Here is a 230,686-nt window from a genome sequence, read left to right as displayed (position 1 = left end):
GCCACGGCCGCTACGCCAACGTCTCCCTCGGCTACGACGACCTGGACGCCTACGTCGCCGGCACCACGTTCTTCGGTGCCACCATCGGCCGCTACGGCAACCGCATCGCCAAGGGCCGCTTCACCCTGGACGGCAAGGACTACCAGCTGTCCGTCAACGACGGCGAGAACAGCCTGCACGGCGGTGCGCAGGGCTTCAACACGAAGGTGTGGGACGTCGAGCCCTTCACCTCGGGCACCGACGTCGGCCTGCGTCTGCGCTACGTCAGCCCGGACGGCGAGATGGGCTACCCGGGCACGCTGCGCACGAAGGTGACGTACACCCTCACCCGGCACGGGGACTGGCGCATCGACTACGAAGCGGTCACCGACCGGCCGACCGTCGTCAACCTCACCAACCACACGTACTACAACCTGGCGGGCGAGGGCAGCGGCAGCATCTACGGCCACGAGCTGTGGCTGGCCGCCGGGCGTTACACGCCGACCGACGCGGGCCTGATCCCCACCGGCGAACTGGCCCGGGTCAAGGGCACCCCCTTCGACTTCACCCGCCCCAAGCAGATCGGCCGGGACATCCGCACCGGCCACCCGCAACTGGTCACCGCCAAGGGCTTCGACCACAACTTCGTCCTCGACAAGGGTGTCACAGCGCGCCCGGTCCACGTGGTGACCCTGCGCGACACGGACTCTGGCCGCACCCTGCGCATCTCCACGGACCAGCCCGGCGTGCAGTTCTACTCGGGCAACTTCCTCGACGGCACCCTGGTCGGCCCCTCCGGCCACACCTACCGCCAGGGCGACGGCCTGGCCCTGGAGACCCAGCACTTCCCGGACTCCCCGAACCAGCCGGCCTTCCCGTCGACGGTCCTGCGCCCGGGCCGGACCTACCGGACGACCACGGTCCACTCCTTCGACGCGTGAATGCGACTCTGCCGCCGGTGAGTTGAGGCACCGGCAGCCGGCCGAGGTGCCCCCTCAGTCCCCCCGCACGTCCACGGCGTAACCGTCACCGCAGCCCTCGAAGATGCTCGGGGTGCCGTGCGTGACGACCAGGACGTAGGAGTCCGGGACGAGGGGGCACTCGACCTCGTGCCACTGGACGGCCAGGAAGGTCCAGATGACCACCAGGACCAGTCCGACAACCCCTCCGACGCTGTACCGCCGCTCCGTCATACGGGCCCCCTCCCCCTCGGGCCCGGGCCCGGGCCCAGCCCCCATGCTGGGGCCGGGGCTCACCCCGGCGCAAGAAGCCCGCGCGCCCGGCGCCGGCCCGGTGGCAGGTCGACCTCCGCGCGGACGGTCTTGCCCGGGGGCGGCACCCGGTCCACCACCTCCCACCGGTCGGCGTACGCCTCGACCAGCACCAGCCCGCGCCCGCTCTCCGCGAGGCCGTCCGGTTGCGGTACGTGGCCCGGGCCGGGCGGCAGCGGCGGGCCGACCCGGGTGTCGCTCACCTCGATCCGCACACTCCCGGTGACGAGTGACAGCCGCAGCTCGAAGTCACGGCCCGGCACCCGGCCGTGCGTCACGGCGTTCGCGGCCAGCTCCGCCACGATCGCCGCCACGGCCTCCGCCGGCGCCGACCCGTACGGGATCCCCCAGGCGTCGAGTTGGTTCAGGGCGAGGTGACGGGCGAGGCGCGCGCCACGCGGCGTGGCACTGAGCCGCTGCGCGAACGTACGTACGGTGACGGAGGTCCGGGGAGTGGATGGTGCGGTCATGGCTTCAATCTGCGGCCTGGATCCGCCCCTTCACCAGCCCTGAACCGCGTACGCTGCGCCTGCGTACACGGTCACCGACTGGACAGTACCGATGACCGACCGTGAGCATGTTCGCGGGAGGTGACGCACAGTGGTGGATGCTGGGGCGGGCAGGGGCGGTGAACCGGAGTCTTCGGACAGTCTGCGTACGTTCGGGGCGATGGTCCAGGGACTCCGGGAGCATGCGGGGCTGAGCCGGGAGGAGTTCGGCAGGCACGTCGGCTTCTCCAAGCACACGGTGGCATCGGTCGAGCTGGGCAGGCGCATGCCGGACGTGGACTTCGTCGAGGCGGCCGAGGGCGTACTGGGGAACACGGGGGCGTTGCGTCGGGCGGCGGGCTTTTTGGAGCGGCAGCCGGGTCTCGCTTCCTGGTTCAGGCGCTGGGCGACCTTGGAGAGGACCGCTATCAGCCTTTTCAACTATGAGTGCCGGATGATCCCCGGACTTCTCCAGACAGAGCCGTACGCAAGGCAGTTGTTCACCGACGAGCTGCCACCGCTCACGGACCAGCAGGTCGAGGACAGTTGGGCTGCGCGGGCCGAACGCCAGCGCTTGTTGCGGGAGCGGCCGAACACCGCTTTCAACTTCATCATCGAAGAGCACGTTCTCCTCCGCCGGACCGGCGGGCCGGAAGTCACCAAGGAGGCGGTCGACCACCTTCTTGAGTCGGCCGAACTGCGGAACGTCGAGATCCAGATCATGCCGCTGGTACAGACGTCACATGCTGGACTGCACGGCCCCATCGCCCTGCTCGAAGCCCCCGCACACAAGTGGTTCGGGTACAGCGAAGGGCAGGAGAGTGGTCAGTTCATCTCCGACCTGAAGGTGATCAGCGTGCTCCAGGGCAGGTATGCCAGGATGCGTTCACAGGCACTCACCATGCAGGACTCCGTGAGCCTGTTGCAACGGATGCGAGGAGACCTATGAGCACCGCGGAACTGGCCTGGTTCAAAAGCAGCTACAGCAGCGGCTCCGGCGACAACTGCATCGAAGTCGCCCTCACTCCGGTCGCCGTCCACGTCCGCGACACCAAGGACCGCCCCCGAGCCGCACTCGCCCTCTCCCCCGCCGCCTGGAGCGCGTTCCTCGCCCACGCCGCACGCTGACTCCTCGGTCTCCGCGTCGGCAGTCCCGGCCCGCGCCATCCTGCGGGTCGGCAGCGGGGTCGCGGGACAGTTGAATGCCCAGATGACGGACTGGACGCAGGTGGCTGACGCTCACGGGGCGGTCGGCCGGGTGCCGCTGCTCCTGGATCAGGTGAGCGCCGAGTCTGTGTCCTAGGAACCGGAGCGGAAGCCGAGCGCGTCTCCTGTGACGATCAAAGCTGAGGAGACTGAGCGGTGCGGATCTACATCAGTGCGGACATGGAGGGCGTCACCGGGCTGGTGGATGCCGACGACGTCCAGCCTGGCGGGCGGGACTACGAGCGCGGGCGGCTGATGATGGCGGAGGACGTCAACGCGGCCATACGCGGTGCCATCGCAGCCGGTGTCACCGACATCACCGTCAACGACGCGCACGGCCCGATGCGCAACCTCCTGCCCGAGTCGCTGCACCCGGCCGCGCTCCTCATCCGCGGCAAGCCGAAACAGATGGGCATGCTCGAAGGACTCACTCCCGAGCACGACGCCGCGGTCTTCGTCGGCTACCACTCACGCGCCGGTGCGCTCGGTGTACTGAGCCACAGCTTCATGGGCCACGAGATCGAGGACATGTGGCTGGACGGCCGGCCTGTGGGCGAGATCGGCCTGGCCCACGCGACCGCCGCCGCTTTCGGCGTACCGGTGGCGGTCCTCACTGGTGACGACTGCGCCTGCGCGGAGATGACGGAATGGGACGCCTCGGTCACGACCGTGGCCGTGAAATACGCCCGGGACCGGTTCTCGGCAGATCTGCGGCCGTCGGAAGAGGCACGCACGGCCATCGAGAAGGCGGTCGCCGCGCACCTCTCCGCATCGCCGGAGGCTCCGGCCGCCACGGCGGCCCCCGCCGCCCTCACGGTGCGGTGGCAGTCAGCTTCCGTCGCCTCGACGCTCCTGGGAATCCCAGGCGTCACCTCGGTGGACTCCCGAACCGTCCAGGCGCATGGCGCTGCGCCCCACCTCTACCGCCTCTTCGGCGTGTGGATGCGAGTGGCCGCCTCCCTGACCAATCAGCATCCTTACTGCTGACCTCCTTCATGTACGCCGGTGGCCGTCCGCGTCCGCGACGCCTAAGACCGCCCCCCGGGCACGCCTTCCTCGCCCACGCCACGCAGTGCCCCCTCACGGGTTCTCCCAGGCCGTCGGTTCCGCCGCCAAGGTGCGGATCGGGGCCGGGAGCGTGCCCGACGCCATGTCGGCGATCGTGACGCCCTCCAGGATGCGGCGGACGTTGGCGCGCAGGGCGATCCACAGGGGGAGCAGGGGTTCGGCCGAGCCCGTGTAGGTGAGGCCGGTGGGGCGTTCGCCGCGGACGGAGACGATCGGGCCGTCCACCGCGCGGATCACGTCCGCCACCGTGATCCGCGCAGCCTCCCGCGCCAAGGCGTAGCCGCCGCCCCCGCCGCGCCGGCTGGTGACCAGGCCCGCGCGGCGCAGGTCGCCGAGGATGCCCTCCAGGAACTTGTGCGGAATGCCCTGCTCCGCGGCGACCGCCTCGGCCTTCACCGGGCTCGCCGGGTCCGCTTCCCGCCGTACGGCCAGTTCCAGAACCGCCCGTACCGCGTAGTCCGCCCGTGCCGAGATCCTCATGGCGTCCATTGTGGCGTCCGGGACAGTGGAGAATGGCGGGACCCGCGCCCCGTAATATCCGCCCGGGAGGCACACACCTTGGCGCTCAGCAGACGTACATTCAGCGCCCTCGCGGGCTCCGCCGCGCTCGGTCTCGCGCTGGGCGGCAGCGGCGGGCCGGGGGCGTCGGCGGCGTTCGCGGTGCGCGGTGCGCCGACCGGGCCCCCGCCGCCCGTGCCGTCCGCCGACGGGCGGCGCCACACCGTCGGCTTCGACCACTACTCGCTGCTGGTGGACGGCAGGCGGCTGGTGCTGTGGGCCGGGGAGATGCACCCGTTCCGGCTGCCCAGCCCCTCGCTGTGGCGGGACGTGCTCCAGAAGATGCGGGCCCACGGCCACAACGCGGTCAGCGTGCGCCTGGCGTGGAACCTGCACTCCCCCGCACCGGGGGCGTACGACTTCTCCGGGGTGCGGGACCTCGGTCTCTTCCTGCGCACCGCCGCCGAGACGGGGCTGTACGTCGTCCTGCGGCCGGGTCCGCGCATCGGCGCCGACGTCGACGGCGGCGGGCTGCCCGGCTGGCTGGCGGCCACGGCGAGGACCGCGGGCGCCGGCGGCGAGGACCACCTCGCGCACGCGGACGAATGGCTCGGGCGCGTGAACGCCATCGCCGCCCGGCACCTGTTCACCAAGGGTGACGGGACCGTGCTGCTGTACCAGCTCGAGGACCAGCCCGCCGGGGCCGACGCCGTGTCCCGGCTGTACCGGAAGGTCCGCGCCGACGGCATCGACGTGCCCCTCTTCCACGGCGACGGGAGCGGCGGCCGGTGGGCCCCGGCTTCCTTCCCGCGGCCGTCGGGGTTCCTGCCGGAGTCCGGCGGCGGTGCGGACCCGTGGGGCGGGGCCGTCTTCGGCGGCGAGGGGTACGCGGGGGCGCGGCGCACCCGCGGCGCGGCCCACGAGCGGCGCACGCTGCTGACCGCCCTCGCCCGCGGCCTCGCCCTGCACACCACGTACATGGCCTTCGGCGGCACCTCCTGGGGCTGGCTGCCGGCCCCGCAGGTGTACACGTCCTACGACTACGGTGCCGCGATCGACGAGGGGCGGCAGGTCACCGACAAGGCGGTGGCGACGCACCAGATCGGGCACATGCTGCGCCACGTCCCCGACCTCGCCAAGCTGGACCGGGTCGAGGGCGGCACCGCGCGCGGGCTCACCACGTACCACCTGGCCAACCCGGACACGGGCGCCCGGGTGCACGTCCTGCGCAACGACACCGGCGAGGACGTCACCACCACGCTGCCCGCCGCCGGCGAGCACCTGCCGGTGACCGTCCCGGCCGGGGACGCCCGGATCGCGCTGTCCCGGATGCGGCTGGGGCTGCTGAGACTGCGGTACGCCACCGCCCAGCCGATGGCGTACCTCACCGTCGGCCGGCAGGACGTCGTGGTGTTCTGCGGGCGGCGCGGGGACTCGGCCCGGCTGGCCCTGGAGGCGGCCGGGGAGCCGATGGTGACCCGGCTGAGCCAGCAGGTCGCCTATGTGTACGAACGCCGGCTGGTGCGGATCACCGTCCCGTTCGGCGCGGGGCTGGCCGGGGCGCGGGTGGAGGCGGGTGAGACCGTCGACCGGGCGGTGCTGATGCTGTTCGCCGACGACCGGACGTCCTCGCGGCTGTGGCCGTGGGAGACGCCGTCGGGTTCGCTGCTGGTGTGCGGGCCGCGGCTGCTGCGCTCGGCGGTCGTCGAGGGCGCGACGCTGCACCTGACCGGTGACACCGTGGAGGCCGCGAGGCTGGAGGTCTGGGCGCCGCCGGGTGTGACGGCACTGACGTGGAACGGGCGTCCGGTGCGCACCGCCCCCACCGGCACCGGCAGTCTGCGCTCCCTCGCGCCGCTGGAGGGGGCGCCCGCGGTGGAGCTGCCCGTGCTGGGCGGCTGGCGGGCGCGTACGGAGAACCCCGAGTCCGCGCCGGACTTCGACGACTCGGCGTGGCGGAAGGCCGATCTGGCGTCCTCGTACGGGACCACGCCCGTCCCCGAGGGGCAGCCGGTGCTGTTCGCCGACGACTACGGCTTCCACTACGGCGACGTCTGGTACCGGGGCACGTTCACGGACGCGTCCGGCATCGAGTCGGTTTCCCTGGCCCACAGCACGGGCACCCAGGGGCTGCTGATGGCGTGGCTGGACGGACAGCCGCTGGGCACGCACCGCATGCCGGTGCCGCGCGCGGACGCGGCGGGCCGGGGGACCTGGACGGACACGGCCGTCCTCGCCGTGCCCGAGCACCTGCGCACCGGCGGCCGGCACGTGCTGTCGGTGCTGGTGCGGCCGATGGCGCACGAGCAGGGCGGCACCGGGCGGGACGCGTTCGGTGCGGCGCGCGGGCTGACGGCGGTGACCTTCGCGGGGGGCGCGCCTCGGGTGCGCTGGCGCATCCAGGGCGCGGGCGCGCCCGACCCGGTGCGCGGGCCGCTCAACAACGGCGGGCTGTACGGGGAGCGGGAGGGCTGGCACCTGCCCGGTTTCGCGGACGGCGACTGGGAGAGGGTGTCTCTCCCGCGTGCGGTGCGGCGCCAGGGCGTGTCCTGGTACCGGACGACGTTCCGGCTGTCGGTGGACGCGGGGGTGGACGCCTCGGTGGGGCTGACCCTCCAGGACGAGCCGCACCGCTCCTACCGGACGCAGATCTTCCTGAACGGCTGGAACCTGGGCCAGTACGTCAACGACGTGGGCCCGCAGCACACGTTCGTGCTGCCGAACGGCATCCTGCGCACCCGGGGCACCAACACGCTGGCACTGGCCGTCCTGTCCGGGGGTGCGGGCGAGGCGGGTCCGGGGCAGGCGCGGCTGACGCTGCTGGGCCGCGCGGCCGGAGGGGTGCCGGTGGCACCGGTCTCCTCCCCCGGCCGCTGAGCCCGCGGGCCCGCCGGTCGTCAGGTGACCCGCGGGCCCGCGGAGCGCCGGGTCCCCGCGGGCCCGCGGGATCCTCACGCCAGGCGGATCACGTTCCAGGAGAGGGGTTCCAGGGCCGCGGTCAGGGTGCCGTCGGCCAGGGTGGTCCCCTCGGCCGGGTGCGGGGTGACGCGGTCGGGTGCGGCGAGGGTGTTGCGGGCGTCGGGGTCGGCGTCCGCGAGGACGCTGTGCTCGACGACCCGGGTGAGACCGAGGCCGTTCAGGGTGACCTCCAGGGGCAGCGCGGCGGTGCGGTCGCGGTTGACGGCGAAGACGGTGACGGTGCCGTCGGCGGCGCGGACCGCGGTGGCGTGCAGCAGGTCGGCGGTGCCGTACTCGCGCGTCTCGTAGGAGGGTGAGTCCACGCGGACGTCGAGGACCTCGCCGCGGCCGTGCTTCGAGGCCTGGGCGAAGGGGAAGAAGGTCGTCTGGCGCCAGGCGGGGCCGCCGGGCTCGGTCATGATCGGGGCGATGACGTTGACGAGCTGGGCGAGGCAGGCGACGGTGACCCGGTCGGCGTGCCGGAGCAGCGCGATGAGCAGGGAGCCGAAGACGACGGCGTCCAGGACGCTGTAGTTGTCCTCCAGCAGCCGCGGGGCCTCGGGCCAGTGGGCCGGGTCGGCGGCGCGGGCCTGCTCCTCGGAGCGGGACATGTACCAGACGTTCCACTCGTCGAAGGAGAGGCTGATCTTCTTCTTCGACTTGAGGCGGGCGCCGACGTGGTCGCAGGTGGCCACCACGTTCTCGATGAAGGACTCCATGTCGACGGCGGAGGCGAGGAAGGAGTCGACGTCGCCGTCGTGCGGCTCGTAGTAGGCGTGCAGGGAGATGTGGTCGACGAGGTCGTACGTCTCCTGGAGGACGGTCGCCTCCCACTCGGCGAAGGTGGACATGGACTGGCCGGAGGAACCGCAGGCCACGAGCTGGACGTCCGGGTCCATCTGGCGCATCGCCCGCGCGGTCTCGGCGGCGAGGCGGCCGTACTCGGCGGCGGTCTTGTGGCCGGTCTGCCAGGGCCCGTCCATCTCGTTGCCCAGGCACCACAGGCGGATGCCGAAGGGCTCCTTGTCACCGTGGGCGATCCGCAGGTCCGAAAGCGCGGTGCCCGAGGGGTGGTTGGCGTACTCCTGGAGTTCCAGGGCCTCGGCGACACCGCGCGTGCCGAGGTTGACGGCCATCATGGGTTCGGCCTGCGGGCCGATCTTCTTCAGGAACGCGATGTACTCGGACAGGCCGAAGCGGTTGGACTCGGTGGAGCGCCAGGCGAGATCGAGGCGGCGCGGGCGGTCCTCGACGGGGCCGACGGAGTCCTCCCAGCGGTAGCCGGAGACGAAGTTGCCGCCGGGGTAGCGGATCGCGGTGACGCCGAGTTCGCGCACCAGGCCGAGCACGTCGGTGCGCAGGCCGGCCTCGTCGGCGGCCGGGTGGCCGGGTTCGAAGATCCCGGTGTAGACGCAGCGGCCGAGGTGTTCGACGAAGGAACCGAAGAGGCGGGGGTCGACGGCGCCGACGGTGAAGGCGGGGTCGAGGGTGAGACGGGCGGTGCGCATGGGGTCCTTTCGGTCAGCGGGGCGAAACCCGGGGGAAGCGGGGGCCGGGAGGGGTCACTGGCCCGCCAGGCCGGTGTGGGCGACGCCCCGCACGATCTGGCTCTGGAAGAAGACGAAGACGATGATCAGCGGCAGGCCCGCGACGAGGCCGCCGGCCATGAGCTGGGGCCAGACGATGCCCCAGGCGTTCTGCACGGTGGCGATGCCGTTGGGCATGGTCATCAGGTCGGGGTTGTTCGTCACCATGTAGGGCCACAGGAAGTTGTTCCAGGAGGCGATGAAGGTGAAGATGCCGACCGCCGACAGGGACGGCTTGGACAGCGGCAGCACGATGGTGAAGAAGATCCGCCAGCGGCCGGCGCCGTCGATGAACGCGGCCTCCTCCAGCTCCCTGGGCAGGGACTGGAAGAACTTGTAGAGGATGAGGACCATCGCGGCCGGGGCGCACTGCGGCAGGATCATGCCCCAGTAGGTGTCGACCATGCCGAGCGACTGCACGGTGGTGAACAGCGGGACGCCGAGGATCGCCGGGGAGAACATCAGCCCCGCCATGGTGAGCGCCATCAGCGCGGACTTGCCGCGGAACTCGGTGCGGGCGAAGCCGTATCCGGCCAGCGCGCTCACCAGCAGCACGATGAAGGTGACGCAGACGGAGACGACGACGGAGTTCACGAACCAGTTCGGGATGTCGCCCGCCGTGAAGACCGCCTTCCAGGAGCCGAGGGTGACGTGGTCGGGGATCCAGTGCGGGGAGGCGACGGACTCGGCCGGGGACTTCAGGGAGGTGGACAGGGCCCAGGCGAGCGGCGAGATCCACAGGAGGGAGAGGAGGGCGGCCACGAGGGTGAGGGCGATCTGGCCGGGGGTCCAGGTGCCGCGCGGCCGGCGCACGGCGGGGGCCGGGGTCGTCATCGGGCGGTCTCCTCACGGTGGCGCAGCAGCCACATCCGGGCCAGGGCGACGGTGGCGACGATGACGAACAGGACGAAGGAGATGGCGGAGGCGTAGCCCACGCGGTAGCTGGTGAAGCCCTGTTCGAGGGTGTACTGGACGAAGGTGCGGGTGGATTCCTCCGGTCCGGGCCCGAAGTCGTACATGACGACGGCCTGGTCGAAGACCTGGAGCGAGGCGAGCACCTGGAGGGCGAGGACGAGGCCGGTGATGGCGCGCAGGTTGGGGACGGTGATGTGCAGCATGCGCTGGAAGGCGTTGGCCCCGTCGAGTTCGGCGGCCTCGTACAGGTGCTGCGGGATGTTCTGCAGGGCGGCCAGGTAGAGCAGGAACGAGAAGCCGACGGTCCACCACAGGGTGGCGATGACGACGGCGAGCAGGGCCGTGGACTTCTGCGTGAGCCAGGGGGTGCTCAGGCCGAGCAGGTGGTTGATCATGCCGTTGGTGGGCTGGAGCAGCCACTTCCACAGGTTGCCGACGACCGCGGACGGCAGCAGGAAGGGCGCGAAGAAGCACAGCCGCCACAGCCACTTGAGGTGGGTGACGTGGTGGGCGATCAGTGCCATCAGCAGGGCGACGACGACGATGCAGGGCACGACTTCGAGGGTGAAGCGGACGCTGTGCCACAGCGCGTCCCACACCAGCGGATCGTGCAGTGCCTCGCGGTAGTTGGCCAGGCCGACGAAGCGGGTGTGGTCGCCGGAGATGTTGGCGTCGGTGAAGCTGAGGTAGAGGCCGCGGACGACCGGCAGGACGACGAAGAGCGCGTAGAGCAGGAGGAAGGGGGCGACGAACCAGCCGCCGTGCTGGAAGCGGCGGCCCCAGCGGACGCGGGCCGAGTCGGTGGCGGTGGTGGTCCGCGGGCGCAGGGCGGCGCCGGTGGCGACGGTGGTGCTGCTCATGCGGCGGCTCCCGTCAGCTCCTGGGCGGCGGTGCGCCCGTCCATGGGGTTCTTCATGGCGAGCAGTTCCTCCAGGACGTCGCGCATCCGGCGGGCGGCCGTGGGCGGCTTCGCCGAGCCGAGGTTGGAGGAGGCGATGACCGGGCCGATGCGCTGGGCGAGGGTGCCGGTGGAGCCGGCGAACCAGATGCGCGGTTCGGTGGCCGGGTGCTCCATGGCCGGGCGGGAGTACTCGTCCTGCGGGGCCAGTGCCAGGTAGGCGGGGTCCTTGAAGGTGGGCAGGTAGGCGGGGACGTGGCCGCCGCCCGCCCACGCGGTGGCGTGCCGCACGAGGTGGGCGGCGAGCCGGTGGGCGCCCTCGTTGGCGGCGCCGCCGCGGCCGGCCTGGTGGGGCAGGACGAAGGAGTGCGACTCGGCGTGGGTGGCGGGCCTGCCGAAGACGGGCGGCAGCGGCTGGGCACCGTAGTCGACCTGGTCGCCGAAGTACGGCACGGACCAGTCGCCCTCCCAGGTGAAGGGGGATCCGGCCAGGAAGGCCTCGCCGTCGGCCTCCCCCGCGACGGTGTACCCGTCGGTGACGTGCTTGCGGAAGAACTCCAGGATCTCGGTGGCCTTGTCGGTGTCGAAGGTGACGTCGGTGCGGTCGTCGGTGAAGTAGGTGCCGGCGAGCTGCTGGTAGAAGGCGACGAAGAACCACCAGCAGAAGTTCTGGTCGTTGGCGTGCAGGCCGAGGGTCTGCACGCCGTTCTTCAGCTGCTTGCGGGCCGCGCGCAGGACGGCGAACCAGTCGTCGGTGCTGGTGGCGGCCGGCAGCCGGCCGTGCTCGTCGAGCAGGCCCGCCTTCGCGCAGACGTCCTTGCGGTAGAAGCAGAGCTGGACGTGGATGTCCAGGGGCAGCGCGTACAGCTTGCCGTCGACGATGCCGCGCTTCCACAGCACGGGGTTGAAGTCCGCCTCCCTGACGCCGTACCGGGTGAGGAGGTCCATGTCGAAGGGGTCCAGGAGGCGGCCCGGCGCGAAGCCGGGGATGCGGCCCTGGTGCATGACGGCCAGGTCCGGCGCGCGGTTGCCGGCGGCGGCCATGGCGAGCTTGGTGTAGTAGGGGCCGCCCCAGGTGAGCGTGGAGTCCTTGACGGCCACGTCGGGGTGGGCGGCGCGGAAGGAGTCCACCATCGTGGCCATGTTGGCGCCGTCGCCGCCCTGGAAGAGGTTCCAGTACCGCACCCGGGTGCGGGCGCTCGCGGCGAGGGCGTCGGCGCCCGTGCCGAGCGCGGCGAAACCGAAGCTGCCCGCGACCGCCACGCCGCCCGCGGCGGCGAGAAGTTGCCTGCGATTCAGGCCAGGTCGTCCCATTACCCGCCCTCACTGTTCGAGATATCGAAAGATGCTCGTAACTTCGAACGGGACCGTAGAATCGAAGCGCTTGCGCGTCAATGGGTCGGACAAGACTTTCGGACGGCCGGCGGACGGCCGCGGGACGGCGCGGCGCCGCGTCGGCGTGGTCACGGCCGGGGCCGGACGGGCGCCGGACGGGCAGTGGCCGGGGCCGGACGGGGTTCGCGCGGGCACTGAACGGGCGCCGGGGGGACGTCATTCGGGCACCGAGGGCCGGCGGTCGGATATCGGCCAGGTGCCGCTCGTGCGCCGGCCGGGGAGCCGCGTACGGCGCGGGCGGCCGGGTGACGGCGGGCGCGCCGTGCGGGGCGGCGGCGGGGGCGGCCGGGTGACGGGGACGGTGGCGGCGACGGCCGGGACACCGTGCGGGGCGGCGGTGGCGGCCGGCCGCGTAGGCTCGGGGCGCGGCGCGGTGCGCGGCGTCCGCGCGCGGCGCGGTGCCGCACGGCGAGCGGAGCCGCGGGCCGGCCGGCGGGCCGAGCGCGCCGCGAAAGGACCTTTCCCCGGCGCGGGCGGCGCGGGGATGATGGGGGGCGGTCCCGGCGGAACAACGGGGGAACAAGGGGAAACGCGTGCGTAGGAAACGGGAGATGCGGCGCCTCGCCGACACTCTCATCGACCCCATCCGGGTGCCCGTCCCCGTGGACCCGGAGGCGTTGTTCACCGCGCTCGTCGACTCCGTCAGCGCCTGGCGCGGCCGGCGGGTCGTCGTCCGCCGGGAGATCTTCCCGCCGCACACCGCCAGCGGGCTGTGGCTGGAGGGCGAGTCCCAGGACGTGGTGGTCGTCGACCGGCGGGCCGCCTCCTGGCACCAGATCGTGATCTTCTGCCACGAGGTGTGGCACATGAACCGGCGGGACGCGGACGGCGCGGCGGCCCCGGTCCCGCCCGGCGCCCCGCCCCGGCCCGTCGCCGCGCGCACCGACTTCAGCCTCGCCGACGAGCAGGAGGCGGACCGGTTCGGCATGCTCATGGGCGGCAGGCTGCGCACCTGGCTGGAGGAGGCCCCGGCGGACGCCGTCCCGCGGCCGGCCACCGAGGAGGACATCGCCGGGCGTATCGGATCCGCGCTCAACTACCGTGGAGCGCGCCGGAGATGAGCGGACTGATCAACTACGTCAGCTGCGGCGCGCTGTGGCTCGGCCTGGCGGTGAAGACCCCCGACCTCGTCCGCCACCGGCACGACCCCTACCTGCGCACGATCTGCGTGGTGCTGGCCCTGGCGGGCGCCTGCTTCTTCCTCGGGGCCGCGCCGACGGTCGGCACCGTCAACCGGCTCAGCGGCGTGCCGAACCTCGCCGCGCCGCTCACCTACGCGTCCATCACCGCCTACAGCGCCGCCTCCCAGGTCCTCGTCGTCCACTGGCGGGGCGGGGCGCGGGTGCGCCGGGTGACCCGCCGCTGGATGACCGCCTACGCCTGCGTGGCCCTCGGCATCGCCGCCATGTTCGTGCTCGGCCGGGCGCCGGTGGAGCGCCGTACGGACCTGGACACGTACTACGCCACGACGCCGTTCATCGCCGAGATGATCGTGCTGTACCTGGCCGCGCACCTCGCCGCGGTGAGCGTCACCACGGTCTCGGCGCTGCGCTGGGCCCGCGAGGTACGGGGCTGGCTGCGCGCCGGGCTGGTGCTCCTGGGCCTGGGCTCGCTGTGCAGCGCGGGGTACGGGGTGACCAAGTCGGTGGCGGTGGCGGCCCGTTGGTCCGGACGGGACTGGTCGGCCCTGAGCACCGACGTGTCGCCCGCCGCCGCGGGTCTCGGGGCGCTGGTCACCTCGGTCGGGATCCTGGTGCCGCTGGCCGGGCCCCGGCTCGCGCAGTGGTGGCGGTCCTGGCGGACGTACGCCCGGCTGGCGCCGCTGGAGCGGGAACTGGACGACCTCCTCACCCGCCGCGCCCTCCGGCTGCCCCGCCCGCGCTGGTGCTCCCCCACCACGCGGCTCATCTGGCGCCAGACCAGCATCCACAACGCGCTCAGTTACCTGGACGCGTTCTTCGACCGCGCCCTGTACGAGCGCACCCGGACCAGGACCCTGGCCGCCACCGGCGACCCGGAAGAGGCGGAGGCAGCGGCGTGGGCGGCGGTCATCACCGGGGCGCTGCGGCAGCACGGCGGCCTCCCGGCCCGCGAGGCGGGCACCGGGACCGCGGCGTCCGGCGCGCGGGGCGGCCTCCCCGCGCCGGAAGCCGGCGCCGGACGTGCGGCGCCGGAGGCCACGGCACGCGGTGTGCTGCGGGACGGCACACTGACCGAGGAGGCCGGTCCGCCGCTGCGGGTGCTCGACGGGATAGGGCCGGTGACGGGGTCCGAGGGCGGGGGCGGCCGGTGGCCGGTGCTGCTCGACGGGGTCGGACGGCCCCAGCCGGCCCCGGACGCGGAGCGGTTCAGCCTCCCCGCGGAGCTGTTCACCGCGGACGTCGAGCGGTTGGCACCGGACACGGAGTGGTTCACCCCCACCACGGAGCGGTTCGCACCGGACGCCGGGGAAGCGGTCCGCGGCGCGCCGCCCGGTGCGGACGGAGGGCCGGACGGGCGGCCGGGCGGGCGGGTGCCCGGTACCGCGCTGCTCGTGCGGATCGCCGACGCGCTGGGGGCCGCGCAGCGCCCCGCGCACGGCCCGCGGCCGTCGGAGGCGGTGTGACGGGGGCACCCGCGCCCGCGCGCGCGAGGGGACCGCTGCGCCCGCGCGCCGCCGGCCCGGCCGGGCGGCGGTGCCACGGGTGAGCCTCGTCGTCTATCTCGCTGCGGGCCTGTTCGGGCTGTCGGCCGTCGTGCTGTGCCGGCGGCCGCTGCGGGCCGTACGGGACCCGCTGACCGTGTCCACCTGCGTGGCGATCGTGCTCGGCTCGCTGGTGTTCGTCTGCTCGGCACCGCTGACCCTGGCCGCCGTCAACGGCCTCACCGGCATCCCCAACTTCGGCGCCCCGCTGACGTACGGCATGCTCAGCGCGTACAGCTGCTCGCTGCTGATCCTGCTCATCCACTGGCGTGGCGGGCCCCCCGAGCGGGTCCGGCGGATGGTGCTGCGCAGTATCGCCGCCTACGTCCCGCTGATCGCCGCCATCGTCGTCCTGTTCGCGCTCGGCGACGCCCGCACCGAGCGGCTCACCGACCTCGACACGTACTACGCCAACACCCCGTACCTGTGCGAGATGATCCTGCTCTACCTCGTCGGGCACAGCGCGGCGACGTTGGCGACGTGCGTGCTGTGCGTGAAGTGGAGCCGCGAGGTCACCGGACTGCTGCGGACCGGGCTGCGCCTGATCCTCGCCGGTTCCGCGCTGGACGTGGTGGGCTTCCAGCTGACCAAGTACACGGCGGTGGCCGCCCGGTGGACGGGCCACGACCTGGACGTGCTGTCCACGCAGGTCGCCCCGCCGCTGGCCTCCCTCGGCGCGCTGCTGTGCTCGGCGGGTTTCGTGCTGCCCAGGCTGCTGCCGTCCGCCCTCGCCCAGTTGCGCAGCCTGGCCGACTACCGCACCCTCGCCCCGCTGTGGGCGCGGATCCGCTTCGTGTCGACCGCGCCCAAACCGCCCAGCGGCTGGTGGCAGTCGCCGCGGGCCCGGCTGCACTGGCGCGAGGTGTCCATCCACGACGCGCTGCTGGGCCTCGCCCCGTACTTCGACGACACGGTCCGCGAACGCGCCCTGGCAGCCGCCCGGCGCGCGGGCCGCACCCCGCACGACGCCCGGATCGCGGCGGAGGCGGCGATGCTCGCCGACGCCGCCCGCCGCGCCGCCGCCCGCGAGGAGCCCCTGCCGACGCCGAGCGGCTACCGCCTGCACGCCACGGAGGTGTCCGGGACGAGCGGGCTGGTGGAACTGGCGCAGGCACTGGTCCGGCCGCCGGCCGGAACCCCCGTACGGGGAGGAACGGTGAGGACCTCCCATGGCTGAGAGCTGCGGACAAAAGTGGGTTCCGGTCAGCGGGCGATGTCCGGTGCGTGCGATCGCAAGGCGCCGGAAGGTCCTTGTAGCGGAGCTGCCAGGGCCTTTCGGCAACGCGGCGAGGGCGCGTGCCGGGCGCCGCCCGCCGGGGCCCGCTTTTGTCCGCAGCTCTGAGCCCGTGATCCACTCCGAGGAGCCCCATGTCCCTGTCCCTGCCGCCCCTGCCTCCCCTGCCGCCGCTGCCCCCGGGCCGCGGTCCGGGCCGGCGCAGGGCGGTGATCGTCGGTGCCGGCCTGGCCGGCATGCTGGCCGCGGCGGCGCTGTCCGGCGTCGTGGACGAGGTGGTCGTGCTCGACCGGGACGACCTGCCCGGCGGCCCCGAGCACCGCAAGGGGCTGCCCCAGGGACGCCATGCCCATCTGCTGATGGCCGGCGGCCTGGCCGCCATGGAGGACCTGGTGCCGGGCGGCGGCGTGCGCGAGCGGCTGCTGGCGGCGGGCGCCCGTGAGATACCGCTCGGCTCGGGCATGCTGGCCCTCACCTCCGAGGGCTGGCTGCGGCGCTGGCGGCACGACGGTCCGCGCATGCTCAGCTGCACCCGCGCGCTGCTGGACTGGACGGTGCGGGACGCCGTCCTCGCGCACACCCGCACCGAGGTCCGCAGGGCGGGGGCCGTGGGGCTGGTGGGCGACGCCGGGCGGGTGCGCGGGGTACGGATCGCGGGGGCCGGCCCCGGCGCGGCGGAAGGCGGGACGCGGGAGGAGACCGAACTGGCCGCCGACCTCGTCGTCGACGCGAGCGGGCGCGGCTCACGCGTCGTCACCTGGCTGGAGGAGATCGGCGTCACGGACGTACGGACCAGGAGCGTCGACTGCGGCCTGGTCAACGCCACGCGCGTCTACCGTACGCCGGCGGGCGCCGAACAGTTCCCGCTGACGATCGTGCAGGCCGACCCGTACCGTTCGCGGCCGGGCCGCAGCGGCATGGTCCTGCCGATCGAGCAGGACCGCTGGATGGTCAGCCTCGCCGGGACCCGCGGCGGCGGCGAGCCCCCGGCCGACCCGGACGGCTTCCTCGCGTACGCCCTCGCCCTGCCGAGCCCGCTCGTGGGCCGTCTCGCCTCCGGCGCCGAACCCCTCACGGGCGTGCACATCAGCCGCAGCACCAGCAACGTGCGGCGCTACCTGGAGAAGGCCGCGCGCTGGCCGGAGGGTTTCGTCGCGCTGGGCGACGCGGTGGCCACCTTCAACCCGGCCTACGGGCAGGGCATGTCGGTGGCCGCGCTGGGCGCGCGGCTGCTGGCCGGGGAGGTGCGGCGGGACGGTCCCCTCGCGCCCGGCCTGGCCCGCCGGGTGCAGCGCGGGAGCGCCCGGTGGGTCGACGCGGCCTGGGCTGCCGCGGTCGGCCAGGACGTCTGGTACCCGGACACGCGCGGCGCCCGGCCGACCACGGCGGACCGGCTGACCACGGCCTACAGCCGCCGGCTGACCCGGGCCGCCACCGGCTCCCACCGGGCGGCGGCGGCCCTGTGGGACGTGACGAGCCTGCGCACCGGCCCGGCGCGCCTCTTCCGCCCCCGCACGCTCCTCGACGTGGCGTGCGGCCCTCTGCTGCCGCCGCTGTCCGGCCCGCCGCTGACGGCGTCCGAGCGCAAGATCCTGGGGGAACTGGACCGGGCGGCGGCGGAAACGGGGGCAACGGCGGCGAAGCGGTAGGGCCACCGGTCCGCGGCCGCGGCCTGGCAGCCAGAGCAGGCCCTTCAGTCGCGCCCCCCACCACCAGGCGGGCCCCTCGGTCGTGGTCCGCGCCCACCAGGGCGGGTCCCTCAGCCCCGGGCCGCCCCGCCAGGGCCGTTCGCTCAGCTCCTACCCCCCGCCAGGCCGGACCTCCGACCGCGGCCCGCCCCGCCAGGCCCGCTCCCTCAGCCCGCGAACGCCGGCTGGGGCAGGCCGCTGCCCGCGTCCGGCACCACCAGGAGGGAGCCGGCCAGGGGGTGCGGTGCGGCCAGACCGGTACGGGCCGTGGTGACGTACAGGTCGCTCAGGCCCGCGCCGCCGAAGGCGCAGGCGGTGGGGCGCGGGACGGGGAGGGTGACGACGCGGTCCAGCGCGCCGTCGGGGGTGTAGCGCCGGACCGCGCCGCCGTCCCACAGGGCCACCCACACGCACCCGTCGGCGTCGACGGTCAGCCCGTCCGGATGGCCGGCGCCCTCCTCCACCTGCGCCAGCGGCCGTCTGTTCACCGGCTGCCGGCCGCCGTCCGGCACGTCGAAGACATCGATCCGGCGGGTCGGGGTGTCCACGTAGTACATCCGGCGGCCGTCCGGGCTCCAGCCGGTGCCGTTGCTCACCGTCACGTCGGTCAGGAACGGCTCGGCCGCGCCGTCACCGGTGAAGCGGGTCAGGGTGCCGCCGCCCGGGGCCTCGTCGTAGCGCATGGTGCCCGCCCACAGGGAGCCGTCGGGCGCCACGGCGGCGTCGTTGCCGCGGCGGCCGGGCACCGGGTCCCGGTGCAGCCAGCGGAAGGCGCCCTCGGGACCGGGGTCGACCAGACCGACCCCGTCGCGCAGGTTCAGCACCAGTCCCCCGCCGGCGCGCGGCTTGGCCGCGCCCACGTGCTGGCCCGTGGTGCGGACCGTACGCCGGCCGGTCGCCGGATCGTAGGTGTGCACCCGGGAGGAGAGGATGTCCACCCAGATCAGCCGCTCCCGCGCCGGGTCCCACGTCGGTCCCTCGCCCAGCTCGGCCCGGGCCCCCACCGCCACGTCGTACGCCGTCGCCGTCATGCCGCGCTCCGGTGGCCGAGGCGCTCCGAGAGCTGGGCCGCGCCCTTCACGGCGAGCTGCTCCAGCTCGCTCCTGCGCTCCTCGCTCCAGCGGATCATCGGCACGGAGATGGACAGGGCCGCGACCACCCGGCCGGTGCGGTCGCGCACCGGGGCGGCCACGCAGCTGACATCGGGGTTGGACTCGCGGTTCTCCACGGCCAGGCCGCGCCGCCGGATCTCGGCCAGGGCCTCGCGCAGCGCGGCGGGATCGGTGATGCTGTTGGGGGTCATCGCGACCAGTTCGGCGCCGTCCGGGACGCGTTCGGCCAGTGCTGACTCGGGGAGGGAGGCGAGCAGCATCTTGCCGACGGAGGTGCAGTGCGCCGGGAGGCGGCGGCCGGCGGCGGAGACCATGCGGACCGCGTGCGTGGAGTCGACCTTGGCGATGTAGATGACGTCGGCGCCCTCCAGGATCGCCACGTGCACCGTCTCGTCGCACGTCTCCGCGACGGCGCGGGCCACCTGCTGGCCCTCGGCGGCGAGGTCGAGCTGCTCGGCGTAGCGGCTGCCGAGCTGGTAGGGGCGGACGCCGAGCCGGTAGCGTCCGGGCTGGCCGGTCACCGGGACGATGTACTGGCGGGCGGCGAGCGTGGTGACCAGCTCGTGCACCGTGGTGCGCGGCAGCTGGAGCCGGCGCACGATGTCGGGGGCGGAGAGCGTGCCGTCCCCGTCGAGGAACAGCTCGAGTATGTCGAGAGCCCGGGTCACGGCAGGTACGAGGCGTCCCACGACCGGTCCCCTCCCTGGATCCAGGCCTGTTCGAGATTTCAACAGGCGATCGGCATGACGAACACAGGCTAGCCATGGCGGGGTGCGGGGGCAATGGGGCGGCCGGCGCGCCCCTGCGCGACGATGGTGCGCATGGCTGCCTCCTCCTCCGCGTCCGGGCCCTTCACCGCGCGTGACTTCCAGCTGGTGCTGCTGCGGCGCATGGCCGATCACCAGCCGGACCTGGTCGCGGACGCCCGGCGGGAGCTGGGGGCGTCGCTCGCGGAGATGCGGGAGGCCAACAAGCGCTGGCAGGCCATGGTGCGCTCGCCCCGGGCCCGGTCGGCCGCCGCCCGTTACCGTTCCGTCCTCGGCGCCCCCGAGTCCACGGCCGCCCGCCGCATCGGCGACCTGGACTGCGAGGCGCGGCAGTGGCCGCTGCCGCTCTGGCCCGGGCTGCGCTTCGAGGTGCTGGCCGGCCCCGACGGCCAGGTCTGGAACGCGTGGCTGGTCCGCGCCCCCGGGGCCGACGGCCCTGACCTGCGGACGCTCGACGACCTCGCCCCCTGGTCCTGCACGGTCGACGAGGCCGCCCGCGCCTTCGCCCCCGCCCGCCCGCTGGAGGGCACCGCGCCGACACGGTGGGGACTGGCCTTCACCGCGCCCGACGCACGGGGCGTACGGCACGAGGTCGTCGCGGAGTTCACCTGGGGACTGCTCCAGCGGACGCGGATCGGGGACGGGCCGGGGGCGTAACCCACGCGGGGCGCCCGGGGCGGGCGGGGGCGCGTGGGCCGTCCCGGGACTGCCCCAGCGGACACGGGTCAAGGACGAGCCGGGCGCGTAGCCCGCGCGGGGTGCCCGGGGCGGGCCGGGACGGCGGCCAGGATGTCCCGCACGACCCGCTCCCGCGACCCGGGATGCAGCCACAGGAACAGGTTCGGCTCGACCAGTTCCAGTTCCATGACGCACGGCGCCCCGCCCTCGCCGCCCGCCCCGCCCGCCCCCGACGGTCCGCCCTGCCCGTCCAGTCCGTCCAGTCCGGTCTGCCCGTCCGGTCCGTCCGGTCCGTCCACGAGGTCGACGCGGGCGTAGAGCAGCTCGGGCTTCCCGGGTACGGCGGCCAGCGCCCGCTGCGCCACGGCGAGTTCGGCGGGTGTCGGGGTCCACGGTTCGAGGTCCGGGTGGGCCACCTTCTCGGCGTCGAAGGCCGTCCCGGGCGAGAGCACGGCCCGCTTGCGGCTGGCGTGCAGCAGCCGGCCGCCGAAGAACTGCAGCGCCCGCTCCCCGCCGGTGTCGATGCGGGTCAGGTAGGGCTGCACCATCGCGGTCAGACCCTCCGCGTGCATGCGCGCCACCTGTGCGGCGGCCGTGTCCCGCTCGGCGGGCGCGTACCGGGCGGCGTACCGGGCGCCCGCCCCGAAGACCGGTTTGACGACGAAGTCGTGGTCGCCGGGCAGGTCCCGCGGCCCGCACGGGTCCCCGGGTGCGAGGTAGCGGGTCGGCACGACGGGCACCCCGGCCGCGGCGAGGTCCCCGAGGTAGCGCTTGTCGGTGTTCCAGCGCACGACGGCGGCCGGGTTGGCCAGCCGCGTCACCTTCGCGCACCGCTCGGCCCACGCCGCGAACTCCGCGGCGCGCCAGCTGTAGTCCCAGGTCGACCGTATGACGACGAGGTCGTAGGAGGCCCAGTCGGCGTCCGCGTCGTCCCAGGGCACGGCGTCGGCGTCGGCCCCGGCGGCGCGCAGGGCCCCGAGGAGCGGGCCGAGGTCGCGGTCGCGGTTCGGCGCGGCTCCGGGATCGTAGGTGGCGAGGGCGACACGGGGCACGGCGGGCTCCTTCTGCGGGGCGGGGCGGTTCTCGGACCCGGCCGGCGGCGCGTGCCGGCCGGGTCACGGCTCCAGCGGACGAACGGTCCGGGCGAACAGGCCGGACGAACGGTCCGCACGAACAGTCCTGGCGTACGGTCCGGGCGAACGGGTCCGCGGTGCACGCTAACAACCGCCGCCGCCGCCGCAACCGGAACACGGGATGCGCCAGCTGTGCGCGCTGCCACCGAACGCCGCCACCCGCGCGATCCGCGCCCACCGGGCGCGGGTGAAAGCCGGGGCGGCCTGACACCCGGGGTCTTCGCGCGAGGGTCCCGCAGGAGGCGCGGCGATCTGCGGGCGACCGCGGGGAGTCGTAGGACGATCCGAACAAGGGATCAGTTGTTCCCTGGAACAGGTGATCGTCGCAGAAGTGATCGGTGCGGGGCCGGCGGGGCGGCAGATACTGACGGTGCGCAAGCGACGGGCTGCAGACCGTGGCCGGCGCGTGTCCCACATGAAGCAACACAAGGAGAACGCACGATCATGAACTTCCTCACTGACGTCCTCGCCGGCCTGATCCACATCGTCGGCTGGCTGGTCTGACGGCAGCGACAGCGCAGACAGCACGGCGGCGCCGCCTCCCCGTTCCAGGGAGGCGGCGCCGCCCGCGTGTGCGCGGGAACTCCCGGGGCGCGCTGCCTCAGCGCCGCCCCACCCCCACGGCCCGGACGAGCTCCTGCCGCACGGACCCGCCCCGGTCGTCGCCCGCGAAGGCGCGCAGCGAGACGGTGGCCGCGCCGCGCGGCACGGTGAGCGTCCCCTTCCAGGAGGCGTGGGAGCCGCTGAGCCGCACCTGCTGCCACGTCCTGCCCTCGTCGTACGAGACGTCCAGCCGGCCTTCGGAGATGGTGCCGGTGCCGGGCGCGCCCGCCACGTACTCGGCGTGCAGGCCCACCGGGACCCGGCCGCCGGCCCGCAGCTCGCCCGCGAGGTCGGTGTCCAGGGCGAAGCCGAGGTTGATCAGCGGCAGCGCGGTCCACCGGTCACCGGGCGTGGCCGCCGAGCGGAACGTCCACTCGGCGTGGCCCCGGCTCGCGAGCTTCCAGCGGGCCGGGTCGAGCGCGGTGTCGGTGACGAGCTTGTAGGTGTGCTCGTCGGCGGGCGCGTCCCACACGTACGCGGCCGAACTGGCGCCCCGGTCGACCTCCTTGCCGTCCAGGTAGGCCACCGTGGTCTGGGTCATGCCGCTGTCCGCGCTCCACACGTCGCCGAAGCCGGTGTGGTCGGGCCCGGAGTCGCCCCAGCCGGGGGCGTTGAACCGGATGGTGTCGCCCGACCGCTGCTGCCCCCAGCCGAGGCCGGTGCCCAGCCACGGGTGCAGGACGGGCTTGAACCAGTCCAGTTCCCCGTGCGAGCCGCCGGTGTAGCGGACCAGGCCGCTGCGCTCCTCCAGGGTGCCCTCGCCGAGCGTCACGGACTCGTGCCAGCGCTGGCCGGGGCCGGTGGAGACATAGTCGGTCCGCTCGGCCGGGAAGCCGGTGCTCTCCTGGAAGCCGATGCCGACCGGGAAGGTGTCGGTGATCGAGTACCGGAACTCGCCGCCGTCCGCCGCCTGGCCGGCGTGGAACTTCACGTCGAGGGACGCCAGTTGCCGGTGGTCCGGCCGGTAGGTCAGGTCACGGTCGGGGACGGCGCCCGGGTGGCCCTCCGAGAGGTCGTAGACGTAGGGGGTGCGGGGGGTGCCGGTCATGTCGACGCGGTGGGCGGCGCGCAGCCGGGCTGCGTCGGCGGCGTTGACCGAGGCGATCTGGAGCGGGCGGTCGGCGTTGTCGTCGGTGCCCCACCACAGGCTGAGCCGGCCGGGCGCGTCGTCGGTCACGAACAGCGCCCGCACGCCCGCGTCCTGTGCGGCCTGGGCGAGGGCGGCGGGGTCGCCGCCCTCCGGGAGCCGGGCCAGGACCGCCTTGCCGCGCACGTCCGAGCCGGTGAAGTCCCCGGTGCCGACGTCGACCAGCGGGAGCCTGCTGCGGCCCTCGGTCAGGGTGCTGCCCGCCTGGACGAGGGCGTCGCCGATCCCCTTGACCTCCAGGAGGGGCTTGCCGAGCCGCCACACGGTCCGGTACTCGAAACTGCCCTGCTTCACCGGCGTCGTCGGTGCCGCGAAGACGCTGTCGTACATCAGGGGCACCTGGACGGCGCCGAACAGGTCGGAGCCGCCGGCCTTGCGGTCGTACTCCATGAGGAGCTGCCGCTGTTCGGTGCGGCGGCCGACGTCGGCGCGGACCTCGCGCAGCCGGCGCCCGTCCAGGGTGATCTCGCGGTCCTGGCCGAGGGTGATCTCGGGGGCGGCGAGGAAGCCGAGCCCGAGGGAGTCGGCGCCGTGGCTGCCGCGCACGTCGAGGAAGGAGGTGACGCTGTAGGTGCCCGGCTCCAGCCGCAGCCGCAGGGTGCCGGAGTCGTCGACGTGGGCGCTGAACGGGTCGGCTCCCGCGGCGAGTTGCTGCACGGCGAGGTCGGCGGCGGTGGCGGCACCGGACCGGTCCTTGACGTGCACGGTGAGGGTGTAGCGCTCGTCCTCCTTGACCAGCCCGAACGCGGTGTGCGCGACGGGGGTGCCGGCGGCCGAGGCCACGATCTGCCCGCTGGTGGTCCCCACCGGCGCCTTCGCGCCGTCACCGGTGACGGTGGTGGAGGCGGTGCCGTGGGCGGGCACGGTCAGCGACGCGTCGGCGAGGGTGGCCACGCCGTCGGGGGCACCCTGCACGGACAGCGTCAGCCCGACGGGCTCGTCGCCGGAGTTGGTGTAGGTGACGGTGCGGGTGACCGGCTTGTTCCCGTCGTAGGGCCAGCCGTAGAAGCCGAGGTCGGCGCTGCCGGTGGCGGTGACCTCGGCGGCCACCGCGTCGGGCACGCTGACCCGGCCCGCGCCCAGCGTGTAGGCGGAGGCGTCCAGCCGCTCCGACGTCGACATCAGCGCGTCCTTGAGCCGGGCCGCGCTCCAGTCGGGGTGTTCCTGGGCGAGCAGCGCGGCGACCCCGGCGACGTGCGGCGTCGCCATGGACGTACCGCTCATGGTCGTGTAGTCGCCGCTGCCCTCGGTGAGGCGCGAGCGGGCGGCGAGGATGTCGACGCCGGGGGCCGCGAGGTCGGGCTTGAGGGCGTTGTCGCCCAGGCGGGGTCCGGCGCTGGTGAAGTAGGCGGCCTGGTCGGCGGAGTCGACCGCGGAGACGGTCAGGGCCGCGTCGGCGGCGCCGGGCGAGCCGATGGAGGAGGGCGCTCCGGTGTTCCCGGCGGCGATCACGAAGAGCGCGCCGGTCTGCGCGGTCAGGGTGTTGACGGCCTGCGCCATCGGGTCGGTGCCGTCGCTGGCCTCGGTGGAGCCCAGCGACATGGACACGATCCGCGCGTGCACGTCCCGCGCGGCCCACTCCATGCCGGCGATGATCTGCGACTCGCTGCCGGTGCCCTGGTCGTCGAGGACCTTGCCGACGGCGAGCGTGGCGTCGGGGGCGACGCCCTTCTCCTTGCCGCCGGAGGCGGCGCCGCTGCCGCCGACGGTGGAGGTGACGTGGGTGCCGTGGCCGTTGCGGTCGGCGACCTCCTCGCCGGGGATGAAACTCCTGGTCTGCGTGACCCGTCCGGCGAGGTCGGGGTGGGTGGTGTCGACGCCCGTGTCGAGGACGGCGACGGTGACGCCCTTGCCGGTCAGCCCGGCCTCCCACGCCTTGGGCGTGCCGATCTGGGCGTTGGACTCGGCCATGTCGGCGCTGACCCGGCCGTCCAGCCAGACCTTCTCGACGCCCTGCGCCGACAGGCCGCGCGCCGTGCCCGGCCGGGCGAACTCCCGCCAGAACACCCGCCCCTTGTCCGCTTCCACGGCGGCGCCGTGCACGCTGGCGAGGTTCCGTGTCCGCTCGGCGCCGCGCGGGGTGCGCATCGCCTGTCCCTTGCCGTAGGTCACGATCAGCGGCAGCTCGCCGGTGCTCCGGTCGCCGAGCCCCTGGCGCAGCAGCTCGCTGACGTCGAACAGCCGCGGGTCGAGCCGGCCCGCCCGCAGATAGGGCCGTGCCTCGTCCGGTACGACGGTGACGGTGCCGTCGGCCACGCTGGTCCGCACGGCGCCGACGGCCCCGGCGGGCCGCCGCACCGTGACCGTGCTCCGGCCGCCGCCGAGCGGGGTGAGGGTGACCCGGTCGCCGGTGACGAGGGTGACGGTGCGGGCGGCGTCCGGCTTCGCCGCTCCGGTGGCTCCCGGGGCGGCGGCGGGGCGGGGGGCGGCGGCCTGCTGGGCGACGGCCTGCCCGGCGGGCAGCAGGGCGATCACGAGCCCGGCCGACAGGAGGGGCGCTCTCCGTCTGCCTGGTCCTCTGCTCATCCGTGCCTCTCTTCGTTTCGGAAGCTGCGTCGAACGGTGCGTCGAGTGCTGCATCGAGCGCTGCGAAGAGTGTCAGGAGACTTGTGCGGCAAGGGAGTTGACGAGGGCTGGCGGATGGCTGCCGTGGCAGGTTCCCGCCAGGACAAGGCCGCCCACTTTACGCTTATCCGGCGTTCATTCGGCGGACCGCCACCAAATGCACTCGTCCAGCGGCACCCCGCCCGGCCCCCTTGAACAGGCGCCCGCTCCCCCGTGCCGCGCACGATGCGAAAGAGGCCGCCGCCCGGCGACCGCCACGGTCCGCGCTCTCGGGAGGATCAGCCATGACCGCCAGTCTGGAGCAGTTGCGCCGCTGCCATGTCGCCGTCGATCTGGGGGCGGCCCGGACCCGTGTGTACGTCAAGGGTGCCGGGGTCGTCGTCGACCAGCCCTCGGTCGCCGCCGTCAACACCCGTACCGGTGCGCTGATCGCGGTCGGTGAGTTCGCCGAGCGGATGACGGGCCGCACCCCCGACTACATCCGCGTGGTCCGCCCGGTCTCCGGCGGCACGGTCATCGACATCGAGATGGCGCAGCGCATGCTGCGGCACCTGCTCGGCGACAAGATGCGCCGCGCGCTGCGCCGCAAGGCCCGGCTGCGGGCCGCGGCCTGCACCCCGCACGACGCCGACCCGCTGGCCCGGCGCGCCACCGTGGAGACGCTGGTCGGCCTCGGTGCCCGCCGGGTCGAACTCGTCGACACGCTCATCGCCGCGGCCGTCGGCTGCGGACTGCCCGTGGAACGGCCCGAGGCCACCATGATCATGGTGTGCGGCGCGGCCGCGACCCAGGTGGCCGTCCTCTCCCTCGGTTCGATCGTCGCCGCCGTACGGATGCCCGTGGGCGGGGAGGCGGTCGACCACGCGATCGTGCAGCACCTGCGCCAGGAACACGCGCTGGTGCTGCCCAGCCAGTCCGTGCGGCCGCTGCAACTCGCCCTGCACGACAACGGGCTGACCGCGCACGGTCCGGCGGCCACCGAGATCCACGGCCGGGACGTGGCCACCGGTCTCGCCCGGTCCGTCCTCGTGGACACCGCCGCCGTGCGGGAGGCCATCCAGACACCGCTGACCGCCGTGCTCGACGGCATCTACAAGGTGCTGCGGGAGTGCCCGCCCGACCTGGTGGCCGACCTCGCCGACCGCGGCATCATGATGGTCGGCGGCTCCGCGCTGCTGCCCGGCCTCGACCAGATGCTGCGCCGGGCCACGGGCATGCCGGTGCACATCGCCGAACGCCCCGACGTGTGCGCGGTGCAGGGCCTGGGCGACATGCTGGAGGGCCGGATCGAACCGCTGGTCCTGGACCCGCTGGGGGCGTGAGGCCCTGCCTGTGCGCCGGGCTCAGGGGGTGAGCCAGGCGCGGACCGTGGTGCCCTCGCCGCCGGCGTGCAGGCGGACGAGGTCGGCCAGCAGGTTGACCATCAACAGGCCGCGTCCGCCGCGCTGGTCGCGGGCCGCGGGCCTGCGCCCGGCCAGCGGGTCCGCCAGGCGCCCCGCGTCGCGCACCTCGCACAGCACCTGGCCGTCCGCGGCCCACACCCGCACCTCGCCCCGGCCGCCGCCGTGCACCACGCTGTTGGTGGTCAGTTCGGCCGCCACCAGCGCGAGGTCCTCCAGCCGGGTCCCGGTCAGCCCGAGCCGCGCGCCCTCGGCGACGGCGACGTGCCGCGCCTGCGAGAGGGTCTCGGCGGTGAAGCGGAAGGCCAGGGCCTGCGGGGCGGCGGGCAGCGGCTCGTTGTACCGGTCGACGACGTCCGCCGGGTCGTACGCGCCGCTGGCCCGCTCGCCCGCGGCACCGGCGGGGATGACCACGGGGTGGGTGGCGTGCGCGTCGGCGAGGACCCGCTCGTCCAGGCGTACGGCGTCGTAGGGGCACAGGATGGTCACCTCGCGGCCCTCGAACGCCGCGTTGATGAGCGCCTCGTGCTGGGCGCAGGCCGGGTACTCGGCCGGGCTGCGTCCGGCCCAGATCGGCTCGCCGATGATGCGCACCCGGCGGCCGGAGGGCTGGGCGTCGGCGAAGGCACGCAGGACACCGGGGATGATCCGCCCGGGATTGCGGCCGGCCTCCCGCATGTCCAGCAGCCGCACCTGCCGTGCGGCGGCGCCCAGTTCGGCCTCGATCAGTCTCAGGTTCTCGCCCGGGACGGCGACGGCGACCGGCTCACCGGCCTCCAGCGCGGCCCGTACGAAGGGCACGGTGCCGGCGAGGTACTCCTGCTCGTCGCGGTAGAAGAGAGCGGGGTGGACGAAGGGGCGGGCCGTCGCGGTCACGAGGCCGTCACCTCGATCCCCGGCAGTCCCGGCCAGAACAGCTCCAGCAGCCGGGGCAGCGCGGGCGGCGGACGGTGCAGCACCATGCGGCGGCCGGGCCCGAGCCGCCGGGCGGCGTCCGCGAGCGCGCCGGCGCCGGCCACGTCGACGAACGTCACGTCCGAAAGCTCCAGGCGGTACACGTCCTCACCTCCGCTCAGCGCCTGTTCCAGCACGCGCTCCCATACCCCTCGGGTGGCCAGGCTCACCTCGCCCGCCGCCCGCACCCCCGCGCGCCCGGCCAGCGGGGACACCGCCAGCACGGGTGCGGCGGTGTCCGCGAGAGCAGGGTCCGGCGATGCCGGCTCACGGTAAGGAAGGTCCACGCCGTCTCCCTGTCGCCCCTGAACGGTCGTCGACGAACGGGAGAACAGTACGCCCTGGGGCCGCCGCCATGTGTAGGGAGCCGCCCACCGGGCAGGCGGACGTCAGCGCCGCCGGTGACCGAGCGGCCCCGCGCCGTCACGCGCGGTCCCGCACACCGGCGCCAGGACCGTGGCAGCACGGGCACGGCCGGGACGGAACAAGGCGGGGACGGAACAAGGCGGGGACATGACCTCAGCGGCACCAGCACCTCTCGCTCGACGGCTCAGCGCACTGGCCCGCACCCTGACCATCGGTGTCCGCACGGACCCGGACGGCCGGGCCTCGCTCACCCCGCGCGGGGAACTGGTCCACGGCTGCGCGGACGTCCTGGCCACGACCCTGGCCCGCCTGCCCGCGGGAATGGGCCGCGTCGACCTGGACATGGCCGCCGTGACGTTCATGGACTCGGCCGGACTGGAGTTCCTGGACGTCCTCGACGCGTACGGCCGCACGGCGCCCGCCCGGGTGACGGCGACCGGCTGGACGGGGCAGCCGCGCCGGGTGCTGGAACTGGCCGGCCTGGACACCACCGACCCGCTCGGCCGCACCGTCCCGCCGCCCCGCGAGCCCGAGTCCTGCGAGCAGGCACCCGCCACGGAGGCGCCCACCGCGGATCCGCCCCTCGCGCGCGCCCGCCGCACGCCCGCGCTGCCCGCGCCGGTGCCCTCCGCCGTGGCCGACGAGCGCACGGAGCGGCTGCTGGAGCTGGAGGAGGAGGTGCGGCAACTGCGCCGTGCCCTCGTCTCCCGGCCGGTGATCGACCAGGCGCGCGGCATCCTGATGGCCGCCCACGCCTGCACCCCGCAGCAGGCCTGGGACATCCTCCGCGAGGCCTCCCAGCGGTCCAACACCAAGCTGCGGACGGTGGCCGCCGCGGTCACCGCGGGAGCGCAGCCGGACGGCCCCGCTCCCCCGGAGGAGATCCGCGCGGCGCTGCGTTCGGCGGTCGTACGGACGACGGGCACCGGTCCGGCCGGTCCCGTGGCCCGCTGACGAGGAGCCCTGGGGCGCGCGGACGTTCCGTTCCGGGCCGGGACGGGTACCCGGCGGGGCGAGTGGCCACCCCGTCCGCAGGAGTCACCATGCGAGAGCACACCCCCTCCCAGGCCGAGGGCGAGCGGGACGACAACGACGCCCGGCGCACCGCCGAGGCCCCGGACACGCCCTACCCGACGCCTTCCCAGGCCGAGGGCGACCGCGACGACCTCCCGGAGACGGCCGACGCCGCCGACGCGGAGGACGGCCGCCGCCCGTGAGTTCCTGACCCGCCGTCCACGGGCCGCCCCGCGGCCGGCCCGGCTCACGGCCGGGCCCGTCCCGGGATCCGTGCCCCGTCGCCCTGGCCCGGGCGGGTACCGTCCTGACCCGAGCGAGTGAACGAGGGCCGCCGCATCAGCGCGGCGACCCTCGCGTTCGCGTCCTCGCAGGTAGAAACGCTTCTGCCCGCGTAACGCCCGGTGGGGCGGGTGGGACTCGAACCCACGGCCGACGGATTATGAGTCCGCTGCTCTAACCGGCTGAGCTACCGCCCCGTCCGGCGCGTCGCGTACACGTGTGCGCGCCGTCTGCCGCAGCATAGCCGCTCATACGATCTCCTGCTTCGCCATGGTCGCTCGCTGCGGTCCTTCCTGACCTTGAGGACTCCTGCGAGGTCACGGCGGTTCCCCCGAACACAGGTTTGGCGGGTACCCGTGCCCGGAGCCGGACATGAAAAAGGACCCCGAAGGGCCCTCGTTCAGCATGCTCCCCCGACTGGACTCGAACCAGTAACCTGCCGGTTAACAGCCGGCTGCTCTGCCAATTGAGCTACGGAGGACCGAGCTCCCCCGACTGGACTCGAACCAGTAACCTGCCGGTTAACAGCCGGCTGCTCTGCCAATTGAGCTACGGAGGAATGCCTCGTCGCATCGAACGCGTCTTCCGGGGTAGTCCCCGGGGAGCGCGCGCTCGCTGCGACACATACATTAGCGCAAGCAGGGGGGTGCTCCGCCAATCGGTTCCCCCGGGCTCCGACGTCGAGGCAAGGAAGGGTGGCACCATGCGCTACCGGCTCGTGTTCATCGCAGGGCTGGCCGTGGGTTACGTACTGGGCACGAAGGCGGGACGTGAGCGCTACGAGCAGCTCCGCAAGTCCGCGCGCCAGGTGGCGCAGAACCCGGCCGTGCGCAACACCGCGGAGACCGCCGCGCAGCAGGGGAGGCAGTTCGCGGGCAAGGCGTACCACGCGGTGAGCGAGAAGGTCGGCGACCGCGTCCCGGACTCGGTCGCCCAGCGGGTCCGCTCCCTGCGCGAGCGCACGGGCCGCGACGGCGCCGACGACTGGGGCACCAGCAACACGTGACGCGCCGCCGGTTCCCCCGGCGACTTCCCGCCCCCGGCCCGGGCGGCCGCGGCGATGCGGCAGAATTTTCGGCATGGGGATAGTCGCCGGGTTGGACAGTTCGCCCGATTTCACTCGCATCGTGGTCTGTGACACGGACACGGGCGCCGTGCTCCGGCAGGGCTACGCGCCGCATCCGGTGGAGAGCCCCGAAGGAGGGGGGCGCCCCGCCGACGTCGATCCACAGGCCTGGCTGCTGTCGCTCGGGGAGGCCGCGGGCGGCGGACTGCTGGAGGGCGTGCAGGCGATCGGCGTCTCCGCCCAGCAGAACGCGCTGGTCCCGCTCGACGCGCAGGGCGGCACGGTCCGCCCCGCGCTGGTCGGCGGCGACCGGCGGGCCCAGGTCTCCGCGGCGGATCTGGTCGACTCGCTCGGCGGCCGGGAGGCGTGGGCGCAGGCGGTCGGCTGTGTGCCGCAGGCCGCGCAGCCGGTGACGAAACTGCGCTGGCTGGCGAAGAACGAGCCGGAGGCGGCCGGCCGGGTCGCCGTGCTGATGCAGGCGCACGACTGGCTGGTGTGGCAGCTGCTGGGCCGTCCGGTGCGGCGCACCACCGACCGCGGCGGCGCCTCCGGCACCGGCTACTGGTCCGCCGCCACCGGCGCCTACCGCCCCGATCTGGTCGAGCTGGCGCTCGGCCACCAGGCGGTCCTGCCCGAGGTGATCGGCCCGGCCGAGGCGGCCGGTACGACGCCGGAGGGACTGCTGATCTCGGCCGGGACCGGGGAGACCATGGCCGCCGCCTTCGGTCTGGGACTGGGGCTCGGGGACGCGGTGGTCTCGCTGGGCGCCTCGGGGTCGGTGATGGCCGTGCATCCCGAGGCGCTGGTGGACCAGACCGGGATGATCACCTCGCTGGCCGACGCGACCGGCATGCACCTGCCGGTGGTCACCACGCTGAACGCCGTACGGGCGCTGCGCGGCACCGCCGAACTGCTGGGGCTGCCCGACCCGGAGGCCCTGTCCGAGCTGGCGATGAAGTCGACCCCGGGTGCCCACGGGCTCGTCCTGCTGCCGTACCTGGAGGGCGAGCGGACGCCCGCGCTGCCGCACACCGCCGGGACGCTGGCGGGTCTGCGGCGCGAGTCGATGAAGCCGGAGCACCTGGCGCGGGCCGCGTTCGAGGGCATGCTGTGCGGGCTCGCGGACGCGCTGGACGTGCTGCGCGGCCGGGGGGTGGAGGTGCGGCGGGTCTTCCTGCTCGGGCAGGCCGCCGAGCTGCCCGCGGTGCAGGCGGCGGCGCCCTCGCTGTTCGGCGCGCAGGTCGTCGTGCCGCAGCCCGCGGACTACGCGGCGATCGGTGCCGCCCGGCAGGCGGCCTGGGCGCTCGGCGTCTCGCAGGGCACCCTCGATCCGCGCACCCCGCCGGCCTGGCAGGGCGCGGCCGCGCAGGTCCTGGAGCCCGGTGAGGACCTGGCGGTGGGCCAGGCGGTCCGTCAGCAGTACGTGGCGGTGCGGGAGCAGACCCATCCGGGTGCCTTCACCGCGCAACCCGGTACGTTCACCGCATGAGCCGCAGATCGGACAAACAGCAGAAAGCATCTGCGGACAACCGCACGTACGACGAAACGGGACCCCTCGCACGGTCTCCCGGCTGACGGCGCGTCGGCCGGGAGGCGGCGCCCCGCGCTTCCATCGGGTTAATCAGTTGAGGTAACGCGGGTGGAGTGTCCGACGATAGGTGCCAGGGGACACCGACCGCCCCCACCGCCGACTCCGAGAGACCCAGCGTGCTCATACGACTTCTGCGGACCTATCTCAGGCCCTACAAGAAACCCATCACCCTCCTGGTGCTGCTGCAGTTCCTGCAGACCTGCGCCACCCTCTACCTGCCCACCCTGAACGCCCACATCATCGACAAGGGTGTGGTGAAGGGCGACACGGACTACATCCTGACGTTCGGCGCCGTGATGATCGCCGTCTCGCTGGTGCAGGTGGGGTGCAACATCGGCGCCGTGTACTACGGCGCCAAGACCGCCTCCTCGCTCGGCCGGGACGTGCGGGCCGCCGTCTTCGACCGCGTGCAGTCCTTCTCGGCGCGCGAGGTCGGCCAGTTCGGCGCGCCCTCGCTCATCACGCGTACGACCAATGACGTCCAGCAGGTACAGATGCTGGCCCTGATGACGTTCACCCTGATGGTGTCGGCGCCCATCATGTGTGTGGGCGGTGTCGTCCTGGCCCTCGGTCTGGACGTGCCGCTGTCGGGGGTCCTGGTCGCCGTCGTACCGGTGCTGGGCATCTGCGTGACGCTGATCGTGCGCCGGCTGCGCCCGCTGTTCCGGTCCATGCAGACCCGCCTGGACACGGTGAACCGGGTGCTGCGCGAGCAGATCAGCGGCAACCGCGTCATCCGCGCCTTCGTCCGCGACGAGTACGAGAACGGCCGCTTCCGCGAGGCCAACGGGGACCTGACCGAGATGTCCCTGGCCACCGGCCGGATGCTCGCCCTGATGTTCCCGATCGTGATGACGGTGGTCAACCTGTCGTCCATCGCGGTGGTGTGGTTCGGCGCGCACCGCATCGACAGCGGGGGGATGATGATCGGTGACCTCACCGCGTTCCTGGCCTACCTGATGCAGATCGTGATGTCCGTCATGATGGCCACCTTCATGTTCATGATGGTGCCGCGCGCGGAGGTCTGCGCCGAGCGTATCCAGGAGGTCCTCTCCACCGAGTCCAGCGTCGTGCCGCCGCTCACGCCGGTGCGGGAGCTGCGCCGCCACGGCCACCTGGAGCTGCGCGGGGCGGGCTTCCGCTACCCGGGTGCCGAGGAGCCCGTGCTGCGAGCCGTCGACCTGGCCGCCCGCCCCGGCGAGGTGACCGCCGTCATCGGCTCGACCGGCAGCGGCAAGTCCACCCTGCTGGGCCTGGTCGCCCGCCTGTTCGACGCGACGGAGGGTGAGGTCCTGGTCGACGGCGTGGACGTGCGGACGGTGGACGCGAAGCTGCTGGCGAAGACCGTCGGCATGGTGCCGCAGAAGCCGTACCTGTTCGCCGGCACGGTCGCCACCAACCTGCGCTACGGCAACCCGGACGCCACCGACGAGGAACTGTGGCACGCGCTGGAGGTGGCGCAGGCCAAGGACTTCGTCGGCAGGCTGGAGGGCGGGCTCGACGCGCCCATCGCCCAGGGCGGCACCAACGTGTCCGGCGGCCAGCGCCAGCGCCTGGCCATCGCCCGCACCCTCGTGCAGCGCCCGGAGATCTACCTCTTCGACGACTCCTTCTCCGCGCTCGACTACGCCACCGACGCGGCCCTGCGCGCCGCGCTGGGCCGCGAGACCGCCGAGGCGACCGTCGTCATCGTCGCCCAGCGGGTGGCGACCATCCGCGACGCCGACCGGATCATCGTCCTGGACGAGGGACGGGTCGTCGGCACCGGCCGCCACCACGAGCTGATGGCGGACAACGAGACGTACCGGGAGATCGTGCTCTCCCAGCTGACGGAAGCGGAGGCTGCCTGATGGCCGGGCCGATGGGGCGGATGATGGCCGGGGGCTCCCCGGACAGCCGCTCGATGGACTTCAAGAAATCGGGCAAACGGCTGATCAGCCAGTTCAGACCCGAACGGGCCACGATCGGGATCCTGCTGGCGTGCGTGGTGGTGAGCGTCACCCTCAGCGTCGTCGGGCCGAAGATCCTCGGCAAGGCCACCGACCTGGTCTTCGCCGGCATCATCGGCCGGCAGTTCCCGGCCGGCATGACCAAGGACCAGACCCTCGCCTCACTGCGCGCGCACGGCCAGGGATCGGTCGCCGACATGCTCAGGAGCACGGACTTCACCCCCGGCCAGGGCATCGACTTCGGTGCCGTCGGCGAGGTCCTGCTGTTCGCGCTGGGCACGTTCCTCGTCGCCGGTCTGCTGATGGCGGTGGCGACCCGGCTGGTGAACCGGTCGGTCAACCGCACCATGTTCCGGATGCGCGAGGACGTGCAGACCAAGCTGTCGCGGCTGCCGCTGTCGTACTTCGACAAGCGCCAGCGCGGTGAGGTGCTCTCCCGCGCCACCAACGACATCGACAACATCGGGCAGACCCTGAACCAGTCGATGGGCCAGCTCATCAACTCGCTGCTGACCATCGTCGGCGTGCTCATCGTGATGTTCTGGGTCTCCTGGCTGCTGGCGCTGGTCGCGCTGGTCACCGTGCCGCTGTCGTTCGTCGTGGCGACCCGCGTGGGCAAGCGGTCCCAGCCGCACTTCGTGCAGCAGTGGCGCTCCACCGGCAAGCTGAACGCGCACATCGAGGAGATGTACACCGGCCACGCCCTGGTGAAGGTGTTCGGCCGGCAGGAGGAGTCGGCGCAGCAGTTCGCCGAGCAGAACGAGGCGCTGTACGAGGCCGGGTTCAGGGCGCAGTTCAACAGCGGCATCATGCAGCCGCTGATGATGTTCGTGTCGAACCTGAACTACGTGCTCGTCGCGGTCGTCGGCGGCCTGCGAGTCGCCTCGGGCACGCTGTCCATCGGCGACGTGCAGGCCTTCATCCAGTACTCGCGGCAGTTCTCGATGCCGCTGACGCAGGTCGCGTCGATGGCGAACCTGGTGCAGTCGGGCGTCGCCTCGGCCGAGCGGGTCTTCGAACTCCTGGACGCCGAGGAGCAGGAGGCGGACCCGGTGCCCGGCGTGCGGCCGGAGGAACTGCGCGGGCGTGTCGCGCTGGAGAACGTGTCGTTCCGCTACGAACCGGACAAGCCGCTCATCGAGGACCTGTCGCTGAAGGTCGAGCCGGGCCACACGGTCGCCATCGTCGGCCCGACCGGCGCGGGCAAGACCACGCTGGTCAACCTGCTGATGCGGTTCTACGACGTCACCGGCGGACGGATCACCCTGGACGGTGTGGACATCGCCCGCATGTCGCGCGACGAACTGCGCTCGGCCATCGGCATGGTGCTCCAGGACACCTGGCTGTTCGGCGGCACCATCGCGGAGAACATCGCCTACGGCGCCTCCCGCGAGGTCACCCGCGGGGAGATAGAGGAGGCGGCGCGGGCCGCGCACGCCGACCGGTTCGTCCGGACGCTGCCCGACGGCTACGACACGGTGATCGACGACGAGGGCACCGGGGTCAGCGCCGGTGAGAAGCAGCTCATCACCATCGCGCGGGCGTTCCTGTCCGACCCGGTGATCCTCGTCCTGGACGAGGCGACCAGTTCGGTCGACACCCGTACCGAGGTGCTGATCCAGAAGGCGATGGCCAAACTCCAGCACGGCAGGACGTCGTTCGTCATCGCGCACCGGCTGTCCACCATCCGGGACGCCGACACCATCCTCGTCATGGAGAACGGCGCCATCGTCGAACAGGGCGCCCACGCGGAACTGCTGGCCGCCGACGGGGCCTACGCACGCCTGTACAAGGCGCAGTTCGCGCAGGCGGTCGCCGAGGTCGACTGAGCGGGCCGAGGGACACGCGACGGGGGCCGCTGCCCGGGTTCGCCCGGGGCGCGGCCCCCGTTCAGTCCAGGTAGCCGCGCAACTGGTCGGCGAAGGTGTGGTCGCGCAGCTTGCTGAGGGTCTTGGACTCTATCTGGCGGATCCGCTCCCGGGTCACGCCGAACAGCCGCCCTATCTCCTCCAGGGTGCGCGGGCGCCCGTCCACCAGGCCGTAGCGGAGCTGGACGACCTTGCGCTCGCGCTCCCCCAGCGTGGACAGCACGGCCGCCAGGTGCTCGCGCAGCAGCAGGAACGCCGCCGACTCCACGGGGGAGGCGGCGTCGCCGTCCTCGATGAGGTCGCCGAGGGCGACGTCGTCCTCCTCGCCGACCGGGGCGTGCAGGGAGACGGGTTCCTGCGCGAGGCGCAGCACCTCGCTCACGCGCTCGGGCGGCAGTTCCAGCTGGGCGGCGACCTCGGCCGGGGTGGGCTCGTAGCCGCGCTCCTGGAGCAGGTGGCGCTGCACCCGGACCACCCGGTTGATCAGTTCGACGACGTGGACGGGCACGCGGATGGTGCGCGCCTGGTCGGCCAGCGCCCGGGACATCGCCTGGCGGATCCACCAGGTCGCGTACGTGGAGAACTTGTAGCCGCGGGCGTAGTCGAACTTCTCCACCGCCCGGATCAGCCCCAGGTTGCCCTCCTGGACCAGGTCCAGCATGGTCAGCCCGCGGCCGACGTACCGCTTGGCGACCGAGACCACGAGCCGCAGGTTGGCCTCGATGAGCCGCCGCTTGGCCATCCGGCCCAGGACGACGAGCCGGTCCAGGTCGACGGCGAGACCGCTGTCGAGGTCGGGTGTGCTGCCGAGCTTCTCCTCGGCGAACAGCCCGGCCTCGACGCGGCGGGCGAGTTCCACCTCCTCGGCCGCGCTGAGCAGCGGGATGCGGCCGATCTCCCGCAGGTACTGTCGGAACAGGTCCGCGGAGGGCCCGCCGCTCTCGGCCCGCGCGGGCGCGGCGGCCGGTCCGCCGGGCTCGGGGGCGTCGGCCTCCGGCTCACCGGTGGGCGGCTCCTCGGCCCCGGCGGTGGGCGGCTCCTCCGCCTCGCCCGGATCGGCCGCCTCCGGGTGGTGCGCGACCCGGTCCTGCGGGGGCACGGCCGCCCCGAGGACGAGGTCGGTGGCGCTGTCGGTAGGGGTGAGGGTCTGGGTCTGCACGCGGGCGACCTCCAGGGTGATCGCTGCTGACCTGTGCCGCAGCGCTGCTCGGGGGCAGGGGACGACGGCCTCGCCGCTGTCCGTCCGTACGCGAGGAGCACGACCGCCGGGAGAAGCTCCGTGGGGACGGACCGGCCGCGCTCCGAGAACTCGGGCACCGGCCCCCAGTGTGGAGTACGACACATCGCCGCCACGAGGGGCGTGCGGTGACTTTTTGCATCCGGTCCGTTACGAGGCGGATATCCGGGTCGTCCGACGGCGGATCGGCCGAGCGGCGCCGCGAGTGCGGCGGGCCGTCGGCACCCGGCGGTGGCGGCGCGGCTCCGGGCGATCACCGGCCGCCTCGGGATCACCCCGCCCGGGCAGTCCTCACCGCAGTGGCCCGGGGTCTCTCACAGCGCCGCCGCGCCCTTCACCGCCAGTGCCTGGTCGTACTGCTGGAGGATCCACAGTTCGTTCTGGGCGGCGGCCAGGTGGGCCGGGTCGCCGCCGGTGCCCAGGCGGGCGACGGTGCTGTTGAGGTCGCGGATGCGGCGTTCGACCGCGCGGCGGCGGACGCGGACCAGGACCTCGCCCGCGTACATCTCGTCGACCACACGGCGCATGATCGCCTCCACGGCCAGCTCGGTGACCATGGCGCGGACCGTGTCGTCGGGGGCGGCGTCCCGGACGCGGACCAGGTACTCCTGCGGGTCGGCCGTCCCGTACTCGGCGCCGCCCGCGTCCTGGATCGCCTGGCGTACGGCCGCGTAGGGCGGGGCGGTGAACTCGTCCACGCCGTAGGCGTCGAAGGCCGGGGAGACCAGCTCGGGCCGCTGGAGGGCGAGCTTGAGCAGCTCCCGCTCGGCGGCGTGGACGGGGTTGCGCAGGGTGAGCGCGGGGCCGCGGGGGGCGGCGGGCTGGGCGGGGGCGTGCTGCTGCGGGCCGCGCTGCTGCCGGTCGGGGCCCGGCCCGCCGCTGCGGCCGGAGCCGCGCTCGCGGGCCCAGCGGGCCAGTTGCGCGACCCGCTTGACCACGAACTGGGTGTCGAGGATGCCGAGGAGCCCGGCGAGCTGGACGGCGACCTCGTGCTGGGCGCCGCTGTTCTTGATCCGGGCGACGACCGGCGCGGCCTCGTCCAGGGCGGCGGCGCGGCCGGCCGGGGTGTCCAGGTCGTAGCGGGCGACGATCTGGCGCAGCGCGAACTCGAAGAGCGGGGTGCGCGGCTGGACCAGGTCGGTGACAGCCTCGTCGCCCTTGGCCAGGCGCAGCTCGCAGGGGTCCATGCCGTCGGGGGCGACGGCGATGTACGTCTCGGCGGCGAACTTCTGGTCGTCCTCGAAGGCCCGCAGCGCGGCCTTCTGCCCGGCCGCGTCGCCGTCGAAGGTGAAGATGACCCGGGCGCTGCCGTTGTCCATCAGCAGGCGGCGGAGGATCTTGATGTGGTCGCCGCCGAAGGCGGTGCCGCAGGTCGCGATGGCGGTGGTGACACCGGCGAGGTGGCAGGCCATGACGTCGGTGTAGCCCTCGACGACGACCGCCCGGGAGGCCTTGGCGATCTCCTTCTTGGCCAGGTCGATGCCGTAGAGGACCTGGGACTTCTTGTAGATCGGCGTCTCGGGCGTGTTGAGGTACTTCGGGCCGGTGTCCGCCTCGTGGAGCTTGCGGGCGCCGAAGCCCACCACCTCGCCGCCGATGTCGCGGATCGGCCACATCAGCCGGCCGCGGAAGCGGTCGATGGGGCCGCGGCGGCCCTCCTGGGCGAGCCCGGACAGGAGCAGTTCCTTGTCGGTGAAGCCCTTGCCGCGCAGGAAGCGGACGAGGTGGTCCCAGCCCTGCGGGCTGTAGCCGACGCCGAAGTGGAGCGCGGCGGCCTGGTCGAAGCCGCGCTCGGCGAGGAAGACCCGGCCGGTCTCGGCCTCGGCGCTGCTCGCGAGCTGTTCGGCGTACCAGTCGGCGGCCAGTTTGTGCGCCTCGACCAGGCGGATGCGCTCGCCGCGCTGGTGGGCGGGGTTGTAGCCGCCCTCCTCGTAGCGCAGGGTGATGCCGGCCTGGGCGGCCAGCCGCTCGACCGCCTCGGAGAAGGTGAGGTGGTCGACCTTCATCACGAACGTGATGGTGTCGCCGCCCTCCTGGCAGCCGAAGCAGTGGAAGAGTCCCTTGCTCGGGCTGACCTGGAAGGACGGCGACTTCTCGTCGTGGAACGGGCACAGGCCCTTGAGGTTGCCCCCGCCCGCGTTCCGCAGCTGGAGGTACTCGGACACCACGGCGTCGATCGGGACCGCGTCCCGTACCGCCTTCACGTCCTCGTCGTTGATCCGTCCTGCCACGCGTGAATTCTACGGGGGCCCTCGGACATCCCCGTGCGTCAGGAGGCGAGGGTGTCCAGCGGCACGTGCGGGTCGGCCAGCGCCTCGGTGTCCACCTGCGTCTTCGTGCGGATCAGGTGCTGGATCGGGTCCGTGACGTCCCACACGTTGACGTTCATCCCGGCCAGCACGCGGCCCTCCTTCACCCAGAACGCGATGAACTCGCGCTTGCCGGCGTCGCCGCGGATCACCACCTGGTCGTACGAGCCCGGGGGCGCCCACCCGCTGTACTCCATCCCGAGGTCGTACTGGTCGGAGAAGAAGTAGGGCACGCGGTCGTAGGTGAGGTCCTGGCCGAGCATCGCGCGGGCGGCGGCCGGGCCGCCGTTGAGGGCGTTGGCCCAGTGCTCGACGCGCAGCCGGGTGCCGAACAGGGGGTGCGGGAAGGCGGCCACGTCGCCGGCGGCGAAGATGTCGGGGTCGGCGGTGCGCAGCCGTTCGTCGACGACGATGCCGCCGCCGTGCGCCCGGTCGGCCACCTCCAGGCCGGCCGCCTCGGCGAGCGAGGTGCGCGGGGCTGCGCCGATCGCGGCGAGCACGTCGTGGCAGGGGTGTTCCTCGCCGTCGTCGGTGCGGGCGGCCAGCACCATGCCGTCCTGGCCGACGATCTCGGTCAGCCGGGCGCCGAAGTGGAATCGGACGCCGTGCTCGCGGTGCAGCTCGGTGAAGAGCTGGCCCAGCTCGGGGCCGAGCACGCCGTGCAGCGGGGTGGCGGACGGCTCGACGACGGTGACCTCCGCGCCGTACCCGCGGGCCGCCGCGGCGACCTCCAGGCCGATCCAGCCGCCGCCCGCGATCACCAGGTGGCCGTTGTCCCGGCCGAGGTGGGTCAGGACGTTCTTCAGGCGCTCGGCGTGCGCGAGGCGGCGCAGGTGGTGGACCCCGGCGAGGCCGGTGCCGGGGATGTCCAGCCGACGCGGCTCGGCGCCGGTGGCCAGCAGCAGCTTGTCGTAGCGCACGTGGGTGCCGTCGTCACCGTAGTGGACGGTCCTGGCGGCGCGGTCGATCGCGACGACGGTCTGGCCGAGGTGCAGCTCGACGTCGTGGCGCGCGTACCAGGCGGGTTCCTGCACGAAGACGCTGTCGCGTTCCTCCTTGCCGAGCAGGTAGCCCTTGGACAGCGGCGGGCGCTCGTAGGGGTGGTCGCGCTCGTCGCAGATGAGGATCACCCGGCCGCTGAACCCTTCCGCGCGCAGCGTCTCGGCCGCCTTGGCGCCGGCCAGACCTCCTCCGACGATGACGAATGTCTGATCCGCGTCGACCACTTGATGCCTCCTGCCGGGGGTCTGGGGGGTGTCCCCCAGGGGAACTGCGGGTGTGCCGCCACAGGCGAGCGTCCCGCACGGAGCGTGATGCGGGAAGAGGGAGTGGCCCGATCAGGCCACGCAGGGTCACCTCCGGGCGCCGGGCCCGGGCTCAGCGGTCACCCTCGTCCCACGGGTGACAGCGGTATCACGGGGGTCCGTAAGAGTTGACAAAAGGGGACCGCGAGCCGGGCGCCCCTTTTGTCCGCGGCTCCGAGCGCGCTGTCGGTTTCATGCCGTCATGCCTGCCCCCGTGAGACGTGCGTGAAGCGAGCGGGCCGAGACATCGGTGAGGGAGGCGATCTGGTCGACGATCACCCGCTTGCGGGCGCGGTCGTCGCCGGCCCGGCCGAACAGGGCGCGGAACTGCGGGTCGAGGCCCTCGGGGGCGCGCGCGGTGAGCGCCGCGGCGAGTTCGGCGACGACGATCCGCTGGTCGGCGCGGAGTCTTTCCTGCTCGGTGCGCTGCATGACGAACCGGTCGGCGACGGCCTTGAGGACGGCGCACTCCATTCGGGTGCTTCTCGGCACGACCAGCTCCGCGCCGTACCGGGTGAGCCGGCCGCCGCCGTACGCCTGCCGGGTGGCGCCCTCGGCCGCCAGGCAGAAGCGGCCGATGAGCTGGCTGGTGGCGTCCTTCAGCCGGGCCTGGGCCACGGCGGAGCCGTCGTACCCGTGCGGCCACCACTCCTGGTCGAGGAGGCGGTCCAGGGCCTCGGCCAGCTCGGCGTGGTCGGTGTCCGCCGGGACGTAGCGGCCGACGGCGGCGGCGAAGACGGCCCGGCGTTCGGGGGCGGCTCTCAGGCAGCCGGGGTCGATGTGGCCGGCGTGCAGACCGTCCTCCACGTCGTGCACCGAGTACGCCACGTCGTCGGACCAGTCCATGACCTGGGCCTCGAAGCAGGTGCGCGTGCCGGGGGCGCCCCGGCGCAGCCAGTCGAAGACCGGCCGGTCGTCCTCGTAGACCCCGAACTTGGGTGAGGCGGGGTCGGTGGGGTGGGCGCCGCGCGGCCACGGGTACTTGGTGGCGGCGTCCAGGGCGGCCCGGGTCAGGTTGAGTCCGACGCTGACCGGCTCACCCGAGGCCGGGCCGGTGACGAACCGCTTGGGTTCGATGCGGGTGAGCAGGCGCAGCGACTGGGCGTTGCCCTCGAAGCCCCCGCAGTCGTGCGCGAACTCGTTGAGCGCCTGCTCGCCGTTGTGGCCGAAGGGCGGGTGGCCCAGGTCGTGCGAGAGGCAGGCCGCCTCCACCAGGTCGGGGTCGCAGCCCAGAGCGGCGCCCAGCTCGCGGCCCACCTGGGCGCACTCCAGGGAGTGGGTGAGCCGGGTGCGGGGGCTGGCGTCCCACGCGCCGGCGGTCTGCGGGACCTCGTCCGGCGTGACGACCTGGGTCTTGCCGGCCAGCCGTCTGAGCGCCGCGGAGTGCAGCACCCGCGCGCGGTCGCGCTGGAACGCGGTCCGCCCCGGCCGCTTGTCCGGCTCGGCCGCCCAGCGCTCGACCGACCCCGGGTCGTAGCCCACGGGCGGCACATGGTTCTCGTACGGCGGCGCTGCCTCGGGGGCCGGCCCTGCCGTCCCCGCGGTCCCATCGATCCCTTCCATGCCTCGACAGTAGGCGCCCCCACCGACAACCGGACGTCACGGTCCGCTCACGGCGGGCGGCGTCGGGCGGCCGGCGGGACGGCCGCGGGCTCGTCCGGGCCGAGGGGGCGGGCCGGGCCGGGGCTCAGACGGGGACGAGCGCGGCGCGCGCCGGGGCCGGGGCGGGCGTGAGGATCTGGTCGTAGCGGTGGAGGACCAGGCGGGCCATCGCCGGGTGCGCGCCGAGCGGGGCCGCGGCCGGACCGGGTGCGGCGGCGGCGCACTCGGTGGCGAAGCGGCCGGGGGCGGTGAAGCAGGAGGCGACGGCGACGCGGTGCCGGCCGCGGGCGGCCAGCGCGCGTACGGCCTCCGGGACGGTGGGCGCGGCGGCGGAGGCGTAGGCGGGGACGACGGGTACGCCGAGGCGGTCGGACAGGAGCCGCGCGGTGCGGCGGGTGCCGGCCGCGGACTCGGGGTCGCGGGACCCGGCGGCGGCCAGCACGACCGCGCTCGCGCGGCGGGCGGCCGCGTCGGCCGGCGGACGCCAGCCCGCCTCGGTCAGCCGGGCGTGCAGCGCCTGCGCGAGCAGCGGGTGCGGGCCGAGCGGCGCGGCCACGCGCGTGCGGGCCGCTGCCGCCGCCGCCATCTCGGGGATGTCCCGCTTGACGTGGTGGCCGCGCCCGAACAGCAGCGGGACGAGCACCGCCTCGGACCGGCCGAGACGGGCCAGGGTGTCGGGCAGCGGCGGTTCGTCCAGTTCGATGTGCCCGAGGCGCACGGCCAAGGAAGGGCGCAGGGCGCGGACGCGCTCCATGAGGGCACGCACGGTGCTCACCGCGCGCGGGTCGCGGCTGCCGTGCGCCACGAGGACGAGGGCGGGTGGGGCGGTGGTGGAGGGGCCGGGGGCGGGTCGGGCCGTGGGCGGTGGGACGGGGCCGGCTGGGGCGTGCGGGAGCGAGGCCGTCATGGGGGGATCCTCGCGCGCGCGGGTTGCGCCGCCGTTGCGTGACCGTGTCGGCCGTGTTGTGGGAGGTGCGCCGGGCGGCGGCGGGGGGCGTGAGGACGCGGGGCGGGGGGAGGTTCGGGGACGGGAGACTTCGCGCTCGGGGCGGGAGGCTTGAGGACGCGGGACGGGAGACTTCGCGCGCGCGGCGCGGGGCTGGGGGACGCGGGCGGGGAGACTTGAGGGCGCGGGGCGGCCGTGCGCGGGCGCGTGCGCTGTTGCGAGAGCGGTACACGGGGAGCGAACCGGTCCGCGCCACGCCTCGTCCTAGCTGGTCGAGGCCCGTACGACCGGTACGAGCGGGGGGAGAAGGGGAACCGTCCGATGCGGATCCGACCGCGCCTGCCGCGCACGCGGACCGGGCAGCGGCGCCTGGTGCAGGCCGTGGTGGCCGTGTGCGTGCTGGCGCTGCTTCCGGCGACCTGGCTGTACGTCGCCACCGGGGACCGGCTGCGCACCACGGCCGACGCGCCGCACGCCGACGTGGCCGTCGTGTTCGGCGCGGGCCTGTGGCACGGCGAACCGTCGCCGTACCTGGCGCACCGCCTGGACGCGGCGGCGGCGCTCTACCGGACAGGCCGGATCAAGGTGCTCCTGGTCACCGGCGACAACAGCCGCGAGGACTACGACGAACCGGACGCCATGCGCGCGTACCTGACGGAGCACGGCGTCCCCGGCGCCCGGATCGTGACCGACTACGCCGGTTTCGACACCTGGGACTCCTGCGTGCGGGCCAAGAAGATCTTCGGCGTGGACCGGGCGGTCCTGGTCAGCCAGGGCTTCCACATCCGGCGGGCGGTGGCCCTGTGCGAGGCGGCGGGCATCGACTCCTACGGTGTCGGGGTCGAGGCCGCGCACGACGTCACCTGGTACTACGGCGGCACCCGGGAGGTGTTCGCCGCGGGGAAGGCGGCCCTGGATGCGGTCTTCCGGCCGGACCCGAGGTTCCTCGGCCCCCAGGAGCACGGGGTCGCGCGGGCGCTGGCCGGGGCCGGGTGAGCGGCGCCCGCCCGCCTCACCGTCCGGGCACCGGCGCGGGGAGGTCACCGTCCCGGCGGCGTAACAGCGGCCGTAGGGGCGCGTAACACGGCCGCCGCACGCTGAGCGGCATGCCGAACACCCGCACCGCCTCCGCGACGCCCACCCACTGCCCGTACTGCGCCCTGCAGTGCGGGATGAACCTGACCCCGGTGCCCGGCGGGGGCGTCGAGGTGAGTGAGCGCACGGACTTCCCGGTGAACCGGGGCGCGCTGTGCGGCAAGGGCCGTACGGCCCCCGCGGTGCTCTCCTCCCGGGTGCGCCTGACCTCGCCGCTGGTGCGCTCGCGCGCGGGCGTGCTGGAGCCGGCCGGCTGGGAGGAGGCCCTGGACCGGATCGCCGGAGCGCTGGCACGCGCGCGCGGGGAGCACGGTCCGGACGCGTGCGGGGTGTTCGGCGGGGGCGGGCTGACCAACGAGAAGGCGTACGCGCTGGGCAAGTTCGCGCGGGTGGCGCTCGGCACCTCGCAGATCGACTACAACGGCCGGTTCTGCATGTCGTCGGCGGCCGCCGCCACGACCCTGGCGTTCGGTCTCGACCGGGGGCTGCCGTTCCCGCTGGAGGACATCCCGAGGACGGGGTGCGTGATCCTCGTCGGCTCCAACCCGGCGGAGACGATGCCGCCGTCGCTGCGGTACTTCAGCGAACTGCGCGAGAACGGCGGCACACTGATCGTGGTCGACCCGCGCCGCACGAAGACCGCCGAGCAGGCCGACCTGCACCTCGCGCCCCGCCCCGGCACCGACCTCGCGCTCGCCCTCGGCCTGCTGCACCTGGTCGTCGCCGGGGGGCGGGTGGACGAGGAGTACGTCCGCGAGCGCACCACCGGCTGGGCCGCGGCGCGGGCGGCGGCCATGGCGCACTGGCCGGAGTACGTGGAACGGGTCACCGGCGTGCCCGTCCCGCACCTGCGGGAAGCCGTACGGCTGTTCTGCGAGCCGGAGGCGGCGATGGTGCTCACCGCGCGCGGGCCCGAGCAGCAGGCCAAGGGCACCGACACGGTGGGCGCGTGGATCAACCTGTGCCTGGCGACCGGCCGGGCGGGCCGCCCGCTGTCCGGGTACGGCTGCCTGACCGGGCAGGGCAACGGGCAGGGCGGCCGCGAACACGGCCAGAAGGCCGACCAGTTGCCCGGGTACCGCAAGCTGACCGACCCGGCGGCCCGGCGGCACGTGGCCGGGGTCTGGGGCGTGGACCCGGACAGTCTGCCGGGGCCCGGACGCAGCGCGTACGAGCTGCTGGACGCGCTGGGCACCGACATCCGCACACTGCTGCTGATGGGCTCCAACCCGGTGGTGTCCGCGCCGCGCGCCGCACACGTCGAGGAGCGGCTGCGCTCGCTGGACTTCCTGGCGGTGTGCGACGTGGTGCTGTCGGAGACGGCGGCGCTCGCGGACGTCGTCCTGCCGGTGACGCAGTGGGCCGAGGAGACGGGCACGACGACGAACCTGGAGGGCAGGGTGCTGCTGCGGCGCCGCGCCCTCGCCCCGCCCGACGGTGTGCGCGGTGACCTGGAGGTACTGCACGAGCTGGCCGCCCGGCTGGGCGTGGAGAAGGGTTTCCCGACGGACCCGGAGGAGGTCTTCGAGGAACTGCGCCGGGCGAGCGCGGGCGGCCCCGCGGACTACTCGGGGATCACCTACCGCAGACTGGCGGAGGAGAACGGGGTGTTCTGGCCGTGCCCGGCACCTCCGGAGGGACCGGGGGACACGGACGGCCGGGCGAGCGGGACGGGCACAGCGGGCGCGAGGCTCACGGCGGACACCGCAGACACCGTAGACAGGGCGGACACGGAAGACACGGAAGACACCGCAGACACGGCGGACACGGCGAACCCCGCTGGTCCGGGGAGCCCGGCTGCCACCGCCTCCCCGCCGCCCGTGCGCGCCGCGCGCTCCCCGCGCCGTGCCCGTCCCGCGCAGCACCCCGGCACTCCCCGTCTCTTCCTCGACCGCTTCGCCACCGAGGACGGCCGGGCGCGGTTCGTCGCGGTCTCGCACCGGCCGAGCGCGGAGGAACCGGACGACGCGTACCCGGTGCTGCTGACCACCGGACGGGTCGTCGCCCAGTACCAGTCCGGCGCGCAGACCCGGCGCGTGGACGAGCTGAACGCCGCCGCGCCCGGCCCCTTCGTCGAACTGCACCCCCGGCTGGCGGCACGGCTGGGCGCGGCCGAGGGGGACCGTCTGGCCGTCGTGTCCCGGCGCGGCCGCGCGGTCGCTCCCGCGCGGATCACGGACGGCATCCGCCCGGACACGGTGTTCATGCCCTTCCACTGGCCCGGCGAGGGCCGCGCGAACACCCTCACGAATCCGGCGCTGGACCCGGCCTCGCGGATGCCGGAGTTCAAGGTGTGCGCGGTGCGGGTGGAGGTCGCGGAGGGGCCGGGGGCCGCGGGAGAGCGGTCCTAGGACCACCGGACGAGAGGGGTCCGGGCCGGGGGCCGGGGGCGGGCGGAGCGGCGGGGCGTAGGTTCGGGGCATGTCCGACGCCCAGAGCAGCACGCCCGCACCGTTCGACCTCGACGCCTACCTGCGCCGCATCGGATGGGAGGGCGGCCGGGAGCCCGGTCTCGCGACCCTGCGCGCGGTGCACCTCGCGCACTCCTTCTCCCTCCCCTTCGAGAACCTGGACGCCCTGTCCGGCACCGCGCCCTCCCTGGCCCCGGCGGATCTGACGGCCAAGATGGTGCGCGGCCGGCGCGGTGGCTACTGCTACGAGCACAACTCCCTGCTGGCGTGCGCGCTCGGCGCCCTCGGGTTCGAGGTGTCGGGGCTGGCCGCGCGGGTCGTGCTGGGCGCCGACTCGCCGCTGAGCCGGCCGCGCACGCACATGATGCTGCGCGTCGGCGTGCCGGGCGAGCCGCGGCCGTATCTCGCGGACGTCGGGTTCGGGGCGACGGGGGCGCTGCTCCTGCCGGTGCCGCTGGTCCTCGGCGCCGAGTTCGAGGGCGCCGGGCGCAGGCACCGGTTCGCGCGGCTGCCGCACGACGGGCCGCTGGAGCTGTGGGCGCTGGAGGCGTACGACGGCGCGCCGGCGCGCTGGGCCGCCCAGTACGCCTTCACGCTGGAGCCGTTCACCGCGGCGGACTTCGAGGTGTTCAACTGGCACGTCAGCACCCACCCGCGCTCCCCCTTCACGCGCCGCGCCTATCTGCAGAAGGCCACGGCGGAGCGTCATGTCGCGCTGGACGGCGCCCGGTTCACCGAGTCGCGCGCCGACGGCACGGTCACCGAGCGCACGCTCACGGACGAGGCGGAGGCGCGTCGCGTGGCGGACGAGGAGTTCGGCATCGAGGTGCCGCAGGGGCTGAACCTGCTGGTCTGAGGGCGGGGGAAGGGCGCCGGCCACCGGCCGGGCGGGCAGGCGGGGTGCCACCCCCGGACGGCCGGGCGGGCGTAACGGCGCAGCGCGGGTAGCGGTTCGCCGGACCGGTACGGCGCGGGCCAGCCGCCTCCGGACCGGCACGGCGCGGGTAGCGGTTCGCCGGACCGGTACGGCGCGGGCCAGCGTCCTCCGGACCGGCAGGCGGGCCGGTCCGGCCGCCGACAGCCCGTGCCGTGCCGCGCCGCGCCGGTACGCGGCTTCCCGCTCAGCCCCCCGCCCGCCCCTCATTCCCGATGCATGCGCTATGGACATGACATGTCATGCCCACTTAAATCTTGGTCACCGTCAGCGCAACCCCCGCGCGCCCCAGGCGCCCGCGCTCAAGGAGACCGATGAGTCGGACACGGCACACCCGAGGTTCCCGCCTCGCCGCAGCCGGCGTCGCCGCCACCGCCGCCGCCCTGCTGGCCACCGCACTGTCCCCCACCGCCCACGCGGAGAGCAGACCCAGTCGCGCCACCGCCGTCCGCAACGCCGCGTCGGCGCTCGCCGAGCACACCGGAGCCCTGGGGCTGACCGCCGGTGAGCGCACCAGCGTCCGGGACGTGATCGTCGACAAGGACGGCACCCAGCACGTCCGCTACGACCGCACGTACGACCGGCTGCCCGTGCTGGGCGGCGACTTCGTGGTCCACCTGGCCCCGGACGGAACCTACCGGGGCGCGAACCGCGCCACCCGCACCACGGTGTCACTGGCGACCACCACCCCGCGCCTCGCCGCCCCGGAGGCCGCCGGCCTCGCCGAGCACGCGCTGCGCGCCGCCCACCCCGCCGCCCGCCTCCGGCAGGTCAAGGCCAAGCCGGGCCTGGTCGTCGACGCCCTGCACGGCGCGCCCCGCCTGGCCTGGCGCACGGTGGCCGCCGGGCTGGACTCCCTCGGCAACCCGGTCGCCCGCACGGTCCTGACCGACGCGCGCACCGGTGCGCAGATCGACGCGTGGGACAGCCTCGAGACGGCGACGGGCGACGGCAAGTCGCTCTACAGCGGGACGGTCGCGCTGGAGACGACGCAGTCCGGGTCGGCGTACCAGCTCAAGGACCCGACGCGCGGCAACACGTACACGGGCGACGCGGAGAACAAGACCGACCTGTGCATCTTCGGCATCTGCTTCCAGCGGGCCCCCGCCACCCTCTTCACGGACGCCGACAACCACTGGGGCACGGGCACGACGGCGGACCGCGCCTCGGCGGCGGTGGACGCGCAGTACGGCACGAACGAGACGTGGGACTACTACAAGAACGTCCACGGCCGCAACGGCATAGCGGGCGACGGCAAGGGCTCGTACAACCGCGTCCACTACGGCACCAACTACAACAACGCCTTCTGGGACGACAGCTGCTTCTGCATGACGTACGGCGACGGTGACGGTACGACCTTCGGGCCGCTCGTCGCCCTCGACGTCGCCGGGCACGAGATGTCGCACGGCGTGACGTCCAAGACGGCGGCCCTGACGTACTCGGGCGAGTCCGGCGGTCTGAACGAGGCCACCTCCGACATCCTGGGCACGATGGTGGAGTGGTACGCCGCCAACCCGGCCGACCCCGGTGACTACCTGATCGGCGAGGCCATCGTCCGCTCCGGCTTCGGCGGCACCGCCCTGCGCTACATGGACAAGCCCTCCAAGGACGGCAACTCGGCCGACTGCTGGAGCAGTTCGGTGGGCAACCTCGACGTGCACTACTCCTCGGGCGTCGCCAACCACTTCGCCTACCTGCTGGCCGAGGGCAGCGGCGCCAAGACGATCAACGGGGTCGCGTACAACTCCCCCACCTGCAACAACTCCACGGTGACGGGCATCGGCCACGACAAGCTCGGCAAGATCTGGTACCGGGCCCTCACGGTCTACATGACGTCCTCGACGAACTACGCGGCCGCCCGGACGGCGACCCTCGACGCGGCGAAGGACCTGTACGGCGCCGGTTCCGCGGAGTACGCCGCGGTGGCGGCGGCGTGGAGCGCGGTCAGCGTGAACTGACCCCGCCCGCCGGACACGACGGCCGCCCCCGCCCGCACGGCGGAGGCGGCCGTTCGTCCTGTGCCGGCGGATGCGGTACCGGCGGGCTCGGTATCGGGGGACCGGTGGGCTCAGTACTTGTAGATGGTGTGCACCCCGGAGGCCATGACCGTACACACCCCGCCTTTCCCCAGGCCTTCCCGCACCCAGATGCCGCGCAGGTTCGAGGCGTACGTGTAGTAGGCGTGCTTCTCCGAACCGGCTCCGCCGCTGTTGTAGACCCACTCGTCGCGGGTTCCGCCGTCGGCGTAGGTGGCGTGCAGCTGGACGCACGCCGACTTGCCGTCCGCGACCGTGTCCTTCAGGTACACGTCGACGCTCGGGCGGTTGTCGACGTTGAAGATGCACATGTCCCCGTGCGCGTATGCCCCGCCGATGTCGCCCGCGGTGCCGGTCGCACCCCAGGGATCGCACAGCGGGGCCGCTTCGGCGGGTGCGGTGAGGACCAAGCCGCCTCCGGCCAGGGCGGCTGTCGTGGCGAGGGCCGCGAAAGTTCTGCGCAGGGACATGGATGTGCTCCTCCTCTGCTGCGTCGGCCGCAGCGATGACCGCGCGGGGGGCCGTCGGACTCGTGTCCTGCCGGGACCGCGCGCCGGGAACCGTGTCGGCGCCGAACCTACGGGGCGTACCGGCACCGCGGCGTCAACCCGGTGCCGTAACCCGGCGGTAAACCCCGGCGGTAGCCCTGCCACCGCGGGTGGAGGGGTCCGTGTCCGCCCTCAACCCCCGTACGGCGTGCGCTCCCTGGCCTCCCGCAGGGAGCGCCCCCACCATTCCAGGCGGTCCAGCATCACCTTCGCCGCCGCGTCCGGGGCGGTGGGGTCCTTCAGGTTGCCTTCGCCGTCGAAGGAGTCGCCCGCGTTGGCGAAGGAGACCGTGTCGCGGACGGTGACCGCGTGCAGTTCGGCGAAGACCTGCCGCAGGTGTTCGACGGCGCGCAGACCGCCGGCGACACCGCCGTAGGAGGCGAGGGCGACCGGCTTGGCCTGCCATTCGGTGTAGTGCCAGTCGATGAGGTTCTTGAGGCCGGCCGGGAAGGAGTGGTTGTACTCCGGGGTGAGGACGACGAACGCGTCGGCGGACGCCAGCTTCGGGGTGATCTCCGCCAGGGCCGCCCTCGCCTCCGGGCCCGGCTCCAGGGTCGTCGGGAGGGCGGCCGCCTCGGCCACGTCCACGACCTGTACGGCGAGGCCGGGCCGCTCCCGCAGGCGGGTCAGGAGCCAGTCGGCGACCACGGGGCCGAAGCGGCCGTGACGGTTGCTGCCGAGGACGAGGGTGACGTTCAGGGGCGCACCGGGCGCCGTGGTGGTGTTCATGCGGGACAGCCTGATAGCTCAACCTTGCTTGAGGTCAAGCGCGGGGTCCGCGCGTCCCGCTCACCCGTTCACCGCCGCCCGCCGCCCCCTTCGGGAAAATTCCGACGCTCCGTCAGGGCGTGCCCGCTGACCTGGGCAAAGGGAGGTGACCGTGCGCGGCGCGCCGGAAGCGGCAGCACCCGTTCATCGTATTTCTGACGGTCTCTCAGGAAGCGGACGGGCGCATGTGCCACTTACCTCGGAAGGGCAGGGACGCGACGACGGCGGCACATGCCGGTGCCGCGGGCCGTGTCCCGACCGCTGAGCAGCTCTAAGGAGCACCGATGCGACGTACCGCACGTCTGCCGGCCGGGGCCGTGACCGGGGCCGCGCTCGCCGTCGCCGCCGTGAGCGCCCTCGCCGGGCCCGCGTACGGCGCGGACACCGCTCCCGTGGCCGCGCGCCCCGCCGGTCCGGCCGCGACCACCCTGGAGGTGTACCCCTCCTCGGTGGTGCCGGGCGGGCAGGTCACCGTGAACACCAAGGCGTGCGGCGAGAAGTCCTCCGCGGCGGGCGACGCCAGCGCGGTGGGCGCCGGGCCCTTCCCGCTGGCCCCCAGCACGCACGAGGGCGACGCGATCGGGCAGTTCCGGGTCCCCGAGAGCGCCCAGCCGGGGACGTACGAGATCGTCGCGGAGTGCGCCGCGGGCGGCCGGGAGGTCCGGGGCGACCTGGTGGTCACGCTGACCGCGGCGCAGGGGCAGCAGGTGGAGCCCCGGGGAAGTGTGAAGACGGGGGTCGGCGGCGCCCTGGGCCACGACCCCGTGCAGACCGCGGCCGGCGTGGCGGCTCTCGCCGTCGCCGCCGCGGGCGGTACCTGGCTCCTGCATCGCCGGGCGAGAGGCGACGGGATCTGACGGACACCCTCCGCTGTCCGTCCGCAGGTACCGCACGTCCCCTCCCCCTCCGGGTGCGACGCCCCTCGCGGCCCGGAGGGGGCGGGGGGCACGACCGCAGTACCCGTCCGGGAGAGGGGTTCCCATGCGCAGGATCGGCGACTGTGCGATAGCAGCCGTCACCGTCGTCAGCCTCTGCTGCGGCGTGTGGCTGCTGAACGGCGCGGACACGACGCACGCCCCGCCCCAGCCCGCCGCGGCCGAGGGCACGCCCGACCCCGGCGCGCAGCGCCTGGGCGCGCCCGCGCTGCCGCCGTCCCCGCCCACCCGCATCCGGATCCCCTCGATCCGGGTGGACGCCCCCCTGATGGGGCTGGGCCTCACCCCGTCCGGCAGCCTCGACGTCCCGCCCGCCGCCGACAAGAACCTGGCCGGCTGGTACGAGTCCGGCACCACCCCCGGCGAGCGCGGCACCGCGATCGTCGCCGGCCACGTCGACAACACGCAGGGTCCCGCCGTCTTCTACGACCTCGGCGCCCTGAAGAAGGACAGCGTGATCGAGGTGGACCGCCGCGACGGCGGGGTCGCGGTGTTCACCGTGGACGCGATCGAGGTGTACGCGGCGAAGGACTTCCCCGACAAGAAGGTCTACGGCGCCGCGGAGCGCCCGGAGCTGCGGGTGATCACCTGCGGCGGCGGTTACTCCAAGGCCACCGGCTACCAGGGCAACGTCGTCGTCTTCGCCCACCTGACCGGCAGCCGCTGACGGCGGGACAGGGGCTCCCCACGCCCCTCGGTGCGCGCTCGCGCCGCTGACAGCAGGGCCGGGCAGGAGCACGCTCGCGCCGCTCGCCGGTCGTCGGCCGCCGCGCGCTCACGCCACCCACTGCTGGTACGCCAGGTTCACCACCAGGGCGAGGACCACGCTCAGCAGCACGACCCGGACGAAGCCGCTGCCCTTCTTCAGCGCGGTGCGGGCGCCCAGCATCCCGCCCGCGAGGTTGAACACGGCCATGACGGCGGCCAGTTGCCACAGCACCGCGCCCTGCCAGGCGAAGGTGGCCAGGGCACCGGCGTTGGTGCAGCAGTTGACGATCTTGGCGGTGGCGGAGGCGGTCACCAGGTCCAGGTGGAGCACGGCGGTCAGCGCCAGCACCAGGAACGTGCCGGTGCCCGGGCCGATGAACCCGTCGTAGAAGCCGATGCCCAGGCCCGCGAGGCCGATCGCCGCGAGGACCTGGCGGCGGGTGGCCGGGCCGGGCGCCGGGGCCGTGCCGAACGCCGGGCGCAGGATCACGAACGCCCCCACGGCGAGCAGCACCACCATGATCACCGGTTTCAGCACGTCGGTGCTCATACCGGCCGCGCACAGCGCCCCGGCGCAGGACCCGGCGAGCGCCGCGAGACCGATCCGCACGGCCAGGCGCACGTCCACGGGCGCCCGGCGCGCGTAGGTCACCGCCGCGCCGGAGGTCCCGACGATGGCGACGGCCTTGTTGGTCCCGAGCGCGGACGCCGCCGCGGTCCCGGAGGGCAGCCCGAGCAGCAGCACCGGCAGCAGCAGGAGCCCGCCCCCGCCGACCACGGCGTCGATCCACCCGGCCGCGAGCGCGGCGAGGCAGAGGAGGAGGACCACGGTCAGGGATATGTCGGGCATGATCATGACTCTAGGGAGGCGGTACGTGCCCGGTCCACGCATATGAGCGTCTTCTGAGGTGGGACGGCGGCACCCGCCTCCGGCCGGCCCTCCGAGCCACCGGCCGGCATCATCCGGGCCCCGGCCGTCCTCCCCGCTTCCTCCGCCGGCATCAGCCGGCCCCCGGCCGTCCTCCCCGCTTCCTCCGCCGGCATCAGCCGGCCCCCGGCCGTCCTCCCCGCGCTCCCGCCGGCATCAGCCGCTCCCCGGCCGCCTCACAGTGCCCGCCCGCCCTCGCTGAGGGCAGCGTTCCTGGCGGGAAACAGAGGCGATGCCACCGGGTAACCTCCGCGCCGCACGCTCGTGGCATGACCTCGGATGCGCGTGTGGTGGTGATCGGTGCCGGACTCGCGGGCGTGACGCTCGCCCGGCGGCTCGGTGAGCTGGGCACGCCCGCGCTGGTCGTCGGCGAGGAGGAGCACCGGCCGTACAACCGGGTGCTGCTCGCGGAGGTGCTGGCCGGCCGGTACGCCCCCGAGGTGATCACGCTGCCCGCGCCGCCCGCGCTGGTCCGCGCCCGCGTCGTGGGCATCGACCGCGCGGCCCGCGAGGTGCGCTGCGCGGACGGCTCGGCCATCGGCTACGGCACACTGGTCCTGGCCACCGGCTCCAACCCCGTGCTGCCGCCGCTGCGCGGCCTGTTCCGCGCCGGCCACGAACTGCCCGCGGGCGTCCACGCCTTCCGCACGATGGACGACTGCCTGCGCCTGTCCGCGGCACTGCGGCCCGGGGCGCGGGCGGTGGTGGTCGGCGGCGGGCTGCTCGGGGTGTCCGCCGCGCGGGCGCTGGCCGAGCGGGGCGCGCAGGTGGTGCTCGCGCAGCAGGCCGAGCGGCTGATGGAGCGGCAGCTCGACCCGGGCGCGTCCCGGCTCGTGCTGCGGCACCTGCGCGGCCTCGGCGTGGAGGTGCACACCGAGTGCCGGGTCCGGGACGTGCGCTGCGTGGGCGGCGCGGTCCGCTCGGTGGAACTGGCCGACGGGTACGCCCTCGACGCCGACCTCGTGGTCCTGGCGTGCGGGGTGCGCCCGCGCACGGGGCTCGCCGAGGACGCGGGCCTCACCGTCCGCGAGGGCGTCGTCGTCGACGGCGCACTGCGCACCTCGGATCCGCACATCCGCGCCGTCGGCGACTGCGCCGAGCACGCCGGCACGGTCTACGGGCTCGCCGCCCCCGCCCTCGAACAGGTGGCCGCGCTGGCCGGGCTGCTCACGGGCACGGCCGCGTCCCCCTACACCGGCACCCGCTCGCTCACCCGGCTCACCCTGCACGGCCCGGACTCCCCCTTGGACCTGGCCGCGTTCGGGGAGACGGACGTCCGCCCCGGCGACGACGTCGTGCAGCTCGCCGACGCCACCCGCGGCACCTACCGCCGGGTCGTCGTGCGCGGCGACCGGCTGGTCGGCGGGGTCCTCGTCGGCGAACTCGGCACCGTCGGCGCGCTCGCCCGCGCCTGGGAGGGAGCAGAGCCGCTCCCCACGGACGGCGGCCCCCTGCTCCACCTGCTCACCCCTGACGGAGGCTCCTGAATGACCGCCACCCCCGCCACCGCGGCCGCGAACGCCCCCACCGCCACGCAGGCCACCGGCGCCACGCAGGCCACCGGCGCCGCCCTCGGCCCGGTGCCCACGATCGTGCTCGTCGGCCACGGCATGGTCGGCCAGCGCTTCCTCGAAGCGCTCGCCGAGCGCGGCCTGACCGCCACGCACCGCGTGGTCGTGCTGTGCGAGGAGCCGCGTCCCGCCTACGACCGCGTCCAGCTCACCTCGTACTTCTCGGGCCGCACCGCCGAGGAGCTCTCCCTCACCGACAGCGCGTTCCTCGACGCCCACGGCATCGAACTGCACCTGGGCGACCCGGCCGAGACGATCGACCGCGAGGCGCGCCGGGTCACCGCCCGCTCCGGTCTCACCGTCGGTTACGACGTGCTCGTCCTCGCCACCGGCTCCTACCCCTTCGTGCCGCCGGTGCCCGGCAAGGACGCCGAGGGCTGTTTCGTCTACCGCACCATCGAGGACCTGCTCGCCATCGAGGCGTACGCCGCCGGGCGGGCGAGGACCGGCGCGGTGGTCGGCGGCGGGCTGCTCGGCCTGGAGGCGGCCGGCGCCCTCAAGGGCCTCGGACTGGCCACCCACATCGTGGAGTTCGCGCCGCGCCTGATGCCGGTGCAGGTCGACGAGGGCGGCGGCGCGGCCCTGCTGCGCACCATCGAGCAGATGGGGCTGACCGTGCACACCGGCACGGGCACCCAGGAGATCATGGCCGGCCCGGACGGCGCGGTCACCGGCATGAGGCTGTCCGACGGCTCCGAACTCGCCACCGACATGGTGGTGTTCAGCGCCGGTGTCCGCCCCCGCGACCAGCTGGCCCGCGACAGCGGCCTCGCGGTCGGCGAGCGCGGCGGGATCAGCGTGGACGCGCAGTGCCGTACGGTCACCGACCCGCACGTGTTCGCGATCGGCGAGTGCGCGCAGGCGGTCGACGGCCGGGTCTACGGCCTGGTCGCGCCCGGCTACGAGCAGGCCGAGACGGCGGCGGCCGCCATCGCCGCCGACGAGGGGGAAGCCCCGGCGTTCACCGGCGCCGACCTGTCCACGAAGCTCAAGCTGCTCGGCGTGGACGTGGCCTCCTTCGGCGACGCGCACGGCACCGCCGAGGACTGTCTGGACGTCGTCTACTCCGACTCCCGGGCGGGCCTGTACAAGAAGCTGGTCATCGGCCGGGACGGCACCCTGCTCGGCGGCATCCTGGTCGGTGACGCGGAGGCGTACGGCACGCTGCGCGCGTTCACCGGCTCGGTGCCCCCGGTCTCCCCCGAGTCGCTGGTGCTCCCGGCCGGTGCCGGCGCGCCCGCGCAGCTCGGCCCGGCCGCCCTCCCCGACGACGCGGTGATCTGCTCCTGCCACAACGTGACCAAGGGCACGATCCGCGGCGCGGTCACCGGCCACGCGTGCACGAGCGTGCCCGAGGTGAAGAAGTGCACCCGGGCCGGCACCGGGTGCGGGTCCTGCGTCAAGGTGCTCACCCAGTTGGTCGACGCCGAGCTGGAGGCGAGCGGCGTCGAGGTCGACAAGGGCCTGTGCGGCTGTTTCGCGCAGACCCGCGAGGAGCTGTACGAGATCGTCCGGGCCCTGCGCCTCACCTCCTACCAGGAACTGCTGGACGGCTACGGCCGCGAGGAGGCCCGGGGCGGCGACGGCTGCGAGACCTGCAAGCCGGCGGTCGCCTCGGTCATCGCCTCCCTCGCCCCGGTGATCGGCGCCGGCGGCTACGTCCTCGACGGCGAGCAGGCCGCCCTCCAGGACACCAACGACCACTTCCTGGCCAACCTCCAGAGGAACGGCTCGTACTCCGTGGTGCCGCGCATCCCCGGCGGGGAGATCGCGCCGGAGAAGCTGATCGTGATCGGGGAGATCGCCCGGGACTTCGGCCTCTACACGAAGATCACCGGCGGTCAGCGCATCGACATGTTCGGCGCCCGCGTCGAGCAGCTGCCGCTGATCTGGTCCCGGCTGGTGGACGCGGGCTTCGAGTCGGGGCACGCGTACGGCAAGTCGCTGCGCACGGTGAAGTCCTGCGTGGGGCAGACCTGGTGCCGCTTCGGCGTCCAGGACTCCGTCCGCATGGCGATCGACCTGGAGCTGCGCTACCGGGGCCTGCGCTCGCCGCACAAGCTGAAGTCGGCGGTCTCCGGGTGCGCCCGCGAGTGCGCCGAGGCCCAGTCGAAGGACTTCGGGGTGATCGCCACCGCGAACGGCTGGAACCTGTACGTCGGCGGGAACGGCGGCGCCACCCCGCGCCACGCCGACCTGCTCGCCCAGGACCTGTCCGACGCCGAACTGGTCCGGCTGATCGACCGGTTCCTCATGTTCTACATCCGCACCGCCGACAGGCTGGAGCGCACCAGCGTGTGGCTGGAGCGGATCCCCGGCGGCCTGGACCACGTACGGGACGTGGTGGTCCACGACTCGCTCGGCATCTGCGCCGAGCTGGAGTCCCAGATGGCCGCGCACGTCTCCCACTACCGCGACGAGTGGGCCGAGACGGTCAACGACCCGGACAAGCTCGCCCGGTTCGTGTCCTTCGTCAACGCCCCCGACACCCCCGACCCGGTCGTCGGGTTCGTGCCCGAACGCGACCAGATGAAGCCCGACCTGCCGCTGCTCTCCCTCGGCCTGCGGCCGGCCCACGACGCCCTGGAAGGAAGCGCCCAGCGATGACCCTCGCCACCGAGACCACCGAGGCCACCGGGACCACCCGGCTCACCGGGACCACCCGGACCGCACCGGCCGCCCGGACCACCGCGGGGAAGGTCCAGCTCCGGCTCGACGACGGCTGGTACACCGTGTGCGACCTGGGCGCGCTGCTGCCCGGCCGCGGTGTCGCGGCCCTGCTGCCGGACGGCCGCCAGGCGGCTCTCTTCCGCGACCGGTCCGGCCGCCTGTACGCGATCGACAACCGGGACCCGTTCACCGGCGCGGCGGTGCTCTCCCGCGGTCTGACCGGCACCCACGGGGGCCGCTCGTTCGTCGCCTCGCCGCTGCTGAAGCAGCGCTTCGACCTCACCTCCGGCCGGTGCCTGGACGACGAGCGGGTGCGGGTGACGGCGTACGGGGTCCGCAGCGTCTGAAGAACGAGCCCGATTACTTGACCGGTCGTTCCAGACCGGCTTAGGCTCCACGACGTGGCCAGGACCAAGGAATTCGATCCGGACGCCGCGCTGCAGTCGGCCCTGGAGCTGTTCTGGCGGCGCGGGTACGAGGCGACGTCGATGGCGGACCTCGTGGCGCACCTCGGCATCGGCCGCGCCAGCCTGTACGCGACGTTCGGCAGCAAGCACGAGCTGTACCTGAAGGCGCTGGAACGCTACGAGCAGGGGGGCATGGGGCAGATCGTGCGCGAGCTGTCCCGGCCGGGTCCCGCGCTGCCGGGCGTGCGGGCGGTCGTACGGCGCTACGCGGCGGAGGCGGCCCACGACGAACTGCGCCTGCGCGGCTGCATGGTCACCAACACGGCGTCCGAGCTGGCCGCGCACGATCCGGCCGCCGCCCGGCGGGTGGAGCGCAACTGGGACCACCTGGAGACCCTCCTGCACGCGGCCCTGGTCCGCGCCCGGGCCCAGGGCGAGCTGCCCGCCGGCCGCGATCCGCTCGCCCTCGCCCGCACCCTGCTGGTGCTGATGCAGGGCCTGCGGGTGGTCGGCAAGGCGTCGGCGGACCCGGCCCGCGTCCGGGACGCGGCGGAGCAGGCCCTGGCACTGCTGGACTGAGCAGCGGACCGTGGAACGCGCCCTGTCGCCGGGCGCGTTTCTTTCGGCCCTCATACTGAACCGATCGGTCAATAAAAGGGGAGATCATGACTACGGTGAACACACGGTCCGCGGGCCGCTTCCAGGACCGCACCGTCCTCGTCACCGGAGGCGGTTCCGGCATCGGCCGCGCGACGGCCCTGGCGTTCGCCGCCGAGGGCGCCCACGTCGTCGTCGCCGGCCGCCGCCCCGGGCCGCCGGCCGGCACGGTCGCGCTGATCGAGGAGGCGGGCGGCAAGGCGCTCGCGGTGACCGCGGACGTCTCCCGCCCCGGTGAGGCGGCGGCGCTGGTGGAGGCGGCCGTGGACCGCTTCGGCTCGCTCGACGTCGCCGTGAACAACGCCGGGGTGTTCCGGGGCGGGCAGCCGCTGGCCGAGCTGACGGAGGAGGACTGGCACAGCCAGCTCGCCGTCAACGTCACCGGCGTCCACCTGGCCCTGCAGGCGCAGATCCGCCGGATGCGGACCCAGCCGTCCGGCGGCGCGATCGTCAACGTCTCCTCCACCTTCGGCGCCCACACCACCTCCCCCGGCGCCGCCGCCTACTCCGCGACCAAGGCGGCCGTGACCGCGCTCAGCCGCGGTGCCGCGCTGGACCACGTCCGCGACGGCGTGCGCATCAACGTGGTCAGCCCCGGCGCCACCGCCACCACGATGTCGCTGCGCGCCGGCGAGACGGAAGCGGACCGCGCCCGACGCGCCCGGGACACCCTCCCGCTGGGCCGGGTCTCCGCCACCGAGGAGGTCGCCGCCGCGATCCTGTACCTGGCCTCCGACGAGGCGGCCTCCCTGGTCGGCACCGACCTGGTGGTCGACAGCGGCGGATCCCTCTGACACCCCCGGGGCACAGGCTCTAGTCGATCCCGGACCGTTCCACCCCCGCCACGATCCACCGCTGGAAGCACAGGAACACCGCCAGCAGCGGCAGGATCGACACGGCCGCCGCCACGAACAGCTCGTGCAGGCGCACCACCTGGGCGGTGGTGAAGGAGGACAGGGCGACCTGGACCGTCCAGGCGCTCTGGTCCTGCCCGATCACCAGCGGCCACAGGAAGGCGTTCCAGGCGCCGATGAAGACGATCGTGCCGACCGCCGCGAACACCGGCCGCGCGTTCGGCACCACGACCAGCCAGTACGTCCGCCAGGGGCCGAGCCCGTCGACCTGGGCGGCGTCCTCCAGCTCGCGCGGGAAGCCGAGGAAGTACTGACGGAAGACGAAGCAGGCGAAGGCGGAGAAGAGCGTCGGGACGATCAGGCCGCGCAGGGTGGAGATCCAGCCCAGGGACGACACCAGCACGAAGCTGGGGACGAAGGTGACGGCGGCCGGGACCATGAGGGTGCCGAGGACGGCGTAGAAGACCTTGTTCGCGTGCCGGTAGGGGATGCGGGCGAGACCGTACCCGGCGAGCGAGGCCAGCAGGACCGTGCCGAGGGTGGTGGCGACGGCGATCAGGGCGGAGTTGAGCAGCGAGCGGGCGAACGGGACGGAGGTGTCCGTGAAGAGTTCGCGGACGTTGCCCCAGCGCAGGTGGGCGGGGAAGAACGTCCACTCGGGCGAGGTGATGTCCTGTTCACTGGCCAGGCCGTTGCGCACGAGCAGGTAGAAGGGGACCAGGAAGAGCAGCGCGAGCGCGATCAGCAGGGCGAGCCGCAGCGCGCGGCCCACCCGCACCAGGGCGTCATCCATCGGCGTCCGTCCTTCCCAGTCGGAACCAGCGGGCCTGGCCCAGGGTGACGAGGGCGATGATCAGCGCGAGGATCACCGCGCCCGCGCTGCCGAGGCCCAGGTTCTGCCCCTGGCCGAGGGCGGTGTAGTAGAGGTAGACGAGCGGCGGGCGGGCGTAGGGCGGGTAGCCGCGGGCGTCGGAGAGCAGGTTGTAGAACTCGTCGAAGGACTGGAAGGCGTTGATGACGAGGAGCAGGACCACGGCGACGGAGGTGGCGCGCAGTTGCGGCAGGGTGATGTGCCGCAGCACCTGTCGGCCGGGGCGGGCGCCGTCCACGGCGGCGGCCTCGTAGAGCACGGGGTCGATCCGCTGGAGCCCGGCCAGGAACAGGATCATGTAGAAACCGGCCTGGAGCCACAGCCGTACGGTCACGATGACCAGCCAGTACCAGGGCGGGTCGGTGGTCGACAGCCAGGCCACCGGGTCGGCGCCGAAGAGGTCCAGGACGGTGTTGGCCAGCCCGAACCGCACCCCGTTGAAGATCGACATCTTCCAGACGAGGGCGGCGACCACGTAACTGCACGCGGCCGGCAGGAAGAACACCGAGCGGAAGAACGCCTGCGCGCGGCGCACCCGGTTGACCATGAGGGCGAGGCAGAGGGAGAGGGCGTAGGTGGCCGGGACGATGAACGCCGTGAACAGGAGGAAGGTGCGCAGGCTGTCGAGGAAGGCGTCGTCCTTCAGCATCGCGGTGTAGTTGGCCAGCCCGGTGAAGCGGGTGGGCGTGACGGTGTTGTGCGCGTCGAAGAAGCTGAGGGCGACGCTCCACAGCAGCGGGACGTAGGTGAACAGGGCGAGGCCCGCGGCGAAGGGCCCGACGAAGACCCAGAACCACAGGGTGCGCCGCCGGCGCACGGCCCGGGCGCTCGCGTCCTCCCGCGCGCGCACGGCCGGACCCGTCCCGGCCGTGGCCGCCCCGGCCCGCGCCTTCCCTGCCGGCGCCTTACCGGTCGTGTTCCCCGTCGGTGTGCTGCCCGTCGGTGCCGCGCTCACGGCTTCTTCTTCACACGGTCGAGTTCGGCCGACACCTTCCGCAGCACCGTCTTCAGCTCACTGTCCGGATTCGCCCCGTCCTTGATGATCCGGCTCAGCGCGTCCTGATAGGCGGTCTGGGCGGCCGGGGTCCACAGCAGGGGCTGGGCGTACCCGTGGTCGGTGGTCAGGCGCACGGCGTCGGCGGCGGCGCCGGTGCGCAGCCTGGCGGCCTTCTTCGCGAGCGAGATCCGGGCCGGGATGTGGAAGCCGTAGGAGAGCGCGAAGTCCTCCTGGTCGTCGGTGCGCTGCACCCACAGCCACTTCACGAACTCCTTGGCCGCGTCCTGGTGGCGGCTGCGGGCGCTGACGGCGGCCGCGTACGCGCCGACGGGCACGGCCGGGCGGCCCGAGGGACCGTCCGCGGGGAAGGGCAGCACGCCGAAGTCGTCGCCGAGTTCCTTCTGCACCTGGGGCAGCGCCCACAGCCCGGACCACTGCATGGCGGTCAGGCCCTGGAGGAACGCGGACGGGTCGGACCAGTCGGCGGGGGCGCCGAGCAGCAGGGACTTGTCGGCGTACAGCTGACGGATCTTGGCTAGGGCGCGGGCGGCGGCGGGGTCGTCGAAGCCGGGCCTGCCGTCCTCGGTGACGAGCTGGAGTCCGGCCGCGTACAGGGGTGTTCCGCCGAGGACGCCCGCGCCGCCGTCGTTGCCGAGGAAGAGTCCCTTGGTCTTCCTGGTGGTGAGCTTCCCGGCGGCGTCGACGAGGGCGTCGAGGGTGTCCGGGGGCCGGAGCCCGGCGTCGCGGAGCAGGCTCTTGCGGTAGTAGAGCATCTGCATGTCGATGACCTGCGGGACGCCCCAGATCTTCCCGCCGTACGTCTTCGGGGTGAGCACCGCCGGGTTGAAGTCGTCCTTGACGCCGTCGAGCAGGGCGGTGAGATCGGCGACCTGGCCGCCCTGGATCTGGTCCAGCGTGGGCCCGTTGACCTCGAAGACGTCCGGGCCGGAGTCGGTGAGGAGCGCGGCGGCGGTCTGCTGGTCGTAGTTGCCCGGCCGCCACTGGACGGTGACGCGGGCCTTGCCGTACGCGGCGGCGTACCGCTTCACCGCCTGCTCGGTGCCGCTCTCGCCGTACTGGTGGTACCACTGCGTCAGCGCCGGCCCCGAGCCCCCGCCGCCGTCGCCGCGCCCGGTGTTGCTCCCGCAGGCGGCGAGCAGCCCGCCGCCCGCGACCGCCCCGGCGCCGAGCAGTGCTCTGCGGCTGATGGTCATGTACGCCCCCTGACGCTCGTCCTCGCTGCCCGCCCGCACGGCCGTACCCGCACCGTGCCCGGCCCAACGATCAACCATGCACCGTGATTACGACAGGAGCGTGGCATCTGTGTGTACGCGTCAAGAGCGCGCTTCCGGCCACCCCGGGGCGCTCGGCGCCGGCGCGGGGCGCGCGGGCGGCGGCCGGTCGCGGGGGCGGCCCGGCAGGAGGTCCGGCGCCGGGCCGGGGACGGAGAAGCCACAGGTGACCGGGTGCGTGGGCCGTTGGGGTGGTTCCGGCGGCGGGTCCGTGTCGGCCTCCCACGCGGGGGTTACCCACAGTGGTATGAAAACCGCGCTCCGTATCCCGCCCCTGCGTTCGATCGTCGCGATCTGTGCTCTGGGCGGCTCCGCTCTGCTGATGACCGCCTGCTCGAACGGCTCGACCGGGTCGAGTGTCGCCGAGGCGGCCGAGGCCAGTCCCACCTCCGCCTCGCCCACGGCACCGTCCTCCCCCTCCCCGTCCGCCTCGCTGACCAAGGACCAGGCCGAGCGCCGGGACCTGCTCGCCAAGACGCACGTGAGCTGGGACAAGGCCGCCGGCACCGCCGTGAAGGAGGTGTCCGGGGGCAAGCTGGTCTCCATCGAGCTGAAGAACGCCTCGCACGGCTCCACCTCGTCGCCGGGCATGGCCACCTCCCCCGGTACGGCGTCCCCGAGTCCCGCCTCCCCGAGCCCCGCGTCCCCGAGTCCCGCGTCGCCCGGCGCCGGCACCGCGAGCCCGTCGCCCTCCGCGGGCGCGGCGCAGTGGGAGACGAAGGTCGCCACCGCCGACGGCACGGTCCACCGGATCGACGTCGACGCCGCCACCGGCAAGGTGTCGCGCAAGGCGGTCGAGTCGGACCAGGACGCCGGCGACAGGCGCAAGGTCGCCGACCGGCTGAAGAAGGCCACCCGGACGCCCGCGCAGGCCGTGCAGACGGCCACCGGCAAGACCAGGGGCACGGTCACCGGCGTCGACCTCGACGAGCACGACGACAAGCTCGTCTGGTCCGTCGACGTCGTCACGCCCAAGGACTGGCACAAGACGACCTACGACATCGACGTGGCCAACGGCAACGTCGTGCGCGAGCACGTCGACCGCGACTGAACGCGCCCGGCACCCGCGCACACCGCGGTACGCGCACGACAGGGGCGGCATCCCCGCACAAGGATGCCGCCCCTTTCTCCGTGAACCGGAGTCCCCGCCGCAATCGGTAGTGAGGGTCGGGGACCACGACGAGGACTCCGGGGTCTTCACACCGGCGTCACCGGTGGTCGCTGCCCTCCGAGGCGGAGGCCGCGCGGCCCGCCTCCAGGCGGGCGACCGGGATGCGGAACGGGGAACAGGAGACGTAGTCGAGGCCCACCTCGTGGAAGAAGTGGACGGACTCCGGGTCGCCGCCGTGCTCGCCGCAGACGCCGAGCTTGAGGTCGGGGCGGGTGGCGCGGCCGGCCTTCGCGGCGGCCGCGACCAGGGAGCCGACGCCGTCCTTGTCGATCGTCTCGAACGGGCTGACGCCGAAGATGCCCTTCTCCAGGTACGCCGTGAAGAAGCTCGCCTCGACGTCGTCGCGGCTGAAGCCCCACACCGTCTGCGTCAGGTCGTTGGTGCCGAAGGAGAAGAACTCGGCGGCCTCGGCGATCTGGGCGGCGGTGAGCGCGGCGCGCGGCAGCTCGATCATCGTGCCGATCGCCAGCCTCAGTTCCGTGCCCGTGGCCGCCTGGACCTCCGCGACGACGCGGTCGGCCTCCTCGCGGACGATCTCCAGCTCCTGCACGGTGCCGACCAGCGGGATCATGATCTCGGCGCGCGGGTCGCCCTTGGCGGCCTTGCGCTCGGCGGCGGCCTCGGCGATGGCGCGGACCTGCATGGTGAACAGGCCGGGGATCACCAGGCCGAGGCGGACGCCGCGCAGGCCGAGCATCGGGTTCTGCTCGTGCAGCCGGTGGACGGCCTGGAGCAGGCGCAGCTCGTTCTCGTGCGGCTCCTGGCGGGACTCGGCGAGCGCCACGCGGACCGACAGCTCGGTGATGTCGGGCAGGAACTCGTGCAGCGGCGGGTCGAGCAGGCGGACGGTGACGGGCAGGCCGTCCATCGCCTCGAACAGCTCGACGAAGTCCTTCTTCTGCAGCGGCAGGAGCTGCTTGAGGGATTCCTCGCGCTCGGCCTCGGTGTCGGCCAGGATCAGCCGCTCGACCAGCTCGCGGCGGTCGCCGAGGAACATGTGCTCGGTGCGGCACAGTCCGATGCCCTGCGCCCCGAAGCGGCGCGCGCGCAGCGCGTCCTCGGCGTTGTCGGCGTTGGCGCGCACCCGCAGCCGGCGCTTGCGGTCGGCGAAGGCCATGATGCGGTGCACGGCCTCGACCAGTTCGTCGGCGTCGTCGGCACCGGCGTGCATCCGGCCCTCGAAGTACTCCACGACCGGGGAGGGGACCACCGGCACCTCGCCCAGGTAGACCTTGCCGGAGGAGCCGTCGATGGAGATGACGTCGCCCTCCTCGACGACGTGCCCGCCGGGCACGGTCATCCGGCGCCGCTTGGTGTCGACCTCCAGCTCCTCGGCACCGCAGACGCAGGTCTTGCCCATGCCGCGCGCGACGACGGCCGCGTGGGAGGTCTTGCCGCCGCGCGAGGTCAGGATGCCCTCGGCGGCGATCATGCCGTCCAGGTCGTCGGGGTTGGTCTCGCGGCGGACCAGGATGACCTTCTCGCCCGAGCGGGACCACTTGACGGCGGTGTACGAGTCGAAGACGGCCTTGCCGACGGCCGCGCCCGGGGAGGCGGCGATGCCCCGGCCGACCTGCTCGACCTTCGCCTTGTCGTCGAAGCGGGGGAACATCAGCTGGGCGAGCTGGGCGCCGGTGACGCGCTGCAGGGCCTCGGCCTCGTCGATGAGGCCCTGGTCGACGAGCTGGGTGGCGATGCGGAAGGCGGCACCGGCGGTGCGCTTGCCGACGCGGGTCTGCAGCATCCACAGCCGGCCGCGCTCGATGGTGAACTCGATGTCGCAGAGATCCTTGTAGTGGTTCTCCAGGGTCTCCATGATCTGCATGAGCTGGTCGTACGACTTCTTGTCGATCTGCTCCAGCTCGGCGAGCGGCACGGTGTTGCGGATGCCCGCGACCACGTCCTCGCCCTGCGCGTTCTGCAGGTAGTCGCCGTAGACGCCCTGGTGGCCGGAGGCGGGGTCGCGGGTGAAGGCGACGCCGGTGCCGGAGTCGGGGCCGAGGTTGCCGAAGACCATCGAGCAGACGTTGACGGCCGTGCCGAGGTCGTGCGGGATGCGCTCCTGACGGCGGTAGAGCTTGGCGCGCTCGCCGTTCCAGGAGTCGAAGACCGCCTTGATGGCGAGGTCCATCTGCTCGCGCGGGTCCTGCGGGAAGTCCCGGCCGGCCTCAGTCTTGACGATCTTCTTGAACTTGGTGACGAGCTTCTTCAGGTCGGCCGCGTCCAGTTCGGTGTCGACCGCGACCTTCTTGGTCTCCTTGGCCTTCTCCAGCGCCTCCTCGAAGAGGTCGCCGTCGACGCCGAGGACGGTCTTGCCGAACATCTGGATGAGCCGGCGGTAGGAGTCCCACGCGAACCGCTCGTCGCCGGCCTGCGCGGCGAGGCCCTGCACGGAGGCGTCGGACAGGCCGATGTTCAGGACGGTGTCCATCATGCCGGGCATGGAGAACTTCGCCCCGGAGCGGACGGAGACGAGCAGGGGGCTGTCGGGCTGGCCGAGCTTCTTGCCCATCCGCTGCTCCAGCGCGTCGAGGTGCGCACTCACCTCGTCACGCAGTGCCGCCGGTTCCTCGCCGCTGTCCAGGTAGACCTTGCAGGCCTCGGTGGTGATGGTGAAGCCCGGCGGGACGGGGAGGCCCAGGTTGGTCATCTCGGCGAGGTTGGCGCCCTTGCCGCCGAGGAGGTCCTTGAGGTCCTTGTTGCCCTCGGTGAAGTCGTAGACGAACTTCACGCCCTCAACGCTCCCGCCCGGCGCGGTCACCTGGGGATCTTTGTTTTCCGACACGGGTCTCGACTCCTCGAGGACGCGGTGGCTGCCCTGACGGCGAGGAACATACCCAGATCGAAGGCTTGTGGGTACGTCCACTCGTGCGTCATGCGCCCGTAACCAGCGGTCCGCCAGCGGATCGAAAGTCAAGGCTTGGCAAGTCGTCAGGGCCGGATGTTTTCACTTCTTGAACGGGCCACTGCTCATGGACCCGCCCTAGCCGCTCATATGAGCGGCTACAGGCACGGGTGATTTCGATCGCTGAACGATCGAGGGGTGGCACTGAGTGCCACTCCTTGGAGAAGTGCAGACGCCGATAATCCGCTCATGTGAGCGCACCCTTTATCAAGGGTGGCGAGAATCACGCTGCCATACGCGCCCGGATTCCACCATGCGGACCTCCCGGACCACCCGTGCGGCGTAACCGGCGGAGGGGTCCGGCAGAGCTCCCGGCACCCGGTTCGCCGGGTTTGTACCCCTAGGCACTGAACGGCGCCGGCCGTGGGACCGTACGGATCCCGGCGGGCGCAGGGCTCCTCAGACCGCGCCAGGCGGGCACCCAAGGCCCCGCGCCACGCGGGCACCCAGCCCCCAGGCTCCCCCGGGCCGACGCCGCGCGGACGCGCCGCGCCCCGCGGACGCGTGCCCTCTCAGGGCGTCTCAGCCGCCCGACGTGTCCAGTTCCGCTTCCTCGCCGACGCCCGCGCAGTCGTACGGGTCCTTCAGCCAGCCGTCCGGGAGGACCACGCGGTTGTTGCCGGAGGTGCGGCCGCGGGGGCCGTCGGCGCCGGCGGGCCAGGGCTGGTCGAGGTCCAGTTCGTCCAGGCCGGCCCGCAGGTCGGCCAGGGAGGAGGTGATCGCGAGCCGCTTGCGCATCTCGGAGCCGACCGCGAAGCCCTTCAGGTACCAGGCGACGTGCTTGCGGAAGTCGACGACGCCGCGCGACTCGTCGCCGATCCACTCGCCGAGCAGGGTGGCGTGCCGGACCATCACGTCGGCGACCTCGCGCAGGGCGGGCCGCGCGGCGAAGTCCGTACGGCCCTCGAAGGCGGCGACCAGGTCGGCGAAGAGCCACGGCCGGCCGAGGCAGCCGCGGCCCACGACCACGCCGTCGCAGCCGGTCTCGCGGACCATCCGCAGCGCGTCCTGGGCCGACCAGATGTCACCGTTGCCGAGCACGGGGATCTCCGGGACGTGCTCCTTGAGGCGGGCGATGGCCTCCCAGTCGGCGGTGCCGCCGTAGTGCTGGGCCGCGGTGCGGCCGTGCAGGGCGATGGAGGTGACGCCCTCCTCGACGGCGATCCGGCCGGCGTCGAGGTAGGTGAGGTGGTCGTCGTCGATGCCCTTGCGCATCTTCATGGTGACCGGCAGGTCGCCCGCGCCGCTGACCGCCTCGCGCAGGATCGAGCGCAGCAGGTTGCGCTTGTAGGGCAGGGCCGAGCCGCCGCCCTTGCGGGTCACCTTCGGGACCGGGCAGCCGAAGTTCAGGTCGATGTGGTCGGCGAGGTCCTCCTCGGCGATCATGCGGACCGCCTTGCCGACGGTCGCCGGATCGACGCCGTACAGCTGGATCGAACGCGGTGTCTCGCTCGCGTCGAACCGGATCAGCTGCATGGTCTTCTCGTTGCGCTCGACCAGGGCCCGGGTGGTGATCATCTCGCTGACGAACAGGCCCTTGCCGCCGCTGAACTCCCTGCACAGCGTGCGGAAGGGCGCGTTGGTGATCCCCGCCATGGGGGCGAGGACCACGGGGGGCCGGACGGTGTGTGGGCCGATCTGGAGCGGGGACTCGGGCGTGGACATTCCCCCATTGTCCCGCACGGGCAGCGAACTTGTAACAGTCATTAGTTAACCGCACTATCGATATCGACTACGCTGGTGCACATGCCCGAGCTGAGTCACCGCCGGCGGCTGCTGGTGCTCGCGATCTGCTGCATGAGCCTGCTGATCGTGAGTCTGGACAACACCGTCCTCAACGTCGCCCTGCCCTCCCTGCAGCGCGATCTGCACGCCGGCACGTCCGGTCTGCAATGGACGATCGACGCCTACACCCTGGTGCTGGCCTCCCTGCTGATGCTGGCTGGCTCCACCGCCGACCGGATCGGCCGCAAACGCGTCTTCATGACCGGCCTCGTCGTCTTCGGCATCGGCTCGCTGCTGTGCTCCCTGGCCCCGAACCTCGAACTGCTCGTCGTCTTCCGCATGGTGCAGGCCGTCGGCGGCTCGATGCTCAACCCGGTCGCCATGTCGATCATCACCAACACCTTCACCGACCCGCGCGAACGCGCCCGCGCCATCGGCGTGTGGGGCGCCGTGGTCGGCATATCCATGGCCGCCGGGCCGCTGGTGGGCGGGCTGCTGGTGGAGTCCGTCGGCTGGCGTTCGATCTTCTGGCTCAACCTGCCCGTCGGCCTCGCCGCGATCCTGCTCACCCTCCGCTTCGTCCCCGAGTCCCGCGCCCCCAGGGCCCGCCGCCCCGACCCGGTCGGCCAGGTGCTCGTCATCGCCCTGTTCGGCGCGCTGACGTACGCGATCATCGAGGCCCCGGACGCGAGCGCCACCGTGGTCCTGCCGTTCGCCGCCGTCGCGCTCGCCGCGCTGCTCGGCCTGCTGTGGTACGAGCCGCGCCGCACCGAACCCCTCATCGACCTGCGCTTCTTCCGCTCCGCCCCGTTCAGCGGGGCCACGGTCATCGCGGTCAGCGGCTTCGCGGCGCTCGGCGGCTTCCTGTTCCTGTCCACGCTGTACCTGCAGAACGTGCGCGGTCTGGACGCCCTGCACGCCGGGCTGTGGATGCTGCCGATGGCGGTGCCCACGTTCCTGTGCGCCCCGCTGTCCGGCCGGCTGGTCGGCACCCGGGGACCGCGGCTGCCGCTGCTGATCGCCGGGACCGCGATGACGGCGAGCGCGGTGCTGTTCGCGCTCTTCGAGGCCGAGACGTCGAACGCCACGCTGCTCGCCGGGTACGTCCTGTTCGGCATCGGCTTCGGCTTCGTCAACGCGCCCATCACCAACACCGCCGTGTCCGGCATGCCGCGCGCCCAGGCGGGGGTCGCCGCGGCCGTCGCCTCGACCAGCCGGCAGCTCGGCTCGACCCTCGGCGTGGCGGTGGTCGGCGCCCTGCTGGCGTCCGGGACCGGCTCGTCCTCGTACCGGGACACGTTCGTGCCGGCCGCCCGGCCCGGGTGGTGGGTGCTGGTGGCGTGCGGCGCGCTGGTGCTGGTGCTGGGCGCCCTCACCAGCGGCCGGTGGGCCCGCCGGACCGCCGAACGCACCGCCGACCGGCTCCAGGAGCACGAGGTGCGGCAGGCGGCGGGCGTCGGCGCCTGACCGGAGCGCGGGACGTCCCGGGAGGCCCAAGAGCTGCGGACAGAAGGGGAGTCCGGGCGTCCCCCTCGTTCGCAGCTCTAAGAGCTGCGTTCCACCGCGATGGCGTGCAGCTTCTCCAGCCGCTCGCGGGACTCCTCGTCCGCCGGGACGTAGGTGACCATGCGCGGGCCCGCCTCCGGGCTGAGCCACAGGTCGGTCTGGTCGACGGTGAGGCGGCCGACGCGGGCGTTGCGGAACTCCTTGCGCTTGCCCGCCGGCGCGACCACCTCGTGCCGGTCCCACGCCTCGCGGAAGTCGGGCGACTCGCGCAGCCGCTTGAGCAGCGTCTTCCAGGCCGGGTCGGCGAGGTGGCCGGCCATCGCGGCCCGGAAGCGGGCCGCCATGATCCGGGTGGCCTCCTCCAGGTGCACGATCGACGAGCGCCACTGCGGGTTCGTGTACGCCAGGATCATGCAGTTGCGGTCCTCGGGCGGCACCGCCTCCAGGTCGCACAGGAGCAGGCCGTAGGTGCGGTTGTGGGCGAGGATGTCGTACCTGCTGTTCTGCAGGCAGGCCGGGTAGGGCTCGATCTGTTCCAGGAGGGCGCGCAGGGCCGGGGTGACCGACGGGCAGGTGGTCGTGGGCGCCGGATCGGTGGCACCGGCGAGCCGGAAGAGGTGGGCGCGCTCGCTGGGGTCGAGCAGCAGGGTGCGGGCGAGGGCGTCCAGGACCTGCGCGGAGACCTGGATGTCGCGGGCCTGTTCGAGCCAGGTGTACCAGGTGACGCCGACCGCGGAGAGGTGGGCGACCTCCTCGCGGCGCAGGCCCGGCGTGCGGCGCCGGGCACCGCGCGGCAGGCCGACCCGCTCGGGGGCGATGTGCTCGCGCCGGTGCCGCAGGAAGGCGGCCAGCTCGTGCCGCCGGATCTCGGAGGCCGCGGGCTCCCGGACCCGCCCGGCCTGCCCCCGCCCGGCACCTGCCGGACCACCGGGCGCCGCGCCGGACCCCGGTGCCGCCGGGACGCGCGCCGCCTCCCGTACGGCCGCCGCCCGCGGTGCCGCCGCGGCCGCCGCCGTGCCTGCCGGGACCGTCCTCACCGCCGGCTCCGCCGTCGCCGTCCGTGCCGCCGTCTCCTGGGCCATGGTGGTCATGCCTCCAGCCTGCCGCCGCGCCGACCCTGTTTCCAGGTACTCCGGCTACCAGGATAAGGACACTCTGGTACCTGTCTCGCTCCGGTCGCAGGCTCGGATGCGTGACCACCCGAACCCTCTCCTCCCGCACCGTCCGCACGGCCGTGGCGCCCCCGGCGCTGGGCGGCCCCGGACTGTTCACGGTGCTGCTGGGCGCGGCACTGCCCCTCATCGACTTCTTCATCGTCAACGTCGCCCTGCCCACGATGGGCAAGGACCTCCACGCGAGCGAGGCCGTCCTCGAACTCGTCGTGGCCGGTTACGGGGTGGCCTACGCCGTGCTGCTCGTCCTCGGCGGCCGGCTCGGCGACCTCTTCGGGCGGCGCCGGCTCTTCCTGGGCGGCATGGCGGCCTTCGGCCTGACCTCGCTGGCCTGCGGTCTCGCGCCGGACGCGTGGTCCCTGGTCGGGGCGCGGGTGGCGCAGGGCGCGGCGGCGGCGGCGATGCTGCCGCAGGTGCTCGCCACCATCCAGGCGGCGACCGAGGGCCGCCGCCGGGCCAGGGCGATGGGCCTGTACGGCGCGACGGCCGGCCTGTCCATGGTGGCCGGGCAGATCCTCGGCGGCGTCCTGGTCGCGGCCGACGTGTGGGGCACCGGCTGGCGTTCGGTGTTCCTGGTGAACGTGCCCGTCGCCCTGGCCGGCCTGGTGCTGGCCGTCAGGGCCGTCCCGGAGACCCGCTCGCAGCACCCGGAGCCGGTCGACGGCCCCGGCACGGTCCTGCTGGCGGCCTCCCTGCTGACCCTGCTCGTACCGCTCACCGAGGGCCGCGCGGCCCACTGGCCGCTGTGGACGTGGCTGTCGCTGGCCGCCTTCCCGCTGGTGGCCGCCGGGTTCTACGCCGTCGAGCGGCGCGCGGACCGGCAGGGCCGTACGCCGCTGGTGCCGCCGAGCCTGTTCCGGCTGCTGTCCCTGCGCCGCGGCCTCGCGCTCATCGTGCCGTTCTCCGTCGGGTTCAGCGGCTTCATGTTCGTCATCGCGGTGGCGCTGCAGCAGGGCGCCGGCCTCGGTCCGGTCCCGGCGGGGCTCGCGCTCGCGCCCATGGCCGTCGCCTTCTTCCTCGTCTCGCTGGCCGGGCCCCGGCTGGTCGCCCGGTACGGAACGCGGGTGGTGACGGCGGGGGCGGTCGTGCAGCTGGCGGGCGTGGGCCTGCTGGCGCTGACCGTCCGGGAGTCCTGGCCGCAGGTGGGCTTCACGGAGCTGCTGCCGGGCGCGGCCGTCGCCGGTGCGGGGCAGGCGATGCAGCTGCCCGTCATCTTCCGGATCATCCTCTCCGAGGTGCCGGCCGCACGGGCGGGCGTCGGCAGCGGCGTCATGGTCACCGCCCAGCAGTCGTCGCTGGCGCTGGGCGTGGCCACCCTGGGCACGCTGTTCCTGTCCCTGGTCCCCGGCCTCGGCATGCGGGACGCCCTGGTGATCACCCTGCTCGTCCAGCTGGCCGGGATCGTCCTGACGGGCCTGCTGAGCCTGCGGCTGCCCCGCACGATCGGCTGACGGCCCGGGAATCGTCACCGTGTGTGACCGAATGGTCAAAGGTAAGAAACAAGTGAACCGGCCCGGCGGCCCGACCTGGCACTTTGCCCCAAACCTGCTTTTTTCCCGACGAGTTCCGACCCTCCTCGACTCGCCGCGCGGACGAACTCGGGCAAACCTGGAGGAGCGCGAGCAGCCCCCCGGGGCAGCCATCGCGCCGCAGGGGGAAATCCGTCGACCAACGGGAGACCACCATGCCTGTCACCACCAGCCGCCGCTGGGTCCGTGCGCTCGCCGCCGGCGCCCTGTCCGCCGCCCTCGTGTCGGCCGGGTCGGCCACCGCCCTGGCCGCGAACGACGCGCCGCAGGCCAAGCCGAGCCCGACCCACAGCATGATGCCGATGACCAAGGGGTCGATCACGGTCAAGGCCAACCACACCTCGGTCAAAGCCGGCCAGAGCGTGACGCTCGCCGGTCACACCAAGGACGAGAAGACCGGCACCAAGCTGGTCCTCCAGCACCTGCACAACGGCAAGTGGACCACGCTGCACACCACGACCATGGTGAAGAAGGGCGGCGTCTTCTCGCTGAGCCACAAGTTCACCGCCAAGGGCACCGAGCACCTGCGGGTGGCGACGTCGGACGGCAAGACGCACTCCTCGACGGTGACCGTCAAGGTGCACTGACGCCCGGCCCCGGGCCGCCCCCGACGGCCCCGCTCAGGGCCGCAGGCCCCGCAGCAGCAGGTCCAGGAGGAGGTCGAACTCCTCCTGGACACCCGGCCGCTCCCACTGTCCCGCGTAACACGGGTCGTGGTAGCGGCCGGTGGCGTGGAAGAGGGCGCCGGCCGTGGCCGCCGGGTCGGCGGCCGTGAAGATCCCGGCGGCCACTCCCGCCTCGACGATGCCGGCCAACTGGGCGGTCAGCTCCGCGATGTGCTGCTCGACCGCCGCGACGTTCTCCTCGGCCAGCACCGAGTAGGTGGCGAACATCTCGGGATCGTCGCCCGCCTTGCGGCGCTTGGCGTCGAACAGCGCCTGGAACCAGGCGCGCAGCCGCTCCCGGGGGTCGGGCCCGTCCCCGGCCGCGATCCCCGCCAGGGCGTCGTGCGTCCGGTCCAGCCACCGCTTCGTCACCGCTTCGCGCAGCGCCGCCTTGGTGCGGAAGTGGCGGTAGACACTGCCGTGGCTGACGCCGAGCGCGCGGGCCACGTCCACCACGGTGGCCTTCGCCGGCCCGTGGCGGCGCAGCACCTCCTCGGTCGCCTCGATGATGCGCTCGGCGGTCAGGGTCTCAGCAGCGGGTGACATGCCTAGACCGTACCCAAACGCCTGTCCGGCGCGGCGGTCAGTGCTCGCTGTCCAGGTGCGCCATCTGCGACTCGGGGTAGCGCGCGCCGGCCGCCGCGTCCGCCGGCACGGCCTCCTCGATCGCCGCGAGGGCGGCCGCGTCCAGCGTGACGTCGAGCGCGCCGAGGGCCTCGGTGAGGCGCTCGCGGCTGCGGGCGCCGATCAGCGGCACGATGTCCTCGCCGCGCGAGAGCACCCAGGCGATGGCGGTCTGCGCCACCGTGACGCCCTTGCCGTCGGCGATCTTCCGCAGTGCCTCGACGAGGTCCAGGTTGTGCCGGAGGTTCTCGCCCTGGAAGCGGGGCGAGACGGCGCGGAAGTCGGTCGGGGCGAGCTGCCGGTCACGGGTGAAGTGCCCGGAGATCAGTCCGCGCGACAGGACGCCGTAGGCGGTGACGGCGATGCCCAGCTCGCGGGTGGTGGGCAGGATGGCGGCCTCGATGCCGCGCGAGATCAGCGAGTACTCGATCTGGAGGTCGGAGATCGGCGCGGTGGCGGCGGCGCGGCGGATGGTGTCGGCGCCCGCCTCGCTGAGGCCGATGTGGCGGACGTAGCCCTTCTCGACCAGCTCCGCGATGGCGCCGACGGTCTCCTCGATCGGCACGTCGGGGTCGACGCGGGCGATCCGGTAGACGTCGATGTGGTCGACGCCCAGGCGCTGGAGCGAGTAGGCGGCGAAGTTCTTCACGGCGGCGGGGCGGCCGTCGTAGCCGCTCCAGTTGCCGTCGGGGTCGCGCAGGGCGCCGAACTTCACGCTGGTCAGGGCCTGCTCGCGCAGGGCGGCGGGGGCGGTGCGCAGGGCTTCGCCGAGCAGCATCTCGTTGTGGCCCATGGCGTAGAAGTCGCCGGTGTCGAAGAGGGTCACGCCCGCTTCGAGGGCGGCGTGCACGGTGGCGATCGACTCGGCCCGGTCCGCCTCGCCGTACAGCGCGGACATGCCCATGCAGCCGAGACCGAGGGCGGAGACCTGGGGGCCGGTGGTTCCGAGGGAGCGGGTGTTCATCGTCATGGCTCCACCTTGGCATGACAGCTGACAGATTTCAATATCTGTCATTCCATACTTGCCACTTCTTGCGGACAGCCCGCCATCGGTCCAGACCTCTTGACGAATGGTCTGGACCATAGGACTGTCATGTCTGCGACACCCCGCGCCATCCCTCCTCCGCACGCCCCCCCCCACCCGCGGGCCACCACACCCGCACCCGGCGTACTTCACCGCTTCACCGCACCCCAGCGCCACACCACCCCCCGCCCGCCACCTCACCGCACCCCACCGGGAGGCCGCCCATGCTCCGCCGGATCCGCCGGACACCCCGCCTGCTCACCGCAGCGCTGGCCACCGCCTGCCTCGCGCCGCTCGCCCTGTCCCTGTCGTCCCCCGCGGCCTCGGCCGCCCCCGCCACGGCGGACGCCGCCACCTGCGCCGTGAAGTCCCGGCCCGCCGGCAAGGTGCTCCAGGGCTACTGGGAGAACTGGGACGGCTCCTCCAACGGCGTCCACCCGCCCTTCGGCTGGACCCCGGTCACCGACTCCCGGATCGCGGCGCACGGCTACAACGTCCTCAACGCGGCCTTCCCGGTGATCCTGTCCGACGGGACGGCGCTGTGGCAGGACGGCATGGACTCGGGCGTGAAGGTCGCCACGCCCGAGGAGATGTGCGCGGCCAAGGCGTCCGGGCAGACCGTCCTGCTCTCCATCGGCGGCGCGGCGGCCGGCATCGACCTGAACTCGCAGGCGGTGGCGGACCGGTTCGTCGCGACGATCGTGCCGATCCTGCAGAAATACAACTTCGACGGCATCGACATCGACATCGAGACCGGCCTGACCGGCAGCGGGAACATCAACCAGCTCTCCGCCTCGCAGGCCAACCTCATCCGCATCATCGACGGCATCCTGGCCCGGATGCCCTCGAACTTCGGGCTGACCATGGCACCGGAGACCGCCTACGTCACCGGCGGCAGCATCGTCTACGGCTCGATCTGGGGCGCCTACCTGCCCGTCATCAAGAAGTACGCCGACAACGGCCGCCTGTGGTGGCTGAACATGCAGTACTACAACGGCAGCATGTACGGCTGCTCCGGCGACTCCTACTCGGCCGCGACGGTGCAGGGCTTCACCGCCCAGACCGACTGCCTGAACAAGGGCCTGGTGGTCCAGGGCACCACGGTCAGGGTCCCCTACGACAAGCAGGTGCCCGGCCTGCCCGCCCAGCCGGGCGCGGGCGGCGGCTACATGTCCCCCTCCCTGGTCTCCCAGGCCTGGAACCACTACGGCAACGGCCTCAAGGGGCTGATGACCTGGTCGCTCAACTGGGACGGCTCGAAGAACTGGACCTTCGGCGACAACGTGAAGGCGCTCCAGGGCCGTTGAGGCCACCGGGAACGCGAAACGCCGTACGGCCGCCGGTGATCCGGCGGCCGTACGGCGTTGGGCGCGCTCCCGTCAGGGGCCTGCTCAGCAGCCGATCAGGCGGGCGGCCAGGTAGCCCTCGATCTGGTCCAGGGAGACACGCTCCTGCTTCATGGAGTCGCGCTCGCGGACGGTGACCGCGTTGTCGTCCAGGGTGTCGAAGTCGACGGTGACGCAGTACGGCGTGCCGATCTCGTCCTGGCGGCGGTAGCGGCGGCCGATGGCGCCGGCGTCGTCGAACTCGATGTTCCAGTGCTGGCGCAGCGCCTGGGCCAGGCCCTTGGCCTTCGGGGACAGCTCCGGGTTGCGGGACAGCGGCAGCACCGCGGCCTTCACCGGGGCCAGGCGGTGGTCCAGGCGCAGCACCGTGCGCTTCTCCATCTTGCCCTTGGCGTTGGGCGCCTCGTCCTCGACGTAGGCGTCGAGCAGGAACGCCAGCATCGCGCGGCCGACACCGGCCGCGGGCTCGATGACGTACGGCGTCCAGCGCTCGCCGGCCTCCTGGTCGTAGTAGGCGAGGTCCTGGCCGGAGGCCTTGGCGTGGGCGCCGAGGTCGTAGTCGGTGCGGTTGGCGACACCCTCCAGCTCGCCCCACTCGTTGCCGCCGAACTGGAAGCGGTACTCGATGTCGGCGGTGCGCTTGGAGTAGTGGGAGAGCTTCTCCTTGGGGTGCTCGTACCAGCGCATGTTCTCTTCACGCAGGCCCAGGCCGGTGTACCAGTTCCAGCGCTGCTCCATCCAGTACTCGTGCCACTTCTCGTCCTCGCCCGGCTTGACGAAGAACTCCATCTCCATCTGCTCGAACTCGCGGGTGCGGAAGATGAAGTTGCCCGGCGTGATCTCGTTGCGGAACGACTTGCCCATCTGGGCGATGCCGAACGGCGGCTTGCGGCGCGAGGTGGTCTGCACCTGGGCGAAGTTGGTGAAGATGCCCTGGGCGGTCTCCGGGCGCAGGTAGGCGACGGAGCCGGTGTCCTGGGTGGGGCCGAGGTGGGTGGAGAGCAGGCCGGAGAACTGCTTGGGCTCGGTGAACTGGCCCTTGTTGCCGCAGTTGGGGCAGTTGACGTCGGCCAGGCCGTTCTCCGGGAGGCGCTTGTGCTTGGCCTCGTAGGCCTCCTCCAGGTGGTCCGCGCGGAACCGCTTGTGACAGGCGGTGCACTCGGTCAGCGGGTCCGTGAAGGTGGCGACGTGGCCGGAGGCGACCCACACCTCGGTGGCCAGGATCACGGACGAGTCGATACCGACCACGTCCTCGCGCGACGTCACCATGTAGCGCCACCACTGGCGCTTGAGGTTCTCCTTCAGCTCGACGCCCAGCGGCCCGTAGTCCCAGGCGGCGCGCTGGCCGCCGTAGATCTCACTGCAGGGGAATACGAAGCCACGGCGCTTGCTCAGGCTGACGATGGTGTCGATCTTGTCGGCGGCCACGGTGCTCTCTTCATTACGACGACGGGCGACGAAGCGACGGCTGCGCTTCGACGAAGCGAGACGCTTCAGAGCGAATGCTTCAGGGTACCGGCGCAGGCTCCCCCTCAATCAAATCGGTGCCGGACAGCGGCCCGGTCCGGGCCGTCCGGGGCCCCTCACAGGGGGTTGTTGACAACGGTTTCCATTTTTGTTGAAAATGACTGTCATGAACGCACGACGTCACCTCATATCCGGGACCGCTCTCGCCGTGTCCTGCGCCCTCGGCCTCGGCGCCCTGACCGCCTGCACCTCCGCCGACGCGGCCGGCGGCAGCGGGAAGTACGACGTCGTCGCGTCCTTCTATCCGGTGGCCTTCCTCGCCGAGCGCATCGGCGGCGGCCACGTCCACGTCACCAGCCTCACCCAGCCCGGCCAGGAGCCGCACGACCTGGAGATCAGCGCCAGGCAGACCGCCCAGCTCCAGGAGGCCGACGCCGTCCTCTACCTCAAGGGACTCCAGCCCTCCGTCGACGAGGCCGTCGCCCAGTCCGGAGTGCGGACGAAGGTCGACGCCGCCTCCCTGACCACCCTGGAGGAGCACGGCAACGAGGTCGGCGGGCACGCCGCCGCGCACGACACCCACGAGGGCGAGGAGTCCGGCGGCAAGGACCCGCACATCTGGCTCGACCCGGTCCGCTACGCACAGGTCGCCCAGGGCGTCGGCAAGGCCCTGGAGAAGGGCGACCCGGACCACGCCGCCGACTACCGCAAGAACACCGCGGCCCTGGTGAAGCAGCTCGACGAGCTGAACACCCGCTTCGAGAAGGGCCTCGCGCACACCACCTCGAAGGTCTTCCTCACCACCCACGCCGCCTTCGGCTACCTCGCCGAGCGCTACGGCCTGACCGAGGAGGCCGTCAACGGCCTCGACCCGGAGTCCGAGCCCAGCGCCGCCCGGGTCAGGGACCTGGAGAGGATGGCGAAGGCCGACGGCGTCACCACCGTCTTCTACGAGACGCTCGTCAGCGACAAGACCGCCCGGACCATCGCCGCGGACGCCGGCCTGAAGACCGACATCCTCGACCCGCTCGAAGGCATCACCGAGAAGTCCCGGGGCACCGACTACTTCTCGGTCCAGGAGGCCAACCTCAAGGCGCTCCAGCAGGCGCTGGGCGCCAAGTGACCGACACCGGGGAGCAGACCATGGGCGAACCCGTCATAGCCATGCGCCAGGTGCGCGCCGACCTCGGCGCCCGCCCCGTGCTGCGCGGCATCGACCTCACCGTGCACCGGGGCGAGGTGGTCGCGCTGCTCGGCGCCAACGGCTCCGGCAAGTCGACGGCCGTACGCAGCCTCATCGGCCAGGTGCCGGTCAGCGGCGGCGAGATCGAGCTGTTCGGCACCCCCCGGCGCCGCTTCGGCGACTGGGCGCGCGTCGGCTACGTGCCGCAGCGCACCACCGCCGCCGGCGGTGTCCCGGCGACCGTCACCGAGATCGTCTCCTCGGGGCGGCTCTCCCGCACCCGCTTCGGCGTCTTCCGCGCCGCCGACCGCGAGGCCGTGCGCCGCGCCCTGGACCTGGTCGGCATGGCGGACCGCGCCAAGGACCCGGTGGACGCCCTCTCCGGCGGCCAGCACCAGCGGGTGCTGATCGCCCGCGCGCTCGCCGCCGCCCCCGAACTGCTGATCATGGACGAGCCGATGGCGGGTGTCGACCTGGCCAGCCAGGAGGTGCTGGCGCGGACCCTGCGCGAGCAGGTCGCCGCCGGGACCACGGTGCTGCTGGTGCTGCACGAGCTGGGCCCGCTGGAGCCGCTGATCGACCGGGCGGTCGTGCTGCGCGACGGCTGCGTCGTGCACGACGGCCCGCCCCCGAAGGCGGTCGGCCAGCACGCCCTGCCCGGCCACGACCATGTCCACCCCCACGACGCCGCCGCAGGCGCCGCGCCGATCCGTACAGGACTGCTGAGCTGATGGACTTCCTGAACTACGCCTTCATGCAGCGGGCGCTGCTGGCCGCCGTGCTCGTCGGCATCACCGCGCCCGCCGTCGGCATCTACCTGGTCCAGCGCCGCCAGGCGCTGATGGGCGACGGCATCGGCCACGTGGCGATGACCGGCGTCGGCCTCGGCTTCCTGCTCTCCGCCTCCCCGGTGTGGATGGCGACGGCCGTCTCCGTGCTCGGCGCGGTCCTCATGGAGCTGATCCGCTGGTACGGCCGCACCCGCGGCGACATCGCCCTCGCGATGCTCTTCTACGGCGGCATGGCGGGCGGTGTCATGTTCATCAACCTCGCCCCGGGCGGCTCCAACGCCAACCTGACCTCGTACCTCTTCGGCTCGCTCTCCACGGTCTCGCAGTCCGACGTCGTGGCGATCTGCCTGCTGGCGGCCTTCGTCGTCCTGGTCACGCTGGGTCTGCGCCGCCAGTTGTTCGCGGTCAGCCAGGACGAGGAGTTCGCCCGGGTCACCGGCCTTCCGGTGCGCGCCCTGAACCTGCTGACGGCCGTCACGGCGGCGGTCACGGTGACGGTCGCGATGCGCGTGGTCGGACTGCTGCTCGTCTCCGCGCTCATGGTGGTCCCGGTGGCCGCCGCCCAGCAGCTCACCCGCAGCTTCGCCGCGACCTTCGCCGTCGCCGTCGCCATCGGCGTGAGCGTGACGATCGGCGGCACGGTCACCTCCTACTACCAGGACGTACCCCCCGGTGCGACGATCGTCCTGCTGACCATCGCCGCGTTCATCGCCCTCACCGCGCTCGCCGCACCGCTGGCCCGGCGCCGCGCCCGGGCGCTCGCCGCGGCCGGCTCCGCGGCCGACCCCGCGGAGTGCGCGATCCCGGCCGCCCGGGGCGCCGCCGGGGAGGTCGGCGTCTGACCGGGCTCCGCCCGGGCTGGCACAATGGCCCCGGCAGGCGCAGACGTGAGGAGGCATCCGGTGACGACCGCAGGACCGCCCGTGAAGGGCCGCGCCACCCGGCAGCGCGCCGCCGTCGCGGCAGCCCTCGACGAGGTCGACGAGTTCCGCAGCGCACAGGAACTCCACGACATGCTCAAGCACAAGGGCGACTCGGTGGGCCTGACCACCGTCTACCGCACCTTGCAGTCCCTCGCCGACGCCGGCGAGGTCGACGTACTGCGCACCTCCGACGGTGAGTCCGTCTACCGCCGCTGCTCCTCCGGCGAGCACCACCACCACCTCGTCTGCCGCGTCTGCGGCAAAGCGGTCGAGGTGGAGGGCCCGGCCGTGGAGAAGTGGGCGGAGGCCATCGCGGCGGAGCACGGCTTCGTCAACGTCGCCCACACGGTGGAGATCTTCGGGACCTGCGCGGAGTGCGCGGCGACCGAGTCCCGGCCGCAGTGACGAGGACATGGTGAGGGGAGGGGCCCGCGGCCGTGGCCGCGGGCCCCTCCCGTGCCGGTGAGCCGTGCCGCGTCCGCCCGGGCGTTACGTCTCAGCGCCGTCCGAAGCAGCGCTCCAGCTCGTCCAGGTCGTAGAAGGCGCTGCCCTGGGCGATCGGGCGGCAGCCGGCCTTGAACGCGGTCTCCTTCTCGTTGTAGAGCATGCGCACCAGGTAGCGGTCGCCCTTGGCGAAGACGTCCCACTGGATGTTCGTGCCCAGCGGTGACACGTCCGCGCCGCGCCAGGGGTTGTCCTTGTAGGTGTACGGGCGCTGCGGCGACACCGGTCGCGTACTGCCCGGCAGCCCCATCAGCGCGGCCAGCGGGATGATCTCCTCCGCGTGCGTGAACCGCAGTTCGGCGCCCTTGTCGTTGGTGCCCTCGCGCTTGGTCTCGACCTGCTCGAAGAAGTCGTCGAGCAGGACGCCGGCCATCTTGTAGGTGATGTCGCTGCCGGCGAACCCGGGGCCCTTCTCGTAGAAGTCCTCCGCGTCCCCGAGGTAGCCGAACCAGTCGGCGTCCTTCGCGGAGAGGTAGCGGTCCATGTGCCAGCCCTCGCCGCGCGGGCTCTCCTCGCGCATGGCGGGGGCGATGGCGTACAGGTTGTAGACGGCGGTGGCCACGTCGACGGCGCTGCCGAGCGAGGCGAACTCGCCGTTCTCGATCCGCCGCACGAACGGCTCCCGGAACAGCCGGCGCAGCACGTCGCGGGCGTGCGCGTGGGTGGCGGGCTGGTCGGTGAGGCTCTTGAGGGTGGCCGCGAGCCGCTGGTCGTTCTCGAGGTAGTCGCGGTAGGCGGCACCACCGGCCGCCTTGTGGAAGTAGAGCAGGTCCTTGTCGGTGCGGACGGGACCGATCAGCGGCTTCAGCTCCGGGTCGGCGTCGGCGAGGCCGCCGGCGAACCGCTCGCCGCTGGCCACCGCCCGCCCCTGCCCCGAACTGACCAGGTCGATCTTCTCGCCCTTGCCGGCGATCTTCGCGAACAGCTCCGGCATCCGCTGCCGGAGCCGCACCGCCGTGTCCCGCATCTCCTGCTCGCCGCGCCCGCTGAGGTTGCCGTAGCCGACCTTGTCCATGGCGGCCAGCAGGGCGCGCACGGCCGGCCCGAACTCCGCGCCCCGGTCCGTGAGCTGCCCCTGGTCGGCGGCCTTCTCCCACAGGGCGAGGACGAGGTCGCCGTCCTCGCTGTCGCCGGCCGCGCGGGAGCCGTGCCGGGAGACGTCCTCGGTGAAGACGGGCGTGAACCCGGCGGGCGGCTCCTGGTAGGTGCGGGGGTTCTGCTGCGGGGCGTACGGCGCCTTGGTGCCGTAGCTGTCGCGGTCGTGACCGCTGTGGCCGCGGCTGCCGTGGAGGGCACGGCCGAGGGTGTCGCGGTGCGCGGTCCGGTCGGCGGCCGTGGCCTGCGCGGGCAGGACGGCGACGAGGGCGGTGCACAGGGCGAGGACGGGGGTGACACGCTTCATGACGCGCATCGTGGGTGATCCCCGTGAACCCCCGGTGACCAGCAGGTGTCCATGGCCGCCGGGTACCCCCGCCGCACGGGCGCTCCCGCACTCCGGGCGCTCCCGCCCCGGCGGCTCCCCCGCCTCTACGGGATCCGTCCGCCCTACGGCGTGTCCTGCCTGCCCTCCATGGCGAGCAGTTCCTCGTTGGGGATGGCGCCGCCGAAGCGGCGGTCGCGGGAGGCGAACTCCACGCACGCCCGCCACAGGTCACGGCGGTCGAAGTCGGGCCACAGCACGTCCTGGAAGACCATCTCGGCGTACGCGCTCTGCCAGAGGAGGTAGTTGGAGGTGCGCTGCTCGCCACTCGGCCGCAGGAACAGGTCCACGTCCGGCATGTCCGGGTAGTACAGGTACTTCTGGATGGTCTTCTCGCTGACCTTGGCCGGGTCGAGGCGGCCGGCCGCCACGTCCTCGGCCATCGCCTTCGCCGCGTCCGCCAGCTCCGCCCGGCCGCCGTAGTTCATGCAGAAGTACAGCGTGATCAGGTCGTTGTCCTTGGTCTGCTCCTGGGCGACCTGCAACTCCTTGGCGACCGACTTCCACAGCCGGGGCATCCGGCCCACCCAGCGCACCCGGACGCCGAGCCCGTCGAGCTGGTCGCGGGACTTGCGGATGAAGTCCCGGTTGAAGTTCATCAGGAAGCGCACCTCGTCGGGCGAGCGCTTCCAGTTCTCGGTGGAGAAGGCGTAGAGCGAGATGTTGCGCACGCCGATCTCGATGCCGCCCTGGAGCACGTCGAGGACGCGCTCGGCGCCGACCTTGTGACCCTCGGTGCGGGGCAGCCCGCGCTGCTTGGCCCAGCGGCCGTTGCCGTCCATGACGATCGCCACGTGCTCCGGGACCAGCTCGCCCGGCAGCTTCGGCGCACGCGCGCCGGACGGATGCGGCTCGGGCGCGTCGTACTCACGGCGCCGGCCTCCCAGGAACCCGCGTACGGCCATGTGCTCCTCGTCTCCCTCTGGTCCCTCTTGCTTGCTTCTACTTCTCGACGTACCTGAGCGAGCGCAGGCCGCGCTCCAGGTGCCAGTGCAGATAGGCGGACACCAGCCCGCTGCCCTCGCGCACGTACCGCGGCTCGCAGGCGTCGGCGGTCGTCCAGTCCCCCGTGAGCAGCGCGCCCAGCAGCGCGAGCGTCTGCGGCGAGGGTACGACACTGCCCGGCACCCGGCAGTCGACGCAGACCGAGCCGCCGGAGGCCACCGAGAAGAACCGGTTGGGCCCCGGCATCCCGCACTTCGCGCAGTCGCCGAAGCTGGGCGCGTAGCCGTTGACGGCCAGCGAGCGCAGCAGGAACGCGTCGAGGACGAGGTGCGGGGCGTGCTCGCCGCGGGCGAGGGTGCGCAGTCCGCCGACCAGCAGCAGGTACTGCTGGACGGCCGGTTCGCCCTCGTGGTCCGTGAACCGCTCGGCCGTCTCCAGCATGGCCGTCCCGGCGGTGTACCGGGCGTAGTCGGTCACGATCCCACCGCCGTACGGAGCGATGGTCTCGCTCTGCGTGCACAGCGGCAGCCCGCGCCCGACCAGCTCGCCGCCCCGTGCGAAGAACTGCACGTCCACGTGCGAGAAGGGCTCCAGCCGGGCCCCGAACTTGGACTTCGTCCGCCGCACCCCGCGGGCCACGGCACGCACCCGGCCGTGACCCCGCGTGAGCAGTGTGATGATCCGGTCCGCCTCACCCAGCTTCTGGGTGCGCAGCACGATGCCGTCGTCGCGGAACAGACTCATGCGCCCATTGTCGCGCACGGCGGGAGCGGCCCCGTCCCGCCTTCAGGGCACCTCCCCCCGGCTGCGGGCGTTCGCGTACGCCGTCGCCGCGCTGAGCCGCTCGGCCGGGGTGGCCGCCCGCACCAGCTCCGGCGGGCAGTCCCACTCCCGGCCGCCGCCGAGGGGGCGCAACTGGACGTACGGTCCCTCGTGGCCCATGACCACGCCGATCCGCCCGGTGCCGGTGTCGAGGGCGTAAGTCCCGACCGGCGGACACGGGCCGCTCACCGCAGGACCGCGGCGAGCCGTGCGGCCGTCTCCACGGAGCAGCGGCCCAGCTCCACCAGCGGGCAGGGCGCCTCGCGGGCGAGCCCGGCCGCGTCGAGCCCGAGCGAGGGCAGGGTGATTCCGGCTTTTCCGAGAGCGGTACGCAATTCAACGATTGTTTCCTCCGCTTCCTGAACACAGACCGCCGAGTGAGCCGAGTGTTGCCGTGGTGCCACTGTGTGCTTCCTCCCTTTCTCTTTCTCCGGGATTTCCGTCATGCCGGAGTTTTACGCTTCGTGTCTCCACAGTGACGTTCCGCGTCTACACTCGGAAGGGTTTCGGGCCCTACAAGAAGAGGGCTGCACAAGGGGGTTGGCGATGGCCAACGGTTCACGCCAGGCGGTCTGGGAGTTCTTCGGCACGGAGCTGAAGCGGCGCCGGGAGAACACGGGGATGACGCAGGTGGAGCTGGGTGCGAAGGTCTTCGTATCGGGCGGCTACATCGGCCAGTTCGAACAGGCGATCAGAAAACCACAGCTGGACGTGGCCCGGCGGATCGACGAGGTACTGCAAACCGACGGTTTTTTCGAACGCCTCTGGCGCAAACTCATCAAAGAGCAGCGATTCGCCGAGTACTTCGCGCACGCGGCGGAACTGGAACGGCTGGCGACCAGTATCAGCGAGTGGGCTCCGGCTGTTGTCCCGGGCCTTCTCCAGACGCCGGCGTACGCTCGCGCGATCTACCTGTCGAGCAATCCGCTCGCCACGGATGAGTAGATCGAGGAGATGGTCAGCCTCCGCATGGAGCGGGCCCGGATTCTCAAGGACGCTACACGCCCCGTGTATTGGGTTCTCCTGCACGAGACTGTGCTGCGCGTCCCTGTCGGCGGCGGCGCGGTGATGGCCGGGCAGCTGGATCACATCGTGAGCACCGTCCGCAGCCGCAAGGCTCTGGTGCAGGTCCTGCCGTTCGCGGCGGGCGCTCACCCTCAGATGGGCAAGATGATGACGCTCATGGACTTCGAGGATGCTCCGCCGACCATCTACTCCGAGGCGGTGCTTTCCGGCAGTCTGCTGGACGAACCGGCGGTAGTTAAGCGGGGCCTCGCGGATTACGATCTGCTCAGGGCGGCAGCCCTGTCACTAGGGGCGTCCCTGACCATGATCGAAGCGGCGGCGGAGGACTACAGACGATGCGCGGGTACGACCTGAGCAACGCCCGCTGGCACAAGAGCAGTTACAGCGGCGGAAGCGGGGGCGAATCGTGCGTTGAAGTCGCATACGACTTCCCCGGCGCCGCCCGCTGGCGCAAGAGCACGTACAGCAACGGCGAAGGCGGGGACTGCCTCGAAGTAGCCGACGGAGTCCCCGGCAGCGTCCCCGTCCGGGACAGCAAGGTCCCGGACGGTCCCGTGCTGGTCGTGCGGGCGGCGGCCTGGGCCCGGTTCGTCGGGGACGTGGCGCGCCCCGGCGCGGGCGGAGTCTGATCGGGCAGCGCGCTGCTGGAGACCGACGGCAGCGCGGGCACGGTCTCACGGGGCGGTGGCGGCGCCGCACCCTTGGCGCACGGCACCGGTGACCGGCCGGAAGCAGGTCACCGGCCGACTCCGTACAGAGGGCGCCCCCTAGGGATCACTGAGGGGGTAAACCCCCGGACGGCAAAGCCAGTTGGCCGGATGGGGCGGGACGCACCGGTCCGCGAGGCTCCTCTCATGACGACACAGCGCACGGACACCACCACCCGCACCCGCAGCCGCCGCAGAGCCGCCCTCGTCGGGGTCTGCGCGGTCCTCCTGGGGGCCACCGCGCCCGTGACGGCGTCGGCCGCCGCCGCTCCCCCGCACCGGCAGGACACCCTCGCCTGGACGACGTGCGCGGGCACCGGTCTCGACCCGCGCCAGCAGTGCGCGACCCTGGACGTCCCCATGGACTACGCCGACCCGCACGGCCCGAGCATCTCGATCGCCGTCTCCCGCATCCCGAGCGAGAAGCCGTCCGCACGGCGCGGGACGCTGCTGCTGATCCCGGGCGGACCCGGCGGATCCAGCCTCAACGACCCCTCGGGGAAGGGGCGGAAGCTCCCCGAGGAGGTGCGCGAGCAGTACGACCTGGTCGGCTTCGCGCCGCGCGGCCTGGCGCCCTCCACGGCCGTGGACTGCGGACTCGACCACGGCGACCTGGCCACCTCCCGGCTGCGCCCGTGGCCGGCCGCCGACGGCTCGATCGCGGGGAACCTGACCGACGCGCGGCGCATGGCGCAGGCCTGCGCGAAGAACGGCGGCGAGCTGATCCGGCACCTCGGCACGGTGAACGAGGCCCGCGACATCGACCGCCTCCGGGCGGCGCTCGGCGAGGACGAGCTGTCCGCGTGGGGCGTGTCGTACGGGACGTACGTGGGAGCCGTCTACAACCAGCTCTTCCCGCGGCGCGTCGACCGCATGGTGCTGGACAGCAACGACAACCCGGACCCGGCCCTGGTGAACCGGGCCTGGCTGGGCGCGCACGAGCAGGGCGTGGAGGACACCTTCCCCGACTTCGCGGCCTGGGCCTCCAGGCCCGGCAACCCGGACCGGCTGGCCGAGCGGGCCGCGGACGTACGGCCGCTGTTCCTGCGGCTCGCCGCCCGCCTGGACCGCACCCCGATCCCGTGGCCCGGCGCCAACCCCGAGGAGCTGAACGGGAACGTGCTGCGCCAGACCATGCTGGACACCTTCTACTCCCCGTCCAGGTACCCGGACCTGGCCAGGCTGATGCTGGCCGCGCAGCGGGGCACCGTACCGCCCGCGCCGCAGGGCCCCCCGGAGGCGGCGCTCCAGAACGTCGCGGCCGTGGGCGCCGGGACCCTGTGCAACGACGTCGCCTGGCCGCGGTCGGCGGCGGCGTACGAGAAGGACGTGGCGGACAGCCGCGCCGCGTACCCGCTCACGGCGGGCATGCCGCGCAACGCGATGCTGTGCGCCGCCTGGCCCTACCCGCCCCGCCAGGCGCCCGTACGGATCACCGACCGAGGTCCGTCCGACGTGCTGCTCGTCCAGAACGAACGCGACGTCGCCACCCCGCTCAGCGGCGCCCTGAAGCTCCGCTCGGCGCTGGGCCGGCGCGCGGTCATGGTCACCGTGAACTCCACGGGCCACGACGCCTACCTGGCCAACGGCAACGCCTGCGGCGACAGCACGGTCTCCCGCTTCCTGGCCACCGGCCGGCGCCCGGCGGCGGACGTGTACTGCCGCTGAGGGAAGGGGCCGCGGGGCTGCCGGGCCCGCCCCGCTCAGCCCTGCTCGGTCCCGTCGACCATCCAGGTGCCGTCCTCCTCGTCGTCGACGCGGACCTCCAGCTCCCGCACGCCCATGCCCGCCTCCCACAGTTCCGTGAAGCGCTTCATACGGTCCTGGACGTGGTCGTGGCGGGCGATGAGGCGGGTGCGGACGTTGACGTCCCGCAGGTCCTGGTCGATCTCGAAGGACGCCTCCCCGTCGTAGACGATGAAGTCGTTGGTGGTGCCGCGCTGGAGGTGCGGCGGCAGCTCGGGGAGCACCGACACGCGCACCTCGATGCCCAGCACCTCCTGTTCCTCGCACAGCCGCAGCAGCCGGTCGTCGAGTTCACGGGCGCTCGCCAGCAGGAACACCCTGCGGACGGTCACGCCCCGCTCGTGCACCGCCTCCTTCTGCGCCTGGAGGTAGCGGCTGGCGGGCTCGCTGTTCCAGAACTCGCGGTCCACCGACGTGCTGGTGGCGCAGATGGTCTCCTCGGCGGCGCGGGTGAGGGACAGCATCCAGTCGTGGTTCTCGCCGGGGCACTCGGCGCTCAGGTTGGTGAGGTCGGTCATGTGGCCGACGACCCGGCTCATCTCCAGGCGGACGAAGGTGTAGAGGATCGACGGGCCGGGGGCCAGCACCTCGGCGAAGCTCTTGGCCAGTTCGGGCACCCCGTCCGCCCGGATCCGGGCCGGCTGGAGGTAGGGCTCGCCGACGGACCGTTCCACTTCGGTGAACCGGCTCTCCACCAGCTGCCGCATGTCGTCGGTGTGGCGGGTGAGGCCGGTGTCCAGCCGGTCGTCATGCCGGCGCAGGCCGTCCCGCACGGCGGCGGCGGTCTCCGTCAGCAGGGTCTCCGTCCGCCTGGCGTGCGCGTCCAGGCGCCTGGCGTACTCCTCCGTCCGCCGGTCCGGTCCGAGGACCTGCTGGACGAGGACCACGGCGGCGGCGCACAGGGCGGCGGCCCCGGCCTGCCGGGACAGCGCGGTGTGCGGGGCCAGCAGCGCGGTGACGGACCAGGCGAGGGCGCCGGTGACGACACCGGCCGCGATCCGGCGTACCCACCGGGACGGGTGCGGGCGCCCCGCCCGCCCCGGTCCGGCGGTCAGGGCCGAGCGGATCCGGCCCGCGGTGCCGGACGCGGGCCGCTCGCCGCGCGGGCCTGCCGCGGCGGGGCCGCCCGGTTGGCCGGCCGCGGCGGCGGGGACCGCGGGCCCGGGTGCGGCGGCCGTACCGGGCGTGCCCGCCGTGCTCTCGGGCTGAGGTGACTGTGCCGTGCTCATCTCGCTTCTCCCCCCGTTGGGATACGCGTCGGATCGGGATGCGGGGATGTGCGGTGGAGGACCTGCCGGAGCGTCCGGTCAGGGAACCGGCTCCACCTCCCGGTGCAGCGAGGGGATCGCGTGCAGGCTGAGCTGGTCGCGGATGCGCTGCACCTGCGCCTGCCACTGGCGGGTGAAGCCGGGCCGGTCCTCCAGCACGTCCCAGAGCGGGGCCAGCTCCCGCGCCACCCGGGCCCGTGGCATCCACAGGTGCAGCAGGTGGTCGACGGCGGGCCGCAGCGCCCTGACGACGGTGGGACGGTCCCCGGCTCCCGGCCGGGCCCGGGCGGGCGGGGTCCGTGCTCCCAGGCTGATGCCGTCCAGCAGGCGCACCAGGGTGGTCAGCAGCCAGTCGTGCAGGGCCAGGTCGTCGCAGAGCCCGGCGATGTCGGCGGCGGCAGTGCCCTCGGGCACCCTCAGCCGTACGGTGCGCAGTTCGTCCTCCGCGAGGGTGAACCGCTCGATGGACGCACCGGCGTCCCCGTCGGCGGGCAGCGCCGCCCAGCGCAGCCGGGTGGGGCGGGAGCGCAGCGGCGGGCACTGGTCGAGCAGGGGGTGGCGCAGCAGCCGGGTGAGCAGCCCGCCGGCGACGAGGCCGACGTCGAGGTCGCCGGGGCGTCCGCCGCCGAGCACGCCCTCGGCGACCGCCTCGTGCGGCAGCTTCCCGAACGGCTCCAGCAGACCGGGCCGCACCAGGTACTGCCCCCAGGGGCGCCGCTGGTCGGGTCCGGCGGCGGTGAGGCGGAAGTAGGCGGAGGTCTGCAGGACGCGGCCCTCGGTGAGCGCGGCCCGCGCCGCGACCGTGCCGACGGCCCGTACCCGTGCGCCGTTGACGCTGGGCAGCGGGCAGTCGACGCCGGTGAGGGTCTCGGGGGAACGCGCGTAGAGATTGGGCCGCTCGGAGAGCAGGACGCGTTCGTCGGCCCGCAGGGCGAGGAGCTGGGCGGCGGACCGGATGTCGAGGGCCTGCCCGGCGGGCAGCAGGCAGGTGCGGGTCTCGCCGCAGGCCAGCACGGTGGGCGGCGCGGTCCTCGCCGGACCGGCGGCCGCCCGGTCGCGGCCCCTGGCCGCGGACGTGTCGGCCATGTCACGGCCCCGCGTAGAACACGTAGGAGACGCGGTCGGCCACCGAGTCCGGGACGGTCACCTTCTCGCGGGCGGAGCGCTCGGCGACCTGCTCCAGCGCCCCGCGGTCCACCTCGGTCTGGTCGAGGATCACCCGGACGGCGTGTTCGACGGGCAGGAACCGGCTGGGCAGCACCGAGCAGGTGCGGTAGGCGGCGAACGGGTCGGCGCGGGCGTTCAGGCGCAGCAGCGGGGGCAGGTCGTCCCAGTCGTCGGGTAAGACCGCGGGGGTGTCCGGGTGCGGGACGAAGAGGGGCTCCCCCTCGGTGCGCAGCAGGCCGAGGCGGCCGAGCTGCCACACCGCGGCGAGGAACGGGCAGGACCAGGTGCGCCGCCCGTCGGCGTCCTCGCTCCACAGCTCCACGTCGAGGAAGACGGAGTGGCGGCGGGCCGCCGTCTGTCTCGGCGGCTCCCAGGCGGCGGCGCTCTTCATCGCCTGCGGGGCGCGGGCGACGGGACTGCGCTCGCCGTTGGCCAGCCAGCCGGTCTGCGCGGCCGGCGGCCGGCCGCCGTAGCTGCCGGGCGGGGGTTCCTCCACGAGCCGGCCGGCCACCGCCTCGGCGACGGGCACCTTGCCGGTGACGGCGCAGCCGGACTCGCGGGCCAGGTAGTCCACGGCCAGTCCGGCCCGCTCGGCCTCGGCCAGCAGCAGGGGGACCAGTTCGGCGGGGCTGGAGAACCGCGTGAAGTAGTCGTCGATCAGGAAGCAGGTGCTGATGCGGGGGCGCCGGCCGCCGGTGCGGACCGCGGCGGCGGCGCGGGCCGCCTCGGCCCAGGGCCGCACCTGGGCGAAGTGCTCCCGCAGCCGCCGCGGGCCGGCCTCGAAGTCCTCCATGTAGAGGTGGCCCAGCTCCAGTGACAGGTGGGACAGCGGCACCGCCTGGGTGCGCGGCTGGGCCGCGGTCTCACGGAACACGGCCTCCGTCACAGCTGCCCCCAGTACGTGTCGTCCGTCAGGCGCCGGGCCAGCTCCTCCAGCGCCTCCAGGGTCTCCTTGTTCGCGATCTGGGTGGAGAGGACGTCCTCTTCGGTGATGAGCTGTTCGCGCCACTGGAGGATGGGTTCCAGGGGCACGATGCCGAGGACGACGCTGTCGCCGATGCGGTGCTCGGCGGCGAGCCGGCGCAGTGCCTCGTCGCAGGCCTGCATCCACGCGGCCTGGGCGGGCGAGCCGTGCGACCACAGCGGCGACTCCGGGTCGGGTACGGCCGCCCGTACGAAGCGGATCGCCGCCCGCAGGGTCTGCTCGTCGTGGCCGCGTTCCACACCGCCCTTGATGAGGCCGTGTTCCTTGTGGACCAGCCCGGACGCGGCGATCACGTGCTGCCGGGTCCAGCGGTGGAAGACGAGCCAGCGGTGGGGGACGTTGCGCATCCGCGGGTGGGCGGTGGCCGCGAGGACCATGTCGACGGCGTAGCTGCGGCCCGCGCTGAGGTCGACCACGATCAGGTCGAACTCGGTGTTCAGCCGCAGCAGCAGGTCGATGCACCGCTCCAGGGCCTCCTCGCCGGTGGCGAACTCGCCGCCGCCCGCGTCGCCGGGGAGGAGGACCAGCCGGCCCGACTGGTTGGGGCGGGCCCGCAGCAGGGGGTGTTCGGTCTGCCGCCAGACGTCGATCCTGGCCGGCTCGGTGATCTCGCCCTCCAGGTAGGAGTGCAGGCCGCGTTCCTCGGTGCCGCGCACCGCGGAGGGCACGTCGAAGACGGCGGCGGCCGTCGGCGAGCCGAAGTCGAAGTCCACGTAGGCCACGTGGTCGCCGGTGAGGGCGCGCTGGTAGGCCAGGTTGGCGCTGGTGACCGAGCGGCCCGTGCCTCCTTTGTCGGAGGCGGCGAAGACGAGCACGGCTCACACCTCCTGCGCGGCGGCGCCCCTGGCCTGGGCCAGGGTGTCGAGTTCCTGGAGGACGGGCAGCGCCAGCGCGAAGGCGGTGGCCGGCCGGTCGTCGAGCAGGCTGCGGGCGTGCTCCAGGCGGCTCTCGATGCTCCGCATCGTGCGGCCCCGGCCGCCGTCGGAACCGGCGGACGCCTCCAGTTGCTCCTTGCCGAACAGGTGGGTGGCCTCGCTGAGCAGTTCCCTGGCCAGCTGGGCCAGTTCAGGACTGCGGATGGGCTCCTGCTCGTACAGGTTGCGGGCGGCCACCAGGCACTCGGTGAGGCGTTCGGTGATGCTCCAGGACAGGCGGGGGGCCGCGCCGCGGGCGTCGGGGTAGACGTTGCGGACGTCGTCCCACAGATCGGCGCCGGTGCCCTCCTCGATCCGCCGGTTCCACAGGTGTTCGAAGGTCTGCTCGGCCAGCCGCAGCAGACGGTCCTGCGCGTCGATGTTCCGGGAGAGTTCGGCGAGCTGGACGATGCGTTTGAGGAGCTGCGCGGAGAAGTCGGTCATCCGCCACAGCAGGAGGCTGCCGGAGCGTTCCGAGCCGGCCAGCGGCATGGTGACGCCGGGGTTGTGCAGGGCGATGGTGGGGTCGTTGCGGGTCATCCGGCTGGTGACCCGGCCGCGGTCGGCCAGGCGCTCCATGATGGCGACCGTGCGGGTCAGGTCGTCGTCGGTGGCCTTCCGGCGGACCAGGTCGTGGACGAGGATGGCGGCGACGGTCAGCGAGAAGTACTCGGACTCCAGGCGCAGGCCGGTGGTCTGCCAGGGCAGGTCCTCCAGGGGCCAGCGCTCGTCGCCGAACCGGGCGACCGCGGACCAGTACTGCTGGCTCAGCTCCCAGCGCAGGCGCAGTGCCTCGGAGAGTTTCTGCTGGTCGGCGTCGAGCAGGCCGAGAGTGAGGGTGCGCTCGGAGAACAGGTCCTGGATGCCGTCGAGGGCGACCACGGTGAAGTAGACGTAGGGCAGCCGGTCGGCGATGCCGTCGGGCTGGCCGGGGACCTGGACGTCCAGGTCGGTGACGCGCGGCGCGTCCCGCACCACGCCCCACGCCCAGCCGCATTCGAAGAGCTGGCTCTCGTCGCGGATGCTCTCGTCGACCTGGATGCCCCGGGTGAGGCTTTCGATGATCGTGGCGCGCAGCGGGCGCAGGCGGCGGGAGAACTGCTGGAGGACGGCCCGGTCGGACTGCCGGTTCTGCCCGATGACCTGGATCAGGCGCTTGCCCTGTTCGGACTCGGCGTCGAAGACGTTGACCGTGAAGGAGCGCAGGAGGCTGATCATCGCGGAGGTCAGCCGGGCGTTCGTGGCCTCGCGCAGCTCCTCGATGGCCCGGCGGACCTCGGGGCGGGTCGTGGTGGCCTCGTAGACCTTGAGGAAGCCGAGGGTGGCCAGGCACAGCGTGACGGACATCGAGTAGGAGTCCACCACGCCCAGCTGGGCCTGGGCGTGGGTGATCTCGCCTTCCGGGTCGGACGGTTTGAAGTAGTGGCCGCCGGAGAAGGTGGGGCTGTCGTCGGGGCCGGTGTGGGTGCGCATGAACTGGGTGAGCGCGGTGATCAGGTTGAGCGGGATCTCCAGCCGGCTGCCGACCCCCTCCAGGGCGCGCAGGACGTCCCGCTCGGTGGTGTCGGGCTGGTCGAGCCGGAAGGCGGGCACCTCGGTGGCGGGGTACAGCAGGCACAGCAGGCGCTCGGCGTCCGCGACGCTGCTCAGCCCGTCGGTGTCCCCCGTGACGAGCTTGCCGTCCTCGAACGAATGACGGGCCGTGGCCCGCCAGATGTCCAGCAGATGCTGCCGTGGCTTGATCTGCATCCCCGCACCCCTCGTACAGATCCCGTTGCCGTGCGCCTGTGCCCGTTTGTGTGCTCAGACATGGTCCCCGTTCCTATGGAGCGGCAATCTCCCCTTCGCGCCGTCCCAGGGCGAGGATCATCCCCTCGTGTCCCGGCCGCACCACGTGGTGCAGATCGTGGATCTCCAGCTCGGCGGCGAACGGCTCCAGGCTCTCCCGGGCCCGCGCCGCGTTGACCCGGTAGGCCGGGTAACGGTGGTCCCCGACCTGGTAGCCGACCGACTCCTTCATGAACGCCACGGCGAACGGGGCCCGGTCGCCGAGCGCGTTCATGAAGCACCGTACGCCCCGCTGGAACTCCTCGGGGCACTCGGACATCGAGTCGGCGACGAAGAACATCGTCCCGATGTCCCAGCGCCGCCGTCCGTCGAGGTCGAACAGGTTGGCGCGTTCCACCCGGACGATCTCGCTGACCCGGCCGCGCGGTTCGACGTCCCGGTAGGCCGGCGCCTCACGGAGCACGTCCCAGAAGGCGTCCCATTCGCTGCCGAAGCCCTCCGGGGCGATCTGCCGCTTCAGGTACTCGATGTTCGGCGGGGCGTACTCGAGCAGGAGGACCTTCTCGCACCAGGGCAGCATGGACAGGGCGGGGTACAGGTTCGCACCGGCGCCGACGTCCACGCCCCGCACCGATCCGGGGACGGACCCCGCGAAGCAGCGGCCGAAGTAGTCACGCAGCAGCCGCACGATCTGCAGATCGGCTTCGAGCGGGGTGCGGTAGTTGTTGTCGACGTACACCTCTGGATCGAAGTTCGACCACGGGGCGTCAGCGTTGCGATCCATAGTCACCCTGCCGCGTTCCATTCGTTTGCGAGCCGATCCATGTGCGCGAGCCCCGTGGACACCGGCAGATGAGCGGCGGACGTCATTCCCCGCACGGTAGGCCGGAAACACGTCAGTCCCCCTGTGCGGGCCGCACCCGGTGCACCCCGGCGCACGTCAGCACAGCCGGGCGCACGCCCTAACTCGCCCTTGCAGAAAGGAACTTGGAGACCCCACTGTGTCAGAACGAGCAGCCGGCCGCCACACCGGGGCCTCAGCCCTTCGAGTGAGCGGACCGGCTCCCGTCGGGTTGACGTCCGCAGGTCCTGACTGGGGGGTGGCATGACCGCCGAACCGCTGGAACGTTTCCTTGACCGCCACGAGCAGCTCACCGCACCCGTGCCCCACCCGGGCCCCCTCATCCTGCGCACCGCGCACGAGGAGGACCTGCCCGAACTGCAGCGGCTGGACGAGGAGGTCTTCCAGGAGGTCGCCTACCCCGGTTTCCTGCTGCGGCAGCTCTTCGACATGTACGCGGAACACCTCCTCGTCCTCGACGACGGCACCGGCCGGCTGCGCGGCTACGTACTGGCCGCCACCACGGCACTCGACCGCGACAGCTGGATCCTCGGCCTGTGCGTCACCCCCGACCGGCGCCGCCACGGACTGGGACGGGAACTGATGGAAGCGGTCCTGGACCGGCTGCGCCGCACCGGCATCCAGCGGGTCCGGCTCACCGTCGAGCCCTCCAACCGGGCCGCGATCCTCCTCTACCGCTCCCTGGGCTTCCGTCCCGAGGAGCCCGACGCGGGCCTGCGCCCCGACTACTTCGGGCCCGGCATGGACCGCCAGGTGCTGTGCCTGCGACTCGCCCCGGGCACCTGAGCGCCAGGACCTTCCGGCGACGCCGCGCGCGTGCGTGCCGGGCGTCGCGAGCCGGGCGCCCCTTTGGTCCGCGGCTCTCAGTCCGGCCGCGGCGCGAACCCCCGCACGTACCGCGCCTGCCAGGGCGTCTCCACCGCGCGCCGGTCGTAGTGCTCCCGTACGTAGGCGACCGCCTCCCCGGGCGGTACGCCGTCCAGGACGGCCAGGCAGGCCAGGGCCGTGCCGGTGCGGCCGCGGCCGCCGGCGCAGGCGAACTCCACGCGGTCGGTGGCCGTGCGCCGCCAGGCCCGCGCGAACGCGTCGCGGGCCGCCTCGCGGTCCGCGGGCAGGCGGAAGTCGGGCCAGCGCAGCCAGTGCGACTCCCAGGGGAACTCCGGCGGGGGCCGGCCCAGCAGGTAGACGCCGTACGTCGGGGCGGGCGCGGCCGGGTCCAGGGGGCGGCTGAGGCCCCTGCCCCGCACCAGCCGGCCGGAGGGGAGCCGCAGGACGCCCGGGGCGTTCTCGTCCCAGGCGGGCTCGGACCGCTCGCTCATGGGCGTGGCGCCCCCCTCCTGCGTGTCCTGGTGCGGCGCGGCGACTATACAAGGCAGGTGTCGTCGCCCACCGCCGTTCCCGGGAGTCCGTATGACCTTCCCCGCGCCGCTGACCGGTGTCGTCCCGCCCGTGTGCACCCCGCTGACCGCGCAGCGGGAGGTGGACGTGGACTCGCTGCTGCGGCTGGTCGACCATCTGGTGGCGGGCGGGGTGCACGGGCTGTTCGTGCTCGGCTCGACCTCCGAGGCGGCGTTCCTCACGGACCGGCAGCGCCGGCAGGTGGTGGAGACCGTCGTCGCGCACGTGGGCGGGGCGCTGCCGGTGCTGGCCGGGGCGATCGACATGAGCACCGCCCGGGTGCTCGACCACGTCGCCGCCGTCGCCGCGGCGGGCGCGCAGGCCGTCGTGGTCACCGCGCCCTTCTACGCCCGCGCCGCCCACCCGGCGGAGATCGCCCGCCACTACCGCACCGTCGCCGCCGCGAGCCCGGTCCCGGTGCTCGCCTACGACATCCCCGTCTCCGTGCCCGCCCGGCTGCCCGCCGGGCTGGTCCTGGAGCTGGCGGCCGAGGGGGTGCTGGCCGGGCTGAAGGACTCCAGCGGGGAGCTGGGCGGTTTCCGGGAGGTGGTGACCGGGGTGCGGGAGGGATCCGGCACGGCCGGGTTCAGCGTGCTGACCGGGTCCGAGCAACTGGTCGACGCGGCCCTCGCGCTGGGCGCCGACGGCGCGGTGCCGGGGCTCGCCAACGTCGACCCGCACGGCTTCGTCCGCCTCTACCGGCTGGCGCGCGCCGGTGACTGGGAGGGCGCGCGGACCGAGCAGGAGCGGCTGTGCGCGCTGTTCGGGCTGACCCGCGCCGGGGATCCGGCCCGGATGGGTCCGGGTTCCTCCGCGCTCGGCGCGTTCAAGGCGGCCCTGCACCTGCGCGGTGTCATCGACTGCCCGGTCACCGCCGAGCCGCAGATCCCGCTGACGGCGCCGGAGGTGGCGCAGGTGCGCGAGCACCTCGCCGCGGCGGGGCTGCTGTAGCGGACCGCGGGCAGGGCCGGTGCGGCGCCCGGCCGCCCGGGGCCGGGCGCCCTCACCGGCTCACGAGGGTGTCCTGGCCGCCGCCAGCAGGCGGGTCACGTCGTCCGTGGGGATGGTCAGGGCCGCGCCGACGGTGGTGAGCACGTCGCGTTCGGCGGGGATGTAGGGACCGTCGGCCAGGGCGACGCGGGCGGCCTGGAGCAGGATCGCCTCGCGGCCGGCCGGGGCGAGGTGCGGGGCCAGCGGGTCGAGGGCCTCGTGCAGCTCTATGGTCAGGCCGGGGGCGCACGGCTGGTCCTCGTACACCCGGCCGGTGTCCGCGGCCAGCGCCTCGACGAGGGCGGCGAGCTGCTCCTCGGTGCAGTCGGCGAACCCGGCGGCGCGGACGCCGGACGCGGCCGTCTCCAGGGCGGTGCGGGAGGAGGTGCCGCCCGCGGAGAGGACCGCGAGGGCGACGGTGTGCACGGCGTCGCGCAGCATCGCGGAGAAGCGGGAGGTGGTCGGGTGGTCCAGGGCCTCGGTGCCGAAGCGGCCGGCGCAGGCGGCGCACTCCACGACCGGTGCGGCCGTGCCGCGCGGCAGCAGCGGCACCCCGAGGACGGTGAAGCGGCGCCGGCCGCTCAGCCGCTGGTAGTTGCGGTCGCCGCCGCAGCCGGGGCAGAAGAACTCGCCGTCGCTCACGGGTGCCCAGGCGGTCCGGGTGCCCAGAATGCGGGCAAGCCTGGCGGCACGGCCGTTTCGTCCCCGTACTGGCAGCACGTCGCACCTCCGTAACCACGCGGCAACATCGCCGCGTGGGCGTGATGTTAGCCACATCGGTGAGGCTGAGTCAGTACCCCGGACGAGACCTTTCCGTGACCTGGCCGGTAAACGACGGCCACGACGACGGGCCCCGGCCGCCTGTTCAGGCGGCCGGGGCCCGGAAAGCGCCGGTCAGGGTGATCAGCGGGCCGCGCGGTTGACGGCCGAGACGACCGCCTTCAGCGACGCACGTGTCGTGTTCGCATCGATCCCGATCCCCCACAGGACCTTGTCCTCGATCGCGCATTCGATGTAGGAGGCGGCCTGCGCGGAGGCGCCCTCGCTCATCGTGTGCTCCTGGTAGTCCAGCAGGCGTACGTCGACGCCGATGGCCTGCAGGGCGTCGAAGAACGCGGAGATCGGGCCGTTGCCGGAGCCGGTCAGGACCGTGTCCTCGCCGTCGACGGTGGCCTCGACGGTGAGGGTGTCCACGCCGTCGGTGTCGGTGGTCGACTGGCCCGTCCTGACCTGGATGCGGCCCCAGGGGTTGTCCGGGTTGGGCAGGTACTCGTCCTGGAAGGTCGCCCAGATCTCGCCCGGCGTGACCTCGCCGCCCTCGGCGTCCGTCTTCGCCTGGATGATCTTCGAGAACTCGATCTGCATCCGTCGCGGCAGGTCCAGCTTGTGGTCGTTCTTGAGGACGTAGGCGATGCCGCCCTTGCCGGACTGCGAGTTGACGCGGATGACGGCCTCGTAGGAGCGGCCGACGTCCTTCGGGTCGATCGGCAGGTACGGCACCGCCCACTCGATGTCGTCGACCGTGACGCCCTTGGCCTTCGCGTCGGCCTCCATGGCGTCGAAGCCCTTCTTGATGGCGTCCTGGTGGGAGCCGGAGAAGGAGGTGTAGACCAGGTCGCCCACGTACGGGTGGCGCGGGTGGACCTCCATCTGGTTGCAGTACTCCCACGTGCGACGGATCTCGTCGATGTCGGAGAAGTCGATCTGCGGGTCGACGCCCTGCGAGAACAGGTTCATGCCCAGGGTGACCAGGTCGACGTTGCCGGTGCGCTCGCCCTGCCCGAACAGGCAGCCCTCGACGCGGTCGGCGCCGGCCATGACCGCCAGCTCGGCCGCCGCCACCGCCGTGCCGCGGTCGTTGTGCGGGTGGACGGACAGGCAGACGTACTCGCGGCGGGACAGGTTGCGGTGCATCCACTCGAAGCGGTCCGCGTGCGTGGACGGCGCCGAACGCTCCACCGTGGCGGGCAGGTTGAGGATGATCTCGCGGCCCGGACCCGGCTGGTAGACGTCCATGACCGCCTCGCAGACCTCCAGCGCGAAGTCCAGCTCGGTGTCGGTGAAGATCTCGGGGCTGTACTGGTAGCCGAACTCGGTCTCCGGGCCCAGCAGTTTCTCGGCGTACTCCATCACCAGACGGGTGCCGTCGACGGCGATCTGCTTGATGTCGTCCCTGGAGCCGCGGAAGACGACCCGGCGGAAGACCGGCGCGGTGGCGTTGTACAGGTGGACGGTGGCCCGCCTGGCGCCCTTCAGCGACTCCACGGTCCGCTCGATCAGGTCCTCGCGGGCCTGGGTCAGTACGGAGATCGTGACGTCGTCGGGGATCGCGCCCTCCTCCTCGATGATGGAGCGCACGAAGTCGTAGTCGGTCTGGCCGGAGGCCGGGAAGCCGACCTCGATCTCCTTGTAGCCCATCTTGACCAGCAGGTCGAACATGGCGCGCTTGCGGGCGGGCGACATCGGGTCGATCAGCGCCTGGTTGCCGTCACGCAGGTCGGTGGAGAGCCACCGGGGGGCGGCGGTGATCCGCTTCTCGGGCCAGGTGCGGTCGGGGATGTCGACCTGCTCGTACTGGCCGTACTTGTGGACCGGCATGGAACTGGACTGCTGGCGGTTGACCATGGTGGCGGGGGCTCCTCGGGGTTTCCGCGATGGCGCGGGTGCCGGAAAGACGGCCGACGGCGCAACGCCAGACTCCGCGGGGAGGGGGTCGGCCTACGACTACAGGCCCTCGCCGCGGCAGCTAAGGAGAAGCAGCCCGAAACGCATGGTGCTGTGCAGCCTAGCCGAGCCGCGCCGGACGCGCGGGCCCGGTCCAGTATGCGAAACGCGGAGCCCGAAATGGGGCGAAAAGGGCAAAGAGTGCGCCACGTCACTCCACGCAGCCACCCTTACCCTTCGCGACCACGACACGAACTCCTTGCCCCGATATTTCACCAATCAAGGTTGCAGGTAGTGACTTTGACGTCACGCAGTGCGATGGTCGACGTATGACGACCCACGGGGGCTCCGAGCCCGTCTTCTGCACCATCGTGCCGCCCCACGTCCTGGACCGCCTCGCGCGGAACGAGGACCCCGCCCTGTCCGGTCCGGCCCGCCGCAGCCTGCAGCGCGACGCCATGGAGCGCACCCGCAGGCGGCTGACCACCGTCGTCGGCGCGCCCGCCGTCGCCCCGCCCGCCGGCAAGCAGGCCGAGCAGCCGCACCGCACGATCTACGACGCCCGCCACGGCACCGACCTGCCCGGCACCAAGGTCCGCAGCGAGGGCCAGCAGCCCGGCAAGGACGCCACGGTCAACCGCGCCTACTCCGGCCTCGGCGCCACCTTCGAGCTGTACCTGAAGGCGTACGGCCGCGACTCCATCGACGGCAGCGGCCTCCCGCTGGACGCGACCGTGCACTACGACGAGAAGTACAACAACGCCTTCTGGAACGGCGAGCAGATGGTGTTCGGCGACGGGGACGGCGAGGTCTTCCTCGACTTCACCCTCCCGGTCGACGTCATCGGCCACGAGCTGACCCACGGCGTCACCCAGCACACCGCCAACCTCGCCTACTTCGGCCAGTCCGGCGCGCTCAACGAGTCGGTCTCCGACGTCTTCGGCTCGCTGATCAAGCAGTACACGCTCGGCCAGAGCGCGGGCGAGGCCGACTGGCTGATCGGCGCCGGGCTGCTCGCCCCGCGCGTCACCGGCACCGCGCTGCGCTCCATGAAGGCCCCCGGCACCGCCTACGACGACGACGTGCTCGGCAAGGACCCGCAGCCCGCCACCATGGACGACTACGTGCACACCGGCAGCGACAACGGCGGCGTGCACATCAACTCCGGCATCCCCAACCACGCCTTCTACCTGGTCGCCACCGCGATCGGCGGCCACGCCTGGGAGAAGGCCGGGCAGATCTGGTACGACGTGCTGACCGGCGGCAAGCTCAAGGAGGACGCGGACTTCGCGGACTTCGCCACCCTCACCGTCCAGGCCGCCCGGGAGCGGTACGGCGCGGGCGACGCGCTCCAGGCCGTGCAGAAGGCCTGGGAACAGGTGAAGGTGCGGACACGCTGATTCCGTACTAGACACGTCCCATGCGTATTCAGGTACGGCGCACGGGCGGGTTCGCGGGCATCGAGCGGCGGGCCGAGGTGGACACCTCGGGGCGGCCCGATGCCCCCGAGTGGCACGCCCTGGCCGAGAAGGCACTCGCCTCCGGGCGGGACACGCCGCCCGCCGGGGTTCCCGACGGCTTCCAGTACGAGATCACCGTCGACGGCCGGACGGTCCACACCGCCGACCCCCGGCTGAGCGAGGACGAGCGCGCACTGATCTCCAGGGTGCTCAAGGAGGGCGCCTAGCCGAGGGCGCCGAAGAGGACCAAGAGGACGTGCCGGAGGGGGCGTGACCGAGGGAGCGCGGCAGGGGCGCACCTGATCCTCAAACCCCTTTCCCTGCACGGCCGTTGACTTCTGTTACCGCCGGTACGGATGATCCGCGCATGGCGACTGACACAGGCACCACAGGCACTTCAGCCGGGGCGGTCCCCCGGTTCCCGGACGGCTTCCTGTGGGGCGTGTCCACCTCGGCGCACCAGATCGAGGGCGCGGCGGACGTGCGCGAGGCGTCCGTGTGGGACACGTTCACCGCCGAGCCCGGCCGGATCAAGGACGGCTCCACGGCGGCGGTGGCCTGCGACCACGTCCACCGCCACGCCGAGGACGTCGCCCTGCTGACCGGGCTCGGCGTGGACGCCTACCGCTTCTCCGTCTCCTGGCCCCGGGTGAACTCCCCCGGCGGCCTCGACTTCTACGACCGGCTCGTCGACGACCTGTGCGCGGCCGGGGTGCGTCCGGTGCCCACCCTCTTCCACTGGGACCTGCCGGCCCGCCTCGACTGGCTCCGGCGGGAGACGGCGGCGGAGTTCGCGGACTACGTGGCGGTGGTGGCGGAGCGGCTGGGCGACCGCGTCACGAAGTGGATCACCCTCAACGAGCCCGCCGAGCACACCCTGCTGGGCCACGCGCTGGGCGTGCACGCCCCCGGCAAGCGGCTCCTGTTCGACGCGCTGCCCGTCGCCCACCACCAGCTCCTCGCCCACGGCCTCGCCGTCCAGGCGCTGCGCGCGGCCGGGGCCACGGACATCGGCATCGCCAACTCCCACAGCCCCACCTGGCCCGCCTCCCGGGAGGCGGCGGACGTGGAGGCGGCCGACCTCTACGACACGCTGCTCAACCGCCTGTTCGCCGAACCCCTGCTGCTGGGCCGCTATCCGGAGGGCGTCGGCGAGCTGATGCCGGGCTCCCCCGAGGACGTCGAGGCCGACCTCGAAGTGATCGCCCAGCCGCTGGACTGGTACGGCATCAACTACTACGCCCCGGCCCGGGTGGGCGCCCCGCAGGGCGGCGACGCGGAGTTCGGCGGGATCACGCTCCCCGCCGAACTGCCCTTCTCGGTAAGGCAGATCGAGGGCCGTCCCCTCACCGACTTCGGCTGGCCCGTCGTCCCCGAGGGCCTGACGGAACTGCTGACCGGCTTCCGCTCCCGCTACGGCGACCGCCTCCCGCCGGTCGTCATCACCGAGAACGGCTGCTCCTACGACGGCCTGGACGACCAGGAGCGCATCGCCTACCTCGACGGCCACCTGCGCGCCCTGCACCGCGCGATCACGGCGGGCGTGGACGTCCGGGGCTACTTCGTCTGGTCCCTGCTGGACAACTGGGAGTGGGCCGAGGGCTACGCCCGCCGCTTCGGCCTGGTCCACGTCGACCACGAGACCCGGCGGCGCACCCCCAAGGCGTCGTACGCCTGGTTCCGGGACGTGCTCCGGGCCCAGAGATGACCCGGCCCGAGCGCCCCGCGAAGGCACCGGGTCCGGCCGCACCCGGCGGGCCGGGGACAGGCGCCGGGCCGGGAGCGGGTGGCGGCGGTGGCGCGGGCGGTGGGCCGGATCCGCTCGGGGAGCCGGTCGAGCCGGTCGGGCGGGGGTGGACCAGCGCGCTCTCGCTGGCCAACGGGGCGATCTGGGTGGGCTGGTACGGGCCGTTGCAGATCCTGCTCGCCTCCCAGGCCAAGGACTTCGCCCCCGGCACCGGCCTGTCCAAGGAGACCCTGCTGGCCTGGGTGACCGGCGCGGGCGCGGTGGTGTCGCTGGTGGCGAACCCGCTCTTCGGCGCCCTGTCGGACCGTACGACGGCCCGCACGGGCCGCCGCACCCCCTGGATCGTGGCCGGGGCCGCGGGCGGCGCGCTGTCGCTGCTGCTGCTCGCGGGCGCGGGCTCGGTCGCGGTCATGGCGGCCGGCTGGTGCCTGGTGCAGCTGACGCTGAACGCGGCCTTCGCGGCGGTGACGGCGGCGGTGCCGGACCGGGTGCCGCGCGCGCAGCGCGGCTCGGTGGGGGGCTCGCTGGGCGCGGCGCAGATCCTCGGCGTGGTCGGCGGGACGGGCCTGGCGACGGTGGCGGGCGGCACCGGCGCCGGGTACGCGGCCTGCGCGGTGTTCACGCTGGCGGGCGTCCTGCCGTACGTCCTCCTCCACAGGGACCTGCGGCTGGCACCGGCTGACCGGCCGCCCTGGTCCTGGCGCGGCTTCCTGGGCGGTTTCCTGCTCAGCCCGCGCCGCCACCCCGACCTCGCCTGGGCCTGGCTGACCCGCTTCCTGATCAACCTCAGCAACTCCCTCGTCCTGCTCTACCTCCTCTACTACCTGCGCGACCGGGTCCGGTACGCCGATCCCGAGCGGGGCGTGCTCGTCCTGACGGCGGTGAACGGGCTGACCCTGCTGGCCACCGTGGTGGCAGGCGGGGTGTGGTCGGACCGGGTGGGCCGCCGCAAGCCCTTCGTGCTCTGGTCCGGCGTCCTGATGGCGGTGGCCACGGCCGCCCTGTCCGCCTGGCAGACCTGGCCGGGCGCGATCGTCGCGGCGGCCGTCCTCGGCGTGGGCTTCGGCGTCTTCACCTCGGTCGACTTCGCGCTGATGACCGACGTCCTGCCCACGGCCCTGGACCGCGGCAAGGACCTCGGCGTGATCAACGTCGCCAACGCCCTGCCCCAGGTCGCGGCCCCGGCGCTGGCGGCGCCGATCGTGACGTACCTCGGCGGCTACCGCGTGCTCCACCTGACCGCGGCGGTGATCGGGCTGGCGGGGGCGGTGCTGGTGAGCCGGATCCGGGGCGTGGACTGAGCAGGCGCCGCCCGCCGGGGGCCGCCCGGGGCGGGGCGGCACCGAAAAGCCCTACGGCGTTGTCACCGCGCCGTCGTACCCTGGGAAGCGCGAGGCCGCCCTCAGCTGTGCGGCCGTGACGAGGAGGAATCGCAGGCGTCGAGCGCCGGCCCATGACTCAGACACCCGCAGCCAACACCCCCGCGCAGGGGCAGGCGAGAGCACAGTTCACCGTCCCCGCCCAGCACCCCATGGTGACCGTGCTGGGTTCCGGCGACTCCCTCCTGCGCGTGATCGAGAAGGCCTTCCCGGGGGCCGACATCCATGTCCGGGGCAACGAGATCAGCGCGGTCGGCGCCCCGTCGGACGTCGCCCTGATACAGCGCGTGTTCGACGAGATGATGCTGGTGCTCCGCACCGGGCAGCCGATGACGGAGGACGCAGTGGAACGCTCGATCGCCATGCTCAAGGCGAGCGAGAACGGGGAGAGCGACGGCCAGGAGACCCCTGCCGAGGTGCTGACGCAGAACATCCTGTCCTCGCGCGGCCGCACCATCCGCCCCAAGACGCTCAACCAGAAGCGGTACGTCGACGCGATCGACAAGCACACGGTCGTCTTCGGCATCGGCCCCGCCGGTACCGGCAAGACGTACCTGGCCATGGCCAAGGCGGTGCAGGCCCTGCAGTCCAAGCAGGTCAACCGCATCATCCTGACCCGCCCCGCGGTCGAGGCCGGCGAGCGCCTCGGCTTCCTGCCGGGCACGCTGTACGAGAAGATCGACCCCTACCTGCGCCCGCTGTACGACGCGCTGCACGACATGCTCGACCCGGACTCGATCCCCCGGCTGATGGCCGCGGGGACGATCGAGGTCGCGCCGCTGGCGTACATGCGTGGCCGTACGCTCAATGACGCGTTCATCATCCTGGACGAGGCGCAGAACACCAGCCCCGAGCAGATGAAGATGTTCCTCACCCGGCTCGGCTTCGACTCGAAGATCGTCATCACGGGTGACGTCACCCAGGTGGACCTGCCCAGCGGCACGAAATCCGGTCTGCGGCAGGTGCAGGAGATCCTGGAGGGCGTCGAGGACGTCCACTTCTCCCGGCTCTCCTCGCAGGACGTCGTACGGCACAAGCTGGTGGGCCGTATCGTCGACGCGTACGAGAAGTACGACAGCCAGCACGGCACCGAGAACGGCGGCGTGCCCAAGGGCGGCCGAGCCAGGGCCGCCGGTCACGGGCACGGGCACAAGGGGAAGTAGACCAGCACGACCATGTCGATCGACGTCAACAACGAGTCCGGAACCGAGGTCGACGAGCAGGCGATCCTCGACATCGCCCGCTACGCGCTCGCGCGGATGCGCATCCACCCGCTCTCCGAGCTCTCGGTGATCGTCGTGGACGCCGACGCCATGGAGCAGCTGCACATCCAGTGGATGGACCTGCCGGGGCCGACGGATGTCATGTCCTTCCCGATGGACGAACTGCGTCCGCCGGGCAAGGACGACGACGAGCCCCCGCAGGGTCTGCTCGGCGACATCGTGCTGTGCCCGGAGGTCGCCGCCAAGCAGGGCGCCGAGGCCGAGACGCGGCACTCCATGGACGAGGAGCTGCAGCTGCTCACCGTCCACGGCGTGCTGCACCTGCTCGGCTACGACCACGAGGAGCCGGACGAGAAGGCCGAGATGTTCGGTCTCCAGGCGGCGATCGTGGACGGCTGGCGCGGTGAGCGGGGCCTTGAGGGCCCCTCCCCGGCGCCGACGGTCTCGTAACCGCCGATGAGTCCACAGATCGTCGTCGGGGCGGTCGCCCTGGTCGTCGTCGCCTGGCTCGCCGCCTGCGCGGAGGCGGGCCTCGCGCGTGTCTCCAGCTTCCGTGCCGAGGAGGCCGTGAAGTCCGGCCGCCGGGGCGGCGCCAAGCTGGCCCAGGTCGCCGCCGACCCGACCCGCTACCTGAACGTGGCCCTGCTGGTGCGTGTCGCCTGCGAGATGGCGGCGGCCTCGCTGGTCACCTACGCCTGTCTGGAGGCGTTCTCCGGCACCGGCGAGGCGCTGGTGGTCGCGATCGCGGTCATGGTCCTGGTGTCCTACGTCGCCGTCGGGGTGTCCCCGCGCACCATCGGCCGCCAGCATCCGCTGAACACGGCGACCGTGGCGGCGTACGTGCTGGTGCCGCTCGCGCGGATCATGGGCCCGGTCCCGTCGCTGCTGATCCTCATCGGCAACGCGCTCACCCCGGGCAAGGGGTTCCGGCGCGGCCCGTTCGCCTCGGAGGCCGAGCTGCGGGCGCTGGTGGACCTGGCCGAGCAGGAGTCGCTGATCGAGGACGAGGAGCGCCGGATGGTGCACTCGGTCTTCGAACTCGGCGACACCCTGGTGCGGGAGGTCATGGTGCCGCGCACCGACCTCGTCGTCATCGAGCGGTACAAGACCATCCGCCAGGCCCTCACGCTCGCGCTGCGCTCCGGTTTCTCGCGGATCCCGGTCACGGGCGAGAGCGAGGACGACGTCGTCGGCATCGTGTACCTGAAGGACCTGGTGCGCCGCACGCACATCAGCCGGGACGCGGAGAACGACCTGGTGTCCACGGCGATGCGCCCGGCCGTCTTCGTGCCGGACACGAAGAACGCCGGTGACCTGCTGCGCGAGATGCAGAAGGAGCGCAACCACGTCGCCGTCGTCATCGACGAGTACGGCGGCACGGCCGGGATCGTCACCATCGAGGACATCCTGGAGGAGATCGTCGGCGAGATCACCGACGAGTACGACCGTGAGCTGCCGCCGGTGGAGGACCTGGGCGCGGGCCGCCACCGGGTCACCGCCCGCCTCGACATCACCGACCTGGGCGAGCTGTACGGCCTGGAGGAGTACGACGACGAGGACGTGGAGACGGTCGGCGGGCTGCTCGCCAAGGCGCTCGGCCGGGTCCCGATCGCCGGGGCGTCGGCGGTCGTGGACCTGCCCGACGGGCGGGCGCTGCGGCTGACCGCGGAGTCCGCCGCGGGCCGCCGGAACAAGATCGTGACGGTGCTGGCGGAGCCGGTGGAGCCGCCCGCGGACGCGGAGAAGCCCGAGTGACGCCCCAGGAGCTGCGCGCCCTGTGCCTGTCGTTCAACGCGGCCGTGGAGGACTTCCCCTTCAACCCGGAGACCTCCGTCTTCAAGGTGCGGGGCAAGCTGTTCGCGCTGACGGCGCTGGACGCGCGGCCCCTGACCGTCAACCTCAAGTGCGACCCGGAGGACGCGGTGCGGCTGCGCGGCGAGCACCCGGGGCTGATCGTGCCCGGCTGGCACATGAACAAGCGGCACTGGAACACGGTCACGGCCGACGGCGAGCTCCCGGACCGGCTGGTCCGGGAGCTGGTCGAGGACTCCTACGACCTGGTGGTGGCCGGGCTGCCGCGGGCCGAGCGGCTCCGCCTCGACCGCCCCTGAGACCTCCGGGGCGGCCGGGAGCCGCGCGGCCGCTCAGGCCGCCTGGCCCCGCGCGGTCCTCCGGCCGCGCAGGCCCAGGCCGACCAGCACCGCCGCCGCCAGCACGATCGCCGCGTCCAGGGCGAGCACCGTGTGGACACCGGCGAGCAGGTCGTCGGAGGTGGTGGCCAGCACGCCCAGCAGCGGGATGCCGACGGTGATGCCGACCTGCTGGGTGGAGGTGACCAGGCCGGTGGCCAGGCCCTGCTCCTCGTCGGGGACGCCCGAGGTGACGGTCAGGCCGTAGGAGACGATCGCGCCCAGGTGGCACATGCTGGCCAGCGAGACGGCGGCCGTGGCCAGCCACACCGACCAGGAGCCGGTGCCCAGTCCGAGCAGCGCGGCGATCAGCGCGCCCTGCCCGGCCAGCGAGCCGGCCAGGGTGCGGCGGGCGCCGAAGCGGCCGATGACCCTGGCGGCGTACGTGCCGGCGACCGCCGACAGCACTCCTTGCGCCCCGAAGACCAGGCCGGTCTCGAAGGCCGACAGGTGCAGGATCTCCTGGAGGTACAGGGTCAGGACGAAGACGACCGTCGACATCATCGAGAAGGTGACCAGGCCGCCGACGTTGCCCCAGGCCACCGTGCGGCGGCGCAGCATGGGCAGCGAGACCAGCGGGGCGGCCGAACGGGACTCCACGACCACGAACGCGGTCAGCAGGGCGAGGCCCGCGATCAGCGTCACCAGGACGTCGGCACGGCCGAAGCCGTGGTCGGCGGCGGTGGACAGGGCGTAGATCAGCGCGAGCAGGCCGGTGGTGACGGTGACCGCTCCGGGTACGTCCAGGCGCGGACGGTCGGGGGTGCGGGACTCGGGCAGCAGGCCGGGGGCCAGCGGCAGCACGATCAGCGCGAACACGGTGAGCAGCGCCATCGTGGAGCGCCAGCCGAACGCGTCGGTGAGGACTCCGCCGGCGACCATGCCGACGGTGAAGCCCAGCGACAGCAGGGTGCCGGAGATGCCGAGGGCGCGGTCGCGGGCCGGGCCCTCGGGGAAGGTGGTGGTCAGCAGGGACATGCCGGTCGGCACGATCGCCGCCGCGCCCAGGCCCTGCAGCGCCCGTCCGGCCAGGAAGGAGGCCGGGTCCCAGGCGAGGGTGGCCAGCAGCGAGGAGGCGCCGAACACGGCCAGCCCGGTCAGGAACAGCCTGCGCCGGCCGAACAGGTCGCCGGCCCGGCCGAACAGCAGCAGGAAGCCGCCCGAGGGGAGCGCGAACGCGGTGACCGCCCACTGGAGCGCGGACCGGCTCATGCCGAGGTCGGCGCCCAGGTCCGGCAGGGCCACGTTCAGGACGGAGAAGTCCAGGGCGACCATGAACTGGGCCGCGCACAGGACGAAGAGGACCAGCTTGTCACGCGTCGACAGCCGGGGGGCGCCGGACGCCGTCCCGCCGGACCCGGGGGCGGCGGGAGCGGGGGACGCGGTCGTGGACGGGGTGGTCGTGGGTGAGGGGGCCGTGGATGAGGTGGCCGTGGTGGTGTCGATCGCCATGGGCAAGAGCATGGTGCGGCTGGAATACCCGTGGGGAGTCGCCACTTATGGTGGTGGTGGCACCACCAGACAGCACGAGGGGGATCGGTACGTGCCCGACACGGACGTGTTCAAGAGTCAGCGGCGGCGTGAGCTGCGCGAGTTCCTGATGAGCAGGCGGGCGAGGGTGTCACCGGCCGAGGCGGGGCTGCCGGACGGCGGCGCCCGGCGGCGCACACCCGGGCTGCGGCGCGAGGAGGTCGCCGTGCTCGCCGGGGTGGGCGCCTCCTGGTACCAGTGGCTGGAGCAGGGCCGGGACATCTCCGTCTCCCCGCAGGTCCTGGACGCGGTGGCGCGGGTGCTGCGGCTGAGCAACGCCGAGCGCCGGCACCTGTACCTGCTCGCCGGGCTGAACCCGCCCGCGCCCGAAGTGGCGCCCGGGAAGCGGGACATGTGCGACGGACTGCGGCGGCTGATCGACACCTGGATGCCGTACCCGGCGCACATCATGGACCTGTACTACAACTGCGTGATGTACAACGACGCCGCCGCGGTGGTGCTGGGCATGCGCCCGGACATCACGCAGAACTGCCTGGTCGACTTCTTCACCGACCCGCTGTACCGCTCCCGTTCGCAGAGCTGGGAGCGCAACGCGCGCACCGTCGTCGCCCAGTTCCGCGCCGCGTGCGCCGCCCGTCCCGGTGACGAGGGGTACCAGGCGGTCCTGGACCGGGTCTCGCGGGCCAGCGAGGAGTTCACGGCGCTGTGGGAGGAACGGGACATCGAGGAGCCGGGGCAGGTCCGCAAGGAGCTGGAGCATCCGCTGGTGGGTCTGCTGTGCGTGGAGTCGACGGCGATGAAGGTGCCGGCCCGCCCGGACCTGACGGTGGTGCTGCACACCCCGCTGGACGAGGCGAACACGGCGTCGAAACTGGAGTGGCTGGCCTCGCCGGAAGGGCGGCGCGGGGCGATGTACCCGGTGGCGGGGTGAGGAGTCCGGGCGGGGCGATGTACCCGGTGGCGGGTGAGTGTCCCGTGGCGCGCCAGGGGTCCCGTGGCGGGCCGGGCCGTGCGGCCGCCGGTGCGGCTCCGGATACCCGGGCGCCGGTGCGGCTCCGTATGCTCGGATCATGACCGACAGCAACGCGCTTGACGCCGAGGACCGCAAGATCGTCACCCTGGCCCGTTCGGTACGGGCCCGCAACGGCGTGCCGGAGGGCGCGGCGGTACGGGACGAGACGGGCCGGACCTACGCCGCCGGTTCGGTGCACCTCGCCTCGCTGAAGCTGAGCGCCCTGCAGACGGCGGTGGCGATGGCGGTGGCGTCCGGGGCGACGTCGCTGGAGGCGGCGGCCGTCGTCAGCGAGGCGGAGGGGCTGGCACCCGAGGACCTGTCCGCCGTGGGCGACCTGGGCGGGGCCGGGACGCCGGTGCTGCTGGCGGGACCCGACGGCACCGTACGCCTGACCCGGCCCGCGGGGCCCGCCGAGTAGGCCGCCCCGCCGCCGGGAGGGCCGTACGGGCCCGCGAGGGCTCAGAGCGCGTCCGGGCCGCGTTCGCCGGTCCGGACGCGCACGACCGTCTCCACGGGCACGGCCCACACCTTGCCGTCGCCGATCTTCCCGGTCCGCGCGGCGCGGACCACGGCGTCGAGGACCGCTTCCGCGTCGGCGTCCTCGACGACCACCTCGATACGGACCTTCGGCACGAGGTCGACGCGGTACTCGGCGCCCCGGTACACCTCCGTGTGGCCGCGCTGACGGCCGTAGCCGCTGGCCTCGGTCACGGTCAGCCCGTGCACGCCCATCTCCTGGAGCGCGGTCTTGACCTCGTCGAGGCGGTACGGCTTGACGATCGCGGTGATGAGCTTCATGCCTGGTGGCCGGCCTTCCGGGCGAAGGAGGGGACGGGGGACGCGCCGACGGGGGCGCCGTGCCCGAGGACCCCGTGATCGTAGGCCGTCTCGGCGTGCACCGTGAGGTCGAGACCGGTGTGCTCCTGCTCCTCGCTCGCCCGCAGGCCGAGGACCTTGTCGAGCACCTTGCCCAGGCCGTACGTCATCGCGAAGGCGTACGCCGCCACGGCCGCCACCGCCAGCGCCTGCCTGCCCAGCGGGGCGAACCCGCCGCCGTACAGCAGCCCGTCCGTGCCGCCGGTCATCGCCTTGCGAGCGAACAGGCCGATGAGCAGGGTGCCGACGACGCCGCCCACCAGGTGGACGCCGACGACGTCCAGGGAGTCGTCGTAGTTCAGCCTGAACTTCCAGCTCACCGCGTACGAGCACAGGCAGCCCGCGGCGAGGCCGACGGCCAGGGCGCCGGGCAGGGAGACCGTGCCGCAGGACGGGGTGATCGCGACCAGGCCCGCGACCGCGCCGGAGGCGGCGCCCAGGGTGGTGGGGTGCCCGTCGCGCTTGTTCTCCACCAGCAGCCAGCCGAGCAGGCCGGTGCAGCCGGCGGCGAGGGTGTTGAGGAAGGCGGCCGCCGCCAGGCCGTCGGCGCCCATCGCGGATCCCGCGTTGAACCCGAACCAGCCGAACCAGAGCAGACCGGCGCCCAGCATCACCATGGGCAGGTTGTGCGGGCGCATCGCGTCCTTCTTGAAGCCGAGGCGCGGGCCGAGGACCAGGCAGAGCGCGAGTCCGGAGGCGCCGGAGGTGATCTCGACGGGGAGGCCGCCGGCGAAGTCGAGCGCGCCCAGGCCCTGCCCGATCCAGCCGCCCGGGCCCCACACCCAGTGCGTGACGGGAACGTATACGAGCAGCGTCCACACCGGCACCAGGACCAGCCAGGCACCGAACTTCGTGCGGTCGGCGACCGCACCGCTGATCAGCGCGGCCGTGATGATCGCGAAGGTGAGCTGGAAGGTGGCGAACAGGAGCGTGGGGACGGTGCCGTGGACGTCGGCCGGGCCGATGCCCGCGAGGCCGGCCTCGCGCAGACCGCCGATCAGACCGCCGGCCGTGTCGCCGCCGAAGGCCAGGGAGTAGCCGCAGACCAGCCAGACCACGGTGACCAGGGCGATCGACACGAAGCTCATCATCAGCATGTTGAGCACGCTCTTGGTGCGCACCATGCCGCCGTAGAAGAGGGCCAGGCCCGGGGTCATGAGGAGGACCAGGGCGGTGGCTGCCAGCAGCCAGGCGGTGTCGCCGGTGTCGATGCGGGGGGCGGCCAGGTTCACGGTGGTCACTGCGGTCATGGCGTCTCCAACGCGGGCGGGGGCTCGTCAGAGGGTCACCGCTGTGCGTTTCCGGTCGCGTACGGGTGTGTTTCCGTGACGTTTCGTATGTCGTCGCCGCCGGTGCGGGGACTGCGGCCGGGCCGCGGTGGGGCGGGGCGGGGGCGGCCGCGGGCCGGGCGTGCGGCGGGGCGTCGTGGATCAGGGACAATGGGCGCCATGAGCGTTCGTACCCAGTCATCCGAGCAGTCCGCCGAGGCTGCCCACCGGGCCGGCTTCGCCTGTTTCGTGGGCCGCCCCAACGCGGGCAAGTCCACCCTCACGAACGCTCTGGTCGGGCAGAAGGTGGCGATCACCTCCAACCGGCCGCAGACGACCCGGCACACCGTGCGCGGCATCGTGCACCGGCCGGACGCGCAGCTGATCCTGGTGGACACGCCCGGACTGCACAAGCCGCGGACGCTGCTGGGCGAGCGGCTGAACGACGTGGTGCGGGCGACGTGGGCCGAGGTCGACGTGATCGGCTTCTGCCTGCCGGCCGACCAGAAGATCGGGCCCGGTGACCGGTTCATCGCCAAGGAGCTGGCGGGGATCAAGAGGACGCCGAAGGTCGCGATCGTCACGAAGACGGACCTGGTGGACTCCAAGGCGCTCGCCGAGCAGCTGATCGCGATCGACCAGCTCGGCAAGGAGCTGGGCATCGAGTGGGCCGAGATCGTGCCGGTGTCGGCGACCGGCGGCGAGCAGGTGGAGCTGCTCGCCGATCTGCTGATCCCGCTGCTGCCGGAGGGGCCCGCGCTGTATCCCGAGGGGGATCTGACCGACGAGCCCGAGCAGGTGATGGTGGCCGAGCTGATCCGTGAGGCGGCGCTGGAAGGGGTGCGGGACGAACTGCCGCACTCCATCGCCGTGGTCGTCGAGGAGATGCTGCCGCGCGAGGACCGGCCGGCGGACAAGCCGCTGCTGGACATCCACGCGAACGTCTTCATCGAGCGGCCCAGCCAGAAGGGGATCATCATCGGGCCGAAGGGCAAGCGGCTGAAAGAGGTCGGGATCAAGTCCCGCCAGCAGATCGAGGCGCTGCTGGGGACGCCGGTCTTCCTCGACCTGCACGTGAAGGTGGCGAAGGACTGGCAGCGGGACCCGAAGCAGCTGCGGCGGCTGGGGTTCTGAGAGCCGCTCGGCCCACGTGCCCGTCCGGCACGGTGGGCTGGGCCCCCGCCCCGGGCCCCGCACCCACCGCCGCCGCTCCTGCCCCCGCCTCCGCACGAACGGGCCGGCCGTCCCCGGAGGGAGCGGCCGGCCCGTCGGTAGCGTGGGGGTCAGCGCAGGGCCCGCAGAGCCTGGTCCGCTCCCTTCGCGCCGAGTTTCACGAAGACCGGGGCCGTGCCCAGCGGGGTGGCGTAGGACGTCAGCGTGCGGTCGCCGTGGACGGTCCTGGCGTGGGCCACGTCGTACCAGGTGCCCGGCGGCAGGTGGACCGTGCGGGTGGGGGCGTCGGTGAGCTGGGGAGCGGCCAGGACCGCCGGGCCCAGCATCCACTCGTCGGCGACCGTGTACGCGGCCTCGTCCTTCGGGAAGTCGAAGAACAGGGGGCGCATGATCGGGTCGCCGGTGCGCAGGGTGGCCTGCACCTGGTCCCAGATGTAGGGGGCGAGGCGGCCGTGGCGGGCGATCGCGGCCCGGTACAGGCCGATGGTCTCCTGGTCGTAGACCACCTTCTTGCCGGTGGTGGGGTCGTTCGTGTCGACCGGTGACGTGGACGCGTACATCAGGGGCATCAGGGACGCCGACTGCGCCCAGCGGACCAGGACCTGCTTGCTCGGGGCCGGCTGGCCGAGGGAGCCGCCGATCATGTCGGTGGTGACGAAGGGGTAGCCGATGGTGGAGATGGCCAGGTTCTGGCTGACGGAGGCCCGCAGGGAGTTCCAGCCGGTGCCCTTGTCCTCCTGCCGGGTGACGAATCCGGCCCGGTGGGCGGTGCTGTCCCAGTGGACGCGGATGCCGACGCCCTGGAGGTCGTACTCGTCGGCGAGCTGGGCGCCGAGCCGCTGGTAGTCGGTGGGCTTGTAGCCCTCGTGGGGCGCGCACTTCTCGTCGATGAAGCGGGTGTCGAACTTCAGTCCGTCGATGCCGTAGGTGCTCATGAGGGACTTCAGGCGGCCCTCGTACCAGGCCTTGGCGTCCGGATTCGCGAGGTCGACGATGCCCGCCGTGCCGTTCCACCAGGTGACCGTGCAGGGCTTGCCCGGGTCGGCGGCGGACCCGAGCAGGTAGCCGTGGTCGGCGGCGTAGCGGTACTGGTCGGAGTCGAGGTTGATCCACAGGGTGACCCAGAGGCCGAAGTCGAAGCCGAGGTCGTGGATCTTCCGCGACATGGCCCCGGGATCCGGGTAGGCCTTCGCGTCGAAGGTCATGTTCCCGTAGTTCGACTCCCACTTGTCGTCGAGCTGGAGCGTGTGGCCCTTGACGCCGTTGTCGTGCAGGTCCTGCGCGTAGTCGAGGAGTTTCGCCTGGTCGACGTGGGTGTAGAACTGTGCCCAGGAGTTCCAGACGGGCTCGGCGTACTGCCGGTAGGTGGCGTCGCTCTTGGCCGGCTTGCCGACGATGCCGATGTAGTCGCGGTAGACGTCCAGCGGGGTGGACTCGACGAAGACGGTCGCCTTGTACGGTTCGGCGGACTCGATGTCGAAGCGGCCGAGGCCGTCCTTGCCCTGGTTGACGGCGACGTCCATGACGTGGCCGGTGTCCACGCGCAGTCCGGTGGCGCGCGAGGTGTACCAGAAGGGGTCGACCATGTAGTACGACGCCGGGCCGAAGGCCGAGTGGACCACCTGGCCGCTGTCGAGGGGCCAGGGCTGGTCGGTGCCGGGGCCGCCCGCCGGGGTCTGCGCCTCGCCGTGGCCGTACCAGTGGCCGGCCAAGGAGAGGTCGTAGGCGATGCCGAGGCGGTCGGGGACGGCCTGGCCGGTGACCTGCCAGTCGAACTGGTAGCGGTCGGCGGCGGGGGTGATCCGGGCCTGGACCGTGGTGCCGGGTGCCGTCGTGGCCGCGGTGAGGGTGAGGGTGCCGCCGTGCCAGGTCCAGCCGGTCACGCGGGTGGCGTGCTGCCAGGCGCCGGCGGTGCGGAAGCGCAGGGCGCCCGTGCCGGCGGGGGCCGTGGCCAGGACGGTCTGCCCCGAGCGGCGGGTGGTGAGGGCGAGTTGAGCGGTCGTCACCTGGAGGCGGTAGCCGGGAGCGGTGCGGCTGCGCGGGACGGTCAGGTCCACCTCGCCCGGGGACGTGGTGAGGCGGGGCGCGGGCGTGCCGGGGACGGCGGGGGCGGCCTGGGCCCGGTCCTGCGCGGTGAGTCCGACGGGGAGGGCGAGGCTCAGGGCGAGGGCGGCGAGGAGCACCCGGGGCCGGCGCGAGGGTTTGCGTGACGGTGTGCCTGCTGGTCTGCGCACGACGCATGTCCTTCGACGGAGGGTCAGGAGGGAGCCATGGGTCAGGAAGTGCGGTACTCGTGCAAAATCATGCTTGATCCTGCCGCTCATTGAGCAGCAAACGTCATCCGTCTGTCAATGGCGTCTGCTCTCGCCCGGCACCCGTCACACGGACCGGCCGAAGCCGATGGTGGGCACGGCCCGGCGCCGGGGCCACGGCTCGACGCACGCCCGGGGCAGCAGCCGCTCCAGGAAGGCGTACCGCCGCAGGGCCGCCGGGTCCTGGCCGGGCACCGACTGGACCCGGCGCCACCAGGCCGCGATCTCCGACCAGCCCGGCGCCGACAGGGAGCCGCCGAACTCCTGCACCGACAGCGCGGCGGTGAGCCCGGCGAAGGCGAGCCGGTCGGCCAGCGGCCAGCCGGCCAGGGTGCCGGTGACGAACCCGGCGACGAAGACGTCCCCCGCGCCCGTGGGGTCCAGGGCCTCGACCGCGATGGCGGGCACCTCGGCGCTCTCCCCCGTGCGCCGGTCGACCGCGTAGGCGCCCTCCGCCCCGAGGGTGACCACCGCGACCGGGACGAAGGCGGTCAGCGCGTGCGCGGCGGTGCGCGGGCAGTCGGTGCGCGTGTAGCGCATCGCCTCCTCGGCGTTGGGCAGGAACGCCTCGCAGTGCTCCAGGTCGGCGAGGCCTGCCAGGTCCCACGCACCCGTGTCGTCCCAGCCGACGTCCCCGAAGACGCGGGTGCCCTTGCGGGCGGCCTCCGCGATCCAGGGCTCGGGCCTGCCGGGGGTCAGGGAGGCGACCGCGGCCCGTGCGGGCGGCAGCCGGAGAGGGCCGCCGTCCTGGAGCAGCACGTCCTCCGGCGGGGGTTCGTGGCCGTGCGAGACCATCGTGCGCTCGCCCTCGTACGCCATGGAGACGGTGACCGGGGAGTGCCAGCCGGGGACCGTGCGCGAGGGCGAGAGGTCGATGCCCTCGCCCTGTTCCAGCGCGTCCCAGCAGTACTCCCCGTAGTGGTCGTCGCCGAAGGCCGCCGCGAGGGAGGTGCGCAGGCCGAGACGGGCCAGGGCGGTCGCCATGTTGGCCACGCCGCCCGGGCTCGACCCCATCCCGCGCGCCCAGGACTCCGTTCCGCGCACCGGGGCGGAGTCGAGGCCGGTGAAGATGATGTCGAGGAAGACCGTTCCCGTGAGGTAGACGTCCCAGGGCGGGTCGTCCACCGTGCGCAGCGCGGCCAGGGGGTCGACCTGGGGCGCGGCGGGGGCGTGGGCCGCCCCGACGACGTACTCCCGGTCCCTCGGGTACTCGCGGTCCTCGGGGGACTCCTGCGCCCCGGGACACCCCTGCTGCTCCGGGCACCGCTGCTGCTCCGGGCACTGCGGGCGCTCTCGGCTCTCCTGCTGTTCCGGTCCTTCTCCGGCGGGCGTGCTGGACGCGGTCACGGTGCGCTCCCCTGACATGGTGCGGATCAGGCCAGTGTGCACCACCGCGCCCACCGGGCGGGGCCGTCACGCCGGGTGCGGCGGGACCCTGGGAAGTCCGGCCGCCTCCCCGGCGCGGGCGCGCGCCTCAAGAGAACTCGTACGCCTCGACCTCGGCGAGGTAGCGCTGCCGGCGCTCCTCGTCGTCCTCCAGGAAGGAGGCGAGGAAGGAGTTGCGGGCCAGTTCGCGCAGCCGGTCCTCGCTCAGGCCGAGGGCGCGGTGCACGGCGTCGAAGTTGTCGCCCGCGTAGCCGCCGAAGTAGGCCGGGTCGTCGGAGTTGACCGTGCACACGAGGCCCGCGTCCAGCATGGCGGGCAGCGGGTGGTCGGCGAGGGTGTCGACGGTGCGCAGCCGGACGTTGGACAGCGGGCACAGCGTCAGCGGGATCCGGTCGCGCACGAGGCGTTCGACCAGCGCGGGATCCTCCACGCAGCGCAGGCCGTGGTCGACGCGCTCGACGCCGAGCACGTCCAGGGCCTCGGTGATGTACTGCGGCGGGCCCTCCTCCCCCGCGTGCGCCACGCGCCGCAGCCCGAGGGCGGCGGCGGCCTCGTAGACCTCGCGGAACTTCGCCGGCGGATGCCCGACCTCGGCCGAGTCGAGCCCGACGCCGACGATCCGGTCGAGGTACGGCCTGGCCGCGTCCAGCGTGGCCAGGGCCGACTCGGCGGACTCGTCGCGCAGGAAGCACAGGATCAGCCGGGTGGAGACGCCGTGCCGCTCCGTGCTGCGGCCGAGCGAACGCCACAGCCCCTCGACGACCGTGCCCATCTCCACGCCGCGCGCGAGGTGCGCCTGCGGGTCGAAGAAGATCTCCGCGTGCCGCACGCCCTGCGCGGCGGCCCGCGCGAGGTAGGCGTCGGCCAGGTCCGCGAAGTCCTGCTCGGTGCGCAGGACGGCCATCAGCTCGTAGTACAGGTTCAGAAAGGACTGGAGGTCCGCGAACCGGTAGGCCTCGCGGAGGGCTTCGGTGTCCTCGTACGGCAGCTTCACGCCGTTGCGCGCGGCCAGCTCGAAGGCCAGCTCGGGCTCCAGGGTGCCTTCGATGTGGAGGTGCAGTTCAGCTTTGGGCAGGGGCATCAGAGAATCGTACGGTCTTTCACCGACGTTTCGGGACCGGCACCCGCAGCAGGTCGTGGGCCACGGTCAGCTCGCCCTCGAACCCGGCCGCACGTGCCTGCCGTTCGAACGCGTCGGGTTCGCCGTAGCGCTGGCTGAAGTGGGTGAGCACGAGGTGGCGTACGCCCGCGTCCCGGGCCACCCGGGCGGCCTGGGCGGCGGTCAGGTGGCCGTGCTCGACGGCGAGCGGTTCGTCCTCGTCGAGGAAGGTCGACTCGATGACCAGCAGGTCGCAGCCCTCGGCGAGCGCGTGCACGCCCTCGCACAGCCGGGTGTCCATGACGAACGCGAACCGCTGCCCGCGCCGCACCTCGCTCACCGCCTCCAGGGGCACCCCGCGAAGGGAGCCCTCGTGCTGGATCCGGCCCACGTCGGGGCCCTTGATCCCGTGCGCGGCGAGCCGGTCGGGCAGCATCCGGCGGCCGTCGGGTTCGACGAGCCGGTAGCCGAAGGACTCCACCGGGTGGGAGAGCCTGCGGGCTTCCAGGGTGTACGCCGGTGTCGCCGCGAGGACGCCGTCGGCGTCGACCGGGGCCTCGGTGAGGGCGACCGTCTCGCGGTAGGCGGTGGCGTACCGGAGGCGGTCGAAGAAACGCCTGCCCGAGCGCGGGTAGTGCGCGGTGACCTCGTGCGGGACCCGGTCGAGGTTGATCCGCTGGATCACTCCGGCCAGGCCCAGACTGTGGTCGCCGTGGAAGTGGGTGACGCAGATCCGGTTCAGGTCGTGGGCGGCGACGCCGGCGCGCAGCATCTGCCGCTGGGTGCCCTCGCCGGGGTCGAACAGGATGCCCTCGCCGTCCCAGCGCAGCAGGTAGCCGTTGTGGTTGCGGTGCCGGGTCGGTACCTGGCTGGCGGTGCCGAGGACGACGAGTTCACGGACGGACACGGCTCCCTACCCGGGGGGCCACTGCAGGCCGCGGCCGCCCAGGACGTGCGCGTGGGCGTGCCAGACGGTCTGGCCCGCGCCGGAGCCGGTGTTGAAGACGGTGCGGTAGCTCTCCAGCTTCTCGTCGTCGGCGACGGCCTGCGTCTCGCGCAGCACGTCGGCGGCGAGCTGCGGGGCGCCCGCGGCGAGGGCGGCGGCGTCCTTGTAGTGCGCCTTGGGGATCACCAGGATGTGGGTGGGCGCCTGGGGGTTGATGTCACGGAAGGCGACGGTCGTGTCCGTCTCGCGGACGACGGTCGCGGGGACGTGACCCGCGACGATCTTGCAGAACAGGCAGTCGTCCTGGGGTTCCCCTGCCATGCGCGTGCGCTCCTTTAGGCCGGTGAGCTGGTACGGGGCATCGTAGTCGGTCGGCCGCGGGCCGGCGGGCGGCCGGCCCGCGGTCCGGACGGGGCGTCAGGCGGGCAGGTCCGGCGCCGTCTTGGCGGGGCTGGACTCCAGGGCCTCCAGGGCCAGCCGGATCGCCTCGTCCAGTTGCGGGTCGCGGCCCGCCGCGTGGTCCTGGGGGCGCTGGACGACCTCGACGTCCGGGTCCACGCCGTGGTTCTCCACGCCCCAGCCGTAACCCTCCAGCCAGAACGCGTACTTGGGCTGGGTGATCAGGGTGCCGTCGACCAGGCGGTAGCGGCTGTCGATGCCGACGACGCCGCCCCAGGTGCGGGTGCCGACGACCGGTCCGATGCCCAGCGCCTTGATCGCCGCGTTGACGATGTCGCCGTCGGAGCCGGAGAACTCGTTGGCCACGGCGACGACCGGACCGCGCGGCGCGTCCCGCGGGTAGCTCTCGGGCCGCATGCCGCGCGGCAGGTCCCAGCCGACGACGCGCCGGGCCAGTTTCTCCACGACGAGCTGGGAGGTGTGCCCGCCGCGGTTCTCCCGCACGTCCACGACCAGGCCCTCACGGGCCACCTCGACGCGCAGGTCGCGGTGGATCTGCGCCCAGCCGGGCGCCTGCATGTCGGGGACGTGCAGGTAGCCCAGCCGGCCGCCGGACCTCTCGTGGACGTAGGCGCGGCGGTCGCTGACCCAGGCGTGGTAGCGCAGCGGTTCCTCGTCGGCGAGGGGCACCACGACGACGTGCCGCGCCTCCCCGCCGCCGGCCGGCGAGATCGTCAGCTCGACGGGCTTGCCGGCCGTGCCGACCAGCAGCGGGCCGGGGCCGGTCACCGGGTCGACCGGCCGGCCGGCGACGGCGGTGACGGCGTCCCCGGCGCGGACCGCGACGCCGGGCGCGGCGAGCGGGCTGCGCGCGTGCGGGTCGGAGGTCTCCGAGGGCAGGATCCGGTCGATGCGCCAGTTCCCGTCCTCGTGCCGGGAGACGTCCGCGCCGAGCAGGCCCTGGCGGGCGCCGTCGCCGAAGGCGCCGAACGGGGTGACGTAGGCGTGCGAGGTGCCGAGTTCGCCGTGCACCTCCCAGAGCAGGTCGACGAGGTCGTCGTGGGTGGCGACCCGGTCGAGGACGGGCCGGTAGCGGTCGAGGACGCCGTCCCAGTCGACGCCGTTCATGTCGGCCCGCCAGAAGTGGTCCCGCATGATGCGGCCGGTCTCCTCGTACATCTGCCGCCACTCGGCGGCCGGGTCGACCGTCTGGCGCACCCGGCCCAGGTCGACGGTGATGTTGGAGTCGCTGTCCTCGTCGCCGGAGGCGCGCCGGTCGCTGGGGACGACCCTGAGTTTGCCGTCGGACCACAGCAGGACGCGCTTGCCGTCGCCGCTGACCTCGAAGTGGTCGGCGTCGGCGGCGAGGTGCTCGATGCGCCGCTGGGCGAGGTCGTAGCGTTCCAGCTCGGTCTTCGGGTCCGGGTCCTCGGGGGTGGCGCGGGAGGCGCCGAGCACGCCGGTCACCGGGTGCCGCAGCCACAGCACGCCGTCGCGGGCGGCGCGCAGGTTGGAGTAGCGGGCGGCCTCGACCGGGAAGGGCACGATCCGGTCGGCGAGGCCTTCGAGGTCGATCCGGGTGGCCGGGGTGCCCTCGCCCTCGGGGGTCTCGTCCTTGTCGGCGGACTCGAAGGGGCGGCCGTGGCGCTGCGGTCCGAACGGGGACGGGGTGGTCGCGGCCAGGGTGATCAGGTGCGGGCGGGAACTCTCCACGAACGCCAGGTCGAAGACGTGCTCGTCGTAGACCGGGTCGAAGGAGCGGTGGGAGAGGAAGGCGAGGTGCTTGCCGTCCAGGGTGAACGCGGGCGCGTAGTCCTGGAAGCGCAGCGGGGTGGCCTCGGTGACCGACAGGTCGGTGGTGTTGGCCAGGCGGAGCTGGCTGAGCGGGCTCGGGCCCGGGTGGGACCAGGCGATCCAGGCCGAGTCGGGCGAGAAGGCGATGCCGGTGACGTCGCCGTTGTCGCTGCGGTCCACCTCGCGGACCTCGCCGCTCTCGCGTTCGACGAGGAGCAGCCGGCCGTCGTGGGAGGCGACGGCGGCGCGGCTGCCGTCAGGGGCCATGGCCAGCTCCAGGACCCGGCCGAGCTGTCCGGCGGCGAGGCGGCGCGGGGTGGCGCCGGGGGCGAGGCCGGTGGCGGGCGCGAACTCCAGGGCGTCCTCACCCTCGGCGTCGGTCACCCACGCCACCCACTCCTCGCCGTCGGCGCGGAAGGTGCGCGGCAGCCGGGTGCGGACGCCGGGTTCGGCGGCCAGCGCGCGGGCCGGGCCCGAGCGGTGGGTGACCCAGTGGACGGCGCCGCGCACGGCGACGGCGCTGCCGCGGGCGGTGTGGTCGGGGGCGGCGGACCCGAACCAGCGGCCGGCGTCGACCGGGTGGGGCTGGAGGTCGACGCGCGGGCCGCCGAGCCGGATGTCCAGGCGACGTGGTTCGGCGCCGTCCAGGTCCTCCAGGAGCCAGAGTTCACCGGCGCTCGCGTACACGACCCGGGTGCCGTCGGTGGCGGCGTGCCGGGCGTAGAAACCGTCCAGAGGGGTGTGGCGGCGCAGTTCGGAGCCGTCGGCGCGGGAGGAGTACAGCGCGCCGGTGCCCTCGTGGTCGGAGAGGAAGGCGATCCTGTCCCCCACCCACAGCGGGTACTCGAGGTTGCCGTCCAGGTCTTCGTGCAGCCGTACGAACTCGCCGGTGTCCTCCGGGTCGATCCACAGCTTCCCGGCCGTGCCGCCCCGGTACCGCTTCCACCAGGCCGCCTCGCGGCCCATGGTCGCGGACAGCAGGACGGTGTGCGGCCCGTACGCGACGGCGCCGACCGGGCCGTAGGGCAGGACGGCGGCCTCCGAGCCGTCCAGCGGGACGGCTCGGGCCCAGGTGCGGCGCAGGCTGGCCTGGCCCTGGGTGCTGATCGCGAGGACTTCGCCGCCGGGCGTCCAGCCCCGTACCTGGGTGCGCCAGCTGCCCCAGTGGGTGAGGCGCTCGGCGGGCCCGCCGTCGACCGGCGCGACGTGCACCTCGGGGGCGCCGTCACGGGTGGAGGTCCAGGCGACGGTGGTGCCGTCGGGCGAGATGCGCGGGTGGTTCACCGGCACGTTGTCGGCGCTGACCCGCCAGGCCCGCCCGCCGTCCAGCGGCGCGAGCCACACGTCGTCCTCGGCGGTGAAGGCGACCAACTCCCCGTGCAGGTGCGGAAAACGGAGATAGGCGGACGGTACGGTCGATGCGGAGGATGCGGACTGAGTCACCCGATCACCCTACGCAGCGCCCGCGGTGACGGACAGGGGAACGGATCACTTCGGTGATCGCTTCGCGCTCCGCCCGGCCCGTTCAGCCCGCCCCGGGCCGCCCGTCGTGCCGCTGCGGTCAGGGCCGTCGTGCCGCTGCTCGCCCCGGACGGGGCCGCAGGCGGGGTCCGTGCCGCACCACAGGGCCCGGGTGACGGTGACCGTGACCACCGGCGCCGGCACAGCGCGGTGGGAGGGGCGGTGCTCGGCCCGCCGGGGCCGCACGCGGCGAGCGCCCCCGCGGCGGCCGCCGCGTGCCCGGTCACGGCCGGTGTCCGCCGTCCGCCGGCAGGTGCCGGAACCGTCTCGCCCCCATACCCGGCGGAGTGCCACCGGTCCGCCGTGGGCGGTGGAGCGCATACGGCCACCTGGGCGCCGTGCGCGCCCGCGCGCGGTCAGGCGCGCGGCAGCAGCCACTCCTGGAGTTCCACCAGGTTGCCCTCCGGGTCCTTCAGGTGGGCGACGCGCATCCGGTCCGTCAGGGGGGCCGGGCCGTGCAGCAGCGTGGCGCCGCGGCCGGTGATCTCGGCGCAGTACGCGTCCAGGTCGTCCACGCGCAGCACCACCAGGGAGCGGTGCCCGGTGGCGGTGTCGCCCAGCTCGCCCAGCACCTCGGCCATCATCGCCCGGTCCTGGAGGGCGATGCCCGCGGACCCGGTGGCGGGGGTGAACTTCTCGTACGGGCCCTGCGCCGCGCCGGACTGCGGCTCGAGGCCGAGCACGTCGGCGTAGAAGCGGTAGGAGGCGGCGAAGTCGGTGACGAGGAGCCGCACTTGGGCGAGTTCCACGGTGTTTCCCCCTGGCGTGGTCAGGACCAGCGGCCCGTGCGACCCAGGAGCAGGGCCGCGGCGGCGGTACCGGCGGTCGATGTGCGCAACACAGTAGGCCCCAGGACGTAGGGCCCGGCGCCGGCCTCGGCGAACAGCGCCAACTCCTCGGGGGAGACGCCGCCTTCGGGTCCCACGACCAGCACGATCTCTCCCAGGGCGGGCAGTTCGGCGGTGGCCAGCCGCTCCCGGCCGCTCTCGTGGAGGACGGCGGCGAAGTCCGCTCCGGCGAGGAGCGCGGCCACCTGCTTGGTCGTCGCGGCGTCCGCTACCTCGGGGAAGCGGACGCGGCGCGACTGCTTGCCGGCCTCGCGCGCGGTGGCCCGCCACTTGCCGAGCGCCTTGAGTCCCCGCTCGCCCTTCCACTGGGTGATGCAGCGGGAGGCGGCCCAGGGCACGATGGCGTCGACGCCGACCTCCGTCATGGTCTCCACGGCCAGTTCGCCGCGGTCGCCCTTGGGGAGGGCCTGGACGACGGTGATCCGGGGCGAGGGCGGGGGTTCCTCGGTCACCGGGTCCAGCCGCACGACGAGCCGGTCCTTGCCCTCGGTGGCGCTCACCTCGCCCCCGGCCCACCGTCCGGCGCCGTCCGTGAGCACGACCCGCTCGCCGGGCTGGAGCCGCTTCACCGAGACGGCGTGCCGCCCCTCGGCGCCGTCCAGCACGAACGGGGCCGGGCCGGCCTCCAGCCGGTCGGCCACGAACACGGGTGCGGTCATCGCGCCTCGCCTCCCCTGCGCGAACCGGCCGCCGACTCGCGCCGGGCGGCGTCCAGTTCTTCCGCGAGCACCCCGACCAGCTCGCCGGCGGGCAGCGCGCGGGCCTGGCGGTGGCCCTGACCCGCCCACAGCGCCATGCCCTGCGGGTCGCCGGCCTTCGCGGCGGCCTTGCGCAGCGGCGAGGTGAGGTGGTGGACCTCCGGGTAGGCGGCGGGCGCGTACGGGCCGTGTTCGCGCACGAAGCGGTTGACCAGGGCGCGGGCGGGCCGCCCGGAGAACGCGCGGGTCAGCTCGGTGTGCGGGAAGACGGGGTCGGTCAGGGCCTGCTTGTGCAGGGCGTGCGCCCCGGACTCGGGGGTGGCGAGGAACGCCGTGCCCAGTTGGGCGGCGCTCGCTCCGGCCGCGAGGACGGCGGCGATCTGGCTGCCGCGCATGATGCCGCCGGCGGCGACGACCGGCAGGTCCACGGCCTCGCGGATCTGCGTGACCAGGGAGAGCACGCCGATGCCGGCGCCGTCGTTCTCCGGCCGGTCGCGGTGGGTGCCCTGGTGGCCGCCCGCCTCCACGCCCTGGGCGATCACCGCGTCCGCGCCCGCTCGCGCCACGGCCAGCGCCTCGTCGACGGTGGTCGCGGTGGCCAGGACGTACGTGCCGACGCGGTGCAGGGAGTCGATGACCTGGCGGGTGGGGACGCCGAAGTGGAAGGAGACCACGGGGACCGGGTCGTCCAGCAGGACGGCGAGCTTGACCTCGTAGCCGTCGTCGCGCCCGCACTCGGGATCGCCCAGCTCCGTCTCGTACCAGGTGGCCTCACCGGCCAGCTGCTGCGCGTAGAGGTCCACGGCGCCGGACGGGGGCGCGGCGTAGGCCGTTTTGGCGGAGCCGGTGCCCGCACCGGGGTGCTCCGGCTGGGGCATGAAGACGTTCACCCCGAAGGGGTGGCCGGTCAGCCCGCGCATCTGCTTGATCTCCTGGTACATGCCGTCCGCCGTCTTGTACCCGGCCGCCAGGAAGCCCAGCCCGCCGGCCTCGGACACCGCGGCGGCGAGCTGCGGCCCCGCGGGGCCGCCCGCCATCGGAGCCTGCACGATCGGACGGGGGAGGAGATCGGTCAGTGCGGACAGTGCGGAGGACATGACCGCATGGTGTCACGTCCCGCGTACGGCTCCGAATCGGGGCGTCCGCGGCATGTGCCGAAGGCGGCCACCGGCGTCGGTGGCCGCCTTCGGCGCCGCTGCACGGCGTTCAGCTCGCCTCAGCGCCCGTTGAACGCGTCCTTCAACCGGGAGAAGAGGCCCTGCTGCCCGGGCTGGCTGTGCCTGCCCGGGGGCCGGCCCCCGGACCCCCAGCCACACCGATCGCCCACGTCAGCGCCCGTTGAACGCGTCCTTCAACCGGGAGAAGAGGCCCTGCTGCCCGGGCTGGAACTGCCCCTGGGGGCGCTCCTCGCCGCGCAGTTCGGCCAGCTCGCGCAGCAGGCGCTCCTGCTCGGGGTCGAGCTTGGTCGGGGTCTGGACCTCGACGTGGACGATGAGGTCGCCCCGGCCGCCGCCGCGCAGGTGCGTGACGCCGCGGCCGTGCAGCGGGATCGACTGGCCGGACTGCGTGCCGGGCCGGATGTCGACCTCCTCCATGCCGTCCAGCGTCTCCAGCGGCACCTTGGTGCCGAGGGCCGCCGCGGTCATCGGGATGGTGACCGTGCAGTGCAGGTCGTCGCCGCGGCGCTGGAACGTGGCGTGCGGCAGCTCGTGGATCTCGACGTAGAGGTCACCGGCCGGGCCGCCGCCGGGACCGACCTCGCCCTCGCCGGCGAGCTGGATCCGCGTGCCGTTGTCCACACCGGCCGGGATCTTCACCGTCAGCGTGCGGCGGGCGCGGATGCGGCCGTCGCCGGCGCACTCCGGGCACGGGGTCGGCACGACGGTGCCGAAGCCCTGGCACTGCGGGCAGGGCCGGGAGGTCATGACCTGGCCCAGGAAGGACCGGGTGACCTGCGAGACCTCGCCGCGGCCGCGGCACATGTCACACGTCTGCGCGGTGGTGCCGGGCGCGGCACCCTCGCCGTTGCAGGTGGTGCAGACGACGGCCGTGTCGACCTGGATGTCCTTCGTCGTGCCGAAGGCCGCCTCGTCCAGCTCGACCTCGAGCCGGATCATGGCGTCCTGGCCGCGCCGGGTGCGCGAGCGCGGCCCGCGCTGCGACGCCGTGCCGAAGAACGCGTCCATGATGTCGGAGAAGTTGCCGAAGGAACCGGCACCGAAGCCGCCCGCGCCGGCCCCGCCGGACTGCGAGAGCGGATCGCCGCCGAGGTCGTAGACCTGCTTCTTCTGCGGGTCCGACAGCACCTCGTAGGCGGCGTTGATCTCCTTGAACCGCTCCTGGGTCTTCGGGTCCGGGTTGACGTCCGGGTGGAGCTCGCGCGCGAGCCGCCGGAACGCCTTCTTGATCTCATCCTGCGACGCGTCGCGGCGCACGCCGAGGACGGCGTAGTAGTCCGTGGCCACTTACGACTCCGCCAGGATCTGTCCGACGTACCGTGCCACTGCGCGTACCGCTCCCATCGTTCCCGGGTAGTCCATGCGGGTCGGTCCGACCACGCCGAGCTTGGCGACTGCCTCGCCGCCCGAACCGTAGCCCACCGACACGATGGACGTGGAGTTGAGTCCTTCGTAGGCGTTCTCGTGACCGATGCGCACGGTCATGCCCGGATCCTGTGTCTCACCGAGCAGCTTCAGCAGGACGACCTGCTCCTCCAGCGCCTCCAGAACGGGCCGGATGGTGAGGGGGAAGTCGTGGGGGAAGCGGGTCAGATTGGCGGTGCCGCCGATCATCAGCCGCTCCTCGTTCTCCTCGACGAGGGTCTCCAGGAGGGCGGAGAGCACGGTGGCGACCGTCCCCCGGTCCTCCACGTCGAAGCCGTCGGCGAGGTCCTCCACCAGGTGCGGCACGTCCGTGAAGCGGCGGCCCGCGACCCGGCTGTTCAGCCGCGCCCGCAGGTCCGCCAGGGACGTCTCGCCGAACGGCGCCGGGCAGTCGATCATCCGCTGCTCGACCCGCCCGGTGTCCGTGATCAGCACGAGCATCACCCGCGCGGGCGCGAGCGAGAGCAGTTCCACGTGCCGGACGGTCGAACGGGTCAGCGAGGGGTACTGCACCACGGCCACCTGCCGGGTCAGCTGCGCCAGCAGCCGCACCGTGCGGGCCACCACGTCGTCGAGGTCGACCGCGCCGTCGAGGAAGTTCTGGATGGCGCGCCGCTCGGGCGCGGTCATCGGCTTGACCCCGGCGAGCTTGTCGACGAAGAGGCGGTACCCCTTGTCGGTGGGGATGCGGCCGGCGCTGGTGTGCGGCTGGGCGATGAAGCCCTCGTCCTCCAGGGCGGCCATGTCGTTGCGGACGGTGGCCGGTGAGACGCCGAGGTTGTGCCGCTCGGTGAGCGCCTTGGACCCCACCGGCTCCTCGGTGCCGACGTAGTCCTGGACGATGGCACGCAGCACCTGCAGCCTTCGCTCGCTGAGCATCGCGCACACCTCCAGAGTCGTCACTCGGTTCCCGCCTGGCACTCGGCGCATACGAGTGCCAGCATCCCCCGGCCCAGTGTACGGCCGTCGGGTACACCGGGGGCAAGACTGGTCCGCGCAACGCTAGCGTCCAGGTATGACGGTGACTTGGGAAGACCTGGGGTGGGAGCGGCTGGCCGAGGGCGTGGGCCGGGTGCGGCTGCCGGTGTGGGACTGCACGGCCGCACTGGTCGTCGGGGCCGGTGCCGCGCTGTGGGTGGACCCGGGGGCGTCCGTCGCGGAGGGCGCGCGGTTGCGTGCGCGGGCGCGCGAGATCACGGGCGGCCGTGTGACTCTTCTCGCGCTCACGCACCCGCACTTCGACCACGTCTTCGGGGCGGCGGCCTTCGAGGAGGCGGCCGAGGTCTTCGCCGCCGAGGGGGCGGGCGCGGTGCTCGGCGACGCGCGCGAGCGCGCGGAGCTGCGCGCGGACGCGGTGCGCCAGGGGCTGGACGCGCGGGCAGCCGAGGAGGCGGCCGCGGCCCTGGTACGGCCCGGCCGCGAGGTCCGCGACCGGCTGACCGTCCCGCTGGGCGGCGGCCGGGAGGTGCTGCTGGCGAACGTGGGCCCGGGGCACACCGCGCACGACCTCGCCGTGGTGGTGCCCGGCGAGGGGCCGGGCCGGGGGCCGGTGGTCTTCTGCGGTGACCTGGTCGAGGAGTCCGGCGAACCGCAGGCGGGCCCGGACGCCGTGGTCGAGCGGTGGCCGGCCGCTCTGGACCGGCTGCTGGAGCTGGGCGGCGAGGACGCGCTGTACGTCCCCGGGCACGGCGCCGCGGTCGACGCGGCCTTCGTCCGGGCCCAGCGGGACGCGCTGGCCGAGCGCTTCGGCGTGTCGCGCTGATCACCGCCCCGGATCTCCCTATCGTCACTCGAATGCGCCAGTACTCCGCCGACCTGACCCCGCCCTGGAAGAAGAAGTCCCAGCCGGCGTTGGAGGTCGCGGCCGAGCCGGGCCTGGTCGTCGAGGAACCGGTGACCGGATTCTGCGGGGCGGTCATCCGCTGCGAGGCGGGCACGGTGACCCTGGAGGACCGGTTCGGCAAGCACCGCGCCTTCCCGCTCCAGCCGCGGGGCTTCCTGCTGGAGGGGCGGCCGGTGACGCTGGTGAGGCCCGCCGCCGGTCCGGTACGGCCCACCCGCACGGCCTCCGGTTCGGTCGCCGTGCCCGGCGCACGCGCGCGCGTGGCCCGCGCCGGCCGCATCTACGTGGAGGGCCGGCACGACGCCGAGCTGGTCGAGAAGGTGTGGGGCGACGACCTGCGCATCGAGGGCGTCGTCGTGGAGTACCTGGAGGGCGTCGACGACCTCCCCTCGATCGTCGCCGAGTTCGCGCCCGGCCCGGACGCCCGCCTCGGCGTCCTCGTCGACCACCTCGTCCCGGGCAGCAAGGAGTGGCGCATCGCCGAGTCGGTGACCAGCGAGCACGCCCTGGTCGTCGGCCATCCGTACATCGACGTCTGGGAGGCCGTGAAGCCGGCCTCCCTCGGCATCGGGTCCTGGCCCCGGATCCCGCACGGCCAGGACTGGAAGAAGGGCGTCTGCCGCGCGCTGGGCTGGCCGGAGAACACGGGCGCCGCCTGGCAGCAGATCCTCGCGCGGGTGCGGTCCTACAAGGATCTGGAGCCGGAGCTGCTGGGCCGGGTCGAGCAGCTGATCGACTTCGTGACGGAACCCGCGTAGCTCCCGCGGCCGGGCGCGCCTCAGTCCACCAGGTCCCGCACCACCGCGTCCGCCAGGAGCCGCCCGCGCAGGGTGAGCACGGCGCGGCCGGCGGCGTACGGGCCCTGCTCCAGGAGCCCGTCGGACAGGGCGCGCCGGGAGGCGGCCAGGCCCTCCGGCCGCAGCAGGGAGAGCGGCGCGCCCTCCTTGAGCCGCAGCTCCAGCAGGATCCGCTCCACCCGGCGGTCCTCCTCGGTGAGGAGTTCGCGCCCGGCACCCGGGGAGCGGCCCTGGGCCAGGGCGGCGGCGTACGCGCCGGGGTGCTTGACGTTCCACCAGCGCACGCCGCCGACGTGGCTGTGCGCGCCGGGGCCCGCGCCCCACCAGTCGGCGCCGCGCCAGTACAGCTCGTTGTGCAGGCAGCGGCCCGCCTCGGAGGTGGCCCAGTTGGACACCTCGTACCAGTCGAAGCCCGCTGCGGACAGCGTCTCCTCGGCGATCAGGTACCGGTCGGCGTGCACGTCGTCGTCGGTCATGGGGACCTCGCCGCGGCGGATCCGGCGGGCGAGCCGGGTGCCCTCCTCGACGATCAGCGCGTAGGCCGAGACGTGGTCGGGGCCGGCGCCGAGGGCCGCGTCCAGGGAGGCGCGCCAGTCGTCGTCGGACTCGCCGGGCGTGCCGTAGATCAGGTCCAGGTTGACGTGCGCGAAACCGGCCGCGCGGGCCTCGGCGACGCAGGCCTCGGGGCGGCCGGGGGTGTGGGTGCGGTCGAGGATCTTCAGCACGTGCTGCCGGGCGCTCTGCATGCCGAAGGAGATCCGGTTGAAACCGCCCTCCCGCAGGGTCGCCAGGTAGGCCGGGTCGACGGACTCGGGGTTGGCCTCGGTGGTGATCTCCGCGTCGGGCGCCAGACCGAACTCGTCGCGGACCGCCGCCAGCATCCGCACCAGGTCGTCGGCGGCGAGCAGCGTGGGCGTGCCGCCGCCGACGAAGACCGTACGCACCTGGCGCGGGTCGTCGCCGAGGACCTTGCGGGCCAGCCGCACCTCCTCGACGAGGGCCGCCGCGTAGTTGTCGCGGGAGGCGAGCACACCGCCGGTGCCGCGCAGCTCGGTGGCGGTGTAGGTGTTGAAGTCGCAGTAGCCGCAGCGGGTGGCGCAGTAGGGCACGTGCAGGTAGAACCCGAGGGGCCGGCCGGCGGCCCCGGCGAGCGCGGACGCGGGCAGCGCGCCGTCGGCGGGGACGGGCTCGCCGTCGGGGAGTGCGGAAGGCATGCCTTCCATTGTCCAGTACGGCGCTCCTTGCCGTGCCCGGAGCACGAGGAGGGCCGGGTCGTCACTGTGCCCGGAGCACGAGGAGGGCCGGGTCGTCACTGTGCCCGGAGCACCAGGAGGGCCAGGTCGTCACTGTGCCCGGAGCACGAGGAGGGCCAGGTCGTCACTGTGCCTGGAGCACCAGGAGGGCCAGGTCGTCCTCGGGCGGGCGCTCGCCGAACTCGTGCACGAGCTGCCGGATGCGTTCGGCGATCAGGCCGGCGTCGAGGCCCGCGCAGCCGGCGAGGGCGGCGGCGAGCCCGTCGCCGTCGTCGAACTGGCGGGAGCCGGAGCGCCGCTCGGTGACCCCGTCGGTGACGCACAGGAGGGTGTCGCCGGGCACCAGCTCGAAGCTCTCGCACAGGTACGTCTCGTCCTCGATGACGCCGAGCAGCGTCTGCGGGCGGGCGACCGTGCGGACGCCGCCGTCGCGGGCGAGGACCAGCGGCAGCGGGTGACCGGCGCAGGCCAGGGTGCAGCGCACACCGCCCTCGAAGGGGGCCAGCTCGCCGTAGAGCAGGGACAGGAAGCGGGTCTGCGGGGCGTCGCCGGGCGCGACGGGGCCGACCAGGGCGCGGGCCGCGGCGTCGGCGGCCTCGGTGGCGTCGTCGAGGAGGAGCTGGTTGAGGCGGTCGAGGACGTCGGCGACGCCGTACCCCTCGCGGGCCAGCAGCCGCAGCCACGGCCGGGCGAGTCCGATGACCACGGCGGCCTCCGGCCCCTTGCCCTGGACGTCGCCGATGGCGAAGCACCAGCGGCCGTCGCCGGCCGGGAAGAGGTCGTAGAAGTCGCCGCTCGGGCCGCCCTGGTCGCACGGTTCGTAGACGAGGGCGCTGCGCATGCCGGGGATCTCGGCGACCGCGCCGGGCAGCAGTCCGCGCTGGAGCACGGCGCTGATGGTGGCCTGGCGGGCGTACTGCCGGGCCGCGCCGATGCCGAGCGCGACCCGCCTGCTGAGGTCCTCCACCAGGCCGGTGATCTCGTCGGGGAAGCGGAGCAGCCCGGCCCGGCCGATGACGAGCGTGCCGAGCGGGCGGCCGCCCGCGATCAGCCGGTAGGCGAGCGCGGCTCCGTCCGCGGCGTGCGGGCCGAGCGCCTCGCCGGGCCACGGGTAGGGCACGGGACCGGAACTCAGCACGTCGTCGGCCGGGCGCGGCGGGTCCTTCTCCAGGGCGCGGCGCAGCTCCTCGAGGTGGTTCTCGCTGACGTGCCAGACGCGGGCGAGGCGCGGGCCGGGCGCGCCGGTGGCGTCGTTCCACAGGCCGCGTGCCGTGGACTCGTCCTCCAGCCAGACCGCGCACCAGTCGGCCAGCCGGGGGACGACGAGCTGGCCGGTGAGCGCGGCGACGAGGTCCTCGTCGAGCTGCCCGGCGAGCAGGTCGGACGCCTCCGCGAGGAAGGACAGCGCGCCGCGGCCCAGCCATTCGCGGTCGCGTTCGGCGCGCTGGGGTGCGGGGGCGAGGATCTCGGCGACGCCGAGCCAGGGCGCGGCGTCCTGCCCGGCGGCCTCGGCGTTCCCCTCGTCGCCCGCGTCCTTCCCGGCGTCGGCGGACAGCCGCGCCCACACGGTCTTGGCCCCGGCCCGGTAGGTGATGCCCCACTCCTGGGCGAGCGCGGCGACCAGCCGCAGGCCGCGGCCGTACTCGGCGGTCTCGCAGGGCGTCTCCTGGCCGGAGCCGTGACCTTGCCCGTGCTCGCGCGGGGCGCGCGAGGGGTGCCGGTCGGTCACCTCGACGACGCACGCGCCGGTGTCCGTCTCCATCCGGCAGGTCAGCTCGGTGTCCGTGCCCGCGTGGACGACGACGTTGGTGACCAGTTCGCTGACCACGACCAGCACCTCGTCGGCGAGCCGGTCCGCGACGCCGAGGCCGAGGTCGCGCCATTGCTGGAACGCCGCGCGGACCAGCGCACGGGCGGTGCCCGGCGCCAGCGGGCTGCCGGGCAGCGTGGCGCGCACCTCGCCGCCCGCCTCCGCACCCTGCCGCGCGGCCGGCTCACCGGCGCGGGAACCCGTCTCCCGCTGCGTCGGAATGGCCCCCATCTACAGCTCCCCGAGCAATCGGACGATAGGTCGTTCGTTGCCGACAGGGTGACAGAACGGCCGCGTCCATGAGCACGGAGTTACCGAACTCGACCGCCAGGGGCGAGAACTGTGCTACGCAGGAGCTACGCCCTCACGCCTCCCGCGCCCCGGCGTACATGTCGTCGATCAGGTGCTTGTACGCGCGCTCCACCACCGGCCGCTTCAGCTTCAGCGACGGCGTGATCTCGCCGTGCTCGACGTCGAGGTCGCGCGGGAGGAGACGGAACTTCTTGATCGTCTGCCAGCGCTGCAGGCCCTCGTTGAGCTGCTTGACGTAGCCGTCGATCAGCTCGACGGTCCGCGGGGCGGCGACGACCTCGGCATACGGCCTGCCCCCCAGACCGTTCTCCCCGGCCCACTCCAGGATCGCGGCCTCGTCGAGCGCGATGAGGGCGGTGCAGAAGTTGCGGTCGGCGCCGTGGACCAGGATGTTCGAGACGTACGGGCACACCGCCTTGAACTGGCCCTCGACCTCGGCGGGCGCGATGTACTTGCCGCCGGAGGTCTTGATCAGGTCCTTCTTGCGGTCGGTGATGCGCAGGTAGCCGTCCGGGGACAGCTCGCCGATGTCGCCGGTGTGGAACCAGCCGTCGGACTCCAGCACCTCGCCGGTCTTCTCGGGCAGCTTGTGGTAGCCCTGCATGATGCCGGGGCCGCGCAGCAGGATCTCGCCGTCCTCCGCGATGCGGACCTCCGTGCCGGGCAGCGGCTTGCCGACGGTGCCCGTGCGGTAGGCCTCGCCGGGGTTGACGAAGGAGGCCGCGGAGGACTCGGTGAGGCCGTAGCCCTCCAGGATGTGGACGCCGGCCCCCGCGAAGAAGTAGCCGATCTCGGGGGCGAGGGCGGCGCTGCCCGAGATGCAGGCGCGCAGCCGGCCGCCGAAGGCCTCGCGGATCTTGGCGAAGACGAGGGTGTCGGCGACCTTGTGCCGGGCGGCGAGCCCGAAGGGCGCGGAGTGGACGCCGGTGCGCTGGAAGTTGTCCTGCGTGACCTTGGCGTACTCGCGTCCGACCTCGGCCGCCCACTGGAAGATCTTGTACTTGGCGTTGCCGCCGGCGCGGGCCTTGGCGGCGACGCCGTTGTAGACCTTCTCGAAGATGCGCGGCACGGCGGCCATGTAGGTGGGCTGCACGACCGGCAGGTTCTCGATGATCTTGTCGACGCGGCCGTCGACGGCGGTGACGTGCCCCAGTTCGATCTGCCCCGAGGTGAGCACCTTGCCGAAGACGTGCGCGAGCGGCAGCCACAGGTACTGCACGTCGTCGGGGCCGAGCAGGCCGGTGGAGGCGATCGCCTTCGCCATGTACGACCAGTTGTCGTGCGGGAGGCGGACGCCCTTGGGACGGCCGGTGGTGCCGGAGGTGTAGATGAGGGTGGCGAGCTGGTCCTTGGTGATCGCGCCGACCCGCTCCTTGATCAGCTCCGGGTGCTCCTCCAGGTAGGCGGCGCCGCGCCGCTCCAGTTCGGCGAGGGTGAGGACCCAGTCGTCCTCGCCCTTCTCCACGCCCGCCGGGTCGATCACGACGACGTGGTGCAGCTCGGGCAGTTCGGCGCGCCGTTCGACGGCCTTGGCCAGCTGTGCGGCGTTCTCCGCGACGAGCACTCTGCTCTCGGAGTCGGACAGGATGAACGCCGACTCGTCGGCGTTGGTCTGCGGGTAGACCGTGGTGGTGGCCGCGCCGGCGCACATGATGCCGAGGTCGGCCAGCACCCACTCCACGCGCGTGGAGGAGGCGAGCGCGACGCGCTCCTCGGGGCGCACCCCCAGGTCGATGAGCCCGGCGGCGATGGCGTACACCCGCTCGGCGGCCTGCTCCCAGCTCAGCGAACGCCACTCGTCCGGGCCCTCTCCGGAGGACGGCGGTACGGGGTAGCGGTAGGCCTCGGCGTCCGGTGTGGCCGCCACACGCTCCAGGAAGAGGGCCGCCACGGACGGCGGACGGTTCTCGATCAGGGTCTGTGCGTCGCTCACGACATCCTCCGGGGCCCGCGGCAGTGCGGCGGCTGGCTCAGGTGCGGCTGGGTTGACTCACGGGTGGTGGTTCGGCGTTGTTTAACTCGCGAGTAACTAGCGAGCAGGCATCAGGGTAAAGGGCGACCGGCCACCGCGTAAGGGGCTGTGGCCTGAGACTTCCCACAGAGCGCTACCACGCGCGTGCGCAGGGGCCCGCCGCACTTTCGTGCGACGGGCCCCTTTTCACCCGGTTCACCGGCGCGCCGGACACCCGACCCGCGGCGGCGCCGGTTACTTCTTGCCCTTGGCCGGCGCCGCGCTGTCATCGCTGGAGAGCACCGCGATGAAGGCCTCCTGCGGAACCTCCACGGAACCCACCATCTTCATGCGCTTCTTGCCCTCCTTCTGCTTCTCCAGCAGCTTCCGCTTGCGAGAGATGTCACCGCCGTAGCACTTGGCGAGGACGTCCTTGCGGATGGCGCGGATGGTCTCGCGGGCGATGACGCGCGACCCGACGGCCGCCTGCACGGGGACCTCGAAGTTCTGCCGCGGGATCAGCTCCTTGAGCTTGGCGACGAGCCGCACGCCGTACGCGTACGCCTGGTCCCGGTGGGTGATCGCCGAGAAGGCGTCCACCTTGTCGCCGTGCAGCAGGATGTCGACCTTGACGAGGCTCGAGGACTGCTCGCCCGTGGGCTCGTAGTCCAGGGAGGCGTACCCGCGGGTCTTGGACTTCAGCTGGTCGAAGAAGTCGAAGACGATCTCCGCGAGCGGCAGGGTGTAGCGGATCTCGACGCGGTCCTCGGACAGGTAGTCCATGCCGAGCAGGGTGCCGCGCCGGGTCTGGCACAGCTCCATGATCGCGCCGATGAACTCGGTGGGCGCGAGGATGGTGGCCCGCACGACCGGCTCGTACACCTCCGCGATCTTCCCCTCGGGGAACTCGCTCGGGTTGGTGACGGTGATCTCGCTGCCGTCCTCCATGATCACGCGGTAGACCACGTTGGGGGCGGTGGCGATCAGGTCGAGGCCGAACTCGCGCTCCAGCCGCTCCCGGATCACGTCCAGGTGGAGCAGGCCGAGGAAGCCGACGCGGAAGCCGAAGCCGAGCGCGGCGGAGGTCTCCGGCTCGTAGACGAGCGCGGCGTCGTTGAGCTGGAGCTTGTCCAGCGCCTCGCGCAGCTCCGGGTAGTCGGAGCCGTCCAGCGGGTACAGCCCGGAGAAGACCATGGGCCGGGGGTCCTTGTACCCGCCGAGCGCCTCGGTGGCGCCCTTGTGCTGGCTGGTGACGGTGTCACCGACCTTGGACTGGCGGACGTCCTTCACACCGGTGATCAGGTAGCCGACCTCGCCGACGCCCAGGCCGTCGGCCGGCAGCATCTCCGGGGAGTTGGTGCCGATCTCCAGCAGCTCGTGCGTGGCGCCGGTGGACATCATCCGGATCCGCTCGCGCTTGTTGAGCTGGCCGTCGATCACACGGACGTACGTCACCACACCGCGGTAGGAGTCGTAGACCGAGTCGAAGATCATCGCGCGGGCGGGGGCGTCCTTGACACCGACCGGGGCCGGGATCTGGTCGACCACCTTGTCCAGCAGCGCCTCGACGCCGAGACCGGTCTTGGCGGAGACCTTCAGCACGTCGTCGGGGTCGCAGCCGACCAGGTTCGCCAGCTCCTCGGCGAACTTCTCCGGCTGCGCGGCCGGCAGGTCGATCTTGTTGAGGACCGGGATGATCGTGAGGTCGTTCTCCATCGCCAGGTAGAGGTTGGCGAGGGTCTGCGCCTCGATGCCCTGGGCCGCGTCCACCAGGAGGATCGTCCCCTCGCAGGCGGCGAGCGAGCGGGACACCTCGTAGGTGAAGTCGACGTGCCCCGGCGTGTCGATCATGTTGAGGATGTGCGTGTTGCCGGGCTCGTGGGTCGGGGCCCACGGCAGCCGCACCGCCTGGGACTTGATCGTGATGCCGCGCTCGCGCTCGATGTCCATGCGGTCGAGGTACTGGGCGCGCATCTGCCGCTGCTCGACCACACCGGTCAGCTGCAGCATCCGGTCGGCGAGAGTGGACTTGCCGTGGTCGATGTGCGCGATGATGCAGAAATTGCGGATCAGCGCCGGGTCGGTACGGCTCGGCTCGGGCACATGGCTGGGGGTCGCGGGCACGCAGGGTCCTGATTCTTGAGGCGTCCGCATACGTGTGCTTGTCCGTCTGCGGTCTCGGGTCGGATCGATACGTAGTCTTTCCATGGTCCCATGTCCGGCCGGGACCGGTGCGCCGCGACCGGTTTGGGCCCTGGAACGGGCCGCTGGTAACGTGGGGGGCTGTGTCTCATGCCCTCTCAGCGCGAGGCACATCGGAAAATTTTCGAAAGAGAAGGCTCATTCGTGGCGAACATCAAGTCCCAGATCAAGCGGATCAAGACCAACGAGAAGGCTCGGCTGCGCAACAAGGCGGTCAAGTCCTCCCTGAAGACGGCGATCCGCAAGGCCCGCGAGGCCGCTGCCGCGGGTGACGTCGAGAAGGCCACCGAGTACCAGCGCGCTGCCGCGCGTCAGCTCGACAAGGCCGTCTCCAAGGGCGTCATCCACAAGAACCAGGCCGCCAACAAGAAGTCGGCGCTTGCTTCGAAGGTCGCGTCCCTCCAGGGCTGAGTCCCTGACTTGTCGCCGGACGGACCCGAGCGGGCCCTCTCTCATCCGCTCCCGCCCGGCCCCCCGGACCCGTGCGCGGCCTGCGTTCGCCACGCGGGCATGGGTCCACGAGCGTCATCCGAAGGCCCCGACGGCCCTCCCTTCCCCAGGGACGGCCGCCGGGGCCTTCGGCTTTCGGCTGGGGCGAGGGCGTCGGGGCGGGGCGGGGTGGATCGGGTGGGGGCGACGCCGTCGGGCGGATGGCTGGTGCCGGGGCGAGGGGAGGATGAGGGGCCTTTCCTCGGCGGCGCGGCGCCGAGGCCGCTCGCGGGCGGGCGGGGCGCCTTCCGCTAGGGCGTGTATCGAGTTGTGATCACTGAGTGGTTCGGGTGAGGTCCTTGATCCAGATCATGGAGGCGCGGAGGTGGAGTCCGGCGAGGTAGCTCTCGGGGGTCTTGTCGTAGCGGGTGGCGATCCCGCGCCATGCCTTGAGCTTGTTGATCAGGCGCTCGACGGTGTTGCGCTCTTTGTAGAGCTCGGCGTCGTGGGTGACGGGTCGGCCGCCGTGCCGGCCCTTCTTCTTCCGGTTGGCGGCCTGGTCCTTCTTCTCCGGGATGACTGCCTTGATCCCGCGTTTGTGCAGGTGAGCGCGGTTGCCGTGAGAGGAGTACGCCTTGTCTGCGGCGACTGCGTCCGGTCGGGTGCGGGGGCGCCCGACGGGCCCGCGGACGCGCACTTTGGCGAGCAAGGGGATGAACTGAGGGCTGTCCGCGGCCTGGCCGGCGGTCAGGATCAGGGCCAGGGGCCGGCAGCGGCGGTCGGCAGCCAGGTGGATCTTGCTGGTCTGTCCGCCTCGCGAGCGCCCGAGCAGAGCGGCTCTCAAACGCAGCTTGCGCCGTCGCCGAACGCGTCGCCGTTCGCCCTGGCCGGGATCGCAGACGTCGCCCTGTCCGTCTTGTTCCTCCGCGCCGCCCCCTTTTGCCGGGCCGCCTCCGCCTCGACGGCGGCTTTCTCCAACGCGTCCAGGACGCCCTCCTCCAGGCGCATCCCGGCCGCGTCGTGGTGGGCCCGGACCGTCGTGGAGTCCACGCTGACCAGCGACAGGTCCACCCCGCCCCGCTCGGCCGCCTCGGCGATCGCCTGCTCCAGCAGCGCTTCGAAGACCCCGGCGTCCCGCCACTGCCGGAACCGGTTGTGCACGGTGGACCAGGCACCGAACCGGCCCGGCATCTCCCGCCACTGCGCTCCCGAGCGGAACTTCCAGATCACGCCCTCGAACTGCTGCCGCAGCCGCTCGGGATACGGGCCGTACTCACCGACCGGCAGATACGGCTCGACGAACCCCCACTCCTCGTCCGTCAGTTGCTCACGCGTCATGTGCACTGGACTACCGGATCCGCCCTCGGAGCGAGGGCGGATCCGACAAACTGATCACGACTCGATATACGCCCTAGGGGGGCCGGTGGCGATGCCGTTCGGAGGAGGGGGGCCTTCCGCGCGGGGGCCGGTGGCGATGCCGTTCGCGGGAGGGGAGGGCGCCTTCCGCGCGGGGGCCGGTGGCGATGCCGTTCGCGGGAGGGGAGACGGCGCTTTCCGCGAGGGAGGTTTGGGTGCCGAGGCCGTCCGGGGAGGGCGCCGGCTCTGCGAGGGAGGCCGGTGCTGAGGCCGTCCGCCGGGGGGCGCCAGCACCGTCTGCCGGGGGGGGAAGGCCGGAGTCGAAGCCGTCCGAGGAAGGGCGACGGTGCTTCCGCGAGGGGGGTTCGGTGCGGGACCGGTGCCGGGGCCGTCCGGGGGAGGGCGACGGCGCCTTTCCGCGAGGGAGGTTTGGGTGCCGAGGCCGTTCAGGGAGGCCCGGCGCCCTCCGCCAGGCGGGGGTTGGGCGCCGAAGGTCATCCGGGAAGGCAGCCGCACCGTCTGCGAGGGAGGTTCCGTGCCGGCCGGGCGGGAGGGGGTCAGCCGCGTCCTCGTGAGCGGGCCGCGCGGGCGATGGTGACCACGGCCTTCTCCAGGGCGTACTCCGGGTCGTCGCCGCCGCCCTTCACGCCGGCGTCCGCCTCGGCCACCGCGCGCAGGGCCACCGCCACTCCGTCCGGGGTCCAGCCGCGCATCTGCTGGCGGACGCGGTCGATCTTCCACGGCGGCATGCCCAGCTCCCGCGCCAGGTCGGCGGGGCGCCCGCCGCGCGCCGAGGACAGCTTGCCGATGGCCCGCACGCCCTGGGCCAGCGCGCTGGTGATCAGCACCGGAGCCACGCCGGTCGCGAGCGACCACCGCAGCGCCTCCAGGGCCTCCGCCGCGCGGCCCTCGACGGCCCGGTCGGCGACGGTGAAGCTGGAGGCCTCCGCCCGGCCCGTGTAGTAGCGGGCGACGACGGCCTCGTCGATCGTGCCCTCCACGTCCGCGACGAGCTGGGACACCGCCGACGCCAGCTCCCGCAGATCACTGCCGATCGCGTCGACCAGTGCCTGGCACGCCTCGGGCGTCGCCGAGCGTCCCAGCCCGCGGAACTCGCCCCGCACGAAGGCCAGCCGGTCGGCCGGTTTGGTCATCTTCGGGCAGGCCACCTCCCGCGCGCCCGCCTTGCGGGCCGCGTCCAGCAGGCCCTTGCCCTTGGCACCGCCCGCGTGCAGCAGCACGAGAGTGATCTCCTCGGCGGGCGAGGCCAGGTACGCCTTCACGTCCTTGACCGTGTCGGCCGACAGGTCCTGCGCGCTGCGGACGACCACGACCTTGCGCTCCGCGAAGAGCGAGGGGCTGGTCAGCTCGGCGAGCGTGCCGGGCTGCAACTGGTCCGGGGTCAGGTCCCGCACGTCCGTGTCGGCGTCGGCGGCCCGCGCGGCGGCCACCACCTCCCGCACGGCGCGGTCGAGCAGCAGGTCCTCCTGGCCCACGGCGAGTGTCACCGGGGCGAGAGGGTCGTCGTTCGCAGTCTTCCTGGCCATCGCGACAAGCATCGCACGGCGCACTGACAACGCACCCGCCCCGCGACCGCCCACGCTCCGGCAGCGGGGCGCATCAGGGGCAGCGGGGCGGATCAGGGGCATCGAGGCGGATCAGGGCTCACGGCTCGCCCCCGGCTGCGACGGCGCCCCGCCCCCACGACTCCTCGCCACCACGACGCCCCGCCCCCACGACTCCTCGCCACCACGACGCCCCGCCCCCACGACTCCTCGTCACTGCGACGCCCCGCCGCCACGACGCCGCGCCTCATCACCACCACGACGACTCGCCGCTACCGCTCTCCCTCGCTACGGCTCCTCGCGCCAGCCGTCCCACTCCCCCGCGAACGCGTCCAGCTCCGCCGGGTCGAGCCGGTCCTCCTCGTCGCGCAGGACGACGAGCCACTGGGCGTCCTCGGCGTCGTCCTCGCCCGCCAGCGCGTCCCGTACCAACTGCGGCTCCTCCCGGAGCCCGAACCGTTCCCCGAGCGCCTCCGCGGCCTCCTCCGCCGCATCGCGGTCGGGCAGCACCAGGACATGTCTCACGTCACTCACGCACGCCATTGTCGGTCACCGCGGATGCGTCCCGTCAGCGACGGCGGGCCGGCCGCTCAGCCCTTGGGCACGACCTGTATGTCGAGTTCGACCTTGATGGTCGGGCCCACCACGGCGATACCGCGCGCCAGCATCGTCTGCCAGCTCACCGTGAAGTCGTCACGGTGCAGTTCGGTGGTGGCGCGGCAGGCGGCCCGGACCTCGCCCTCCATGCCGTTGCCGAGGCCGAGGTACTCCGTGTCCAGGGTGACCGTACGGGTCACGCCGTGCAGCGACAGTGCTCCGGTGACGGCCCATTTGTTGCCGCCGCGGTGCGCGAACCGGTCGCTGTAGAACTCCAGGGTCGGGAACCGCGCCACGTCCAGGAAGTCCCCCGAGCGCAGGTGGTCGTCGCGCATCTTGACGTTGGTGTCGATGGACGCCGCGTCGATCACCACGTGCATCGCCGAGCGCTCGGCATCCTCGGCGACCCGCACCACCCCGGCGAACGAGTTGAACCGGCCGCGGATGCGGGCCAGCCCGATGTGCCGGGCGGTGAAACCGATCGCGGAATGCGTGGGCTCGATCTCCCAGTCGCCGGGCGCGGGCAGCGCCGGCGGCTGCGCGACCTGGAGCGTCACATCGCCCAGCGAGGTGAGCGAGTCCTCCGCGACCGTCGCCGCGGCCCGGTAGGGCGCGTACCCCTCGGCGGACACCGCGAGCCGGTACTCCCCCGCGGGCACCGCCGCCACGAACGACCCGAACGGATCCGTCCCGCCGCTGACCACCTTGCGCCCCGCGGTGTCGATCACCGTGAACTCCGCCTGCGGCACCGGCTGGTTGACGGGGTCGAGCACCCGGCAGCTCAACGCTCCCGCGTTCGGTGGGGTCCACACCGCCGCCAGGAGACTCGTCCGTTGCGCCCGCTTCGTTCGGCTTCCCAGCAACCGGCCGATCATCTACGACACCTTCTGCACGATGTGAAAACAGCTGTTACCAAAAAAGCATTCGATCACCGATGGGGCTTTCGAGGCAACACGGGATCACATCATGGGAAACCGTCCCATGTGCCGCGACTCGCACGAGTGGCACCGTGTGGCCCGAATTCACCGCTCCCGGCGTGATTTCGCACAGTCCCCCCACAGCCTCAGAACTGACTACACCCCCTCATCCTTGGCCGCGCTCGGCAGCGCCGGCGCGCATCAGCCCGGCACCGGCACCGGCACCGGCACCGGCATCGGCATCGGCATCGGCATCGGCATCAACGGCCAGCCACCAGCCAGCCGCGTCGCCCACCTGTCCGAGCACCCCAGGCGGCGTCGGCTGTCCCGGGCGATGCGCCACTCGGAGCCGCGACGGCTGCCGGCCCGCGTGAGCCAGGAGATGCTCCCCCAGACGCCGTCTCGCAGAGGTACGTCCGGCCCGCGCGGCAGCCCCGTCCTCACTCCCGGGCCACGCGCAGCGCCGTGCCCTCGCCGGTGACGGCCAGTGTGCCGTCCTGGTCCGTTCGCAGGACCGTCGCTCCCTCCGCCCGCAGGGCCGCCACCGTGCGGGGGGCCGGGTGGCCGTACATGTTGTCCGTGCCACACGAGATCAGGGCCAGCCTCGGGGACACCAGCCGTATCAGGTCGGGGTCCTGGTACGCCGATCCGTGGTGAGCGACTTTGAGGACGTCCACCCGGGTCAGCCCTGCCGCCTCCGGGGAACGCGCCAACTCCTGCTGGGCGAGGGGTTCCAGGTCGCCCAGCAACAGCAGCCGCAGGCCGCCGGAGCGGACGAGCAGGGTGACGCTGGCGTCGTTGGGGCCGTCGGGCCGGACCGAGGGGCGGTCCGACGGCCACAGGACCCGCCAGGACAGGTCCCCCGTGCGCCGCTCCTCCCCCGCGACGGCGCGGGTGAGCGGGATGCCCCGCCGCGCCGCCTCCTTCCGTACGAACCCGGCCTGTTCGGCGGGCTCTTCGTACCCGGTGGTCTCGATCGCGCCCACCGAGCGCCCCCGCAGGACACCGGGCAGACCGGTCACGTGGTCGGCGTGGAAGTGGGTCAGGACGACCAGCGGGATGCGGGTGATCCCGAGGGCGCGCAGGCAGCGGTCCACGCGTCGGGGATCGGGTCCGGCGTCCACCACCACACCGGCTCCCGGCCCCGCCGCCAGCACCGTCGCGTCGCCCTGCCCCACGTCGCACATCGCGAACCGCCACCCCGGCGGCGGCCAGCCGGTGAGCACCCGGGTCAGCGACGGCGGCCGCACCACCGCCAGCAGGAGCAGCACCCCGCAGACGCCGCACAGCCACGGACGCCCCGGCAGCCGCCGGGCCAGCAGCACGGTCCCCGCCGTGATCAGCCCCAGCAGCAGCGCTCCGGTCCAGCTGCCCGGCCAGTCCACTCCCCCGCCGGGCAGCCCGGCACCGGTGCGGGCGACGCCCGCGATCCACCTGGTGGGCCAGCTCGCGCACCAGGCGAGCGCCTTGGCCGGTGCCATCGCCACCGGGGCGCACGCCAGCGCCGCGAAGCCCAGCACCGTGGCGGGGGCGACCGCGATCTCCGCCAGCAGATTGCACGGCACCGCCACCAGGCTCACCCGGGCCGACAGCACGGCGACGACCGGCGCGCACAGCACTTGCGCCGCGGCCGCCGCGGCGAGTGCCTCGGCCAGGCGGGCGGGCACCCCGCGCCGGTGCAGCGCCGTGCTCCAGCGGGGCGCCAGCGTGAGCAGGGCGCCGGTCGCCAGGACCGAGAGCAGGAAGCCGTAACTGCGGGCCAGCCACGGGTCGTAGAGCACCAGCAGCAGAACGGCCGTGGCCAGGGCGGGGATCAGCGATCTGCGCCGTCCGGTGGCCAGGGCGAGCAGCACCACGGCCCCGCAGGCCGCGGCCCGCAGCACGCTCGGGTCGGGCCTGCACACGACGACGAACCCGAGGGTGAGCGCCGCACCCAGCAGCGCGGTGACCCGCAGCGGCAGGCCGAGTCCGGGCGCGAGGCCCCGGCGCTCGGCGTGCTGGGCCAGGCCGGGCGGCCCGATGAGCAGAGCGAGGAGGATCGTGAGATTGGCCCCCGAGACGGCCAGGACGTGGGCGAGGTCGGTGTCCTTGAACGCCTCGTCCAGTTCGGGGCCGATCCGCGAGGTGTCCCCGACGACCAGTCCCGGCAGCAGGGCCCGCGCGTCCGCCGGGAGTCCGTCGGTCGCCGCGCGCAGCCCTGCCCGCAGCCGTCCCGCCAGGCGCTGCGGGCCGGACGGGCCCCCGATCACCTCGGGCGCCGTGCCGTCGCGGACCCTCAGCACCGCGGCGATCCGGTCGCCGCCCGTCAGCGGGGGCGCCAGCCGTGCCGTCACCCGCAGCCGCGTGGACGGCAGCAGCCCCAGCCAGGGCGAGCCCCGGCCCCCGGCTGCGGACGCACCCGGGCCGGCGCCTCCCCGCGCGCCGGCGTCCACGAGGACCAGCACCGGGGCGCGGGTCCTCGCCGTCGCTCCGTCCGGCCCCCGCACACGTCGCACCTCGGCGTCGGCCAGCACGGAGACCGGGGCCATGTGGTCGCCGCTGACCCGGGGCCGGGTGAGCCGCGGGTCGGAGGTCAGCTCCACCTCCGCGGTGACCGTCGCGTACTGCCGTGCCAGCCCGGGGACCGGGCCGCGCCGCAGGTCCGCGCCGTGCAGTCCCGCCGAGGCGGCGGCCGCCGCGGCGGCGAGCAGCGCGGCCGAGACGGAGGTGCGCACCCAGGCCGGCGCGGCGCCGTGGAGGCGGCCCGTCCCGACCCTGGGCTGCTGTCCGGTCCGTGCCCGGCCCGGCGGGTGCCGGTGCCCGTGCCGCCGGGTGAGGACGAGGACGGCGGTCGTCGCGAGAGAGACGATCACGAAAGCCGTCACCCATCGCGCGGAGACGTCCAGCGTCAGGGCCGCCGTCGCCCAGGCCGCGAGCGCGGGTGGCACGAGCCGGAGGTCGGCCGGTCCCTCCTGCCGGGGGTGAGCGGCTCCGAGCCGGTTGCCGGAGTCGGCGTGGACCGGTGGGCGAGCGCGGTCGGCGGGGACGGTGGGGGGAGGCCCGGACGGGGCTCCGGCCGGCGCCTTCCTGTCCGCGCTCATTCCCGCACCAGGTTGCGCAGGTCGGCGAAGCGGCGGTCGCCGATACCGCTGACCTGCCGCAGTTCTCGCACCGAACGGAACCCTCCGTGCTGCGTGCGGTAGTCGATGATGTGCCGGGCCAGTACCGGGCCGACGCCGGGCAGCGTCTCCAACTGGTCGGCGGTGGCGGTGTTGAGTGAGACGGGGGCCGCCGGTGCCCCTGCCGCGCCCGCGCCGGATCCGCCGCCGGCCACGCCTCCCGGCGCGGCCGGTCCTGTCCCGGCCGGTCCTGTCGCGGGTGCGGGTCCGCCCACGACCACCTGTTCGCCGTCCACGAGGAACCTGGCCCGGTTGAGACCGGCGAGGTCGGTGCCCGGCCGTGCCCCGCCCGCCGCCCGGATCGCGTCGGCCACCCGCGCACCCGCCGGGAGGCGGTGGATCCCGGGGTGGCGGACCTTGCCGCTGACGTCCACCACGATCTGCGGCGCCCCGGGCGAAGGCGCGGCGGCCGGTGCGGAGACCGGGGAGCCGGCGCGGGCGCTCCCACTCTCGTCCGGGCCGGGGCGCGGTGCCGCGGCACGCACCACTCCGGGGGCCGCGACGGACTGGGTGCGGCCGGTCCAGAAGTGCTGTACGGCCAGGGCGGCGAGGGCCACGAGCACCACCGTCAGGGCGATCACGTTCCTGCGCTCGAGCGCGCACCGCGTCTGCAGCCACAGGGGCGTCCGCTCCCGCAGCGCGAGACCGGCCCGCTCCCGCCACGTCCACTCCCCCGGCGTCCGCTCCCCCGGGGCCCGGTCGTGCGGCGTCCGCTCCCCCGCGGGCCGGTCGTGCGGCGTCCGGTCCCGCCACGTCCGCTGCCGCGGCGTCCGGTCCTGCCAGGTCCGCGCCGCGTCGGCCCTGTCGGGAGTGCCGGCCGCGTCGGGGGCATCGGGCGCGTCGGCTGCGTCGGGGGCGTACAACCTGTCGGACGTGCCGGCCACCGCCCCCGCACCGGCCTCGCCGGCCGCCTCCCCGGTGCGCACCGCGCCGGTCGTGCCCGGCCCAGGGGACCGAGGCGGTCCGCTGCCCGACTCCCCGGCCGGCGCCGTGGAGCCCGCGAAGAGGACTTCCGCTCGCCGGCGCAGATCCTCGGCCGGGGCCTGCCGCTGACGCAGGGCGTGCCGTGCGGGAGCGTGGCCACGGTGCGGGTGACGGCGCTCGCGGGTCCTGCCGTCCGAGCCGGGGACGCGGCCGGGGCCGCTGGTGGCGGAAGCCGTAGCGGACGTTGAGCGTGAACGTGATCGAAGTGCCATGCCGTCAGCATCGGGCAGCCCGGCCGTCCCGCGATGATCTTGCTCGATTCCCGGGGACTACTCACCGGTTGTGGACAACTCCGTCACCCGTGCGAGTGATCCCTTGCGCTGCCCCCCGGCTCCGTCGACGGCTGGGCCGTCCCCGACCACTCCGTCGACGACCGAGCCGCCCCGCCGGCCCTCCGGCCCCGTCGCCTCGGGTCCGTAGGCGTCTCAGCGCGGAGAGACCACGACCCCCAGCAGCCCGGGTCCGGTGTGCGCGCCGATGACCGCGCCGACCTCGCTCACGTGCAGGTCGGCGAGTCCCGGTACCCGGGCCCGCAGCCGGTCGGCGAGGGCCGCCGCCCGGTCGGGGGCGGCGAGGTGGTGGACGGCGAGGTCGATGCCTGCTCCGCTCGCCCGCTCGGCCACGATCTCCTCCAGGCGGCCGATCGCCTTGGAGGCCGTGCGCACCTTCTCCAGCAGTTCGATCCGGCCGTCCTGGAGTTGCAGCAGGGGCTTGACGGCGAGGGCGGAACCGAGCAGGGCCTGCGCGGTGCCGATTCGGCCGCCGCGGCGCAGATAGTCGAGGGTGTCGACGTAGAAGTAGGCGGAGGTGCCGGCGGCCCGCTTCTCGGCGGCCGTGACCGCGTCGTCCACCGTGCCTCCGCCGTCGGCCGTCTCGGCTGCGGCCAGGGCGCAGAAGCCGAGCGCCATCGCGACGGTCCCGGTGTCCACGACCCGGACCGGCACCGGTGCCTCGCGCGCCGCGAGCACAGCGGCGTCGTAGGTGCCCGACAGCTCCGCGGACAGATGCAGCGAGACGATCTCCGTCGCCCCGGACGCGGCGACCTTGCGGTAGGTCTCGGCGAACAGCGCGGGGCTGGGGCGCGAGGTGGTGACGGACCGCCGCTTCTGCAGTGCCTGGGCCAGGGAGCGGGTCGAGATCTCGGTGCCCTCTTCGAGCGCCTGGTCGCCGAGGACCACGGTCAGCGGGACCGTGGTGATGCCGTGGCGCTCCATCGTCCGCGGCGGCAGGTAGGCCGTTGAATCGGTGACGATCGCGACATGGCGGGACATGAGCTGGAGGTTACCTGCCGTAGCGCCCGGGCGGCAGCCCAGCCCCTCTGACCGGGTGGGCGCGTGGCCGGATCAGGTGGTGCTCTCCGGGCGGGGCTTCTTCTGCCAGGAGTACGGGGGGCGGCGTCCCGGCGGGGTCAGGGCGGCGCGGGGCCGGTCCTGGGCGGAGTCGGGCCGGGGGGTTTCGGCCGGCGTGGTCCGCTCGTCGGAGCCGGTGGTCCCGGCGGCCGGTGTCCCGGCGCGCGGCTGGGCGGTGGAGGGCTCGCCCCATGCGGGGGTGTCGGACGCGGGCCGCGCGCTGGTCCAGTGCCGCAGGGCGTCGGCCTCGACCCCGATCTGGGCGCTCAGGGTGTCCAGGTCGTCGTCGGCGAAGCGGCGGGCCCGGTCGCGGGCCGCCCAGCGCAGGGCGTCGGCCGACTCCGTGATGCGCCGGGTCCGCTCGGTCAGGTGCGGCAGCCGCTCGGCGAGCGTCGCCCGGTCCGGCTCGCTCTGCAGGCGCTTGAGTTCGTGGTCCAGCTCGTGCCCGTGGGCGCTGAGACGGTCGAACAGGGCGACGGATTCCTTGAGGGACTCGTCCTCGGCCGCGCCCGCGTGGAGGGCGTCCTGGGTGGCGCGCATCGAGGTGCGCAGCGTGAGCCGGAGCTGGGCCAGTTCGCCCGCGGGGCCCGGCTGGGCGAAGGACTTGGCCCGCAGGGCCTGGTCCTCCACGGCGCGGCGGGCCTGGTTGACCGTGCGGTCCACGCCGCGCTTGGCGGCACCGACCGCCTTGGCCGTGGCGTAGGCGCCGAGGGCCAGACAGAGCACGAAGAGCACGGCGACGACCGCGACGACTGCTTCCACGAAGCTCCTCCTCGGCTCGGCGGCGCAGGCCGCGCCGCTCTTCCACGGTAAACGCACAGGGCAGGTCCAGGGTTCCGTCCGAACCCCGAACCTGCCCGTAGGGGACTACCCCGAGGCGAGCGCGCGTCACGTCACGCGGGCACGATGTTCACCAGCTTCGGCGCCCGCACGATCACCTTGCGGACGGCCGCGCCGCCCAGTGCCGCGACGACCTTCTCGTCGGCCAGCGCGACCTTCTCCAGCTCGTCCTCGGAGATGGACGGGGAGACCTCCAGGCGGGCCTTGACCTTGCCCTTGATCTGGACGACGCAGGTCACGGCCTCGTCGACGGCGTACGCCGGGTCGGCGACCGGGAAGTCGCGGTGGACGACGGAGTCGGTGTGGCCCAGCTTGTGCCACAGCTCCTCGGCGATGTGCGGGGCCAGCGGGGCCACCATCAGCACCAGCGGTTCGGCGACCGCGCGCGGTACCGGGCCGCCCGTCTTGGTCAGGTGGTTGTTCAGCTCGGTGACCTTGGCGATGGCGGTGTTGAAGCGCAGGCCCTCCAGGTCCTGGCGCACGCCGTCGATCGCCTTGTGCAGGGCGCGCAGCGTCTGCTCGTCGGGCTCGGTGTCGGTGACGGTGACCTCGCCGGTGGTCTCGTCGACGATGTTGCGCCACAGCCGCTGCAGCAGCCGGAACTGGCCGACCACCGCGCGCGTGTCCCACGGCCGGGAGACGTCCAGCGGGCCCATCGCCATCTCGTACAGGCGCAGCGTGTCGGCGCCGTACTCGGCGCAGATCTCGTCCGGGGTGACGGCGTTCTTCAGGGACTTGCCCATCTTGCCCAGCAGCCGGGAGACCTGTTCGCCCTGGTAGTGGTAGGCGCCGTCCCGCTCCTCCACCTCGGCGGCGGGCACGGCGATGCCACGGCTGTCGCGGTAGACGAAGGCCTGGATCATGCCCTGGTTGAACAGCTTGTGGAACGGCTCGGCGGAGGAGACGTGCCCCAGGTCGTACAGGACCTTGGACCAGAAGCGCGCGTACAGCAGGTGGAGCACGGCGTGCTCGGCGCCGCCGACGTACAGGTCGACACCGCCGTGCGGCTGGCCCTCGCGGGGGCCCATCCAGTACCGCTCGATCTCCGGGTCGACCAGCTGCCGCTCGTTGTGCGGGTCCAGGTAGCGGAACTCGTACCAGCAGGAACCGGCCCAGTTGGGCATGGTGTTGGTCTCGCGGCGGTACTTCCTGGGGCCGTCGCCCAGGTCCAGGGTGACGTTGACCCAGTCCTCGTTGCGCGACAGGGGCGTCTCGGGCTGGGTGTCGGCGTCGTCGGGGTCGAAGGTGCGCGGCGAGTAGTCCTCGACCTCGGGCAGCTCCAGGGGCAGCATCGACTCGGGCAGCGGGTGGGCGATGCCGTCCTCGTCGTAGACGATCGGGAAGGGCTCGCCCCAGTAGCGCTGGCGGCTGAACAGCCAGTCGCGCAGGCGGAAGTTGACGGTGCCCTCGCCGGTGCCGGTGCGCTCCAGCCATTCGGTGATGCGCGCCTTGGCGTCGACGACGCCCAGGCCGTCCAGGGAGATCTCGTCGTTGGAGGAGTTGATGATCTTCGCGTCGTAGGACCCGAAGGCGTCCTCCCACGTGGAGGTGTCCGTGCCGCGGCCGTCGGTCGGCTCGACGACGCAGCGGATCGGCAGCTCGAAGGCGCGCGCGAACTCGAAGTCGCGCTGGTCGCCCGCCGGGACGGCCATGATCGCGCCGGTGCCGTAGCCCATCAGGACGTAGTCGGCGATGAAGACGGGGACCTGCTCGCCGTTGACCGGGTTGGTCGCGAACGCGCCGATGAAGACGCCCGTCTTGTCCTTGGCCTCGGCCTGGCGCTCCACGTCGGACTTGGCGGCGGCCTGCGCGCGGTAGGCGGCGACGGCCTCGGCGGGGGTGGCGTGGCCGCCGGTCCACACCTCGTGGGTGCCCTCCGGCCAGGCGGCCGGGGTGAACTTCTCGACCAGCGGGTGCTCGGGGGCCAGCACCATGTACGTCGCGCCGAACAGGGTGTCCGGGCGGGTGGTGAAGACGGTGATCCGCTCGCCGTCGATGGGGAAGTCGACGCGGGCGCCCTCGGAGCGGCCGATCCAGTTGCGCTGCTGCAGCTTGATGGCCTCCGGCCAGTCCAGCTCCTCCAGGTCCTCCAGCAGCCGGTCGGCGTAGGCGGTGATGCGCATGTTCCACTGGCGCAGCTTGGCCTTGAAGACCGGGAAGTTGCCGCGCTCGGAGCGGCCTTCGGCGGTGACCTCCTCGTTGGCCAGCACGGTGCCCAGGCCGGGGCACCAGTTGACGGGCGCGTCGGAGGCGTAGGCCAGGCGGAACTCGCCCAGGACGTCGGCACGCTCGGCGGCGGTCAGCTCGCCCCACGCGCGCTTGTGCCCCGGCACGGGCCGCTCACCGGACTCGAACCGCGCGATCAGTTCACTGATCGGGCGGGCCTGCCGGGCCTCGTCGTCGTACCAGGAGTTGAAGATCTGCAGGAAGATCCACTGGGTCCACTTGTAGTAGTCCGGGTCGATCGTGGCGAAGGACCGGCGCTTGTCGTGGCCCAGGCCCAGCCGGCGCAGCTGAGCCTTCATGTTCTCGATGTTGGCCTCGGTGGACACGCGCGGGTGCGTGCCGGTCTGCACGGCGTACTGCTCGGCGGGCAGGCCGAAGGCGTCGAAGCCCAGGGTGTGCAGCACGTTGTGGCCGGTCATCCGCTGGAACCTGGCGTACACATCGGTGGCGATGTAGCCCAGGGGGTGGCCGACGTGCAGGCCCGCACCGGAGGGGTACGGGAACATGTCCATGATGAACTTCTTGGGGCGGGCGACCAGCGCGGCGTCGCCCGCCAGGTCACCCTTGGGGTTGGGCGCGGCGTACGTCCCGTCCGCGTCCCAGAAGTCCTGCCAGCGTGCCTCGATGTCGGCCGCCACGGCGGCCGTGTAGCGGTGCGGCGCAGCCTCCGCCGACGTGGCGGCGGGGGCGGCGGGGTTCGTCTCGCTCATGATCCTCAAAGCTCCATCGATCGTCTCTGCCCGCGGCTGCGACTTTCCGGAAATGAAAAATCCCCTCGCACAGGAGGGGACGCCGCGCCGATTCCGACCAACCGATTCGCCCGGCGGTCGGGACTGATCAGCGCGGCTCGCTAAGCAGAAGGCGTACGGCACGCATGGCGTCAGGGTACCGCAGGCGTCGAGCCCCCCGCGACAGCCTTGTGATCACCCGGCCTGACGACCGCCGGCAAAGGAGCGCCGGCCGGATCGGCGCGTTACCCGGTAGCGGCCGCGAATGCGGGCGGCCTCACGGAACCTGCCGGTCCCCACGCGGGGCCCGGGCGGCGTGCGCCGGGCCGTCGAGTGTGCGGGCGGCTGAGCGTGCGGGCGGCGCGGCAGCGGTTCGCGGGCAGGCTGTACGCCGGGCAGGGCCCGTGCACGCGCCGGGCCTCAGGCCGTCACGCCGGCCGGTACGCCGAAGGCGGGCCACCCTGGTGGGTGACCCGCCTTCGACTTCTGTGGAGCTAAGGAGAATTGAACTCCTGACCTCCTGCATGCCATGCAGGCGCTCTACCAACTGAGCTATAGCCCCTTGCCGTGTTCCGCCCGGTTTCCCCGGCGGCGACGCCAACATTACACGGTCCAGGGGGTGCTTCACCAAATCGGTTTCCGCTACGCCCGTTATGACCGTTATTCACCACTCGGGCGGGGGACGCGGGGGGTCTGACCTGCGGTGCTCACGCCGTGACGAAGGAGTAGAACCGCTTCAGCGTGCAGTGCTCCTCCAGCAGCCGCCCGTAGATCGGTTCGCCCTCCAGCTCGCGGTACGTCTCGATCGGGTCGCCTTTTATGATCAGCGCCCGCGCGCACTCCTCGCACCAGTACTGGTACTCGGGATTGATCGGCTCCATGTCACGGACGATCGGCGTGCCGCTGCCGCACCAGTCGCACTTTCGCCTGTGTGCACCCATCGCTCAGCTCCAGCTGTGGCCGCAGGCCGTGCACACGTACGACACCCCGCCGTTGTCACCGAGGACCTGGGCCACGTGGAGCGAGCCGCAGGAGGGGCAGACGAGGCGGGTGACGGTGTCCCGTATCAACGCCGCGCCGAGGAGGTGACCGCCCTCCTCGAGGATGCTCGCAGGCATCGTCACTCCCTCCCAGTCGGGCCGCGCCCCCTTCCGGCCGTTTGATTCTGCCACGGCCGGGCCAATACGGTCAGCGACGCCTCGGTACCGGTCCGGCCACGGCTCGTCGGCGCGGCGACCGGGCCGGCGGGCAGGCGCGCGCCGGGGTGTCTTCACGGAGGTGTACGCCCCCGGGCCTCGGGTGGCTCAGGCCGGCAGGGGCGGAACGCAGAGAATCCCGCCCCTTCAGGGACGGGATTCTCATCACCGATCACTGGCACCCGTGAAGGGTGCCGATCTGTGGAGCTAAGGAGAATTGAACTCCTGACCTCCTGCATGCCATGCAGGCGCTCTACCAACTGAGCTATAGCCCCTCGTTCGCTCCCCGCTCGGCGGGGCGAACAAGAAGAACTTTAGCCTGCGACCTGCCGGAAAGTGAAATCCGGGCTTCGCGGGGCCTCGGCCGGGCCGGGCCGTCGGAGACGGGCGGTCCGGTCCGTCGCGCCGACCAGGCGTCGCGACGGGCGGCGGCCGGGCGGCGGAGCCGGCGCCTTGGGAGACGAACAGGCCGCGTCCGGGGGGGGCCAGCGGGGCGTGGCGGCAGGAACGGCCGAGCCGGCCCACCGGGCGGCGGAGGGGACGGTCGGGCCGTCCGGGCCCGGCCGTGGGCGCGCCGGGGGCGGCCCGGTGCACCGTGGGGGCGGCGCCCGTCAGTGGCGGAGCTGGGCCCTCGCACGGGCGGTCACGGCCGGCTGGCCGAGCGGGCCAGCGCACCCGCGCGCGTTGGGGTGACGCCCATCAGCGCCAGGACGACGCGCTCCCACCCGCGGCCCCGGGCGGCCAGGCGGGGGGTCCGCCGTAGCACGGGCGGGTCCAGGCATCGGTGTGGGTGCGTCCCCGCGACGACGCGGGAGGGCGGGGTCAGGTGTCGTCGCCCAGGACCGGTTCCGGGAGGGTGCCGGCGTTGTGTTCCAGCAGGCGCCAGCCGCGGGCGCCCTCGCCGAGGACGGACCAGCAGCAGTTGGAGAGGCCGCCCAGGCTCTCCCAGTGCCGGGCCTCCAGACCGAGGAGGCGCCCGATGGTGGTGCGGATGGTGCCGCCGTGGCTGACGACGACGAGCGTGCCGTCCTCCGGCAGCTTGTCCACGTGCCGCAGCACCACGGGGGCGGCACGGTCGGCGACCTCGCTCTCCAGTTCGCCCCCGCCCCGGCGTACCGGCTCGCCGCGCTTCCACGCGGCGTACTCCTCGCCGTACCGGGAGATGATCTCCTCGTGCGTCAGCCCCTGCCAGACACCCGCGTAGGTCTCGCGCAGGCCCTCGTCGCGGGCGACGTCCAGGCCGGTGAGGGCGGCCAGCTCCGCGGCCGTGCGGGCGGCCCGCTTCAGGTCGGAGGAGACGATCGCGTCGGGGCCGAGGGAGGCCAGCAGGCGGGCGGCGCGGCGGGCCTGGCCGATGCCGGTCTCGGTCAGCTCGACGTCCGTGGAGCCCTGGAAGCGGCGCTCCACGTTCCAGGACGTCTGGCCGTGCCGCCACAGGATGACGCGGCGGCCCCGGCCCTGCGGCCGGCCGGCTCCCTCACCGGCGCCGCTCACCGCCACTCACCGTCCGGCTGCGCCGGCTCCTCGGCGCTCTGGAGCCTGGCGTGCTCCTCGGCCTTGCCCCGGGTCGCCCGGGCGTCCTCGGGCAGCTCCAGCTCGGGGCAGTCCTTCCACAGCCGCTCCAGGGCGTAGAAGACGCGCTCCTCGCTGTGCTGGACGTGGACGACGATGTCGACGTAGTCGAGGAGGACCCAGCGGGCCTCGCGGTCGCCCTCGCGGCGCACCGGCTTGGCGCCCAGCTCCTTGAGCAGCCGCTCCTCGATCTCGTCGACGATGGACTTGACCTGGCGGTCGTTGGGTGCGGACGCCAGCAGGAAGGCGTCGGTGATCGACAGGACGTCACTGACGTCGTAGGCGATGATGTCGTGCGCGAGCTTGTCGGCGGCCGCCTGGGCGGCGGTGTTGATCAGCTCGAGGGAACGGTCGGTCGCGGTCACTACAGGGCTTTCCGTCGGCGGTCACTTGGGACCAAGGGTCTCACGGACCGCCGACGGAGCCCCACGCGATTACGGGATCACCGGGCGGAGGCGGGTTTGTAGTCCTGGCCGAGGACGACGGAGACGTCGGCGTTCGCGGTGACCGTGCCCTTCGTCACGGCGCCCGCGGGCAGGCCCAGCGTCTTGGCCGCCTCGGTGGCGTCGTCCTTGTGGGCGGCGTCGGCGTAGACGACCTGGGACGCGGGGCGGACCGCGGTTGCCGTACCGCCCTCGACGAAGGTGAAACCGCCGTTGAGGAGGGCGACGCGCGCCTTGTCGGTGTCGGCCTTGGTGCCGGAGGCGTTCTGGACGGCGACGCGGACGGCCGAGCCCTGCGCCGGGCTCTTCGCGGTGCCGCCCAGGATGGCCTTGACCACGCTGTCACTGGTCTGCGCGGAGAGCGTGCCGTCGCTGCGCACGGGCAGCAGCGCGGTCTTGCAGTCACCGCCCTTGGCCAGCTCCGAGAGCTTGGCGAGGAACGTGCCGAGGTCCTTGTCGGTGAGCGAGGGGTCGAGGATCTGCGCCAGCGTCTGCACGGTGGTGGTGGCGGCCTGCGGATCGGAGGAGATCTTGCGCAGCACGCCCTGCATCACCTGGCCGAACCGCTCCAGCTGGGCGTTCTCGTCCTCACCCGGGGCGCGGTAGGTGGCGTAGGCGACCGCCATCCGGCCGCTGAGGGTCTGGGCCCTGCCCTTGTGGACGAGCGCCGTGGTGCCCTTCTTCTTCGTGTCCGGGTCGGGCACGTCGGCGTCGGTGTCGGCCTCGATGCCGCCGACCAGGTCGACGAGGTTCTGCAGGTAGGGGGTGTCCAGGCGCCAGGTGCCCTGGATGCTGGTGCCGAGCACGGTGTCGAGCTGCTCACGGGTCCCGGAGGAGCCGTCGTCCTTGACCGACTTGGCGAGGGTCGTGGCCGTGCCGTCGTCGGCCGCCACCGCCAGGGAGTTGGGCAGCAGCACGGTGGTGCCCTGCTTGGTGGTGGTGTTGTCGACGAGCAGCGCCGTCGAGGTGCCGCCCTTGGCGGTGTCGTGCAGGTGGACGACGATCACGTCGCGCTTCTGGGCGCCCGCGGCGGTCGCCGCGCCGCCGCCGTCACCGGACGACGACACGCCGGGGAGCTTGCCCGCGTACCAGAGCCAGCCGACGGTGCCGACCGCGACCAGGGCGAGGACCACCGCCAGGGCGATCACACGGCTGCGGGCGCGGCGGCGGGCCTCCTCGCGGCGCTCGGTGCGGTTCTCGGTGAACTTCAGCCAGTCGATGACGTCCTCGGAGTCGTCGGTCGGCTCCTCGACGAACGCGAACTGCTCGGTGTGGTACTCCCCCGCTTCAGCCTGCGGCCGGTCGGACCGTTGCGCGGTCTCCTCCCCCGCCGGGTCCGCGGCGGGGTGGACGGCAGGGCCCGCGGCGGGGTCCGCCGGCGGGCCGGCCTGCTGCGGGATGCGGGCGGCGGTCTGCTCGGCGACCCGGTGCTGCTGCCCGCCGCCGGCCGCCTGGCCGTACGGGTCGTAGGGGTCGTACGGGGTCGCCGGAGCCGAGGGGGCGCCCGGGCCGTAGGGGTCGTAGGAGTCGTAGGGGTCGTGGGCACCAGCGGCTCCGGGAGCCCCCTGGGGCTGGTGCGCCGGGTACGGCTCCTGCGACGACGGGTAGGCCCCGTAGGGATCGCCGGCGGCCGGGGCGGCCTGCTGGCCGCCGCCCGCGGCGTACGGGTCGTAGCCGTAGCCCTGCGGGCCGTACGCGTCGTACGTCTGCTGCGGGGTCTGCTGCGCGGGGACCTGCCGGTACACGGGCCGGCCGTAGTCGTCGTAGCCGACCAGTTCGTAACCGTCGTCCCCGTACGCAGCGTCGTATCGGTCGTTCACCGGTGCCCCTCTCGGCTCACTCGCCGCGGTACAGCTCGCGTTTGGCGATGTAGCGCACGACTCCGTCCGGCACCATGTACCAGATGGGGTCCCCCTTGGCGACTCTCGCCCGGCAGTCCGTGGACGAGATGGCGAGGGCGGGGACCTCGACGAGCGAGACACCGCCCTCGGGGAGACCGGGGTCGGTGAGGTGGTGACCCGGCCGGGTCACCCCGATGAAGTGCGCGAGGGAGAACAGCTCCTCCGAGTCGCGCCAGGTGAGGATCTGGCCAAGGGCGTCGGCACCCGTGATGAAGAACAGGTCCGTGTCCGGATTGAGGGCGCGCAGGTCGCGCAGGGTGTCCACGGTGTACGTGGCACCGCCGCGGTCGATGTCGATGCGGCTGACGGAGAACTGCGGGTTCTCGGCGGTCGCGATGACCGTCATCAGGTAGCGGTCCTCGGCGGCGGAGACCTTGCGGTGGGACTTCTGCCAGGGCTGGCCGGTGGGGACGAACACCACCTCGTCCAGCTGGAACTGCGCGGCCACTTCGCTGGCCGCCACGAGGTGACCGTGGTGGATCGGGTCAAACGTTCCGCCCATGACGCCCAGGCGGCGCTTGCCCGAGGACGAGGGGCCGCTGCCGGGTCCGTCGCCGAGGTGCTTCACCGTGTCACTCACCGGACCGGTAGGCATGTCCTGCTCTCCCATGCGTGCAGACCCTACCGGCCCGGCCCGAAGGCTCCCGCCGGGCTCAGCGGTCGCGGTTGAAGCGGGTGGTGATCCAGAGCAGGAGCAGCAGGATGACGAGGGCGGCGCCGCCCGTCACCGCGGGGTTGAGGCTCTCATGGTTGCCGCCCTCGGCCTCGGCGAGGTTGACCAACTGGGCAGCGGTGCTGGGGATGCTCATCTTCGGCAGACCTATCCGGGTGTGGGCGGGATAAAGATGCCCGCCCATCGTAAGCGCCCGCCTTCACGCCGCTCACCCCGACTCCACGGTTGCGCGGCCCCCGGCACCGGGTCCGGGGACCGGGCGGGGGCGGCGGGAACCTTGCGGGAGGGTCAGTCGTCGTTCCGTTTGTAGCCGCGCAGCAGGAACCAGCCGGTGAGCACACAGCCCAGGACCATCACGACCAGGACGATGCGGAGCAGGTCGCCCGACCCCTGATGCTGCGCTGTGGTGTTCGCGGCCTCGGCCAGCCGGGCGGCTGCGGGGTAGTGCTCCATGGCGTGACTCCTTCGCTGTACTGCCCGTCCACGGTATCGCCGCCTAGGCTGGCCCCTGCTTCGGGGGCACATTGGGCGACACAGACGCACATGGGGGATCACATGTCCGACGACCGCCGCGAACACCACGGCCCCGAGCGGGTGCCCGGCCGGCGGCGCACGCGCTTCCCGGGAATCTCCTCGCGTGCGTACGAGCACCCGGCCGACCGCTCCGCGCTGGTCGCGCTGCGCAAGCTGAGCGGGTTCGACACCGTGTTCAAGGCCCTCAGCGGCCTGCTGCCCGAGCGCAGTCTCCGGCTGCTCTTCCTGTCCGACTCGGTGCGCGTCTCGGACGAGCAGTTCGCACACCTGCACGACATGCTGCGGGACGCCTGCTACATCCTGGACCTGGAGAAGGTCCCGCCGATGTACGTGAACCAGGACCCGCAGCCCAACGCCATGTGCATCGGCCTGGACGAGCCGGTCATCGTCGTGACCACGGGGCTGGTCGAGCTGCTCGACGAGGAGGAGATGCGCGCGGTCGTCGGCCACGAGGTGGGCCACGCCCTCTCGGGCCACGCGGTCTACCGCACCATCCTGCTGTTCCTGACCAGTCTTGCGGTGCGGGTGGCCTGGATCCCGCTGGGCAACATCGCGATCATGGCGATCGTGACGGCGCTGCGCGAGTGGTTCCGCAAGTCGGAGCTGTCGGCGGACCGGGCCGGGCTGCTGGTCGGGCAGGACCTGCGGGCGTCCATGCGCGGCCTGATGAAGATCGCGGGCGGCAACCATCTGCACGAGATGAACGTCGACGCCTTCCTGCGGCAGGCCGAGGAGTACGAGTCGGCGGGCGACCTGCGCGACTCCGTCCTGAAGATCCTCAACGTGCTGCCGCGCACCCACCCCTTCACCACCGTGCGCGCCGCCGAGCTGAAGAAGTGGGCCGAGTCCCGCGACTACCAGCGGATCGTGGACGGCCACTACCCGCGCCGCAGCGAGGACAAGGACACCTCGGTCGGCGACTCCTTCAGGGAGTCGGCCGCGCACTACGCCGGCCATGTGAAGAACTCCAAGGACCCGCTGATGAAGCTGGTGACCGACCTCGCGGGCGGGGCGGGCGACCTGGGCGACCGGTTCCGGCGCGGCTTCAGCGGATTCACCGGCTCGGCGCCGCCCAAGGACTCCCGGGGTGCCGAGGACTCCGGGGGCGCCGAGGACACCGGTGCCGGGGGCGCCGCGCCCCGGGAGGGCCGGGACGTCCGGGACGAGCCGCCCGGCGAAGGCTCCTCGCGCGAGCGGCGCGAACGGGACGAGGACTGAGCCTCACGCCTTCGGCTGGGCGCCCGGCGCCAGCACGCCGCACACGGCGCTCACGCCGTCGGGCGCGTACGGGTCGGTCGCAGCCGGGCCGCCCGCCCGCGCCCTCTGGCCGGCCAGCAGCGGCTGGAAGCGGTCGGACGCGTCGTCGCCGCAGGACAGCGGGCCCGCCTCGACGGTGGCGACGACCAGTTGGACCTGGTGCAGCCGCAGGTCGTCCTGGTCGAAGCGGAACCGCAGTTCCCGCCGGACGGTGAACAGCGAGGCCGGGGCCGTGGCACCGGCGCCCGCGGGCTTGAGCGCGTAGACGAGGACGGGGTCGGCGGTGACCTCCAGGGTGGCGGAGTCCGCCTCGGCGACCCGGAGGGAGCCCCGCACCCGGACCAGGGGGTCGGCGAGCCGGACGCGGCCGGGGTCGAAGCGGACCAGCCATGCGGTGGCGGCGGCCCCGCCGTCCGCGGCGGCCCCGCCCGCACCCCCGCCGGCGCTCCCGGCCGCATCCCGGCCGGTGCTCGCGCCGTCGCTCCCCTCGGCGTTCGCGCCTGTGACGCTCCGGTCGAACTGGTCGAGCTGACCCGGGTCCAGCAGGGCCCGCACGGCGTCCGTCCGGTCACCGACGAGCACCCCGGGGTCGAGGGAGGAGGCCACGATGTAGTCCCGCGCGCCGGTCAGGGCGGCGACGACCTGGCTGTCCGAGAAGTGCGCCGTGCCCCGGTGGGCGGGCAGCGGCAGGCCCTCGGCGCCGGTGGCGTAGCGGGCGGCGGGACTGCGCGCGTACAGGCCCGCGAGGTCGCTGCTGCCGGGCACCTCGCCGGCGGGGGCGAGCGGGACGACTCTCGCCCGCAGCTGTTCGACGGCCCGCGGCGGCAGCAGGGACCGGTACGGCGTCCGTACGCCCATGTAGATCGCGGTGGCGAAGGCGACGGCGATCAGCAGGACGAGGAACAGCGCCTGCCGCGGCAGTGCGCGGTGCGGGCGCGGGCGGCGGCGGACGGCGGGCGTGTGGTCGGTCATCCGCTCCTGGGCGGAGTACTCCTGGAGGCGGGCAGCGCGGACGAACGACTCGTCGAAGACGACGGATCGGTATTCGTCCTCCGCGCCCGAGGGGGTGCCGTCGGGAACCCCTTCAGGCGGGTCGCCAGGCCCTCCCATACTTTCAGGGTAGGTCCCGGCAAGCGCCGGTAAACGCGCTGCTGTGCGCCAAGTTCTGACAACCGCTCACCGGCGTGGCCGACGGCTGCTCAGTGGCTGCGCGGGACCGCCGGCACGGGCGGACGGGAGGGGGCGGCGGACGCCGGGGGCACCGCGGCGCTGCCCTGCTCCAGGCCGGTCGAGGCGGGCGGCGGTGCCTGCTCGCGGCTGCCGGACGAGCCGCCCCGGTAGACCGCGGCGAAGGCCAGGGCGACCATGCCGATGCCCATGACGAGCGCGAGCACCCAGGCGACGGGGCGGTGCCAGCGGACCTGTCTGCCGAACGCGCCGGGGCCGCCGAAGCGGCGTTCGAGCACGTCGGGGTCGTCGTCCAGGTCGTCGAGGCCGTGGCCGGCGCCGAGCGCGCGCGGACCGGCCCCGAAGCCGTCGTCGTGGCGCTCGCCTCTCGCGCGGGCGCGGCGGGCCTCGGCCTCGGAGGCCTCGGCTCTGGCCTGCGCCGCGGCCAGGAGGCGTTCGACGGCGGTCGGCTCGTGGATCACGGCCGCCCGTACGAAGGCCTCGTCGAAGACCACGGAGGCGAACTCTTCGTCCGACACCCCGCGGTCGTGGTCGTCGTCGGGCTCCCAGCCGTCCGGGAACGGCGTGCCCCCCACGTCCTCCGGCACGGGTCCAGAGTAGACCTGGGGGGTCAATTTGGGCAGACGGTGCGGAAATTCATCCGCCAGGTGAGACGGCCGCGGCGGGCGGCGGCTCAGCGCCGGACGTGCCCGTCGCCGGTGACGATGTACTTGGTGCTGGTCAGCTCCGGCAGGCCCATGGGGCCGCGGGCGTGCAGCTTCTGCGTGGAGATGCCGATCTCGGCGCCGAAGCCGAACTGGCCGCCGTCGGTGAACCGGGTGGAGGCGTTGACGGCGACGGTGGTGGAGTCGACCAACTGGGTGAAGCGGCGGGCGGCCTGCTGCGAGGTGGTGACGATGGCCTCGGTGTGGCCGGAGGTCCACAGCCGGATGTGGCTGACGGCCCGGTCCAGGGAGTCGACGACGGCGGCGGCGATGTCGTAGGAGAGGTATTCGGTGTCCCAGTCCTCCGGGGTGGCCTCGACGACCGTGGCGCGGGAGTCCTTGGCGTACGCCATGACCCGCTCGTCGGCGTGCACGGTGACCCCGGCGTCGGCGAGGGCGTCCAGGGCGCGCGGCAGGAACTCGGCGGCGATGTCCTGGTGGACCAGAAGGGTCTCGGCGGCGTTGCAGACGCTGGGGCGCTGGGCCTTGGAGTTGATCAGGATGTCGACGGCCATGTCGAGGTCGGCCTGGGCGTCGACGTAGACGTGGCAGTTGCCGGTGCCGGTCTCGATCACGGGGACGGTGGACTCGTTGACCACGGTGCGGATGAGGGAGGCGCCGCCGCGCGGGATCAGCACGTCGACCAGGCCGCGGGCGCGCATCAGCTCGCGCACGCTCTCACGGCTCTCGCCGGGGACGAGCTGGACGGCGTCGGCGGGCAGTCCGGCGCCGCCGACCGCGTCGCGGATCACCCGGACCAGGGCGGTGTTCGACTCGTAGGCGGAGGCCGAGCCGCGCAGCAGCACCGCGTTGCCCGACTTCAGGCACAGGGCGGCGGCGTCCACGGTGACGTTGGGGCGGGCCTCGTAGATGATGCCGACCACGCCGAGCGGGACGCGGACCTGGCGCAGGTCCAGTCCGTTGGGCAGGGTGGAGCCGCGGACGACCTCGCCGACCGGGTCGGGCAGCGCCACCACGTCGCGCACGTCGGCGGCGATGGCCCGCACCCGCTCGGGGGTGAGGGTGAGCCGGTCGACGATGGCCTCGGCGGTGCCGGCCGCGCGGGCCTTGGCCACGTCCTTCGCGTTGGCCTCGACGATCTCGCTGGTACGGACCTCCAGGGCGTCCGCGATGGCGAGCAGCGCGTCGTCCTTCTCCGCGCGCGGCAGCGGCGCGAGGTCGGCTGCGGCGGCCTTGGCCCGGTAGGCGGCCTGGGCCACCGGGGACATCGAGTCGTACGGCGAGAGCGTGGTCATGGGGGAAGCGTAGTGCGCCGAGCTGGGGCGTTCACGCGCTGTTCCACACCGCGAGACGGGCACGGTCACCCGCGAGACGGCCCCGCCCGGGCGGCTCCGGGAAGGGCGGGGGTGGCCGGAAGGACGTCAGAAGGGGTGGACCCCGACCGGGGTGGCCGGGGGCGGTCCGTAGCCCTCGGCCAGGCGCTGGTGGTAGGTCTCGCGGTCGATGACCTCCAGACCGACGATCTCCCAGGGCGGCAGCCGGGCGCTCTGCCGGTGCTCGCCCCACAGGCGCAGGGCGACGGCGGCCGCGTCGTGCAGGTCGCGGGCCTCTTCCCAGTAGCGGATCTCGGCGTGGTCGTCGGCGTAGCGGCTGGTCAGCAGGAAGGGGTGGTCGTGGGCGAGCTGCTCCAGGCCGCGCCGGACCTCCTGCAGCGGGGTCCCGGCGCCGGAGACCCGCAGGGTGATGTGCCACAGCCGGGGCAGGTCCGCCGGTTCCTCGCGCCCGTCGTGCGCCCGGCGCGTACCGCGCTCCCCGTCGCGCCCGTGGGCCTGCTGTTCCCGCGCGTACCGGTCGCCGGCGGCGACGCTGGTCAGGGCCCGCTCCTCACCGGGTGCGCGGGAGGGGGACCCGCCGGCACCACCGCGGGACGCCGCCGCCCCAGGGCGCACTCGTCTCACGACGGCCTCCTTCACCCAGTGCTCGTGCGGAATGTGTCCCTGGGACAAAGTGCAGCAGGCCCTACGGCTCCGTGGGGCGGTTTTGCGGAAGGTCCCCCACCTTCAGGGACCGGACGGCCGGACGTTTCGGCCCATTACGGCTCCAGGAGCACCAGGTCGTCCCTGTGTACGACCTCGCGTTCGTACGCCGGTCCCAGCTCGCGGGCGAGTTCCCGGGTGGAGCGGCCGATCAGCCGGGGGATCTCCTTCGCGTCGAAGTTGACGAGGCCGCGGGCGACGGAGTGGCCGCGGCCGTCGCGCAGTTCGACCGGGTCGCCGGCGGCGAAGTCGCCCTCGACTGCGGCGATGCCCGCCGGGAGCAGCGACTTGCGGCCCTCGACGACCGCGCGCACCGCGCCGTCGTCGAGGGTGAGGGCGCCCTGCGGGGTGGAGGCGTGCTGGAGCCACAGCAGCCGGTCGGCGGAGCGCCTGCCGGTGGGATGGAAGTAGGTGCCGGTGTCGTTGCCGGCCAGGGCGTCGGCGGCGTGCACGGCGCTGGTGAGGACGACGGGGATGCCCGCGGCGGCGGCGATCCTGGCGGCCTCGACCTTGGTGACCATGCCGCCGGTGCCGACGCCCGCCTTGCCCGCGCTGCCGATCTCCACTCCCGCGAGGTCGGCGGGGCCGCGCACCTCGGTGATCCGGGAGGTGCCCGGCCGGCTCGGGTCGCCGTCGTAGACGCCGTCCACGTCGGAGAGCAGGACGAGCAGGTCGGCGCGGACCAGGTGGGCGACGAGGGCGGCGAGACGGTCGTTGTCGCCGAAGCGGATCTCGTCGGTGGCGACGGTGTCGTTCTCGTTGACGATCGGCAGGGCGCCCATGGCCAGCAGCTTGTCGAGGGTGCGGGAGGCGTTGCGGTGGTGGGCGCGGCGGCTGGTGTCGTCGCCGGTCAGCAGGACCTGGCCGACGCGGACGCCGTAGCGGGCGAAGGAGGCGGTGTAGCGGGCCACGAGCAGGCCCTGGCCGACGCTGGCTGCGGCCTGCTGGCGGGCGAGGTCCTTGGGGCGGCGGCGCAGGCCGAGCGGGGCGAGACCGGCGGCGATGGCGCCGGAGGAGACGAGGACGACCTCCTTGTGCCCGGGGCCGCCGTGCTTGGCGAGGGCGTCGACGAGGGCGTCCACCCGGTCGGCGTCCAGGCCGCCGGCGGCGGTGGTCAGCGACGAGGAGCCCACCTTGACGACGATCCTGCGGGCCTCCTGCACGGCCTGCCTTGCCCCTGCCACCTTGCTGCCCGTCCCCTCCGTGTTCCGGTGATCCCGTCCCTGCGGTGATCCGTCTCGCAATCTACGCGAGCCGGCCGGCGACCGCTCGTTCGTCCAGTACGCGGACGAATGACCGGATCACACCCCCGGACGCGTCTGAAACGTGAGGTGTCTCTCACCTGCTGCTCAAGCTCGGCGGGACAACGGCCGGTTCACCGAAAGATGGCTCAAAAGCATCGGTCAGGGCCCACATTTGGCCAACGAATCCTTCACAGGTGTTCAACAAGCTCCCGGAAGTGCGTATCTTCGCGTGGCGCTCTGTCGTGTCCCTGCTCAACTTCTGCACCAACGGGGGGACATGCGCGCGGCCGACACCAGTCTGTCCGGCGGCGTTCCGCCGCCTTCGCGCAGCCGTCGGGCACCGACAAGAAGGACCGCTTTGGACACCACCTACTGGAGCAGACGACGCGTTCTCGGCGCCCTCGCCGCCACCGCGGCCGTCACCGCCACGTCGAGCCTCGTCCTCAACCCCGTGGCCGCCTGGGCCGCCGACACGCCCCCGGCGGACGACGACGGCGACCCGCTCAACCTGCCCGACACCGACCGGGCGAAGGCCGTGAAGGCCTGGCTGCTGGGCGGCCCGGCCGTGCGCGCCGCCGCGGAACTGGCGCTGAGCGGCACCGACGCCGACATCCAGACCTTCCTGGCCACCGAGCTGCCCGCGGCCACGGCCGAGGACAACCGCGTGGCCGTCCTGACCTCGCTGGCGGCGGGCGGCACGGGTACCCGGCGGGCCGCCTCCGCCGCGCTCGACGGCGGCGACGCGGCCATCACCGACTACCTCGGCACCGGCTTCAAGACCGCGATCGTGGAGGACCTGCGCGTCGCCACCAGCACCGTCATGGCGACCGGGGACAAGGCCGTGCGCCGGGACGGCGACGCCGCCCTGAGCGCGGGCACGCAGGAGGCCCTGGAGGACTTCCTCACCGAGGGGCAGTACAGCGCCCGCCTGGAGGACATGCGCTTCCAGGTGTCCGCGCTCACCGTGAACGCGGGCCCCGAGGTGCAGAAGTACGCCACCCGCGCGCTGGACGGCACCGCCGACGACGTCGAGTGGTTCCTCGACACGGGCCAGCACATCGCCCGGGCCCGGGACCAGGAGTCCGCCAAGATCGAGGAACTGGTCGCGGTCGTCGAGCGCGAGGGCAAGATCGCCGACGCGAAGACGAAGGAGGCCGAGGAGGCCGCCGCCCGCGCCGTCGAGGCCGCCGCGAAGGCCAAGGAGGCCGCCGAGAAGGCCGCGGCCGAGGCCCAGGCCGCCCAGGAGGACGTGGTCAAGTCGGGCAAGGCCGCCCGCAAGGCGGCGCAGGCCGCACAGGGCGCCGCCGACTCCTCCCGGGTCGCCATCCGCGCCTCGCACGCCGCCGTGCAGGCCTCCCGCCGGGCCGCCTACGCCGCCACCGCGGCGAGCCAGGCGGCGGCCACCGCCGGTTCCGCCGCCGCCCGCGCCTACAACGCGGCCATCGCCGCGTCCAAGGACGCCTCCAAGGCGTCCGCCGCCAAGGACGCCGCCGTCGCCGCGCGCAACGCCGCCGCCAAGGCGCGCAGCGCCGCGAAGGCCGCCGACTACGCCGCCACCTCCTCCGCGCAGGCCGCGAGCGCCGGCTCGGCCGCCGCCTCGGCCGCCCGCAACGCGGCCGCCGCCGCGAACGCCTCCGCCACCGCCGCGTCCGCCGCCGGCAAGGCGCAGGCCGAGGCCGCGGAGGCCAAGCGGCAGGCGCAGATCGCCAGCAGCAACGCGCAGATCGCCACCAACGCGGCCGGTACGGCGCAGGCGCTGGCGAACACCGCGGCCAGTGCCGCGCGCACCGCACGCGACGCCGCCAACAGCGCGGCCGACCACGCGGACAAGGCCGCGGACGCCGCCGAATGGGCCGTCAAGTACGCCGGCCAGGCCGTCGAGTACGCGAAGAAGTCCACGGAGTTCGCCAACGCGGCCACCGCGGCGGCCAACACCGCGACCGACGCCGTCAACCAGGCGGTCGCGGTGGAGAAGCAGGCCCGCGACGCCGAGTGGCAGCGGCTGGACGAGGACCTGAAGCAGGCGCTGGAGGAGGCCCGCGACCTCGCGGAGATCGAGGAGCGGGAGCGGGCGGAGTACGCCGAGAAGCGCACCCAGGTCTCGCAGGCCGAGCAGGCCACCAAGGACCTCGTCGCGCAGGCGGAGACGGCCCTGAAGAGCGGTGACCTGGGGCTCGCCGCCACCCTCGGGCGCAAGGCGGCCCTCGCCCACCTGGACTCCCGCGGCTCCTGGTCGCGCGAGGCGGCCCGGTTCGCGCTGTCCGGCGCGGACGCCGACGTGCACGGCTGGATCGACACCGACCGGGCGCTCGCCCAGAAGCAGGACGACCGCGAGACCGTCCTGTACCTGGCGCAGATCACCACCCCGGACGTGGCCGACGCCGCGACCAGGGCACTGGAGAGCGACGACCCGGACGCGGGCACCTCCTTCCTCGCCACCGGTGTGGTCGAGGCCGCCGCGACGGACAACCGGGTCGCGGTCTCCCGCGTCCTGGCGGCCGGTCCGGGCAGCGCGGTGACGAAGGCGGCGAACGACGCGCTGAACGCGGGGACCGCCGAGGCCCTGCACGAGTTCCTCAGCGTCACCTACGAGGCGGCGCAGCGTGAGGACGACGCGGTCGCCACCGCCGCCCTCATCGACAAGGGCGGCCCGTACACCAAGGCGCACGCCCAGGCCGCGATGGAGGGCCCGACGTGGATGCGTCGCAACTTCATCGCCTCGGTGCAGTACAAGACCGCGCAGCTCGACTACGACTCGGCCGCCCACATCGCCGCCGTGCAGGGCGCGATCGCCGCCGCCGCGAAGATCGCGAACAAGGCGCAGGAGGACGCGGCCCGGGCGCAGGAGGCGGCGGCCAAGGCCCGCAACGCCGCCACCGAGGCGCTGCAGTGGGCGGACAAGGCGAAGAAGGCCGCCGACCAGGCCGCCGCGTCCGCGCAGCAGGCGGACGCGAACGCGGACGCCGCCGAGCAGTCGGCCAAGGACGCGCAGGCGTCCGCCGACCGCGCGAAGGCCGCGGCGGCCACCGCCCGGACGGCCGCGCGCTCGGCGAACTACTCCGCCAACCGCGCGGTGGACGCCGCGCAGCGCGCGGTGGCGTCGGCCAACTCGGCGCAGGCGTCGGCGGCCTCGGCGCGTGCCTCGGCCGTCCAGGCGGGCAAGGACGCGCAGACCGCCGCCGCGGCGGCGAGCCAGGCCCACCAGATCGCCGCGGCCAAGCGGAAGGCGGAGATCGCGGCGGCGGCCAAGGCGGCGGCCGAGCAGGCCCGCAAGGCCAAGGAGGCCGGCCAGAACCCGGCCGACACGTCCGACAACGACGATGTCAAGGGCGGCCTGCCCTGGTGGAAGAAGGACGCCCGGTGGCTGGCGAACGCCACGAACTGGGCGAGCATCGGCACCGGCTTCGCCTCGGTGGGCATCGGTCTGGTCGGGCTCGGGGTGGGTGTCTTCTTCCCGCCGGCCGGACTGGCGCTCGAAGGCATCGCGGCCGGCTTCGGATATGCCTCGCTCGCATTCACCGGGCTGAACGTCCTGTTCACCGGAATCGGCTACGGCTGGACGAGCAGCGAGTTCCAGTCCTCCCTCGGGAGCGCCGCCCTCAGCCTGATCACGTTCGGGCAGTCCAAGTGGATCGGCGCGCTCGGCGGGGCCAAGGTGGCGACCAAGCTCACGCAGGCGGGGCACGATCTCATCTCGCCGGTGACGGGTCTGCTCGGATCCCTCTTCTGACCGGCCCGGTGTAAGGTCCCCGCGAGGGCCGGCGGCGCATCCGCCGCCGGTCCCAGGCCCTGTCGTCGAATTCCCGCCTGCCCCGCGACGCCCGGCACGCCCTCTCGCCGCACCGGACGAAAGCCCGAGTACGCCCGGTACGAGGACTTCCGCCCGGCACGCCGAGAGCACGCACCAGACGCCGCAGGCCCGCCCTCCGGGCGACGACGGGAATTCGACGACAGGACCTGGCGGGTTTTCCGAAAGGAGCGGTCATGCTCGCGCGGCTTCCCCTCGGCTGGCTGCTGCTCATGGCGGCTTTCGCCACTTCCCTGCTCACTGCCGAGATGCACCGCTGGATGAAAGTCCGCAGGCTGACCCTGTGGGTGGCCGTCGTCTCGGTGGCCTGCTGCCTCGGCATGGTCGCGGTGGGAAATCTCCAGCAGCAGCACTGGAACGCACGGCAGATGCTGGTTCTTTACTCCTTCACCTGGGCGGGTCTCGCCCTCGGCCTGTTCCCTTCCGGGAAACTCTTCACCGAATGGTGCGAAGAATGGCGAAGAGGCGTACGAAGGGACAGGTACGAGTACCCTGCGCGATATCAGGCGGCCGTCTACGTCTCGGTTATCGTGATGGGATTTCTGGCGTTTCTGCTGGCCGTCTGAGAAACACCCCTCCGCTGTGATTCACCTCACAAGGAGGGTTCCTCTTTACGCCCCATTTAGGTGCTTTGCGAAGTGGACAAGGGTTCACCACAGAGGGTTTTATAGCCAAGTTCGAGCAGTTTCCCGACAGTCGGACAGAAGCCCGGTCAGGGCCGTACGCCAAATGAATGGCAGGGCGGGCACGTCGCCATTCGTTCGATTGCCGGGAGTGGGGGCACTGCGCGTCACTTCCGGCTGCCTTCACACGACTGCATGAAATGCGCTCCGGACCATCCGCTCCGGAGGCCGACGAGTGAGGACTGTGATGAAGGCACGTGCCGTAATGGCGAAGCCGTACCAGAGAAGGATCGCCGGCACCGTTCTGGCCGCCGCGGCCGCGGGCGCCCTGGCGTTCACGGCGCTGACGGGCGGTACCTCCGCCGCCAAGGACGTCACGGCCGACTCGGTCACCTCCGTCGCCGGCGAGGCCCCCGGCTACGCCGTGGAGGACTTCAACTACCCGGGCGCGGACAAGATCCTCGCGGAGAAGAACATCGTCCTCAAGCGGGGCGACGGGCACATCACGCTCGCCGACTGCGCGAGCGGCACCGGCTTCCTCGAGGTCTGGGCCCGCAGCAAGGACAAGATCTGCTTCCAGGTCACCGGGAACACCGGCTGGCTGACGATGGAGATCCCCTCCGTCTACGCCGTCCGGGGCAACGACTACGCGGCCCAGGTGGACATGACCGTCGACTCCGAGCAGAAGAGCTTCGACGTCGCCAAGAACACCTGGACCGCGGTCGGCGAGAGCGCTGACCCGCAGGGCCGGGAGCACATGCTCGTGGAGATCCGCACCTCCAAGTAGCCCCGGGCCCCAGCCGTCCGCCCCCTCCTCCGCGCGGCCGCACCGGCTCCGCGGATCACAAGCTCAAGGACTTTCTTCATGCCACATTCCAGACACGTGCGTCTCGCCGCACTCGCCACCGCGGTCCTCGCGGGTCCCCTGGCCGTGTGCGCCGCGCCCGCGTCCGCCGTCACCGGCACCCCGGTCACCGACGCCTCCTTCGCCCCCACCGCGCAGGTCATCGTCGGCGATCACGACCGCGGCTGCTCCGGCGTCCTGGTCGACACCGAATGGCTGCTCACCGCGGCCAGCTGCTTCGCCGACAACCCCGCCACGGACCTCACCGTGCCCGCCGGCAAGCCGAAGGTGAAGACGACCGCGACCATCGGCCGCGCCGACCTGAGCGGCAGCGACGGTGCCGTGCGCGAGATCGTCGAGCTGGTGCCCCGCACCGACCGCGACGCGGTGCTGGCCCGGCTGAACCGCCCGGTCACCAACGTCGCCCCCATCGCCCTGGCCGGCACCGCGCCCGCCGCCGGTGAGGAACTGAAGTTCGCCGGCTACGGACGCAACAAGACCGAGTGGGCGCCCCTGAAGCTGCACAGCGGTGCGCTGACCGTGGACTCCGCCGACGCCACCACCGCCGCCGTCACCGGCAAGGACGGCGCCGCGGCGTGCATGGGCGACACCGGCGGTCCCGTGGTGCGCACGACCGGCGGCACGCCCCAGCTGGTCGCCCTCAACAGCCGCTCCTACCAGGGTGGTTGCTTCGGCGTCGACGCGTCCGAGACCCGTACCGGCGGTGTCACCACCCGCGTCGACGACCTCGCCTCCTGGGTGAGCTCCAAGACCGGCGCCGCACGCATCACCGACTTCAACTGCGACGGCGTCGAGGACGTCGCCATCGCCGACCCGAAGGCGGCCGTGGCCGGCAAGGACGGCGCGGGTGTCGTCCGCATCGTCTACGGCGGCGGCAAGGGCACCGCCGAGATCAACCAGGACCTCGACTGGGTGCCCGGCGGCTCCGAGGCCGGCGACTGGTTCGGCGAGGCCATGGACACCGTCGACTACAACGAGGACGGCTGCACCGACCTGGTCGTCGGCACCCCCTCCGAGGACCTCGGCACCGCCACCGACGCGGGCATGGTCGACATCCTGTACGGCGCCCCGGGCGGCATCGGCACCGGCTCGCTGAAGGACACCCACTTCGAGCAGGGCTCGGGCACCGGCTCCTTCAAGTCGTCCACCCCGGAGACCGGTGACCGCACCGGCCAGTCCGTCGCGGCGGGCGTCACCGCCGCCGGCGAGCCGTTCGTCGTGATCGGCTCCCCGGGCGAGGCCATCGGCAGCGTCGCCAAGGCCGGCATGGCCTTCTACGTGCACGGCGACACCAACATCGCCATCAGCCAGGACAGCACCGGCGTGCCCGGCGCCGTGGAGGCGAACGACGGCTTCGGCGGCGCGGTCGCGGCCGACGCCAACCACATCGCCATCTCCGCCTCGAACGAGACGATCGGCACCGACGCCGGCGCCGGCAACGTGGCGGTCTTCTCGCACCAGCTGAACTCCGAGAAGCGGCCGACCCCGCTGTTCGGCCTCGACCAGGACCTGGACACCGTCTCCGGCGGCGCCGAGCCGGGCGACCAGTTCGGCAAGTCGCTGGCCATGGTCACCTACCGCCCCTCGGGCGCGGCCACCGCCAACGAGTCGATCATCGCCATCGGTTCGCCGGGTGAGGACCTCGACATTGACGGGGTCGCCAAGGCCGACACGGGCATGGTGCAGACCTTCCGCATCACCGCGGCCGGTACCTACAGCCAGCTGAACTCGTACTCGTCCGGCACCAGCACCGACACCGTGCCGGGCACCGCCGAGGCCGGTGACCGCTTCGGCACCGCCGTGGCCGCCGTGAACACCGCGCCGCGCGCGGTCAGCAGCACGGCGACGATGAAGCTGGCCGTCGGCATCACCGACGAGGCCATCGGCACCACCGCGAAGGCCGGTGCCATCACCACCTTCTCGCTGCTCGGCTCGCCCGGCGCGAACAACCGCTGGATCGAGGCCGGCACCTCCGGCATCCCGGGTCCGGCCGGCGCCGACCAGCACCTCGGCCAGAGCATCCACTACAGCGGCACCCAGCTGTACCTGGGCATGCCCTACGGCCCGGGCAGCTACGGCACGGTCTACGCCCTGCCGCTGTCCAACGTGACCGCGGGCGGTTCCAACGCGGCGATCACCACGTACCAGCCCGGCAAGGGCGGTCTGCCGGCGGCCGGCGGCCGCTTCGGCTACGTGGTCCGCTAGCACCGCGGGACACAGCGGAAGGGGGGCTTCCCCGGCACTCGGTGCCGGGGAAGCCCCCCTTTTTTTTCCGCGACCTGCCGGATCAGAGCTCGTACGGACTCTTCACCGGGAAGTAGGCGCGCAGGAACGAGCTGATGATGCGGGCCTGCTCCTGGTCGGGGACCTCCGCGTCCTGCGACTCGCCCAGGCAGAACGCGTCGTGGCCGCGGATCGCGAGCAGACGCGTCAGCTCCGGGTGACGGGAGTAGGTGCCCACGTCGATGTAGGCGCAGCGGATGCTGCTCGGCACCGCGCTGCCCGTCAGGAAGCCGTAGTGGTGGTGGAGCGAGGAGACCATCGAGATGTCCTGCCAGCCGCGCATCGGGTTGGCGGCGGTGCGGGCCACGCTCTCGGGGAAGTCCGCCTCGATGCTCTCCAGGACGCTCCTGCGCAGCGGGTGCGGGGCGTGCGCGAAGCTGTTCGCCACGGTCACCCCGAAGCGCTCCTCGAGCAGCTTGCGGTTGTTCTTCGCCGCGGCGAAGTAGCCCTCGTCCGTCTCGGCCGGATCCCCGATCGGCACGGTGGTGGGCGTCCAGTAGAAGCGGCTGGTGCCGTTCGCCTGGAAGAACTTCTGCGGGTTGAGCGGCCTGCCGATGAACACGTCGTCGTTCATGTACAGGAAGTGCTCCGACAGCCCGTCGATGTGGTGCAACTGGCTCTCGATGGCGTGCGAGTTGAACGTCGGCAGGCAGGACGGGTCGGTGAAGATGTCGCGGTGCGAGACCACCTCGATGCCCGGGTGCTCGGTGTTCAGCCACTGCGGGGTCTGGTCGTCGGTGACCAGGTAGATCTTGCGCACCCAGGGCGCGAACATCGCCAGGGAGCGCAGCGAGTACCGCAGTTCGTCCCGGTTGCGGAAGCGCGCGGCCTCGTCACCGGAGCCGGAGGCCTCGGCGGCGAAGCCGAGTTCCGCGCGCCGCCGCGCCCGCCGCTCCTGCCAGCTGGGGTCCGAGTCGTCGACCCAGGTGTAGACGACGTCCACCGGGAAGGTGATGTCGCTGACCAGCCTCTTGGTGAAGGGCTCCAGCGTCGGGTACTCCCGGTCGCGCACGCGCATCTGGGCGTCCGCGGTCAGCGACGGCAGCTTCGGGCCGACGGCGCTGGCGCGCAGCGGCGCGACGAACTGGCCGTCGCCGCCCTCCTCCTCCGGGACCTGGCGCCAGAACTCCACGTCGCAGCCGTAGGCGGGGCCGAAGCGCAGCGTGCGGCTGGAGGTCACCACGGGGCGGAAGACCCGCAGCCCGGCCACCTCTCCGGCGGCCTCAAGTCGCTCGGCGAGCAGGACGCCGGGCGCGTGCGTGCGGGGCTTGAGGAGTTCGGCGTAGACCGCCTTGCCCTCGTAGTCGGTGGCCAGGGCCTTGCGGACGGCCGCCTGGTGGACGGTGTCCACGGCCAGGCGCCGGCGCGGGCTGTCCTCCCGGTCGCGCACCAGCACGTAGGGGATGCCGTGCTTCTCCAGCGCGGCGACGACGGTCTCGAAGTTCCGCTGCACTATGTCGGTGCCCTGGAGGTCGTCGTGGACCTCGGAGAGCCGGCCGCTGGCCCGTACCAGGGAGCGGTTGGACGCGCCGATCACCAGCTCACGGGCGCGCTGGTCGCCCGAGGAGGGTGCGGTGCGGTCGGCGGCGACGGCGGCGTGGAAGCGGCCGGCCCCGCCGTGCGCGACGCGGTGGGCCATGCGGTCGGCGCGCTGCGCCATGCGCTGCGGGTCGTCGCGGCGGTAGAGCAGCTCGGTGAACAGCTCCTCCCACTGCTTGACGATCACGTCGGCGGCGAAGCGCGCGGAGCCCTCGTGGGCGTTCTCGCCGTAGGAACGCAGCAGTTCCTCGTCGCCCATCAGACGGGAGATCGCCTCGGAGAGGCCCTCTATGTCGTTGGGCGCGACGAGCAGCCCGTCCACCCCGTGCCGGATGATCTCGGCGGGGCCGGTGACGATGTCGTACGCCACCGCCGGGACGCCCGCGGCGAAGGCCTCCAGGAGCACCAGCGGGAACGCCTCGCCGTCCTGCGACGGGAGCATGGTGAGGCTGGCCTTGGCCCATTCCTCGGTCATGTGCTGGCTGGGGCCGAGTATCTCCACGGAGTCGTGCAGACCGAGGCCCTGGACCATGTTGCGCAGCCGGGACATCTGCGGGCCGTCGCCGAAGATGCGCAGCCGCCAGCCGGGGTGCTCGGGCAGCGCCTTGGCGAACGCCTGGATGGCGTGGTCGACCTGCTTGTCGGGCACGAGCCGGCGGGGCATGACGATGCTCTTGCCGGTGAGGCTGGAGCGGGGGCGGAAGCCCTCGGGGATGGCGTTCGGGATGGCCGCCAGGCGCGGGGCGGCCTTGCCGAGCGACTCCTCCAGCCACTGCTTGGTGCGCTCGGTCAGCACGACCAGCGCGTCGATCTCCGGGGCCCGCAGCAGCAGCGGTTCGCCGGTGCCGCCGCGCAGCTGCGAGGGCCGGTGCTCCTGGTGGATGGTGATCACCCGGGAGGGCACCAGGTCGGCGACGGCGGACATCAGCGCCGGGGAGGTGGTGATGAGGATGTCGGTGTCGAGGGTGCGCAGGGCGCGGTTCATCTCGACGTCGGAGAGGGCGTCGAAGGTCGCCTCCCACTTGGGGCTGATCAGGTCGCTGGGCAGCCCGGCCAGCCGGCGGCACTCCTCGGCGCCGATGTCGCTGTCGCGCACCGGGCGCTCGGTCTTGCCCGTGCGGTCCACCAGGTAGCGCACGGGGACCCGCTCGTCCACGGAGAAGAAGGGGCGCTCACGGGTCTTGAAGACGCTGAGCACCTCGACGGTGTGCCGGGGCGCCAGGTGCGTCGCCTGGGTGTAGACGGCCTGCTCCGTGCCGCCCATCTCGTCGCCCCAGGTGAGCAGAAACGTGATCTTCATTGGTGTCAACATCCAGAGGGGAGGTGGGCCGCTCGGAAGGCGAGGCTGCCGATGGGCGTGTAATACGGGTTGATCCTGAGCACGGAGTCGTCGTCGGCGGTCAGCAGCCGGTGCGGCATCCGGAAGACGTCCCCGGGGCTGCGCACGTCGGTGCGCTGCCGGGAGATCTTCAGCGCCCGGCGGCGCGGGCGCTGGAGCCGTACGTCGAAGATCTGCTCCTTCGTGCCGAGGTCGCCGAAGTCGGCCACGGTGAGCGAGCAGACGAAGACGTCGCCGTGCCAGGTGGCCGGGACGACCCGGGCCGCCTTGCCGCTGCGGCGCACCAGTTCGACGTCGCCGCTGCACTCCTCGGCCGGCGCGTTGACGAGCCGGCCCTCCAGCGTCACCTCGGACCAGCCGATCTTCACGGCCAGGATCTCCGCCTCGGCGTCGTCCCTGCCCACGGACACGTACGCGCGTCCGGTGCCGGAGGCGATCAGACGGCAGTAGGTGCCGTCCGGGCGCACCGGCTCGGGGACGGTGGGGCCGTCCGGCATCAGCCGGGGCGCCTTGGCCACCGCGAAGCGGCGTTCGGTGCCGGCGGCGTCGGTGAAGACGACCGACAGCCGCCACTGGCCGGACCCCAGCAGGAACCTGCGTACCCCGGCGGGCACCGGCGGGTGGGCGTCGGCGTCCGCCTCCAGCAGGTCGAGGACGGCGGTGCCCTGGGCCTCGACCTGTCCGTCACCGCGCTGGACGAGCGTCAGCGGGATCACCACCGGGGTGGCGGATCCGCCCAGCAGCAGGGAGGCGGAGGAGGCGGTCACCTCGCCGGGCACGCGGACGCAGAAGTTCAGCGTCCGGCCGTCGAGCAGGGAGAGGTGCTCGGCGGTGACCCGCGGCCAGTCGTCGGCGCTCGGCGGGACCAGGACGAGACTGTCCAGTCGCGACCGTGCCGAGCGCACCACGTCGTACCCCTTGCGCATCACCTTGTGCGGGGTAGGGAGTTGTCTCATCGGTTGTCTGCACCACGCTCGTAGGGGCTGGGGTACGGGAAGTACTCGTCGAGGAAGCGGGCCATCAGGGCCTGCTGGCGGCCCAGTTCGGCCTCCGTGGACGTCGTGTCGTTCAGGCAGAACACGTGCGCGTCGCGCTGCGCGAGCAGCCGGCCGAGCACGCGCTCGACACCGGGTTTGCCCACGTCGCAATAGCGGTACACGAGTCCTTCACCGGAGAAGGAACGCTGGGTGTGGAAGGCGTAGTAGTGGTGCAGGGACGAGGCGACCGAGATGTCGTCGACGCTGCGGAACCGGCTGGCGGCGGTGCGCCGGTGCTCCTCGGGGAACTCCCGCTCGATCTCGTCCAGGACCCCGCGGTGCAGCGCGTGCGGCACGTGCTTCATCTTGCGGAAGATGTTGTCGCCGAAGCGCTCGGCGATGAGCCTGCGGTTGTTCTTCCCGGCCGCCGCCACCGGCGGGTCGTCCGGGGAGGGCTCGCCGAAGGGGACGAGGGCGGGCGAGAGGTAGAACTTGCCGAGCCCGTTGGGCAGGAAGAAGTGCTGCGGGAGCACCTCCTGGCCGAGCATCACGTCGTCGTTGAAGTACAGGAAGTGCTCGGAGAGACCCTCGATGTGGTGCAGCTGGCTCTCGATCGCGTGCGAGTTGAAGGTCGGCAGCGCGTCGGGGTCCTTGAAGATCTCCTTGTGGCTGACGACCTTGATCCGCGGGTGGTCGGTGTTCAGCCACTCGGGAGTCTGGTCGGCGGTCACCAGGTAGATGTTGCGCACCCAGGGCGCGTACAGGTGCAGCGAGCGCAGCGAGTAGCGCAGCTCGTCGCGGCTGAGGTAGCGGGCCGCGTTGGCCGCCTCCTCGTGGTAGGGCCGGTCGGAGAAGGCCGCGCGCCGGCGCACCCAGTCCGGGTCGGAGCCGTCCACCCACGTGTACACCACGTCGATGGGGAACGTGCGCCGGCCGACGGCGGCCGCGGCGAAGGCCGGGCGGGTCGGCACCCGCACCGGCTCCTGCTCCCGCTGCTCCTGCTCGGCGGGCAGCGGGGCGAGGGCGGTGAACAGGCTCTCGTCGGCCTCGACGGACGCCTCGTGGACCGGTACGGCCTCGGCGACGACGTTGCGCCGGGGGGAGACGAGTTCGTCGCCCTCCTGCCGCCAGAACTCGATGTCGCAGCCGTAGCGCAGACCCAGCACCAGGCGGCCCGTCTGGTCGGTGAGGTACCAGGTGCACCGGAAGACGTCGGCGCCGGCGACCCGCTTCCAGGGACCGGCGCCGTAGCCGGGCAGCGCGGACTCCTCCTGGAGCCGGCGGCCGCGGACCGGGACCACGTACCCGGGACGGACCCGGCAGGCCTGGCGCAGTGCGGCGAGCACCCGCTCGCGGTCCTCGCGCCGTACGGCGAGCGCGGCGGAGGTCTCGGAGTCCGAGCGCACGCAGAAGTACTCGACGCCCGCGCCGCGCAGCGCGGCGGCCACCTCGTCGAGGTTGGCCCGGCGGGCCTCGAGCGGTGTGATGCCGGGGACGACGTGGGCGATGCGCGGTGTCCCGTCGACGCTGACGACGGTCCTGTCGTGCCGTGCCAGCAGCGACCGGTGGCGCCGGACCACCCGCACCCGCTTGACCTGGTTGCGCACCTCGGCCGCGGCGGCGATCCCCGACTTGAGCTGCTCACGGAAGTCGGTCCCCACGTGCTCGGCGATCACTCGCCGCGCGCCGACCGGCACCGCGCGGCGGTACACGCCAACCAACCGGGAGGCTTCAGGGTTTCGCACTGCGGGAGCTCCTCCGACGGGAACGGCTGGGTGAACGGCGCGCCCCCACTAGGTGATCCGGTAAAAACACGGCGAGACAAGTATGCAGTGTGTTTACCCCACGTCCGCATGGCCGTGCCACAACCGCAACCGCCAGCAAATGCGGCATACCGGGCCAATCGGCTACGAGTGTTGACATAAATCACAGCCGGGAACCGGGCACGCCCCCGCCGCGTCCGGGAGCTCTCGCGGCTCCCGGACCCGGCGCAGACATGCGGGTCAGAACGGCTCGAAGTCGTCGTACTCGCGCTCGGACTCGTCACGCTGGGCCTGCCGGTCGCGGCGGCGCTGCGCGGCCGGGCGGGGTGCCTCGAAACGGTGGTCCTCGCCACGGCGGCCGAGCATCTCCGCGCCCGCCATCACCGAGGGCTCCCAGTCGAAGACGACCGCGTTGTCCTCGGGACCGATCGCCACACCGTCACCGTGGCGGGCGCCCGCCTTGAGCAACTGCTCCTCGACACCGAGGCGGTTGAGCCGGTCGGCGAGGTAGCCCACGGCCTCGTCGTTGTTGAAGTCGGTCTGGCGCACCCAGCGTTCGGGCTTCTCGCCGCGCACGCGGAACAGGCCCTCGTCCTCGCGGGTGACCGTGAACCCGGCCTCGTCGACGGCCTTCGGCCGGATGACGATCCGCGTCGCCTCCTCCTTGGGGCGCGCGGCACGCGCCCGGGCGACCAGCTCGGCCAGCGCGTACGACAGCTCCTTCAGGCCCATGTGCGCCACCGCCGACACCTCGAAGACGCGGTAACCGCGCGCCTCCAGGTCCGGCCGGACCATGTCGGCGAGGTCCTTGCCGTCGGGCACGTCGATCTTGTTCAGGACGACGATGCGCGGCCGGTCGCCCAGGCCGCCGTACTGGCGCAGCTCCTCCTCGATGATGTCGAGGTCGGAGACCGGGTCGCGGTCCGACTCCAGGGTCGCGGTGTCCAGCACGTGCACCAGCACGCTGCACCGCTCCACGTGCCGCAGGAACTCCAGGCCGAGGCCCTTGCCCTGGCTGGCGCCGGGGATCAGACCGGGCACGTCGGCGACGGTGTAGACGGTGGAACCGGCCGTCACCACGCCGAGGTTGGGCACCAGGGTGGTGAACGGGTAGTCCGCGATCTTCGGCTTGGCCGCGCTGAGCACCGAGATCAGCGACGACTTGCCCGCGCTCGGGTAGCCGACCAGCGCGACATCGGCGACGGTCTTCAGCTCCAGGACGATGTCCTGGAGGTCCCCGGGCTCGCCGAGCAGCGCGAAACCGGGCGCCTTGCGGCGGGCGCTGGCCAGCGCCGCGTTGCCGAGGCCGCCCCGGCCGCCCTGCGCGGCGACGTACGAGGTGCCGTGGCCGACCAGGTCGGCCAGCACATTGCCCGCCTTGTCGAGGACGACCGTGCCGTCCGGCACCGGCAGGACCAGGTCCTCGCCGTCCTTGCCGGAACGGTTGCCGCCCTCGCCGGGCTTGCCGTTGGTGGCCTTGCGGTGCGGGGAGTGGTGGTAGTCGAGCAGCGTGGTCACGGACTGGTCGACGGTGAGGATCACATCGCCGCCGCGGCCTCCGTTGCCGCCGTCGGGGCCGCCCAGCGGCTTGAACTTCTCACGGTGCACGGAGGCACAGCCGTGGCCCCCGTTACCCGCGGCGACGTGCAGCTCGACGCGGTCCACGAAGGTGGTCATGGTTCGTGCCTCCAGAACTTACGGGAACGTCTCTTACGTAACACGCGAAAGGCGGACCCGCCTTCCCGACCGGGAAGTGAGGTCCGCCTCGCGAAAGTCTCCGGTCAGGCGACCGGAACGATGTTCACGACCTTGCGGCCACGGTGGGTGCCGAACTCCACCGCACCGGGCTGCAGCGCGAACAGCGTGTCGTCGCCGCCGCGGCCGACGCCGGCACCGGGGTGGAAGTGGGTGCCGCGCTGGCGGACGATGATCTCACCGGCGTTCACGACCTGACCGCCGAAGCGCTTCACGCCGAGCCGCTGGGCATTCGAGTCGCGACCGTTCCGGGTGGACGATGCGCCCTTCTTGTGTGCCATGTCTCCTCAGTCCCTTACTTCGCAGCCGCGGGGATCTCAGTGACCTTGATCGCCGTGTACTGCTGGCGGTGGCCCTGACGACGGCGGTAGCCGGTCTTGTTCTTGTAGCGCAGAATGTCGATCTTCTGCCCCTTGTGGTGGTCCACGACCTCAGCCTGGACCTTGATGCCGGCCAGCACCCACGGGTCGCTGGTCACAGCGTCGCCGTCGACAACGAGCAGGGTCGAGAGCTCGACCGTGTCGCCAACCTTGGCAGTGGAAATCTTGTCAACCTCAACGATGTCGCCGACAGCAACCTTGTGCTGGCGACCACCGCTGCGCACGATGGCGTACACGCGGATCTCACTCTCTCGCTCGGGAAACGGCACCCCCGCAGGCCAGCCGCCCGCACTGCGGACGACCTCTCCCGGCCAGCCCAGTGCCCGGGAGGAAGAGGTTTACGGGGATGTGACGTGCTCAGTCGGCACGCCGACGGTCAAGATTACGGTCCCACCCCCGAAGGGGTCAAACCGGGCCCGGCCCCACGGACGTGCGGCTGCTCACGGCCGCAGGACCGGACGGCCGCGGCCGTCCGGCCGCCCGACCAGACATGCGGTCCCCCTCGTCCGTTTCCGGTTATGGAGACCGGCCCGGCCGTCGGAGCCGAGCCGCGTCCGTCCGGAAACCGGCCAGCTCCGCGGACCGCGTGCCGCCGCCCGGGCCGGGTGGCGGCAGGAGACGCTTCCCGCGCCGGGGTCACGAGTGACCCCGATGGGCCCGGTGCGGCGCCCGTGCGCGGGTCCGAGCGGCCCGCGGTCCGGGCCGGTCCGTGGGACCGGCCCGGACCGCGGGTGCGGCTCAGCTCTCGTCGGCCGCCGTGGAGGCCGGCGCGGACGCCGTCTTCTTCGCGGCCGTCTTCTTCGCGGCGGTGGCCGTCTTGGCGGTCTTCGCCGCCTTCTTGGCCGTCGCCTTCTTCGCGGCGGTCTTCTTGGCCGCCGTCTTCTTGGTCGCGGCCTTCTTCGCCGTGGCCTTCTTGGCGACCTTGCGGGCCGTCTTCTTCGCCGGAGCGGCCTCCTCGGCAGCGTCCTCCGCCACGGGAGCGGCGGCCTCGGCTTCGGGGGCGGGGGCCTCCGCGGCAGGGGTGTCCGTACCTGCCTGACCCGACGGGACGACCACGACGGCCGCCTCCTCGGACGCGGTCGGCGCGGTGGCCTTGCGCACGGCGCGACGGCGCGGACGGGCCGGAGCCGCCGTCTCGGCCGGCACCTCGGCCGGCGCCTCGGACTCCGCCTGCACGGCCTGCTCCACCGGCTCGGCCGCCGGCGCCTCGGCCGGGGCCTGCCGCGCCTCGGGCGCGGCCTCCGGGACCGTCACCACGGCCGCCTCGGCCCCCTGCGGGGAACCGGCCGGCGCGGATGCCCTGCGGGTCGCGCGGCGGCGGGTACGGCCCTTCGGCGCGGCCTCGTCGGCGACCGGGGCCTCGGCCGCCGGTGCCTCGGCCGCCGGCGCGGCCGGCACCACCGGGTCCTCGGCGGCCACGGGCCCGGCCTGCGCCTGCTCGGCGGGCTCCGGACGCACCGGACGCGCGGCCTCCTGCTCGGCGGTCACGCCCTGCGCCGTCGCGGCGGCGGGCGCGGCCGGGGCCGCCCCGTCGGCCGAGGCCTTCGGCGCGCCCGCCGGAGCGGACGCCCGCCGGCTCGCCCGGCGCCTGCCACGGCCCCGGGAGGCCGCGGCCTCCGCCTCGGCGACGGAGCTGTACAGCTCCTCGTCCGGGGACATCTCGAACGCGGGCAGCGCGACCGGCTCGGAGACCTCGGGGGCCTCCACAGCCTCGGCGACGGCCTCGGACTCGGCCTCCGCCTCCTCCTCGGCGGTCGGCACGGCGACCTGGGCCGCCACGGCCTCGTGCTCGTGCTCGTGCGGCTGCTCGGCACCGGCACGGGCGCGCTTGCGGCGCTTGCCGCCACCCGCGCCGCCCGCCGACGGCTGCTCCAGGTGGACGATGACACCGCGCCCGTTGCAGTGGACGCACGTCTCGGAGAAGGACTCCAGCAGACCCTGGCCGACCCGCTTGCGGGTCATCTGCACCAGGCCCAGCGAGGTCACCTCGGCCACCTGGTGCTTCGTACGGTCCCGGCCCAGGCACTCCAGCAGGCGGCGCAGCACCAGGTCGCGGTTGGACTCCAGGACCATGTCGATGAAGTCGATCACGATGATGCCGCCGAGGTCGCGCAGCCTGAGCTGGCGCACGATCTCCTCGGCCGCCTCCAGGTTGTTCCTGGTGACCGTCTCCTCCAGGTTGCCGCCCTGGCCGGTGAACTTGCCGGTGTTGACGTCGATGACGACCATCGCCTCGGTCCGGTCGATCACCAGGGAGCCGCCGCTGGGCAGCCAGACCTTGCGGTCCAGCGCCTTGGCGAGCTGCTCGTCGATCCGGTACGTGGCGAAGACGTCCACCTCGCTCGTCCAGCGCGACAGGCGCGGGGCGAGGTCGGGCGCGACGTGCGAGACGTAGCCGTGGACGGTCTCCCAGGCCTCGTCACCGCTGACGACGACCTTGGTGAAGTCCTCGTTGAAGATGTCGCGCACGACGCGGACGGTCATGTCCGGCTCGCCGTACAGCAGCGTCGGCGCGCTGCCGCCGCCGTTCCTGGCCTTCTTCTGGATCTCCTCCCACTGCGCCTGCAGCCGCTCGACGTCGCGGCGCAGCTCGTCCTCGCTGGCGCCCTCGGCGGCGGTGCGCACGATGACGCCCGCGTCGTCGGGGACGATCTTCTTGAGGATGGTCTTCAGCCGGGCCCGCTCGGTGTCGGGCAGCTTGCGGCTGATGCCGGTCATCGAGCCCTCGGGGACGTACACGAGGTAGCGGCCCGGCAGGGAGACCTGGCTGGTCAGACGGGCACCCTTGTGCCCGATCGGGTCCTTGGTGACCTGCACCAGCACGGACTGCCCGGACTTCAGCGCGGACTCGATGCGGCGCGGGCCGCCCGACATGCCGAGCGCCTCGAAGTTGACCTCGCCCGCGTACAGGACGGCGTTGCGGCCCTTGCCGATGTCGATGAAGGCGGCCTCCATCGACGGCAGGACGTTCTGCACCTTGCCGAGGTAGACGTTGCCGACGTACGAGGTCGACTGCTCCTTGTTGACGTAGTGCTCGACGAGCACGCCGTCCTCCAGGACGCCGATCTGCGTACGGTCGCCGTGCTGGCGGACGACCATCACGCGCTCGACGGCCTCGCGGCGGGCCAGGAACTCGGCCTCGGTGATGATCGGCACGCGCCGGCGGCCCTGCTCGCGGCCCTCGCGGCGGCGCTGCTTCTTGGCCTCCAGGCGGGTCGAGCCCTTGATGGACTGCACCTCGTCCGTGCCGTCACCGGGCCGCTCGTCCTTCTTGCCGCGCGGCTCGCGGACCTTGACGACGGTGCGCTCGGGGTCGTCGGCGGACGACTCGGCCTCCGGGCCGCCGTCCCCGGCCCGGCGGCGCCTGCGGCGGCGGCGACGGCTGCTGCTGTTGCCGCCGGAACCCGCGGTCCCCGCGTGCTCCTCGTCCTCGTCGCCGTCCTCGGCGTCCTCCTCGACCTGCTCGGCGGTGTCCTCGGCGTCCTGCGCGGCCTGCGCGGCGGCGAGGTCCCCGCTCTCCTCCGGCTCCTCGTCACCACCGGCATCCGCGGAGTCGCCGCGGCGACGGCGGCGTCCGCCCCGGCGACGGCGGCGGCGGGAACCGGACTCCTCGCCGTCGTCACCGTCGGCGGCGTCCTCGGCCGGCTCCTCGGCCTCCTCCGCCTCGTCCTCGGCGTCGGTGACGGCCTGCGGCGTCCGGACGGCCTGGGCCTCGGGCTCCTCGTCGTCCCCGGCGCCCCGGCGACGGCGGCGGCGCCGCGATCCGGCCTGCTCGGCCTGCTCGGGCTGCGCGGCCTTCTCCGCCGGCGGCGCCTCGGCCACCGCGGACTCGTCGGGCTCCTCGTCCGGGACGGCCTCGGCGGCGGCCTCGGCGGCGGCCCGCTGCGGGGTCTGGAACTTCGGCTCGGCGAAGACGGGCGGCTGGAAGACGGCGACGGCGGGGCGCGCGGGCTTGCGCGGCGCCTCCTCCGCCTCACCGGCGGCGGCCTGCGCGGCGGGCTCGGCGAACCCGGTCGCGGCACGCCGCACGACCCGGCGACGGCCACGGCGCGGCGCGGCCTCCTCCGCGGGCTCGGCGGCGGGCTCGGGCTCGGCTGCGGGGGCCTGGGCGGGCTCGGCGGCGGGGGCCTCGGCGACCGGCTCGCTCACCTCGGCGGCGGGCGCCGACACACGGCGGGTGGCGCGGCGGCGGGTGCGCTGCGGGGCGGCGTCCTCGTCGGCCGGGGCGGCGGGCGCGGGCTCGGCCGCCGGCTCCTCGGTCACGGACGTCTCGGCGGCAGGAGCCTCGGCGGCGGACGCCGCACGGCGCGTGGCACGACGGCGGGTGCGCTGCGGAGCGGCGTCCTCCTCGGCCGGCGCCTCGGCGGCCGGGACCTGCGCCTCGGCCACGGTCTCGTCCGTACCGCCCTCGGGCGCGCCGGCCGGGGCCGACACACGGCGGGTGGCACGGCGGCGGGTCCGCTGGGGGGCGGCCTCCTGGGCAGCCTCGGCGGGCGTCGCACCCGCGGCGTCGGCCGTGGGCTCCTCGGCAGCGGCCGGGGCCTCGGCCGCGGCGGCCTGCGGTGCACCGGCGGCGGCGGACGCGCGGCGCCGGGTGCGCCGGGCGGGCGCGGGCGTCTCGGCGACCGCGTCCGCGGCGGCGGGGGCCGTCTCCTCGGCGGTCTGCGCGGCCTCGGCTGCCGCCGGGGCACCGGCGGGCGCGGAGGCGCCGCGCGTGGCACGGCGGCGGGTACGGCGCGGGGCGGCGGCCTCGCCGCTCTCCACGGTCCCGGCGGACGTCTCGTCGATCGCCGGAGCGGCCCCGGACGACGCCTCGGCCGCCACCGGTACGACCGTCTCGGCCTCGGCGGCGGCCTGGGCGGCCTTGGGTGCCCCCGTGGGCGCGGAGGCCCGGCGGCGGGTACGGCGCGCGGGCGCGGCCGACGCCTCGGGCTCCGCGTTCACGGCGCCCGTCCCGGTCGCGGCATCCTGCGCCTGCTGCGGCGTCTCTTCCTCCTCCGCCTGCTCCGCGAGCGCGGCGGCCCCGGCGGGCGCCGCGGCGGAGGCGGTGATCTCGGCCGGGGCCTCGGAGCCGGCGGCCGGCGGACCCGCCGGGCGGGACGCGGCACGGCGCCGACGACGCGGCGGCAGGGTGTCGCTGGGGGTGTTCAGTTCTTCGGAACCCTGGATGGGTTCGGTCGGTTCGAGCATGCGGGCGAATCTCCCGTCAGGCTCCCGGGCGCCGCGCCTGGTCCGGTGTCCGATCGCATCGATCGGACACCGTTGACGTCCGCGGCCTCGCGGTTGCGCGATGGCCGCCGTCCGGGGCGCGGGCGCCGCACGGGAGCTCTCTGTGTCCTGTCTCGCCGGTTCCGTACGCTCTTGTCGCGTACGGCCTGGCGAAAGTCTTCTGGTCGGTGCGCTGCCCGACCCAGGTGGCTCCCGAGTACGAGGGCGGCGCTTCGACGTCCGTCCCTACGGAACCTTCCCTAAGCAGGCGCCTTCGCGGCGGCAGCGTCGGCGGCCCCTGATGAAGCGGCCGGGGCGGCCGGGTCTGCCTCGCGGTCGGGCGCGAGCGGGTCGGTCACCGTGCCGGTCTCTTCATCGAGCAGCCCCTGCGCCAGCCTGGTCACCGCTGCGGGGACCGGCGGCGCCAGGTCGGCCACGGCGCGGAGACCGGACAGGACGTCGTCGGGTCGTACGGCAGGCGTCACGTGCCGAACAACCAGCCGCAGTATCGCACAGGGCTGGTCGGTCGGCCTATCAGCCGCCGAACCGTGCGTTTCGACGCTCTCCAGGCTCACGACCGCGGGACGGGCGTCGAAGGTGCGCGTGCCGTTCTTTGTCATGCGCTGGACCTCGACGCTCCCGGCGCCGTTGAAGGCGGCGACCGCGCGGTCCGCCTCGGCGGGGTCCACGCCGTCCAGCCGCAGCTCCCACACGGAAGCCGTCAGCCGGTCGGCGAGCCCCGGCGTGCGGGCCTCGACCGCCTCGACGATGTCCAGCCCGGCGGGCATCGACTCGTCGAGGAGGCCGCGCAGCCGCTCCGGGTCGCGGGACGCGGTGAGCGCGATCTCCAGGTACTCCGCCTCACTGCCCGTGCCGGTGGGTGCGGCATTGGCGTAGGACACCTTGGGGTGCGGGGTGAACCCCGCCGAGTACGCCATCGGCACCTCGGCGCGGCGCAGCGCACGCTCGAAGGCGCGCTGGAAGTCACGGTGGCTGGTGAACCGGAGGCGGCCGCGCTTGGTGTAGCGCAGTCGGATGCGCTGCACCGCGGGTGCGGGCGGCGGGCCTTCGGGCTGTCGCTTGCCCAGTGTCGTTCAGTCCTTCGTGAGAGCGGTCCTTCCTTATCAAGAATACGTGCACCGAACCGCTGAGGTTCCCCTCGGGCAAGAGCAGCGCGCAGCGGCGCGGCGCGTGGCCAGGAGGTCAGGAACAGGCGACCGCGCCCTGCAGCAGGTGGTGGCCGGAGAGGCCGGAGGCAGCCGGCCGCGACATGGCTGCCTGGCAGTGTCGAAGAAGATCAGCGGGCCTTGCCGACGGAGCGGGTGGCCGGCTCGCGGCCGAGGTCGCCGGCACATCCTCCCGCGAGCAGGGACACAACGAGGCCAGCCACGGCCACGCCGGCCCAGAGCCTTCGCCCGACCCCACGAACTGGCGACGTGCGAGGAGCAGCACTACCCCTCGTCAGAGATGTTCGTACCCTTCGGCGCCCGATAGCACCGTGAATTCACATCTACGGTGATGATCTGCTCAGGTTCCCTGAGCGCTCATTCGCCCACTCGATCGTGGCAGCATGATGCGTCTTCTCGTTGACGGCGACGATTTCCGGGTTGCGGGCGATCGACTTCGTCTCACCGTCCTTGGTGATTTTCCAGCCTTGCGCTGGAAGTTCTCTGCGGAGGCTGTCCATGACCTCCTGGAAGGTCCCCCGATTTCAGGTCGTAGACGGACCACGGGTGATGGATCGAGTAGTACTCCTTCATGTCCGGGTCGACGGCGTCACAAATATTGACCGCGACGCTGGGATCAGTAACCTTTCCCTTTACGCCCATCCAGTCCGGCTAGAAGTGGGCGCGCTTCACCGCAAATCCCAGTCAGAAATGATCGACCGTCTGACCGTCAGGCACCTGGTAGCAACCCGACGTGACGTTGATACCCAGACTCGGCGTCGCGTCTTTGGAGTACTCGACGATCCATACGCTGACCTTCTTCGAGTCGTTGTCCGCGATCAGGTTGAGTGCCTTGTTGGGGCTGTTGTCGTGGTAGACGTCTTTGATGACCCAGCCACCCGTATTGAGCTTCTTCTTGAGGTTCTCCATGGCGGTGTCGAGTTCCTCAGCCTTCGTCGGAGCGAAGTTCCAGGGGTGGTAGACCACGAAGTGGGTCTTCGGATCCTTGCCCTCGCACTGCTTGACACCGGGCCCAGGCTCGGATGCCTTGCCGGGAACGCCGGTGAAGTCGTAGATCTGGCTGGAGACGTCCTTCACGGTGGCCACCGCATCGTCGGTGCTGGAGGTCCCCGCAGCGGGAAGCCCACCACTCGACGTCTCGGACTTATTGGGCTTGGCGCTGGGGGAGTTGGTGCCGCTGTTGTCAGTCATACCGCATCCGCTAAGGAGAAGTCCGGTCAGCGCGAGCGCCAGAGAGGCACCGCCCAGGCGACGCCTGGAAGTAGGAGGTAGTACGTGGAGCATGACCTTCCTAATGTGCTCTTCGAGGGGTCAGAGAGGGCGGCGTTTCACGATGTGATCGGAGCGGGGGTCACTGCGGTGCGGTGACGTAGCCGTACTTGCCGACGACGACCAGCGCCTGGTTCTTCAGCGAAGTAGTGCCGTGGTTCCAGTATTCGCTGTGCCCATGCGAGCCGACTGTGCCTGCGGGTCCGCTGCCCTCGGGTTGCGTGTTCATCTGGTTCGCGCCGAAGTTGGGGTCGCTGGGGATGATGAACGTGCCGCCACCGACTTTCCACTCGGTACCGCCGTGGCCCCACCGACCGATGTCGGGCACAAGGTCGCCTGGGGCTTCCTCGTTCCACACGTGCCCATGCGGTGCGTCCATCTCGTCCGCCGAGCCGACCTTGACGCCAGGACTTCCGGCGAGGATCACGTCATTGGCGCTGAGGTGGCCGGTCTGGGCGGCAGCTCCGATGAGTGTGGTGCCGTACGAGTGGCCAATGGCAGTTCGGTGTGGCTCACCGGGGCCGGTGTGCGACACATCGAGTCCGTCCATGAACTGCCGGTAGGCAGGGGCTCCGTCGTAGGCGTAGTGCTCGAACGGGGAGTCCTTGACGATGTCCTGCGGGGCGTCGTAGCCGAGCCAGGTGATGGTCGAGACCGAGGAACCCGGTGCCGCCTCGTTCGTCTGGCGCCACAGTTCGGTCATGTGGTCGATGTTGCCACCGATCCCGCCCAGGTTGGAAGTCGTGCCTGGCACGAAGACCGCCTGGTTCTGCGCCGTGTCCGGGTTGCCGGTGGCGATAATCGCGCGGCCGTTGCCCTCCGCACTGAAGCCGAGGACGTACGCCGGCGGCAGCCCTTCCTTCCCCGTGCCGTCGATCCGGTTCTGGATCGCCTCCATGCCCTTGAGGGATGACTTGAGGTGGCGGTACTCGTCACCGTACTTGGAGTTCCACTCGATCCATTCGGTGGTGTGGACCTTGGACGCGTATCCGCCCGAGCTGATCCACTTCCATTCGTCTTCGGGTGGTTCCGGGATGCTGTTCAACCTGGCCTGGTATGCAGCCTGTTGTTCGTCGAGCACGGTCCGGTTTGCCTCGTCTCGGGTCTCGGCGGGCAGACCGTCCAACTTGCCCACGAGGTCGGGGTACGTGGAAATGTAGGCCTCTCGTTCCTCGAGGGTGAGGCCCTTCCACCAGTCGGCGTTCTGCTGGGGAGTTCCGTGGTCGGGCGGAGGCTTGATGCTGTCGAGGTAGTCGCCGGCGGCCTTGGTCACTCCTTGTGCGTCAGAGTGAGCGTCTCTCCAGTCGCGGTCGGAGACGGTGAGGTCGTCATCGGCCTTCAACGCTCGGAGCTTCGGTGCCCATTTGCCATCCGCCTCCGTCGCCTCCTTCAGGGCCGCGGTGATACGGTCCGCGATGACCTGGGCCTCGGCGTGATGCGGGTTGGGATCGAAGTTCGCAGACTGGCGTTCCACTGCCTGGGCTGTCGGATCGGTGGCGCCACTGATCGATCCGCCCTGGGATGGTTCCTTGTCATCACCTGCGGACGGGCCGGCGGGGTAGGTGACGCTGCCGTCCGGGTTGACGGTGAACTTCTTCGCCTCCGCATCGTCCAGCGCGGACAGCAGCTTTTTGCGCGCGGAGTCCATGTCGTAGGCGAACCCGTTGAGCGCCACGCTGGCCAGGCTGCACTCGATCTGGGTGTAGTGGAAGTTGGCCGACAGCTTCTTCAACTCCCCGATCGCGGCCTTCAGCGCCTCGCCGTGCAGCGACTTGTTCATTCCGGCGATGATCACGTTGTCGATCTCGTCCTTGGCCGCGCCGGCCATGTCGCTGGTCTCGCGGTAGCCGTCAGCTGCCTGCTCGAACTCGGACGGGTTGAGGTTCTTGAGTGTGGCGAGGTCCATTTCCGTCCATCACCGTCCCGAGCCGTCGCTGCCGAGGGCGGGCGTATCGGCGTACTTGAGGTCGACGTTACCGAACGCCGCCCGGACGCCCTCGTCCGTGAGGAGCAGGTCATGCCCGACCTGCTGAAGAACCTCTTTGACGCCACCACACCGCTCGTTCACGGACTTCACGTAGCGAGCCCAGGAGCCGTACACCTCTTGCTGCGCGCCGACGGTCAGACATCCCGCAGAGTCACCAAGGCCCTTCTGGCCATCGGACAGCTTGGTCAGAGCCTTGCCGATCTCGTCGCGCAGCCCGCCCACCCCTTCGCCCGCCTTGTTCCAGGCGGCCTTGGTGGACTTAAGTCCCTTGGTGACGCTGCTCGTGACACTCCCGCCGCCGGGGTCAGCGACGCGGTCAAGGTGGACCTTTTCCGGCCCGCCTCGCGCAGCAGCGTCTGCCTTGAGCTGTTCCCACTCGTCCCATGCCATGGGCGTTTCCCTCCCCGCTACCCGGTCTCCTACTGGGTAGCTCCTCGGCTCAGCCCGCAGTTCCCGTTTCCCATCGTTGGTGCCCACGCTAGGAGTTGCCGGCTGTACAGTGCGTCCGCGCGATCACTCAAATCCGAGCCTGAGTATCTGGACCTAGACCGCCACGCCGACACCGACACGCGGGCCAGGCCGGGCCATGGCTCAATACGGCCGGTGCTGGTCCTGCGGATTCCTGCTGGTCGGGCCGTATGACGGCGAAGGTCCGTAGGGCGCCGGTGAAGGTGCGACCTGTCCGGTTCCAGCCGTGCGCTTCCGGCGCCGCATCGCAGCGAAACCCGCGGCCGCGCCGGCGACGATCACGGCACCTGCACCGGCAGCCACCCAGGTCCCCGTGCTCGAAGACGAGTCATTCCTGGCTCCGGCGGCTTGGTGCTCCTTGCTGTCCCCGTACCCGGTCGACGGCGACACCGACGGCGCTGCGGACGCCCTCACCGGAAAGTCCGGCAGCGGGTACTGATCGGCCGGGCCCGGGTTGCCCGGGTCGGTCAGGGCGATGCGGGGGCGAACGATGCCGTAGCCGATCGAGTCCGTACGCTTCGAGCCGTCCACCGGGGCGCCGATGGTGTTCAGCATGACCCGCAAGACCTGGTTGTTCGTCCAGGTCGGGTGAGCGGACCAGATCAGAGCGGCGCTCGCCGACGCCATCGCCGTGGCATCACTGGTGCCGTGTGACGTGCACAGACCGGTTCTGCCTCCGCAGGCCTCGACCATGTCCTCGCCCGGGGCGGCCATGTCGACCTGCGGCCCGAACTCGGACTCGGCCGTCTTCTTGAGGTTCTTCCCGATGGCCGCAACACCGACAGCGCCCGGAGTCGCCGCCGGGTACATCACCGGGTTGCCCTTGTCTCCGGCGTTGCCGACACCGGCGAAGACCAAGGCTCCCTTGTCCAGTGCATACTTCACCGCACTGGTCAGCTCCGTTCCGCCGACGGTGGACGCCTGGGAGATGTTGATGACCTTCGCACCGTGGTCGGTGGCGTACCGGATTCCCGTGGCCATCGCCGTGGCGAACTCCTTGTCCGCCACGGCCGGATCGAGCTTCTCGACACGTGGCAGGCGGACGGGGAGGATCTTGGTCCCGGGTGCGAGACCGAACGCCCCGTGCCCGCCGGCACGTGCTCCGGTAGCAGCGATGAAGCCGGCCATGCTGGTGCCGTGGCCTTCGTAGTCGGTGTGCTCGTCACCACGTTCGGTGCCGGCCATGTCCTTGCCAGGCAGGATCCGGCCCGCCAGGTCGGGATGGTCCGCGTTCACCCCGGTGTCGAGGACCGCGACGGTGATGCCCTGGCCCGTGCTGGTCTTCCACATCTGCTCGGCCTTCATCGCGTCCAGGAACCACTGCTGGCCGCGCACCGACTCGGCATGGGCGGGCAGCGCTGCCGCGCCCACGAGCAGCATTCCTGCAGCGGTGGTGAGTGCCGCGCGGCGGGCGATGAAGCTGGGCATGTGAAGCGGTCCGTTCCCTGCGAGACGGTCAGTCGACAGTGGGAGGCACGATACGGCGCCTGTCGGGCAACCAGGTCTCCTCGTCCTCGGCGACGAATCCGGGACGCTGATCGCGGCGTTCCTTGTTGCGGCGCTTCTTGCCGTCACGCTGCGGAGTGCGGAGGCCGCCCGCGATCCCGTCACGCGATGCCGCCGTGCCCGGGACGGCACGCTCACCGGAAGCTGTACGGGCCGTGCGCTGGGCGGGAGGAGCCCCCATGACACCCCGCCCGGGAGCGGCAGTGCTGCCCGCAGGCGTCTGTCCACGGGGCGTTGCTGCCCCTGCGAAGCCTTCGTTGCCCACGACGCCTCTTCCGGTGCCAGGGCGGGGCACAGATCCGGGACATCCCCCTGGCGTCGAGCCGGTCATGCTGCGGCCTTCCGCTCGGCCGCCGGACATGCTGCGCCCCATGGTGGCCTGTCCCTCGGGTTCGCCACCGACGACGATGCCCCGATACGGCATCGCCCTGCCCGTGGGCGGCTGCGAGGGGCGGCCGCCCACGATCCCCCGAGCGCCCGGAGTGCGTCCGTACTGCGCCGATGCGGTCGCGTGACCGGCGCCAGGAGCGGTACGTCCGTCCTCAAAGCCGGGCATGCCCGTCCGAGGGCGTGCGGTTCCCTGCCCCGGTGTGGGCGGACGGGTGGTACCGATGGTGCGGCCTTGTCCAGGGGGCTGCGACGGACGGGAAGGCAGCTTCGCCCCCGAGAGCGTACCGGTGCGTCCCGTCGCCGGGCCGGTCATCGGCGGCACCGGCACGCTTGGCGTGCTCGGGCCGGACGTGGCCGGGCTGTGCGTGGGAAGCGGCGCAACACTTGTCGCGGTCGGCGTGTGCGTGGTGGGGAGAATCGCCGTCGAATCGATCCCTGTGTGCGGAACACTGGCGGGATCCGCGTGCAGAGTGCCGCCTGCAGACACCCCACCAGCATGACCCGTCACTGTGCCCTGCGGCGCATGGTCCGGCGTCCCCTCGGACGCAATGCCGGCATCGCCTGTGACTCCTGCGCTGGACACCGCATCAGACGGAGCCGACCCAGTAGCGGTCCCCGGGAAGGCCGTGTCCTTGCCAGATCCGATGCTCTTGGAGCCCTTCGGTACGATCGCGGCCGGTGGCGGCGGGATCGCCGGCTCCCCCAGCGCCGCGATCTGTTCCGCCGACTGCTGGTACGCCTGCCCCAGCTTCGTCATCTCGTCCGCGGTCTGCTGGCGCACCTGCTCCTTCTGCGCGGTCGCCATCGCCAGGATGCCCGCCGAATCAGGGTCGTGTGGCGCCGCCTTCGCCGCATCGATGTTCGCCTGGGCCCCACCGTCGTCACGGGGTACCGACGCCTTCGCACGGGCGATCGCGTCCGCGGCGTGCGACAGGTACATGCCCGAATCGTTGGCGTAGTCCGCGACCCGCAGCGTGGCGTTGGCGAAGTCTCCACTCCACGTGCGGAAGGAGTCGGCGCCCTGTCCCTTCCACTCCACATACTGCGGACGGGTCTTGAGTTCACCGGCGATCTTCTCGATCTCCTTGGCAGCCGCGAGGAACTTGTCCGCCCCAGCCTGCAGGTCATTGGCGTTCGCCTCATCGAGCCACGCCAGCATCTCCTCATGGGACATGTCCTCGAACGGATCGGCGCCCATCAGATGCCACCCGCAGTCTCGGCGTCCGGCGCCTCCGCTGAGGACTTCCGACCGCCCGGCCCGCCACTGTGCTCGCCCGCCTGGTGGGGCAGATCAGGCGTGTACTCAGCGCCGAAGTTCTTCTTCGCCTCCGCGTGGATGGCGTTGAGCCGGTCACGGACATCCGCATCCACGTTCTCGTATCCCTGGTGCGAGGCGAGCACCGCGAGCCCCATGCCCTCGATCGAGTCAGAGACCAGCCTGGACAGCTCCTCCAGCGACTCGACCACAGTGGCGTGCGCGGTGTGCAGCCTGTCAGCCGGATGCCACACCCCTGCCCCGCCGCCGTAGCTGGCCCGGGTCGGCTGGTCCATGCCCACCTGATGCGCGCTGGCCGGCGACTGCTTGAGGTCTTGGACGAGCTGGTCGATGCGCTTTTGGAACTTCGTGAACGACGTCAGCTCCGTCATCAGGTCCTGAGCGGCACCTGCGGCGTCCTTCACCGCGTCGAAAGCCCCCGACGCCCATGAGCTGCTGTCCCCCGTGGGCACATGGCCTCCTCAGACACATCCCGTGGCCTGCAAGCCAACTACCGTGACTGTATTGGCGTCCTGCACCAAGGCGCCTGAGTACCGGTACTCAGGCGCCTCACCACGCAGGAATTGACGCGAAGCCAACCCGTGGCGGCCGACCAAGCTCGGTGGGCCCGCCCCGCGCCGCACCCCCCGCGCATGCCCCACAAGGGCAGGCCGATCCTCCACGACCTGAAGCGCGGAGGAACATGCCCCAGAGGCATCAGGCCGCGGCTATCGGCACCGTTACCGAGACCACGCCGATCACGCGGCCAGCACCACCCGCGCAAACGACGTGCACACCCGTCACAAGCCCGCGTATCCCGTGCGGCGACGTGGGCGTCAGTCGTTGTGGTGCGCTCGCCGTCTCGGTTGCCGGTCAGCCCAGTCAGTTCCCCCCGAGCCACAGTCCACCGCCCGTTTCACTTCCGCCTGGGGGAAAAGAAGCGGCCTCAACGGCCGAGAGGCGTCCGGGACCCTCGTCCGGACGCCTCTCGTCACCTGGACCCACTCGGCCGCAGAGACAATGCCCTCAGCCCGCCGGGGAGCCGGGAGCGGCGTGCGCCTCTCGGGCCGCTCCCGGCCGCCCCTGATCAGTGCGTGTGCCCGCTCCCCGCCGGCTGCTTCACGCTCAGCGGCAGCAGTTTCCGGCCCGTCGGGCCGATCTGGATGGACGTGTCCATCGCCGGGCACACCCCGCAGTCGAAGCACGGCGTCCACCGGCAGTCCTCGACCTCCGTCTCGTCGAGGGCGTCCTGCCAGTCCTCCCAGAGCCAGTCCTTGTCCAGACCGGAGTCCAGGTGGTCCCAGGGCAGGACCTCCTCGTAGGAGCGCTCACGGGTGGTGTACCAGTCGACGTCGACGCCGAAGGGGGCGAGCGCCTTGTCCGCGCAGGCCATCCAGCGGTCGTAGGAGAAGTGCTCGCGCCAGCCGTCGAAGCGGCCGCCGTCCTCGTAGACCGCGCGGATCACCGCGCCGATGCGGCGGTCGCCGCGGGAGAGCAGGCCCTCGACGATGCCGGGCTTGCCGTCGTGGTAGCGGAAGCCGATGGAGCGGCCGTACTTCTTGTCGCCGCGGATCTTGTCGCGCAGCTTGGCCAGGCGGGCGTCGGTCTCCTCGGCCGACAGCTGCGGGGCCCACTGGAAGGGGGTGTGCGGCTTGGGGACGAAACCGCCGATGGAGACCGTGCAGCGGATGTCGCCCGAGCCGGAGACCTCGCGGCCCTTGGCGATGACGCGGGTGGCCATGTCGGCGATCTGCAGGACGTCGTCGTCGGTCTCGGTGGGCAGGCCGCACATGAAGTACAGCTTGACCTGGCGCCAGCCGTTGCCGTAGGCGGTGGCGACGGTGCGGATCAGGTCGTCCTCGGAGACCATCTTGTTGATGACCTTGCGCATCCGCTCCGAGCCGCCCTCGGGGGCGAAGGTCAGGCCCGAGCGGCGGCCGTTGCGGGTCAGCTCGTTGGCCAGGTCCACGTTGAAGGCGTCGACGCGGGTGGAGGGCAGCGAGAGACCGATCTTGTCGTCCTCGTAGCGGTCGGCGAGGCCCTTGGCGATGTCACCGATCTCGCTGTGGTCCGCGGAGGAGAGCGACAGCAGGCCGACCTCCTCGAAGCCGGTCGCCTTCAGGCCCTGCTCGACCATGTCGCCGATGCCGGTGATGGAGCGCTCGCGCACCGGACGGGTGATCATGCCGGCCTGGCAGAAGCGGCAGCCGCGCGTGCAGCCGCGGAAGATCTCCACCGACATCCGCTCGTGGACGGTCTCCGCGAGCGGGACGAGGGGCTGCTTGGGGTAGGGCCACTCGTCCAGGTCCATCACGGTGTGCTTGGACACGCGCCACGGCACGCCGGACCTGTTGGGGACGACGCGGGCGATACGGCCGTCGGGGAGGTACTCGACGTCGTAGAAGCCGGGGACGTACACCCCGCCGGTCTTGGCCAGGCGGAAGAGGAGTTCCTCACGGCCGCCGGGGCGGCCCTCGGCCTTCCAGGCGCGGACGATCTCGGTGACCTCCAGGACCGCCTGCTCTCCGTCGCCGATGACCGCGCAGTCGATGAAGTCGGCGATCGGCTCGGGGTTGAAGGCGGCGTGGCCGCCGGCCATGACGATCGGGTCGTCGACCGTGCGGTCCTTGGCCTCCAGGGGAATGCCGGCCAGGTCCAGGGCCGTGAGCATGTTGGTGTAGCCCAGCTCCGTGGAGAAGGACAGGCCGAACACGTCGAAGGCCTTCACCGGGCGGTGGCTGTCCACCGTGAACTGCGGGACGCCGTGCTCCCGCATCAGCGCCTCCAGGTCGGGCCACACGCTGTAGGTGCGCTCGGCGAGGACGCCCTCCCGCTCGTTGAGCACCTCGTAGAGGATCATGACGCCCTGGTTGGGCAGGCCGACCTCGTAGGCGTCCGGGTACATGAGCGCCCACCGGACGTCGCACTCGTCCCAGCTCTTGACGGTGGAGTTGAGCTCGCCGCCCACGTACTGGATCGGCTTCTGCACATGCGGGAGCAAGGCTTCGAGCTGCGGGAAAACCGACTCGACGGTCATCGCGGGGAACCTTCGTGAGCTGACAGGGGGACCCTCAAGCCTAACCCGGCCGAGGGACTGCCCCGAACGGCCGCGGTACGGACCCGGCCCGGCGCCCGGCCGCGGTACGGGCCGGCCCGGCGGCGGCCCGCGACGGGGCCGGCGCCGGGCCGGGTCCGGTGTCCGTGCGCTACGCCGACATGGGCCGCTGCACCCTGATCGACTGCAGCAGGCCCACCGCCACCCATACCGCGAACATGGACGAGCCGCCGTAGGAGACGAACGGCAGGGGCAGGCCGGTGACCGGCATGATGCCGAGCGTCATGCCGATGTTCTCGAAGGCCTGGAAGGCGAACCAGGCGACGATCCCGGCGGCGACGACGGTGCCGTACAGCTCGGTGGTCTCGCGGGCGATGCGGCAGGCGCGCCACAGGACGACGCCGAGCAGCACGATGATCAGGCCCGCGCCGGCGAAGCCCAGCTCCTCCCCCGCGACCGTGAAGACGAAGTCGGTCTGCTGTTCGGGGACGAACTGGCCGGTGGTCTGCGAGCCGTGGAAGAGGCCCGCGCCGGTGAGGCCGCCGGAGCCGATGGCGATACGGGCCTGGTTGGTGTTGTAGCCGACGCCGGACGGGTCGAGGCTGGGGTTGGCGAAGGCCGCGAACCGGTTGATCTGGTACTCGTCGAGGATGTGCAGCTGCCAGATGGCGATGCAGCCGACCGCGCCGGTGGCGAGCAGGCCGAACACCCAGCGGTTGGAGGCGCCGGAGGCGAGCAGCACGCCCAGGATGATGGCCACCAGGACCAGGACCGTGCCGAGGTCGGGCATGAGCAGCACGATCAGGATCGGCACGGCGGCCAGGCCCAGGGACTGCAGGACGGTGCGGTGGTCGGGGTACTCCTTGTCGCCCGCGTCCACCCGCGCGGCCAGCATCATCGCCATCCCCAGGATGATCGTGATCTTCACGAACTCCGAGGGCTGGATGGAGAAGCCGCCGCCGAGCACGATCCAGTTGCGGCTGCCGTTGATCGTGGCGCCGAGCGGGGTGAGCACCAGCAGGATGCCGAAGAGCGAGGCGCCGTAGAGGATCGGGACCGCGCTGCGCAGCGTGCGGTGGCCCAGCCAGACCGTGCCGATCATCAGGGCGAACCCGATGCCGGTGTTGAGCAGGTTGCGGATCAGGAAGTAGTACGGGTCGCCCTGGTTGATCTCGGTGCGGTTGCGGGTGGCCGAGAAGACCAGGGCGGTGCCGATGCCGGAGAGCGCGAGCGCCGACAGCAGTATCGGCCAGTCCAGGCGGCGGATCACCGAGTCACGGGCGAGGAGCCGGGTCCAGCCGGCCCGCTGGGGCCCGTAGCCGGGGACGGAGAAGTTGTTCGCGCCGGTCATGCGCCGGTCCTCCGGCTTCCCCTGCTTCCCCGGCGGCGCGGGCGCCTGCGGGTGTCACGGTTGCCCGTGGAGGTGTTGGTGGTCGCCGGTGTCTGCTGGCCGTCGGGGGCGGTGGTGGAGCCCTGCTCGGCGACCTGCTTGGCGATCTTCTCCTGGTCCTTGGCCGGGTCGCCGGGGATCTTCGGGGCGGGGATGGTGCCGTCGGGCTGGATCTTCGGCAGGCTCGTCTGCGGGGTGGGCAGCAGGGCCTTGCGGTTGTCGACGGAGCCGTCGGCCTGCACGCCGTACAGGGCGCTGTAGATGTTGCGCACGGCCTCACCGGAGGCGCCGGAGCCGGTACCGGCCTGGGCGATGGTCATGATGACCGTGTAGTCCTTGGTGTAGGTGGCGAGCCAGGACGTGGTCTGCTTGCCGTAGACCTCGGCGGTACCGGTCTTGGCGTGCAGCGGGATCTTGTCCTGCGGCCAGCCGTTGAACTTCCACGCGGCGGTACCGCGCGTGGCGACGCCGGCGAGCGCCTGGTCCATCATGTCGCGGGTGGCCTTGGTGATGGGCAGCCTGCCGTGCGCCTGGGGCTTGATCTCGGTGACGTGCTTGCCGTCGGGGCTGATGACGGCCTTGCCGATGGTCGGGGTGTACATGGTGCCGCCGTTGGAGATCGCGCCGTAGATCACGGCCTCCTGGATCGGGGTGAGCAGGGTGTCGCCCTGGCCGATGGAGTAGTTGATCTCGTCACCCTCGCGCATCTTGTTGCCTTCGAGGCAGTTCTCGTAGGCGATCTTCTCGACGTAGGTGCCGTTCTTCTTGCCGGACTTGCACCAGGCGTCCTTGTTGGCCTCCCAGTAGCGCTGCTTCCACTGGCGGTCGGGGACGCGGCCGGTGACCTCGTTGGGCAGGTCGATGCCGGTCTCCTTGCCGAGGCCGAACTGGTGGGCGGTCTTGAAGAACCAGTCCTTGGGCTTGCCCTTCTTCGGGTTGATCCCGCCGTCCTTCTTCCACTCGCTGTCCGCGAGGCCGTAGAAGACGGTGTCGCAGGAGACCTCGAGGGCGCGGCCGAGGGTGATGTTCCCGAAGTTCTCGCCCTCGAAGTTCTTGAAGGTCTGGCCGCCGACCGAGTACGAGCTGGTGCACGGGTAGGCGCCGTTGAAGTCGTAGCCGGCCTGCACCGCGGCGGCCGTGGAGACCACCTTGAAGGTCGAGCCGGGCGCGGACTGACCCTGTATGGCGCGGTTCAGCAGCGGGTAGTCGGAGTTCTTCCCGGTGAGCTTGGCGTAGTCCTTGGCGGAGATGCCGCCGACCCAGACGTTGGGGTCGTACGTCGGCGCGGACGCCATGGCGACGACCCGGCCGGTCTTGGCCTCCATGACGACGACGGCGCCGGAATCGGCCTTGTAGTTGGTGCCGGTGATGCTGTCGTACTGCCGGCGGGCGGCCTTCATGGCCTTGTCCAGCTCGTACTCGGAGACCCGCTGGACGCGCGCGTCGATGCTGGTGACCAGGTTCGAACCGGGCTCGGCCGCGTCCGACTTGGCCTTGCCGATGACCCGGCCGAGGTTGTCGACCTCGTAGCGGGTGACGCCGGCCTTGCCGCGCAGCTCCTTGTCGTACTGCCGCTCCAGGCCGGAGCGGCCGACCATGTCGGAGCGCAGATAGGGCGAGGAGGTGTCCTTGGCCCGCTGGATCTCGTCGTCGGTGACGGGCGAGAGGTAGCCGAGGACCTGCGCGGTGTTGGACTTGCCGGGGCCCGCGTAGCGGCGCACCGCCTCGGGCTCGGCGGTGATGCCGGGGAAGTCCTCGGCGCGCTCGCGGATCTGCAGGGCCTGCTTGGGCGTGGCCTCGTCGGTGAGCGGGATGGGCTGGTAGGGCGAACCGTTCCAGCAGGGCTGCGGGGTCTTGGCGTCGCACAGCCGGACCTTCTGCTGGATCTCCTGCGGGTCCATGCCGAGGACGCCGGCGAGCTTGGTGAGGACCGCCTTGCCGTCGTCCTTCTGCTTGAGCAGGTCGGTGCGGGAGGCGGAGACCACCAGGCGGGTCTCGTTGTCGGCGAGCGGCACGCCGCGGGCGTCCAGGATGGAGCCGCGCGTGGCGGGCTGGACGACCTGCTGGACGTGGTTGCCGGACGCCTCCTTCTGGTAGTGGGCGCCCTCGCGGATCTGGAGGTACCACAGCCGGCCGCCGAGGGTGCCGAGCAGGGAGAGGACGAGGATCTGGATGACGACGAGCCGGGTCTGGACCCGTGGGGTCCGGCCGGTCTCGGGAATGTTGGTCACTGGTGCTGCCTCCCCCTCTCAGTGTGCGGACGCGTCGTGGCCGGCGCGGGCGTGGGACCCGCCGCCGTTCAACCGCCGTGCTGTCACAGGCGCTTGACCCCCTTGATGCGGCCCACCCGGGCGGTGCGGGTGCGGGCCTTCGTCTTCAGACCGCCGAGCGCGCCGCGCTGGCCGCCGATGCGCAGTCCGGTGCCGGAGGAGAGCCAGCCCGAGGAGATGTCGGACTTCTTGGCCGAACCGGCCTCGGCGAGCGGGTCGTTCTCGGCGCGCCGGGCCAGCGCCATGATGCCGGGGACCACGAACGGCGCGAGCAGCAGGTCGTAGACGGCGGCGCTGATGAGCAGGCCGGGCAGGCCGACGTGGCGGGCGGCGGTGTCGCCGACGAGGGCGCCGACCCCGGCGTACAGCAGGGTGGAGCCGATGGCGGCGGCGACCACCACGGCCATCGGGCCGGTGGCCGACCTGACCTGGCCGGTCTCGGGCTTGATGAGTCCGGCGAGGTAGCCGATGACGCACAGCACGAGGGCGTAGCGCCCGGCGGCGTGGTCGGCGGGCGGGGCGAGGTCGGCGAGGAGGCCGGCGCCGAAGCCGACGAGGCAGCCGCCGACGTGGCCGTAGACCATGGCCAGGCCGAGCACGGTGAGCAGCAGCAGGTCGGGGACGGCACCGGGCAGGTGCAGCCGCGCCAGGACGCTCACCTGGATCACCAGGGCGACGACGACCAGCACGGTGGAGAGCAGGATCCGGTTGAGACGCATGGGGACTTTTCTCGCTCCTACTGCTGCTGGCCGTCGGTGGACTGCGCGTCGGGCTCACCGGTACCGCCGGTGTCGGGCAGGCCCGTGGTGCCGTCCCCGGAGCGGCCGGCGGTGTTCGCGTCGGCGGAGGGGGTGACGGTCACGGTGACGGTGGGCGTCGGGGTCGGCTTGGGCTTGGGCGGCAGGACCGTGTCACGCGGGTCCTTCTTCGGGGCCTGGACGACGACGCCGACGACGTCGAGCTTGCTGAAGCCGACGTACGGGGTGACGTAGACGGTGCGGGTCAGGTCGCCGCCGGAGGGGTCGACGCGGGAGACCACACCGACCGGGACGCCGGGCACGAACGGCTTGTCGGACTGCGAGCCGAAGGTGATGAGCCGGTCGCCCTTCTTCACCCCCGCCTTGCCGTTGAGGAGCTGGACGCGCATCGGGCGGTCGCCCTGGCCGGAGGCGAAGCCGAGTTCGTCGCTGCCCTCCATGCGGGTGCCGACGGTGAAGTCGGGGTCGTTGGCGAGCAGGACGGTCGCCGAGTCGGGGCCGACGGTGGTGACGCGGCCGACGAGTCCGTCGCCGTTGAGGACGGTCATGTCGCGGCGGATGCCGTCGTTCGAGCCGGCGTCGATGGTGATGGTCCAGGAGAAGCCCTGCGCGGCTCCTATGGCGATGACCTGGGCGCCCTTGATGCCGTACTGGCCCTGGCCGGCCAGCTTCAGCATCCTGTCGAGCTGGCCCAGGCGGCTGCGGGTGCGGTCGTCGCTGCCGAGCTTGGCCTTGAGCGCCGCGTTCTCCTTCTCCAGCGCGGCGAGCCGGTCGTGGCGGTCGCCGGAGTCGCGGACCGCGGAGACCGCGTTGCCGACCGGGTCCACCGCCCCCGACACGCCGTTCTCGATCGGGCCGAAGACGGTGGCGGCGGCGCGCCGGGCGCCGTCCACCGGGGAGTTCTCCCCGCCGCGGATGTCCACCGTGATCAGCGCGAACGCTACGGCGATCAGCAGCACCAGGAGCAGCCGGCTCTCTTTCGTGTCCCTCACGTGCGGCGGCCGTGCCCTTCCTCGTAGGAATTCGGGTGGCCCCTGGAGAACGCCGGTGGCGAAGCGCGCACCCGAGGGGCCCGTTTGTGGGAGCTTATGCCTCTATATCAACGATCCGCCGTACGAGAGGAGATCATCTCGTACGGCGGAATCGAAAAGCTGCGTCATCGGCGCGGCTGGGCGTCCAGGACCTGCTGCAGCGCCTCGAACTCCTCGACGCACTTGCCGGAGCCGAGCGCCACGCTGTCCAGCGGGTCCTCGGCGATGTGGATCGGCATGCCGGTCTCCCGGCGCAGCCGCTCGTCCAGGCCGCGCAGCAGCGCCCCGCCGCCGGTCAGCACGATGCCCCGGTCCATGATGTCGCCGGACAGCTCCGGCGGGCACTTGTCGAGGGTCGTCTTGACGGCGTCGACGATCGCGTTGACCGGTTCCTCGATCGCCTTGCGGACCTCGGCGGCCGAGATGACGACGGTCTTGGGCAGGCCGGAGACGAGGTCCCGGCCGCGGATCTCGGTGTGCTCGTCGGCGTCGAGTTCGTACGCGGAACCGATCGTGATCTTGATCTGCTCGGCCGTGCGCTCGCCCAGCAGAAGGCTGTACTCCTTCTTGACGTGCTGGATGATCGCGTTGTCCAGTTCGTCGCCCGCGACGCGGATGGACTGGGCGGTGACGATGCCGCCGAGCGAGATGACCGCGACCTCCGTGGTGCCGCCGCCGATGTCCACCACCATGTTGCCCGTGGCCTCGTGGACCGGCAGGCCGGAGCCGATGGCCGCGGCCATGGGCTCCTCGATGATGTGCACCTGGCGGGCGCCGGCCTGCGAGGAGGCCTCGATGACGGCGCGGCGCTCGACGCCGGTGATGCCGGAGGGCACGCAGACCACGACCCGCGGACGAGCCAGGTAGCGCCGCTTGTGGATCTTCAGGATGAAGTAGCGGAGCATGCGCTCGGTGATCTCGAAGTCCGCGATGACGCCGTCCTTGAGCGGGCGCACGGCGACGATGTTGCCGGGCGTGCGCCCGATCATCTTCTTCGCCTCGGCGCCGACCGCGAGGATGCCACCGGTGTTCGTGTTGATCGCGACGACGGACGGCTCGTTGAGTACGATCCCGCGACCCCTGACGTACACCAGCGTGTTGGCGGTCCCGAGGTCGACAGCCATGTCACGGCCGATGAACGACATTGAGTTCCCCATCAGGATTCGTCTGGCCTTCCCTGAGAGCTTTTGAGGGCATTTCAGGTACGGCGAGGTGGGTGCTGTGACGTGAAGGCTTCCATCGTAAACGCGCCTGCACGAACACTGCGCGAGGGTCTTCGCCATTGTCAGCAGATGGCGTACCGCCTCGCTTGTGGAGACGGCCCATCGGGGGCACGCGTTCCCCCGATCGGCACCGCGTATGCCGGTGGGCGGCCGGATGCGGACGGCCGCCCAGGTCAGGCGGTCAGATGAACTGACGGTACGTCAGAAAGGGTGAGCGGGGGCCGGTGCCGGGGTCTCCCCCGGGCCGGCGCCCCGGGCTCAGCCGCGGCCGGGGAAGAAGATCTTCACCTCGCGCTCGGCGGACTCCTCGGAGTCCGAGGCGTGGATCAGGTTCTCCCGCACGATCACGCCGTAGTCACCGCGGATCGAGCCGGGCGCGGCGGCGATCGGGTCGGTGGGACCGGCCAGGGCACGCACGCCCTCGATGACCCGCTCACCCTCGACGATCATGGCCACGACCGGACCGGAGGCCATGAACGCCACCAGCGGCTCGTAGAACGGCTTGCCCTTGTGCTCGCCGTAGTGCTGCTCCAGCGTGTCCTGGTCCAGGGTGCGCAGCTCCAGCGCGGTGATCTGCCAGCCGGCCTTGCGCTCGATACGGCTGATGATCTCGCCGGTCAGGCCGCGACGGACCGCGTCGGGCTTGAGGAGGACGAGGGTGCGCTGGGTCACGGTGGACTCCTTCTGCTGTACAGATGTGCGGTGGCACGACCCTACAAGGTCTTCGTCACACAGCGTCAGCCGAGGCGGAGCCGGCCCCGGCGGCCGGCGTGGCCCCGGCCGGCTCGGCGCCCTCGGCCTCGGCGGCCTGGGCGGCGAATCTCGCCTTCGCCACGTCGATCTTCCTGCCGAAGTGCACCGACGCCCACCACAGCCCGGCGAACACCGCGCCCAGGAAGTACATCACCGGCACGACGAACCCGGAGGCGATCAGCGCGATCTGCAGCGCCCAGCCGAGCGCCACCCCGCCGGGCCGGTTCAGCATCCCGCACAGCAGCACGCACAGCACCATCGCGATGCCGCTGACCGTCCACACGGTCGACATGGACAGGTCCGGGTCCTTCATCGCGACCAGCGCGGCGAAGCCGATGACGAAGAACTCACCGATCAGAGTCGAGGAACACAGCGTACGCACGGAAAGTCAGCCCCTCCCGAGGAGCAGTCGGGCCTCACCGACGGTGATGACGGAACCGGTGACGAGCACACCGCCGCCGGAGAACTCGCCCTCCTCCTCGGCGAGCGTGATCGCCGCCTCCAGCGCGTCCGGCAGCCGCGGCTCCACCTGGACCCGCTCCTCGCCGAACACCTCCACGGCGACCGCGGCCAGCTCGTCGGCGTCCATCGCGCGGTGGCTGGAGTTCTGCGTGACCACGACCTCCGCGAAGATCGGCTCGAACGCCTCCAGCAGACCGCGCACGTTCTTGTCGCCGCTCGCCCCGACCACACCGATCAGCCGGCTGAAGTCGAACGCCTCCTGCACCGCCTCGGCCGTGACCCGCGCGCCCGCCGGATTGTGCGCGGCGTCCAGCACCACGGTCGGCGACCGCCGCACGACCTCCATCCGCCCCGGCGAACTGACCGACGCGAACGCCTTGCGGACCGTCTCCGCGTCCAGCGGCTCCGCGCGCTGCGCGCCCACCCCGAAGAACGCCTCCACGGCGGCGAGCGCCACGGCCGCGTTGTGCGCCTGGTGCGCACCGTGCAGCGGCAGGTAGACCTCCGGGTACTCGCCGCCCAGACCGCGCAGCGTCATGAGCTGCCCGCCCACGGCCACCTGCCGCGCCACGACACCGAACTCCAGCCCCTCACGGGCCACCGTGGCGTCGACCTCCACGGACTTCTTCAGCAGCACCTGCGCCGCGTCCACCGGCTGCTGCGCCATGATCACGGTGGCGCCCTGCTTGATGATCCCGGCCTTCTCGCCGGCGATCTCCCCCGTGGTGTTCCCGAGCCGGTCGGTGTGGTCCAGGCCGATCGGGGTGATCACCGCGACGTCACCGTCGATGACGTTCGTGGCGTCCCAGCTGCCGCCCATGCCCACCTCGACGACGGCGACGTCCACCGGCGCGTCCGCGAAGGCCGCGTACGCCATGCCGGTCAGCACCTCGAAGAAGGAGAGCCGGTACTCCTGCGCGGCGTCGACCATCTCCACGTACGGCTTGACGTCCTGGTACGTCTCGATGAACCGCTCGGCGGAGACCGGCGCGCCGTCCAGGCTGATCCGCTCGGTGACCGACTGCACGTGCGGGGAGGTGTACCGGCCGGTGCGCAGCTCGAAGGCGCCGAGCAGCGCCTCGATCATGCGTGCGGTGGAGGTCTTGCCGTTGGTCCCGGTGATGTGGATCGAGGGGTACGACCGCTGCGGCTCGCCCAGGACGTCCATCAGCGCGGCGATCCTGCTGACCGACGGCTCCAGCTTGGTCTCGCCCCAGCGGCTCGCCAGCTCCGCCTCGACCTCGCGCAGCGCCTTGTCGACCTCCGGGTCCTCGGGCCGCGCGGGCACGTCGGTGCTCGGCGGCCCGCCCTGGGTGCGCAGGGTGCGGCTGCCGGCCTCGATCACCGCGAGATCGGGGTCGCGGGTCGTCTCGGCCTCGATGATCTCGTCGAAGGAGTCCACGGGATCGGGCTGCTCGCTGTCGTCGTACGGGGGGAGGTCGCTCACGGAGCCAGTGTACGGAGCGGGCGGGCCGGACGCGGCGCCGGTGCGGGGGGTGGCGGCCTGAGCCGGCGTCGGCGCGGGACGGCGGGGCGGGGAGCCGTGGTGGTGCGGGGGCGGCCGGGGGCGGTCCGGGCCGCGTCGGTGCGGGGGGGCGGGGCGAGAAGGGGGTGCCGACGCGGAGGTGGGCGCGGTGGCCGCGCGGCGGCGGGCGCGTCGCGGTCTCCCGCGCGGCTCCGCGCGGGCCCCAAGGAGCGCCGAAGGCCCCGGGAGCCTTCTCGGTCCCCGGGGCCTTCAGCGGCGTACGGACGTCACGCCTGCGGCAGCCGCTCCAGCTGGGCGGTGATGCGGGCGATGTCCTCCTCGGCCTTGGCCAGCCGCGTACGGATCTTGTCGACCACGTGGTCGGGCGCCTTCGCGAGGAACGCCTCGTTGCCGAGCTTGCCGTTCGCCTGGGCCTTCTCCTTCTCGGCCGCCGCCAGGTCCTTGGCCAGCCGCTTGCGCTCGGCGGCCACGTCGATCGTGCCGGACAGGTCCAGCGCGACCTCCGCCCCGGCGACCGGCAGGGTGGCCGTGGCGGTGAACGCCTCGCCCTCCGGCTGGAGCCGCAGGAGCTGGCGGATGGCGGCCTCGTGCGGGGCGAGCGCCGTGCCGTCCAGGGTCAGCCGGGCCGGGACGCGCTGGCCCGGCTGGAGGCCCTGGTCGGCGCGGAAGCGGCGGACCTCGGTGATGACCGACTGGAGCGTCTCGATCTCCCGCTCGGCGTCCGCGTCCCGGAAGCCGCTGTCGGCCGGCCACTGGGCGACGACGACCGACTCACCGCCGGTGAGGGTGGTCCACAGCGTCTCCGTGACGAACGGGACGACCGGGTGCAGCAGGCGCAGCGTGACGTCCAGGACCTCGCCGAGGACCCGCTTGCTGACCTCGGCGGACTCGCCGCCCGCCTGGAAGGTGGTCTTGGACAGCTCGACGTACCAGTCGAAGACCTCGTCCCACGCGAAGTGGAACAGCGCGTCGGACAGCTTGGCGAACTGGAAGTCCTCGTAGAACGCGTCGACTTCGGCGACGACGGAGTTGAGGCGGGAGAGGATCCAGCGGTCCGTGGCGGACATCGCCGACGGGTCGGGCAGCGGGCCGTCCACCGTCGCGCCGTTCATCAGCGCGAAGCGGGTCGCGTTCCAGATCTTGTTGGCGAAGTTGCGCGAGCCCTGGACCCAGTCCTCGCCGATCGGCACGTCGACGCCGGGGTTGGCGCCGCGCGCGAGGGTGAAGCGCAGCGCGTCGGAGCCGTACTTGTCCATCCAGTCCAGCGGGTTGACCGCGTTGCCGAAGGACTTCGACATCTTCTTGCCGAACTGGTCGCGGACCATGCCGTGCAGGGCGATGGTGTGGAACGGCGGGGTGCCGTCCATCGCGTACAGGCCGAACATCATCATCCTGGCGACCCAGAAGAAGAGGATGTCATAGCCGGTGACCAGGACGGAGTTCGGGTAGAACTTCGCGAGCGACTCCGTCTGCTCGGGCCAGCCGAGGGTGGAGAAGGGCCACAGGCCGGAGGAGAACCAGGTGTCCAGGACGTCGGTGTCCTGGTGCCAGCCCTCGCCGGTCGGGGCCTCGTCGTCGGGGCCGACGCAGACGACCTCGCCGTCCGGGCCGTACCAGACCGGGATGCGGTGGCCCCACCACAGCTGGCGCGAGATGCACCAGTCGTGGAGGTTGTCGACCCAGTCGAAGTACCGCTTCTCCATCTCCTGCGGGTGGATCTTGACCTTGCCCTCGCGGACCGCGTCACCGGCGGCCTCGGCGAGCGGGCCGACCTTGACCCACCACTGCATGGACAGGCGCGGCTCGACGGTGGTCTTGCAGCGCGAGCAGTGGCCCACGGAGTGGACGTAGGGGCGCTTCTCGGCGACGATCCGGCCGTCGGCGCGCAGCGCGGCGACGATGGCCGAGCGGGCCTCGAAGCGGTCCAGGCCCTGGAAGGGGCCGTGCGCGGTGATGACGGCGTGCTCGTCGAGGACCGTGATGGCGGGCAGGTCGTGGCGGCGGCCGATCTCGAAGTCGTTCGGGTCGTGGGCCGGGGTGACCTTGACGGCGCCGGTGCCGAACTCCGGGTCGACGTGCTCGTCGGCGACGACGGGGATGGAGCGGCCGGTCAGCGGCAGCTTGACGAGCTTGCCGACCAGGTGCTTGTAGCGCTCGTCGTCGGGGTGGACGGCGACGGCCGTGTCACCGAGCATCGTCTCGGCACGGGTGGTGGCGACGACGATGGTGTCGTCCCCCTCGCCGTACTTCATCGAGACCAGCTCGCCGTCGTCGTCCTGGTACTCGACCTCGATGTCGGAGATCGCGGTCAGGCAGCGCGGGCACCAGTTGATGATGCGCTCGGCGCGGTAGATCAGCTCGTCGTCGTAGAGCCGCTTGAAGATGGTCTGGACGGCCTGGGACAGGCCCTCGTCCATGGTGAAGCGCTCGCGCGACCAGGCGACGCCGTCGCCGAGGCGGCGCATCTGGCCGGAGATCTGCCCGCCGGACTCGCCCTTCCACTGCCAGACGCGCTCGACGAACGCCTCGCGGCCCAGGTCGTGGCGGGACTTGCCCTCCTTGGCCAGCTCGCGCTCGACGACGTTCTGCGTGGCGATGCCGGCGTGGTCCATGCCCGGCTGCCACAGCGTCTCGAAGCCCTGCATGCGCTTGCGGCGGGTGAGGGCGTCGATGAGCGTGTGCTCGAAGGCGTGGCCCAGGTGGAGGCTGCCCGTGACGTTCGGCGGCGGGATGACGACGGTGAACGGCGGCTTGTCGCTCTTCTCGTCCGCCTCGAAGTAACCCCGCTCCACCCAGCGCTCGTACAGCGGCCCCTCTACGTCGGCCGGCGCGTACTGGGTCGGCAGTTCGGTGTCGGGCGCTGGTGGCTGCTGCTGAGCGTTCTCGGTCACGGGGTCAGTTTAGAGGCGTCACGGCGCTGTCCCGAACCGCATTCTTCTGTAACGGTGCGCACCCCGATGGCCTGCACCCGGCGGGCCTGCGCCAGGATGTCAGGAACGCATAAGCATCTGGAGGGGAACCCCGTAATGAGCTACAACCAGCCGGGCCCGTACGGCGGGCAGCCCCAGCAGCCCGGACCGTACGGCCAGCCGGGCCCCTACGGCCAGCAGCCGCCGCAGGCACCGCCCGCGCAGCCCGGCTACGGCTACCCCCAGCAGGCCCCGCCGCCCCAGCCGCAGCCGCAGCCGGGTTACGGCTACCCGCAGCAGCCCCAGCAGCCGCAGCCCGGCCCGTACGGCCAGCAGGCCCCGCAGCAGCAGCCGGGTCCGTACGGCCAGCAACCCCCTCAGCAGCAGCCCGGTCCGTACGGCCAGCAGCCGCCGCAGGGCATCCCGGCGCAGGCTCCCTACGGCCAGCAGCCCCAGCCCCCGTACGGCCAGCAGCCGCCGTACGGCGGCATGCCCCAGCCGCCGGCCGCCGACAGCGGCGGCGGCCGCGCCAAGAAGACGGCGCTGATCATCGGCGCGGTCGCGGTCGTGGCGGCGATCGCGGTGGGGGCGTACATGGTGATCGGCGGCGGTGGCGGCAGCTCCGTCGCGGACGACGGCCCGCACAAGCTGGTGACGCCGGCGACGGTGCTCGGTGAGTACAAGAAGAGCGACAGCGACGCCTCAGACGGCATGACCAAGGACGACCTGAAGGACGCCCAGGCGTGGGGGGTGAAGAACCCCAAGGACGTCAGCGCGGGATACATGGCCGGTCAGGGGCTGACGCAGAAGATGCTGAACTTCAGCGGTGTCTACGGCACGATCGACGACCCGGAAAAGGTCGTCGACGCCATGTTCTCCAAGATGAAGTCGGAGTCCGAGAAGGACAAGGGCAGCGACGGCACCAAGGGCGAGCTTGAGGGCAGCCCACAGAAGATGTCGCCGTCGGGCTTCGACAACGGCGTCATGAAGTGCCAGAACGCCAAGATCACCAATGAGCAGGCGCAGAACGGCGCTCCGAAGACGATGAGCGTGCCCATGTGCATCTGGGCGGACCACAGCACAGTCGCCTACGTGCTGCCCATGGACGTGGCCAAGATGGCGACCGGAGGCGGCATCTCCCTCAAGGACGCGGCCGACCTCGCCGCCAAGCTCCGCAAGGAGGTCCGGGTCAAGATCTGACACCGGCACCGCACAGGGATGGGCCCCGGTCGAGCGACCGGGGCCCTTCCCTGTGTGCTCGTGCGCGGGCGGCTACGCCGTCTTCTGCTCCCCCGCTCCCCGGCCGCGGGCGTCGCGGGGGATCAGGGTCGGGTTGACGTTGGAGAGGACCACGTCGGCGGTGATGACGACGCGGGCGACGTCCTTGCGGGACGGGACCTCGTACATCACGCCCTGGAGGACCTCCTCCATGATGGCGCGCAGGCCGCGCGCGCCGGTCTGGCGCAGGATCGCCTGGTCGGCGATGGCCTCCAGCGCCTCCCGCTCGAAGTCCAGCTCGACACCGTCGAGTTCGAACAGGCGCTGGTACTGCTTCACCAGGGCGTTGCGCGGCTCGACCAGGATCTTCAGCAGCGCCTCGCGGTCCAGGTTGTGGACCGAGGTGATGACGGGGAGGCGGCCGATGAACTCGGGGATCATGCCGAACTTGACCAGGTCCTCGGGCATGACGTCCTCGAACTGGTCCTTGGCCTCCAGCTCCCTCTTGGAGCGGATCGTCGCGCCGAAGCCGATGCCCTTGGCACCCGCGCGGCCCTCGATGATCTTCTCCAGGCCGGCGAAGGCACCGCCCACGATGAACAGGACGTTCGTCGTGTCGATCTGGATGAACTCCTGGTGCGGGTGCTTGCGGCCGCCCTGCGGCGGGACCGAGGCCGTGGTGCCCTCGAGGATCTTCAGGAGGGCCTGCTGGACGCCCTCGCCGCTCACGTCCCGGGTGATCGACGGGTTTTCGCTCTTACGGGCGACCTTGTCGATCTCGTCGATGTAGATGATCCCGGTCTCGGCCTTCTTGACGTCGTAGTCGGCCGCCTGGATCAGCTTCAGGAGGATGTTCTCGACGTCCTCGCCCACGTACCCCGCCTCGGTCAGCGCCGTGGCGTCGGCGATGGCGAACGGCACGTTCAGCATGCGGGCCAGGGTCTGGGCCAGCAGGGTCTTGCCGGACCCGGTCGGGCCGAGCAGGAGGATGTTGGACTTGGCCAGCTCGATGGCGTCCTCGCGGCCCTGGCCGCCGCCGTTCTCGCCGGCCTGGACCCGCTTGTAGTGGTTGTACACCGCGACGGACAGGGCTTTCTTGGCGGCCTCCTGGCCCACCACGTAGCCGTCCAGGAACTCGTAGATCTCGCGGGGCTTGGGAAGCTCCTCCCAGCGCACCTCGCTGGTCTCCGCGAGTTCCTCCTCGATGATCTCGTTGCAGAGATCGATGCACTCGTCGCAGATGTACACACCGGGCCCTGCGATGAGCTTCTTGACCTGCTTCTGGCTCTTGCCGCAGAACGAGCACTTGAGCAGATCGCCGCCGTCACCGATGCGTGCCACGGTGTGCTTCCCCTTCGCCTGGGAGACGCCTGGACGCGTTGAGTCCAGCGGCTCCTGGTGCTGCCTTATGTCGACGGTACCTTGCCGGGCCCCCCGTTCGGGCCCCCCTTGGCACGGTTCACTTCGACGTGACCGCGCCAAGGGGCGACGGGCGGGTGCGGTGTCCGCGTCAGCGGACGGCGGCGTTGTTCATCTTGCGGGTGGAAATGATCTGGTCGACGAGCCCGTAGGACAGGGCCTCCTCGGCCGTGAGGATCTTGTCGCGCTCGATGTCCTCGCGGATCTTCTCGATCGGCGTGGTGGAGTGCTTGGCCAGCATCTCCTCCAGCTGCGCGCGCATCCGCAGGATCTCGTTGGCGGCGATCTCCAGGTCGGAGACCTGGCCGCGGCCGGTCTCGCTGTAGGGCTGGTGGATCAGCACGCGCGCGTTCGGCAGGGCCATGCGCTTGCCCGGCGTGCCGGCCGCGAGCAGGATCGCGGCGGCGGAGGCCGCCTGGCCCATGCAGACCGTCTGGATGTCGGGCTTGACGAACTGCATCGTGTCGTAGATGGCCGTCAGCGCGGTGAAGGAACCACCGGGGCTGTTGATGTAGACCGAGATGTCACGGTCGGGGTCCATCGACTCCAGGCACAGCAGCTGCGCCATGACGTCGTTGGCTGAGGCGTCGTCGATCTGGACGCCGAGGAAGATCACGCGCTCCTCGAAGAGCTTCGCGTACGGGTCGTACTCGCGGACGCCCTGGGAGGTGCGCTCCACGAAGCGCGGGATGACGTAGCGGGACTCGGCCGTGGGGCCGGTGTACTCGGCACGCGTACGGTCGTAGATGCCGCTGCCGGGGAAGTCGTTCACGATGTCTCCTGGAAAGGGGCTGGGCGGTCGGCCGGGGGCTGGGCGGGCTGAGTCGGCTCAGGCCCCGGTGCCGCCGCCGCCCGGCATGCCGGCGGCGTGGGTGATGACGTCGTCGATGAGGCCGTACTCCTTGGCCTCGTGGGCGTCGAACCAGCGGTCGCGGTCCGAGTCGCGGGTGATCTGCTCCACCGACTGGCCCGTGTGGTGGGCGGTCAGCTCGGCCATGCGCTTCTTGGTGTGCAGCAGCCGCTCGGCGTGGATCTTGATGTCGGAGGCCGAACCGGCCAGGCCCGCGGAGGGCTGGTGGATCAGGATCTCGGCGTTGGGCAGCGCGAAGCGCTTGCCGGGCGTGCCCGCGCTCAGCAGGAACTGGCCCATCGAGGCCGCCAGGCCCATGGCGATGGTCACCACGTCGTTCTTGATGTACTGCATGGTGTCGTAGATCGCCATACCGGCCGTGATGGAACCGCCGGGGCTGTTGATGTACAGGAAGATGTCCTTGTCCGGGTCGGCGGCAAGGAGCAGCAGCTGTGCGGTGATCTTGTTCGCGATGTCGTCGTCCACGGGCTGCCCGAGGAAGATGATCCGCTCGCCGAGCAGCCGGTTGTAGACCTGGTCGCCGAGGCCACCACCGATGGAGGGCTCGCCGGCGGCGGAGGGCATCAGATTCGTCACGTATCCACCTGCTCGTCTTACGACGGCGCCGGGCCGTCTCACGTGTTCTGCCGGGGCGTGGGGCCGTCCGGCCGGTTCCGGGGACTCCCCTGCCCTCGTATTCATGGACCCTAACGCGCGGGCCCCTTCGGGGAATCCCGCGAAGGGGAGTGTTCGCCGGGGGCGTAGCGCCGGGGCCCTCGGGGCGGGGTGGCCAGGTGTGACGACGGGCCCTGGGGAACATGCCCCAGGGCCCATCGTACGTACGTCGGAGACGCCGTGCCGGATCAGGCCTCGGCCTTCTCCTCGCCCTCGCCGTCACCCTCGGCGGAGACGGCCTCGGCGGTCTCGCCCTCGGCGGCCTCGTCCTCCTCGTCCTCCAGGTCGACGATCTCGCCGTTGGTGTCCTTCACGGTCGCGGCCTCGACCACGACGGCCAGGGCCTTGCCGCGGGCGACCTCGCCGACCAGCAGCGGAACCTGGTTGTTCTGGACGACCGCCTGTGCGAACTGGTCGGGGGACATGCCGGAGGAGGCCGCGCGGCGCATGAGGTGCTCGGTCAGCTCCTCCTGGCTCACGTTGAGCTTCTCCTTGTTGACCAGCTCGTCCAGGACGAACTGCGTCTTGATGCCCTTGACCGCGGCGTCGCGGGTCTCGGTCTCGAACTCCTCGGCGGTCTTGCCCTGGATCTCCAGGTACTTGTCGAGGGTCAGGCCCATCTGACCGAGCTGGTGGTGCTCGAGGTTGTGCTTGCGGGTGTTGATCTCGTCCTCGAGCAGCTTCTCGGGGACGGGGACCTCGACCAGCTCGAGCAGCTTGTCCAGGACGCGCTCCTGGGCCTGCGTGGCCTGGTCGTACTGCTTCATGTTCTCCAGGCGCTTGCGGCTGTCCGCGCGCAGCTCCTCGAGGGTGTCGAACTCGGAGGCGAGCTGCGCGAAGTCGTCGTCCAGCTCGGGCAGTTCGCGGGCGGCGACCTGGGTGACCTTGACGGTGACCTCGGCCTCCTTGCCAGCCGCGGAGCCGCCCTTCAGCTCGGAGGTGAAGGTGGCCTCGCCACCGGCCTCCACGCCCTTCACGGCGTCGTCGATGCCGTCCAGCAGCTCACCGGAGCCGATGGTGTAGGAGACGCCGTTGGCGATGCCGTCCTCCAGCACCTCGCCGTCGACCTTGGCCTCCAGGTCGATGGTGACGACGTCGCCGTCCTCGGCGGCGCGCTCGACCGGGCTGGTCGAGGCGAAGCGCTCGCGCAGCTGCTCGACCGCCTTGTCGACGTCCTCTTCGGTCACCTCGATGGCGTCGACCTCGACCTCGATGCCGGAGTAGTCCGGGATCTCGACGGTCGGGCGGACGTCGACCTCGGCGGTGAAGTTCAGCGTCTCGCCGTCCTTCAGCTCGGTGATGTCGACCTCGGGCTGGCCCAGCGGGTTCAGCTCGGCCTCGTTGACCGCGTCGGTGTAGAACTTCGGAAGCGCGTCGTTGACGGCCTCTTCCAGAACCGCACCGCGGCCGAACCGCTGGTCGATGACCCGGGCCGGGATCTTGCCCTTGCGGAAGCCCTTCACCGTGACCTGCTGGTTGATCTTCTTGTACGCCGCGTCGAGGCTGTCCTTGAGCTCCTCGAAGGGCACCTCGACAGTGAGCCGAACCCGGGTCGGGTTCAGGGTCTCCACGGCGCTCTTCACGGTTCGGTCTCCTTGTGGCTGACTTCTTGGATTTCGCCGGAGCCAGAGGGTTGTCCGGCGGATTAGCCGCCCGGAGGAGTTCGTAGGCCAGGAGGCCGGACACACGGGCGCGCAGTCTGCATAGTAACCGCAGCCGGTCAGCGCCCCAAAAGGCGATCACGGGAATCACGGGAATCGGCTGTGTGCACGGCGTGTCCGTGGGCGGTGAGGGCGGGGAACCCGGCGTGGGGGGGGCGGGTGACGGCGGTCGTGCTGGGGCGCCTGGCGCGTGGCTGTCCGGGGTGCCTGGCCGTACGGGGTGGCTGGCCCTTCGGGTGCCTGGCCGTACGGGGCGGCCTTTGCGAGCGGGGGGGCCTGGCCGTACGAGGCGCCCGGGCGGGTCGGGGTGCCGGGGTCCGGGCCGCTTGCGGGCCGACCGGGTGCCTGGGGTCCGGGCCGCGTGCGGGCCGGCCGGGGCGCCCTGCCCGTGCGGGGCGCGGGCGGTGGCGCCGGCCCGGTGGCCGGCGGATGGTCGGGGTGGCGGGATTTGAACCCACGGCCTTCCGCTCCCAAAGCGGACGCGCTACCAAGCTGCGCCACACCCCGTCTGGTGCGACACGTAGGGTACATGGCCGCAGGCCGCGCGACCGCGTAATTCCCTCCCGGGGGGTGCGGGGGTGGCCCCTTGCGGGGCTGTGCGGCTCGGTGGGACAGGGCGCCGTACGGGGGCTCCGCCCCGGACGCCGTTTCCCCCCCACCCACCCGGATCGGTAAGGAGCAAGGTGCCCTCCCGGGGCTCCGCCCCTGCGCCCCTGCGCCGGACCGGGTCCGTGCGGCCGGTCCGGGCTGGGTGTGGACCGGGCCCATGAGATCGCGCCATGCGGGGGGAATGGACGGGCAGGGGGCCGCGAGGGGGCGGGCGCCTTGCGGCCGTCGGGAGGGGGCGCGGGGCCGGGCGGGTGCGGGCGCGCGGGCGTGATGCGGGCGGTCGCGCGGGCGCCGGGCCGGAAGGGGTGTGCGGGGACGGGGCCGGACCCGCTACGATGCCTGTGTGCCGCGGTCGGTCGATCAGCGGCGCGTTGTGTGCGGGCGTAGCTCAATGGTAGAGCCCCAGTCTTCCAAACTGGCTACGCGGGTTCGATTCCCGTCGCCCGCTCTGTCCGGCCAGGGGCCGGGTCCGGGGAGTGATCTCCGGACCCGGCCCCTCGGCGTTCGCGGGGCGAGGCGGGGCAGGCCGAGCCTGCCCCGGACGGGTCGGGTCGGGCCGGGCCGGGTCGGGGTCCCGTCCGCCTCAGAAGTTGATCGAGTTGATCGTGTCCGCTATCGAGTTCATGAAGCGGTTGATCGACGGGGCCATGCCGGTGGAGGCGAGGAAGAAGCCGAAGAGGACGGCGACGATGGCCGGACCCGCCTTGATGGAGCCCCCTCGGAGCAACACCACCAGGATGATCGCCAACAGCAGCACCACTGACAGTGAAATGGCCACAACTGATCACACCTTCGGTCGGTCCGCTCTCCCGGCCCGGGGCTCCCACCCCACGCCCCCGCTGGAACCATCGTGCCACCAACACGGCCCGCCTATGCCGCGCCTGACGCATCATCGGTCAGGTCCGTGACACGCGGCCCGCGCACCGCAGCGGTGACGCGCCCCGCCCGCCAGAGCCCGCCAGGCCCCACCAGGCGTTCCTGCGCACGGAGTCACGGCGGTGGGCCGGCGCGGTGGCGGGCCGGCGGGCTCCGGCGACTCGCCGGTTAATTCGGTGATTTCGTTTCGACGTCTGCACAGATCGTTCGCCGGTAATTCGAATTCCCGTCGCCGGGCGGCCGCCATCCGTCCGTTCCGGTCAACTGGTCATGACCAATCCGGACATTGAGGGTTCCGCTCCGTGCGACCGGTGTGGCACGCGCCACCTCCCGGGTCACGTATTTCTCGCAGAATTCTGGGCATCCGCCGCGCACAGCCGGGATCGCCGTCGGAGGTTCCGCGAAAACCGCACGGACGACGCTAAGGTGCCTCAGATGTTCCACGCTGCCTCCTCCCCCGGCCAGAACAGAACACCTCTCCCCCCAGCCCAGGAACCGGTTCCGGAAGCGCCGCTCCCGGACAGACCCCGCGGCGGCGCGGGCCGGTCCGGAAAACAGCGCGATCCCTTCTTCGACAATGCGAAGTACCTCGCGATCGTGCTGGTGGCGTGGGGTCATTCCTGGGCCCCCGTGATGAGCGGCAACCGGTTCCTGGAAGGCGCGTACAACGTCGTGTACCTCTTCCACATGCCGGCGTTCGTCATCATCTCCGGTTTCTTCTCCCGTGATTTCGATCTGCGGCCGAGCCGGGTCAAGCGGCTGATCACCGGTGTCGTCGTGCCGTACGTCCTGTTCGAGACGGCGTATTCACTCTTCCGTGTCGTCGTCGGTGGTTCCGGTGACCTGTCCGTCAGCCTTCTCTCGCCCTGGTACCTGACCTGGTTCCTGTGCGCCCTGTTCATCTGGCGGCTGACGGCTCCCGTGTGGAAGCTGGTGCGCCACCCCCTGCCGGTCGCGCTCGGGATCGCGATGCTGGGCTCGGTGTCCCCGGCCATGGGCGGCACGCTGGACCTGCCGCGCGTCCTGCAGTTCCTGCCCTGCTTCGTGCTGGGGCTGTGCCTGAAGCCGGAGCACTTCCGGCTGGTGCGCCGCCGCTCGGTGCGGCTGCCGGCGGCCGCCGTGTTCGCGGCGGCGCCGGTCCTCGGCTGGTGGACCGCGCCGAGCGTGAACATCGGCTGGCTCTACCGCAACGGCGCCGCTCAGGACCTGGGCGCGCCGTGGTGGGCGGGGCCGGTCATGGTGCTGGTGATGTTCGCGGGCGCGGTGCTGCTGACCGGGTGTTTCCTCGCCCTGGTGCCGGGGCGCCGGATGTGGTGCACGGCGCTCGGCACGGGCACGCTGTACGGCTATCTGCTGCACGGCTTCGTGGTCAAGGGCGTGCTGTACGCGGGCTGGTTCGAGACGCCCTGGCTGCACAGTCCGCTCGGCGCGCTCGTCGTCACCGTGCTCGCGTCGGCCTGCGTCACCCTGCTGTGCACGCGGCCCGTGCGCGGGGTCTTCCGGTTCGCCGTGGAGCCGAGGATGGAGTGGGCGTTCCGGCGGGAGGCCGCGCATCCGGACGGCGGGCACGCCGGCGGGAAGGACGGCGGGCACGCCGGCGGGAAGGACGGCGGGCACGCCGGTGGGAACGGCGACGGGCGCGCCGGCGGGGCGCGGCACGAGGCTTTGGCCGGCGCGGGTGCCGGGACCACGACCGGGGCCGTCTAGGCCGGCGCCGGGGCCGCCGGCGGCACCGGCGGGCCGAGCCGGCGCACGCCCCGGCCGGCCGCCCTCCCCCGCGGCCCCGGGCGCGTGCCGCCTCACGAACCGGCCGCCTGCCTCGCCGCTCACCCCCGCCGGGCGGCTGCCTCTCCGCTCACCCCCACGGCAGCTGCCTCTCCGCTCACCCCCACCGGGCGGCTGGGGCCGCACGTCCACGCCGGACGGCCGGAGCCGTCCGGCTCCCGGTCAGGCGGGCGGCTCGCCCTTCAGGTGCCGCATCAGCCGCTCGAAGTGCTGCCAGCCCGACAGGTCGGACGGGTCGCCCGGGAAGTCGTAGTACAGCGCCGGACGGGTCTTCGGGCCCAGTTCGCGCGGGCGCCTCTCCAGGGGCGTGTTGCGGGCGCGGTCGCCCGGCATGGCGCGTACCTCCTCGGCGCCGAGGACGAAGGCGTACGGGACGCCCGGGCCCTCGAAGCGCGGCGGCACCGACAGGTCGCGGCGGGCCCGGCGGATCTGCACCAGCATGGACTGCAGGTCGTGCCGGGTGGCGAGGATCTCCGCCGCGCGCGGCACCGCGGGTGCCGGTACCTCCTGGCCGGGGCCGTAGCCGAACGCCAGGGTGACGTCCTCCTCGACGCCGCCGGTGGTGCGCGAGACGCGGACGGTGGCGAGGCCGGGGCGCTCCGGGGTGCCGACGACCACGAACCAGGTCGGCTCGGGCGCCCGTTCGTGGGCGACGTCGGTGAACTGGCGCGGGGACCAGGGCAGGTTGGCGGGTTCCTCGGTGCCCCAGCCGGCCGGCGGCTCGCCGGTGATCTCGCGCCACACGGCCTCCAGGGCGCCGCCGAGGACGAGGCGGTCGTCGGCGGGGTGGACGGCCCGGTAGGAGATGGCGAGCTGGCGTTCGCCGGTGTCGGCGACGTCCCGGGAGAAGGAGGCGGCGACCGGGGTGCGCGAGTCGTCGGGGGTGGCCTGCGGTGACTCGACGGTGACGAACAGGCCGTTGTTCCACTCCAGGACGGCGCCGGACAGGCCGTCGTAGTAGCCGTCCTGCTCGTCCTGGACGACCCAGCGCGAGGGCCAGCCGGGCAGGGCGGTGCGGACCGCCGGGGACAGGCGGGTGCCGGCGGGGGTGACGATCTGCAGGCCGAGGCGGGCGTCGGCGGCCGCCCGGAAGGCATCGGCGAGCCAGGCGGTCATGGCGACCACGGGCCGGTCCTGGATGACGACGGCGACCTTGTCGGTGAGGACGTCCACGGCGGGCTGGGCGGCGGCGGGCACGGGGGCCACGCTCACCCCGTCGGTCTTCACCACGGCCAGCGACCGCGCGGCCTCGGGGGGCCAGGCGGTGCCGCCGACGAGGGCGGCGAGCCGGGCCGCGAAGGTCCCGGCGAGGTCCTCGCCCTCCTTGACGCCGGTGGTGGCGCGGGCCTCGGTCCACCAGTACGGCACCTCGGGCTCGCTCGCGCCGAGCAGCCGCTGCGCCTCTCCCCTGACCTGGACGAGCAGCGGGGCCTCCACGGAGACGAGGGGCCTGCCCTGTTCGTCGCAGAGCCGCACCACGGCCCCGCCGTCCTCGGCGCCGACCAGCTTGTCGGGGCCGCCGGAGAGCAGGCCCGCGATCACGCTCAGCGGGTCGGGCATCTTCTTGGTCAGGGCGACGACGTCCTTGGTCATGGCTTTCTCTCACCTGTTCCCGGCGTAGACGGTCTGGATCAGCCGGTTCGGCTCGCCCCGGCGGACCAGCACGCCGCGGCCGGGCGGCTGCTGGCTCGCGTAGACACCGGGGAAGAGCTGGCCCTCACCGCGGTCGCCGGACATCACGAGCGCCGCGGAGCCGGACTCGCGCAGGCCCTGTAGCAGCGGCTCGTACAGGCCGCGGGAGGCGCCCGCGACCCGGCGGGTGAGGACGAAGTGCAGGCCGATGTCGACGGCGGAGGGGATGTACGGGACGAAGGGGGCGAGGGGCTGCTGTCCGGCGGTGGTCAGGACGTCGTAGTCGTCGACGAGGATGACGATGCGCGGGCCGGAGCCCCAGCTGCCGGGTTCCAGGTCGGCGGGGTCGGCGCTCTCGTCGGGCAGCCGTTTCTCCAGTTCGCCCGCGATGCCGGTGGCCAGCGCGCCGGCCAGTTTGGCGTTGTAGGCGTAGCCGCCCCGGTACTCCTCCGGGACGGCGCCGCGCAGGCCGCGGCGGGGGTCGAAGACGCCGAAGACCAGCTCGTCGTCGCCGTGGCGTTCGATCAGGCCCTCGGCGATCACCTTGAGCAGATTGGTCTTGCCGCACTCGCTGTCGCCCATGATCATCAGGTGCTGGTCGTGCTCGAACAGGTCGAGCAGGACGGGCGCGAGTTTCGTCTGGTCCAGGCCGACGGGGACGCGGCGCGGCTCGGCGGCCGGCCCGGGCAGCAGTCCCGGTTCCAGCAGGTGCGGCAGGACGCGCACCGGCTGGGCGACGTCGCCGGTCCAGGTGGCGCGGACGGTACGGGCCGTGCGTTCCAGGACGGTGCCGAGTTCGGCGGTGTCGTCGAGGCCGTCGGTGCGGGGCAGCGCGACCTGGGCGAAGAGCTTGCGGTCGGTGAGGACGCGGCCCTTCTCCTCCGGGGAGAGGGTCTCGGCGAGCTTGCGGTCGATGCTGGACTCGCTGGGGTCGTTCAGCCGCAGTTCGACGCGGGTGCCGAACTGGGACTGGGTGGCGATGCGCACGTCGTTCCAGCGCAGCATGCCCGCGACGACGTGGATGCCGTAGCCGCTGCCGCGCTTGAGGATGTCGACGACCGCGTCGTCCAGCTCCTCGAAGTCGTCGCGCAGCGCGCCGAAGCCGTCGATGAGCAGCACGATCTCCGTGGACGCCAGTTCGGGCAGCCGGCCCGCGGCGCGCAGGGTGCGCAACTGCTCCAGGGAGTCGATGTTGTGGATGCGGAACAGTTCCTCGCGCTGGTCGAGCATGCCGCGCACCGAGTCGATGGTGCGGGCGGCGCGCTCGCGGTCGGCGCGGCCCGCGACGCCGCCGACGTGCGGCAGTCCGGACAGGGCCTGGAGGCCGCCGCCGACCAGGTCGAGGCCGTAGACGCCGACCTCCTGCGGGGTGTGGGTGAGCGCCAGGGACAGGGCGAGGGTGCGCAGCAGGGTGGTCTTGCCGGACTGGGGGCCGCCGATGACGGCGGCGTGGCCGCCCGCGACGGTGAGGTCCAGGTACCACTGGCCCTGCCACTGCCGGGTCGGGTCGTCCAGGACGCCCAGCGGCACCTGGAGCGGGCCGCGCCGCCTGGCGAGCTGCATGCCGCGCGCGCCCACCTCGACGGGCCCGGCGACCTTGTCGAGGGCGACGGCGTCGGGCAGCGGGGGCAGCCAGATGCGGCGTACGGTGCGGGCGCCCGCGTCCTCGATCTGCTGGACGAGGACGCCCATCTCGGTGGGGCCGGTCTCGCGGCGCCGCATCTGCGGTTCCTCGGCTCCCGCGGACTCGTCCTGGCCGAGGGTGTTGTACGCCGCGTACTCCAGGGCGAGCGGCCCGGTGTCCTCGGTCTCGCGCTGCACGGGGCCGCGGTAGGCGCCGGAGACGTAGCTGGCCTTGAACCGCTCGTAGTGGCTGGTGTCGACCTTGAGGTAGCCGAAGCCGGGCAGCGGGGGCAGGTGGAAGGCGTCGGTGGTGTCCAGGACCGTGCGGGACTCGTCGGCGGAGAAGGTGCGCAGGCCGAGCCGGTAGGACAGGTAGGTGTCCAGGCCCTTGAGCTTGCCGCCCTCGATGCGCTGGCTGGACAGCAGCAGGTGCACGCCGATGGAGCGGCCGATGCGGCCGATGGACAGGAACAGGTCGATGAAGTCCGGTTTGGCGGTGAGGAGTTCACCGAACTCGTCGATGACGACGAACAGGTGGGGCAGCGGTTCGAGGTCGGGGCGCTTCTCGGCGCGCAGGGCGGCGTAGTGGCCGATGTCGGCGACGTTGCCCGCGTCCTTGAGGACCTGCTGGCGGCGCTTGACCTCGCCGGCCAGGGAGGCGTGGACGCGTTCGACGAGGCCGGCCTGGTTCTCCAGGTTGGTGATGACGCCGGCGACGTGCGGGAGGCCGGCGAACGGGGCGAAGGTGGCGCCGCCCTTGTAGTCGACGAGGACGAGGGCGAGGTCCTCCGGCGGGTGGGTGGCGACCAGGGCGAGGACGAGGGTGCGCAGCAGCTCGGACTTGCCGGAGCCGGTGGCGCCCACGCACAGGCCGTGCGGGCCCATGCCCAGTTCGGAGGACTCCTTCAGGTCGAGCAGGACCGGTTCGTGGGCGTCGCTGACGCCGATCGGGACGCGCAGGAAGGCGCGTTCGCCGCGCGGCGCCCACAGCCGGTCCAGGTCGAGACGGGCGACGTCGTCGATGCCGAGGAGGTCGGCGAAGTCGACGGGCCCGGTCAGCGGGGCGTCGACCATGGACTCGGCGGACAGCCTGAGCGGGGCGAGCATGCGGGCCAGGCCCTCGGCGAAGGGCACGCCGACCTCGTCGACGGTGCCGTGCGCGCTGACCGGTTCGGCCTCGCGCAGGTCCTCGATGAGGATGCGGTCCTCCTCGACGGTGATGCGCACGCCGACGCTGCCGGGTTCCTGGACGCGTTCGTCGAGCAGGTGGAGCACGGTGACGCTCATCTCGCGCAGGCCCACCGCGTCGTCGGGGCGCGGCAGTTCGACGGCGTCGGCGCCGTGGCCGTCGGCGACGACGAGGAGCCGGGAGGTCATGGCGAGGGCGTCGGGGCCGGACAGGCCGCGCCGCACCTCGGCGGCGTAGGAGGCGCGGCGGCGCAGTTCGGCGCCGGTCTGCCGGCCGAGCTGGGGCAGGGAGGGGGCGATGCGGCGGGCGGCGACGGGGCCGTCGAACTGCTCGGTGTCGAGCAGGTGCGGCAGCCACTTGGCCCATTCCCAGTCGCCGATCCGGTCGCCGGGGGCGGCCAGGGCCATGGCGACGTCGTCGGGGGCGTGGGTGGCGGCGGTCTGCACCATCAGGGCGCGGGCGACGCGGAGGGTGTCCTCGCGGCGGCCGATGACACTGATGTTGCCGACCCGGTCGAGCGGGACGGTCAGCGGCAGTTCGGTGCCGGTGCTGAACCGGGACATCAGCGCGGACGCCTCGTTCAGCATGAACTGGTCGGGCGGGGTGAGCACGGAGGAGCCCTGCTGGGCCACCTTCAGGTCCCGTACGGGCATCTCGCCGGTGCCGACCCGCACCCGTAGGAAGTCCCCGTCCGTCCGGCGCCGCTCCCACAGCCGGGCGGGGTCGCGGACGATGTCGTAGAGGGCGTCCGGCGGCGGGTTGAGCACCTGGGCGCGCTCGCGCCGTTCGCGTTCCTCCTTGGACAGTTCCTCGCGCAGGTCCTCCAGGTAGGCGAGGTAGGCCTCGCGCTGGGTGCGGCGGGTGCGCTGCGCCTTGCCGCGCTGGGAGAAGACCAGCGTGAGGGAGCCGGCCAGGGTGACGACGAGGATGATCGCGCCGAGGCCGGCGAACTGGCTGTTGCGCACGACCGTCATCATCACGACGGACGACATGACACCGGCCACGGGCAGTAGCGAGGTGGCGATGGAACCGGCCTTGCCCTCGGGCAGGTTGGGCGGTGCCTCTATGGTGCGTGGCTCGGGGGCGGCCGGGGGCCGGGTGGTCCGGGCCGGGCGGTGGATCAGTCGGGTGCTCATCGTGGGTGCCTCGTCCTCGTGTTCCCCTCGTCTACGGGGTCCAGCGGCTCGTCTACGGGGTTCGGCGGCGCGTCCGGGGGGTTCACGGCGCGTCTGGGACAGCCGGGGTTCAGCGGCGTGTCTGGGACAGCCGGAAGACCTCGGCGGCCAGGGCGGTCGCGGCCTGCCGGGTGGCGCGGGCGAGCAGGTCGGTGCGGATGGCGCCGCCGGCCGCCAGGTGCCGGTCGTAGGGCAGCACGCGGACGGCCGCGCCGGTCGCCTTCAGCTGCTCGGCCGCCTTGTCCAGGTCGACCCCGGTGTGCGGCACGGTCTCGGTGAGCACCACGACGGTGGAGGTGGTGATGGAGCGGGGCAGCCCGCGCATCCACTCCAGGACGGCGTGCGTGCTGGCGAGGCCCTCCAGCGTGGCGGGCACGGTGAGCACCCGGGCCTGCGCGGCGGACAGCGCGGTACGGGCGACCTCGGCGGGCAGGGTCTCGCAGTCCACGACGGTCACGCCGAAGTAGCGGCGCAGCGAGACCATGACCCGTTCGTAGCCCTTGGTGTCGAGCATCGCCCCGACCTGCCCCTGGCTGCCGGGCAGCAGCCAGGCGTTGTCGGGGAGCTGGACGAGGTAGCCGGTGACGTCGAGCAGGGACATCTGCGGTTCGACCAGGCCGGCCAGGTCGCCGGTGGTCCAGCGCAGGCTCTCCGCGCCGAGCCGCAGCGGCAGCGAGCCGAGCGCCGGGTCGGCCTCTACGACCAGCACCGGGTCCTGCCGGTAGTGCGCGTAGGTGGTGCCGAGCAGCGCGGCGACGGTGGTCTTGCCGGAACCGCCGCGGATGGAGGTCACGGCGATCTGCCGGCCGGTGGTGACGGCCTGCTGGAGCACCTCGGCGGTGGCGGTGGTCTCGGCGACCTCGCGCGCGGCCGAGGAGGAGACGGTGCGGCGCACCGCGCGCAGCGCCCGCGCCGCGAACGGCTCACCGCGGCGCGGCTTGCCGCCCGCGGCGGCCAGCCGCTTGTCGACCACGGGACGGGAGTCGGGGGTGGCGGTGCGGTGGGCGTGGGGCGCGGGACGCGCGGCGGGGGCCTGCGGGGCGGTCCGGGCCTGGGGCAGGGGGTGCTGGGGCACGGGGTGCTGAGTCTGGGTGTGGGGTTGGGGTGCGGCCTGGGTGTGGGGCTGGGCGGGGGCCTGCTGGGGCGGGTAGCCGTACGCCGGGGCCGCCGCCGCGGGGGGTGCCTGCGCCGGGGCCGGGGCTGGTGGCTGCTGTTGCCCGGGTGCGTCCGCGGACGGTGCCTGCCGCACCTGCGGCTGCGCCTGCCCCCATTGCTCCGGCTGTTCGTGCGGCCGCTGCTGCGGCAGGTCCTGCTGCGGCAGGTCCTGCTGCGCGCGCCGCGCCTGCGCCGGGTCCTGTTCCTGCGGTTCCCGCCGGGACGCGCCGCTCCTCAGATCGCGCAGCACGTCGCTCTGCCAGTTGTCCCCGTTCGGCATGTCGCCTTCTTCCCTGCCTCGTCATCCCGCCCGGAGCGCCGGCGCGTCGTCCGTCAGTCTCAGAACTTGTCGAGCAGTTGCCCGTAGATGCCGAACACCCCGACGGCGAGCGGGAACAGCCCGATCACGCCGAGGGACTCGATCAGGTCGGCGAACCGCCGCAGCCGCACCCGCACGTGCTCGGGCGGTTCCACCGCGAGGACGAGCAGCGGGAGCAGCGCGGCCACCCCGAGCAGGACCAGCGCGCCCGCGCCGCCCGCGTGGTGCATCCACAGCACCGCGAGCCGCACGACGAGCACCGCCGCCGCCGCGAACAGGGCCACGACCTCGGCGACCAGCGGGAAGGCCCGCGCCCGGGAGAGCAGTACGACCGCGGTCAGCGCGGCCAGCGTCACCGTCCACGCGGTCGGCTGCCGGGCGGTGGTCAGCAGCCAGCCGCCGGCAGCGGCGGAGGCGGCGGTGACCACCGTGGCCAGGGCGAGTCCGCGGTGGGTGGCGGCGAGGGCGTTGGCGACCTGGTGGCGGCTGACCGAGACGCCCGAGCTGCGCCGGTCGTCGAGTGCGGTGAGCCCGGAGGCCATCAGGGCCAGCCGCGGCAGCAGTCCGAGCAGGACCACGGAGATCACGGCCATCACCGCACCGAGCCGGTCCGGCCGGTCCTGGAGGGCGGCGACGGCCTCCCACACGAGTGCGATCACGGCTGCCGCGCCCGCGCCGACGAGGCCGCCGCGGCCCAGCGGTGAGAAGTAGGCCAGCAGGACGAGGGTGACCACCAGGGCGCCGACCACACCGGCCAGCCGGGCGGTGCCCGACCAGTCGTAGGCGTCGGCGGCGGTCCACGCGGTGAGCAGGCCGAGCCCGCCGGTGGCGAGCAGCAGCGCGGTGGCCAGTCCCCGGTTGCCCTGGCCGATCCGGGCCACCAGGGCGCCGGCGACGAGGCACACGGCGGTGACGGCGGCGAGCGCGGCGGTGACGTTCTCCAGCGCGAACTCGCGCCGGGCGAGCAGGCCCGCCGCCACCGCGAAGGCCACGGTGGCCACGCCGGCGCTGGCCCGGCGCGCGGCCGGGCGCCAGCGCCAGGCGCGCAGGTCGAGGTCGTCGGCGACCTGGTCGGTGACGTCGTGCACGACCGGTGCGGGCGGTGCGGCGTGGGCGCGGACGAGCTGGAGGACCGCGCCGTCGGGGACCTCGGCCGAGGACAGGGTCGCGTCGTGCGGCAGGACCGAGCCGTCGGAGGCGATCAACTGCCGGGTGGCCGGGCGCGTGGACGCGCGGTCGTCCAGCAGCCGCAGGATGTCGGGGAGCAGTTGGCCGATCGGGGTGTCCGAGGGCAGGACGATGTCGGCGCGTCGGCGTTCACCGACCAGGGTGACCCGGCTCAGCTGGGTCCGTGACGTCGTTGCTGTGCTCACCACTCACCGGAACCTATCATCGCGATTTCTCCGTCACCGGCCCTGCGTGACGTGATCATGTCGGTCGCGCACAGCGTCCTCACCGCTTCTCCCCCTGCCTGCCGGGCGCCGTCGCGCCGGAGGGGGTACCGGAGGCGGAGGGCCCGCCCGACGCGGAGGGGGACGGGTTGTACAACTGCTCCTGCTGTTGCTGCTGCTTCTTCTGCTCGGCCTTCTGCTTGGCCAGGGTGGACTGAAGGAACGACCAGCCGACGCAGCCCGCGCACAGGACGGCGGCGATGGCGATGCCCGCGAAGACCTTGCCGAGCCGTTCGTCCACGGTGCGCCGTCCGCGCTGCGCGCCGAACAGCAGTGCGTCGCGCATCCGGCGCCGGCGCACCGCCACCGACTCGAGCAACTGGCTGTCGTAGTCCCGTGCCATCCCGTCGTCCTGTGCGTAGCTGTAGGTGCGTGCTGGTGCTGTGTGTGTGCTCGTGCTGTGTACGTGCTGGTGTCGTGCAGGTGCTCCGCTTGTAGGTGCTGGTGCTGCTTAGGTGCTCGGTGCTGGTGCTGCGTAGGTGCTCCGTGCTGGTGCTGTGCTCGTGGCGTGTGCGTACTCGTGGCGTGTGCGCGCCCCGTGCCAGGCGCGAGCGGTCGGTCGTGCGGTCGGTGTGGGGGGGCGCTCGTGCGGTCAGTCGTCCGGGCCGAGGCCGAGGTGGCCGCGCATCGTGGCGTACTTGTGCGCGAGCCGCCGGGCGGTGGGCTCGTCCAGGGCGGCGAGGCGGCGCGGGTCGGCGTTGTGCGCGAGGTCGGCAGCCTTGACCAGCCGGGCGCCGGGAGTGGCCAGGATCCGGCGCGCGTACGCCTCCGGTTCCTCTCCCGGCCGCTTGGTCACGGCCCGTACGACGTCCTTGGCCCGCTGCGGCAACGGGGCCGCGTCGAGCCACTCCTCACCGAGCGCACCGTCCTCCAGGGCGTCGTGCAGCCAGGCGGCGGCGACGAGGTCGTCACCTCCGCCGCGTGCGTGAACCCCCTCGGCGACGGCCGACAGGTGCTCGGCGTACGGCCGTCCGGCCTTGTCCGTCTGCCCGGCGTGCGCGGCACGGGCGACGGCTTCGGCCTCGGCCGGACTCATCTGCGCCCCGGCCCGCACCGGCGCCTGCGCCAGCTGTACGCGGGGCGACCTTTCCTGCGGCATCGCGGATCCCCCTACTTCGCTTCCGCAACATAAAGCATGAACGGGCCGCCCGTACACCCGGGGTGCGGCCCGGCGGCCCCTGCCCTCTCGTCCCGCCGGGAGGCGTTCCAGGTGCGCAGGGAGAGCGCAACGGCGTCCAGCAGACCGATCTTCAAGGCCGTGGCCAGCGTTCCCTCGCACATCCGCTCGCCCCGCACGATCGCGGTGGCGGCGCGTACCGCGTCAGCGGGGTGCAGAGCGCCGACGGGCGCGTGCGGGTCCATGGGGTTGTCGACCCAACGGTGCTCCGGGGTGACGGCACCCACCCCGCTGAGCGCGTGGACGGCGCGCCACAGCGGCTTGGTGTAGACCGGGAAGGACACGTGGTACACCCCCTCCCGCGACAGTTGCCCGCCGCCTGATCCGACCTTGCGGTCCTCGTCCGTGAGCACGTCGAAGGCGTCGGACAACTCCTGCCAGGCCTGGCTGTCGCAGGGATGGAGCTGGGCGAGCAGACGCCGGTCGTCGGCGGCCGTGACCGTACGGGAGAGTTCCTCCAGCGCGGCGACGGAAGGGGCGCCGGTGACAGGCCCGGCACCGGGTTCCCGGCTGAGCGAGGCGACCACGGCGTGCGGCGCCAGACCCTCCCTTTGAGCCTCGTCCACTTTCCGGTACCACTCCCGCCCCGCCTGGTAGGCACTGAGACTGCTCGCCGGCCGATCGATCCAGCCGACACCGTCGAAGCCGCCCCAGGCGTAGCCGATGACTTCACCGTCGGGGGTGGTGGCGGTGGTGTAGTGGACGGGGTGGCGCGTACCGCTCGAAGCGCTCGACATGTCCGGCGGCGGTCAGTCCTGGTCGGCCAGGTCTTTGACGGTGCCCAGGCTCGGCGCCTGCCGCAGGGAGCCGGGAACGACATGACTGGGGCCGGTGGGGTCGGTGTCCCGGACGATCTCGGCCAGGGCCGCCGTCGGGCGCAGCCCCCGCGTTTTGGCGTCCCGGAGCTTGGACACGTACAGGGCCCCCCGGTTGAAGGCCTCGTCGCCCCCGGCCCGGCGTACCTTCCAGCCTGCGGCGTCGTCCTCGTCGTTGGCCCAGACATAGCCCAGGACCGTCCCCTGCGGGTTCGCGACGGTCACGAACTGGACAGGCTTGTCCGTGCTGCGGACGTAGTGCGGCGCGCTGGCGACCTCGTTGAACCGAAGGGGCTCCGTGGTCCGAGGAGAGACGTGCCGTTCGCGGCTCATGGTGTTGCCTTCCTGTACTTGCTATCTCGGCAGGACTTCCCCGTACACCTGCACCTGGCCATTTTCCATGAACACGCGTGTCACCCGGTATGCCGTGCCTCGTCCGAGCAGCAGTTCCCGCTCACCCATGCCGAATTTGCCGACCTTCTCGACCCACAGAGCCGGAGTCCCCTTGGGGACCCTGAGATGCAGGATCGCTTCGGAGTGCGCGAAAGCGCTCACCGGATGGTCGCCGAGCGACGTCGACAGGTATCCAGGGTCGCCATAGGTGTTGTGCAGCATCTCGAGCGGGTCGTCGAGCTGGAGGTGCCCGATGCCGGTGCCACGGACGACCATCACGTCCTCGGGAACGGGATGGCCGGCGAGCGCCTTGTCGACCTCGTCGATGTTGTGCTGGACATATGGGCTCCACTTCGACGCGTCGCCCCGCAGGTACCCGTTCATCTCCTTGTACGTGCCCCAGCCGTCCGGATGCGGAGCCGGAAGGTTGTAGTCGGGCTCGTCCGTGTAGTCCCACACCGCCTTGCGCTCGACCTCCGGCATGTTCTCGGCGTAGTGGTTCCAGTACGCCTGGCCGTACTCGACGGCATCGGTGTCGGCGGCGAAGGGTCTCGTGCCGTCGGAAATCTCCGCGTACGCCACCTGGTGCTGCTGGGCGGGCGTGAGCCTGTCCCACTCGGCGTCGGACACGAGCGGCTTGTACTCGAACGGCTCCCCAGCGGTCCCGTGGCCCGGCCCGTCGGTGCCGGCGTGCCCCGGAGTGCCGTGGTGAGCGGCGGTGTCCACTGCGTGGTGACCGAGGTCCGTGGAATCGCCCCCATGCACGGGCTCGTCCGTGTGACCTGCGTGGTCGGTGGGGTGGTCACCGCTGTGGTCCGGGTGGCCGCTTTCGTGGTGGTCATGCTCCGGCCCGTGGGAGGAGCCGCCGCTGTGGCCGCCGGGTGTGTCGTGGGCGGGGCCGTGCGCGCCGCCGTGATCGTGACCGTTGCCGTGCCCACCGCTGCCGTGGCCACCGCTGCCGGGGACGTCGTGGGTGGGCGTGCCCGCGGGGGTGTGCTCGTGCGAGTACGGGGGCGCCGTGTGGTCGTAGGAGGTCGGGGTCGGAGTGTGGTCGTACGAGGTCGGAGGGGTGTGGTCGTAGGACGACTGAGGCGCCGTGTGGTCGTGCGCGGACGAAGGTGCCGTGTGGTCGTACGAGGACGAAGGTGTCGTGGGGTCGTAGTGGCCGGCCGCGTCGGTCGTGTGGGTCACGCCGTCCGCGCCCGTGTGAACGCCGGCGTAGACCGGCTGCTGGCCGTGGATCGTCCAGTGGTCCGGGAGGGTCGGGACCTTCGGGAGGTTCGGGGCGACCTCGTGCGGGATCGGCGTCGTGTCGACGACGCCGTCGGGCGTCATGATGTTGCCGTGCGGGTCCAGCAGGCGCCCGTCGGGCAGGTGGACCGAACCGTCCGGCAGGGTCGGCATGTCGATCTTGCCCATGCCCTTCAGGGCCTTGGAAATGTCCCCGATCTTCGACAGACCCGCCCCGGCACCCTTGGCGACATACGTCATCGGATCGATGACCTTGCCCGCCTTCCCCGCCACCGACAACGC

184 protein-coding genes, 7 tRNA genes and 3 pseudogenes (1 of these 194 cut by a window edge) are annotated in these 230,686 nt (G+C 72.7%); 64 read left to right on the top strand and 130 right to left on the bottom strand.

What is annotated here, in order from left to right; all coding sequences use genetic code 11:
• On the top strand, window positions 1–920 hold the 3' portion of the coding sequence (locus tag ABZ719_RS08315; RefSeq protein ID WP_366724398.1) for an aldose epimerase family protein. It extends 247 nt beyond the left edge of the window; 920 of the gene's 1,167 nt are visible here — the last part of the coding sequence; its start codon lies off the left edge, out of view; it ends in the stop codon at window positions 918–920.
• 54 nt (window positions 921–974) lie between these two features.
• Here the strand turns inward: ABZ719_RS08315 and ABZ719_RS08310 are convergent, their stop codons facing one another.
• Window positions 975–1,172 (bottom strand): hypothetical protein, encoded by a 198-nt coding sequence (locus tag ABZ719_RS08310; RefSeq protein ID WP_366724397.1) that lies wholly within the window; start codon window positions 1,170–1,172, stop codon window positions 975–977.
• Window positions 1,173–1,231: 59 nt separating this feature from the next.
• Window positions 1,232–1,720 (bottom strand): ATP-binding protein, encoded by a 489-nt coding sequence (locus ABZ719_RS08305; RefSeq protein ID WP_366724396.1) that lies wholly within the window; start codon window positions 1,718–1,720, stop codon window positions 1,232–1,234.
• A 199-nt stretch (window positions 1,721–1,919) separates the two neighbouring features.
• On the opposite strand from ABZ719_RS08305, the gene ABZ719_RS08300 reads away from it, so the two are divergent.
• The 3 genes from ABZ719_RS08300 to ABZ719_RS08290 all read left to right on the top strand — a co-directional run bounded on the left by ABZ719_RS08300 (window position 1,920) and on the right by ABZ719_RS08290 (window position 3,931).
• Complete coding sequence (locus ABZ719_RS08300; RefSeq protein ID WP_366724395.1) at window positions 1,920–2,687, top strand: helix-turn-helix transcriptional regulator; 768 nt, start codon at window positions 1,920–1,922, stop codon at window positions 2,685–2,687.
• On the top strand, window positions 2,684–2,866 hold the full coding sequence (locus ABZ719_RS08295; RefSeq protein WP_366724394.1) for a DUF397 domain-containing protein: 183 nt from the start codon (window positions 2,684–2,686) through the stop codon (window positions 2,864–2,866). The genes ABZ719_RS08300 and ABZ719_RS08295 overlap by 4 nt, the downstream gene beginning before the upstream one ends.
• A 234-nt stretch (window positions 2,867–3,100) precedes the next feature.
• On the top strand, window positions 3,101–3,931 hold the full coding sequence (locus tag ABZ719_RS08290) for a M55 family metallopeptidase (RefSeq protein ID WP_366724393.1): 831 nt from the start codon (window positions 3,101–3,103) through the stop codon (window positions 3,929–3,931).
• A gap of 93 nt (window positions 3,932–4,024) precedes the next feature.
• Here the strand turns inward: ABZ719_RS08290 and ABZ719_RS08285 are convergent, their stop codons facing one another.
• The gene (locus ABZ719_RS08285) at window positions 4,025–4,492 is read right to left on the bottom strand and encodes an Rrf2 family transcriptional regulator (RefSeq protein WP_366724392.1); all 468 of its coding nucleotides are present in this window, start codon (window positions 4,490–4,492) and stop codon (window positions 4,025–4,027) included.
• Between the two features lie 78 nt (window positions 4,493–4,570).
• On the opposite strand from ABZ719_RS08285, the gene ABZ719_RS08280 reads away from it, so the two are divergent.
• Complete coding sequence (locus tag ABZ719_RS08280) at window positions 4,571–7,387, top strand: beta-galactosidase (RefSeq protein ID WP_366724391.1); 2,817 nt, start codon at window positions 4,571–4,573, stop codon at window positions 7,385–7,387.
• Between the two features lie 74 nt (window positions 7,388–7,461).
• On the opposite strand, the gene ABZ719_RS08275 is transcribed toward ABZ719_RS08280, so the two are convergent.
• The 4 genes from ABZ719_RS08275 to ABZ719_RS08260 are packed head-to-tail and all read right to left on the bottom strand — an operon-like array spanning window position 7,462 to window position 12,181.
• On the bottom strand, window positions 7,462–8,976 hold the full coding sequence (locus tag ABZ719_RS08275; protein ID WP_366724390.1) for an alpha-N-arabinofuranosidase: 1,515 nt from the start codon (window positions 8,974–8,976) through the stop codon (window positions 7,462–7,464).
• A gap of 54 nt (window positions 8,977–9,030) precedes the next feature.
• Window positions 9,031–9,888, bottom strand: coding sequence for a carbohydrate ABC transporter permease (locus ABZ719_RS08270; protein ID WP_366724389.1), 858 nt, complete (start codon window positions 9,886–9,888; stop codon window positions 9,031–9,033).
• Window positions 9,885–10,829, bottom strand: a complete 945-nt coding sequence (locus ABZ719_RS08265; protein WP_366724388.1) for a sugar ABC transporter permease — start codon at window positions 10,827–10,829, stop codon at window positions 9,885–9,887. Before ABZ719_RS08265 ends, ABZ719_RS08270 begins: the two co-directional genes overlap by 4 nt.
• Window positions 10,826–12,181 (bottom strand): extracellular solute-binding protein, encoded by a 1,356-nt coding sequence (locus tag ABZ719_RS08260; RefSeq protein WP_366724387.1) that lies wholly within the window; start codon window positions 12,179–12,181, stop codon window positions 10,826–10,828. Before ABZ719_RS08260 ends, ABZ719_RS08265 begins: the two co-directional genes overlap by 4 nt.
• A 632-nt stretch (window positions 12,182–12,813) precedes the next feature.
• Here ABZ719_RS08260 and ABZ719_RS08255 point away from each other — a divergent pair.
• The 4 genes from ABZ719_RS08255 (at window position 12,814) to ABZ719_RS08240 (ending at window position 17,828) form a co-directional block, all read left to right on the top strand.
• A complete protein-coding gene (locus tag ABZ719_RS08255; RefSeq protein WP_366724422.1) occupies window positions 12,814–13,323 on the top strand; it encodes a toxin in 510 nt (169 codons plus the stop codon).
• Window positions 13,320–14,867, top strand: a complete 1,548-nt coding sequence (locus tag ABZ719_RS08250; RefSeq protein WP_366724386.1) for an MAB_1171c family putative transporter — start codon at window positions 13,320–13,322, stop codon at window positions 14,865–14,867. Before ABZ719_RS08255 ends, ABZ719_RS08250 begins: the two co-directional genes overlap by 4 nt.
• A gap of 79 nt (window positions 14,868–14,946) precedes the next feature.
• Window positions 14,947–16,122, top strand: coding sequence for an MAB_1171c family putative transporter (locus tag ABZ719_RS08245; protein ID WP_366724385.1), 1,176 nt, complete (start codon window positions 14,947–14,949; stop codon window positions 16,120–16,122).
• Window positions 16,123–16,313: 191 nt separating this feature from the next.
• On the top strand, window positions 16,314–17,828 hold the full coding sequence (locus tag ABZ719_RS08240) for an NAD(P)-binding protein (RefSeq protein ID WP_366724384.1): 1,515 nt from the start codon (window positions 16,314–16,316) through the stop codon (window positions 17,826–17,828).
• 206 nt (window positions 17,829–18,034) lie between these two features.
• Here ABZ719_RS08240 and ABZ719_RS08235 read toward each other — a convergent pair whose 3' ends face one another.
• Entirely contained in the window at window positions 18,035–18,898 is an 864-nt protein-coding gene (locus ABZ719_RS08235; RefSeq protein WP_366724383.1) for an SMP-30/gluconolactonase/LRE family protein, read from the bottom strand.
• Window positions 18,895–19,668, bottom strand: coding sequence for an IclR family transcriptional regulator (locus ABZ719_RS08230; RefSeq protein WP_037854245.1), 774 nt, complete (start codon window positions 19,666–19,668; stop codon window positions 18,895–18,897). The genes ABZ719_RS08235 and ABZ719_RS08230 overlap by 4 nt, the downstream gene beginning before the upstream one ends.
• A gap of 132 nt (window positions 19,669–19,800) precedes the next feature.
• Between ABZ719_RS08230 and ABZ719_RS08225 the strand changes: the two genes are divergently transcribed.
• Entirely contained in the window at window positions 19,801–20,403 is a 603-nt protein-coding gene (locus ABZ719_RS08225) for a hypothetical protein (RefSeq protein WP_366724382.1), read from the top strand.
• Between the two features lie 68 nt (window positions 20,404–20,471).
• On the opposite strand, the gene ABZ719_RS08220 is transcribed toward ABZ719_RS08225, so the two are convergent.
• Together ABZ719_RS08220 and ABZ719_RS08215 are read right to left on the bottom strand one after the other, a co-directional pair.
• Window positions 20,472–21,476, bottom strand: a complete 1,005-nt coding sequence (locus tag ABZ719_RS08220) for a hypothetical protein (RefSeq protein ID WP_366724381.1) — start codon at window positions 21,474–21,476, stop codon at window positions 20,472–20,474.
• A 682-nt stretch (window positions 21,477–22,158) separates the two neighbouring features.
• Complete coding sequence (locus ABZ719_RS08215) at window positions 22,159–25,833, bottom strand: S8 family serine peptidase (protein WP_366724380.1); 3,675 nt, start codon at window positions 25,831–25,833, stop codon at window positions 22,159–22,161.
• 323 nt (window positions 25,834–26,156) lie between these two features.
• Here ABZ719_RS08215 and ABZ719_RS08210 point away from each other — a divergent pair, with 323 nt between their 5' ends.
• A complete protein-coding gene (locus tag ABZ719_RS08210) occupies window positions 26,157–27,194 on the top strand; it encodes a rod shape-determining protein (RefSeq protein WP_366724379.1) in 1,038 nt (345 codons plus the stop codon).
• 21 nt (window positions 27,195–27,215) lie between these two features.
• Here the strand turns inward: ABZ719_RS08210 and ABZ719_RS08205 are convergent, their stop codons facing one another.
• Window positions 27,216–28,148 (bottom strand): sensor histidine kinase, encoded by a 933-nt coding sequence (locus ABZ719_RS08205; protein WP_366724378.1) that lies wholly within the window; start codon window positions 28,146–28,148, stop codon window positions 27,216–27,218.
• The gene (locus ABZ719_RS08200) at window positions 28,145–28,513 is read right to left on the bottom strand and encodes an STAS domain-containing protein (RefSeq protein WP_366724377.1); all 369 of its coding nucleotides are present in this window, start codon (window positions 28,511–28,513) and stop codon (window positions 28,145–28,147) included. Before ABZ719_RS08200 ends, ABZ719_RS08205 begins: the two co-directional genes overlap by 4 nt.
• 226 nt (window positions 28,514–28,739) lie before the next feature.
• Here ABZ719_RS08200 and ABZ719_RS08195 point away from each other — a divergent pair, with 226 nt between their 5' ends.
• Window positions 28,740–29,546 carry an ANTAR domain-containing protein gene (locus tag ABZ719_RS08195; RefSeq protein WP_366724376.1) on the top strand — a complete coding sequence of 269 codons (807 nt, stop codon included), beginning with the start codon at window positions 28,740–28,742 and terminating at the stop codon, window positions 29,544–29,546.
• Window positions 29,547–29,635: 89 nt separating this feature from the next.
• Window positions 29,636–29,809: a hypothetical protein gene (locus ABZ719_RS08190; RefSeq protein WP_199811557.1), complete on the top strand. Its 174-nt coding sequence runs from the start codon at window positions 29,636–29,638 to the stop codon at window positions 29,807–29,809.
• Window positions 29,810–30,011: 202 nt separating this feature from the next.
• Here the strand turns inward: ABZ719_RS08190 and ABZ719_RS08185 are convergent.
• The 3 genes from ABZ719_RS08185 to ABZ719_RS08175 form a co-directional block, all read right to left on the bottom strand.
• Window positions 30,012–30,085, bottom strand: a tRNA-Ile gene (locus ABZ719_RS08185).
• A 211-nt stretch (window positions 30,086–30,296) separates the two neighbouring features.
• Window positions 30,297–30,369: transfer RNA gene (locus tag ABZ719_RS08180), tRNA-Asn, on the bottom strand.
• A gap of 5 nt (window positions 30,370–30,374) precedes the next feature.
• A tRNA-Asn gene (locus tag ABZ719_RS08175) sits at window positions 30,375–30,447 on the bottom strand.
• Between the two features lie 144 nt (window positions 30,448–30,591).
• Here ABZ719_RS08175 and ABZ719_RS08170 point away from each other — a divergent pair.
• From ABZ719_RS08170 to ABZ719_RS08155, 4 genes are all read left to right on the top strand, one after another.
• Window positions 30,592–30,894 carry a YtxH domain-containing protein gene (locus tag ABZ719_RS08170; protein ID WP_366724375.1) on the top strand — a complete coding sequence of 101 codons (303 nt, stop codon included), beginning with the start codon at window positions 30,592–30,594 and terminating at the stop codon, window positions 30,892–30,894.
• Between the two features lie 73 nt (window positions 30,895–30,967).
• Window positions 30,968–32,443, top strand: coding sequence for an FGGY family carbohydrate kinase (locus tag ABZ719_RS08165; RefSeq protein WP_366724374.1), 1,476 nt, complete (start codon window positions 30,968–30,970; stop codon window positions 32,441–32,443).
• Window positions 32,444–32,661: 218 nt separating this feature from the next.
• Window positions 32,662–34,395, top strand: coding sequence for an ABC transporter ATP-binding protein (locus ABZ719_RS08160; protein ID WP_366724373.1), 1,734 nt, complete (start codon window positions 32,662–32,664; stop codon window positions 34,393–34,395).
• Window positions 34,395–36,323, top strand: a complete 1,929-nt coding sequence (locus ABZ719_RS08155) for an ABC transporter ATP-binding protein (protein ID WP_366724372.1) — start codon at window positions 34,395–34,397, stop codon at window positions 36,321–36,323. Before ABZ719_RS08160 ends, ABZ719_RS08155 begins: the two co-directional genes overlap by 1 nt.
• A 61-nt stretch (window positions 36,324–36,384) precedes the next feature.
• On the opposite strand, the pseudogene ABZ719_RS08150 reads toward ABZ719_RS08155, so the two are convergent.
• The 5 genes and pseudogenes from ABZ719_RS08150 to ABZ719_RS08130 all read right to left on the bottom strand — a co-directional run bounded on the left by ABZ719_RS08150 (window position 36,385) and on the right by ABZ719_RS08130 (window position 43,721).
• A pseudogene (locus ABZ719_RS08150) lies at window positions 36,385–37,679 on the bottom strand (RNA polymerase sigma factor).
• A 234-nt stretch (window positions 37,680–37,913) separates the two neighbouring features.
• On the bottom strand, window positions 37,914–39,830 hold the full coding sequence (gene dnaG / locus ABZ719_RS08145) for a DNA primase (protein ID WP_366724371.1): 1,917 nt from the start codon (window positions 39,828–39,830) through the stop codon (window positions 37,914–37,916).
• A gap of 38 nt (window positions 39,831–39,868) precedes the next feature.
• Complete coding sequence (locus ABZ719_RS08140) at window positions 39,869–41,134, bottom strand: FAD-dependent oxidoreductase (RefSeq protein ID WP_366724370.1); 1,266 nt, start codon at window positions 41,132–41,134, stop codon at window positions 39,869–39,871.
• A gap of 270 nt (window positions 41,135–41,404) precedes the next feature.
• The gene (locus ABZ719_RS08135) at window positions 41,405–42,775 is read right to left on the bottom strand and encodes a deoxyguanosinetriphosphate triphosphohydrolase (protein ID WP_366724369.1); all 1,371 of its coding nucleotides are present in this window, start codon (window positions 42,773–42,775) and stop codon (window positions 41,405–41,407) included.
• Window positions 42,776–42,899: 124 nt separating this feature from the next.
• The gene (locus ABZ719_RS08130) at window positions 42,900–43,721 is read right to left on the bottom strand and encodes a sirohydrochlorin chelatase (protein WP_366724368.1); all 822 of its coding nucleotides are present in this window, start codon (window positions 43,719–43,721) and stop codon (window positions 42,900–42,902) included.
• 360 nt (window positions 43,722–44,081) lie between these two features.
• Here ABZ719_RS08130 and ABZ719_RS08125 point away from each other — a divergent pair, with 360 nt between their 5' ends.
• From ABZ719_RS08125 to ABZ719_RS08110, 4 genes are all read left to right on the top strand, one after another.
• Complete coding sequence (locus ABZ719_RS08125) at window positions 44,082–44,756, top strand: ElyC/SanA/YdcF family protein (RefSeq protein ID WP_366724367.1); 675 nt, start codon at window positions 44,082–44,084, stop codon at window positions 44,754–44,756.
• Between the two features lie 110 nt (window positions 44,757–44,866).
• On the top strand, window positions 44,867–47,206 hold the full coding sequence (locus ABZ719_RS08120) for a molybdopterin oxidoreductase family protein (RefSeq protein WP_366724366.1): 2,340 nt from the start codon (window positions 44,867–44,869) through the stop codon (window positions 47,204–47,206).
• Window positions 47,207–47,276: 70 nt separating this feature from the next.
• Window positions 47,277–48,122, top strand: coding sequence for an arylamine N-acetyltransferase (locus tag ABZ719_RS08115; RefSeq protein WP_366724365.1), 846 nt, complete (start codon window positions 47,277–47,279; stop codon window positions 48,120–48,122).
• A 392-nt stretch (window positions 48,123–48,514) separates the two neighbouring features.
• Window positions 48,515–50,158: a M4 family metallopeptidase gene (locus ABZ719_RS08110; RefSeq protein WP_366724364.1), complete on the top strand. Its 1,644-nt coding sequence runs from the start codon at window positions 48,515–48,517 to the stop codon at window positions 50,156–50,158.
• Between the two features lie 110 nt (window positions 50,159–50,268).
• On the opposite strand, the gene ABZ719_RS08105 is transcribed toward ABZ719_RS08110, so the two are convergent.
• Together ABZ719_RS08105 and ABZ719_RS08100 are read right to left on the bottom strand one after the other, a co-directional pair.
• Window positions 50,269–50,706 carry a hypothetical protein gene (locus ABZ719_RS08105; RefSeq protein WP_366724363.1) on the bottom strand — a complete coding sequence of 146 codons (438 nt, stop codon included), beginning with the start codon at window positions 50,704–50,706 and terminating at the stop codon, window positions 50,269–50,271.
• Window positions 50,707–50,916: 210 nt separating this feature from the next.
• Complete coding sequence (locus tag ABZ719_RS08100) at window positions 50,917–51,513, bottom strand: NAD(P)H-dependent oxidoreductase (RefSeq protein ID WP_366724362.1); 597 nt, start codon at window positions 51,511–51,513, stop codon at window positions 50,917–50,919.
• A gap of 323 nt (window positions 51,514–51,836) precedes the next feature.
• Here ABZ719_RS08100 and ABZ719_RS08095 point away from each other — a divergent pair, with 323 nt between their 5' ends.
• Together ABZ719_RS08095 and ABZ719_RS08090 are read left to right on the top strand one after the other, a co-directional pair.
• Window positions 51,837–52,409, top strand: a complete 573-nt coding sequence (locus tag ABZ719_RS08095; protein WP_366724361.1) for a hypothetical protein — start codon at window positions 51,837–51,839, stop codon at window positions 52,407–52,409.
• Between the two features lie 124 nt (window positions 52,410–52,533).
• Window positions 52,534–53,154 carry a class F sortase gene (locus ABZ719_RS08090; protein WP_366724360.1) on the top strand — a complete coding sequence of 207 codons (621 nt, stop codon included), beginning with the start codon at window positions 52,534–52,536 and terminating at the stop codon, window positions 53,152–53,154.
• A 108-nt stretch (window positions 53,155–53,262) separates the two neighbouring features.
• Here ABZ719_RS08090 and ABZ719_RS08085 read toward each other — a convergent pair whose 3' ends face one another.
• A complete protein-coding gene (locus ABZ719_RS08085; protein WP_366724359.1) occupies window positions 53,263–54,045 on the bottom strand; it encodes a TSUP family transporter in 783 nt (260 codons plus the stop codon).
• Between the two features lie 347 nt (window positions 54,046–54,392).
• Here ABZ719_RS08085 and ABZ719_RS08080 point away from each other — a divergent pair, with 347 nt between their 5' ends.
• The 5 genes from ABZ719_RS08080 (at window position 54,393) to ABZ719_RS08060 (ending at window position 60,222) form a co-directional block, all read left to right on the top strand.
• Complete coding sequence (locus ABZ719_RS08080) at window positions 54,393–55,610, top strand: FAD-dependent oxidoreductase (RefSeq protein ID WP_366724358.1); 1,218 nt, start codon at window positions 54,393–54,395, stop codon at window positions 55,608–55,610.
• A 123-nt stretch (window positions 55,611–55,733) separates the two neighbouring features.
• Window positions 55,734–58,301, top strand: coding sequence for a nitrite reductase large subunit NirB (gene nirB, locus ABZ719_RS08075; RefSeq protein ID WP_366724421.1), 2,568 nt, complete (start codon window positions 55,734–55,736; stop codon window positions 58,299–58,301).
• The gene (nirD, locus tag ABZ719_RS08070) at window positions 58,298–58,711 is read left to right on the top strand and encodes a nitrite reductase small subunit NirD (RefSeq protein ID WP_366724357.1); all 414 of its coding nucleotides are present in this window, start codon (window positions 58,298–58,300) and stop codon (window positions 58,709–58,711) included. The genes nirB and nirD overlap by 4 nt, the downstream gene beginning before the upstream one ends.
• A 54-nt stretch (window positions 58,712–58,765) precedes the next feature.
• The gene (locus ABZ719_RS08065; protein WP_366724356.1) at window positions 58,766–59,350 is read left to right on the top strand and encodes a helix-turn-helix domain-containing protein; all 585 of its coding nucleotides are present in this window, start codon (window positions 58,766–58,768) and stop codon (window positions 59,348–59,350) included.
• 86 nt (window positions 59,351–59,436) lie between these two features.
• Window positions 59,437–60,222: a glucose 1-dehydrogenase gene (locus ABZ719_RS08060; protein WP_366724355.1), complete on the top strand. Its 786-nt coding sequence runs from the start codon at window positions 59,437–59,439 to the stop codon at window positions 60,220–60,222.
• A 19-nt stretch (window positions 60,223–60,241) separates the two neighbouring features.
• On the opposite strand, the gene ABZ719_RS08055 is transcribed toward ABZ719_RS08060, so the two are convergent.
• The 3 genes from ABZ719_RS08055 to ABZ719_RS08045 all read right to left on the bottom strand — a co-directional run bounded on the left by ABZ719_RS08055 (window position 60,242) and on the right by ABZ719_RS08045 (window position 63,364).
• Complete coding sequence (locus tag ABZ719_RS08055) at window positions 60,242–61,075, bottom strand: carbohydrate ABC transporter permease (protein WP_366724354.1); 834 nt, start codon at window positions 61,073–61,075, stop codon at window positions 60,242–60,244.
• Window positions 61,068–61,970, bottom strand: coding sequence for a sugar ABC transporter permease (locus ABZ719_RS08050; RefSeq protein WP_366724420.1), 903 nt, complete (start codon window positions 61,968–61,970; stop codon window positions 61,068–61,070). The genes ABZ719_RS08055 and ABZ719_RS08050 overlap by 8 nt, the downstream gene beginning before the upstream one ends.
• Before the next feature lie 134 nt (window positions 61,971–62,104).
• Entirely contained in the window at window positions 62,105–63,364 is a 1,260-nt protein-coding gene (locus ABZ719_RS08045) for a sugar ABC transporter substrate-binding protein (protein WP_366724419.1), read from the bottom strand.
• A gap of 325 nt (window positions 63,365–63,689) precedes the next feature.
• Between ABZ719_RS08045 and ABZ719_RS08040 the strand changes: the two genes are divergently transcribed.
• A complete protein-coding gene (locus tag ABZ719_RS08040; RefSeq protein ID WP_366724353.1) occupies window positions 63,690–64,493 on the top strand; it encodes a PepSY domain-containing protein in 804 nt (267 codons plus the stop codon).
• Window positions 64,494–64,650: 157 nt separating this feature from the next.
• On the opposite strand, the gene ppdK is transcribed toward ABZ719_RS08040, so the two are convergent.
• On the bottom strand, window positions 64,651–67,344 hold the full coding sequence (gene ppdK, locus ABZ719_RS08035; RefSeq protein WP_366724418.1) for a pyruvate, phosphate dikinase: 2,694 nt from the start codon (window positions 67,342–67,344) through the stop codon (window positions 64,651–64,653).
• 696 nt (window positions 67,345–68,040) lie between these two features.
• Window positions 68,041–69,183 carry a tRNA dihydrouridine synthase DusB gene (gene dusB, locus ABZ719_RS08030; RefSeq protein WP_366724352.1) on the bottom strand — a complete coding sequence of 381 codons (1,143 nt, stop codon included), beginning with the start codon at window positions 69,181–69,183 and terminating at the stop codon, window positions 68,041–68,043.
• Window positions 69,184–69,264: 81 nt separating this feature from the next.
• Between dusB and ABZ719_RS08025 the strand changes: the two genes are divergently transcribed.
• Window positions 69,265–70,710: an MFS transporter gene (locus ABZ719_RS08025; RefSeq protein ID WP_366724351.1), complete on the top strand. Its 1,446-nt coding sequence runs from the start codon at window positions 69,265–69,267 to the stop codon at window positions 70,708–70,710.
• A 77-nt stretch (window positions 70,711–70,787) separates the two neighbouring features.
• Here the strand turns inward: ABZ719_RS08025 and ABZ719_RS08020 are convergent, their stop codons facing one another.
• Window positions 70,788–71,840: a helix-turn-helix transcriptional regulator gene (locus ABZ719_RS08020; protein ID WP_366724350.1), complete on the bottom strand. Its 1,053-nt coding sequence runs from the start codon at window positions 71,838–71,840 to the stop codon at window positions 70,788–70,790.
• Window positions 71,841–71,941: 101 nt separating this feature from the next.
• Here ABZ719_RS08020 and ABZ719_RS08015 point away from each other — a divergent pair, with 101 nt between their 5' ends.
• Both ABZ719_RS08015 and ABZ719_RS08010 read left to right on the top strand, forming a co-directional pair.
• Window positions 71,942–73,372 carry an MFS transporter gene (locus ABZ719_RS08015; protein ID WP_366724349.1) on the top strand — a complete coding sequence of 477 codons (1,431 nt, stop codon included), beginning with the start codon at window positions 71,942–71,944 and terminating at the stop codon, window positions 73,370–73,372.
• Between the two features lie 233 nt (window positions 73,373–73,605).
• On the top strand, window positions 73,606–74,037 hold the full coding sequence (locus ABZ719_RS08010; RefSeq protein ID WP_366724348.1) for a hypothetical protein: 432 nt from the start codon (window positions 73,606–73,608) through the stop codon (window positions 74,035–74,037).
• Window positions 74,038–74,070: 33 nt separating this feature from the next.
• Here the strand turns inward: ABZ719_RS08010 and ABZ719_RS08005 are convergent, their stop codons facing one another.
• Together ABZ719_RS08005 and ABZ719_RS08000 are read right to left on the bottom strand one after the other, a co-directional pair.
• Window positions 74,071–74,661, bottom strand: coding sequence for a TetR/AcrR family transcriptional regulator (locus ABZ719_RS08005; RefSeq protein WP_366724347.1), 591 nt, complete (start codon window positions 74,659–74,661; stop codon window positions 74,071–74,073).
• Between the two features lie 37 nt (window positions 74,662–74,698).
• Window positions 74,699–75,709 carry an aldo/keto reductase gene (locus tag ABZ719_RS08000; RefSeq protein WP_366724346.1) on the bottom strand — a complete coding sequence of 337 codons (1,011 nt, stop codon included), beginning with the start codon at window positions 75,707–75,709 and terminating at the stop codon, window positions 74,699–74,701.
• Window positions 75,710–75,987: 278 nt separating this feature from the next.
• Here ABZ719_RS08000 and ABZ719_RS07995 point away from each other — a divergent pair, with 278 nt between their 5' ends.
• Window positions 75,988–77,070 carry a chitinase gene (locus ABZ719_RS07995; RefSeq protein ID WP_366724345.1) on the top strand — a complete coding sequence of 361 codons (1,083 nt, stop codon included), beginning with the start codon at window positions 75,988–75,990 and terminating at the stop codon, window positions 77,068–77,070.
• Between the two features lie 84 nt (window positions 77,071–77,154).
• On the opposite strand, the gene ABZ719_RS07990 is transcribed toward ABZ719_RS07995, so the two are convergent.
• Window positions 77,155–78,537, bottom strand: a complete 1,383-nt coding sequence (locus tag ABZ719_RS07990) for a glycine--tRNA ligase (protein WP_366724344.1) — start codon at window positions 78,535–78,537, stop codon at window positions 77,155–77,157.
• Window positions 78,538–78,742: 205 nt separating this feature from the next.
• On the opposite strand from ABZ719_RS07990, the gene ABZ719_RS07985 reads away from it, so the two are divergent.
• From ABZ719_RS07985 to ABZ719_RS07970, 4 genes are read left to right on the top strand one after another with little or no spacing between them, the layout of a single operon-like run.
• Window positions 78,743–79,699 carry a metal ABC transporter substrate-binding protein gene (locus ABZ719_RS07985; RefSeq protein WP_366724343.1) on the top strand — a complete coding sequence of 319 codons (957 nt, stop codon included), beginning with the start codon at window positions 78,743–78,745 and terminating at the stop codon, window positions 79,697–79,699.
• A 20-nt stretch (window positions 79,700–79,719) separates the two neighbouring features.
• Complete coding sequence (locus tag ABZ719_RS07980; RefSeq protein ID WP_366724417.1) at window positions 79,720–80,490, top strand: metal ABC transporter ATP-binding protein; 771 nt, start codon at window positions 79,720–79,722, stop codon at window positions 80,488–80,490.
• Entirely contained in the window at window positions 80,490–81,392 is a 903-nt protein-coding gene (locus ABZ719_RS07975) for a metal ABC transporter permease (RefSeq protein ID WP_366724342.1), read from the top strand. The genes ABZ719_RS07980 and ABZ719_RS07975 overlap by 1 nt, the downstream gene beginning before the upstream one ends.
• A 60-nt stretch (window positions 81,393–81,452) precedes the next feature.
• A complete protein-coding gene (locus tag ABZ719_RS07970) occupies window positions 81,453–81,878 on the top strand; it encodes a Fur family transcriptional regulator (RefSeq protein ID WP_037854300.1) in 426 nt (141 codons plus the stop codon).
• A gap of 91 nt (window positions 81,879–81,969) precedes the next feature.
• Here the strand turns inward: ABZ719_RS07970 and ABZ719_RS07965 are convergent, their stop codons facing one another.
• The 5 genes from ABZ719_RS07965 to ABZ719_RS07945 form a co-directional block, all read right to left on the bottom strand.
• Window positions 81,970–83,379, bottom strand: a complete 1,410-nt coding sequence (locus ABZ719_RS07965) for a histidine-type phosphatase (RefSeq protein WP_366724341.1) — start codon at window positions 83,377–83,379, stop codon at window positions 81,970–81,972.
• Window positions 83,380–83,522: 143 nt separating this feature from the next.
• Window positions 83,523–84,362 carry an isoprenyl transferase gene (locus tag ABZ719_RS07960; RefSeq protein ID WP_366724340.1) on the bottom strand — a complete coding sequence of 280 codons (840 nt, stop codon included), beginning with the start codon at window positions 84,360–84,362 and terminating at the stop codon, window positions 83,523–83,525.
• Between the two features lie 37 nt (window positions 84,363–84,399).
• The gene (gene recO / locus ABZ719_RS07955) at window positions 84,400–85,146 is read right to left on the bottom strand and encodes a DNA repair protein RecO (protein WP_366724339.1); all 747 of its coding nucleotides are present in this window, start codon (window positions 85,144–85,146) and stop codon (window positions 84,400–84,402) included.
• 42 nt (window positions 85,147–85,188) lie between these two features.
• Window positions 85,189–85,413 carry a hypothetical protein gene (locus tag ABZ719_RS07950; RefSeq protein ID WP_037854305.1) on the bottom strand — a complete coding sequence of 75 codons (225 nt, stop codon included), beginning with the start codon at window positions 85,411–85,413 and terminating at the stop codon, window positions 85,189–85,191.
• Window positions 85,410–85,670, bottom strand: a complete 261-nt coding sequence (locus ABZ719_RS07945; protein WP_366724338.1) for a hypothetical protein — start codon at window positions 85,668–85,670, stop codon at window positions 85,410–85,412. Before ABZ719_RS07945 ends, ABZ719_RS07950 begins: the two co-directional genes overlap by 4 nt.
• A 100-nt stretch (window positions 85,671–85,770) precedes the next feature.
• Between ABZ719_RS07945 and ABZ719_RS07940 the strand changes: the two are divergent.
• The 3 genes and pseudogenes from ABZ719_RS07940 to ABZ719_RS07930 all read left to right on the top strand — a co-directional run bounded on the left by ABZ719_RS07940 (window position 85,771) and on the right by ABZ719_RS07930 (window position 88,625).
• A pseudogene (locus ABZ719_RS07940) lies at window positions 85,771–86,604 on the top strand (helix-turn-helix transcriptional regulator).
• The gene (locus ABZ719_RS07935) at window positions 86,586–86,879 is read left to right on the top strand and encodes a DUF397 domain-containing protein (protein ID WP_366724337.1); all 294 of its coding nucleotides are present in this window, start codon (window positions 86,586–86,588) and stop codon (window positions 86,877–86,879) included. The pseudogene ABZ719_RS07940 and the gene ABZ719_RS07935 overlap by 19 nt, the downstream one beginning before the upstream one ends.
• Window positions 86,880–87,104: 225 nt before the next feature.
• Complete coding sequence (locus tag ABZ719_RS07930) at window positions 87,105–88,625, top strand: alpha/beta hydrolase (protein WP_366724336.1); 1,521 nt, start codon at window positions 87,105–87,107, stop codon at window positions 88,623–88,625.
• 35 nt (window positions 88,626–88,660) lie between these two features.
• On the opposite strand, the gene ABZ719_RS07925 is transcribed toward ABZ719_RS07930, so the two are convergent.
• The 6 genes from ABZ719_RS07925 to ABZ719_RS07900 form a co-directional block, all read right to left on the bottom strand.
• Window positions 88,661–89,932 carry a hypothetical protein gene (locus tag ABZ719_RS07925; protein ID WP_366724335.1) on the bottom strand — a complete coding sequence of 424 codons (1,272 nt, stop codon included), beginning with the start codon at window positions 89,930–89,932 and terminating at the stop codon, window positions 88,661–88,663.
• Window positions 89,933–90,010: 78 nt separating this feature from the next.
• The gene (locus tag ABZ719_RS07920; protein WP_366724334.1) at window positions 90,011–91,057 is read right to left on the bottom strand and encodes an SCO2521 family protein; all 1,047 of its coding nucleotides are present in this window, start codon (window positions 91,055–91,057) and stop codon (window positions 90,011–90,013) included.
• A 1-nt stretch (window position 91,058) separates the two neighbouring features.
• A complete protein-coding gene (locus ABZ719_RS07915; protein WP_366724333.1) occupies window positions 91,059–92,024 on the bottom strand; it encodes an SCO2522 family protein in 966 nt (321 codons plus the stop codon).
• On the bottom strand, window positions 92,021–92,938 hold the full coding sequence (locus ABZ719_RS07910; protein ID WP_366724332.1) for an SCO2523 family variant P-loop protein: 918 nt from the start codon (window positions 92,936–92,938) through the stop codon (window positions 92,021–92,023). The genes ABZ719_RS07915 and ABZ719_RS07910 overlap by 4 nt, the downstream gene beginning before the upstream one ends.
• Window positions 92,939–92,941: 3 nt before the next feature.
• Window positions 92,942–94,786, bottom strand: a complete 1,845-nt coding sequence (locus ABZ719_RS07905; protein ID WP_366724331.1) for an SCO2524 family protein — start codon at window positions 94,784–94,786, stop codon at window positions 92,942–92,944.
• Window positions 94,787–94,859: 73 nt separating this feature from the next.
• Window positions 94,860–95,609 carry an SCO2525 family SAM-dependent methyltransferase gene (locus tag ABZ719_RS07900; protein ID WP_366724330.1) on the bottom strand — a complete coding sequence of 250 codons (750 nt, stop codon included), beginning with the start codon at window positions 95,607–95,609 and terminating at the stop codon, window positions 94,860–94,862.
• Between the two features lie 321 nt (window positions 95,610–95,930).
• Here ABZ719_RS07900 and ABZ719_RS07895 point away from each other — a divergent pair, with 321 nt between their 5' ends.
• A complete protein-coding gene (locus ABZ719_RS07895; protein WP_366724329.1) occupies window positions 95,931–96,473 on the top strand; it encodes a GNAT family N-acetyltransferase in 543 nt (180 codons plus the stop codon).
• Between the two features lie 77 nt (window positions 96,474–96,550).
• Here ABZ719_RS07895 and ABZ719_RS07890 read toward each other — a convergent pair whose 3' ends face one another.
• Window positions 96,551–97,006, bottom strand: a complete 456-nt coding sequence (locus tag ABZ719_RS07890) for a protein phosphatase (protein WP_366724328.1) — start codon at window positions 97,004–97,006, stop codon at window positions 96,551–96,553.
• 91 nt (window positions 97,007–97,097) lie between these two features.
• On the opposite strand from ABZ719_RS07890, the gene ABZ719_RS07885 reads away from it, so the two are divergent.
• The gene (locus ABZ719_RS07885) at window positions 97,098–98,036 is read left to right on the top strand and encodes a dihydrodipicolinate synthase family protein (protein WP_366724327.1); all 939 of its coding nucleotides are present in this window, start codon (window positions 97,098–97,100) and stop codon (window positions 98,034–98,036) included.
• 60 nt (window positions 98,037–98,096) lie between these two features.
• On the opposite strand, the gene ABZ719_RS07880 is transcribed toward ABZ719_RS07885, so the two are convergent.
• Both ABZ719_RS07880 and leuA read right to left on the bottom strand, forming a co-directional pair.
• The gene (locus ABZ719_RS07880) at window positions 98,097–98,795 is read right to left on the bottom strand and encodes a TerB family tellurite resistance protein (RefSeq protein ID WP_366724326.1); all 699 of its coding nucleotides are present in this window, start codon (window positions 98,793–98,795) and stop codon (window positions 98,097–98,099) included.
• A gap of 183 nt (window positions 98,796–98,978) precedes the next feature.
• The gene (gene leuA, locus ABZ719_RS07875) at window positions 98,979–100,700 is read right to left on the bottom strand and encodes a 2-isopropylmalate synthase (RefSeq protein WP_366724325.1); all 1,722 of its coding nucleotides are present in this window, start codon (window positions 100,698–100,700) and stop codon (window positions 98,979–98,981) included.
• A gap of 368 nt (window positions 100,701–101,068) precedes the next feature.
• Between leuA and ABZ719_RS07870 the strand changes: the two genes are divergently transcribed.
• The 8 genes from ABZ719_RS07870 to ABZ719_RS07835 all read left to right on the top strand — a co-directional run bounded on the left by ABZ719_RS07870 (window position 101,069) and on the right by ABZ719_RS07835 (window position 108,659).
• Window positions 101,069–102,139, top strand: coding sequence for a M4 family metallopeptidase (locus ABZ719_RS07870; RefSeq protein WP_366724324.1), 1,071 nt, complete (start codon window positions 101,069–101,071; stop codon window positions 102,137–102,139).
• Window positions 102,140–102,159: 20 nt separating this feature from the next.
• The gene (locus ABZ719_RS07865) at window positions 102,160–102,426 is read left to right on the top strand and encodes a protealysin inhibitor emfourin (RefSeq protein ID WP_366724323.1); all 267 of its coding nucleotides are present in this window, start codon (window positions 102,160–102,162) and stop codon (window positions 102,424–102,426) included.
• 140 nt (window positions 102,427–102,566) lie between these two features.
• Window positions 102,567–103,907 (top strand): GH1 family beta-glucosidase, encoded by a 1,341-nt coding sequence (locus tag ABZ719_RS07860; protein ID WP_366724322.1) that lies wholly within the window; start codon window positions 102,567–102,569, stop codon window positions 103,905–103,907.
• Entirely contained in the window at window positions 103,904–105,247 is a 1,344-nt protein-coding gene (locus ABZ719_RS07855) for an MFS transporter (protein ID WP_366724321.1), read from the top strand. Before ABZ719_RS07860 ends, ABZ719_RS07855 begins: the two co-directional genes overlap by 4 nt.
• 152 nt (window positions 105,248–105,399) lie before the next feature.
• On the top strand, window positions 105,400–106,488 hold the full coding sequence (locus tag ABZ719_RS07850) for a PhoH family protein (RefSeq protein ID WP_366724320.1): 1,089 nt from the start codon (window positions 105,400–105,402) through the stop codon (window positions 106,486–106,488).
• A 12-nt stretch (window positions 106,489–106,500) separates the two neighbouring features.
• Window positions 106,501–106,998: an rRNA maturation RNase YbeY gene (gene ybeY, locus ABZ719_RS07845; RefSeq protein WP_366724319.1), complete on the top strand. Its 498-nt coding sequence runs from the start codon at window positions 106,501–106,503 to the stop codon at window positions 106,996–106,998.
• Between the two features lie 6 nt (window positions 106,999–107,004).
• A complete protein-coding gene (locus ABZ719_RS07840) occupies window positions 107,005–108,303 on the top strand; it encodes a hemolysin family protein (protein ID WP_366724318.1) in 1,299 nt (432 codons plus the stop codon).
• Window positions 108,300–108,659 carry an MmcQ/YjbR family DNA-binding protein gene (locus tag ABZ719_RS07835; protein WP_037854337.1) on the top strand — a complete coding sequence of 120 codons (360 nt, stop codon included), beginning with the start codon at window positions 108,300–108,302 and terminating at the stop codon, window positions 108,657–108,659. Before ABZ719_RS07840 ends, ABZ719_RS07835 begins: the two co-directional genes overlap by 4 nt.
• A 33-nt stretch (window positions 108,660–108,692) precedes the next feature.
• Here ABZ719_RS07835 and ABZ719_RS07830 read toward each other — a convergent pair whose 3' ends face one another.
• On the bottom strand, window positions 108,693–110,189 hold the full coding sequence (locus tag ABZ719_RS07830; protein ID WP_366724317.1) for an MFS transporter: 1,497 nt from the start codon (window positions 110,187–110,189) through the stop codon (window positions 108,693–108,695).
• A gap of 148 nt (window positions 110,190–110,337) precedes the next feature.
• Between ABZ719_RS07830 and ABZ719_RS07825 the strand changes: the two genes are divergently transcribed.
• Together ABZ719_RS07825 and ABZ719_RS07820 are read left to right on the top strand one after the other, a co-directional pair.
• Complete coding sequence (locus ABZ719_RS07825) at window positions 110,338–111,159, top strand: helix-turn-helix transcriptional regulator (protein ID WP_366724416.1); 822 nt, start codon at window positions 110,338–110,340, stop codon at window positions 111,157–111,159.
• Between the two features lie 139 nt (window positions 111,160–111,298).
• Window positions 111,299–111,661 (top strand): cytidine deaminase, encoded by a 363-nt coding sequence (locus ABZ719_RS07820; protein WP_366724316.1) that lies wholly within the window; start codon window positions 111,299–111,301, stop codon window positions 111,659–111,661.
• A 41-nt stretch (window positions 111,662–111,702) separates the two neighbouring features.
• Here ABZ719_RS07820 and ABZ719_RS07815 read toward each other — a convergent pair whose 3' ends face one another.
• Together ABZ719_RS07815 and ABZ719_RS07810 are read right to left on the bottom strand one after the other, a co-directional pair.
• Window positions 111,703–112,041, bottom strand: a complete 339-nt coding sequence (locus ABZ719_RS07815; RefSeq protein WP_366724315.1) for a P-II family nitrogen regulator — start codon at window positions 112,039–112,041, stop codon at window positions 111,703–111,705.
• Window positions 112,038–113,369: an ammonium transporter gene (locus ABZ719_RS07810; protein WP_366724314.1), complete on the bottom strand. Its 1,332-nt coding sequence runs from the start codon at window positions 113,367–113,369 to the stop codon at window positions 112,038–112,040. The genes ABZ719_RS07815 and ABZ719_RS07810 overlap by 4 nt, the downstream gene beginning before the upstream one ends.
• Before the next feature lie 198 nt (window positions 113,370–113,567).
• Here ABZ719_RS07810 and era point away from each other — a divergent pair, with 198 nt between their 5' ends.
• The gene (gene era / locus ABZ719_RS07805) at window positions 113,568–114,521 is read left to right on the top strand and encodes a GTPase Era (RefSeq protein WP_366724313.1); all 954 of its coding nucleotides are present in this window, start codon (window positions 113,568–113,570) and stop codon (window positions 114,519–114,521) included.
• Between the two features lie 149 nt (window positions 114,522–114,670).
• Here era and ABZ719_RS07800 read toward each other — a convergent pair whose 3' ends face one another.
• From ABZ719_RS07800 to hrcA, 11 genes are all read right to left on the bottom strand, one after another.
• Window positions 114,671–116,794, bottom strand: a complete 2,124-nt coding sequence (locus ABZ719_RS07800; protein WP_366724312.1) for a glycoside hydrolase family 31 protein — start codon at window positions 116,792–116,794, stop codon at window positions 114,671–114,673.
• 144 nt (window positions 116,795–116,938) lie between these two features.
• Entirely contained in the window at window positions 116,939–118,015 is a 1,077-nt protein-coding gene (locus ABZ719_RS07795) for a PfkB family carbohydrate kinase (RefSeq protein WP_366724415.1), read from the bottom strand.
• Between the two features lie 331 nt (window positions 118,016–118,346).
• Window positions 118,347–119,339, bottom strand: a complete 993-nt coding sequence (locus ABZ719_RS07790) for an adenosine deaminase (RefSeq protein WP_366724311.1) — start codon at window positions 119,337–119,339, stop codon at window positions 118,347–118,349.
• Between the two features lie 19 nt (window positions 119,340–119,358).
• Entirely contained in the window at window positions 119,359–120,264 is a 906-nt protein-coding gene (locus tag ABZ719_RS07785) for a ribonuclease Z (protein WP_366724310.1), read from the bottom strand.
• Between the two features lie 6 nt (window positions 120,265–120,270).
• On the bottom strand, window positions 120,271–120,624 hold the full coding sequence (locus ABZ719_RS07780) for a histidine triad nucleotide-binding protein (protein WP_037854355.1): 354 nt from the start codon (window positions 120,622–120,624) through the stop codon (window positions 120,271–120,273).
• A 96-nt stretch (window positions 120,625–120,720) separates the two neighbouring features.
• Window positions 120,721–123,939, bottom strand: coding sequence for a S41 family peptidase (locus ABZ719_RS07775; RefSeq protein ID WP_366724309.1), 3,219 nt, complete (start codon window positions 123,937–123,939; stop codon window positions 120,721–120,723).
• Between the two features lie 434 nt (window positions 123,940–124,373).
• On the bottom strand, window positions 124,374–124,766 hold the full coding sequence (locus ABZ719_RS07770; protein ID WP_366724308.1) for a VOC family protein: 393 nt from the start codon (window positions 124,764–124,766) through the stop codon (window positions 124,374–124,376).
• A 20-nt stretch (window positions 124,767–124,786) separates the two neighbouring features.
• A complete protein-coding gene (locus tag ABZ719_RS07765) occupies window positions 124,787–125,524 on the bottom strand; it encodes a 16S rRNA (uracil(1498)-N(3))-methyltransferase (RefSeq protein WP_366724307.1) in 738 nt (245 codons plus the stop codon).
• Window positions 125,521–126,660 (bottom strand): nitronate monooxygenase, encoded by a 1,140-nt coding sequence (locus tag ABZ719_RS07760; protein ID WP_366724306.1) that lies wholly within the window; start codon window positions 126,658–126,660, stop codon window positions 125,521–125,523. Before ABZ719_RS07760 ends, ABZ719_RS07765 begins: the two co-directional genes overlap by 4 nt.
• A gap of 231 nt (window positions 126,661–126,891) precedes the next feature.
• Window positions 126,892–128,028, bottom strand: coding sequence for a molecular chaperone DnaJ (dnaJ, locus tag ABZ719_RS07755; RefSeq protein ID WP_037854366.1), 1,137 nt, complete (start codon window positions 128,026–128,028; stop codon window positions 126,892–126,894).
• Window positions 128,029–129,045 carry a heat-inducible transcriptional repressor HrcA gene (hrcA, locus tag ABZ719_RS07750; protein WP_037854367.1) on the bottom strand — a complete coding sequence of 339 codons (1,017 nt, stop codon included), beginning with the start codon at window positions 129,043–129,045 and terminating at the stop codon, window positions 128,029–128,031. It lies immediately after the preceding gene.
• Window positions 129,046–129,181: 136 nt separating this feature from the next.
• On the opposite strand from hrcA, the gene ABZ719_RS07745 reads away from it, so the two are divergent.
• Together ABZ719_RS07745 and ABZ719_RS07740 are read left to right on the top strand one after the other, a co-directional pair.
• Window positions 129,182–129,928 carry an MBL fold metallo-hydrolase gene (locus ABZ719_RS07745; protein WP_366724305.1) on the top strand — a complete coding sequence of 249 codons (747 nt, stop codon included), beginning with the start codon at window positions 129,182–129,184 and terminating at the stop codon, window positions 129,926–129,928.
• Between the two features lie 32 nt (window positions 129,929–129,960).
• Window positions 129,961–130,767, top strand: a complete 807-nt coding sequence (locus tag ABZ719_RS07740) for a DUF3097 domain-containing protein (protein ID WP_366724304.1) — start codon at window positions 129,961–129,963, stop codon at window positions 130,765–130,767.
• 20 nt (window positions 130,768–130,787) lie between these two features.
• Here ABZ719_RS07740 and hemW read toward each other — a convergent pair whose 3' ends face one another.
• The 4 genes from hemW to lepA all read right to left on the bottom strand — a co-directional run bounded on the left by hemW (window position 130,788) and on the right by lepA (window position 138,256).
• Entirely contained in the window at window positions 130,788–132,020 is a 1,233-nt protein-coding gene (gene hemW / locus ABZ719_RS07735; protein WP_366724303.1) for a radical SAM family heme chaperone HemW, read from the bottom strand.
• Window positions 132,021–132,183: 163 nt separating this feature from the next.
• Entirely contained in the window at window positions 132,184–134,100 is a 1,917-nt protein-coding gene (locus ABZ719_RS07730) for an ATP-binding SpoIIE family protein phosphatase (protein ID WP_366724302.1), read from the bottom strand.
• Between the two features lie 133 nt (window positions 134,101–134,233).
• Window positions 134,234–136,114, bottom strand: coding sequence for a long-chain fatty acid--CoA ligase (locus ABZ719_RS07725; RefSeq protein ID WP_366724301.1), 1,881 nt, complete (start codon window positions 136,112–136,114; stop codon window positions 134,234–134,236).
• A gap of 273 nt (window positions 136,115–136,387) precedes the next feature.
• Window positions 136,388–138,256, bottom strand: coding sequence for a translation elongation factor 4 (lepA, locus tag ABZ719_RS07720; protein ID WP_366724300.1), 1,869 nt, complete (start codon window positions 138,254–138,256; stop codon window positions 136,388–136,390).
• A 222-nt stretch (window positions 138,257–138,478) separates the two neighbouring features.
• Here lepA and rpsT point away from each other — a divergent pair, with 222 nt between their 5' ends.
• A complete protein-coding gene (gene rpsT, locus ABZ719_RS07715; protein ID WP_133041041.1) occupies window positions 138,479–138,745 on the top strand; it encodes a 30S ribosomal protein S20 in 267 nt (88 codons plus the stop codon).
• 352 nt (window positions 138,746–139,097) lie between these two features.
• Here the strand turns inward: rpsT and ABZ719_RS07710 are convergent.
• The 20 genes and pseudogenes from ABZ719_RS07710 to ABZ719_RS07615 form a co-directional block, all read right to left on the bottom strand.
• Window positions 139,098–140,101, bottom strand: a pseudogene (locus tag ABZ719_RS07710) (IS5 family transposase).
• A 575-nt stretch (window positions 140,102–140,676) separates the two neighbouring features.
• Window positions 140,677–141,666, bottom strand: coding sequence for a DNA polymerase III subunit delta (gene holA, locus ABZ719_RS07705; protein ID WP_199811560.1), 990 nt, complete (start codon window positions 141,664–141,666; stop codon window positions 140,677–140,679).
• Between the two features lie 306 nt (window positions 141,667–141,972).
• Window positions 141,973–142,218, bottom strand: a complete 246-nt coding sequence (locus ABZ719_RS07700) for a hypothetical protein (RefSeq protein WP_078883927.1) — start codon at window positions 142,216–142,218, stop codon at window positions 141,973–141,975.
• Window positions 142,219–142,274: 56 nt separating this feature from the next.
• Entirely contained in the window at window positions 142,275–143,156 is an 882-nt protein-coding gene (locus ABZ719_RS07695; RefSeq protein ID WP_366724299.1) for a YceI family protein, read from the bottom strand.
• A gap of 208 nt (window positions 143,157–143,364) precedes the next feature.
• Window positions 143,365–143,505 carry a hypothetical protein gene (locus ABZ719_RS07690; RefSeq protein WP_366724298.1) on the bottom strand — a complete coding sequence of 47 codons (141 nt, stop codon included), beginning with the start codon at window positions 143,503–143,505 and terminating at the stop codon, window positions 143,365–143,367.
• A gap of 133 nt (window positions 143,506–143,638) precedes the next feature.
• Window positions 143,639–146,278, bottom strand: a complete 2,640-nt coding sequence (locus tag ABZ719_RS07685; protein WP_366724297.1) for a ComEC/Rec2 family competence protein — start codon at window positions 146,276–146,278, stop codon at window positions 143,639–143,641.
• Window positions 146,275–147,552, bottom strand: coding sequence for a ComEA family DNA-binding protein (locus tag ABZ719_RS07680; protein WP_366724296.1), 1,278 nt, complete (start codon window positions 147,550–147,552; stop codon window positions 146,275–146,277). Before ABZ719_RS07680 ends, ABZ719_RS07685 begins: the two co-directional genes overlap by 4 nt.
• A gap of 213 nt (window positions 147,553–147,765) precedes the next feature.
• Complete coding sequence (locus ABZ719_RS07675) at window positions 147,766–148,611, bottom strand: DegV family protein (RefSeq protein ID WP_366724295.1); 846 nt, start codon at window positions 148,609–148,611, stop codon at window positions 147,766–147,768.
• Window positions 148,612–148,683: 72 nt separating this feature from the next.
• Window positions 148,684–149,451: a hypothetical protein gene (locus ABZ719_RS07670; RefSeq protein ID WP_366724294.1), complete on the bottom strand. Its 768-nt coding sequence runs from the start codon at window positions 149,449–149,451 to the stop codon at window positions 148,684–148,686.
• Between the two features lie 131 nt (window positions 149,452–149,582).
• Window positions 149,583–152,465, bottom strand: coding sequence for a leucine--tRNA ligase (gene leuS, locus ABZ719_RS07665; protein ID WP_366724293.1), 2,883 nt, complete (start codon window positions 152,463–152,465; stop codon window positions 149,583–149,585).
• Between the two features lie 507 nt (window positions 152,466–152,972).
• A tRNA-Ala gene (locus tag ABZ719_RS07660) sits at window positions 152,973–153,045 on the bottom strand.
• A 145-nt stretch (window positions 153,046–153,190) separates the two neighbouring features.
• Complete coding sequence (locus ABZ719_RS07655; protein WP_004931461.1) at window positions 153,191–153,424, bottom strand: hypothetical protein; 234 nt, start codon at window positions 153,422–153,424, stop codon at window positions 153,191–153,193.
• A 3-nt stretch (window positions 153,425–153,427) separates the two neighbouring features.
• The gene (locus ABZ719_RS07650) at window positions 153,428–153,601 is read right to left on the bottom strand and encodes a hypothetical protein (protein ID WP_366724292.1); all 174 of its coding nucleotides are present in this window, start codon (window positions 153,599–153,601) and stop codon (window positions 153,428–153,430) included.
• A 280-nt stretch (window positions 153,602–153,881) separates the two neighbouring features.
• Window positions 153,882–153,954 (bottom strand) — tRNA-Ala (locus tag ABZ719_RS07645).
• Between the two features lie 547 nt (window positions 153,955–154,501).
• The gene (locus tag ABZ719_RS07640) at window positions 154,502–155,179 is read right to left on the bottom strand and encodes a histidine phosphatase family protein (RefSeq protein ID WP_366724291.1); all 678 of its coding nucleotides are present in this window, start codon (window positions 155,177–155,179) and stop codon (window positions 154,502–154,504) included.
• Window positions 155,170–155,616 (bottom strand): ribosome silencing factor, encoded by a 447-nt coding sequence (gene rsfS, locus ABZ719_RS07635; RefSeq protein WP_366724290.1) that lies wholly within the window; start codon window positions 155,614–155,616, stop codon window positions 155,170–155,172. The genes ABZ719_RS07640 and rsfS overlap by 10 nt, the downstream gene beginning before the upstream one ends.
• Window positions 155,617–155,693: 77 nt before the next feature.
• Entirely contained in the window at window positions 155,694–157,514 is a 1,821-nt protein-coding gene (locus tag ABZ719_RS07630; RefSeq protein ID WP_366724289.1) for a LytR C-terminal domain-containing protein, read from the bottom strand.
• A 16-nt stretch (window positions 157,515–157,530) separates the two neighbouring features.
• Window positions 157,531–158,205, bottom strand: a complete 675-nt coding sequence (gene nadD / locus ABZ719_RS07625) for a nicotinate-nucleotide adenylyltransferase (protein WP_037854410.1) — start codon at window positions 158,203–158,205, stop codon at window positions 157,531–157,533.
• A gap of 43 nt (window positions 158,206–158,248) precedes the next feature.
• The gene (locus ABZ719_RS07620) at window positions 158,249–158,404 is read right to left on the bottom strand and encodes a hypothetical protein (RefSeq protein ID WP_366724288.1); all 156 of its coding nucleotides are present in this window, start codon (window positions 158,402–158,404) and stop codon (window positions 158,249–158,251) included.
• Between the two features lie 152 nt (window positions 158,405–158,556).
• Window positions 158,557–158,721 carry a hypothetical protein gene (locus tag ABZ719_RS07615; protein ID WP_037854412.1) on the bottom strand — a complete coding sequence of 55 codons (165 nt, stop codon included), beginning with the start codon at window positions 158,719–158,721 and terminating at the stop codon, window positions 158,557–158,559.
• Window positions 158,722–158,823: 102 nt separating this feature from the next.
• Here ABZ719_RS07615 and ABZ719_RS07610 point away from each other — a divergent pair, with 102 nt between their 5' ends.
• The gene (locus ABZ719_RS07610) at window positions 158,824–160,020 is read left to right on the top strand and encodes a M48 family metallopeptidase (RefSeq protein ID WP_366724287.1); all 1,197 of its coding nucleotides are present in this window, start codon (window positions 158,824–158,826) and stop codon (window positions 160,018–160,020) included.
• Window positions 160,021–160,023: 3 nt separating this feature from the next.
• On the opposite strand, the gene ABZ719_RS07605 is transcribed toward ABZ719_RS07610, so the two are convergent.
• The 5 genes from ABZ719_RS07605 to proB form a co-directional block, all read right to left on the bottom strand.
• Window positions 160,024–161,169, bottom strand: coding sequence for a hypothetical protein (locus ABZ719_RS07605; protein ID WP_366724286.1), 1,146 nt, complete (start codon window positions 161,167–161,169; stop codon window positions 160,024–160,026).
• A gap of 89 nt (window positions 161,170–161,258) precedes the next feature.
• A complete protein-coding gene (locus ABZ719_RS07600; protein ID WP_366724285.1) occupies window positions 161,259–161,834 on the bottom strand; it encodes a hypothetical protein in 576 nt (191 codons plus the stop codon).
• A gap of 86 nt (window positions 161,835–161,920) precedes the next feature.
• Window positions 161,921–163,207: a glutamate-5-semialdehyde dehydrogenase gene (locus ABZ719_RS07595; RefSeq protein WP_366724284.1), complete on the bottom strand. Its 1,287-nt coding sequence runs from the start codon at window positions 163,205–163,207 to the stop codon at window positions 161,921–161,923.
• Window positions 163,208–163,333: 126 nt separating this feature from the next.
• Window positions 163,334–163,861 (bottom strand): hypothetical protein, encoded by a 528-nt coding sequence (locus ABZ719_RS07590; RefSeq protein WP_366724414.1) that lies wholly within the window; start codon window positions 163,859–163,861, stop codon window positions 163,334–163,336.
• Between the two features lie 143 nt (window positions 163,862–164,004).
• On the bottom strand, window positions 164,005–165,132 hold the full coding sequence (gene proB, locus ABZ719_RS07585; protein WP_366724283.1) for a glutamate 5-kinase: 1,128 nt from the start codon (window positions 165,130–165,132) through the stop codon (window positions 164,005–164,007).
• A 418-nt stretch (window positions 165,133–165,550) separates the two neighbouring features.
• On the opposite strand from proB, the gene ABZ719_RS07580 reads away from it, so the two are divergent.
• From ABZ719_RS07580 to ABZ719_RS07565, 4 genes are all read left to right on the top strand, one after another.
• On the top strand, window positions 165,551–168,922 hold the full coding sequence (locus tag ABZ719_RS07580; RefSeq protein ID WP_366724282.1) for an ALF repeat-containing protein: 3,372 nt from the start codon (window positions 165,551–165,553) through the stop codon (window positions 168,920–168,922).
• A 254-nt stretch (window positions 168,923–169,176) separates the two neighbouring features.
• On the top strand, window positions 169,177–169,566 hold the full coding sequence (locus tag ABZ719_RS07575) for a hypothetical protein (protein ID WP_366724281.1): 390 nt from the start codon (window positions 169,177–169,179) through the stop codon (window positions 169,564–169,566).
• 322 nt (window positions 169,567–169,888) lie between these two features.
• Window positions 169,889–170,410, top strand: coding sequence for a hypothetical protein (locus ABZ719_RS07570; RefSeq protein ID WP_199811563.1), 522 nt, complete (start codon window positions 169,889–169,891; stop codon window positions 170,408–170,410).
• Window positions 170,411–170,488: 78 nt separating this feature from the next.
• Complete coding sequence (locus ABZ719_RS07565; RefSeq protein ID WP_366724280.1) at window positions 170,489–172,693, top strand: S1 family peptidase; 2,205 nt, start codon at window positions 170,489–170,491, stop codon at window positions 172,691–172,693.
• An 82-nt stretch (window positions 172,694–172,775) separates the two neighbouring features.
• On the opposite strand, the gene ABZ719_RS07560 is transcribed toward ABZ719_RS07565, so the two are convergent.
• From ABZ719_RS07560 to ABZ719_RS07440, 25 genes are all read right to left on the bottom strand, one after another.
• A complete protein-coding gene (locus ABZ719_RS07560; RefSeq protein ID WP_366724279.1) occupies window positions 172,776–175,610 on the bottom strand; it encodes a stealth conserved region 3 domain-containing protein in 2,835 nt (944 codons plus the stop codon).
• A 5-nt stretch (window positions 175,611–175,615) separates the two neighbouring features.
• Entirely contained in the window at window positions 175,616–176,605 is a 990-nt protein-coding gene (locus ABZ719_RS07555; RefSeq protein ID WP_366724278.1) for a hypothetical protein, read from the bottom strand.
• Window positions 176,602–178,371 (bottom strand): stealth family protein, encoded by a 1,770-nt coding sequence (locus tag ABZ719_RS07550; RefSeq protein WP_366724277.1) that lies wholly within the window; start codon window positions 178,369–178,371, stop codon window positions 176,602–176,604. The genes ABZ719_RS07555 and ABZ719_RS07550 overlap by 4 nt, the downstream gene beginning before the upstream one ends.
• Window positions 178,372–178,629: 258 nt before the next feature.
• Window positions 178,630–180,066, bottom strand: a complete 1,437-nt coding sequence (obgE, locus tag ABZ719_RS07545) for a GTPase ObgE (RefSeq protein ID WP_366724276.1) — start codon at window positions 180,064–180,066, stop codon at window positions 178,630–178,632.
• A gap of 104 nt (window positions 180,067–180,170) precedes the next feature.
• Window positions 180,171–180,425, bottom strand: coding sequence for a 50S ribosomal protein L27 (gene rpmA, locus ABZ719_RS07540; RefSeq protein WP_037854440.1), 255 nt, complete (start codon window positions 180,423–180,425; stop codon window positions 180,171–180,173).
• Between the two features lie 14 nt (window positions 180,426–180,439).
• Window positions 180,440–180,760 (bottom strand): 50S ribosomal protein L21, encoded by a 321-nt coding sequence (gene rplU / locus ABZ719_RS07535; protein ID WP_004931419.1) that lies wholly within the window; start codon window positions 180,758–180,760, stop codon window positions 180,440–180,442.
• A gap of 502 nt (window positions 180,761–181,262) precedes the next feature.
• The gene (locus tag ABZ719_RS07530; protein WP_366724275.1) at window positions 181,263–185,714 is read right to left on the bottom strand and encodes an Rne/Rng family ribonuclease; all 4,452 of its coding nucleotides are present in this window, start codon (window positions 185,712–185,714) and stop codon (window positions 181,263–181,265) included.
• A gap of 278 nt (window positions 185,715–185,992) precedes the next feature.
• Complete coding sequence (locus ABZ719_RS07525; protein WP_037854444.1) at window positions 185,993–186,778, bottom strand: TIGR03936 family radical SAM-associated protein; 786 nt, start codon at window positions 186,776–186,778, stop codon at window positions 185,993–185,995.
• 464 nt (window positions 186,779–187,242) lie between these two features.
• Window positions 187,243–187,419, bottom strand: coding sequence for a hypothetical protein (locus ABZ719_RS07520; RefSeq protein ID WP_366724274.1), 177 nt, complete (start codon window positions 187,417–187,419; stop codon window positions 187,243–187,245).
• Window positions 187,420–187,603: 184 nt separating this feature from the next.
• Window positions 187,604–188,110, bottom strand: a complete 507-nt coding sequence (locus ABZ719_RS07515) for a hypothetical protein (protein ID WP_366724273.1) — start codon at window positions 188,108–188,110, stop codon at window positions 187,604–187,606.
• Window positions 188,111–188,270: 160 nt separating this feature from the next.
• A complete protein-coding gene (locus ABZ719_RS07510) occupies window positions 188,271–190,094 on the bottom strand; it encodes an alpha/beta hydrolase (protein ID WP_366724272.1) in 1,824 nt (607 codons plus the stop codon).
• A 9-nt stretch (window positions 190,095–190,103) separates the two neighbouring features.
• Window positions 190,104–190,565 (bottom strand): hypothetical protein, encoded by a 462-nt coding sequence (locus ABZ719_RS07505; RefSeq protein WP_366724271.1) that lies wholly within the window; start codon window positions 190,563–190,565, stop codon window positions 190,104–190,106.
• Window positions 190,566–190,766: 201 nt separating this feature from the next.
• A complete protein-coding gene (gene mycP, locus ABZ719_RS07500) occupies window positions 190,767–192,071 on the bottom strand; it encodes a type VII secretion-associated serine protease mycosin (RefSeq protein WP_366724270.1) in 1,305 nt (434 codons plus the stop codon).
• A gap of 28 nt (window positions 192,072–192,099) precedes the next feature.
• Entirely contained in the window at window positions 192,100–193,737 is a 1,638-nt protein-coding gene (locus ABZ719_RS07495) for a hypothetical protein (RefSeq protein ID WP_366724269.1), read from the bottom strand.
• On the bottom strand, window positions 193,737–194,267 hold the full coding sequence (locus ABZ719_RS07490; RefSeq protein WP_366724268.1) for a hypothetical protein: 531 nt from the start codon (window positions 194,265–194,267) through the stop codon (window positions 193,737–193,739). Before ABZ719_RS07490 ends, ABZ719_RS07495 begins: the two co-directional genes overlap by 1 nt.
• A gap of 614 nt (window positions 194,268–194,881) precedes the next feature.
• Window positions 194,882–196,831 (bottom strand): TIGR03960 family B12-binding radical SAM protein, encoded by a 1,950-nt coding sequence (locus tag ABZ719_RS07485; protein WP_366724267.1) that lies wholly within the window; start codon window positions 196,829–196,831, stop codon window positions 194,882–194,884.
• Window positions 196,832–197,000: 169 nt separating this feature from the next.
• Window positions 197,001–198,200 (bottom strand): rod shape-determining protein RodA, encoded by a 1,200-nt coding sequence (gene rodA, locus ABZ719_RS07480; RefSeq protein WP_366724266.1) that lies wholly within the window; start codon window positions 198,198–198,200, stop codon window positions 197,001–197,003.
• Window positions 198,197–200,470, bottom strand: coding sequence for a penicillin-binding protein 2 (mrdA, locus tag ABZ719_RS07475; protein ID WP_366724265.1), 2,274 nt, complete (start codon window positions 200,468–200,470; stop codon window positions 198,197–198,199). Before mrdA ends, rodA begins: the two co-directional genes overlap by 4 nt.
• A gap of 83 nt (window positions 200,471–200,553) precedes the next feature.
• On the bottom strand, window positions 200,554–201,228 hold the full coding sequence (gene mreD, locus ABZ719_RS07470; RefSeq protein WP_366724264.1) for a rod shape-determining protein MreD: 675 nt from the start codon (window positions 201,226–201,228) through the stop codon (window positions 200,554–200,556).
• Between the two features lie 17 nt (window positions 201,229–201,245).
• Window positions 201,246–202,259: a rod shape-determining protein MreC gene (gene mreC / locus ABZ719_RS07465; RefSeq protein WP_366724263.1), complete on the bottom strand. Its 1,014-nt coding sequence runs from the start codon at window positions 202,257–202,259 to the stop codon at window positions 201,246–201,248.
• A gap of 164 nt (window positions 202,260–202,423) precedes the next feature.
• Window positions 202,424–203,443, bottom strand: coding sequence for a rod shape-determining protein (locus ABZ719_RS07460; RefSeq protein WP_037854464.1), 1,020 nt, complete (start codon window positions 203,441–203,443; stop codon window positions 202,424–202,426).
• Between the two features lie 336 nt (window positions 203,444–203,779).
• A complete protein-coding gene (gene ndk, locus ABZ719_RS07455) occupies window positions 203,780–204,193 on the bottom strand; it encodes a nucleoside-diphosphate kinase (RefSeq protein WP_037854465.1) in 414 nt (137 codons plus the stop codon).
• 55 nt (window positions 204,194–204,248) lie between these two features.
• Window positions 204,249–204,656 carry a DUF4233 domain-containing protein gene (locus ABZ719_RS07450; RefSeq protein WP_366724262.1) on the bottom strand — a complete coding sequence of 136 codons (408 nt, stop codon included), beginning with the start codon at window positions 204,654–204,656 and terminating at the stop codon, window positions 204,249–204,251.
• A gap of 6 nt (window positions 204,657–204,662) precedes the next feature.
• Window positions 204,663–206,183 carry a folylpolyglutamate synthase/dihydrofolate synthase family protein gene (locus ABZ719_RS07445; RefSeq protein ID WP_366724261.1) on the bottom strand — a complete coding sequence of 507 codons (1,521 nt, stop codon included), beginning with the start codon at window positions 206,181–206,183 and terminating at the stop codon, window positions 204,663–204,665.
• A gap of 305 nt (window positions 206,184–206,488) precedes the next feature.
• A complete protein-coding gene (locus ABZ719_RS07440; RefSeq protein WP_366724260.1) occupies window positions 206,489–209,113 on the bottom strand; it encodes a valine--tRNA ligase in 2,625 nt (874 codons plus the stop codon).
• A 135-nt stretch (window positions 209,114–209,248) separates the two neighbouring features.
• On the opposite strand from ABZ719_RS07440, the gene ABZ719_RS07435 reads away from it, so the two are divergent.
• The gene (locus ABZ719_RS07435) at window positions 209,249–210,331 is read left to right on the top strand and encodes a hypothetical protein (RefSeq protein WP_366724259.1); all 1,083 of its coding nucleotides are present in this window, start codon (window positions 209,249–209,251) and stop codon (window positions 210,329–210,331) included.
• Window positions 210,332–210,403: 72 nt separating this feature from the next.
• Here the strand turns inward: ABZ719_RS07435 and clpX are convergent, their stop codons facing one another.
• The 5 genes from clpX to ABZ719_RS07410 form a co-directional block, all read right to left on the bottom strand.
• Window positions 210,404–211,690, bottom strand: a complete 1,287-nt coding sequence (gene clpX / locus ABZ719_RS07430; protein WP_037854474.1) for an ATP-dependent Clp protease ATP-binding subunit ClpX — start codon at window positions 211,688–211,690, stop codon at window positions 210,404–210,406.
• A gap of 169 nt (window positions 211,691–211,859) precedes the next feature.
• The gene (locus tag ABZ719_RS07425; RefSeq protein WP_037854475.1) at window positions 211,860–212,540 is read right to left on the bottom strand and encodes an ATP-dependent Clp protease proteolytic subunit; all 681 of its coding nucleotides are present in this window, start codon (window positions 212,538–212,540) and stop codon (window positions 211,860–211,862) included.
• Between the two features lie 57 nt (window positions 212,541–212,597).
• Window positions 212,598–213,203 carry an ATP-dependent Clp protease proteolytic subunit gene (locus ABZ719_RS07420; protein ID WP_051812654.1) on the bottom strand — a complete coding sequence of 202 codons (606 nt, stop codon included), beginning with the start codon at window positions 213,201–213,203 and terminating at the stop codon, window positions 212,598–212,600.
• A 278-nt stretch (window positions 213,204–213,481) separates the two neighbouring features.
• The gene (tig, locus tag ABZ719_RS07415; RefSeq protein ID WP_366724258.1) at window positions 213,482–214,876 is read right to left on the bottom strand and encodes a trigger factor; all 1,395 of its coding nucleotides are present in this window, start codon (window positions 214,874–214,876) and stop codon (window positions 213,482–213,484) included.
• 508 nt (window positions 214,877–215,384) lie between these two features.
• Window positions 215,385–215,461, bottom strand: a tRNA-Pro gene (locus ABZ719_RS07410).
• Between the two features lie 479 nt (window positions 215,462–215,940).
• Between ABZ719_RS07410 and ABZ719_RS07405 the strand changes: the two genes are divergently transcribed.
• Window positions 215,941–216,011 (top strand) — tRNA-Gly (locus tag ABZ719_RS07405).
• A gap of 135 nt (window positions 216,012–216,146) precedes the next feature.
• Here the strand turns inward: ABZ719_RS07405 and ABZ719_RS07400 are convergent.
• Complete coding sequence (locus ABZ719_RS07400) at window positions 216,147–216,341, bottom strand: hypothetical protein (RefSeq protein ID WP_037854478.1); 195 nt, start codon at window positions 216,339–216,341, stop codon at window positions 216,147–216,149.
• A gap of 533 nt (window positions 216,342–216,874) precedes the next feature.
• Between ABZ719_RS07400 and ABZ719_RS07395 the strand changes: the two genes are divergently transcribed.
• Window positions 216,875–218,146 carry an acyltransferase family protein gene (locus ABZ719_RS07395; RefSeq protein WP_366724257.1) on the top strand — a complete coding sequence of 424 codons (1,272 nt, stop codon included), beginning with the start codon at window positions 216,875–216,877 and terminating at the stop codon, window positions 218,144–218,146.
• 240 nt (window positions 218,147–218,386) lie between these two features.
• Here the strand turns inward: ABZ719_RS07395 and ABZ719_RS07390 are convergent, their stop codons facing one another.
• From ABZ719_RS07390 to ABZ719_RS07350, 9 genes are all read right to left on the bottom strand, one after another.
• Window positions 218,387–219,817 carry a DUF6177 family protein gene (locus ABZ719_RS07390; RefSeq protein ID WP_366724256.1) on the bottom strand — a complete coding sequence of 477 codons (1,431 nt, stop codon included), beginning with the start codon at window positions 219,815–219,817 and terminating at the stop codon, window positions 218,387–218,389.
• A gap of 9 nt (window positions 219,818–219,826) precedes the next feature.
• Window positions 219,827–223,804 (bottom strand): type VII secretion protein EccCa, encoded by a 3,978-nt coding sequence (eccCa, locus tag ABZ719_RS07385; protein ID WP_366724255.1) that lies wholly within the window; start codon window positions 223,802–223,804, stop codon window positions 219,827–219,829.
• 109 nt (window positions 223,805–223,913) lie between these two features.
• Entirely contained in the window at window positions 223,914–225,278 is a 1,365-nt protein-coding gene (locus tag ABZ719_RS07380) for a hypothetical protein (RefSeq protein ID WP_366724254.1), read from the bottom strand.
• Between the two features lie 59 nt (window positions 225,279–225,337).
• Window positions 225,338–226,693: a type VII secretion integral membrane protein EccD gene (gene eccD / locus ABZ719_RS07375; RefSeq protein WP_366724253.1), complete on the bottom strand. Its 1,356-nt coding sequence runs from the start codon at window positions 226,691–226,693 to the stop codon at window positions 225,338–225,340.
• A 76-nt stretch (window positions 226,694–226,769) separates the two neighbouring features.
• A complete protein-coding gene (locus ABZ719_RS07370; RefSeq protein WP_366724252.1) occupies window positions 226,770–227,111 on the bottom strand; it encodes a hypothetical protein in 342 nt (113 codons plus the stop codon).
• Window positions 227,112–227,360: 249 nt separating this feature from the next.
• Entirely contained in the window at window positions 227,361–227,804 is a 444-nt protein-coding gene (locus ABZ719_RS07365) for an HD domain-containing protein (protein ID WP_366724413.1), read from the bottom strand.
• Between the two features lie 74 nt (window positions 227,805–227,878).
• Window positions 227,879–228,682, bottom strand: a complete 804-nt coding sequence (locus ABZ719_RS07360) for a DUF6508 domain-containing protein (RefSeq protein WP_366724251.1) — start codon at window positions 228,680–228,682, stop codon at window positions 227,879–227,881.
• A gap of 12 nt (window positions 228,683–228,694) precedes the next feature.
• Window positions 228,695–229,093: a hypothetical protein gene (locus tag ABZ719_RS07355; RefSeq protein WP_366724250.1), complete on the bottom strand. Its 399-nt coding sequence runs from the start codon at window positions 229,091–229,093 to the stop codon at window positions 228,695–228,697.
• Window positions 229,094–229,114: 21 nt separating this feature from the next.
• Window positions 229,115–230,686 (bottom strand): ADP-ribosyltransferase (locus ABZ719_RS07350; protein WP_366724249.1); only part of this gene is annotated, 1,572 nt, incomplete at its 5' end.

Origin of the sequence: Streptomyces sp. NPDC006743, from assembly GCF_040703815.1 — a bacterium.
In the GTDB taxonomy this organism is placed as follows: Bacteria; Actinomycetota; Actinomycetes; order Streptomycetales; family Streptomycetaceae; genus Streptomyces.
Note: the sequence above shows the minus strand (reverse complement) of the source record. Positions and strands in the feature narration are given on the sequence as shown.

Excerpts from the sequence above, each read along its gene's own strand:
- ABZ719_RS07980 (WP_366724417.1), top strand. The coding sequence starts at position 79,720 with ATGGGCGAACCCGTCATAGCCATGCGCCAGGTGCGCGCCGACCTCGGC.
- ABZ719_RS08010 (WP_366724348.1), top strand. The coding sequence starts at position 73,606 with ATGCCTGTCACCACCAGCCGCCGCTGGGTCCGTGCGCTCGCCGCCGGC.
- ABZ719_RS08155 (WP_366724372.1), top strand. The coding sequence starts at position 34,395 with ATGGCCGGGCCGATGGGGCGGATGATGGCCGGGGGCTCCCCGGACAGC.
- ABZ719_RS07765 (WP_366724307.1), bottom strand. The coding sequence starts at position 125,524 with ATGACCGCACCCGTGTTCGTGGCCGACCGGCTGGAGGCCGGCCCGGCC.
- ABZ719_RS08055 (WP_366724354.1), bottom strand. The coding sequence starts at position 61,075 with ATGGATGACGCCCTGGTGCGGGTGGGCCGCGCGCTGCGGCTCGCCCTG.
- ABZ719_RS08110 (WP_366724364.1), top strand. The coding sequence starts at position 48,515 with ATGAGTCGGACACGGCACACCCGAGGTTCCCGCCTCGCCGCAGCCGGC.
- hrcA (WP_037854367.1), bottom strand. The coding sequence starts at position 129,045 with ATGCTCAGCGAGCGAAGGCTGCAGGTGCTGCGTGCCATCGTCCAGGAC.
- ABZ719_RS07565 (WP_366724280.1), top strand. The coding sequence starts at position 170,489 with ATGCCACATTCCAGACACGTGCGTCTCGCCGCACTCGCCACCGCGGTC.
- ABZ719_RS07985 (WP_366724343.1), top strand. The coding sequence starts at position 78,743 with ATGAACGCACGACGTCACCTCATATCCGGGACCGCTCTCGCCGTGTCC.
- ABZ719_RS08305 (WP_366724396.1), bottom strand. The coding sequence starts at position 1,720 with ATGACCGCACCATCCACTCCCCGGACCTCCGTCACCGTACGTACGTTC.
- ABZ719_RS07960 (WP_366724340.1), bottom strand. The coding sequence starts at position 84,362 with ATGGCCGTACGCGGGTTCCTGGGAGGCCGGCGCCGTGAGTACGACGCG.
- ABZ719_RS07740 (WP_366724304.1), top strand. The coding sequence starts at position 129,961 with ATGCGCCAGTACTCCGCCGACCTGACCCCGCCCTGGAAGAAGAAGTCC.
- ABZ719_RS07655 (WP_004931461.1), bottom strand. The coding sequence starts at position 153,424 with ATGGGTGCACACAGGCGAAAGTGCGACTGGTGCGGCAGCGGCACGCCG.
- ABZ719_RS07610 (WP_366724287.1), top strand. The coding sequence starts at position 158,824 with ATGTCCGACGACCGCCGCGAACACCACGGCCCCGAGCGGGTGCCCGGC.
- ABZ719_RS07395 (WP_366724257.1), top strand. The coding sequence starts at position 216,875 with ATGTTCCACGCTGCCTCCTCCCCCGGCCAGAACAGAACACCTCTCCCC.
- ABZ719_RS07930 (WP_366724336.1), top strand. The coding sequence starts at position 87,105 with ATGACGACACAGCGCACGGACACCACCACCCGCACCCGCAGCCGCCGC.
- ABZ719_RS08310 (WP_366724397.1), bottom strand. The coding sequence starts at position 1,172 with ATGACGGAGCGGCGGTACAGCGTCGGAGGGGTTGTCGGACTGGTCCTG.
- ABZ719_RS07435 (WP_366724259.1), top strand. The coding sequence starts at position 209,249 with ATGAGCTACAACCAGCCGGGCCCGTACGGCGGGCAGCCCCAGCAGCCC.
- ABZ719_RS08105 (WP_366724363.1), bottom strand. The coding sequence starts at position 50,706 with ATGTCCCTGCGCAGAACTTTCGCGGCCCTCGCCACGACAGCCGCCCTG.
- ABZ719_RS07865 (WP_366724323.1), top strand. The coding sequence starts at position 102,160 with ATGCGTATTCAGGTACGGCGCACGGGCGGGTTCGCGGGCATCGAGCGG.
- ABZ719_RS08270 (WP_366724389.1), bottom strand. The coding sequence starts at position 9,888 with ATGACGACCCCGGCCCCCGCCGTGCGCCGGCCGCGCGGCACCTGGACC.
- ABZ719_RS07945 (WP_366724338.1), bottom strand. The coding sequence starts at position 85,670 with ATGACGGAAATCCCGGAGAAAGAGAAAGGGAGGAAGCACACAGTGGCA.
- ABZ719_RS07920 (WP_366724334.1), bottom strand. The coding sequence starts at position 91,057 with ATGGCCGACACGTCCGCGGCCAGGGGCCGCGACCGGGCGGCCGCCGGT.
- ABZ719_RS07360 (WP_366724251.1), bottom strand. The coding sequence starts at position 228,682 with ATGTCGAGCGCTTCGAGCGGTACGCGCCACCCCGTCCACTACACCACC.
- ABZ719_RS07730 (WP_366724302.1), bottom strand. The coding sequence starts at position 134,100 with ATGGGGGCCATTCCGACGCAGCGGGAGACGGGTTCCCGCGCCGGTGAG.
- ABZ719_RS08265 (WP_366724388.1), bottom strand. The coding sequence starts at position 10,829 with ATGAGCAGCACCACCGTCGCCACCGGCGCCGCCCTGCGCCCGCGGACC.
- ABZ719_RS07365 (WP_366724413.1), bottom strand. The coding sequence starts at position 227,804 with ATGAGTCCGGCCGAGGCCGAAGCCGTCGCCCGTGCCGCGCACGCCGGG.
- ABZ719_RS07485 (WP_366724267.1), bottom strand. The coding sequence starts at position 196,831 with ATGACCGTCGAGTCGGTTTTCCCGCAGCTCGAAGCCTTGCTCCCGCAT.
- ABZ719_RS07905 (WP_366724331.1), bottom strand. The coding sequence starts at position 94,786 with ATGCAGATCAAGCCACGGCAGCATCTGCTGGACATCTGGCGGGCCACG.
- ABZ719_RS08020 (WP_366724350.1), bottom strand. The coding sequence starts at position 71,840 with ATGACCACCATGGCCCAGGAGACGGCGGCACGGACGGCGACGGCGGAG.
- ABZ719_RS07515 (WP_366724273.1), bottom strand. The coding sequence starts at position 188,110 with ATGACTGACAACAGCGGCACCAACTCCCCCAGCGCCAAGCCCAATAAG.
- ABZ719_RS07460 (WP_037854464.1), bottom strand. The coding sequence starts at position 203,443 with ATGTCGTTCATCGGCCGTGACATGGCTGTCGACCTCGGGACCGCCAAC.
- holA (WP_199811560.1), bottom strand. The coding sequence starts at position 141,666 with ATGGCCAGGAAGACTGCGAACGACGACCCTCTCGCCCCGGTGACACTC.
- ABZ719_RS08115 (WP_366724365.1), top strand. The coding sequence starts at position 47,277 with ATGTCCGACGCCCAGAGCAGCACGCCCGCACCGTTCGACCTCGACGCC.
- ABZ719_RS08170 (WP_366724375.1), top strand. The coding sequence starts at position 30,592 with ATGCGCTACCGGCTCGTGTTCATCGCAGGGCTGGCCGTGGGTTACGTA.
- ABZ719_RS08195 (WP_366724376.1), top strand. The coding sequence starts at position 28,740 with ATGACCTCAGCGGCACCAGCACCTCTCGCTCGACGGCTCAGCGCACTG.
- ABZ719_RS08125 (WP_366724367.1), top strand. The coding sequence starts at position 44,082 with ATGCGGATCCGACCGCGCCTGCCGCGCACGCGGACCGGGCAGCGGCGC.
- ABZ719_RS07615 (WP_037854412.1), bottom strand. The coding sequence starts at position 158,721 with ATGGAGCACTACCCCGCAGCCGCCCGGCTGGCCGAGGCCGCGAACACC.
- ABZ719_RS07370 (WP_366724252.1), bottom strand. The coding sequence starts at position 227,111 with ATGGCACGGGACTACGACAGCCAGTTGCTCGAGTCGGTGGCGGTGCGC.
- ABZ719_RS07840 (WP_366724318.1), top strand. The coding sequence starts at position 107,005 with ATGAGTCCACAGATCGTCGTCGGGGCGGTCGCCCTGGTCGTCGTCGCC.
- ABZ719_RS07965 (WP_366724341.1), bottom strand. The coding sequence starts at position 83,379 with ATGAAGCGTGTCACCCCCGTCCTCGCCCTGTGCACCGCCCTCGTCGCC.
- ABZ719_RS08135 (WP_366724369.1), bottom strand. The coding sequence starts at position 42,775 with ATGGAAGGGATCGATGGGACCGCGGGGACGGCAGGGCCGGCCCCCGAG.
- ABZ719_RS07975 (WP_366724342.1), top strand. The coding sequence starts at position 80,490 with ATGGACTTCCTGAACTACGCCTTCATGCAGCGGGCGCTGCTGGCCGCC.
- ABZ719_RS07355 (WP_366724250.1), bottom strand. The coding sequence starts at position 229,093 with ATGAGCCGCGAACGGCACGTCTCTCCTCGGACCACGGAGCCCCTTCGG.
- ABZ719_RS08285 (WP_366724392.1), bottom strand. The coding sequence starts at position 4,492 with ATGAGGATCTCGGCACGGGCGGACTACGCGGTACGGGCGGTTCTGGAA.
- ABZ719_RS08095 (WP_366724361.1), top strand. The coding sequence starts at position 51,837 with ATGCGACGTACCGCACGTCTGCCGGCCGGGGCCGTGACCGGGGCCGCG.
- ABZ719_RS08240 (WP_366724384.1), top strand. The coding sequence starts at position 16,314 with ATGTCCCTGTCCCTGCCGCCCCTGCCTCCCCTGCCGCCGCTGCCCCCG.
- recO (WP_366724339.1), bottom strand. The coding sequence starts at position 85,146 with ATGAGTCTGTTCCGCGACGACGGCATCGTGCTGCGCACCCAGAAGCTG.
- ABZ719_RS08190 (WP_199811557.1), top strand. The coding sequence starts at position 29,636 with ATGCGAGAGCACACCCCCTCCCAGGCCGAGGGCGAGCGGGACGACAAC.
- ABZ719_RS07595 (WP_366724284.1), bottom strand. The coding sequence starts at position 163,207 with ATGACCACGCTCTCGCCGTACGACTCGATGTCCCCGGTGGCCCAGGCC.
- dusB (WP_366724352.1), bottom strand. The coding sequence starts at position 69,183 with ATGTCCACGCCCGAGTCCCCGCTCCAGATCGGCCCACACACCGTCCGG.
- leuA (WP_366724325.1), bottom strand. The coding sequence starts at position 100,700 with ATGGTCAACCGCCAGCAGTCCAGTTCCATGCCGGTCCACAAGTACGGC.
- ABZ719_RS07810 (WP_366724314.1), bottom strand. The coding sequence starts at position 113,369 with ATGACCGCAGTGACCACCGTGAACCTGGCCGCCCCCCGCATCGACACC.
- ABZ719_RS07675 (WP_366724295.1), bottom strand. The coding sequence starts at position 148,611 with ATGTCCCGCCATGTCGCGATCGTCACCGATTCAACGGCCTACCTGCCG.
- ABZ719_RS07790 (WP_366724311.1), bottom strand. The coding sequence starts at position 119,339 with ATGCCCCTGCCCAAAGCTGAACTGCACCTCCACATCGAAGGCACCCTG.
- ABZ719_RS07895 (WP_366724329.1), top strand. The coding sequence starts at position 95,931 with ATGACCGCCGAACCGCTGGAACGTTTCCTTGACCGCCACGAGCAGCTC.
- ABZ719_RS07530 (WP_366724275.1), bottom strand. The coding sequence starts at position 185,714 with ATGCTCGAACCGACCGAACCCATCCAGGGTTCCGAAGAACTGAACACC.
- ABZ719_RS08225 (WP_366724382.1), top strand. The coding sequence starts at position 19,801 with ATGGCTGCCTCCTCCTCCGCGTCCGGGCCCTTCACCGCGCGTGACTTC.
- ABZ719_RS08045 (WP_366724419.1), bottom strand. The coding sequence starts at position 63,364 with ATGACCATCAGCCGCAGAGCACTGCTCGGCGCCGGGGCGGTCGCGGGC.
- ABZ719_RS08210 (WP_366724379.1), top strand. The coding sequence starts at position 26,157 with ATGACCGCCAGTCTGGAGCAGTTGCGCCGCTGCCATGTCGCCGTCGAT.
- ABZ719_RS07925 (WP_366724335.1), bottom strand. The coding sequence starts at position 89,932 with ATGAGCACGGCACAGTCACCTCAGCCCGAGAGCACGGCGGGCACGCCC.
- ABZ719_RS08040 (WP_366724353.1), top strand. The coding sequence starts at position 63,690 with ATGAAAACCGCGCTCCGTATCCCGCCCCTGCGTTCGATCGTCGCGATC.
- ABZ719_RS07560 (WP_366724279.1), bottom strand. The coding sequence starts at position 175,610 with ATGAAGATCACGTTTCTGCTCACCTGGGGCGACGAGATGGGCGGCACG.
- rodA (WP_366724266.1), bottom strand. The coding sequence starts at position 198,200 with ATGACCGGCGCGAACAACTTCTCCGTCCCCGGCTACGGGCCCCAGCGG.
- ABZ719_RS08295 (WP_366724394.1), top strand. The coding sequence starts at position 2,684 with ATGAGCACCGCGGAACTGGCCTGGTTCAAAAGCAGCTACAGCAGCGGC.
- ABZ719_RS07860 (WP_366724322.1), top strand. The coding sequence starts at position 102,567 with ATGGCGACTGACACAGGCACCACAGGCACTTCAGCCGGGGCGGTCCCC.
- ABZ719_RS08215 (WP_366724380.1), bottom strand. The coding sequence starts at position 25,833 with ATGAGCAGAGGACCAGGCAGACGGAGAGCGCCCCTCCTGTCGGCCGGG.
- ABZ719_RS08300 (WP_366724395.1), top strand. The coding sequence starts at position 1,920 with ATGGTCCAGGGACTCCGGGAGCATGCGGGGCTGAGCCGGGAGGAGTTC.
- ABZ719_RS07685 (WP_366724297.1), bottom strand. The coding sequence starts at position 146,278 with ATGAGCGCGGACAGGAAGGCGCCGGCCGGAGCCCCGTCCGGGCCTCCC.
- ABZ719_RS07555 (WP_366724278.1), bottom strand. The coding sequence starts at position 176,605 with ATGAGACAACTCCCTACCCCGCACAAGGTGATGCGCAAGGGGTACGAC.
- mreD (WP_366724264.1), bottom strand. The coding sequence starts at position 201,228 with ATGCGTCTCAACCGGATCCTGCTCTCCACCGTGCTGGTCGTCGTCGCC.
- ABZ719_RS07505 (WP_366724271.1), bottom strand. The coding sequence starts at position 190,565 with ATGGCATGGGACGAGTGGGAACAGCTCAAGGCAGACGCTGCTGCGCGA.
- ABZ719_RS08000 (WP_366724346.1), bottom strand. The coding sequence starts at position 75,709 with ATGACGATGAACACCCGCTCCCTCGGAACCACCGGCCCCCAGGTCTCC.
- ABZ719_RS08080 (WP_366724358.1), top strand. The coding sequence starts at position 54,393 with ATGACCTCGGATGCGCGTGTGGTGGTGATCGGTGCCGGACTCGCGGGC.
- ABZ719_RS08250 (WP_366724386.1), top strand. The coding sequence starts at position 13,320 with ATGAGCGGACTGATCAACTACGTCAGCTGCGGCGCGCTGTGGCTCGGC.
- ABZ719_RS07820 (WP_366724316.1), top strand. The coding sequence starts at position 111,299 with ATGACCGACAGCAACGCGCTTGACGCCGAGGACCGCAAGATCGTCACC.
- ABZ719_RS07815 (WP_366724315.1), bottom strand. The coding sequence starts at position 112,041 with ATGAAGCTCATCACCGCGATCGTCAAGCCGTACCGCCTCGACGAGGTC.
- ABZ719_RS08130 (WP_366724368.1), bottom strand. The coding sequence starts at position 43,721 with ATGACGGCCTCGCTCCCGCACGCCCCAGCCGGCCCCGTCCCACCGCCC.
- ABZ719_RS07745 (WP_366724305.1), top strand. The coding sequence starts at position 129,182 with ATGACGGTGACTTGGGAAGACCTGGGGTGGGAGCGGCTGGCCGAGGGC.
- leuS (WP_366724293.1), bottom strand. The coding sequence starts at position 152,465 with ATGAGCGAGACGAACCCCGCCGCCCCCGCCGCCACGTCGGCGGAGGCT.
- ABZ719_RS07900 (WP_366724330.1), bottom strand. The coding sequence starts at position 95,609 with ATGGATCGCAACGCTGACGCCCCGTGGTCGAACTTCGATCCAGAGGTG.
- ABZ719_RS08120 (WP_366724366.1), top strand. The coding sequence starts at position 44,867 with ATGCCGAACACCCGCACCGCCTCCGCGACGCCCACCCACTGCCCGTAC.
- ABZ719_RS07825 (WP_366724416.1), top strand. The coding sequence starts at position 110,338 with ATGAGCAGGCGGGCGAGGGTGTCACCGGCCGAGGCGGGGCTGCCGGAC.
- mycP (WP_366724270.1), bottom strand. The coding sequence starts at position 192,071 with ATGCCCAGCTTCATCGCCCGCCGCGCGGCACTCACCACCGCTGCAGGA.
- ABZ719_RS07570 (WP_199811563.1), top strand. The coding sequence starts at position 169,889 with ATGGCGAAGCCGTACCAGAGAAGGATCGCCGGCACCGTTCTGGCCGCC.
- ABZ719_RS07870 (WP_366724324.1), top strand. The coding sequence starts at position 101,069 with ATGACGACCCACGGGGGCTCCGAGCCCGTCTTCTGCACCATCGTGCCG.
- ABZ719_RS07420 (WP_051812654.1), bottom strand. The coding sequence starts at position 213,203 with ATGCCCTCCGCCGCCGGCGAGCCCTCCATCGGTGGTGGCCTCGGCGAC.
- nirB (WP_366724421.1), top strand. The coding sequence starts at position 55,734 with ATGGTCGGCCAGCGCTTCCTCGAAGCGCTCGCCGAGCGCGGCCTGACC.
- ABZ719_RS07855 (WP_366724321.1), top strand. The coding sequence starts at position 103,904 with ATGACCCGGCCCGAGCGCCCCGCGAAGGCACCGGGTCCGGCCGCACCC.
- ABZ719_RS07380 (WP_366724254.1), bottom strand. The coding sequence starts at position 225,278 with ATGCCGAACGGGGACAACTGGCAGAGCGACGTGCTGCGCGATCTGAGG.
- ABZ719_RS07390 (WP_366724256.1), bottom strand. The coding sequence starts at position 219,817 with ATGACCAAGGACGTCGTCGCCCTGACCAAGAAGATGCCCGACCCGCTG.
- ABZ719_RS08255 (WP_366724422.1), top strand. The coding sequence starts at position 12,814 with ATGCGGCGCCTCGCCGACACTCTCATCGACCCCATCCGGGTGCCCGTC.
- ABZ719_RS07695 (WP_366724299.1), bottom strand. The coding sequence starts at position 143,156 with ATGATCGGCCGGTTGCTGGGAAGCCGAACGAAGCGGGCGCAACGGACG.
- ABZ719_RS07935 (WP_366724337.1), top strand. The coding sequence starts at position 86,586 with ATGCGCGGGTACGACCTGAGCAACGCCCGCTGGCACAAGAGCAGTTAC.
- ABZ719_RS08235 (WP_366724383.1), bottom strand. The coding sequence starts at position 18,898 with ATGACGGCGACGGCGTACGACGTGGCGGTGGGGGCCCGGGCCGAGCTG.
- ABZ719_RS07520 (WP_366724274.1), bottom strand. The coding sequence starts at position 187,419 with ATGGACAGCCTCCGCAGAGAACTTCCAGCGCAAGGCTGGAAAATCACC.
- ABZ719_RS07510 (WP_366724272.1), bottom strand. The coding sequence starts at position 190,094 with ATGGACCTCGCCACACTCAAGAACCTCAACCCGTCCGAGTTCGAGCAG.
- ABZ719_RS07885 (WP_366724327.1), top strand. The coding sequence starts at position 97,098 with ATGACCTTCCCCGCGCCGCTGACCGGTGTCGTCCCGCCCGTGTGCACC.
- obgE (WP_366724276.1), bottom strand. The coding sequence starts at position 180,066 with ATGACCACCTTCGTGGACCGCGTCGAGCTGCACGTCGCCGCGGGTAAC.
- ABZ719_RS08085 (WP_366724359.1), bottom strand. The coding sequence starts at position 54,045 with ATGCCCGACATATCCCTGACCGTGGTCCTCCTCCTCTGCCTCGCCGCG.
- rpmA (WP_037854440.1), bottom strand. The coding sequence starts at position 180,425 with ATGGCACACAAGAAGGGCGCATCGTCCACCCGGAACGGTCGCGACTCG.
- ABZ719_RS08165 (WP_366724374.1), top strand. The coding sequence starts at position 30,968 with ATGGGGATAGTCGCCGGGTTGGACAGTTCGCCCGATTTCACTCGCATC.
- ABZ719_RS07650 (WP_366724292.1), bottom strand. The coding sequence starts at position 153,601 with ATGCCTGCGAGCATCCTCGAGGAGGGCGGTCACCTCCTCGGCGCGGCG.
- ABZ719_RS08025 (WP_366724351.1), top strand. The coding sequence starts at position 69,265 with ATGCCCGAGCTGAGTCACCGCCGGCGGCTGCTGGTGCTCGCGATCTGC.
- ABZ719_RS07890 (WP_366724328.1), bottom strand. The coding sequence starts at position 97,006 with ATGAGCGAGCGGTCCGAGCCCGCCTGGGACGAGAACGCCCCGGGCGTC.
- ABZ719_RS07850 (WP_366724320.1), top strand. The coding sequence starts at position 105,400 with ATGACTCAGACACCCGCAGCCAACACCCCCGCGCAGGGGCAGGCGAGA.
- ABZ719_RS08260 (WP_366724387.1), bottom strand. The coding sequence starts at position 12,181 with ATGGGACGACCTGGCCTGAATCGCAGGCAACTTCTCGCCGCCGCGGGC.
- ABZ719_RS08090 (WP_366724360.1), top strand. The coding sequence starts at position 52,534 with ATGCGCAGGATCGGCGACTGTGCGATAGCAGCCGTCACCGTCGTCAGC.
- ABZ719_RS07830 (WP_366724317.1), bottom strand. The coding sequence starts at position 110,189 with ATGGCGATCGACACCACCACGGCCACCTCATCCACGGCCCCCTCACCC.
- nirD (WP_366724357.1), top strand. The coding sequence starts at position 58,298 with ATGACCCTCGCCACCGAGACCACCGAGGCCACCGGGACCACCCGGCTC.
- ABZ719_RS07680 (WP_366724296.1), bottom strand. The coding sequence starts at position 147,552 with ATGGCACTTCGATCACGTTCACGCTCAACGTCCGCTACGGCTTCCGCC.
- ABZ719_RS07575 (WP_366724281.1), top strand. The coding sequence starts at position 169,177 with ATGCTCGCGCGGCTTCCCCTCGGCTGGCTGCTGCTCATGGCGGCTTTC.
- nadD (WP_037854410.1), bottom strand. The coding sequence starts at position 158,205 with ATGGGAGAGCAGGACATGCCTACCGGTCCGGTGAGTGACACGGTGAAG.
- ABZ719_RS07760 (WP_366724306.1), bottom strand. The coding sequence starts at position 126,660 with ATGTCCTCCGCACTGTCCGCACTGACCGATCTCCTCCCCCGTCCGATC.
- era (WP_366724313.1), top strand. The coding sequence starts at position 113,568 with ATGAGCGTTCGTACCCAGTCATCCGAGCAGTCCGCCGAGGCTGCCCAC.
- ABZ719_RS07995 (WP_366724345.1), top strand. The coding sequence starts at position 75,988 with ATGCTCCGCCGGATCCGCCGGACACCCCGCCTGCTCACCGCAGCGCTG.
- ABZ719_RS07620 (WP_366724288.1), bottom strand. The coding sequence starts at position 158,404 with ATGAGCATCCCCAGCACCGCTGCCCAGTTGGTCAACCTCGCCGAGGCC.
- ybeY (WP_366724319.1), top strand. The coding sequence starts at position 106,501 with ATGTCGATCGACGTCAACAACGAGTCCGGAACCGAGGTCGACGAGCAG.
- ABZ719_RS08275 (WP_366724390.1), bottom strand. The coding sequence starts at position 8,976 with ATGCGCACCGCCCGTCTCACCCTCGACCCCGCCTTCACCGTCGGCGCC.
- ABZ719_RS08005 (WP_366724347.1), bottom strand. The coding sequence starts at position 74,661 with ATGTCACCCGCTGCTGAGACCCTGACCGCCGAGCGCATCATCGAGGCG.
- ABZ719_RS08100 (WP_366724362.1), bottom strand. The coding sequence starts at position 51,513 with ATGAACACCACCACGGCGCCCGGTGCGCCCCTGAACGTCACCCTCGTC.
- ABZ719_RS07605 (WP_366724286.1), bottom strand. The coding sequence starts at position 161,169 with ATGGGAGGGCCTGGCGACCCGCCTGAAGGGGTTCCCGACGGCACCCCC.
- ABZ719_RS08060 (WP_366724355.1), top strand. The coding sequence starts at position 59,437 with ATGACTACGGTGAACACACGGTCCGCGGGCCGCTTCCAGGACCGCACC.
- hemW (WP_366724303.1), bottom strand. The coding sequence starts at position 132,020 with ATGCCTTCCGCACTCCCCGACGGCGAGCCCGTCCCCGCCGACGGCGCG.
- eccCa (WP_366724255.1), bottom strand. The coding sequence starts at position 223,804 with ATGAGCACCCGACTGATCCACCGCCCGGCCCGGACCACCCGGCCCCCG.
- ABZ719_RS07780 (WP_037854355.1), bottom strand. The coding sequence starts at position 120,624 with ATGGCAGGGGAACCCCAGGACGACTGCCTGTTCTGCAAGATCGTCGCG.
- ABZ719_RS07495 (WP_366724269.1), bottom strand. The coding sequence starts at position 193,737 with ATGGGCGCCGATCCGTTCGAGGACATGTCCCATGAGGAGATGCTGGCG.